This window comes from Enterococcus sp. DIV1937, from assembly GCF_050535975.1.
Lineage (GTDB): Bacteria > Bacillota > Bacilli > Lactobacillales > Enterococcaceae > Enterococcus > Enterococcus faecalis.
In genome coordinates this window covers 362844-593529 of record NZ_CP172909.1, presented here as the reverse complement: position 1 = coordinate 593529, position 230686 = coordinate 362844, and the positions used below count along the sequence as shown (strand labels likewise).

Annotated in this window: 210 protein-coding genes, 2 tRNA genes, 1 CRISPR repeat array, 1 riboswitch and 2 other annotated features (2 of these 216 only partly in view); of the genes, 55 read left to right on the top strand and 157 right to left on the bottom strand. The window is 37.5% G+C overall.

All coding sequences use genetic code 11. The features are described from left to right. The 3 genes from IGL13_RS02895 to IGL13_RS02885 form a co-directional block, all read left to right on the top strand. Window positions 1-271 carry the 3' portion of an amino acid ABC transporter substrate-binding protein gene (locus tag IGL13_RS02895; protein ID WP_002355679.1) on the top strand. The gene continues 563 nt to the left of window position 1, outside the view, so only the last 271 of its 834 coding nucleotides appear in the window; its start codon lies off the left edge, out of view; its stop codon occupies window positions 269-271. Window positions 272-446: 175 nt separating this feature from the next. After that, on the top strand, window positions 447-890 hold the full coding sequence (locus IGL13_RS02890) for a hypothetical protein (RefSeq protein WP_002355676.1): 444 nt from the start codon (window positions 447-449) through the stop codon (window positions 888-890). Between the two features lie 96 nt (window positions 891-986). Then, complete coding sequence (locus tag IGL13_RS02885) at window positions 987-1211, top strand: DUF3955 domain-containing protein (protein WP_002383054.1); 225 nt, start codon at window positions 987-989, stop codon at window positions 1209-1211. Between the two features lie 54 nt (window positions 1212-1265). Here the strand turns inward: IGL13_RS02885 and leuS are convergent, their stop codons facing one another. Then, the gene (leuS, locus tag IGL13_RS02880; protein ID WP_010710149.1) at window positions 1266-3680 is read right to left on the bottom strand and encodes a leucine--tRNA ligase; all 2415 of its coding nucleotides are present in this window, start codon (window positions 3678-3680) and stop codon (window positions 1266-1268) included. Window positions 3681-3800: 120 nt separating this feature from the next. Then, window positions 3801-4033, bottom strand: a binding site (T-box leader). Between the two features lie 50 nt (window positions 4034-4083). Beyond that, on the bottom strand, window positions 4084-6297 hold the full coding sequence (locus tag IGL13_RS02875) for an autolysin (RefSeq protein ID WP_002378053.1): 2214 nt from the start codon (window positions 6295-6297) through the stop codon (window positions 4084-4086). 316 nt (window positions 6298-6613) lie between these two features. Between IGL13_RS02875 and IGL13_RS02870 the strand changes: the two genes are divergently transcribed. The 5 genes from IGL13_RS02870 (at window position 6614) to IGL13_RS02850 (ending at window position 10663) form a co-directional block, all read left to right on the top strand. Next, on the top strand, window positions 6614-7273 hold the full coding sequence (locus IGL13_RS02870) for a DUF1700 domain-containing protein (RefSeq protein WP_002381265.1): 660 nt from the start codon (window positions 6614-6616) through the stop codon (window positions 7271-7273). After that, window positions 7273-8298, top strand: a complete 1026-nt coding sequence (locus tag IGL13_RS02865) for a DUF4097 family beta strand repeat-containing protein (protein ID WP_002384984.1) — start codon at window positions 7273-7275, stop codon at window positions 8296-8298. The genes IGL13_RS02870 and IGL13_RS02865 overlap by 1 nt, the downstream gene beginning before the upstream one ends. Window positions 8299-8465: 167 nt before the next feature. After that, window positions 8466-9116: a phosphatase PAP2 family protein gene (locus IGL13_RS02860; protein ID WP_002355669.1), complete on the top strand. Its 651-nt coding sequence runs from the start codon at window positions 8466-8468 to the stop codon at window positions 9114-9116. 15 nt (window positions 9117-9131) lie between these two features. Next, the gene (locus tag IGL13_RS02855) at window positions 9132-10100 is read left to right on the top strand and encodes a TIGR01212 family radical SAM protein (RefSeq protein ID WP_002355668.1); all 969 of its coding nucleotides are present in this window, start codon (window positions 9132-9134) and stop codon (window positions 10098-10100) included. Further along, the gene (locus tag IGL13_RS02850; protein WP_002355667.1) at window positions 10100-10663 is read left to right on the top strand and encodes a class I SAM-dependent methyltransferase; all 564 of its coding nucleotides are present in this window, start codon (window positions 10100-10102) and stop codon (window positions 10661-10663) included. Before IGL13_RS02855 ends, IGL13_RS02850 begins: the two co-directional genes overlap by 1 nt. Window positions 10664-10720: 57 nt before the next feature. On the opposite strand, the gene IGL13_RS02845 is transcribed toward IGL13_RS02850, so the two are convergent. The 5 genes from IGL13_RS02845 to erfC form a co-directional block, all read right to left on the bottom strand. Next, window positions 10721-11389: an ABC transporter ATP-binding protein gene (locus tag IGL13_RS02845; RefSeq protein WP_002363221.1), complete on the bottom strand. Its 669-nt coding sequence runs from the start codon at window positions 11387-11389 to the stop codon at window positions 10721-10723. A 4-nt stretch (window positions 11390-11393) separates the two neighbouring features. After that, window positions 11394-12473 (bottom strand): ABC transporter permease, encoded by a 1080-nt coding sequence (locus tag IGL13_RS02840; protein ID WP_002355665.1) that lies wholly within the window; start codon window positions 12471-12473, stop codon window positions 11394-11396. A 138-nt stretch (window positions 12474-12611) separates the two neighbouring features. Then, window positions 12612-13217 (bottom strand): TetR/AcrR family transcriptional regulator, encoded by a 606-nt coding sequence (locus IGL13_RS02835; protein ID WP_002355664.1) that lies wholly within the window; start codon window positions 13215-13217, stop codon window positions 12612-12614. 409 nt (window positions 13218-13626) lie between these two features. Then, complete coding sequence (gene erfD / locus IGL13_RS02830) at window positions 13627-15396, bottom strand: multidrug ABC transporter ATP-binding protein/permease ErfD (RefSeq protein ID WP_002378051.1); 1770 nt, start codon at window positions 15394-15396, stop codon at window positions 13627-13629. Beyond that, window positions 15396-17111, bottom strand: coding sequence for a multidrug ABC transporter ATP-binding protein/permease ErfC (gene erfC, locus IGL13_RS02825; RefSeq protein WP_002355662.1), 1716 nt, complete (start codon window positions 17109-17111; stop codon window positions 15396-15398). Before erfC ends, erfD begins: the two co-directional genes overlap by 1 nt. A gap of 253 nt (window positions 17112-17364) precedes the next feature. Between erfC and IGL13_RS02820 the strand changes: the two genes are divergently transcribed. Continuing rightward, a complete protein-coding gene (locus tag IGL13_RS02820) occupies window positions 17365-18027 on the top strand; it encodes a TetR/AcrR family transcriptional regulator (protein WP_002358755.1) in 663 nt (220 codons plus the stop codon). Window positions 18028-18107: 80 nt separating this feature from the next. Here the strand turns inward: IGL13_RS02820 and IGL13_RS02815 are convergent, their stop codons facing one another. The 7 genes from IGL13_RS02815 to rpoN form a co-directional block, all read right to left on the bottom strand. After that, window positions 18108-18899, bottom strand: coding sequence for an alpha/beta hydrolase (locus tag IGL13_RS02815; RefSeq protein WP_002366213.1), 792 nt, complete (start codon window positions 18897-18899; stop codon window positions 18108-18110). Window positions 18900-18937: 38 nt separating this feature from the next. Beyond that, window positions 18938-20404: an MDR family MFS transporter gene (locus tag IGL13_RS02810; protein ID WP_002378050.1), complete on the bottom strand. Its 1467-nt coding sequence runs from the start codon at window positions 20402-20404 to the stop codon at window positions 18938-18940. A 171-nt stretch (window positions 20405-20575) separates the two neighbouring features. Continuing rightward, window positions 20576-21760, bottom strand: a complete 1185-nt coding sequence (metK, locus tag IGL13_RS02805; RefSeq protein ID WP_002355656.1) for a methionine adenosyltransferase — start codon at window positions 21758-21760, stop codon at window positions 20576-20578. Next, window positions 21758-21853: riboswitch (SMK box riboswitch) on the bottom strand. Its footprint overlaps the gene before it by 3 nt. 75 nt (window positions 21854-21928) lie before the next feature. Beyond that, window positions 21929-22621: a hypothetical protein gene (locus IGL13_RS02800; protein WP_016632742.1), complete on the bottom strand. Its 693-nt coding sequence runs from the start codon at window positions 22619-22621 to the stop codon at window positions 21929-21931. After that, a complete protein-coding gene (locus IGL13_RS02795) occupies window positions 22614-23309 on the bottom strand; it encodes an ABC transporter ATP-binding protein (RefSeq protein ID WP_002378048.1) in 696 nt (231 codons plus the stop codon). Before IGL13_RS02795 ends, IGL13_RS02800 begins: the two co-directional genes overlap by 8 nt. Before the next feature lie 125 nt (window positions 23310-23434). Beyond that, window positions 23435-25312, bottom strand: coding sequence for an acyltransferase family protein (locus tag IGL13_RS02790; protein WP_002378047.1), 1878 nt, complete (start codon window positions 25310-25312; stop codon window positions 23435-23437). 200 nt (window positions 25313-25512) lie between these two features. Further along, complete coding sequence (gene rpoN, locus IGL13_RS02785; RefSeq protein WP_002361288.1) at window positions 25513-26844, bottom strand: RNA polymerase factor sigma-54; 1332 nt, start codon at window positions 26842-26844, stop codon at window positions 25513-25515. 58 nt (window positions 26845-26902) lie between these two features. Between rpoN and IGL13_RS02780 the strand changes: the two genes are divergently transcribed. Then, a tRNA-Arg gene (locus tag IGL13_RS02780) sits at window positions 26903-26974 on the top strand. Between the two features lie 657 nt (window positions 26975-27631). On the opposite strand, the gene IGL13_RS02775 is transcribed toward IGL13_RS02780, so the two are convergent. From IGL13_RS02775 to IGL13_RS02750, 6 genes are all read right to left on the bottom strand, one after another. After that, complete coding sequence (locus IGL13_RS02775; protein WP_002355647.1) at window positions 27632-27832, bottom strand: cold-shock protein; 201 nt, start codon at window positions 27830-27832, stop codon at window positions 27632-27634. A gap of 233 nt (window positions 27833-28065) precedes the next feature. Further along, complete coding sequence (locus IGL13_RS02770) at window positions 28066-28473, bottom strand: NUDIX hydrolase (protein ID WP_002361287.1); 408 nt, start codon at window positions 28471-28473, stop codon at window positions 28066-28068. A gap of 25 nt (window positions 28474-28498) precedes the next feature. Then, window positions 28499-30286: a glycerophosphoryl diester phosphodiesterase membrane domain-containing protein gene (locus IGL13_RS02765; RefSeq protein ID WP_002363211.1), complete on the bottom strand. Its 1788-nt coding sequence runs from the start codon at window positions 30284-30286 to the stop codon at window positions 28499-28501. Window positions 30287-30315: 29 nt separating this feature from the next. Next, window positions 30316-30825: an SA1002 family membrane protein gene (locus IGL13_RS02760; RefSeq protein ID WP_002415292.1), complete on the bottom strand. Its 510-nt coding sequence runs from the start codon at window positions 30823-30825 to the stop codon at window positions 30316-30318. 173 nt (window positions 30826-30998) lie between these two features. After that, the gene (locus IGL13_RS02755) at window positions 30999-31382 is read right to left on the bottom strand and encodes a bacteriocin (protein ID WP_002358745.1); all 384 of its coding nucleotides are present in this window, start codon (window positions 31380-31382) and stop codon (window positions 30999-31001) included. Window positions 31383-31406: 24 nt separating this feature from the next. Then, window positions 31407-34295: an isopeptide-forming domain-containing fimbrial protein gene (locus IGL13_RS02750; RefSeq protein ID WP_104680849.1), complete on the bottom strand. Its 2889-nt coding sequence runs from the start codon at window positions 34293-34295 to the stop codon at window positions 31407-31409. Between the two features lie 463 nt (window positions 34296-34758). Between IGL13_RS02750 and IGL13_RS02745 the strand changes: the two genes are divergently transcribed. Next, window positions 34759-35163: a DUF1622 domain-containing protein gene (locus IGL13_RS02745; protein WP_002386155.1), complete on the top strand. Its 405-nt coding sequence runs from the start codon at window positions 34759-34761 to the stop codon at window positions 35161-35163. 20 nt (window positions 35164-35183) lie between these two features. Here IGL13_RS02745 and IGL13_RS02740 read toward each other — a convergent pair whose 3' ends face one another. After that, window positions 35184-35702, bottom strand: a complete 519-nt coding sequence (locus tag IGL13_RS02740) for a hypothetical protein (protein WP_002355635.1) — start codon at window positions 35700-35702, stop codon at window positions 35184-35186. A gap of 195 nt (window positions 35703-35897) precedes the next feature. On the opposite strand from IGL13_RS02740, the gene clpP reads away from it, so the two are divergent. Further along, window positions 35898-36491, top strand: coding sequence for an ATP-dependent Clp endopeptidase proteolytic subunit ClpP (gene clpP, locus IGL13_RS02735; protein ID WP_002355633.1), 594 nt, complete (start codon window positions 35898-35900; stop codon window positions 36489-36491). Window positions 36492-36535: 44 nt separating this feature from the next. Here clpP and IGL13_RS02730 read toward each other — a convergent pair whose 3' ends face one another. From IGL13_RS02730 to uvrB, 8 genes are all read right to left on the bottom strand, one after another. Next, entirely contained in the window at window positions 36536-37054 is a 519-nt protein-coding gene (locus IGL13_RS02730; protein WP_002361283.1) for a DsbA family protein, read from the bottom strand. A gap of 111 nt (window positions 37055-37165) precedes the next feature. Beyond that, window positions 37166-38089 (bottom strand): PEP phosphonomutase, encoded by a 924-nt coding sequence (locus IGL13_RS02725; RefSeq protein WP_002361282.1) that lies wholly within the window; start codon window positions 38087-38089, stop codon window positions 37166-37168. A gap of 233 nt (window positions 38090-38322) precedes the next feature. Further along, complete coding sequence (whiA, locus tag IGL13_RS02720; protein ID WP_002358736.1) at window positions 38323-39258, bottom strand: DNA-binding protein WhiA; 936 nt, start codon at window positions 39256-39258, stop codon at window positions 38323-38325. A gap of 33 nt (window positions 39259-39291) precedes the next feature. Beyond that, complete coding sequence (locus IGL13_RS02715; RefSeq protein WP_002355627.1) at window positions 39292-40287, bottom strand: gluconeogenesis factor YvcK family protein; 996 nt, start codon at window positions 40285-40287, stop codon at window positions 39292-39294. Next, window positions 40287-41174 carry an RNase adapter RapZ gene (gene rapZ, locus IGL13_RS02710; RefSeq protein WP_002355625.1) on the bottom strand — a complete coding sequence of 296 codons (888 nt, stop codon included), beginning with the start codon at window positions 41172-41174 and terminating at the stop codon, window positions 40287-40289. Before rapZ ends, IGL13_RS02715 begins: the two co-directional genes overlap by 1 nt. 165 nt (window positions 41175-41339) lie before the next feature. Further along, window positions 41340-42134, bottom strand: coding sequence for a YusW family protein (locus IGL13_RS02705; RefSeq protein WP_002366200.1), 795 nt, complete (start codon window positions 42132-42134; stop codon window positions 41340-41342). Window positions 42135-42305: 171 nt separating this feature from the next. Continuing rightward, on the bottom strand, window positions 42306-45125 hold the full coding sequence (gene uvrA, locus IGL13_RS02700; RefSeq protein ID WP_002361280.1) for an excinuclease ABC subunit UvrA: 2820 nt from the start codon (window positions 45123-45125) through the stop codon (window positions 42306-42308). A gap of 117 nt (window positions 45126-45242) precedes the next feature. After that, window positions 45243-47240 carry an excinuclease ABC subunit UvrB gene (gene uvrB, locus IGL13_RS02695; RefSeq protein ID WP_002355618.1) on the bottom strand — a complete coding sequence of 666 codons (1998 nt, stop codon included), beginning with the start codon at window positions 47238-47240 and terminating at the stop codon, window positions 45243-45245. 278 nt (window positions 47241-47518) lie between these two features. Here uvrB and IGL13_RS02690 point away from each other — a divergent pair, with 278 nt between their 5' ends. Then, window positions 47519-49687: an amino acid ABC transporter substrate-binding protein/permease gene (locus IGL13_RS02690; protein ID WP_002355617.1), complete on the top strand. Its 2169-nt coding sequence runs from the start codon at window positions 47519-47521 to the stop codon at window positions 49685-49687. Window position 49688: 1 nt separating this feature from the next. Next, a complete protein-coding gene (locus tag IGL13_RS02685) occupies window positions 49689-50426 on the top strand; it encodes an amino acid ABC transporter ATP-binding protein (protein WP_002355616.1) in 738 nt (245 codons plus the stop codon). A 47-nt stretch (window positions 50427-50473) separates the two neighbouring features. Here IGL13_RS02685 and IGL13_RS02680 read toward each other — a convergent pair whose 3' ends face one another. The 15 genes from IGL13_RS02680 to IGL13_RS02610 form a co-directional block, all read right to left on the bottom strand. Next, entirely contained in the window at window positions 50474-51193 is a 720-nt protein-coding gene (locus tag IGL13_RS02680; protein ID WP_002361276.1) for an MgtC/SapB family protein, read from the bottom strand. A gap of 35 nt (window positions 51194-51228) precedes the next feature. Beyond that, window positions 51229-53133, bottom strand: a complete 1905-nt coding sequence (locus tag IGL13_RS02675; RefSeq protein WP_002386153.1) for a heavy metal translocating P-type ATPase — start codon at window positions 53131-53133, stop codon at window positions 51229-51231. Between the two features lie 109 nt (window positions 53134-53242). Next, the gene (locus tag IGL13_RS02670) at window positions 53243-54691 is read right to left on the bottom strand and encodes a helix-turn-helix domain-containing protein (RefSeq protein WP_002378044.1); all 1449 of its coding nucleotides are present in this window, start codon (window positions 54689-54691) and stop codon (window positions 53243-53245) included. Between the two features lie 3 nt (window positions 54692-54694). Continuing rightward, entirely contained in the window at window positions 54695-55144 is a 450-nt protein-coding gene (locus IGL13_RS02665; RefSeq protein ID WP_002381257.1) for a hypothetical protein, read from the bottom strand. A 201-nt stretch (window positions 55145-55345) separates the two neighbouring features. Then, the gene (locus tag IGL13_RS02660; RefSeq protein WP_002361272.1) at window positions 55346-56440 is read right to left on the bottom strand and encodes a DUF916 and DUF3324 domain-containing protein; all 1095 of its coding nucleotides are present in this window, start codon (window positions 56438-56440) and stop codon (window positions 55346-55348) included. A gap of 75 nt (window positions 56441-56515) precedes the next feature. Further along, window positions 56516-57256, bottom strand: coding sequence for a WxL domain-containing protein (locus IGL13_RS02655; RefSeq protein WP_002355609.1), 741 nt, complete (start codon window positions 57254-57256; stop codon window positions 56516-56518). Window positions 57257-57278: 22 nt separating this feature from the next. Next, complete coding sequence (locus IGL13_RS02650; protein ID WP_010818282.1) at window positions 57279-59378, bottom strand: lectin-like domain-containing protein; 2100 nt, start codon at window positions 59376-59378, stop codon at window positions 57279-57281. 19 nt (window positions 59379-59397) lie between these two features. After that, the gene (locus tag IGL13_RS02645; RefSeq protein WP_002355607.1) at window positions 59398-60177 is read right to left on the bottom strand and encodes a WxL domain-containing protein; all 780 of its coding nucleotides are present in this window, start codon (window positions 60175-60177) and stop codon (window positions 59398-59400) included. A 16-nt stretch (window positions 60178-60193) separates the two neighbouring features. Continuing rightward, window positions 60194-60925 (bottom strand): WxL domain-containing protein, encoded by a 732-nt coding sequence (locus IGL13_RS02640; RefSeq protein ID WP_002361269.1) that lies wholly within the window; start codon window positions 60923-60925, stop codon window positions 60194-60196. Beyond that, the gene (locus IGL13_RS02635; RefSeq protein WP_002364792.1) at window positions 60925-61308 is read right to left on the bottom strand and encodes an LPXTG cell wall anchor domain-containing protein; all 384 of its coding nucleotides are present in this window, start codon (window positions 61306-61308) and stop codon (window positions 60925-60927) included. Before IGL13_RS02635 ends, IGL13_RS02640 begins: the two co-directional genes overlap by 1 nt. A 178-nt stretch (window positions 61309-61486) precedes the next feature. Beyond that, a complete protein-coding gene (locus tag IGL13_RS02630; protein WP_002378042.1) occupies window positions 61487-62437 on the bottom strand; it encodes a rhodanese-related sulfurtransferase in 951 nt (316 codons plus the stop codon). Window positions 62438-63069: 632 nt separating this feature from the next. After that, window positions 63070-63780, bottom strand: a complete 711-nt coding sequence (locus tag IGL13_RS02625; protein WP_002355601.1) for a DUF1003 domain-containing protein — start codon at window positions 63778-63780, stop codon at window positions 63070-63072. A 98-nt stretch (window positions 63781-63878) separates the two neighbouring features. Next, window positions 63879-65045, bottom strand: coding sequence for a serine hydrolase domain-containing protein (locus IGL13_RS02620; RefSeq protein ID WP_002355600.1), 1167 nt, complete (start codon window positions 65043-65045; stop codon window positions 63879-63881). Between the two features lie 152 nt (window positions 65046-65197). Next, on the bottom strand, window positions 65198-65578 hold the full coding sequence (locus IGL13_RS02615) for a VOC family protein (RefSeq protein WP_002363195.1): 381 nt from the start codon (window positions 65576-65578) through the stop codon (window positions 65198-65200). Window positions 65579-65852: 274 nt separating this feature from the next. After that, window positions 65853-67244 carry an L-cystine transporter gene (locus IGL13_RS02610; RefSeq protein WP_002355598.1) on the bottom strand — a complete coding sequence of 464 codons (1392 nt, stop codon included), beginning with the start codon at window positions 67242-67244 and terminating at the stop codon, window positions 65853-65855. 297 nt (window positions 67245-67541) lie between these two features. Between IGL13_RS02610 and IGL13_RS02605 the strand changes: the two genes are divergently transcribed. Further along, window positions 67542-67877, top strand: a complete 336-nt coding sequence (locus IGL13_RS02605; protein WP_194180205.1) for a hypothetical protein — start codon at window positions 67542-67544, stop codon at window positions 67875-67877. A gap of 46 nt (window positions 67878-67923) precedes the next feature. On the opposite strand, the gene IGL13_RS02600 is transcribed toward IGL13_RS02605, so the two are convergent. The 9 genes from IGL13_RS02600 to ptcA form a co-directional block, all read right to left on the bottom strand. After that, window positions 67924-68310 (bottom strand): DUF1149 family protein, encoded by a 387-nt coding sequence (locus IGL13_RS02600; protein WP_002358717.1) that lies wholly within the window; start codon window positions 68308-68310, stop codon window positions 67924-67926. A 112-nt stretch (window positions 68311-68422) separates the two neighbouring features. Continuing rightward, window positions 68423-68854, bottom strand: a complete 432-nt coding sequence (locus tag IGL13_RS02595) for a hypothetical protein (RefSeq protein WP_002379119.1) — start codon at window positions 68852-68854, stop codon at window positions 68423-68425. Between the two features lie 349 nt (window positions 68855-69203). Next, window positions 69204-69848: a deoxynucleoside kinase gene (locus IGL13_RS02590; protein WP_002355594.1), complete on the bottom strand. Its 645-nt coding sequence runs from the start codon at window positions 69846-69848 to the stop codon at window positions 69204-69206. Window positions 69849-69856: 8 nt separating this feature from the next. Next, window positions 69857-70555 carry a nicotinamide riboside transporter PnuC gene (pnuC, locus tag IGL13_RS02585; RefSeq protein ID WP_194180206.1) on the bottom strand — a complete coding sequence of 233 codons (699 nt, stop codon included), beginning with the start codon at window positions 70553-70555 and terminating at the stop codon, window positions 69857-69859. 556 nt (window positions 70556-71111) lie between these two features. Beyond that, a complete protein-coding gene (locus IGL13_RS02580) occupies window positions 71112-72698 on the bottom strand; it encodes an amidase family protein (RefSeq protein ID WP_194180207.1) in 1587 nt (528 codons plus the stop codon). A gap of 196 nt (window positions 72699-72894) precedes the next feature. Next, window positions 72895-73824 (bottom strand): carbamate kinase, encoded by a 930-nt coding sequence (gene arcC / locus IGL13_RS02575; protein WP_002378035.1) that lies wholly within the window; start codon window positions 73822-73824, stop codon window positions 72895-72897. An 11-nt stretch (window positions 73825-73835) separates the two neighbouring features. Next, window positions 73836-74933: an agmatine deiminase gene (aguA, locus tag IGL13_RS02570; RefSeq protein WP_002378034.1), complete on the bottom strand. Its 1098-nt coding sequence runs from the start codon at window positions 74931-74933 to the stop codon at window positions 73836-73838. Further along, complete coding sequence (locus tag IGL13_RS02565; RefSeq protein WP_002355588.1) at window positions 74926-76302, bottom strand: APC family permease; 1377 nt, start codon at window positions 76300-76302, stop codon at window positions 74926-74928. The genes aguA and IGL13_RS02565 overlap by 8 nt, the downstream gene beginning before the upstream one ends. A gap of 66 nt (window positions 76303-76368) precedes the next feature. Further along, complete coding sequence (ptcA, locus tag IGL13_RS02560; RefSeq protein ID WP_002355587.1) at window positions 76369-77388, bottom strand: putrescine carbamoyltransferase; 1020 nt, start codon at window positions 77386-77388, stop codon at window positions 76369-76371. A gap of 398 nt (window positions 77389-77786) precedes the next feature. Here ptcA and IGL13_RS02555 point away from each other — a divergent pair, with 398 nt between their 5' ends. Further along, entirely contained in the window at window positions 77787-78632 is an 846-nt protein-coding gene (locus IGL13_RS02555; protein ID WP_002399138.1) for a helix-turn-helix domain-containing protein, read from the top strand. Between the two features lie 40 nt (window positions 78633-78672). Here IGL13_RS02555 and IGL13_RS02550 read toward each other — a convergent pair whose 3' ends face one another. The 8 genes from IGL13_RS02550 to IGL13_RS02515 form a co-directional block, all read right to left on the bottom strand. Further along, a complete protein-coding gene (locus IGL13_RS02550; RefSeq protein ID WP_002355583.1) occupies window positions 78673-78990 on the bottom strand; it encodes a thioredoxin family protein in 318 nt (105 codons plus the stop codon). 139 nt (window positions 78991-79129) lie between these two features. Further along, the gene (locus IGL13_RS02545; protein WP_002355577.1) at window positions 79130-79258 is read right to left on the bottom strand and encodes a hypothetical protein; all 129 of its coding nucleotides are present in this window, start codon (window positions 79256-79258) and stop codon (window positions 79130-79132) included. Then, window positions 79259-80632 carry a 23S rRNA (uracil(1939)-C(5))-methyltransferase RlmD gene (gene rlmD / locus IGL13_RS02540; RefSeq protein WP_002378032.1) on the bottom strand — a complete coding sequence of 458 codons (1374 nt, stop codon included), beginning with the start codon at window positions 80630-80632 and terminating at the stop codon, window positions 79259-79261. Between the two features lie 199 nt (window positions 80633-80831). Beyond that, window positions 80832-81920 carry a diacylglycerol kinase gene (locus tag IGL13_RS02535; protein WP_002355572.1) on the bottom strand — a complete coding sequence of 363 codons (1089 nt, stop codon included), beginning with the start codon at window positions 81918-81920 and terminating at the stop codon, window positions 80832-80834. Between the two features lie 18 nt (window positions 81921-81938). Further along, on the bottom strand, window positions 81939-83369 hold the full coding sequence (gene gatB / locus IGL13_RS02530; protein WP_002358703.1) for an Asp-tRNA(Asn)/Glu-tRNA(Gln) amidotransferase subunit GatB: 1431 nt from the start codon (window positions 83367-83369) through the stop codon (window positions 81939-81941). Further along, a complete protein-coding gene (gatA, locus tag IGL13_RS02525; RefSeq protein WP_002358701.1) occupies window positions 83369-84838 on the bottom strand; it encodes an Asp-tRNA(Asn)/Glu-tRNA(Gln) amidotransferase subunit GatA in 1470 nt (489 codons plus the stop codon). Before gatA ends, gatB begins: the two co-directional genes overlap by 1 nt. Next, the gene (gatC, locus tag IGL13_RS02520; RefSeq protein WP_002355569.1) at window positions 84838-85143 is read right to left on the bottom strand and encodes an Asp-tRNA(Asn)/Glu-tRNA(Gln) amidotransferase subunit GatC; all 306 of its coding nucleotides are present in this window, start codon (window positions 85141-85143) and stop codon (window positions 84838-84840) included. The genes gatA and gatC overlap by 1 nt, the downstream gene beginning before the upstream one ends. 317 nt (window positions 85144-85460) lie before the next feature. Further along, window positions 85461-85547 (bottom strand): hypothetical protein, encoded by an 87-nt coding sequence (locus IGL13_RS02515; RefSeq protein ID WP_306173767.1) that lies wholly within the window; start codon window positions 85545-85547, stop codon window positions 85461-85463. Here IGL13_RS02515 and IGL13_RS02510 point away from each other — a divergent pair. Continuing rightward, window positions 85513-85728 (top strand): hypothetical protein, encoded by a 216-nt coding sequence (locus tag IGL13_RS02510; RefSeq protein WP_002382998.1) that lies wholly within the window; start codon window positions 85513-85515, stop codon window positions 85726-85728. The two genes, IGL13_RS02515 and IGL13_RS02510, sit on opposite strands and share 35 nt — an antisense overlap. Here the strand turns inward: IGL13_RS02510 and ligA are convergent. Both ligA and pcrA read right to left on the bottom strand, forming a co-directional pair. Then, on the bottom strand, window positions 85725-87755 hold the full coding sequence (gene ligA / locus IGL13_RS02505) for an NAD-dependent DNA ligase LigA (protein ID WP_002358699.1): 2031 nt from the start codon (window positions 87753-87755) through the stop codon (window positions 85725-85727). The genes IGL13_RS02510 and ligA overlap by 4 nt on opposite strands. A gap of 125 nt (window positions 87756-87880) precedes the next feature. Next, entirely contained in the window at window positions 87881-90139 is a 2259-nt protein-coding gene (gene pcrA, locus IGL13_RS02500; RefSeq protein ID WP_002363179.1) for a DNA helicase PcrA, read from the bottom strand. Window positions 90140-90303: 164 nt separating this feature from the next. On the opposite strand from pcrA, the gene IGL13_RS02495 reads away from it, so the two are divergent. The 4 genes from IGL13_RS02495 to IGL13_RS02480 all read left to right on the top strand — a co-directional run bounded on the left by IGL13_RS02495 (window position 90304) and on the right by IGL13_RS02480 (window position 95614). Continuing rightward, entirely contained in the window at window positions 90304-91863 is a 1560-nt protein-coding gene (locus IGL13_RS02495; RefSeq protein WP_002368023.1) for a ClC family H(+)/Cl(-) exchange transporter, read from the top strand. Window positions 91864-92001: 138 nt separating this feature from the next. Further along, window positions 92002-92754, top strand: a complete 753-nt coding sequence (locus IGL13_RS02490; RefSeq protein ID WP_002381250.1) for a DeoR/GlpR family DNA-binding transcription regulator — start codon at window positions 92002-92004, stop codon at window positions 92752-92754. Next, complete coding sequence (gene pfkB, locus IGL13_RS02485) at window positions 92751-93668, top strand: 1-phosphofructokinase (RefSeq protein ID WP_002363177.1); 918 nt, start codon at window positions 92751-92753, stop codon at window positions 93666-93668. The genes IGL13_RS02490 and pfkB (IGL13_RS02485) overlap by 4 nt, the downstream gene beginning before the upstream one ends. 23 nt (window positions 93669-93691) lie before the next feature. Then, the gene (locus IGL13_RS02480; protein WP_002366176.1) at window positions 93692-95614 is read left to right on the top strand and encodes a PTS fructose transporter subunit IIABC; all 1923 of its coding nucleotides are present in this window, start codon (window positions 93692-93694) and stop codon (window positions 95612-95614) included. Between the two features lie 46 nt (window positions 95615-95660). Here the strand turns inward: IGL13_RS02480 and IGL13_RS02475 are convergent, their stop codons facing one another. Beyond that, window positions 95661-96323: a hypothetical protein gene (locus tag IGL13_RS02475; protein WP_002355557.1), complete on the bottom strand. Its 663-nt coding sequence runs from the start codon at window positions 96321-96323 to the stop codon at window positions 95661-95663. Between the two features lie 111 nt (window positions 96324-96434). Next, window positions 96435-97718, bottom strand: coding sequence for a trigger factor (tig, locus tag IGL13_RS02470; RefSeq protein WP_002355556.1), 1284 nt, complete (start codon window positions 97716-97718; stop codon window positions 96435-96437). Window positions 97719-98064: 346 nt separating this feature from the next. On the opposite strand from tig, the gene IGL13_RS02465 reads away from it, so the two are divergent. Genes IGL13_RS02465 through IGL13_RS02455 form a run of 3 tightly spaced genes read left to right on the top strand, consistent with a single transcriptional unit; the run spans window position 98065 to window position 102263 of the window. After that, window positions 98065-100356, top strand: coding sequence for a hypothetical protein (locus tag IGL13_RS02465; RefSeq protein WP_002378028.1), 2292 nt, complete (start codon window positions 98065-98067; stop codon window positions 100354-100356). A 54-nt stretch (window positions 100357-100410) separates the two neighbouring features. Beyond that, on the top strand, window positions 100411-101148 hold the full coding sequence (locus tag IGL13_RS02460; RefSeq protein ID WP_002358689.1) for a WxL domain-containing protein: 738 nt from the start codon (window positions 100411-100413) through the stop codon (window positions 101146-101148). A gap of 35 nt (window positions 101149-101183) precedes the next feature. Further along, window positions 101184-102263 (top strand): DUF916 and DUF3324 domain-containing protein, encoded by a 1080-nt coding sequence (locus tag IGL13_RS02455; RefSeq protein WP_002392666.1) that lies wholly within the window; start codon window positions 101184-101186, stop codon window positions 102261-102263. Between the two features lie 44 nt (window positions 102264-102307). Here the strand turns inward: IGL13_RS02455 and ptsP are convergent, their stop codons facing one another. The 3 genes from ptsP to IGL13_RS02440 form a co-directional block, all read right to left on the bottom strand. Further along, window positions 102308-104035, bottom strand: coding sequence for a phosphoenolpyruvate--protein phosphotransferase (ptsP, locus tag IGL13_RS02450; protein WP_002361251.1), 1728 nt, complete (start codon window positions 104033-104035; stop codon window positions 102308-102310). Further along, the gene (locus tag IGL13_RS02445) at window positions 104035-104301 is read right to left on the bottom strand and encodes a phosphocarrier protein HPr (protein ID WP_002355551.1); all 267 of its coding nucleotides are present in this window, start codon (window positions 104299-104301) and stop codon (window positions 104035-104037) included. The genes ptsP and IGL13_RS02445 overlap by 1 nt, the downstream gene beginning before the upstream one ends. Window positions 104302-104471: 170 nt before the next feature. Further along, a complete protein-coding gene (locus IGL13_RS02440) occupies window positions 104472-104663 on the bottom strand; it encodes a hypothetical protein (RefSeq protein WP_002366170.1) in 192 nt (63 codons plus the stop codon). A gap of 301 nt (window positions 104664-104964) precedes the next feature. Here IGL13_RS02440 and IGL13_RS02435 point away from each other — a divergent pair, with 301 nt between their 5' ends. Then, on the top strand, window positions 104965-107205 hold the full coding sequence (locus IGL13_RS02435; RefSeq protein ID WP_002386935.1) for an ATP-dependent Clp protease ATP-binding subunit: 2241 nt from the start codon (window positions 104965-104967) through the stop codon (window positions 107203-107205). A gap of 194 nt (window positions 107206-107399) precedes the next feature. Further along, on the top strand, window positions 107400-107714 hold the full coding sequence (locus IGL13_RS02430; RefSeq protein WP_002355547.1) for a DUF1827 family protein: 315 nt from the start codon (window positions 107400-107402) through the stop codon (window positions 107712-107714). Between the two features lie 42 nt (window positions 107715-107756). Here IGL13_RS02430 and IGL13_RS02425 read toward each other — a convergent pair whose 3' ends face one another. The 6 genes from IGL13_RS02425 to IGL13_RS02400 all read right to left on the bottom strand — a co-directional run bounded on the left by IGL13_RS02425 (window position 107757) and on the right by IGL13_RS02400 (window position 114691). Then, on the bottom strand, window positions 107757-108827 hold the full coding sequence (locus tag IGL13_RS02425; protein WP_002363169.1) for a hypothetical protein: 1071 nt from the start codon (window positions 108825-108827) through the stop codon (window positions 107757-107759). Between the two features lie 66 nt (window positions 108828-108893). Continuing rightward, complete coding sequence (locus tag IGL13_RS02420; protein ID WP_002355545.1) at window positions 108894-109541, bottom strand: DUF421 domain-containing protein; 648 nt, start codon at window positions 109539-109541, stop codon at window positions 108894-108896. A 15-nt stretch (window positions 109542-109556) separates the two neighbouring features. Beyond that, window positions 109557-110000, bottom strand: coding sequence for a DUF3290 domain-containing protein (locus tag IGL13_RS02415; RefSeq protein WP_002378027.1), 444 nt, complete (start codon window positions 109998-110000; stop codon window positions 109557-109559). Between the two features lie 174 nt (window positions 110001-110174). Beyond that, on the bottom strand, window positions 110175-111749 hold the full coding sequence (locus tag IGL13_RS02410) for a peptide chain release factor 3 (protein ID WP_002355543.1): 1575 nt from the start codon (window positions 111747-111749) through the stop codon (window positions 110175-110177). Between the two features lie 173 nt (window positions 111750-111922). Further along, complete coding sequence (locus IGL13_RS02405) at window positions 111923-113302, bottom strand: hemolysin family protein (protein ID WP_002363168.1); 1380 nt, start codon at window positions 113300-113302, stop codon at window positions 111923-111925. Between the two features lie 174 nt (window positions 113303-113476). Beyond that, complete coding sequence (locus IGL13_RS02400) at window positions 113477-114691, bottom strand: AI-2E family transporter (protein ID WP_002384914.1); 1215 nt, start codon at window positions 114689-114691, stop codon at window positions 113477-113479. A gap of 75 nt (window positions 114692-114766) precedes the next feature. On the opposite strand from IGL13_RS02400, the gene IGL13_RS02395 reads away from it, so the two are divergent. Then, complete coding sequence (locus IGL13_RS02395; RefSeq protein ID WP_002361248.1) at window positions 114767-115198, top strand: GNAT family N-acetyltransferase; 432 nt, start codon at window positions 114767-114769, stop codon at window positions 115196-115198. Between the two features lie 87 nt (window positions 115199-115285). Here IGL13_RS02395 and bph read toward each other — a convergent pair whose 3' ends face one another. The 5 genes from bph to pfkB (IGL13_RS02370) all read right to left on the bottom strand — a co-directional run bounded on the left by bph (window position 115286) and on the right by pfkB (IGL13_RS02370) (window position 119819). Continuing rightward, window positions 115286-115819: a biofilm phosphatase Bph gene (gene bph, locus IGL13_RS02390; RefSeq protein ID WP_002355538.1), complete on the bottom strand. Its 534-nt coding sequence runs from the start codon at window positions 115817-115819 to the stop codon at window positions 115286-115288. A 188-nt stretch (window positions 115820-116007) separates the two neighbouring features. Further along, window positions 116008-116985, bottom strand: a complete 978-nt coding sequence (gene lacD / locus IGL13_RS02385) for a tagatose-bisphosphate aldolase (protein WP_002378025.1) — start codon at window positions 116983-116985, stop codon at window positions 116008-116010. Continuing rightward, window positions 116982-117443: a fructose PTS transporter subunit IIA gene (locus tag IGL13_RS02380; protein ID WP_002358680.1), complete on the bottom strand. Its 462-nt coding sequence runs from the start codon at window positions 117441-117443 to the stop codon at window positions 116982-116984. Before IGL13_RS02380 ends, lacD begins: the two co-directional genes overlap by 4 nt. A gap of 26 nt (window positions 117444-117469) precedes the next feature. Beyond that, a complete protein-coding gene (locus tag IGL13_RS02375; RefSeq protein ID WP_002355535.1) occupies window positions 117470-118888 on the bottom strand; it encodes a PTS fructose transporter subunit IIC in 1419 nt (472 codons plus the stop codon). A gap of 4 nt (window positions 118889-118892) precedes the next feature. Then, the gene (pfkB, locus tag IGL13_RS02370) at window positions 118893-119819 is read right to left on the bottom strand and encodes a 1-phosphofructokinase (RefSeq protein ID WP_002355534.1); all 927 of its coding nucleotides are present in this window, start codon (window positions 119817-119819) and stop codon (window positions 118893-118895) included. Between the two features lie 178 nt (window positions 119820-119997). Here pfkB (IGL13_RS02370) and IGL13_RS02365 point away from each other — a divergent pair, with 178 nt between their 5' ends. Continuing rightward, window positions 119998-120744 (top strand): MurR/RpiR family transcriptional regulator, encoded by a 747-nt coding sequence (locus tag IGL13_RS02365; RefSeq protein WP_002363162.1) that lies wholly within the window; start codon window positions 119998-120000, stop codon window positions 120742-120744. 59 nt (window positions 120745-120803) lie between these two features. Here IGL13_RS02365 and trmB read toward each other — a convergent pair whose 3' ends face one another. From trmB to IGL13_RS02345, 4 genes are all read right to left on the bottom strand, one after another. Further along, a complete protein-coding gene (trmB, locus tag IGL13_RS02360) occupies window positions 120804-121448 on the bottom strand; it encodes a tRNA (guanosine(46)-N7)-methyltransferase TrmB (protein ID WP_002355532.1) in 645 nt (214 codons plus the stop codon). A gap of 72 nt (window positions 121449-121520) precedes the next feature. Then, window positions 121521-122300, bottom strand: coding sequence for a phosphotransferase family protein (locus IGL13_RS02355; RefSeq protein WP_002355531.1), 780 nt, complete (start codon window positions 122298-122300; stop codon window positions 121521-121523). Window positions 122301-122428: 128 nt separating this feature from the next. Next, window positions 122429-123640, bottom strand: a complete 1212-nt coding sequence (locus IGL13_RS02350; RefSeq protein WP_002378023.1) for an ABC transporter permease — start codon at window positions 123638-123640, stop codon at window positions 122429-122431. A gap of 1 nt (window position 123641) precedes the next feature. Beyond that, window positions 123642-124379 carry an ABC transporter ATP-binding protein gene (locus tag IGL13_RS02345; RefSeq protein ID WP_002363160.1) on the bottom strand — a complete coding sequence of 246 codons (738 nt, stop codon included), beginning with the start codon at window positions 124377-124379 and terminating at the stop codon, window positions 123642-123644. Window positions 124380-124594: 215 nt separating this feature from the next. Between IGL13_RS02345 and IGL13_RS02340 the strand changes: the two genes are divergently transcribed. From IGL13_RS02340 to IGL13_RS02330, 3 genes are all read left to right on the top strand, one after another. After that, window positions 124595-125020, top strand: a complete 426-nt coding sequence (locus IGL13_RS02340) for an HIT family protein (RefSeq protein WP_002355527.1) — start codon at window positions 124595-124597, stop codon at window positions 125018-125020. Further along, complete coding sequence (locus tag IGL13_RS02335) at window positions 125021-125365, top strand: YtxH domain-containing protein (protein ID WP_002355526.1); 345 nt, start codon at window positions 125021-125023, stop codon at window positions 125363-125365. It begins immediately after the preceding gene. A 163-nt stretch (window positions 125366-125528) separates the two neighbouring features. Continuing rightward, the gene (locus IGL13_RS02330; RefSeq protein WP_002371473.1) at window positions 125529-126557 is read left to right on the top strand and encodes a peptidylprolyl isomerase; all 1029 of its coding nucleotides are present in this window, start codon (window positions 125529-125531) and stop codon (window positions 126555-126557) included. A gap of 39 nt (window positions 126558-126596) precedes the next feature. Here IGL13_RS02330 and IGL13_RS02325 read toward each other — a convergent pair whose 3' ends face one another. The 5 genes from IGL13_RS02325 to IGL13_RS02305 all read right to left on the bottom strand — a co-directional run bounded on the left by IGL13_RS02325 (window position 126597) and on the right by IGL13_RS02305 (window position 134227). After that, window positions 126597-127541: a 3'-5' exoribonuclease YhaM family protein gene (locus IGL13_RS02325; RefSeq protein ID WP_002355522.1), complete on the bottom strand. Its 945-nt coding sequence runs from the start codon at window positions 127539-127541 to the stop codon at window positions 126597-126599. Beyond that, the gene (locus IGL13_RS02320) at window positions 127538-130249 is read right to left on the bottom strand and encodes an ATP-binding protein (RefSeq protein ID WP_016632712.1); all 2712 of its coding nucleotides are present in this window, start codon (window positions 130247-130249) and stop codon (window positions 127538-127540) included. Before IGL13_RS02320 ends, IGL13_RS02325 begins: the two co-directional genes overlap by 4 nt. Next, a complete protein-coding gene (locus tag IGL13_RS02315) occupies window positions 130246-131481 on the bottom strand; it encodes a DNA repair exonuclease (RefSeq protein WP_002378021.1) in 1236 nt (411 codons plus the stop codon). The genes IGL13_RS02320 and IGL13_RS02315 overlap by 4 nt, the downstream gene beginning before the upstream one ends. Before the next feature lie 155 nt (window positions 131482-131636). Then, a complete protein-coding gene (locus IGL13_RS02310; RefSeq protein ID WP_002355518.1) occupies window positions 131637-131978 on the bottom strand; it encodes a YlbF family regulator in 342 nt (113 codons plus the stop codon). A 62-nt stretch (window positions 131979-132040) separates the two neighbouring features. After that, on the bottom strand, window positions 132041-134227 hold the full coding sequence (locus tag IGL13_RS02305) for a PBP1A family penicillin-binding protein (protein WP_194180208.1): 2187 nt from the start codon (window positions 134225-134227) through the stop codon (window positions 132041-132043). Between the two features lie 341 nt (window positions 134228-134568). On the opposite strand from IGL13_RS02305, the gene IGL13_RS02300 reads away from it, so the two are divergent. Then, window positions 134569-135432: an RluA family pseudouridine synthase gene (locus IGL13_RS02300; RefSeq protein ID WP_002378018.1), complete on the top strand. Its 864-nt coding sequence runs from the start codon at window positions 134569-134571 to the stop codon at window positions 135430-135432. Between the two features lie 123 nt (window positions 135433-135555). Here the strand turns inward: IGL13_RS02300 and IGL13_RS02295 are convergent, their stop codons facing one another. From IGL13_RS02295 to IGL13_RS02275, 5 genes are all read right to left on the bottom strand, one after another. Then, window positions 135556-136110 carry a GNAT family N-acetyltransferase gene (locus tag IGL13_RS02295; protein WP_002367997.1) on the bottom strand — a complete coding sequence of 185 codons (555 nt, stop codon included), beginning with the start codon at window positions 136108-136110 and terminating at the stop codon, window positions 135556-135558. Between the two features lie 10 nt (window positions 136111-136120). After that, a complete protein-coding gene (locus IGL13_RS02290; protein WP_002401855.1) occupies window positions 136121-137641 on the bottom strand; it encodes a phosphoglucomutase in 1521 nt (506 codons plus the stop codon). Window positions 137642-137674: 33 nt separating this feature from the next. After that, the gene (gene argR, locus IGL13_RS02285; protein ID WP_002355509.1) at window positions 137675-138130 is read right to left on the bottom strand and encodes an arginine repressor; all 456 of its coding nucleotides are present in this window, start codon (window positions 138128-138130) and stop codon (window positions 137675-137677) included. A 141-nt stretch (window positions 138131-138271) separates the two neighbouring features. Further along, window positions 138272-139789 (bottom strand): ABC transporter permease/substrate-binding protein, encoded by a 1518-nt coding sequence (locus tag IGL13_RS02280; protein ID WP_002378016.1) that lies wholly within the window; start codon window positions 139787-139789, stop codon window positions 138272-138274. Beyond that, the gene (locus IGL13_RS02275; RefSeq protein ID WP_002367993.1) at window positions 139790-140743 is read right to left on the bottom strand and encodes an ABC transporter ATP-binding protein; all 954 of its coding nucleotides are present in this window, start codon (window positions 140741-140743) and stop codon (window positions 139790-139792) included. Between the two features lie 235 nt (window positions 140744-140978). Here IGL13_RS02275 and IGL13_RS02270 point away from each other — a divergent pair, with 235 nt between their 5' ends. Further along, on the top strand, window positions 140979-141992 hold the full coding sequence (locus tag IGL13_RS02270; protein WP_002381241.1) for an acyltransferase family protein: 1014 nt from the start codon (window positions 140979-140981) through the stop codon (window positions 141990-141992). Between the two features lie 883 nt (window positions 141993-142875). Continuing rightward, window positions 142876-144563: a CRISPR direct-repeat array (repeat unit 36 nt; unit sequence GTTTTGGTACCATTCTAAACAACATGACTCTAAAAC). Window positions 144564-144656: 93 nt separating this feature from the next. Here IGL13_RS02270 and csn2 read toward each other — a convergent pair. The 8 genes from csn2 to IGL13_RS02230 all read right to left on the bottom strand — a co-directional run bounded on the left by csn2 (window position 144657) and on the right by IGL13_RS02230 (window position 155414). Continuing rightward, the gene (csn2, locus tag IGL13_RS02265; protein ID WP_002378012.1) at window positions 144657-145316 is read right to left on the bottom strand and encodes a type II-A CRISPR-associated protein Csn2; all 660 of its coding nucleotides are present in this window, start codon (window positions 145314-145316) and stop codon (window positions 144657-144659) included. After that, window positions 145317-145646, bottom strand: a complete 330-nt coding sequence (gene cas2, locus IGL13_RS02260; protein WP_002364833.1) for a CRISPR-associated endonuclease Cas2 — start codon at window positions 145644-145646, stop codon at window positions 145317-145319. Further along, window positions 145643-146509: a type II CRISPR-associated endonuclease Cas1 gene (gene cas1 / locus IGL13_RS02255; protein WP_430604619.1), complete on the bottom strand. Its 867-nt coding sequence runs from the start codon at window positions 146507-146509 to the stop codon at window positions 145643-145645. The genes cas2 and cas1 overlap by 4 nt, the downstream gene beginning before the upstream one ends. After that, complete coding sequence (gene cas9, locus IGL13_RS02250; protein WP_194180209.1) at window positions 146510-150523, bottom strand: type II CRISPR RNA-guided endonuclease Cas9; 4014 nt, start codon at window positions 150521-150523, stop codon at window positions 146510-146512. It lies immediately after the preceding gene. Between the two features lie 472 nt (window positions 150524-150995). After that, window positions 150996-151229: a hypothetical protein gene (locus IGL13_RS02245; RefSeq protein WP_002355504.1), complete on the bottom strand. Its 234-nt coding sequence runs from the start codon at window positions 151227-151229 to the stop codon at window positions 150996-150998. A 143-nt stretch (window positions 151230-151372) separates the two neighbouring features. Further along, window positions 151373-152788 (bottom strand): dipeptidase PepV, encoded by a 1416-nt coding sequence (gene pepV / locus IGL13_RS02240; RefSeq protein ID WP_002358655.1) that lies wholly within the window; start codon window positions 152786-152788, stop codon window positions 151373-151375. A 133-nt stretch (window positions 152789-152921) separates the two neighbouring features. Then, a complete protein-coding gene (locus IGL13_RS02235) occupies window positions 152922-153656 on the bottom strand; it encodes a pseudouridine synthase (RefSeq protein ID WP_002378008.1) in 735 nt (244 codons plus the stop codon). Window positions 153657-153764: 108 nt separating this feature from the next. Continuing rightward, complete coding sequence (locus tag IGL13_RS02230; protein ID WP_002364837.1) at window positions 153765-155414, bottom strand: putative polysaccharide biosynthesis protein; 1650 nt, start codon at window positions 155412-155414, stop codon at window positions 153765-153767. A 203-nt stretch (window positions 155415-155617) separates the two neighbouring features. Here IGL13_RS02230 and IGL13_RS02225 point away from each other — a divergent pair, with 203 nt between their 5' ends. After that, the gene (locus IGL13_RS02225; protein ID WP_002378005.1) at window positions 155618-157144 is read left to right on the top strand and encodes a UDP-N-acetylmuramoyl-L-alanyl-D-glutamate--L-lysine ligase; all 1527 of its coding nucleotides are present in this window, start codon (window positions 155618-155620) and stop codon (window positions 157142-157144) included. A 66-nt stretch (window positions 157145-157210) separates the two neighbouring features. Here IGL13_RS02225 and IGL13_RS02220 read toward each other — a convergent pair whose 3' ends face one another. Beyond that, on the bottom strand, window positions 157211-157783 hold the full coding sequence (locus IGL13_RS02220; protein ID WP_002358653.1) for an alpha/beta hydrolase: 573 nt from the start codon (window positions 157781-157783) through the stop codon (window positions 157211-157213). A gap of 30 nt (window positions 157784-157813) precedes the next feature. On the opposite strand from IGL13_RS02220, the gene IGL13_RS02215 reads away from it, so the two are divergent. Both IGL13_RS02215 and IGL13_RS02210 read left to right on the top strand, forming a co-directional pair. Beyond that, the gene (locus tag IGL13_RS02215; protein WP_002361234.1) at window positions 157814-158788 is read left to right on the top strand and encodes a ring-cleaving dioxygenase; all 975 of its coding nucleotides are present in this window, start codon (window positions 157814-157816) and stop codon (window positions 158786-158788) included. 112 nt (window positions 158789-158900) lie between these two features. Further along, window positions 158901-159074, top strand: a complete 174-nt coding sequence (locus IGL13_RS02210; protein ID WP_002355495.1) for a hypothetical protein — start codon at window positions 158901-158903, stop codon at window positions 159072-159074. A 75-nt stretch (window positions 159075-159149) separates the two neighbouring features. Here IGL13_RS02210 and IGL13_RS02205 read toward each other — a convergent pair whose 3' ends face one another. From IGL13_RS02205 to IGL13_RS02195, 3 genes are all read right to left on the bottom strand, one after another. Continuing rightward, window positions 159150-159620 carry a C-GCAxxG-C-C family protein gene (locus IGL13_RS02205; RefSeq protein WP_002384891.1) on the bottom strand — a complete coding sequence of 157 codons (471 nt, stop codon included), beginning with the start codon at window positions 159618-159620 and terminating at the stop codon, window positions 159150-159152. A gap of 52 nt (window positions 159621-159672) precedes the next feature. Continuing rightward, window positions 159673-160401 (bottom strand): YebC/PmpR family DNA-binding transcriptional regulator, encoded by a 729-nt coding sequence (locus IGL13_RS02200; RefSeq protein WP_002361233.1) that lies wholly within the window; start codon window positions 160399-160401, stop codon window positions 159673-159675. Between the two features lie 129 nt (window positions 160402-160530). Beyond that, window positions 160531-161040, bottom strand: a complete 510-nt coding sequence (locus IGL13_RS02195; RefSeq protein ID WP_002355488.1) for a VanZ family protein — start codon at window positions 161038-161040, stop codon at window positions 160531-160533. Window positions 161041-161167: 127 nt separating this feature from the next. On the opposite strand from IGL13_RS02195, the gene IGL13_RS02190 reads away from it, so the two are divergent. Beyond that, entirely contained in the window at window positions 161168-162994 is a 1827-nt protein-coding gene (locus IGL13_RS02190) for a M3 family oligoendopeptidase (protein WP_002394654.1), read from the top strand. 24 nt (window positions 162995-163018) lie between these two features. Here the strand turns inward: IGL13_RS02190 and IGL13_RS02185 are convergent, their stop codons facing one another. The 8 genes from IGL13_RS02185 to IGL13_RS02150 all read right to left on the bottom strand — a co-directional run bounded on the left by IGL13_RS02185 (window position 163019) and on the right by IGL13_RS02150 (window position 170454). Then, window positions 163019-164359, bottom strand: a complete 1341-nt coding sequence (locus IGL13_RS02185) for an MATE family efflux transporter (RefSeq protein WP_010822530.1) — start codon at window positions 164357-164359, stop codon at window positions 163019-163021. 174 nt (window positions 164360-164533) lie between these two features. Next, window positions 164534-165184 (bottom strand): uracil-DNA glycosylase, encoded by a 651-nt coding sequence (locus tag IGL13_RS02180; RefSeq protein ID WP_002355481.1) that lies wholly within the window; start codon window positions 165182-165184, stop codon window positions 164534-164536. Window positions 165185-165271: 87 nt separating this feature from the next. Then, entirely contained in the window at window positions 165272-166672 is a 1401-nt protein-coding gene (locus IGL13_RS02175; protein ID WP_194180210.1) for an aminopeptidase P family protein, read from the bottom strand. Between the two features lie 12 nt (window positions 166673-166684). After that, window positions 166685-167446, bottom strand: coding sequence for a DeoR/GlpR family DNA-binding transcription regulator (locus IGL13_RS02170; RefSeq protein ID WP_002377996.1), 762 nt, complete (start codon window positions 167444-167446; stop codon window positions 166685-166687). Window positions 167447-167574: 128 nt separating this feature from the next. Beyond that, window positions 167575-168420, bottom strand: coding sequence for a VOC family protein (locus tag IGL13_RS02165; protein ID WP_002358647.1), 846 nt, complete (start codon window positions 168418-168420; stop codon window positions 167575-167577). A 42-nt stretch (window positions 168421-168462) separates the two neighbouring features. Beyond that, window positions 168463-169059, bottom strand: a complete 597-nt coding sequence (locus IGL13_RS02160) for a nitroreductase family protein (protein ID WP_002355475.1) — start codon at window positions 169057-169059, stop codon at window positions 168463-168465. A 170-nt stretch (window positions 169060-169229) separates the two neighbouring features. Next, a complete protein-coding gene (locus IGL13_RS02155; protein WP_002355472.1) occupies window positions 169230-170165 on the bottom strand; it encodes a LacI family DNA-binding transcriptional regulator in 936 nt (311 codons plus the stop codon). Between the two features lie 4 nt (window positions 170166-170169). Next, a complete protein-coding gene (locus IGL13_RS02150; RefSeq protein WP_002366136.1) occupies window positions 170170-170454 on the bottom strand; it encodes a hypothetical protein in 285 nt (94 codons plus the stop codon). 114 nt (window positions 170455-170568) lie between these two features. Here IGL13_RS02150 and IGL13_RS02145 point away from each other — a divergent pair, with 114 nt between their 5' ends. Both IGL13_RS02145 and IGL13_RS02140 read left to right on the top strand, forming a co-directional pair. Then, window positions 170569-170904, top strand: a complete 336-nt coding sequence (locus IGL13_RS02145; protein WP_002394658.1) for a hypothetical protein — start codon at window positions 170569-170571, stop codon at window positions 170902-170904. A gap of 182 nt (window positions 170905-171086) precedes the next feature. Continuing rightward, window positions 171087-171941 (top strand): M48 family metallopeptidase, encoded by an 855-nt coding sequence (locus tag IGL13_RS02140; RefSeq protein WP_002384882.1) that lies wholly within the window; start codon window positions 171087-171089, stop codon window positions 171939-171941. Between the two features lie 70 nt (window positions 171942-172011). On the opposite strand, the gene IGL13_RS02135 is transcribed toward IGL13_RS02140, so the two are convergent. Together IGL13_RS02135 and IGL13_RS02130 are read right to left on the bottom strand one after the other, a co-directional pair. Further along, the gene (locus tag IGL13_RS02135; protein ID WP_002363126.1) at window positions 172012-173025 is read right to left on the bottom strand and encodes a lipoate--protein ligase; all 1014 of its coding nucleotides are present in this window, start codon (window positions 173023-173025) and stop codon (window positions 172012-172014) included. A 187-nt stretch (window positions 173026-173212) separates the two neighbouring features. Continuing rightward, window positions 173213-173830: a nitroreductase family protein gene (locus IGL13_RS02130; RefSeq protein WP_002377994.1), complete on the bottom strand. Its 618-nt coding sequence runs from the start codon at window positions 173828-173830 to the stop codon at window positions 173213-173215. Between the two features lie 111 nt (window positions 173831-173941). On the opposite strand from IGL13_RS02130, the gene IGL13_RS02125 reads away from it, so the two are divergent. Continuing rightward, window positions 173942-174289, top strand: a complete 348-nt coding sequence (locus tag IGL13_RS02125; protein ID WP_002355464.1) for a winged helix-turn-helix transcriptional regulator — start codon at window positions 173942-173944, stop codon at window positions 174287-174289. Between the two features lie 13 nt (window positions 174290-174302). Here the strand turns inward: IGL13_RS02125 and IGL13_RS02120 are convergent, their stop codons facing one another. After that, complete coding sequence (locus tag IGL13_RS02120; protein WP_002358640.1) at window positions 174303-175262, bottom strand: GDP-mannose 4,6-dehydratase; 960 nt, start codon at window positions 175260-175262, stop codon at window positions 174303-174305. A 22-nt stretch (window positions 175263-175284) separates the two neighbouring features. After that, the gene (locus tag IGL13_RS02115) at window positions 175285-176253 is read right to left on the bottom strand and encodes a TDT family transporter (RefSeq protein WP_002355462.1); all 969 of its coding nucleotides are present in this window, start codon (window positions 176251-176253) and stop codon (window positions 175285-175287) included. Window positions 176254-176394: 141 nt separating this feature from the next. On the opposite strand from IGL13_RS02115, the gene IGL13_RS02110 reads away from it, so the two are divergent. Next, on the top strand, window positions 176395-177222 hold the full coding sequence (locus IGL13_RS02110; RefSeq protein WP_002371452.1) for a LysR family transcriptional regulator: 828 nt from the start codon (window positions 176395-176397) through the stop codon (window positions 177220-177222). Window positions 177223-177268: 46 nt separating this feature from the next. On the opposite strand, the gene IGL13_RS02105 is transcribed toward IGL13_RS02110, so the two are convergent. Both IGL13_RS02105 and IGL13_RS02100 read right to left on the bottom strand, forming a co-directional pair. Next, window positions 177269-177679: a DUF4809 family protein gene (locus IGL13_RS02105; protein WP_002355460.1), complete on the bottom strand. Its 411-nt coding sequence runs from the start codon at window positions 177677-177679 to the stop codon at window positions 177269-177271. Window positions 177680-177694: 15 nt separating this feature from the next. After that, window positions 177695-178057: a DUF4809 family protein gene (locus IGL13_RS02100; protein ID WP_002363122.1), complete on the bottom strand. Its 363-nt coding sequence runs from the start codon at window positions 178055-178057 to the stop codon at window positions 177695-177697. A 167-nt stretch (window positions 178058-178224) separates the two neighbouring features. Here IGL13_RS02100 and IGL13_RS02095 point away from each other — a divergent pair, with 167 nt between their 5' ends. The 3 genes from IGL13_RS02095 (at window position 178225) to IGL13_RS02085 (ending at window position 180404) form a co-directional block, all read left to right on the top strand. Further along, window positions 178225-179178, top strand: a complete 954-nt coding sequence (locus IGL13_RS02095) for an L-lactate dehydrogenase (RefSeq protein ID WP_002358635.1) — start codon at window positions 178225-178227, stop codon at window positions 179176-179178. 131 nt (window positions 179179-179309) lie between these two features. Further along, a complete protein-coding gene (locus IGL13_RS02090) occupies window positions 179310-179816 on the top strand; it encodes a phosphatidylglycerophosphatase A family protein (RefSeq protein ID WP_002377993.1) in 507 nt (168 codons plus the stop codon). A 138-nt stretch (window positions 179817-179954) separates the two neighbouring features. After that, window positions 179955-180404: a YehR family lipoprotein gene (locus IGL13_RS02085; RefSeq protein WP_002355456.1), complete on the top strand. Its 450-nt coding sequence runs from the start codon at window positions 179955-179957 to the stop codon at window positions 180402-180404. 51 nt (window positions 180405-180455) lie between these two features. Here the strand turns inward: IGL13_RS02085 and IGL13_RS02080 are convergent, their stop codons facing one another. From IGL13_RS02080 to IGL13_RS02025, 12 genes are all read right to left on the bottom strand, one after another. Next, complete coding sequence (locus tag IGL13_RS02080; RefSeq protein WP_002377991.1) at window positions 180456-181373, bottom strand: hypothetical protein; 918 nt, start codon at window positions 181371-181373, stop codon at window positions 180456-180458. 355 nt (window positions 181374-181728) lie between these two features. After that, complete coding sequence (gene nhaC, locus IGL13_RS02075; RefSeq protein ID WP_002363118.1) at window positions 181729-183135, bottom strand: Na+/H+ antiporter NhaC; 1407 nt, start codon at window positions 183133-183135, stop codon at window positions 181729-181731. A gap of 124 nt (window positions 183136-183259) precedes the next feature. Continuing rightward, complete coding sequence (gene tyrP / locus IGL13_RS02070; protein ID WP_002355453.1) at window positions 183260-184678, bottom strand: tyrosine-tyramine antiporter; 1419 nt, start codon at window positions 184676-184678, stop codon at window positions 183260-183262. Between the two features lie 202 nt (window positions 184679-184880). Further along, the gene (gene tdc, locus IGL13_RS02065) at window positions 184881-186743 is read right to left on the bottom strand and encodes a tyrosine decarboxylase (protein WP_002355450.1); all 1863 of its coding nucleotides are present in this window, start codon (window positions 186741-186743) and stop codon (window positions 184881-184883) included. Between the two features lie 298 nt (window positions 186744-187041). Beyond that, window positions 187042-188298 carry a tyrosine--tRNA ligase gene (gene tyrS / locus IGL13_RS02060; protein WP_002355444.1) on the bottom strand — a complete coding sequence of 419 codons (1257 nt, stop codon included), beginning with the start codon at window positions 188296-188298 and terminating at the stop codon, window positions 187042-187044. 191 nt (window positions 188299-188489) lie between these two features. Further along, window positions 188490-188704: a binding site (T-box leader), on the bottom strand. Between the two features lie 291 nt (window positions 188705-188995). Continuing rightward, complete coding sequence (gene cls, locus IGL13_RS02055; RefSeq protein WP_002361214.1) at window positions 188996-190441, bottom strand: cardiolipin synthase; 1446 nt, start codon at window positions 190439-190441, stop codon at window positions 188996-188998. 166 nt (window positions 190442-190607) lie between these two features. Next, window positions 190608-191090 carry a VOC family protein gene (locus IGL13_RS02050; RefSeq protein WP_002355441.1) on the bottom strand — a complete coding sequence of 161 codons (483 nt, stop codon included), beginning with the start codon at window positions 191088-191090 and terminating at the stop codon, window positions 190608-190610. A 22-nt stretch (window positions 191091-191112) separates the two neighbouring features. Then, complete coding sequence (locus tag IGL13_RS02045) at window positions 191113-191988, bottom strand: aldo/keto reductase (protein WP_002392650.1); 876 nt, start codon at window positions 191986-191988, stop codon at window positions 191113-191115. A gap of 278 nt (window positions 191989-192266) precedes the next feature. Continuing rightward, a tRNA-Lys gene (locus IGL13_RS02040) sits at window positions 192267-192340 on the bottom strand. An 81-nt stretch (window positions 192341-192421) separates the two neighbouring features. Beyond that, window positions 192422-192559: a hypothetical protein gene (locus IGL13_RS02035; protein ID WP_002355364.1), complete on the bottom strand. Its 138-nt coding sequence runs from the start codon at window positions 192557-192559 to the stop codon at window positions 192422-192424. 6 nt (window positions 192560-192565) lie between these two features. Continuing rightward, the gene (gene feoB / locus IGL13_RS02030) at window positions 192566-194716 is read right to left on the bottom strand and encodes a ferrous iron transport protein B (protein WP_002355363.1); all 2151 of its coding nucleotides are present in this window, start codon (window positions 194714-194716) and stop codon (window positions 192566-192568) included. Beyond that, window positions 194713-195186, bottom strand: coding sequence for a ferrous iron transport protein A (locus tag IGL13_RS02025; RefSeq protein WP_002355361.1), 474 nt, complete (start codon window positions 195184-195186; stop codon window positions 194713-194715). Before IGL13_RS02025 ends, feoB begins: the two co-directional genes overlap by 4 nt. Before the next feature lie 512 nt (window positions 195187-195698). On the opposite strand from IGL13_RS02025, the gene IGL13_RS02020 reads away from it, so the two are divergent. The 4 genes from IGL13_RS02020 (at window position 195699) to nrdF (ending at window position 199608) form a co-directional block, all read left to right on the top strand. Beyond that, window positions 195699-195923, top strand: a complete 225-nt coding sequence (locus IGL13_RS02020; RefSeq protein WP_002355360.1) for a redoxin NrdH — start codon at window positions 195699-195701, stop codon at window positions 195921-195923. Window position 195924: 1 nt separating this feature from the next. Beyond that, window positions 195925-196302, top strand: a complete 378-nt coding sequence (gene nrdI / locus IGL13_RS02015) for a class Ib ribonucleoside-diphosphate reductase assembly flavoprotein NrdI (protein WP_002355359.1) — start codon at window positions 195925-195927, stop codon at window positions 196300-196302. Further along, window positions 196283-198442 (top strand): class 1b ribonucleoside-diphosphate reductase subunit alpha, encoded by a 2160-nt coding sequence (gene nrdE / locus IGL13_RS02010; RefSeq protein ID WP_002370231.1) that lies wholly within the window; start codon window positions 196283-196285, stop codon window positions 198440-198442. The genes nrdI and nrdE overlap by 20 nt, the downstream gene beginning before the upstream one ends. 200 nt (window positions 198443-198642) lie before the next feature. Beyond that, on the top strand, window positions 198643-199608 hold the full coding sequence (gene nrdF, locus IGL13_RS02005; RefSeq protein ID WP_002355357.1) for a class 1b ribonucleoside-diphosphate reductase subunit beta: 966 nt from the start codon (window positions 198643-198645) through the stop codon (window positions 199606-199608). A gap of 252 nt (window positions 199609-199860) precedes the next feature. Here the strand turns inward: nrdF and IGL13_RS02000 are convergent, their stop codons facing one another. The 6 genes from IGL13_RS02000 to IGL13_RS01975 form a co-directional block, all read right to left on the bottom strand. Beyond that, complete coding sequence (locus IGL13_RS02000; RefSeq protein WP_002375865.1) at window positions 199861-200217, bottom strand: hypothetical protein; 357 nt, start codon at window positions 200215-200217, stop codon at window positions 199861-199863. 79 nt (window positions 200218-200296) lie between these two features. Then, a complete protein-coding gene (locus IGL13_RS01995) occupies window positions 200297-200998 on the bottom strand; it encodes an MgtC/SapB family protein (RefSeq protein WP_002355354.1) in 702 nt (233 codons plus the stop codon). 95 nt (window positions 200999-201093) lie between these two features. Continuing rightward, on the bottom strand, window positions 201094-201795 hold the full coding sequence (nagB, locus tag IGL13_RS01990) for a glucosamine-6-phosphate deaminase (RefSeq protein ID WP_002355352.1): 702 nt from the start codon (window positions 201793-201795) through the stop codon (window positions 201094-201096). Between the two features lie 130 nt (window positions 201796-201925). Next, on the bottom strand, window positions 201926-203134 hold the full coding sequence (locus IGL13_RS01985; RefSeq protein WP_002390468.1) for an LCP family protein: 1209 nt from the start codon (window positions 203132-203134) through the stop codon (window positions 201926-201928). Between the two features lie 149 nt (window positions 203135-203283). After that, a complete protein-coding gene (gene dapF / locus IGL13_RS01980; protein ID WP_002377925.1) occupies window positions 203284-204264 on the bottom strand; it encodes a diaminopimelate epimerase in 981 nt (326 codons plus the stop codon). Between the two features lie 147 nt (window positions 204265-204411). Then, the gene (locus IGL13_RS01975) at window positions 204412-205020 is read right to left on the bottom strand and encodes a superoxide dismutase (protein WP_002361201.1); all 609 of its coding nucleotides are present in this window, start codon (window positions 205018-205020) and stop codon (window positions 204412-204414) included. A 193-nt stretch (window positions 205021-205213) separates the two neighbouring features. Here IGL13_RS01975 and IGL13_RS01970 point away from each other — a divergent pair, with 193 nt between their 5' ends. Next, window positions 205214-206023: a DUF1189 domain-containing protein gene (locus tag IGL13_RS01970; protein ID WP_002355344.1), complete on the top strand. Its 810-nt coding sequence runs from the start codon at window positions 205214-205216 to the stop codon at window positions 206021-206023. Window positions 206024-206201: 178 nt separating this feature from the next. Here the strand turns inward: IGL13_RS01970 and IGL13_RS01965 are convergent, their stop codons facing one another. The 7 genes from IGL13_RS01965 to IGL13_RS01935 are packed head-to-tail and all read right to left on the bottom strand — an operon-like array spanning window position 206202 to window position 211527. Further along, window positions 206202-206621, bottom strand: coding sequence for a PTS sugar transporter subunit IIA (locus IGL13_RS01965; protein ID WP_002363016.1), 420 nt, complete (start codon window positions 206619-206621; stop codon window positions 206202-206204). A 9-nt stretch (window positions 206622-206630) separates the two neighbouring features. After that, a complete protein-coding gene (locus IGL13_RS01960; RefSeq protein ID WP_002401733.1) occupies window positions 206631-207620 on the bottom strand; it encodes a serine hydrolase domain-containing protein in 990 nt (329 codons plus the stop codon). Window positions 207621-207632: 12 nt separating this feature from the next. Then, complete coding sequence (gene murQ / locus IGL13_RS01955) at window positions 207633-208523, bottom strand: N-acetylmuramic acid 6-phosphate etherase (RefSeq protein WP_002355340.1); 891 nt, start codon at window positions 208521-208523, stop codon at window positions 207633-207635. A 14-nt stretch (window positions 208524-208537) separates the two neighbouring features. Next, window positions 208538-209389: a MurR/RpiR family transcriptional regulator gene (locus tag IGL13_RS01950; RefSeq protein ID WP_002355339.1), complete on the bottom strand. Its 852-nt coding sequence runs from the start codon at window positions 209387-209389 to the stop codon at window positions 208538-208540. A gap of 16 nt (window positions 209390-209405) precedes the next feature. Next, window positions 209406-209882: a PTS system mannose/fructose/N-acetylgalactosamine-transporter subunit IIB gene (locus IGL13_RS01945; protein ID WP_002355337.1), complete on the bottom strand. Its 477-nt coding sequence runs from the start codon at window positions 209880-209882 to the stop codon at window positions 209406-209408. A gap of 30 nt (window positions 209883-209912) precedes the next feature. Further along, entirely contained in the window at window positions 209913-210731 is an 819-nt protein-coding gene (locus tag IGL13_RS01940; RefSeq protein ID WP_002355336.1) for a PTS system mannose/fructose/sorbose family transporter subunit IID, read from the bottom strand. After that, window positions 210724-211527: a PTS mannose/fructose/sorbose/N-acetylgalactosamine transporter subunit IIC gene (locus IGL13_RS01935; protein WP_002377923.1), complete on the bottom strand. Its 804-nt coding sequence runs from the start codon at window positions 211525-211527 to the stop codon at window positions 210724-210726. Before IGL13_RS01935 ends, IGL13_RS01940 begins: the two co-directional genes overlap by 8 nt. A gap of 169 nt (window positions 211528-211696) precedes the next feature. Between IGL13_RS01935 and IGL13_RS01930 the strand changes: the two genes are divergently transcribed. Next, a complete protein-coding gene (locus IGL13_RS01930; RefSeq protein ID WP_225583261.1) occupies window positions 211697-212467 on the top strand; it encodes a sulfite exporter TauE/SafE family protein in 771 nt (256 codons plus the stop codon). Window positions 212468-212510: 43 nt separating this feature from the next. Here IGL13_RS01930 and IGL13_RS01925 read toward each other — a convergent pair whose 3' ends face one another. Further along, on the bottom strand, window positions 212511-212912 hold the full coding sequence (locus tag IGL13_RS01925) for an organic hydroperoxide resistance protein (RefSeq protein ID WP_002355332.1): 402 nt from the start codon (window positions 212910-212912) through the stop codon (window positions 212511-212513). Between the two features lie 220 nt (window positions 212913-213132). Here IGL13_RS01925 and IGL13_RS01920 point away from each other — a divergent pair, with 220 nt between their 5' ends. Together IGL13_RS01920 and IGL13_RS01915 are read left to right on the top strand one after the other, a co-directional pair. Continuing rightward, window positions 213133-214659: an AMP-binding protein gene (locus IGL13_RS01920; RefSeq protein WP_002373224.1), complete on the top strand. Its 1527-nt coding sequence runs from the start codon at window positions 213133-213135 to the stop codon at window positions 214657-214659. Between the two features lie 251 nt (window positions 214660-214910). Further along, window positions 214911-215609, top strand: a complete 699-nt coding sequence (locus IGL13_RS01915) for a glucosamine-6-phosphate deaminase (protein WP_002355326.1) — start codon at window positions 214911-214913, stop codon at window positions 215607-215609. A gap of 56 nt (window positions 215610-215665) precedes the next feature. Here the strand turns inward: IGL13_RS01915 and menC are convergent, their stop codons facing one another. Genes menC through menB form a run of 6 tightly spaced genes read right to left on the bottom strand, consistent with a single transcriptional unit; the run spans window position 215666 to window position 223010 of the window. After that, window positions 215666-216769, bottom strand: a complete 1104-nt coding sequence (menC, locus tag IGL13_RS01910) for an o-succinylbenzoate synthase (protein ID WP_002373222.1) — start codon at window positions 216767-216769, stop codon at window positions 215666-215668. Then, window positions 216770-217594: a 2-succinyl-6-hydroxy-2,4-cyclohexadiene-1-carboxylate synthase gene (gene menH, locus IGL13_RS01905; RefSeq protein ID WP_002377922.1), complete on the bottom strand. Its 825-nt coding sequence runs from the start codon at window positions 217592-217594 to the stop codon at window positions 216770-216772. Then, on the bottom strand, window positions 217582-219315 hold the full coding sequence (gene menD / locus IGL13_RS01900; RefSeq protein ID WP_002377921.1) for a 2-succinyl-5-enolpyruvyl-6-hydroxy-3-cyclohexene-1-carboxylic-acid synthase: 1734 nt from the start codon (window positions 219313-219315) through the stop codon (window positions 217582-217584). Before menD ends, menH begins: the two co-directional genes overlap by 13 nt. Continuing rightward, window positions 219315-220682, bottom strand: a complete 1368-nt coding sequence (locus tag IGL13_RS01895; RefSeq protein ID WP_002364946.1) for an isochorismate synthase — start codon at window positions 220680-220682, stop codon at window positions 219315-219317. The genes menD and IGL13_RS01895 overlap by 1 nt, the downstream gene beginning before the upstream one ends. Then, a complete protein-coding gene (locus IGL13_RS01890) occupies window positions 220679-222136 on the bottom strand; it encodes an o-succinylbenzoate--CoA ligase (protein ID WP_002377919.1) in 1458 nt (485 codons plus the stop codon). The genes IGL13_RS01895 and IGL13_RS01890 overlap by 4 nt, the downstream gene beginning before the upstream one ends. Before the next feature lie 4 nt (window positions 222137-222140). Beyond that, window positions 222141-223010 (bottom strand): 1,4-dihydroxy-2-naphthoyl-CoA synthase, encoded by an 870-nt coding sequence (gene menB / locus IGL13_RS01885; RefSeq protein WP_002391106.1) that lies wholly within the window; start codon window positions 223008-223010, stop codon window positions 222141-222143. A gap of 110 nt (window positions 223011-223120) precedes the next feature. Here menB and IGL13_RS01880 point away from each other — a divergent pair, with 110 nt between their 5' ends. Continuing rightward, window positions 223121-223501: a PaaI family thioesterase gene (locus tag IGL13_RS01880; RefSeq protein WP_002377918.1), complete on the top strand. Its 381-nt coding sequence runs from the start codon at window positions 223121-223123 to the stop codon at window positions 223499-223501. Between the two features lie 69 nt (window positions 223502-223570). Here the strand turns inward: IGL13_RS01880 and IGL13_RS01875 are convergent, their stop codons facing one another. Then, the gene (locus IGL13_RS01875) at window positions 223571-224170 is read right to left on the bottom strand and encodes a LysM peptidoglycan-binding domain-containing protein (protein WP_002355317.1); all 600 of its coding nucleotides are present in this window, start codon (window positions 224168-224170) and stop codon (window positions 223571-223573) included. A gap of 817 nt (window positions 224171-224987) precedes the next feature. Between IGL13_RS01875 and IGL13_RS01870 the strand changes: the two genes are divergently transcribed. Together IGL13_RS01870 and IGL13_RS01865 are read left to right on the top strand one after the other, a co-directional pair. After that, the gene (locus IGL13_RS01870) at window positions 224988-226469 is read left to right on the top strand and encodes a peptide MFS transporter (RefSeq protein ID WP_002355315.1); all 1482 of its coding nucleotides are present in this window, start codon (window positions 224988-224990) and stop codon (window positions 226467-226469) included. A 105-nt stretch (window positions 226470-226574) separates the two neighbouring features. After that, the gene (locus IGL13_RS01865) at window positions 226575-226775 is read left to right on the top strand and encodes a hypothetical protein (RefSeq protein ID WP_002355314.1); all 201 of its coding nucleotides are present in this window, start codon (window positions 226575-226577) and stop codon (window positions 226773-226775) included. A gap of 82 nt (window positions 226776-226857) precedes the next feature. Here the strand turns inward: IGL13_RS01865 and IGL13_RS01860 are convergent, their stop codons facing one another. The 5 genes from IGL13_RS01860 to rhaA form a co-directional block, all read right to left on the bottom strand. Continuing rightward, the gene (locus IGL13_RS01860) at window positions 226858-227694 is read right to left on the bottom strand and encodes a sugar phosphate isomerase/epimerase family protein (RefSeq protein ID WP_002355313.1); all 837 of its coding nucleotides are present in this window, start codon (window positions 227692-227694) and stop codon (window positions 226858-226860) included. A 1-nt stretch (window position 227695) separates the two neighbouring features. Continuing rightward, a complete protein-coding gene (locus IGL13_RS01855) occupies window positions 227696-228574 on the bottom strand; it encodes an AraC family transcriptional regulator (RefSeq protein ID WP_002358417.1) in 879 nt (292 codons plus the stop codon). Between the two features lie 251 nt (window positions 228575-228825). After that, the gene (rhaM, locus tag IGL13_RS01850) at window positions 228826-229137 is read right to left on the bottom strand and encodes an L-rhamnose mutarotase (RefSeq protein WP_002377914.1); all 312 of its coding nucleotides are present in this window, start codon (window positions 229135-229137) and stop codon (window positions 228826-228828) included. After that, on the bottom strand, window positions 229134-229982 hold the full coding sequence (gene rhaD, locus IGL13_RS01845; RefSeq protein ID WP_002363003.1) for a rhamnulose-1-phosphate aldolase: 849 nt from the start codon (window positions 229980-229982) through the stop codon (window positions 229134-229136). Before rhaD ends, rhaM begins: the two co-directional genes overlap by 4 nt. A gap of 27 nt (window positions 229983-230009) precedes the next feature. Continuing rightward, on the bottom strand, window positions 230010-230686 hold the 3' portion of the coding sequence (gene rhaA, locus IGL13_RS01840; protein ID WP_002377913.1) for an L-rhamnose isomerase. 610 nt of this gene lie beyond the right edge of the window; only the last 677 of its 1287 coding nucleotides appear in the window; the start codon falls outside the window, past its right edge; the stop codon is at window positions 230010-230012.

The following is a 230686-nucleotide window of genomic DNA, read 5'->3' as shown; positions in this document are numbered from 1 at the left end:
AGATTTAAAATCTGGTCGAATTGACGGACTCCTAATCGATCGCGTTTACGCCAACTACTATCTTTCCCACGAAGATAATTTAAAAAACTATACTATTTCTCATGTAGGCTATGACAATGAAGATTTTGCTGTGGGCGTCCGCAAATCAGACAATCAATTAGTCCAAAAAATCAATACTGCCTTTGAAACGTTACGAAAAGATGGCACCCTTAGTAAAATTTCTCAAAAATGGTTTGGAGAGGACGTTACAAATAACACAAAAATAAACTAAATAACGAATAAAAAGGTGTACTGCTGACTTAGTACACCTTTTTATTTGAATCAAATTCTTAGCAAATTCTAACTTATGAAGAACTTTTATTTTTGCTACACTAGTAAAAGTCGAGAGAATTTGTCCTTTTCTGCCTAGAACAATCATTACTCTCAATAAATGAAAGGAGAAAAAAATGCCTACTAATAAAAAAGAAGGAATGCTTTTTACTACGTTAATGTGCTTTCTGATGGTTTTCGGAATGAGCACCTATAATTTATTATTGCATGGAGAATTTTCATTGTACGCCTTATCAAAAGGTTTGCTTCCTGGATTTATCGTTGCTTTTATTTTAGACGTTTTCATCGTTGGTGTCTTAGCTAAGAAAATCGCTTTTTCTTTACCCTTTAATAAAGAAAAACGGCTATTACTTATTCTGACCATTTCGAGTCTCATGATTATCGGCATGGTGACTTGTATGTCTTTATTTGGCTTATTAATGGAAGGCCAGACGTTGTCACTAAGTGCGTATTTCCAAGCTTGGGGCCTGAACTTTATTGTTGCCCTTCCTTATCAATTGCTGATTGTCGGTCCCTTTTCACGTATGATCTTAACCAATTACCAACAACGACAAACTTAGAAAATAGATTTCTTATCTAAGTTTTAACAGTTGCCTAAAAAAAAGTTAACCTTTTTGATTTATCTTAGTGATAGTTCATTAAAGGAGGAACTGAAGTTGAAAAAATATCGTATTAGCTTATTTCTTGGCTTGATTAGTCTTTTATTATTTATGATCTCTATTTTAGTTGGATCAACATTATCTAGCGATGGACTTTTAAAAGAACCCGCCTTTTTCTGTACGCCGCTCGGTTACTTTTTTCTCTTCATCGCCTTGCTTTCGGTTATAACAATCACATGTAAAGAACATATGAATCAAAAAGGTAAAACAAAACAACCTTAAAAAGAGCCTGACGTTTTGATACGTCCGGCTCTTTTTTTAATAAAAACATATAACTTAACTTGCAACAATATTTACTAATTTATCTGGAACAGCAATCACTTTGCGCACTGTTTTTCCTTCAATAAATTCTTTAACAGCTTCATGGTTCATTGCAATTTGTTCTAATTCTTCTTTGCTTAACCCACGAGCGACATTTTGTTTGCCACGTAATTTTCCGTTCACTTGGAAAACTACTTCCACTTCATCTTCTACTAAGGCTGCTTCATCATAGGTTGGCCAAGGGACATAAGTTAAACTTTCCTCGTTACCTAAAATTTGCCATAGTTCTTCACCAATATGTGGCGCGATTGGCGCAAGTAATTGGACAAATCCTTCCACATATTCATAAGGTAAGGCATCCACTTTATTGGCTTCATTCACAAAAACCATTAATTGAGAAATCGCTGTATTAAAGTGCAAGTTTGCCATATCTTCTGTCACTTTTTTAACCGTTTGGTGATAAACTTTCGTTAAACGGCCATCATTAATTGTGGTAATTCGGTCACGCATTTTGCCTTCTTCATCAACAATCAGACGCCAAACGCGATCTAAGAATTTACGACTTCCTTCTAAGCCATTTTCATTCCAAGCAATGGAAGCATCTAATGGGCCCATGAACATTTCATAAAGACGTAATGTATCCGCACCATATTTAGCCACCACATCATCGGGATTTACAACATTGCCACGTGATTTAGACATTTTTTCATTGTTTTCTCCTAAAATCATACCTTGGTTGTATAATTTTTGGAAAGGTTCTTTGGTAGGAACCACGCCAATATCATATAAGAATTTATGCCAAAAACGAGCATAAAGTAAATGCAGCACCGCATGTTCGGCACCACCAATATAGATATCAACTGGTAACCAACGTTTTAATTTTTCAAAATCAGCAATTTCATTTTTATTATGAGGATCAATGAATCGTAAGTAATACCAAGAGCTTCCAGCCCATTGTGGCATAGTATTCGTTTCACGTTTTCCCTTCATGCCAGTTTCAGGGTCGACGACATTGACCCATTCATCAATGTTTGCTAATGGCGATTCCCCAGTTCCACTTGGGCGAATATCCGATGTTACTGGTAAACGTAGAGGTAACTCAGATTCAGGAACCGTTGTGGTTGTTCCATCTTCCCAATGGATCACAGGAATTGGTTCACCCCAGTAGCGTTGACGAGAGAATAACCAGTCACGTAAACGATAAGATACTTCTTTTTTCCCTACGTGATTTTCTTCTAGCCACTCATTCATTTTAGCGATGGCTTCTGCTTTGTTTAATCCATTTAAGAAATCAGAATTGATATGCGGTCCATCCCCTGTATAGGCTTCTGTTGTAATGTCGCCACCTGCGATTACTGGTAGGATATCAATGCCAAATGTTTTCGCAAATTCGTAATCCCGTTCATCATGCGCTGGGACCGCCATGATTGCGCCTGTGCCATAGCTTGCTAAAACATAATCGCCAATCCAAATTGGAATTTCTTGGCCATTGACTGGATTTATAGCATACGCACCTGTGAAAACACCTGTTTTTTCTTTTGCTAAATCCGTTCTATTTAAATCAGATTTTTTTGAGGTTTCTTCAATATATGCTTCTACAGCTGCTGTTTGTTCAGGTGTCGTAATTTTTTTCACTAGTTCTAGTTCAGGAGCTAGAACAGTATAGGTTGCACCAAACAAGGTATCAGGACGGGTTGTAAACACCGTGAAACTTTCTTCTGTGCCAGCGACTTTAAAGGTCACATTGGCTCCTTCAGAACGTCCAATCCAATTTCGTTGCATATCTTTAATACTTTCTGGCCAATCAACAAGCTCTAAATCTTCTAATAAGCGATCTGCATAAGCAGTAATTTTCAGCATCCATTGACGCATTGGTCGGCGAACCACATCATAACCGCCACGTTCACTTTTTCCATCAATGACTTCTTCATTTGAAATAACAGTTCCTAGTTCAGGTACCCAGTTAACCGCAACTTCTGCTTCATAAGCTAACCCTTTTTCATATAATTTTGTAAATATCCATTGTGTCCATTTATAATATTCGGGATCAGTGGTATTAATTTCGCGATTCCAATCATAGCTGAATCCTAATGAATTAATTTGGCGACGGAATGTTTCGATATTTTTCTTAGTAAATTCAGCTGGGTCATTTCCTGTATCTAACGCATATTGCTCTGCTGGCAAACCAAACGCATCCCAGCCCATTGGATGCAACACATTATAGCCTTGCGCACGTTTCATACGTGAAAGAATATCGGTTGCTGTATAGCCTTCCGGGTGACCTACGTGTAAGCCTTGTCCAGATGGATAGGGAAACATATCTAGTGCATAAAATTTTTCTTTATTTGGGTCGTCCAATGTATTGAAACAATTGTTCTTAGCCCAATATTTTTGCCATTTTTTCTCAATCTCTTTGTGATTGTAGCTCATGTTATTCCTCCTAGTAATATAAAATTTTTCATTCTTAAAATTTGCCACCTGCAGCCATTGTCACTATTCTGACTTAAACTAGCCACTTAGTGATAAAAAAAAGTCCTATAGGAAAAATTCCTATAGGACGTGAACATACAAATGCAACGTGGTACCACCTAAATTCGTCAAAGAAACGGTTATTCACCGTCACCTTAACCTCAAACGTCTTAACGATCGTCACCGACTTTTCCTACTTGGTTTGTTCAAAAAAGTAACTTAAAGGCGAGTTCAAAAGCTTCTGTACGTATTTCCACCAGCCATACGCTCTCTATCACATGGTTCTTTCTACTATTCCTTCTCATTGTTTTTTTCTATTATAAGACTCATGTTACCAAAGATAGCTATTTTTTTCAATCTTAAATTAACCAACTTTTAAAGTTTGACCAATATAAATTGTATCCCCGCTTAAGCCATTTAATTGTTTGATTTTTTGGATGCTGATTCCGTATTGCATTGATAAGCCCCAAAGTGAATCACCGCTTTTAACTGTATGGCGTTTGCCTGATGCACTATTTGTTGAAGAAGCATTGCCACCTGCAGAAGCGCCTTTTTTCACGATGATTGTTTGACCAGCAAAAATTAAATCGCCTTTGATCCCGTTCCATGAACGTAGATTAGCAACACTCACGCCAAACTGTGCAGAAATTTTATTCAACGTATCGCCTGATTTAATCGTGTAGGATGTTGTCGCACCACCACCATTATTCGTAGGCTTGTTCGTATTCGTTGAACCTGAGTTGGCACCTTTTTTCACGATAATCTTTTGACCAGCAAAAATCAAACTACCGCTGATGTTATTCCAGGCTTGTAAGTTAGCCACACTAACACCGAATTGTGCAGAAATTTTGTTCAAGGTATCGCCTGATTTAATCGTGTAGTACGTATTCGTTCCTGATTGATTATTGTTAGAACCACCATTGCTTGAGCCACCGGTGTTACCTGAAGTACCTTTTTTCACAATAATTTTTTGACCAGCGAAGATTAAATCGCCAGAGATGCCGTTCCATGAGCGTAAATTAGCAACGCTCACACCATATTGCGCGGCAATTTTGTTCAAGGTATCGCCTGATTTAATTGTGTAGTACGTATTCGTTCCTGATTGATTATTGTTAGAACCACCGTTGTTTGAGCCGCCAGTGTTACCTGAAGCACCTTTTTTCACGATGAGTTTTTGACCAACGAAAATTAAATCGCCAGAGATGCCATTCCATGAGCGTAAATTAGCAACGCTCACGCCATATTGGGCGGCAATTTTATTCAAGGTATCCCCTGATTTTACAGTATAGTACGTGTTCGTTCCTGATTGATTATTGTTAGAACCACCGCTGCCTGAGCCACCAGTGTTACCTGAAGCACCTTTTTTCACGATAAGTTTTTGACCAACGAAAATTAAATCGCCAGAGATGCCGTTCCATGAGCGTAAATTAGCAACGCTCACACCATATTGCGCGGCAATTTTATTCAAGGTATCTCCTGATTTTACAGTATAGTACGTGTTCGTTCCTGATTGATTGTTCGAGCCGCCTGTTCCTGGATTAACTGTTCCGCCCCCAGTATTTCCACCAGAAGATGGTGTATCATATTGAGTTAAGTTATATGCGGTAATGACATTATTTAATTTAGCATTGTAGCTAGGATCTGTCGCATAACGACCTGTTAACCAAGCAGTTGCATCGCGGTACGAACTTGTATTGCTTTTCCAAGCCCCAGCATAATAGTAAACGCCCGCTTGGAAAGAAGTTGTTTTTAGCACGTGCGCATTATCTTGGAATGATTCCATGTAAGAAGGATATTTACGGAAAGGTTCTTTTTTCACTAACCATTTGCCGTTTAAATATTCCCATGTATCCATATAGACAGATTGTCCATTGTAGCTGCCTTTAATCCCAAATAAGTTATAGTTTGGTGCCTTAGATAGCGTACTTGCTCCCCAACCACTTTCAACGATTGCTTGAGCCATCATCACTGATGCATATAAATCATTGGCTTGCGCAATAGGTTGTGCACAACGAGCTAACTCGGCAATAAATTCTGAAGGACTTTGCGTCGGTGATAACGCTGAAAAAGTTTGCGCAGAAGCTACTCTAGCTTCTGGTACTTTTACTTCATCATCGGGTGTAACCGCAGGCGCTGCTTCAGACTCGGTTGTTGAAGGAGCTACTGGCGCGATTTCTGCTACTGAAGAATCAGTCGTTCCTGATTCCACAGGTGTAGTTGAATCAACTGTTGGTTGCTCGGTACTTGGTGTTGTTGGTGTTTCTTTTGATGATTCAGTTGTCGATTCAGTCGTTGTTGACGAATCCGTTGTCGGTTGTTCCGTAGTTCCTGGCGTAGTTTCTGTGGTTGGTGTCTCTACTAAGCCAGTTTCCGTAGTAGGTGCTTGGGCAACTTCCGCATTTGTTGGCTGCTCTTCTGTTGCCTCAGCAGTCACTGGTAGTAACGCAACGGGCGTTCCTACAGATGAAACAATTAACGCCGAGCTGAATAAAGTAGTGCTCTTCTTCCATTGTACTGGCGTTTTCTTTCTTTGTTGTGCTTTCCTTCTTTCGATACGTGACATTGATTCTTTCTTCATTGATACGTCCCCAACTTTCCTTTTTTAACTTATATGTAAATGTAATTTTTTAGTTTTGTTATTATAACAAGTATACCTTTTTTTCTGGCGAATTAAAAACACTTCAACAAAATTTCATATTACTGTAACTAGATTGTAAAGAAGTAATGTTTTTTAACATGGATTTACTCTCTTGTTACTACTCGGAAAAAAACTGCGACTTTAGTTGTAGACGCTTCTTTACCTTAGTCTGATTTTTTTAATTTCTCTTGTTATTCGCCCAAAAAGAAATTATAGTTTAAGATGAGAAATGAATCGTGTAGAAAGAGGGAGCGGAATGAATAAAGAACATTTTATTATTGAGCTGAAAATTTATTTAAAAGCGTTAAATCCAAAAGATCAAGCTATTATTCTTGCGAAATACAAGGCGTTATTTGATGCTCGTGTTGCGGAAGGCGAAACAGAAGAACAAGTGGCAAAATCATTGGGGAAACCACGGGTTATCGCAGAAGAAATTTTGAAAGAACAAGGCATTGAATTGACGGAACGAAAAATTGAAAATAATGGCTGGCAAGAAATTCCAGCGGCTACACCTGCTTATGATCATCCCTATGAAGAAGAATCTGAATTTTACTATGATAATGATTCTCCATACTATCAACGACCACAGCATCGGCCACTAACCCGATTTTTCCAAGTGCTTGGTATTTTCTGTTTAAATTTTTTCTTCATGTTTTGGGTTATTTTAGGGATTGCCTTAATGTACGTCGGTTGTGGCATTGCCGGAGCTGCAACTTTATTTTCACCAATTTATGGTATTTATAGTGTTATTACCCAAGCAAATGCCGCTTCCTTTTTCCAATTATCTATGAGTCTCTTTTTATTTGGTGCATCAATCATTGGTTGGTTACTGTTTCTACCAATTTTAAAATTTTCAGCACATGTCTTTAAGCGTTATTTCCAATGGAACATTGCTGTTTTACGAGGTGATATCTAATGAAAAAAACAACAGGGATTCTCTTATCCATTGCTGTCTTAGCGATGCTAATTGGTGGATCTGGCGCCGTCTATTATTACAAGCAAGCGGAAAAATCAGTCACACCGCTAAAAGAAAGTTATACACTAAAAAATAAACAAGCAGGCGAAGAACTTCACTTATCCTTAAAAGGCAAAGGACCTTATACCATTTATAAAACTGATAGTAACAAAATGGGGTTACGATCACCGAATAATGCCTTTTATTCAAAAGCTGAAGGCACCTTAAATGTCAAAGAAGAAAAAAATAAAATAACAGCAACCATCAATACCACTCGCACACAAAACCAACCCGAATTGTCATTCTTTAATATTGGTATTTTTAGTGACTTCACACCGAACGTGAGTGTCCAGATTCCTAATAATGTGAAAAAGTTAGTAATTGATGGCTCAACCCATTCACAAGTTTCATTGAATGCTTTTAACGTAGACGAATTAACAACTAATCTACCAAATTCTTATGTTAGTCTATCAGGTGTTAAAGCCAAAAAAATGACGCTTAACTCTTCAGATGGTATCTACCTTTCAGCGGATACTTCCGCTAAAAAAGCAACAGTTGAAACCACTGACGGCGATATAACGTTGGATTCAGCCTATTTCGATGAAATCAAAAATACGACTATTTCTGGTGATATTCGAGTGCAAAATGCTCGCGGAAACATCCAAGCAACAACGACAGATGGCGATATTAGCGTCTATGATTTCAAAGGAGAAGCTAACTTTTCAAGTGAAAATGGTGATTTTTCTTTAGACATGCCTGCTGTGCCTAAAAAATTAACTGTTGCTCTTGTCCATGGAGATATTTATGTAAATTCTGGAGAAATTTTGCGTAACATTTCAATCAAAGGGGAATCAAAATTAGGCGATGTTCAACTTTTAAACAAAGAGCGAACATCTTATAAGAATGGTCGTGCGGATACAGAGTTTAACCTTTCTAGCGAATTCGGCGATATTACCGTTGATACTCCTGATGATGATAATCAATAAACATGCGCCATTTAAAAAAGTTCTAGCACCACAATGAGAGATTGTGCTGCCAGAACTTTTTTAATATCTGTATCCCCTCTAATCAGGCAATGAAATTATCTTTTAATTTTTTACCCTTTTGATGGTATAATACGGATTGTTGCGATTAAATTTTGAAAGGATTTTTTATGAAAAACAAACTTTATTATCAATTTGCAGGTAGTTGTTTTCTTTTAGTATTTATGTTTTTAGGCTACGTTGTTCGTTTTTATCCAACCTGGCTCAAAGGCTTTGATCAAACGATTACTTCTTTTGTTCGTCGTCCTTTTCCACAGCTAAATAACTTTTTTATTTGGTACACCAAATTTGCCAATTCATTGACGATTATCATCTTAGCAATCGTTGTCATTGCTCTGTTTATTGTTTGGAAATATTATGCTGAAGCATTATGGCTCTTTATTAATACTGCCTTAATTGCTGGCGTAGGTAATTCTTTATTAAAATTATTCTTTATGCGCCAACGTCCTACTTTGGAGCATTTAGTAACTGAACATACGTATAGTTTTCCTAGCGGACATGCTGTAGGAAGTACCTTGTTCTACGGCACTATTTTATTGATTCTGCCAATTTTCATTAAAAATAAAACGGTCCGCCTTTGTGTGCAAATTTTACTAGGTATTGGGATTTTCATGATTGGGGTTAGTCGAATCTATTTAGGTGTCCATTTCCCTAGCGATATCTTAGGTGGTTTTTGTCTTGGTTTAGCTTGGTTGTTATTAAGTTACCCTATTTATTTAGAAAAACGCTTTGTTTGGCGATTTCAAAGCAAACAACGCTAGAAAGAAGTCTTGATTATGCAAATTTTTCCTTATTCAGATGATCCAAATAAACGCTATCACACTTGGAACTATGCACTTCGTCAACAGTTTGGTGAAAAGATTTTTAAAGTGCCAATTGATGGTGGCTTTGATTGCCCCAATCGTGATGGGACGGTTGCCAAAGGTGGTTGTACGTTCTGTAGTGTTTCTGGCTCAGGCGACATGATTGTTGCACCTAGCGATCCCCTGCCGCTTCAATTTCAAAAAGAAATCCAATTGATGCATCAAAAATGGCCAACTGTCGATCAATACATTGTTTACTTCCAAAATTTCACCAATACACATGCGCCCGTTGACGTTATTCGTCATCGGTTTGAACAAGTAGTCAATGAAAAAGGCGTCGTTGGTTTATCCATTGGTACCCGTCCTGATTGTTTGCCTGATGAGGTAGTGAACTATTTAGCTGAATTAAATGAACGCTTTTATTTATGGGTAGAGTTGGGTTTGCAAACCACGTTTGAGGAAACTAGCGCTGCCATTAATCGCGCCCATGATTATCAAACATATCTAGATGGTGTGGCTAAATTACGGAAACACGGGATTCGGGTCTGTACACATTTAATTAACGGGCTACCTGGGGAAACACCTGCCATGATGCGCGAAAATGTGCGGCGAACTATTCAGGATTCAGATATCCAAGGGATTAAACTGCACTTACTTCATTTAATGACAAATACCAAAATGATGCGGGATTATAATGAAGGACGCTTACAATTGATGAGCAAAGAAGCCTATGTTTCAGTGATTTGTGATCAGTTAGAAATGATTCCACCCGAAATTGTTATTCATCGCTTGACAGGCGATGCTCCCTTTGAAACAATTATCGGACCGATGTGGAGCTTGAAAAAATGGGAAGTTCTCAATGCGATTGATGCGGAAATGAAACGCCGCAACAGTTATCAAGGAAAATATACTGTCATTTCAGGAAAGGAAGTTTTCAATTAATGCTACAAACAGCCCTACATTTTAGTCACCAACTTTTAAAAGAAGTAGTGGAACCTGGCGACTTCGTCATTGATGCAACAATGGGAAATGGTCATGATACAGCATTCTTAGCAGAGCTGGTTGGCCCTTCTGGTGAAGTTTTCGCCTTTGATATCCAAAAAGAAGCGTTGATCAATACAGAACAAAAGTTAACAGAACTTAATTTACTCCCACAAACTACGTTATTTCCATTAGGACATGAACATCTTCATGCTGTCCTAGATGAAGAAACAGAAATCACTGCCGCTATTTTTAACTTAGGCTATTTACCTAAAAGTAATAAGGAAATTATTACAAAACCCGCTACGACTAAACAGGCGTTAGATGGGTTACTGCCTCATTTGGTAAAAGGAAGTCGCATTATTTTAGTCGTTTATTATGGCCACGAAGGCGGTTCAGAGGAACTTGATTTGGTCACGAATTACACGCAAGCCTTACCACAAGATGTTTACAGTGTCTTACGTTATGAGTTTATCAATCAAAAAAATCAGCCACCTGTTCTTTTCTGTATTGAAAAGAAATAAGAGAACATGGTCGGATTGTCTCCAGCAATCCGATCATGTTCTCTTTTATTTGTTTTGTTACTCTGTCAATTCACCATCACGAATACGAACCACTCGATCACAGTATTTCAACAAACGCTCATCATGTGTCACCATGATAATTCCTTTATCTTTCTCTTTAGCCTCTTTCGCTAGTAATTGGACAACATCAAACGCCTTTTCTGTATCTAAACTAGCCGTAGGTTCATCTGCCAAAATTACGTCTGGCTCATGATACAATGCACACGCAATGGCTACCCGTTGTCTTTCCCCACCAGAGAGATCACGAGGATAACTATTTCGTAATTCTTTTAAACCCAACGTCTCTAACAATTGCTCTTTTAATTCACTATTTTTACGTGACTTATCAACTTTTTCAATTAAGTGAAATTGATCTTCCACTGTTAAAAATGGCACCAAATTAGAGCTTTGTAAAATAAAGCCGATTTTTTGAAAACGTTGCGCCAAACGTTGCTTTTTCGTTAACTTATTTAGTGATTGCCCGCCAACAATGACTTCACCACTTGTCGGTGCCTGTAAACCAGCTGCAATCGTTAAAAAGGTACTTTTACCAGAACCAGAAGGACCAATTACTGCGACAAATTCACCTGGCTGAACCGCAAAAGATAATTCTTTTAACGCGATCACTTCTGTATGTTTTTCACCATATTTTTTATAAATATTTTTCATTTCTAAAACATTTGCCATGTCTCTAACCTCCAATCGCGATTAACGGATCAATTTTAGCAATCGTTCGAATTGAAAATGCCCCGCCAATTAATGCAGATAAAATCAATAGTACACTAAACAAAATCATGCGTGGTCCATTAGTTGCATAAGGCATCGCTTCTGGTAAAAAGAGCACGGTAATTCCCGTTAAAGCAAGACCAATCGCCACTCCTAGAACAGCCAATAAAGCGGTTTGTAGCATGACTGCCTTTGCTAAGAAACTAGTCGGCACCCCTTGAACTTTTAAGACACCGAACATTGCTGTTTTCTGTAAAGTCATCACAAAGATAAAAATACCGATAATGAACGCTGCAATCACAATCAAGAAATAAATCATGCCATCCAAGGTCAAGTTTTGAGCGCTGTATCCTGGCAGTTTTTCAATAAAATCTGAAATTGAAAGAACTTGGCTGTCTTTATTAGTCGTTTTAACTTCCGCGTTATCCTTGCTGCGAACAATAAAACCATTAACCATTTTGGCCATTGCTGGATTGTCACCATATTTAATTGACCGCCAAGTATCCAGAGAAGTGTAAATAACTGGCACAATGTTATAGCTACTTTTAGAAATAAAGCCGACAATTTCTAATTGCTCATCATATTTCCCTGCAGTTAATTTGTCGCCAATTTTAAATCCTTGATTTTTCAATGTTTCTGAAGCAATCACTTGATTTTTATCAGTAAATGCGTTTCCTTCAATCACTTTTGGCATTAAAAAACTTTCTTTTTCAATCCCAAATAAGCTAACATTCGTTAATTCAGCCTTTTTGTCATCTGCTGGGCGGATGGCTAACGACTGTTGACCAATCGGTGCAATTTTGCCTCCTGAAATCGTTTCTTTCACGTTTTCATCTAACACTGATACATTTAAATTACTATTGGCCTCTTTTGATAAAACCACTTGATTCGCTTGCCATTGATCTACGGCTAAACGATTTCCTTGAGCTAAACCGTTCGCTAAACCTGACAAAATAAAAATTAACCAAGCAATCAAGACCATTACTAAAACTACAAGGACGTACCGTCCTTTTGAATACTTCATTTCATTAAATCCTAAAAACATGAATGGTTCACCTCTTTCTTCTTTTCGAAATAAACTATATCACTTATCAATCGATAAATCAATAATTATTTATCAATTGATAAGTGAATTTTACAAAAAAATAGAGAAGTCTGTTTTCCAACAGGGCTTCTCTATTTTTTATTTGTGACTTTTCAGAACGCCATGTAGCATAAATTGAATGAATTTTTTGACATCGTCATCCACTGTTTTTCGCTGGTACGTTTTTTCAATACTTAATAATGCACTAACGTTATATAAAATAAACCGAGTTGCATCATCTACACTGATGCCCTCTTGTAAGCAATTGGTTTCAGGTTCACTTTCAAAAATAGCCGCAATATTATTGATATAGGTTTTTTTGAAAATTTGATACAGCGTACGATTGTAATCAGGGCCCATTTCTTGAAACATGTCGTTCAACATTAAGAAAAGATTGGTCGGATGTTCATCTAACAAAACTTTGATTAATTGATAAAGTTTTTCTTCTACTGATGCATTTCCAGAAACAATTGGGACTAATTCTTCCTGAACACGGGACGTTAATTCTTCAATCACAGCTAAATACAGTTCTTTTTTATTTTTAAAATGGTGATAGAGATTCGGTTGGGTAATGTTCGCTTTTAAAGCAATTTCACGAGTGGAGGTATTTTTGAACCCCTTTGTCATGAATAATTCAGAAGCGACAGACAAAATAATTTGCCGTGTACGTTCTAAATCAGCTTTGCGTTTATTTGGCTTTTCCATGGTTTTCTCGCCCCCTGCTGCTTTTTATTTTAGCATATTCTCCGGCAAGAAACGAGAGACCTTTATACAAAAAACGAAAAATATACAATCAATGTGCCTGCTATTTGGAGAAAAATCGCGCAATAATACCACCGCTGCAAATGTGTCAACCAGCCTTTTTCGCCCCCAAGATAAATCAACCACTGCATTCCAGATAAAAAACTATTAGCCAACAACCAAAAAAGTAGTGCCGATTTTGTCCATCGATTCTCTCTGAATACACTCAGTACAAATAAAGTATTTAGCACCAAAAACGTGCGCCGTAATTGCCGTACATTCCTCATTTTTTCCATTGACATTTCTCCTTTTTCTATTTAGCATAGCAAAAAAAGAAGCAAATGAGAATGACTCATTTTGCTTCTTTTTCAACTTATTCAAAAACAAATTGATTTTTATAAAGTTCCGCATAGAATCCATCTTGTTCAACTAGTTCATGGTGGTTGCCTTCTTCAATGACTTCACCGTCTCGTAAAACAATAATCCGATCCGCATTTAGAATCGTTTTCAAACGATGGGCAATCACAAAACTGGTGCGCCCTTTAATTGCTTCGTCCATCGCTTTTTGGATTTTAGCTTCTGTTACTGTATCAACATTACTTGTTGCTTCATCCAAAATTAATAATTCTGGATTGGTAATAATCGTTCGTGCAATACTTACTAATTGCTTTTGCCCCGTACTGAAAAGGTTATTCTCTTCCGTAATCTCAGTATCGTAGCCTTGCTCAAGATTTACAATAAATTCATGGATATTCGCTTGTTTCGCTGCTTGAACAATTTCTTCATCCGTGGCCTCTGGCTTACCAAAAGCAATATTCTCACGAATTGTTCCTGAAAATAGAACGGACTCTTGCAAAACAATGCCTACATGTGAACGCAAGCTATCTAAATCCATTTCACGAATGTCCACACCATCAAACGTCACGGCGCCTTCATTCACATCATAAAAGCGATTCATTAAATTCATAATCGTTGTTTTTCCTGAGCCTGTCGGTCCGACTAAAGCGACCATTTCACCTTTATCCACATGAATAGAAACATCTTTCAACACAGGCGTTTCTGGATTATAGCCAAAAACAACATGATTTAAAGCCACAGCTTTGTTAATCTCTTCTAATTTTTCGCCATTTTCGGGACGAATTTCATTTGGTTCATCAAACATCTCATTTAAACGACGAGCGCCTGTAACAGCTAATTGAATCATGCTATAACCTGAAGAAATTTGCATTAATGGTTGATAATATTGTTGGGAATATTGGACAAACATAACGACTAAACCTAGCGCAGCGGCACGATCAACAGAGCCATTGATTGCTAACCAACCACCAAAGAAAATAACAATCGCCGTATTGACTAATGACATTCCTTGCATCATTGGGAAAAGTAATCCTGAATACACTTGACCTTTATACGTAGCTGCACGAACTTTTTCATTTTGCTCTAAAAAACCGTCAATGGTTTCTTCTTGTAAGCCATTAGTGATAATCACACGTTGCCCACTAATTTTTTCATCCATATAGCCATTTAATTTACCCACTTCATCTTGCTGTAAATCGACATATTTGCGCGCCTTGCTAATCACAAAGACCGCAATTAAAATCGCAATCGGCGTAGAAGCAATTGTAGCCCATGCCAGTTCCACATTTTGACGGAACATCATGATTAAGACACCAACCAATAAGGCAATATTGGTTAATACTTGTAGCAACGCTTGGTTTAAACTGTTTTGGATGTTGTCTAAATCACTAGTAAAACGACTTAAAATTTCACCATCTTGATGAGAATCAAAGAAACGAATCGTCAATTTTTCTAATTTATTAAACAAACCAATCCGCATGCGGTTTGTTGATTTCCCCACGACTTGTGTAAAGAGAATACTATAAATGAAACTAGCGGCACTAGTTAAGACATAAAAAATGAGTAGTTTCCAAATGACAGAAACGAACGCACTTTTATCGTCTTTTCCTTGCATCACATTAACCGCATATTTCGCTAATTCCTGAATAGCTTCCCCAACGAATTGCGGCGCTTTGACTTGTAAATAAGTCGCTGCGAAAATTGCTAAGAAAATAAAGAGGAAAGAAACTTTGTAACGTTTTAAATAATGATAGAAAAATTTACTAGCTTTTATTAAATCAGTCATTAAGCTTCCTCCTTTCCTTTTTGAGTTTCGTAAATTTCTTGATACACGGGGTTCGTAGCTGCTAATTCTTCATGCGTGCCTTCCCCGACTAAACGTCCATTATCCAATACTAAAATACGATCTGCATGGACAACAGAAGAAATTTTTTGGGCAATAACGATCGTGGTAGTCTCTTTTAACTCTTTATCCAACGCTTCTCGGACTAACCGCTCCGAACGAGCATCCAACGCGCTGGTGCTATCATCTAAAATCAAAATTTTAGGCTCACCAATCACACCTCTAGTAATTGATAACCGTTGTTTTTGTCCACCAGAAAAGTTATTACTCCGTTCTTCGACGGGTGCATCATAACCTTCTGCTAATTTTTCAATAAATTCCTTGGCTTGGGCGATGCCTGAAGCCCGTTCCATGTCCGCTTCAGAAGCGTCACGTTTACCATGGCGTAGATTTTGCGCAATCGTTCCAGAGAACAGGATTGCTTTTTGCAACACAAAGGAAACTGTTTTTCGTAAACTGTGTTCGTTCACTTCTCGTAAATCGACACCACCAACTTCAATCTTTCCTTCTGTCGGATCAAACAAACGTGGAATTAATTGTGCCAATGTAGATTTACCAGCCCCAGTTGCGCCCACAATCCCAATCATTTCACCTGGCTGAATAGAGAAAGAGATGTCTTTCAAGGTATCTTCTTCATCCCCAGGATAACGGAAAGATACGTGATCAAACTCAACACTACCAATTAACTCTTGTTCTGGGACTTTTTTGTAGGTAACATCTGGTTCTGTTTCCATCACTTCTTTAATCCGCTTAATGGAAACAGCGGCACGAGAAGTCATCATCATCATCATTCCGCCGATAATAATCGCCATCATGATTTGCATTAAATAGTTCATAAAGGAAGCGACACCACCGATTAAAGTTGGATCGTCCTTGACTAAGTTACTCACAAAGAAAATTGAGCCTACAACAGCTAAGTTCGCCACCAACATAAACGCTGGAATCATCACAGCAAATAAGCTACCTACGATTAAGTTATGGGTGGTTAATTCTTCACTCACTTTTGTAAAACGTGACAATTGATTTTTTTCTTGAACAAATGATTTGACGACACGAATGCCTAACAAATTTTCTTTTGCAATACCATTAATCTTATCAATCAAGTTTTGAATAATCATGAAATGCTTGCCCATTTGCGAAAAGGACAGCATAGAAATCAAAATAACTGCGATGACAAGTGCAACAATCACCCACCATAGTTGTGGCAAGGTTAGCATCGCTAAAATAAAACTCCCGATAAATAAAAAAGGAATTCTAAAAAGTGTCTGCAACGCAATCATAATGACATTTTGAATTTGAGTAACGTCATTTGTTAAACGAACAACTAAGTTACCTGCTGAAAATTTTTCGATATTGCCAAATGAAAAGGTTTGGATTTTGCGGAAAGTTGCTTCACGAATGTCAGCACTGACACCTTGGGCAACTTTGGCAGAAAAAATTGTATTAATAACCCCTGCAACGAGTCCTAATCCTGCAATGGCAATTAATTGAATCCCTAAGTTTTTCATTTTGTCGCTATCGTCATTCATAATTGCTTCCAACACTTGTTGTAACAATTTTGGTTGCCAAAGTGCTGAGACAACCATTACGATCACCGCCAACAAGGCAATAACTACCGAGCCTTTGTATTTTTTGGCGTGTTGAATAATAAGGTCCATCTTATCCCTACTTTCTTAAAATAGTTCCCTGCTTCTTCAGTGTTGGTCTGCGAATTCTTCCCCATTACAAAAAAATCAATTTGCTCATTGACTTCACCAATTTAACACTGTAAAATAAGGCCGATTCATAATTTACCATTTTTAGTGGTAAAATACAAGCGAACAAGTTAATTTTTCACAAGTTTTTCCTATCATAAAGTGTACCTTCTTTTTGATAAACTTACGAAGATAACGTTTAATAGGAGCTAAAATCATGGAACCGAAATTATCAAAAGACACGATTATTGCAGCCGCATTTTCTTTGTTAGAAAAAAGTCCCACTTTAGAACAACTTTCTATGCGTAAAGTCGCCAAACAGCTTGGTGTACAGGCGCCCGCAATTTATTGGTATTTTAAAAATAAGCAAGCCTTACTTCAAAGTATGGCTGAAGCGATTGAAGAGCACTTTCAAGAACCTGCATTATGTGGTGAATGGTATTCTGACTTACTAGCCTTCATGGAAAACTATTATGATCTCTATCAACAATTTCCCTGTGCCGTAGCTATCGAAATCCAAACCGTCCCTGCCTATCCCCAACGATTACGCCATTTGAATCAAATGATGGGCATTTTAAGAGAAGCAGGTTTTTCACCAGAAATGACTCATTTAGCAGTAACGTCTTTACAACATCTTTTATTTGGGATGATTATGGACGCAACGGAGGAAAAACAGCTCGTTTCGCAAGTATTGAACGGAGATGACTATTTAAAAGAACAAGTGCTGCACATGAAACAATATGTCTCCGACAATGAGTTAACGTACATGGAGGAAAGCATTCAATTTCGACACTCCATCCACCAAAAATCCGCCTTTATTCAAGCCGTTAAAACCTACTTAGATGGGTTGCAAGCAGACAACACATCTTCATCTAAATAAAAAAAGCCCTTGGTCCGTCAGTCGAAATGACTGACGGACCAAGGGTTAACCTTTAAAATAAATAGCGAAAACTACTTTCTCTATTTTGGTATTGGTAGCCAAGCCAAGGCTTTTTGAATCCATTCATCCCAGAACACCCAGTCATGTTCTCCTGGTCCAGTTTCAAAAGTGTAACTTGCCTGTGCCTGTTCCAACGCTTGAGCCATCTGTTGATTAGCAGAAAGTAACATATCTTGCTCCCCACAACAAAGGTAAAATTGGGGCATTTCTGTTTGGCTTTCTACTAATTGTTGTAATAAATACAGCGGATCGTGAATGGAACCTTCAATTTGATCTAACGGGCCAAAAATACCTTCCCAATAGCTTCGCTTACGGACTTTTAATAATTCCCCAAAACTAGTGGATGATAAACTGACTGCCCCAGACAAAGAAGCAACGGCTGCAAAAGATTCTGGTTTCGCTAATCCTAATTTCAAGGCGCCATAACCACCCATTGACAAACCAGCGGCAAAGGTTTTTTCTCGTTTTGTACTTAACTGTGGAAAGAGTTGATGACAAATTCTCGGTAATTCTTCTGAGATAAACGTCCAATAGTTCATATCGTATTGCGTGTCCGTATACCAAGCTAAATCCGTGGACGGCATAATGACAGCAATCCCCAAATCAGCGACATACCGCTCAATAGAGGTTCTGCGAGCCCAGACACTGTGATTCCCTCCCATCCCATGTAATAAATACAACACGGGAATATCTGTTAATGCTGCTTGGGTACTTGTGCCCACTTTTTTTACCGTTTCTTGTGGTAAAATTACGTTCACATTCACTTCCATTTCCAATACATTTGAATAAATATTTGCTTGTAAAAAGGCCATCTACTTTTCCCTCCAATACTCTTTCTATTAGTGTACCACTAAACCTTCGCTCGTTGCGCTTTTGCGAAAATATTTAACAAAAGAGCGACAACAACTAAGCCCGCACCGACTAAGTAAACATTATGCAGACCTGCATAGAGGATACCGCGTAATGGTTTTAACAACGCAGCTGGAATTAAATTTGCAGTATGTGGATTCACTAATTGATTCATGCCATCTGCATCGACGTTTAACGCGCTCGCTTCCAATTTCGCAAACATTCCTGCATTTAAAATCACACCAAAAATTGACACCATCACAGTCTGCCCAATTGTACGCACCAACGTATTAAACGATGTTGCAACCCCCATTTTTTCAGGCTCCACTGTACTTTGTGCTGTCACCGTAGTCGTTGTGATAGTAATCCCAAAACCAACTCCTAAGACAGAAGACACTACAAAGAAAAGCCAAAACGGAACGGCCATTGGCATTACCACTAAAAAGATGGCCCCGACTAATAGAATCGATAACCCAATCGTTAAGACTTTTTTCATAGCATATTTTTCCATAAAACTACTTGCTATAAATGATCCAGCCATCCAAAGTAACGACATAGGCGCTAAAACTAAGCCACCAATTCCTGCACTTTTTCCTAAGACACCTTGCATCCACATCGGAATGTAGACATCAATCCCCATTAAGAAACCGCTAATAAGCGCTGCAATAAGATTTACTAAAACAAACGTTGGTTGATTAAATAAATGCAAATCAATCACTGGGTCTTGCGCGCGTTTTTCTATCATCACAAACGCTACAAAAAAGAGCACACTCAAACTCAAACAACCAAATGTTACTAATGTAAAACCATTATCGCTAATCATTTGAAAACCTAGCAATAACGTTAGCAGTACGGCCATCAAAGTAACGCTGCCCAAAATATCCATTGGCATCTTGGTCCGTTCCCGCTTTGGTTCAACTAAGAAAATACTAATCAAGCCCAATAAAACAAGTCCAATAGGAACATTAATGAAGAAAATCCAATGCCAACCGACTGTATCTACAATAAAACCACCTGCTAACGGACCAAAAATACTAGCAATTCCCCAGGCGGCACTGTTTAAACCTAAAATTTTCGCTCGCTTGTCCAATGTATACATATCGGCAATAATCGTTAATGCAACTGGTAAAATTGCGCCTGCCCCCACACCTTGAATTGCTCGGGCAATAATTAAAGTCAACATATCTTGAGCAAAGCCACACAACGAGGAGCCCAAAATAAAAATGATAATGCCAATCATGAAGACAGGTTTACGACCAATTTTATCCGCAAGTTTCCCATAAATCGGTGTTAACATCGCATTCGTTAATAAATAAATTGAAAATACCCAGTTCATAATTTCCATGCCATGTAACGAGCCGACAATCGTTGGCATCGCAGTAGACACAATGGTCCCTTCAATGGCTGTCATAAATGTTGCCACAAAAACACTCACCGTGACTAACTTAACATTTGTTTCTTTTGCCATTTGTTCACATCCTTTTCTATTCAATTGTCAATTTTCTAAATTGCTCCATAGCTATTCTATACAAAAAAGAACAAAATGTCTTAAAAAAATGCTTTTTCATAAAAAAATTATTACAAAAAAAAAACAAGAAGTCAGCCAAGTATTGGCTGACTTCTTGTTTTTTTTATTTAATTATTCAGCTAAACTAGCTTTTAACGCTTCAACTTTATCTGTTTGTTCCCACGGTAAATCAATATCTGTTCGACCAAAATGACCATAAGCCGCAGTTTGTTTATAAATTGGGCGACGTAAATCTAGCATTTCAATAATACCTGCTGGACGTAAATCAAAGTTTTTACGAACTGCTTCGATTAATTTACTTTCTGGAAGATCACTCGTACCAAACGTATTAATAGAAATAGACACTGGTTGCGCCACACCAATTGCATAAGCTAATTGGACTTCTACTTTTTTCGCCAAACCAGCAGCAACAATGTTTTTCGCGATATAACGCGCAGCATAACTAGCAGAGCGGTCAACTTTGGTTGCATCTTTTCCAGAAAAAGCACCGCCGCCATGACGAGCATAACCGCCATAAGTATCAACGATAATTTTACGACCAGTTAAGCCGGCATCTCCTTGAGGGCCACCGATTACAAAGCGACCAGTTGGGTTGATAAAGTATTTTGTTTCATCATCTAAAAGTTCATGAGGAATCACCTCATTGATTACTTGTTCTTTAATGTCTTTTTCGATTTGTTCTAAGGTTGTTTCATCATCATGTTGTGTACTGATGACGATCGTATCCACACGTTGTGGTTGACCTTGATCATCATATTCCACTGTTACTTGAGATTTTGCATCAGGACGTAAGTAAGGTAAGACTTTTTCCTTCCGCAATTCTGCTAAACGGCGAACCAAACGATGGCTTAACGCGATCGGTAATGGCATTAATTCTGGTGTTTCGTCAACGGCAAAACCAAACATTAAGCCTTGGTCACCAGCGCCAATATCGTCTTTTTCATCTTGATCACGCACTTCTAAGGCTGCGTCAACCCCTTGAGCGATATCAGGTGATTGCTCATCGATTGCTACAAGAACTGCGACAGTCTCTCCATCAAATCCATATTTTGCTCGTGTATAACCAATATCTTTCACAGTTTGACGAACAATTTTTTGGATATCTACATAAGCTGTTGTAGAAATTTCTCCAAATACTAGGACTAAACCAGTTGTTACGGATGTTTCACATGCCACGCGGGCCATCGGATCTTTCTCCAAAATCGCATCTAAAATTGCATCACTGACTTGGTCAGCTACCTTATCTGGATGTCCTTCTGAAACGGATTCTGATGTAAATAAATGTCTTTCTGTCATAATGTTATTCCCCCTAAATAGTTTCGGTTACAAGGCATCTTTAGTAAGTAACGACAATTACTTGCTAAATCCTTTCGGGAACTTGTAACAAAAACAGTATACCAGATATCTAAAAAAAAAGCTTAGGTTTTCAAGAAAATCATTAACCTATTATAAATTTCTATCACACTATTCAATAAAGAATAGCGAATTTTTAACTATCTTACTTGTTGCCATAGTTAGCAAAATACTACAACTTATTAAAAACAGAAAATAAAGTAAAATCTTTACTAAAGAAAACTGTACATTGAATAAAATATAGGCACTTGCGAGAATGCCACCTAAAGTCAGCGAACAAAAAACAGAAAGATACTCTGCCACCTTTTTATCTTTGATAATTACCGAAAGCAATAGAACTAAACTTCCTAACAGGTAAGTAATAAAAGGTAAAGTAACTATGTTCTGTGGTGCCAACAGATAAAGATATGGACTCTTTTGGTTATTTAAAATAACAAGACTAATAAGTAGTTGAAACACTTGAAAAGGTACACTAATCATTACAGCAACCACTATTTTCCTAACAACTACCCTAGTTATACTGACAGAAGACAGAAGTAATAGAGGTAAGGTCATTTGCTTTTTTTCTTGAAGCATTGTACTCATGATAAACATAGCAGCAAAACTACCGGCCAAAGTAAAGCTGGAAAATAAGTTAGCTTCATTTGGCAAAACAATTCCTTCTGAACCGCCGCTTTTACTAATGAAAACTGTAAAAAAAATCAAATAAAGCATTAAACCGAAATATTTCCAAAGATGACTTTTTAATTCCAGAAACTCACGTTTAATCACTACTTGGATTTCATAAAAAAATTCTTTATTCATGGCGTTCACCTACTTTTTCCAAATAGATTTCTTCTAAATTGACTCCTATATTTGGCTCATTGAAGCAGACTTTTCCATTATTTAATATTAAAAAATTAGTACATATTTCTTCAACGAAAGCTAAATCATGACTATTAATTAAAATGATTTTTCCTGCTTCTTTTAAATGAATAATTAATTGTCGTAACTTCTTTTTCATTTCTGGATCTAAAGCATTCGTAGGTTCGTCAAAATAATAAGCTTCACTCTCTCTTAAAAAAAGCATTGCTAAAGCAACTCTTTTTTTTAATCCCTGTGACAATTTATCTACACGTTTAAACTCATAGTCTATTAATCCAAATTCTTTTAAAACTTGTTTCAATTTTTTTGACTTTTGTTTTTCCCCCGACAGCTCCAATTTAAAAAGTATATTTTCTCTGACTGTCAGTCGTTCATAGAAACCACCCATTTCCGGAAGATATTCTACTTTTTTTATATAATTATGTACTACACCTTTGCTCGGCTTCAGCAAGCCTAAAACTAAATAACTTAGTGTCGTTTTTCCCGCACCGTTGTGCCCGAGAATCCCCCAACATTGTCCTTTTTCGATTTTCCAATTAATATCTTCCAAAACAAAATAATTTTTTTTGTAGAAAAAACTAATATCTTCAGCATAAATTTCGCTGTTCTCACTCCGATTTTCTCTCATTATCTACCTCCTATAAAAACGATGATTATTTATTTATCGTAACGTAAACACCATATTTTGTAAACGATTTCTTTATCTGCAACAAAAAACTTCCAGCCCCTTTCATCTGAGCTGGAAGTTTCTTGCTACTGTAAAATTTTCTCTGCTATAAAGTGTGTATATTGCTCGCCGCCTGCCACATTTGGATGAACTCGGTCATCATAAAACCAATCATCATGGGCGTTACTATAATTAAACCAGTCAATGACCGTTAAGTTATCGTATTTTTTGTCCATTTGACTAAGTAAACTATTTACTTGATTTTGCCATCTTCTAGTTGGAACGCGAACATTAATCCAATAAACTTTTCGATTACCTAACGCTTTCATAAATTCATCAAATTGTGCCTCTGTAAAAGGACCATTCGTACCTAAACTCACTAAAACAGTATTTTTAAGCATTTTCTTTTTGTCTAGTTCACCAATTAGTGAAATGCTACTATACAATTGACGGCCCACTTCCCCATCGATAATCATTTTAGGGAAAATATCTTGTAACCCGCTAGCACCATCTAGAATAACAGAATCACCAATAGTTGTGATTTCTAAATTCTGCGCTTTTTTTACTTGCTCTGGTGTTAGTTGTGTGGGTAGAACGTCTTGGCTTTCACTCGGTTTTGTACTACTTTCTGTGGACGTGCTACTATTTTTCGTGCCACTTTCTTGGACTTCTTTTTTACGTTCTTCAATTTTTTGCTGATTTTTCGCAATATTTTTTTCTAGTTGCTCTTGTTGCGCACTTTTAGCGTTTGCTGGGGCCACAATTAAACCGAATACTGCAATCACGCTAATCACTGTCATAAAGGCCATTGTCCCTTTTTCACGAAGGTCCCACGGTTTCCGTAAGAACTCAGTGAATTGAGTCCAGACATCCTTATAAGACAATCGTGTCAGTGGATGTTCGATAAAACGATAAGACAATTCGCTCACTACTAAAATTAATGCTATTTCAACCAATGAATGTAGAAAAACATGGTCCGATAAGGTCTTAATTTTGGCCTCATAAAAAATCATGATTGGGAATTGATACAAGTAAATGCCATAACTCCGTTTACCTATCCACGTAAAGACTGGATTCGTTAACCAACGATTCATATCTGCCCCTGGATGTGCAGTGACGGCCACTAAGACAGTGGCTGCCAAACTAATTAAAAACATGCCGCCGTAATAAACAAAATTTGTATGATCTGATAATGTTAAAAAGGCTAACACTAAAAGAACTAAGGCACTTAAACCAGCGCCATTTAAGATTTTTTTAGAGGCTTCTGGAATTTCTTCTTTCAAACGTGTGCTTGGCCAAACATACGCCAATGCACTACCTAGTAAAATAGAAAAAACACGTGTGTCTGTTCCATAATAGACACGTGTAGGATCTGCGCCAGGAACATATAAAACGGCCATCAGCGTCACCGAAATTAAGGCGCCGATTAAAACTAAACTGAAAATTCGACCGCGCTTACGAACAAAGCGTTCCAGAAGAATAAAAAGTAATGGCCAAATTAAATAATTTTGCGCTTCAACTGCCAATGACCAAATATGTACAAATGGCGATTGTGTCGCAAATCCATCAAAATAAGAAAACCCTTTAAAAATTTGCCACCAGTTGTTGTAATAAAAAATACTACTAGCGACAACGCTGCGAATATTGTTTAATAAATCCTGCTGAAAGAGTGTAATATAACTAACTGCACTTAAAAGCATCACAATTAATGCTGGATACAGCCGTTTCATCCTTCGCACATAAAATCCTTTTAAATCAATGGTCTGATTTTCTGCCCATTCTTGCCGCAACAAGTCGTTAATAAGATAACCTGAAACAACAAAGAAAATCGGAACACCTAAGTAGCCACCTCGCATGACTTGGGGAAAAAGGTGATACAAAATCACGCCAATTACAGCGATCGTCCGAATGCCATCAAAACCTGTAATATAGCGTTTTTTCTTGCTATTTGCTGTCTGATTCATTTGTGCTTTCCAACTTTTCTATAAAATTATTCTTTTCCTTTATTTAAAGAAGCAAGTAACTTTAATATACGTTTTTTCCTAGGAAATGGCAAGCAAACTTTGCCTCCTTTAGGCTTTTTTTACAATTCAAAAAACCAACATTTTTTAAATCACAAAAAAACAACCAAAGCTTATGAAAATTACTCATAAGCTTTGGTTGTTTACTCATATCGTTTTCGTTTAGATGAAGATGGAATCCCTAGGGCTTCACGATATTTTGCCACCGTTCGCCGGGATATTTCCATGCCTGAATCTTTTAATCGCTCGACTAATTTTTGATCAGATAACGGTTTACTTTTTACTTCTTGATCAATTAATTTTTGTAGTTGCTTTTTAACCATCGTTGTTGAGACATCCTCGCCATCTTCTTCTGATGAAAGAATACTTGTTGAGAAGAATGAGCGCAATTCAAAGACGCCAAACGTGGTTTCTAGATATTTTCCATTAACCGCACGACTAACTGTCGATTCATGAATAGACAAAGCATCCGCAATTTCTTTTAAAGTCATTGGTTTTAATGGCCGATCTGCTTCTAAAAAGAAGGCTTCTTGACGGCGCACAATTTCTTGCCCTACACGTAAAATTGTATCCCCCCGCTGATTCACTGCGCGCTCTAACCATTCAAATTCGTTTTTCTTATCCTTAATATATTCTTGGACTTCTTTGTCGTCAGTCTCTTGCATTCGTTTGAAATAATTTTCTTGAAAATTTAATGTCGGTCGACCAGCTTTGTTGGAAATCACCACTATTCGATCTTCCTTGATTCGGACAGTTAAATCTGGTCGAATATACAATTCCTCGGTCGCATCAAAAATATTCCCTGGCGCTGGCGATAACGTTTGTATATAATCAAAGATCAATTGAATTTCTGCTAATTCAATTCCGAATTTTTTAGCTAACGGGCCCCATTTACGACTCACTAAGGCATCAAACTCTTCCTCCAATAAAATATACGCTAAATTAGGCGCGGTATCGTCTCGTTCTGTTTGTAGCATCAAACATTCTTGTAAATTGCGTGCCCCCACACCTGCTGGATCTAGCTGTTGTAACAAAGTTAATGCATCTAGCATTTGAATGGCGCTTGCTTCGGTTTTCTCTGCCGCTTCTTCTAACGAAATCGTTAAATAACCATTCACGTCTATATATTCTACTAAAAACAATACCAATGTTCGCAAGTATGTATCGCGGTAATTCAAATGAATTTGATCAATTAAAGACTCAAATAATGATAAATGATAGTCTGGAATTTGATTCATATAATTATTTTCTTCGTCTTGATTGGTGTAAGAACGACTAGTTATCGGAAAATCTGTGGTGTACTGCGTGTCTACTTGTAAATCAATCAATGGATTCTCTAGTGCTTTCGCTTCAACAAAGGCAGCGAGTTCTTCCGTATTAAATTGTAAAATTTGAATGGATTGTTGAAGCTGTTGAGTCATGGCCAACTTCTGGACTTGTTTTTGTTGTTGGGACATTCGTTGCTCAAATTTCATTATTTTCGTCCTCCCTCTTGTAATTTTTGTCAATATCAGCTAAACTAGTATTCGTGCCGCGCCCTTAGTGTAGTGGATATCACGTAAGATTCCGGTTCTTGAGACGGGGGTTCGATTCCCTCAGGGCGCGTTATTTAAATATGTTGATTTATCAACGTTTCTGGACACTCTTTATTCATCTAAAGAGTGTTTTTTTCTTGTTTAGGAATGATTTTTCTATCCGTAGTTTTTTCAAATGTTGCTTGTGGCAAGCTCAATCGCACTTAACGCGACAACATTTGTTCTGCTTCAGCTACAAATCCAATAAGGTTAAAATTCCTCCGTTCCTATTGTAACGCATAACGTTTCCTTTTTCTATCTGCTAAACAAAGTATTACGACAAGCAAACACCTGCTTCTCTCTTAAAGATCCCTTTCTGATTATATAGTAAATTGCTTTTAATTTGTTAATTATTTTACCTAAAACTTGATACCCTAATTAAATAAAGAACCTGGGGCAAAAATCACTTTGGATTTTTGTCCCAGGCTTAAAACCTGATAATTGGCGGGAACAGAACCGTTCAGCTCCGACCTCTAAAATACTTAATTAGAAATATGCTACCCGCAATCACACCAATTATGATTACTAGCCAAAATAATCCACTTACAAGTAACAGTTCAGTTAAGGTCATTTTCATATTCTCCTCCTTTAAATGGCCTCTGCTTTGTTTTGCTATGTAATTAATGGCGAGATCAGACAACAGCTATCAAAAAAAACGGACCAACACGTGGTCCGTTTTCATTCATTATTAAGCTTTTACGATGTTCGTTGCTTGTAAGCCGCGTGGACCTTCTTCAGTATCAAAAGTTACTGCTTGGCCTTCGTCTAAAGTTTTAAATCCATCTGATTGAATAGCTGAAAAATGTGCAAATACATCATTGCCATCTTCACCTGTAATAAATCCAAAACCTTTGTCTGCGTTAAACCATTTTACTGTACCGTTGTTCATATATATTTCCTCCTAGTGCATAAAAATATGCAAGTTATTGCAAAAAATGTTGAGTGGCAAAAGGAGAAGTATAGTTTTTAAATATATAACTCAAATTACTTATCAAAATTGATTACTTAATTACTATAACATATTTATTAGGAATAAACAATGCCCACGACTCTTCCTTGGACTTTCTAAAATAATCAAAGATGCGCTTGACAAAGCCCTAGCAAAAAACACTCCTATTCTCTCTATTTCCAGTTAGTTTTGTTTAACTTTAAATAATCACTACGCGCCAAATAATCAAATAGCGGAGCTAATCCTGGTGAAAAATTTACTTCCTCAAACCGCTTAATAAATTGTACGCCTTTAATTTTATTTGGTTCGTTCAGGGTCACTTTTCCTTGGGCTTGTTTGGCAAAATAAAAATGTCCTTGCCAAACGATTGAATCAAAAACAAGTGGTCCAGTAAAAATTTCTTCAAGTTCAGTAATTTCCACTGCTAATTCTTCTTTCATTTCACGAATCGCACATTCCAGCGCTGATTCACCAAGTTCTTGTTTTCCGCCAGGGAAATTCCATGTGTCTGGCCGATCTTTTAAAATAAGAATTTCATCAGATTGATTTTTAAGAAGTACTCGCGAAAATTCTTTTTTCATTTCGTTTAACCCTCTTCTTCATTTTTTATTGAGAAGCCACACTTGGTAGCATAAAAATATAATGCAAAATACGATCCGCATACGATGGATTTTTTTCAAAGTCATTGACTTCTTCATTGACTAACTCCAAATCATCGGTAATCACTCCAGCAACGTCCATAAAGAGCATTTTACTTAATACCTCTGAGTCATTAACTGTCCAAGCATAAACTGCTTTTTTCTGTTGGTCAGCTTTTAAAATGAAGGTATCATTCAACGTAGTAGCTTCCATTGTATACAAATCAGCTTGTGTTTCTGGAAAAGTGAAATTATAGGGCAAAATAAAACTAACTTTTACTTTTGATTTGGCTTTTTTAAACGCTTTGATCACATTGTAGTCGAGAGATTGAACCTGATGGTTATTCTTTATCAGAGGACGTTCATATTTTTCAATAAAGTTAGAAAGCGCACCTTGACTATCTTGTTTAGACGTTTTAATTTCTACTAGTAATTTTTGTTTGGCTTGGTTTGCTTTCGCTAAATAATCATCAAAACTGGCAATTGGTGCTTCTTGGCCATTTTCTTTAACGGTCATTTTTGTTAATTCAGCCAACGTAAATTCTTGCGGCGTGCCATCAACGCCGGCGAGTTCTTGAAGGTTGGCATCATGCATCACAACAAATTGATGGTCTTTGGTTTCTTGAACATCAATTTCAATATAATCTGGTTTAAATTTAATGGTTCTTTCCATAGCAGGAATGGTATTTTGTACGCCATTACTATTGGTGACCCCTCGATGCGAAATAATCAAAGGTTTTGATTCTAATAGCCCTGTTAAGTAAACAGCGTTGAAAATTATATAGCCGCCAAAAATGGTGAATAGTCCTAGGCCCATTCCGATAGTCACTAATTTATTACGTTTTGTTTCTTTGTCAAAGGCAACTTTTGTCGTCGTTTCTGCTTGAACATTTAATTGTGTATATAAGAAATTAATCAGTAATACTGAAAGCCAAGCATTAGAGACAAACTGTAAAAATTGGACAACCGTTAAATTTAAAATCCCACCTAGCAAGCTAATGGTATCGCTCAAGGTATCTAACTTCAACTGTAGAAGATAAAGTAACACATAAATAACATACGTTGAAACAAATACCGCGATCGTCACAAATGCAATATTACGAATAATGAACCATAATCGTTTGTTTGTCATTGACCAACTAGCCTTAACTGCCTCGCCTGCTTTTTTTCTCTCCAGAATCATTAATGGAAGCGTGTAAATGAAACGAATAGCTAAATACCAGACTAATAACCCAAAGGCCAGTAATCCAACCAAGTAAGGAATTCGTTGGGACAAAAATTCAACAATAAAATCTGGAATCACAAATTTCGTCAATAGATTACTTTGGAAAATCAGGTTACCAAAAGGGACAATGACAACAAAATAACCGAAAAAGAATAACCACGAACGGGCACCTTGCTTTTTAAGAACCTTAAAAGATGCCTTGGTAACTCCTTTAAAATGAAAGCGATGGTCTTGCCGTATTTGAAAAATCCCTAATAATAAAAAGGTAAACTGATAAAAAACTGCACCTAAAAAAAGTAACAACAAGAGAATTAATAACACCAGAGCAAGCGGCTTTTCTAACAATAAATTCAGGTTATTAAACGAAAGATAAGGAATACCTTGAGTTTTTAGTGCGTTGGAAGTAGCCCAACTAAAAGCCCCACCCACCAATAATAATAAGACATTTAAAGTAAAAAATAACCATAAATACTGCAAGATGTCTTTAAAAAATTGCCTTGTTCCATTTTTAAATGTTTGCCAAGCAGACATACAAACTCCTCCATTCTAAAAGTATCTGATTAAAGTTCTTCCATACGAAGCCTAAATAAAACAACGGCAATCCAAATTGAAATAAATGATGGCAAAATAACAATAATGATTTCGACTGGCTCATCAATAGTTCCTTGTAACGTATTTTTTACTTCTGAAGAAACAATAAACTGATCAAAAATCACTTGATAAATAGTAACATAAATCAATACCCATTGAATATAATATTCAATTATTTTCATTAAAGCGATGGGTAAAACAATTTTTTTCGTCGTTAAATTCAATAAAAAATATAACAAAAGACTCGTACTGATGATAACGACTATCCCTAAAAGAAATAACGACTCTAACCGCTGCCCTATTACGTTTGCAACGCCTATTGTTAATAATAAATACATAGCTACCGAAATTAAGATGCTCACACTTAGCATAACAGAAAACAAAAGTAATGCCTTAAGAAAAAGCCACTTATCAACTCTTTTATTTCCAATCAATAAACCTAAAAGAATCACCGACAAAAGTAAAATCAATTCAATCATTCGTTCCTCCTCCCAAAACAAATGAAAACAAATTCATATGTTTGCGTTTATTTTATCAAACCAAAATGGATTTGTAAAACATTTCACATGTTATTTAATAAACGACTATTACTAGAAAAAAGACAAGCCAAGTTTCCTTTATTTAGGAAACTTGGCTTGTCTTTTTATTCTTTTTACTTCGTTATTTTTTGATAGTTTGCGAATAATTGATTCGCATCTCCTTCTCCATCAATTTTCTTGAGATGGCCGTTATCTATTTTAAACATAGATGGCACATGTAAAACTTTATTTTCTCGGATAAATGTTGACCATTCCTTCATGGTCTCTTTGTTGGTTAATTCTACATAGTAAACCTGTTTAGGTGCTTGTAATAGTTTCTCGAAATCCTGACAATCTGAACAGTTTTTCTTTTTTAAAACAACATAAAATGTTTCGCCAGAGTGTTTTTTTTCTTGATACTCATTGAAACTTAATTCCTTTTTATGCGGAATAAATGTAAAACCTACCAACAAACTAAGTAACAAAATTAACAGACTGAACGAAATTTTTTTATTCATGTTTTTTCTTCCTTTTTAGTTTGTCTAATTTTTTCTTTTTTTATTTTTTGTTATGCCAAAGCTAATAGCCACTATAAGGACAATTAAACCTGCGATCATGTAAAGTGGATTTACTGTTGTATTAGTCATTGGTAAATGAATTCCTTTACTTGCTGATTTTCCAAAATTGACTGGGTTCGTTGGTGCTTGATGATTTGTAGGCGTCAACGGTTTTTTCGGTTTTAGCGGTTGTTTAGGTTCAGGTTTTTTTGGGTCTTCTGGCGTTGGTGCAGGCGGTGTTACGGTTGGCTTGTTGGAATGCAACACGTCACCTTCGTTGCCAAAGTTTAAGTCGGCTTGGTTGGGAATCCCGCCTTGTTCAATATAAGGCGCTAATTCTTCATCCGTTGCGTCAGTTTTAATTTTAGTGGTAATAGTCATTGTGTATGTATGACCAGCTAAGTAAGAGTAGCTGTCATCTTTTTTGTTCATAGTAAAAGTTACTTTGTTATTTTCTTGTGTTACTATGCCATTATCTGTAACATCTTTGCCATTTTCATCAGTAACTTTCACGTCTGTGATGTCTAACACTTTATTAATGTCATCCACCATGCTGGCTTGGGTCCAAGTGCTTGTTTCGTTACCGAAAGCTGTTTTGACGTTCCATTTAAATGCTTGGTTGCGGTTGGTTAAATCTAAATGTTCTTGACCTTCGATATCTTTTGTAATCGTTGGATCTTCTGGCGTTGGTGCAGGTGGTGTTACGGTTGGTTTGTTGGAATGCAACACGTCACCTTCGTTGCCAAAGTTCAAGTCGGCTTGGTTGGGAATGCCACCTTGTTCAATATAAGGTGCTAATTCTTCGTCCGTTGCGCTAGCTTTGATTTTAGTAGTAATGGTCATTGTGTACGTATGACCACTTAAATAGTCATAGCTGTCTGCTTGTTTGTTCATTTCAAAAGTTACTTTGTTATTTTCTTGTGTTACTTTGCCGTTAGCTGTAACATCTTTACCATTTTCATCTGTGACTTTTACATCAGTGATGTCTAACACTTTATTAATGTCATCTACCATGCTGGCTTGGGTCCAAGTGCTTGTTTCGTTACCGAAAGCTGTTTTGACGTTCCATTTAAATTCTTGATCGCGGTTGGTTAAATCTAAATGTTCTTGTCCTTCTACGTCTTTAGTAATATTTGGATCAACAGGTGGCGGTGTTACGGTTGGCTTGTTGGAATGCAACACGTCACCTTCGTTGCCAAAGTTTAAGTCAGCTTGGTTGGGAATCCCGCCTTGTTCAATATAAGGTGCTAATTCTTCGTCCGTTGCGTCAGTTTTAATTTTAGTGGTGATAGTCATTGTATACGTATGACCACTTAAATAGTCATAGCTGTCTGCTTGTTTGTTCATTTCAAAAGTTACTTTGTTATTTTCTTGTGTTACTGTGCCATTGGCTGTAACATCTTTACCATTTTCATCTGTGACTTTTACATCTATAATGTCTAATAATTGGTTAATATCATCTACTAAACTGGCTTGGGTCCAAGTGCTTGTTTCGTTACCAAAGGCTGTTTTGACATGCCAATCGAAACTATCTTCACGATTGGTTAAATCTAAGTGCTCTTGATTTTCGATATCTTTTGTAATCGTTGGATCTTCTGGCGTCACGTCACACGCATGCGCATTGTCATTTTTAGGAATCGTCGCTTCTGGAAATTCCTTAGCAATTGTTCCTTGATTCATTGTCCCACTACTTACAAGGGTTTCTGCATCGATCGCTGTATTTTCTTTGACTTCGTAGTGAATCGTGATGTTTCCTACGTAACCTTCTGTACTAGTTGCTGAAATGGTTTGTCCGTTAATTTGAACAGGCACATCATTTCCAGCATCGTCCGTAGCGGTCGCCGATTGAATATCAAATTGATTGGCAATCGTTAATGAAGCTGTTGCTGGTGTCGATTGCGCCAGACGATCTTTGACAATTTGTTTTAATTGGGTTGTAAAATCATCAATAGATTGGCTTGTAATAAAATCTTCTGGTGTGCTAGACCCTTGTTGCAACTCTTGTTTTACAAAAGGACCCACTTCTGTTTTATATTTATCAAAGTATGAATTCACTGAACTTAAAGATTCAACACTTTCCCAATACGCATTAATCATTTCATAGCCTTGGTTAGTAATTTCTTGGTTTAACGCTAAAACTTCTGCTGCTGCACCTTGATAGTCATTACTATACTCAACCGAAACTTGAAAAGGATGTCTTGGATCTGGATATTCATTGATTGAATCATTGGTGTTGGTTTTATGCAAGTAACCATCTAAACGTGTATTAGCGACCCCATCTGTCACTAATAAGAAATATGTTTTTCGATTCGTTAAATCTCCGTGTGTTTGATTGTACGTATCTAAAGCAAGTTTCAATCCTGAGGCAGTTGGTGTACCACCATACGTCCGAACATCTCCAAATCCAGAGACAAATTGGCTTTTATCATGGGTTAATTGAGTATCAACACGCACATTCATATCATAATCAGCTGAATTAATTTTTACTTTTCCATCAGGAAACATAAATTGTTTTCCGCCGCGATATGAAGTCAGCATCACGCGGTCTTGATCAGATAAACCTTGAACCACTTCATCAATCGCTTGTCTTACATGTGGAAAATTATCTGAAAAACTACCACTGGCATCTTCAACAACCACTAAATCAACCGGTTCCGTTTCACCCGCTTGAACTGGGAAAGCAGCTTGTCCCTCCAATATCCGTTTACAGTCAGCCAAACTGTCGTCTTTCACTTTCACCGTATTGGTCATTCCTTCTGTATCTCCTGCTTTAACCACTCCTTCGGCTAAAGCCAATGTGGGACTGAAATTTCCCACAACTGTTCCAGCGACAATCACCATTGTCGATAATAATTTCGTTGCTTTCTTAAACATTTTAATCCTCCCTATTTTCTTTCGCTAGTGTTTGGGACACTTGCTTCTCTTTACTTCAACTACAGCTCCTTAAATCTTTCATCAAGTCGATGTGTCTCCTTGCTTTTGTGACACATCTCTTACTCAATTTCTGATTCTATCACCTTTAAAGGCTAAAACTTGGCAGTATTCGGCTCTTGAAAACGTAAAATTTGTCTTTTAAAAATTAATGAAAAGACTATCCACTGACAAAGTTGGTTTTCACTTACTTTTTGCTACTTGATTCCTTTTAATGGTCTTTTTTACACAAAAAAAGTAAAAGAACCTTTACAGTCCTTTTACTTAATTGTTAGATGCTATTCATAATTTTCTTAGTTTTTTTCTATACGCTGAATAGTTTAGCCCGTTTATTTCAACAATATTTGACGTTAGTCAGCCGTTTCGTTATAGTTAAAGAAAAGGCTTTTTGGCAGGAGTGAATACGATGAATGAGTGGCCCCATCAGTTAATGACGCTTTTAACCCCACTTTTTGAGCTATGTATTTTAGGACTGAATGTTTTTTCGATTATTGTTTTAGTTTGGGGTGTTTGTTTAGCAGGAAAAGATTTCATTAAAAGTGAACGACAAAATCAAAGCCGCTTTACCTTAACCAAAATGAATACGTTCATCAAAAACTTCCTTGGTAGCTACATTCTGTTAAGTTTAGAAATTTTAATTGCTGCTGATATTATTGAATCCATTGTCAAACCAACTTTTCAAGATATTTTGAAATTGGCAACCTTGGTGATCATCCGTACAGTTATTTCTTATTTCTTACATAAAGAAATTGAAGACACTATGACCGATATGGAACAACAAGAAAAAGAACCAGATACCCAAAAAAATTAGCGGGTACGCTGGTTCTTTTTTTATTTAATCGCTTTAAAATAATGAAGTGGTTCGTTAGACAAACGCTGCATTTTACGTTTTTTATCTTCAATAATTGCTAAAATCTCGTCTGAAAAATTTTCTAAAATAACACGGCCGCCTTTATAGGTGTGACCACCCATTTCAGCAACTTCGCTGGCCGTCAAAATGACTTTACGATGCGCAATTTTTTTGAAAAATTCTTCAATTAAGTACGTCGGTAAGTAAAAATTATTTTGAGCAGAAAATGATTCCAAATAAATAAAATCATCGATGCTGATGAAACAATCATCCATCGATAAGTATTCAATTGATCTGTCTATATATAATTCACGCTTTTGTAAAATTTCTTTGACTTTTTTATTTAATAAATTCAATGATTCAATTTCTTTAACCAAATGTTCTAGTTCACGATAACGTACTTCTTTTCGCTCTTTGTAAGATGAATGTAAGGCGGCACTTGCTGTGACTATTAGCGCACCGACGATTACACCGACCATTCCGGCGATAAAAACAAACATATTTTTCCCCTCGCTCTTTTCTAATTTTCCATTTTAGTATAACATAATCCAAAAGTTTCGGATAAAAAATGACACAAAATTTTTCAAGCGACTTCGTTGACCTTTATTGACCAAAGAGGTATACTTTTCATAGGCATTCAAAGTGCTTTGTGATAGAATGACTTTAAAAGTTTCTTTATATAGGAGGATTTACTTATGAATTTAATTCCAACAGTTATTGAACAATCATCTCGCGGTGAACGTGCTTATGACATTTACTCTCGTTTATTAAAAGACCGCATCATTATGCTAAGCGGCCCTATCGATGATAACGTGGCAAACTCAGTGATTGCACAGTTATTATTCTTAGATGCCCAAGATTCAGAAAAAGACATTTACTTGTACATTAACTCTCCTGGTGGTAGCGTTTCTGCAGGTTTAGCGATTTTCGATACCATGAATTTCGTTAAAGCGGATGTCCAAACGATCGTATTAGGAATGGCAGCTTCAATGGGTAGCTTCTTATTAACAGCTGGTCAAAAAGGCAAACGTTTCGCTTTACCAAATGCGGAAATCATGATTCACCAACCACTTGGTGGCGCTCAAGGGCAAGCAACAGAAATTGAAATTGCTGCTCGTCACATTTTAGACACTCGTCAACGTTTAAATTCAATTTTAGCTGAACGAACTGGCCAACCAATTGAAGTGATTGAACGTGATACCGATCGTGATAACTATATGACTGCCGAACAAGCAAAAGAATATGGTTTAATCGATGAAGTAATGGAAAATAGTAGCGCCTTAAATTAAAAATAAAAAAATGGAAACAGCGACAGTCGCTGTTTCCATTTTTTTTATTTTTCAATGTATCCACGTAATTCTTCTTCAGTGACACTTTCGTCAAAGATATGCTCACCAATGATGATCGTTGGTACAAATTGAATGTGCGCCGCATTGGCTTCAGCAATCACTGCGGAAACAAGCGTTGCATCTTTTTGTTCTTTTAAGCCCAGATTTTTTTCAGCATACGTCGCTACTTCTTCTAAGGTTAAGTTTCCCCATTCATCTTGCGTAGCAAACATTTTATGCAATGCTGACAGCGCTTGTTCAGGCGCTGAATAGTCAATGTAGTGATGCATCACATTGCCGCGTTGTAAACTTTCTTTTTCTTTATCAAACAACTTAATGATACGTTCAACTTTACCACTTTTGACAGATTGTGCTAACAGTTCCTCAGACTCTTCAAACCATTTTCTGCAATAAGGACAGCGAACATTGATAAATTCTATCATTTTGACAGGGGCATTGCTCTCACCAATGTGAAGCCCTGTTTCTGTGTTAACTTTTGTTGCATCAATTACTGAAATATCCATAAAAACCTCATCCTTTCAAACCTTTATTTCTCTTTTAGTATACCGTTTTTCAATAAAAAAATCATAAGACACGAATTCAAATTTTCTGAATTCGTGCCTCTGTTCACTTTTTTAACGATTAATCGAACGAGCCATTCTAGCAACAGTATGTCTTTTCCCACGTATCGCATCAGAAAGCTCTTTAATATTTTCAATACCAACTAAGCCCATATTGGCATCGCCAATATGTTGAATATCTACGCCTAAAATTTTATTTCTAATGCCGATTGCTTGGATAACTTCAGGTTGAGCACTTTCTTGTGAAGTTCCAATGGCACTCATAACTAATTTTCCTTTTGAATGTGCAAAATCCACAACTTCTTTGACTTGTTGATCATCGATGCCCCAAACCGTGCCGACTGCTGGGACTAAGACAATATCAGCACCCGCTTCAATAAATTGTTCAGCTGATTTTAAACTGACCACTGGTTCATCTACGCCTGAACTGTGCATTTTTCCGGCAATAATGATGCCGTCAAAATGTTTTTTGGCTAAGGCCACGTTCTTAGCAATCAAGTCGTTGGTCACGCCAGTTCCTGGATTACCTGTCAATAAGATAAAATCCAAACCCAGTTCATTGGCTTTTTTGAAAGTAGCTGCTGATGCTTTTCTACCTGGTTCGATCGAAACTCTCGTTGAAGCTAAGTTTAAATTTTCATCAACAGGTTCGACATTCATGCCAATCGGTAAACCGACTAGTTCTTTCAAACGATGAACAACCTCATCATTAGGGACACATGTTTCCGCAGTATATTGCCCTTCATAAGCGGCTACTACAATCGGTTTATTAACATCGAAAACATTCAATAAAATCATGTCTGCGCCATATGCTTTTGACATTTCCGCACAAGTGATATCACCTGCTACGGATGGATGAACTACCACATTTTCCGATAATATTACGCGCCCTTCGCTCGCTTTAATACTCTGAAACAGCTCTTCTTTTGACATCCGTTTGATTTCTGATGCATTTGCACTAATTAATCGTTGAACCATTTTGACCCCTCCAATAGTTTTTAATGTTTTAGTTAAAAACAGCAATAAGTAATCGTTTGCATTTTATTACATGCAACATTCGTGCCAACGTCGTTTCTTTAAACCACAGGTCAACACTACATTTCAGTGCTACACACTTTTTGCACACTTTAATTTTTTTTACACGCTTAAAGAAAAAGTGAAGGATAGCACTTCAAACGGAAATGTTATTCTTCACTTCTGGAGCAGAAAAGTTACGCACTTTTTTCTCGTAATTTTTCTGCAAATTCATTAATTTTTCGAATACGATGATTAATACCTGACTTAGAAATAGCTCCTGAAGGAATCATTTCCCCTAGTTCTTTGAGACTAACTTCCGGATACTCTAACCGTAATTCTGCGATTTCCTGAAGTTTCTCCGGTAATGACGTCAGCCCTACTGTACTTTCAATAAATTGAATATTTTCAATTTGTTTTGAAGCCGCATCAATGGTTTTATTTAAATTCGCTGTTTCGCAATTCACTAAACGATTTACTGAATTCCGCATATCACGGACAATCCGGACATCTTCAAATTTCAACATAGAGTTCGTGGCACCAATTAATGTTAAAAAGTCGGCAATTTTTTCAGCACCTTTTAAATAACAAATATACCCATTTCGGCGTCCCAATGTTCGAGCGTTTAAGTCATAGTAATTCAACATCTTACAAATATCATTATTGTGTTCTTCATAAATTGAAAAAATTTCTAAATGATAGCGACTTGTTTCCGGATTATTAACTGAGCCAGAAGCCATAAAGGCCCCGCGTAAATAGGAACGCATTTTTTGCGCGTTACCCATGATTTCATTTGACACATTGCCATTAAAAACGACCCCATCCATAATATCCAAATCAGCTAGAATTTTTTGTGTATCTTGTTTTAGACGCACAATGTAAACATTATTTTTCTTTAGTTTCATTTTTTTACGAACTAATAATTCTGCTTGTGCATGGTAATGATCTTTCAGCAATGAATACATTCGACGAGCAATTGCAGCATTTTCCGTTTGTACATTCAAGACAAACTGTTGATTAACTAAGCTAAGCGAGCCGTTCATCCGAATTAATGCTGCTAATTCTGCTTTCGCGTGTTCTCGATGGACTTCTAAACCAGTTAACTCTTTTTTGACATCCGAGGCAAAAGACATCTAAGCTCCTCCTCTCTTGATTCTTTTGATTAATTAATATTTCGTTCCAAATACGATACGGAAAAGTTCTTCAACAACTTTTTCCCCATCATGAAAAACTCCGCCATCTCTTAATTCTAAAAAGTCTGTCGAAATGACTCGGCAACCTTCTTCACGTAATCCTTGAAAATCATGCTTTACTTGAACTAAATATTCATCATAAATTTCAGGATCCATATAATTTTCTGGTACTTTTTCTGTGTTAACCAGCACCGTATCAACAAACTGCGCTTGTAGATGCTCGTTTAAGACACGAACATGATCTGCATCCGTAAAATGTTCCGTTTCCCCTTTTTGGGTCATGATGTTACAAATATAGACTACTTCGGCTGCCGTTTGTTTGATGGCTTCACCAATTTCTGTAATAACTAAATTAGGCAAAATACTTGTAAAAAGACTCCCTGGCCCTAACACGACCATGTCTGCTTCTTCAATTGCTTTGACGACTTTACGCGCAGCTCTTGGCTGCTCTTCTCCGTGTGTATTTGTTACAAACACATGGTCAATCGTCTTGCGATCCAGTGCAATTTTTGATTCTCCCACCGCCACTGAGCCATCTTTAAATACAGCATGTAACGTTAATGGCCGTTCTGATGATGGATAAATCCGTCCATCAACATGCATCATTTTTGAAAGCAATTGAATCGCTTCATACGTACTTCCTCTCATTTCTGAGACAGCAGCAATGATTAAATTACCGATTGCATGATTGGCAAAATGACTATCTGATTTATCAAAACGATATTGAAAAATATCTTCATATAATTGTGGCATATCTGACAATGCCACTAAAACATTTCTTAAATCTCCCGGAGGTGTCATGTTATTAATAGAGGAACGAAGCTCGCCACTACTACCGCCATCATCAGCGACCGTTACGACGGCAGTAATATCAACACTTTGATTTCTTAAACTTTTCAAAATTACTGGTAAGCCTGTTCCACCACCAACAACCACGATCTTCGGTTTACGAATTCGATAGGTTTTCATTAAGAGCGATTAACCGTTTCTTTTCTTTTTAAGCGGTCGCGGTGGGTAATATTTACATGGTAATCTTCCTCTTTTAATTCAGCGCCAACACGTTCTGTCAATGCGACAGAGCGATGTTGTCCGCCAGTACAGCCAATTGCAATGGTGACGCTACTTTTACCTTCTTTTTTATATCCAGGTAAGACTGTTCTCAGTAAATCGATAAATTTGGTATAAAATTCATCTGTTTCTGGGAAGCCCATCACATAATCATAAACAGGTTGATCCATTCCAGTTAACGGCCGTAGTTCATCAATATAATGGGGATTAGGTAAAAAGCGAACATCCATAACGATATCTGCATCAATCGGCAACCCATATTTAAAGCCGAAGGACACCATTTCCACTCGAAATTCGTGTGTCTCTCTCGTTGCTAGTTCTTTATTCAAACGTTCCCGCAATTGACGAGGGGACAAGTCCGTGGTATCAATAACCAACTGAGCATCCGCCTTGATTTCTTCCAGCATTGCACGTTCTTTACGAATACCTTCTGTCACTAAACCATCCATCGCCATTGGATGCGCACGCCGTGTCTCTTTATAACGAGAAACCAACTCTTCATCGGTGGCATCTAAAAATAAAATCGTTGTATCAATAAAATTAGTATTTTCAAGTTCGACTAACATATCCTGAATTTCTCTAAAGAAGGTCCGTGAACGTAAATCAATCACTAACGCAATCTTGGTAACTTTTCCAGATTCTTTAATTAATTCCCAAAATTTTGGGATTAAGCTTGGTGGTAAATTGTCGATACAGAAATAGCCCATGTCTTCAAAGCTTTGAACAGCGACTGTTTTTCCAGCGCCACTCATTCCTGTAATAATAACCAGTTGTAAATTTTCTGGCATATTCAACACTCCCTTCACTTGCATCACTATATTATAACACCCCGGGCGTATCAAAGAAAGCTTTTCAATCATTCTTATAAAGATTTCTATTCTTTCATAGAAAAACAGCATTGACATTTTTGTCAACGCTGTTTTAATTGCTGAATTATACTATATAACTCTGTGTTATTTTAATACAAACTCAATTTCTGTTTTATCAGTAAAATTAGCTTCAAACTCAAATTGTTTTACTTGTTCATTCACGGCTAACTTTTTCGTAATGTGTTCTTTAATTTGTTCATTTGTAGCTGTTTTGATTGACAATCCATCTAAAAGAGTCATGATTTTGTCTTGTGCTGCCTTACCTTCTAATTCTAAATCAGCAGATTCATCTTCATACGTTGCTTCAATTGTTCCGTTCGATTTTATTTCATAGGTGAACTCAATTTCATTTTCGTCGTATTCAATTTCTACGTCAATCTCTTGAAGACTGGCAACAGTCGGTGTCGGTGTTGTTAGTTCATTGTCTGCTGTTTCATGGTCCCCACCAACTTCAGGAGTTACAGTTTCCCACTTAAAGGTACCAATTTTAGCTGTTGCTAGATAGGGATTATTAATGGTAATGACTTTCAATTGAAGGTCTGAATGGTTGGCGATATCTGTTAAAATCCCCAGAGCCTGATATGTATTTTGTGTAAAACGTGTCGCAATATTTTGCGCATCAATTGTGGAATAGCCTAATGTTTCCCAGGTGATTTGTTGCTTTAATTCCTGATGAACGGCTTGTACTGTCGCCGGCTCCAATTGAATGCCCGTTGCTTCTTTTAAGTCTTTCTTGGTAAAACTCATTACTTTTTCATGGTCTGATTGTGAAATTAAAGTAGCTGCTTCCATTGTGTTACTATGTACAAAAGGTGTGATTCCGATAGCTAAGACCATTCCTGCTGTTAATAAACTTGTTGTTATTTTTTTGTTTTTCATTTAAGACTTCCCTTCGTGTTCATTGTTATTTTGTTAACAAACATAGTATATCTTTTAATTACACATTAAGTCAACATTTATTTTTAATTTTTACTAAAAAATATTTGTTATTTTATAATAAAAGAACCTTGTTTCCCATAAAAACAAGGTTCTTTATCTAATCATTAATGTTTATTTCAGAACACGTTTTAAATAATATCCTGTGTAACTGTCTTTGACTTTAGCAACTTCTTCTGGTGTTCCTGTCGCCACGATCGTCCCACCACCGTCGCCACCTTCTGGCCCTAGATCAATCACATGATCCGCAGATTTGATGACATCCAAGTTATGTTCAATCACTAAAACGGTATTGCCCGCTTCCACTAAACGCTCTAATACTAGAAGCAACCGCGCAATATCATCGGTATGCAAGCCTGTTGTTGGTTCATCCAGAATATAAAAGTTTTTTCCATTAGAATTTTTATGAAGTTCACTCGCTAGCTTCATCCGCTGTGCTTCTCCACCAGATAAAGTAGTTGCTGGCTGCCCCAATGTCACATAGCCTAAGCCTACATCCACAATTGTTTGCAATTTACGATGAATTTTAGGGATATGTTTGAAAAATTCTACGGCATCTTCCACCGTCATATCTAAAATATCAGAAATGTTTTTGCCTTTATAATGAACTTCTAACGTCTCAGAATTATAACGTTTGCCATGACAAACTTCGCAAGGCACATAGACGTCAGGTAAAAAGTGCATTTCAATTTTGATGATACCATCCCCGCGACAAGCTTCACAACGGCCACCTTTGACGTTAAAACTAAAGCGACCTTTTTTATAGCCACGAACCTTGGCTTCATTTGTTTGGGCAAACAAATCGCGAATGTCATCAAAAACACTAGTATAAGTCGCTGGATTACTTCTTGGTGTTCGACCAATTGGACTTTGGTCAATGTCAACAATCTTTTCAATGGCTTCATAACCAGTGATGCTTTTGTGTTTCCCAGGTTTATTGGAATTACGATTTAATTTTTGGGCCAGCGCTTTTTTTAAAATTTGATTGACTAAAGTACTTTTCCCTGAACCTGAAACGCCTGTGACAGCAACAAATTCACCCAGCGGAAATTCAACACTGACATTTTTTAAATTATTTTCACTGGCACCAGTGACTTTGATCGCTTTGCCATTGCCTTTGCGACGTTCTTTTGGCACAGGAATCACTTTTTTCCCAGAAAGATATTGTCCAGTCAATGAATGCGGATTTTTAGCAACCTCTTCCGGCGTACCAGCGGCTACAATTTCACCGCCCAGATGTCCAGCGCCAGGTCCCACATCAATCAAGTAATCCGAAGCCATCATTGTATCTTCATCATGTTCCACCACAATTAATGTATTGCCTAAGTCCCGCATTTTTTTCAATGAGTCAATCAAGCGGTCGTTATCTCGTTGATGCAAACCAATTGATGGTTCATCTAAAATGTAAAGGACGCCTGATAAGTTTGATCCAATTTGTGTTGCTAAGCGAATTCTTTGTGCTTCTCCGCCAGAAAGTGTACCAGCAGCTCGACTTAAGGTTAAGTAATCTAACCCGACATTTTTTAAGAAGGTTAACCGATCTTCGACTTCTTTTAAAATTGGCCGAGCAATCGTTGTTTCTTGTTCAGATAAAGACACACCTTCAAAAAATTGGACCGCATTTTTTATTGCTAATTCACTGACTTCACCAATGTGCGTGCCATTGATTTTTACAGCTAAAGCTTGCGGATTCAAACGATACCCTTGACAGCTTCGACAAGTCAATTCTGTCATGTATAACCGCATTTGATCTCGTGTAAAATCGCTATTTGTTTCATGATAACGTCGTTTAATATTTTTTAAAATCCCTTCAAATGGCACTTCCACATCACGAACACCACCAAAGTCATTTTCATAATGAAAATGAAAGTTTTTCTCGCCAGAACCATTTAAAATAATTTCTTGTTGGTCTGCAGGTAATTCTTCAAACGGCGTATCCATATCAATCCCAAAACTGGTGGCTGCTTGTTCCAACATTTGTGGATAATATTGGGAACTAATAGGGTTCCACGGAACAATGGCTCCTTCTCTCAAGGTTTTAGTGGGATCTGGAATCACTAAGTCTTTGTCCACTTCTAATTTAACACCTAAACCATCACAATCGGGACAAGCGCCAAATGGTGCATTAAATGAAAACAAGCGCGGTTCCAATTCACCGACTGTGAACCCACAATAAGGACAAGCATAATGTTCACTAAACAACATCTCTTCTTGACCAATCACATCAACAATTGCGTAACCTTCAGCTAAACGCAAAGCCGCTTCAAACGAATCAAACAAGCGAGAGCGAATGCCTTCTTTCACAACGATACGGTCAATCACAATCGCAATATCATGTTTTTTATTTTTTTCAAGTTCTGGTGCCTCACTAACATCATAGGTTTCACCATCCACCCGCATTCTGACATACCCTTCACGTTGGATCATTTCGAACACTTTTTTATGTTGACCTTTTTTCTTGACCACAACAGGCGCCAAAATTTGAATTTTTGTTCGCTCTGGTAGCTCTAAGACTTTATCAACCATCTGTTCAACAGACTGACTGGTAATTTCAATATGATCGTTAGGACAAATTGGATGACCTACCCGAGCAAATAACAATCGTAAATAATCATTGATTTCTGTGACCGTCCCCACCGTTGAGCGCGGGTTTTTACTTGTCGTCTTTTGATCAATTGAAATAGCTGGACTTAAACCATCGATGCTGTCAACATCTGGTTTATCCATCTGCCCCAAAAATTGTCGCGCATAAGCAGAGAGACTCTCTACATAACGTCGTTGCCCTTCTGCGTAAAGCGTATCAAACGCTAATGAACTTTTGCCAGAACCAGATAGTCCAGTTACAACAACCATTTTGTCACGAGGAATCGTGACATCAATATTTTTTAAGTTATGGGCGCGTGCACCATGAATCACAATTTTATCATTTGCCATATATGTTCTCCTTTTACTAAATCTCTTACGTCAAATCATTTCAAGTCATTCTATAGAGAAAAGATTAGTAAAAGATACGATGGTTCATCGTATCTTTTACTTAATCCGTTGGTTGACTTATTTGGCAGCTTTCAATTCAAGAATGGTATCTCGTAATGTGGCTGCAGTTTCGAAGTCTAATGCTTTGGCCGCATCCTTCATTTCTCTTTCAAGTTTCATTAATAAATCAGCTTTTTCTTGTCTTGATAAATCTTCATATGATTTATCCAATTGAACCACTGTTTCATCTTTATCAGCTGTTTTGGAAATAGAAATCAAATCACGAATTTCTTTAATAATTGTTTTTGGTTCAATGCCATGTTCTTCATTATATGCTTCTTGGATTGCCCGACGTCGTGCCGTTTCATCCATAGCTCGTTGCATCGAATCGGTGATTTTATCTGCATACATAATGACTTTTCCTTCAGCGTTCCGGGCAGCCCGTCCCATCGTTTGCACTAATGAGCGTTCACTACGTAAGAAGCCTTCTTTATCCGCATCTAGAATCGCAATTAAGGAAACTTCTGGCACATCGATTCCTTCACGTAATAAGTTAATACCAATTAGAATATCAAATTCGCCTAATCGTAAATCGCGAATAATCTCCGTTCTTTCCAGTGTTTTTATATCACTATGCAAATATTTAACTTTTAAGCCTAATTCTTTGAAATAGTCGGTTAAATCTTCGGCCATTTTCTTCGTTAAGGTTGTGACAAACACTCGCTGATCTTTTTCGATCCGTTCATGAATTTCGCCCACCAAGTCATCAATTTGACCCATAATTGGGCGGATTTCTACTTCTGGATCTAGTAAACCTGTTGGTCGAATGATTTGTTGAACAACAGTCTCTGTTTGTTCCATTTCATAAGGGCCTGGTGTTGCCGATACATAAACAATTTGGTTTACATGTTGTTCAAATTCTTCTAAACGAAGCGGTCGGTTATCAAGTGCACTTGGTAAACGGAAACCATAGTCCACTAACATTTGTTTCCGTGCTCGGTCGCCATTATACATTCCTCTAATTTGCGGCATTGTTACATGAGACTCATCGATTACAAGTAAGAAGTCATCTGGGAAAAAGTCCAACAGCGTATATGGCGGTTCCCCTTCTTGGCGACCATCCATATGTCGAGAGTAATTCTCAATCCCTGACGTATAGCCCATCTCTCTCATCATCTCAATATCATAGTTAGTTCGCTGTTCCAAACGTTGGGCTTCCAATAATTTGTTTTCACTGCGAAGCACTTTCAAACGTGCCTCTAATTCTTCTTGGATCTGCGATATGGCGTGTTCCATATGTTCTTCGTTCGTCACGAAGTGTGTTGCCGGAAAAATAGCGACATGCTCTGTTTCGCCGACAATTTCACCAGTTAACGCATCTACTTCACGAATTCGATCAATTTCGTCTCCGAAAAATTCAACACGTAGCGCATGCTCATCCCGTGAAGCTGGGAATATCTCAACCACATCACCGCGGACACGAAAACGCCCCCGTTGAAAATCAATATCATTTCGTTCGAATTGAATATCGACTAAGCTTTTTAGTAACTCATTACGATCCATTTCCATTCCCACACGTAATGAAACAACTTGTTGACTGTATTCCCGCGGATCCCCTAAACCAAAAATACAAGAAACTGATGCTACCACGATGACATCGTTTCGTTCCAATAAAGAACTTGTCGCTGAATGGCGTAGTTTATCAATTTCATCATTAATACTGGAATCTTTTTCAATATATGTATCACTTGAGGGTACATATGCTTCTGGTTGATAATAATCATAGTAACTGACAAAATACTCGACCGCATTATCTGGGAAAAATTCTTTAAATTCCCCGTATAATTGTCCAGCTAGTGTTTTATTATGTGCAATCACTAATGTTGGTTTGTTCACTTCTTGAATCACATTAGAGATTGTAAATGTTTTACCTGTTCCGGTCGCTCCAAGTAAAATTTGAGCTTTTTCTCCACCTTTGACACCGTCAACTAGTTCAGCAATAGCGGCTGGCTGATCTCCGGCAGGCTCATATTTAGAAGCCAAATGAAAGGTATTGGAAGTTTCTCTTTCGATCATTTATAACTCCCCCTCAAAGTGTCTAATTTCTCTTAAATTATCGGCCCATTCTGGCAGAATGTCCACTTATTAGTTTAACATACCGAACATATTTTCGCCACTTTTGCTGTTTCGGACTTCAACTGATCTTAATCTTTTGTTCTTAATTTTTATGTCACATTTTATAACATGCAATGTAAGGAAATTAGAGTTTTTTTCTCTTTTTAGCGTTCAAATACTTGTCAGCTTCCTATTTCTTACTATATAATTGTTCAATATGCAAAACTAGGAGGTATTTTATGAAAAGGAAACACTTTTTACTTTCTTTCTTTGTGATGATGGTAACTCTGCTAACATTCATTAGTGGCACTTCAGCACATGCAGAAGGAAAGAAATATACAATTGGAACGGATTTAACATTCGCCCCTTTTGAATTCCAAGACTCAAAAGGAAAATACATTGGTATTGACGTTGATTTATTAGATGCGATTGCCAAAGATCAAGGTTTTGAAGTGGATTTAAAACCATTAGGCTTCGATAGTGCAGTCCAAGCGATTCAATCTAAACAAATTGATGGCATGATTGCTGGAATGAGTATTACGGATGAGCGAAAAAAATCCTTTGATTTTTCAGATCCATACTTCGATAGCGGTTTACAATTAGCGGTTAAAAAAGGAAACGACAAAATTAAATCATATGATGATTTAAAAGGCAAAACGGTCGCGGCTAAAGTTGGAACTGAAAGTGCCAATTTCCTTGAAAAAAATAAAGAGAAATATGACTACACCATCAAAAATTTTGACGATGCAACGGGTCTTTATAAAGCCTTAGAAAACGGCGAAGCGGATGCAATCGTTGATGATTATCCTGTATTGGGCTACGCAGTTAAAAATGGTCAAAAATTACAATTAGTTGGCGATAAAGAAACAGGCAGTTCTTATGGTTTCGCAGTGAAAAAAGGGCAAAACCCTGAATTAATCAAAAAGTTCAACGCTGGTTTGAAAAATCTTAAAGACAATGGTACTTATGATAAAATTTTAAACAACTACTTAGCGACAGGTGATGAAACAAACACACAAGACGCTGGCGAACAGATGAAAAAAATCACTCCTAAAAAAGAGAAATATGTGATTGCTAGTGATTCTACGTTTGCTCCGTTTGAGTTTCAAAATGCCCAAGGCGATTATGTCGGAATTGATGTAGATTTAGTCAAACGTGCAGCTGAATTGCAAGGTTTTACTGTTGAATTTAAATTTATTGGTTTTAGTTCTGCTGTCCAAGCTGTTGAATCTGGTCAAGCAGATGGGATGGTTGCAGGCATGACGATTACGGATGATCGTAAAAAAGCCTTCGACTTCTCTGTTCCTTACTTTGATAGCGGTATTCAAATTGCGGTCAAAAAAGGCAATGACAAAATTAAATCGTATGATGATTTAAAAGGCAAAAAAGTCGGCGTAAAAATTGGTACTGAAAGTGCTGATTTCTTAGAAAAAAATAAAAAGAAATATGATTACTCAATTAAGTATTTAGACACAACTGATGCATTATACAGTGCGTTAGAAATTGGCGAAGTTGATGCCATGATGGATGATTATCCTGTCATTGGCTATGGGGTTGCACAAAATCAACCACTAGCGACACCAATTCCTCGTGAAAAAGGTGGTTCTTACGGTTTTGCTGTCAAAAAAGGGCAAAATCCTGAACTACTTGAAATGTTTAACGAAGGCTTAAAAGAAATGAAACGTACAGGTGAATACGATAAAATTATCGGCACTTACGTAAAAGATGGCAACGAAGCCAAAGAAGAAACAGCTGACGAATCTACGTTTGTTGGCTTCATGCAAAACAACTGGAAACAATTGTTACACGGTTTATGGATGACGATTCTATTAACGTTGATTTCCTTCGTACTTGCTTTAATTGTCGGCGTTATTTTTGGGCTATTCAGCGTTTCACCAATCAAAGCATTACGTGTACTTTCAACCATTTATGTTGATTTAATTCGCGGAATTCCTTTAATGGTCTTAGCGTTCTTCATCTATTTCGGATTACCTGGTGTGCTTGGCTTTAATATCCCGGTCTTCATTGCTGGGATTATCACATTAACTTTAAATGCCAGTGCCTATATTTCTGAAATTGTGCGCGGCGGAATCAAAGCTGTTCCAGTTGGCCAAATGGAAGCTTCAAGAAGTTTAGGTCTTTCCTATAATCGGACAATGCAAAAAATTATTTTACCACAAGCGATTCGCATTATGATTCCTTCATTCATTAACCAATTTGTTATTTCATTGAAAGATACAACTATCCTTTCAGCAATTGGCTTAATCGAACTACTACAAACAGGAAAAATTATTGTTGCTCGGACATTACAAAGTACAATGGTTTACTTCGTTATTGCGTTAATCTACTTAATTTTAATTACTAGCTTAACTAAATTAGCGAAAAACCTTGAAAAGAAGGTGAACTAATATGACTGAAAAAATCTTAGTTGAACATTTAGTAAAAAAATATGGTGACAACACGGTCTTAAACGACATTAATGTTTCTATTAACGAAGGCGACGTAGTCTGCGTCATCGGTCCTTCTGGTTCTGGTAAAAGTACTTTTTTACGTTGCTTGAATCAATTAGAAGAAGCTTCTAGCGGAGACATTATTATTGATGGTGCGAACTTGACAGATAAAAATACGGACATCAACCAAGTCCGTCAACATATCGGCATGGTTTTCCAACATTTCAATTTGTTTCCACATTTATCTATTTTAGAAAACATTGTTTTAGCACCAACCGATTTAGGTCGCTTATCAAAAGACGAAGCGGAGAAAAAAGCGTTAGAACTTTTAGAACGTGTTGGGTTGGCAGATAAAAAAGATGCCTATCCAGATTCTTTATCTGGTGGTCAAAAACAACGTGTCGCAATTGCACGTGCGTTAGCGATGAATCCTGATATTATGCTTTTCGATGAGCCAACATCAGCTCTTGATCCAGAAATGGTTGGCGATGTTCTTGGTGTAATGAAAGATTTAGCAAAACAAGGAATGACAATGGTCATCGTTACTCACGAAATGGGCTTTGCAAAAGAAGTGGCTAATCGAGTAATGTTCATTGATGGCGGTAACTTCCTAGAAGATGGTTCGCCAGAGCAAGTCTTTGAAAATCCTCAAAACCCTCGAACAAAAGATTTCTTAGATAAAGTATTAAATATTTAAACAAAAGCACTTGGCGCGCGCTAGCGCCCAAGTGCTTTATTTTATGGTTAAATTGTTTCCGTGACAGAGACAGATTGAACGTGCCCTTTTTCTTTCAAGAGATGGTGCAAGTTGGAATGCCAGAAATCTTCTTTGCCTACATAAGAAATCTTTGCTGTCACTGCCTCTTGTTCGGATTCCAAAGTCAATTCTACTAAGCGCTCCCCTTTTTCTAAAGAAGCTTGAAGTTGTTCATGCAGTCGGCTTTCTTTAATCATAGGTTCCTTCATTTTTACGATAAGCTGCAATCGTTTTAAAGGAGTCTTTCGTTTAAAATGGGCCAGAGCTAATACTAGCAAAGTTGCCACGAGATTGATAAATGCAATGGTTAAAAAGCCCATCCCAATGACTAAACCAATAATAGTAACATTCCACATCATTACTGCTGTCGTTAACCCAGAGACTTTCCTTTCTCTAAAAACGATAATCCCCGCACCGAGAAAGCCTACACCACTAATCACTTGGGCGCCATATCGTGTAATATCCATAGAAATAATGGACGCCAAGGCGCTATTTTGTTTCACCACATCGACTAAAATATCCACCGATTGAATCTGTAAAATGGAAATCGTACAAGAGGCCAAACATAAAATGGCATTACTACTGATACCGAAGCCTTTTCTTTTAATACTTCTTTCTAACCCAATCAAAGCTCCAAAAACCACGGCTAGAGCCATCCGAATGACAACGTCGGTGAGAGAAAGTTCAATCATTTTTAAAGAATTCATCGCTTTCTCTCCTTTCTTGCAAGTGACTATTTGACTTATTTTGTATTAACTAATAAACGCAAGCCATTAAAAATGACCACTAAGGTACTTCCTTCATGAATAAGTACGCTAAATGCGATATTCGCAATACCTAAAAAGTTCAAGATAATCAACGTTGCTACCACTAACATTGAAAAAATAATATTTTGCTGCACAATTTTATTCAAGCGTTTTGAGACACGATGAGCATAGCCTAATTTAGAAAGATCATTTTTCATCACTACCACGTCTGCAACATCGATAGCAATGTCTGTACCATCCCCCATCGCCACTCCGATGTCAGCATTCACTAAAGCGGGCGCATCGTTAATGCCATCACCAACCATCCCTGTCATTCCTACTTCGCGTTTTAATTGATCAACAATCGCTGATTTTTCCTCAGGTAAAACATTAGCAAAAACTTGGTCCACGCCTACTAAGCGACCAACTGCTTCACCCGTAAGTTTTGCATCTCCTGTAATCATTGTTGTTTCAATATTTTGTGACTTGAAATAGTGAATGGCGTTCATTGCTTCTTCATTAGGAACATCCATCAATGCCACTAAACCAATCACTTGTTCATTTTCGGCAAAGTACACCACCGTTTTGCCTTCACTTGCTAATTTCGTTGTTTGTTTCTCAATGATTGTTGGCACTTGTTCGAAACTAGATGGTTTACCAATTCTAAAAGTTGTGTCTGCAATGGTCGTTACTAAACCCACCCCGACAATATTTTCTACTTCTAAATTTAAAGCCGTTGTTTCTGCTTCAAAGCGATTAACAATCGCCGTCGCCAATGGATGATTGGATTTTTTCTCCATATTTGTTAAAACAGCTACTAATTCGTCTTGGCGATCTTCTAAGCCATCAACAAAAAGATAATCTGTGACCTCAGGTTTGCCTTTTGTTAGCGTGCCTGTTTTATCAAAAGCGAGTGCTTTCACTTCAGCTAAATTTGATAAGAATGAGCCACCTTTAAACAAAACGCCTTGTTTTGCTAAATTGGAAATTCCTGATAAAGTTGCCGGAACGGCACTCGCTGCTAATGCACAAGGGGAGGCAGCAATTAAGAAAACCAAGCCTCTGTAAAAACTTTCAGCCCAAGTCAATTGGAAAAGTAATGCGCCACCTAAAACAATTAGTGGAAAAACTGCTAAAACTAGTGTGACATATTTCGGTTCAAATCGTTTAATTTTGCTTGCAATTTCTGATTGATTTTCTTGTGATTGGTTCACTAGCTGTACGATTTTTGCAAAAACTGTTTCTGAACTATCTTTCGTTACTTCAACAACAATTGTGCCTGAACCGTTCATAGTACTACCAAAAACTGGGTCCCCACTATTTTTTTCTTTGGGAATACTTTCCCCATTAATAGATGATTCATCCACAGCGGTACTTCCTTCAATCACGACGCCATCTGTCGGGATTTGCGCACCATTGAGGACTTGCACGCGGTCACCAATCTTCAATTGTTCAACTGACACAGTTTGAATTGAGCCGTCATCTGTTATCAAGCGAGCTTCTGTTGGATTTAAATTTAATAGTTTTGTAATTTCACGTTGGCTTTTGCCTTGAGCATAATCTTCAAGGAAATGCGCCGCCGCAAAAATCAAAATCAACAATGCTGATTCTTCAAAACTTCCCATTAATGCTGAACCAACTGCAGCTAAGGTCATTAACAAATGAATATTAGGCGAAAACTTTCGATTGTTTTTCGTATCCCGATACGTATCTCCAAAGCCTTCCCCAATAATATGATAACCAGCTAAAATAGCAGCTAATGAGAAAAGAATATTTTTCACTAAGAGCATGTTCCCTAAAAATAAACCGATAAAGAAAAGAGCCAATCCTGTAAAAAAGAGAATAACTGGAACATTTTTACCTTTTTCTTCATGTGTGTGTGCACCTGTTTGTTTTGACATTGTTATGCGCCTCCTCATTAATGTTTTTCTATTCATATGAATGTATATTCATATTATAAAACACTTGGGTGGTTTTGTAAAGACTTAAACACAAAGACAAGCGATGATTCTATTCGATAGGATCACCGCTTGTCTTTGTCGATTCTTTTTGTTGTTGATATTTTTCTTCTTGAATAGTCAGTAATGATTGCGTTAAATTGACCCAATCAATCGAACGAGGTGGATCCAGCCAAACCATAACTTTACTCTGTTCTTCTTGATACAAGTTATTTAAATTGGTAATCACCACATCTGGTAAGGTATCTGATAACGGGTCAATAATTTCTACATTTAAATTCACATAGACGGATAAATTTTTTTTGATGAATTGGTTATACTCTTTTCCATAAGAAAAATCAATTAGGACCTTGGCTGGCTCTGCAATTAAATGAACCGGAACATGATTAATTAGCAACAATAGATAGTTAAAAAACAAACAGTGATTGGCTTTCGCAATTTTTTTATGTTTTGCTGTTAACCAACGAATATATTCAATTAAATAAAAATAAAATTCCGGATATGTTTGCTTAAAAAACTGTAAATCCATTTCAAAATCGTCAAACATATTAATCGGAAAGTAAATAACATTGAAATGAATAATTGCTAACCCTTCTTCTAGAGTATTCCTTGTTGACTCCTCTAAACAATTAAATGCTTTTTCAAAACTTCCAATGAAAACACGAGTTAGGCTTTCAATCGTAGGATCTTCGTGAATGACATATTTTTTCTCTAGTTTGCCATGCAAATACAAGAAAAAAACAATCGTATACGTTAATGATTTTGAGGCCAATGCCCATGCCAATTGCGATTTTTTTATTAGTTCCTCTGAAAATGTATTCAGTGCACGCGTATCGATCCCTTCCACCGCACGTCCTTCGTTGTTAATCATAATAGCTAAATAATGGAAAAAATTGCGTCGCTCATAGGTGGTGAAAGTATAGTTTAACTCAACAGACTGTAATACACGTTTCGCTTCATTATAAACTTTTGCCGAATATAGTTCGGAAATTGGTTGATTGGAAAGCGTGAACAATTTATACAAAAAAAATGAAATTGCTTTTTGATTGCCGACAATTTCCCGCTTACTAAAATAGATCTGATACTCCTTTAAGGCTTTTTTTAGCCGCTGTAAGGTACTATACGCCACAGAGGTGCTGACATGATTACATTCAGCAAACTTTGTCAAACTATAATTTCCTCTAAAGTAAGACAACACTAATTTAAAAGAGAGCGATTCTGTTAAGTATTTCGTGAGCAAAAGTTTACTTGAATAGTTTCCATCAATTTCAAGTGTAACATCTACATCAGAAACGACTAAAGTTAAGCTGTCGCTTAACTTTAGATTGTCAATATCTGCTTTTAATTTTTCTAATGTTTTTTTGACTAAAAAATTCGACATTGATAATTCTTCGCGAAGTGCAATAAAAGTACCTGATAGCGTGGGACTTTCTTCTAAATGCCTTAGCAAGGAATAACTTCGTTGATCTTCTTTATTTAAAAAAATTTCATAATTCATCATTTATCAGTTCTTTCTCCCATAAATAGCCGTTCCTACTAATTCCCGTATGAAATTCAAGTAAAAAGTGTTTTGCCCCTCCGTTCCAGCACCGCCTGTGCTATTTGGTACAATGGTGATATGGCTAGCATCAAATAATTCATCCGTGAAAAATACTTGATGCTGACTTTTCTTGGAAGAAGGCCTTTCTTCATTTGTTTTTGGATTATTGGTTGTCACTTCTTTTTTACTAACGTCTTCGCTACTTTCTTCCGCTTGCGTTTCGCTAGTAATAGTACTTTCATTTGTTTCTTCCATTTTTTCTGGTGTGCCAGTATTCTCAATCGGATAAATTTCTTCTGTTGGATTGGTCGGATTATAAATTGGATTCCGTTCTTCTGCTGCTTGCACATTGGTTACTTGAAAAAACGAGAGTAACAATGTACTCCATAATAGTAAATGTTTGTATTTATCCATTTTTCTCACATATATTGCCAAATACTTTAGCTACATAACAAAACAAAAAATATAACTAGTAAAGTGGTATCAGACGATATTTAACAATACTCCTTCTTATTATTTCTTTTTTTGAGTTAGGTTTGTTGAATAAACTGCATGTTTGATAAGTAAAAACAAACAAAAACGTTGCCGATGATCAAATCAAAAATTAACTACTCTTTATATTTCTCTTTCGTTTTTTTCCTGTTTCTTTTTTCGCCAAATCAACCAGGCAATGATTAAAATCACTATCAATAATAGTAGTAAGCCAATCATCAAATATAAATTCGAATGATTTTCTTTTAAGGTGACATCTTTTTCATTTAATTCTTTGGCAACTTCACCATTAATTGTAAAGTCTTTTTCAAATTGCCATTGATTTCTAAAAGATATCGATTCATTGTTTATTGATTTTTTAAATGAGCCTGCAGCATCTTTATTCCCAACAACGGTCATAGACAAATGATAATCTCCTGGCTTAAGTGGTTGCCCTTTTAGCGCAATGGGAACAGAAAAATTGGTATTTGGTGCAATTTGCATGTTTGCTTTTTCCTCTTTATATAAAACTTCTTCATGTCCCTTTTTGGTAATCTCTGCCGAAAAGGCAACTTGGTTAATATATGTTTTTTGATCATTTTGTAGATTGACTAAAATCACATTTCTAGCATTAATCTGTCCTGGTGAGACTTTTTTCAAAAGTAAATTCGGCTCAACCTTTTTTTTGTTTTGTTGCATCAATAATGCAACGACATACGAATATTCATTTTTAATGGATAACCCCTGACTCTTATCGTCTTGGCGTTTGCCTTCATCCGACGTTTCTTCTTTAAAAGTGATACCACTAGCTAACACTCCATCAAAGGGTGTATTAGGCATTTTGACGTTAATAGAAACCGTTTGTTCACTTTTCGGTTTTAAACGAACTGAGCTAGGGTATTGAACGTAGTCTTTTATATCAAACGCTAAACTTTGATCTTTTTTCCCCTTATTTTCACCATACTCCACGATTACATTTGAATTGGTAATGGCACTATTGATGGAAATACCTACCTTTACTTCTTTATCTGTATCATTGCGCAAGTTCACTTTCAACTCAGTTTCTTCATTTGGTGCTAGTAATAAATCAAAGTAAGTTTTTTCTTTATCTACTTGTTTTTCTGATGGAATAGGCGTAACCGCAAAATTAAATTCACTGGCAAAACCATTGCTAGGTACTAACGCTAAAAGAATTAGTAGTATCGGAAAAAAAAGAAATCGTTGTTTTTTTCTGTTCAAATTATTTACTCCTTTTCTATATGTAGTGAATAGCAGGTAACCATGTTCCCCGCTATTCTTCTTTTTAAAACTCGTTTAATTTCCTGGAGCGTCTGTCAACGTCCATGTTAATTTTGTGGCGTATTTTTCAGCGTATTTGGTTGTAGAACCTGGAACAGTTAACTCAATACTTTTAGCAGCTGTAGTTGCATCTGTTCCCCAATCAAATAAATAAGTTCCTGCACCGTTTCCTTTCGCTGCACTCATTACATCTGATTGACTACCATCTGAATTTAGCGTGATTGTGGCTGGGCCTGTTGGTTTGCCTGAATCTGAAGCAGTCACTACATTTCCGTTTTTAAACGTGATAGCTGCCCCAGTCAATTCTTTACCAGAAGTTGATTTAAATTGTCCTTCTTGTTTCACTTTTAATGACCAGCCAGCTTCGGTTCCACGGTTATCTGTTACTTGGACATAGTTAGGCCCTTCTTTGACTTCATCGGTTGCGCCTACTGTCTTGTATTTTTGGGTAGCAGCAAAATAAGTCTGATCCTTCGACGTGATTTTTTGAACACCGAAGTCTAGACTTGACGCATAATCAATTGACAACGGACCGTTTGTTCCTGGATTAGGACCTTCAGGATCTGTTGGGTCAATAGGATCAACTGGATTAGTTGGATCCGTTGGGTCAACCGGATTAGTTGGCTCTTCACTTGGTGTAAATTCTACGATACCATTAGATGTATAACTACCGCCATCTTCTGCAAAGGCTTGAGAAGTCATGCCTAAGCTCCCTAAAATAAATGTGGATAAACATACTGTTGTTACTTTTTTCATTTTCTTTTCTCCATTCTTTTCTTTAATTTCCTGGTACGTCTTCTAACGCCCAAGATAAACGAGCTTTAAATGTTCCAACTCTTTGATAAGCTACAGGAACATTGATTTGAATTCCTTGTTGTTTTGATTCATCAAGTAATGCTGTTAAATCTGTTTCACCTTTCTGATTACTTTCTAAAAGCGTAATTGCCTCATTTGTAATCTGAGAGCTTCCAGCAGTTGAAACGAAAGAAAAAACATCTGGCATTACAATTGAATCATTTGTTAACGGTTGCGTTTGCTTTAGTTGCAAGCGCCAATTATTTGCGTTACGTTCATCCACAACTTTGAGTCCTTCGGTGGGATGCCCAAGTTTAATTAGTGGTTGATTACGTATCTTTTCCGTACCAAAAGTAATCTGTTTTGGTGCCTCTTTAAAATATAGTTCCCCTAAACGATAGTAAAAATAAATATCTTTTGTTTCCTCTGTCATTGTTCCTTCCGCATTTCCTGAGTCTTTTGTAAAAACATAGCCAGAAATATCTAGGGGTTTTTCTTGATAGGGTGCACCAATTTTCCCTGTTACACTTTTAGGTGGAGCAATATCTTTACCTTCCGCGTCTTTATAAAAAACGGTTACTGTTTTTTCTGTTGGTTTAGGAATAGTAATCGTTACATTATTTGACTTTTGCAGTAAGGTTCCTTCTTCATAATAGTCAAAGTTCATAGTTAAAACTTTTTCGGGCGTATTATCTTGAAGGGTTGTTTTTAATTCAATAATCATGTCCTTCTTTAAAACTAGGTAGTCATTTAAAGCAATTGTTAAGTGATTCCCTGTTTGTGTCAGATCTTTGGCTGCTACCTTTTTACCATCAATCATTAATGAATTTTCTTCATATGCTAATTCATCAGGTAAGTCAATGCTTACTTGCGGTTGACGATCTTCGATAAAGTCATTGTCAATATTCAACGTATTCCGTAGTCTCACCTGATCATTTTTCACTGCTTCAACAGCTGAGCTAAATTCCTGACCATTCACGCTAAGGGCTGCTTGTGACGTAACGTTGGTAGGAATTTGTGTCATTGCTAAAGCATTCTCTTGGTATTTGCCACCTGTGGATGATGTAAAGCCCCAATAAACCGTTGTTGCGCCAAATTGTGCATTTAAATCTGAAACTACATACGTATTCGTGCCCACACCTTCTAAATCATATGTTAATGCTTTGGTTGCGGCATTCCAATGAACAGTCAACATGCGCCAGGTTCCATTAGATAGATAGGTTGGCGCAACAATGACGCCTGAATGCTCCCCTGTATAGCTGTTGTTATTAGCTTTCGGAGTGACAAAAGCTAAATGCCCATTTCCCTTATCTTGTGAAATTTCTCGGTCCATTCGGTTGGAACTACCAGTATTTTTATAGGTATCAAACTCAATCGATAAGGCATTTCTAACATAAGGTTGACCCGCTTTCGTGGAGTATGCACCGATTCCCATCCCAGGTGAACCAATGACTTCTTGAGGCGTTGTGGACATTCTAGGATCATTCGTTAAGGTAAAGGTCATACCATCACCAGCATTTGCATACTCGTTTCCTAAATACAAATAACTTTTAAAGGTAAAATCCGACAATAAACTGATTGGTTTTTTTGACCAAATAGCTCCTTTTTGTGATTTAACAGCTGGGTTTAGTTGTAATAACTTCCCACCTTCTAAAATACTTGTTGCATTTCCAATTGGCTCTTGAAACACCTTGTCGATTGGAATGATATTAGGATCATCAGGCAATGAAGTAGCGTATGGCGCAGCCAACATGCGCGGCTGTGGTTCAACTATCGCCGATTCCGTTGCACTGTTATCGTCATCCTTTTGTTGTTCGCTAGGTTCTAAAGTAGCCGTTGATTGGTCTGTTTCTGCTGGATGATTATCGGTTGTTGTTGTCGTTTCTAGGGAAGGTTCTTGCTCTAATGTTTCCGAGTGAGAAGGAGCGCTAGTTGCCTGATCATTGGCCGATTCCTCCACTATTTCCCGATTGACTTCGTTGATATTTGTCGAAGGATTACTAATCGCTTCGCTAGTAATAGGCGCAAGGAGTAGTAAGAATAAACTACTTGCCAAAAAGACTAGGCTTTGTTTGTTTCGCATCTCTCTTCACCTCTACTTTTTAAATTCCTGGTACATCCGTCAACGTCCACAATAATTTTGTTTGATATTTCACGGCATCTTTAGGAGTTGACCCTGGTACTGATAGCGCAACATCTTTTGTAACATTAACATTGTGTACCGTATTGGTTTCATCGCGTTCTGCAACCACTTCTACTTTACCCCAATAAGTAGCCCAGGTTCCTGCACCGGTTCCTTGCTTCGCAGCTGCCACTAGAGATGCGGTTCCTGGAACAAGGGCAATCTTATTTGTTGCCTCTGGTTTCACAACATTTTGCGCATTACTATTAACAGTCGGGTTAGCTAAAGAAATTTGCGCACCTGTCAACTGACTATTTAAAGTCGCCTTTGTTGCTTTAAATTGCTCCTTTTGCGTAACCGTTAAAGACCAACCGCTATTGGTTCCTCTATTATCAGAAATTTGCACAAAATTTGGTGTTTCTTTTTGATTTTCTTGATATTGCTGTGCTCTTGCAAAATATACTTGGTCTTTATTCGAAATACGATTTTTCCCAAAGTCAAAACTTGAAGCATAATCAATAGACAGCGGTCCTTGGGTACCAGGATTGGGACCTTCTGGGTCTGTCGGATCAATTGGTTTGACTGGCTTTTCTGGATCGGGATTTTCTGGATCAACCGGCTCTGTCGGATCTACGTTCGGAATAAATTCTACTAAACCATTCGAACGATACTCTTTTGGCTCTTCTGCCTTCGCTTGTAAGGACCAACCAGCAACTGCAAATGTACTGCATAGAACGATTCCTGTGAATTGTTTTTTCATTGCTTTTCTCCTTTATTTAATTATTAGCGGGAGTATCTTCTAATGCCCAAACTAACTTCGTTGAATATTGTTGTGCAAGCTTTACAGATTTTCCGGGAACGAATAGTTGGACAGCTTCTTTATTTGTTGCTTCATTTGAACCAAATCGATAAACCCAAGTCCCAACACCTGTTTCTTTTTTAGCGTTCATCGCTAGATTATTATTTACACCAGGTGTTAGGGAAATAGTACTACTGACTTCAGTAGGTTTATATTTTTCATCCACCATTGAGGCAGCTTCTGCCTTTGTAAACGTTAATTGAGCGCCGACTAGTTCCTCTCCAGTAGCTGTTTTAAATTGTTCAGGTTGGGAAAGCGTTAGTTTCCATCCTGCTAACGTTCCTCTTTTATCAGTTACTTGTACATAGGTTGGTTTTTTTGAACCATCTTTCATTTCATCTGGCGCAGCATAATACGTTTGATCTGCCGTAGAAATCTTTTGTGTACCAAATTTAAATTTTGACCCATAATCAATTGATAAGGCACCACCCGTTCCTGGCCCTGGAGGATCAATTGGGTCTACTGGATCAGTAGGATCGGGATTTTCTGGATCAACAGGCGGTGTGATTTCGTTATCGCCTGCTTCAAAAGTAATTGTGCCTTCCGTATTGTATTCTTTCGGAAAAGTTTCTGCTGCTGATGCGTTTATTGCTTGAAACCCTACGCCTAAAAGTATGGTTGCCGATGTAAGTAAAACAGTTTTTTTCATTAAATAAGCTCCTTCTCTCGTTTCATTTTATTAATTAAATAAATGACTACCCCCAACAAACTAACTCCTATCAAGGAATACAGTGGATTTTCAGACTCGCCTGTTTTAGGTAAAACTGCTTGTCCAGAAGCAGTTAAATTGTTTCTTCCCTGTTCTTCTGATTGTTGGGTATACGCTATGTCATTTGACTCTTTTTCATTCTCATAAACGTAGGTGCCATAGAAGCTCGCTTGACCATTTGATTCATAATTATTTTCTTCAGCCATAACGCTTTTTGTTTGCAACCCAATGATCAATAGCCCTAAACATACCAAACTAAACCTTTTTATGATTTTCATCTGAATTCCTCCTTCCCCATTTTCAACATTGACTGGCCCAGCCAATAAACATTATATAAAAGAAATATTTATTAGATTTTTTTATTTTTTTCAGACGCTTTTAAAAAATAAAATGGTTTTAGCTAAGAAAGCTTTAAAATCAACACTTTTAAAGACAAAAAAATAAACAAAAAAACTTCGAAAAATAATTTTCGAAGTTTTTTTGTTTATTTTTTTATTATTTTTATACTTCAACCGCTTCTAACAAAGCTAAACGTTCAGCAACTTCTGCTTCTGTTAAATTATATTTTTTTACATAACGGTTGGCAGGATGCTGGCTACATTCTAATGAGCAGCCGCCTAAATGTTTATGTTCATTTTCTTCTGAAGTTAAGATTTGACGATTACATTCTGGGTTTGCACAGTTAATATAGCGTTCGCAAGGTGTTCCATCAAACCAATCTTTCCCAATAACTTTTTTATCAACATGATTAATTTCGACACTGATTCGGTCATCAAAGACATACATTTTGCCATCCCAAAGTTCGCCACGTGTTTCTGGATTTTTTCCATAGTTGGCGATACCACCATGCAATTGAGCAACATCTTCAAATCCTTCTTTTAATAACCAGCCAGAAAATTTTTCACAGCGAATCCCGCCAGTACAATAGGTAACAATTTTTTTATCCATAAATTGTTCTTTGTTCTCGCGAATCCATTGTGGTAACTCACGGAAGCTACGGATATCTGGGCGCACGGCACCACGGAAATGACCTAAATCATATTCATAATCGTTACGAGCATCGATTACAACAGTGTCTTCGTCTAATAAGGCATCTTTAAATTCTGCAGGTTCCAAATATTTCCCCGTCGTTTCTAATGGATCAACGTCTTCTTCTAAGTTCAACGCCACTAATTCAGAACGTGGGCGAACAAACATTTTGCGGAACGCCATTTCTTCTGCTGGATCAATTTTAAAGAATGTATCCTTAAAGCGCTCATCTGCTTGCATTGCTTCCATGTACTTTTCTGTTTCTTCGACAGTACCAGATAACGTTCCGTTAATCCCTTCTGTCGCTACTAAAATACGGCCTTTTAAATTTAATGATTTGCAAAAAGCTAGATGCTCTTTCGCAAAAGCTTCTGGATCTTCAATTGTTGTATATTTGTAATAAAGTAATACTTGGTATTTCATCTTGTTTTCCCCTTTTGTATAAAGTCATTCTATCCCATTATACGGTGAATAAAAAAGGGAAAGCGATTATTTTGCTTGTGTATTTACACACAATAAAAAAAGCCTGATAAACGGCGGGAACAGAACCAACACTACGCGTTGCTCCGATCTCAACAACTTCTAAGGTGTTTTCTCGACATGCGTCTCGTCACAGTACAGCCTTCAAAAGAGCTACAGCTCTAAGAGTTGCGATGTTTCACTGTGAAGCATGAACAGATGAAATCATCGTACCTACTTGGTGAAGGTCCTTCGGAACTTACAAGGATAAAACTGTGACGAGCCTTTGGCGAGAAAACAATAAGCCGAAATTGACTTTCTCACACAAGTGTTCGGCGTATCTTAATCCTTCCAAGTGTTGAGAATCACGAAGAACGTAGTGATTCGATGATGAACAATACCTACTTGGTCTCCAAAAATTAAAGAACACCGGGTAGGTATCATGCAACATCAACTCGTACCTCGTTGTGTTTTATGACAATTTTCGGAAATTTCTTCTTATTGCTGAGAAACACTATTTGCAAAGCAAATAGATGTTAATCAGTACCTACTTGGTTCTCGGAGCTAAACGGTTCTGTCCCGACCTCTTCTATATACTACTCCTTTTCAGAAGTCGCGGCGAGTTGTTCTTGCAATTCACCTAAAAGTTCAATTTGAATATTTTGGATTTTCACCAAATTTTCTAGTTGATTATTGATAATATAATCCATTTTCTCATGTAATAAATTAATTTCTACTTCTGCTTTTAAGTTAATTTTATAATCATTATTCGCTTGTTCTCTATCACGGGCTTCTTGTCTGTTTTGACTCATCATAATAATCGGTGCTTGGATAGCTGCTAAACAAGATAAGGCGAGATTTAGCAAAATATAAGGATATTTGTCAAATGGTTGTCCCAATAAAGTGGTAGAGTTAATCACGATCCAAGCAATCAACACGAAGCAAAAGAAGCCAATAAACACCCAGCTACCGCCAAATTTAGCAATGGTATCCGCTGCTCGTTGGCCAAAGGTTAATTTCTTTTCCATCTTTTCATTCATATTATTGGAAATCAGCTTATCTTCTTTGATATGTTGAACCACCAATTCATTCAGTTGTTGGATTTTTTCAGAATCATTTGCGACCAATTGTTTCATGTAATCCAAACGATAATTAAGTAACTCCGCCAATGTAATCATCGATTCAGCTGTCAATTGTGGATTGTTTTGGAGAATAAAAGCTTGCGTTTCCTGTTCTATATCTTGAAGATAAATGTTTTTTTTCGTTGATTCACCAATAACAACTTGTTTATTTTTTGATTGCTTCATCTTCGTCACTCCCTTTGATCGTTCTTCCCTTTATTTTAATATAAAGTCTCTCAGAAGAAACCTAAAAAGGCTTTGGAGTGATCGTTGTTGCTTCTGCTTTAAAATTTAACAGTTAAATTGGTTACATCATGGAACAACGAACCAATTAATTCTTTGTATTTCGCTGGATTCACACAATTAGTTAGCAATATGACCCCGGTTTTCATATCTTTTGAAAATAAAACCAGGGCTTGTTGACCCGCTTCAACGCCGTGTAAGCGTAAATAATTATCATGAACATAGATGCCGCCATGATAAGAACTTTGCTGAGAAGACGTCCATAATTTTTGCAAAAGTGCGGTGGAAACTAAGTGTCCACTCATTAATTGATGTAAGTACCAATACAAATCACCTGTCGTCATATCCACATTCCCAGTCCCAAATTCATGGGCAAAACTAGCTGCGGGAATTGAGAGCACTTGATTATACGAATTGTCTTCTGTCCATTTATAACTTGTTGAATTATTAGGTTGTTCCAATAAGGTTTCATAGAAGCCAAAATTCTTTAAACCAGCCGTTTTGTGATAAAGATTATTAAATAATTCTTGATAGGTACGTTGATACATTTTCTCTAACATTCCTGCTAAAAGGACAAAATTTACTGGGGAATAATTGTATTTTCCTTTATTGACTTGAATGGTATTTTGTTTAACAAATTGAATAATTTCTTCATCGGTAACGATATTATTAGGCATTGCTGATAACTTTAAACCGCTTGTCATATTCAACATATCGCTAATCGTAATATCCTCAGCACCTTGAATTTGCGGATAAAACGTAGCGAGTTTTGTATCTAATGTAAGTTTACCTTCTTCAATCGCTTTTAAGATCAAGGTTGTGGTAAAAGATTTTTGAATTGAGCCAATCTGAAACCTTGTGTTTGGCGTATTGGCTTGTTGCTTTTCAAAATTGGCAAAGCCATATCCTTTATTTACTAAAACCTGATCATCTTTAATGATCAAAGCCGAACCAATATAATTTGTTTCTTGAATTTTTTGATCAAGTTCGCCACTATCTGGTGCAACTATTTCTTTCGTTAAATTCGCATAATTATCACTTCGGCGATCTTCTTCCAAGACCACTTTCGATTCTTGACTAACTTGTGAATCTCTAGTGAAAAAGAACGTTTTTATTAAATAACCACTACCACCAATCACCACCAACAAACATACTATAAAAAGCCAATTCACTCCTCCATGTCTTTTCTTTGCATGTCGTTTACGCATACTGCTTACCTCCGCCTATTCTATTAACAGCATTATCATACGCTATATTTTCATGAAAATTACAGATTTCAGTAAAATTTATAAAACTTTCAACTTTTATAAAAAACAGCTTGGCACCGGAATCTAGATTGATTCTGGTGCCAAGCTGTTTTTTATTTACTTTCTTGCCCCATCACAGCAAAGTAATTATCATCGTTATCTGCAAAATTAAAAACTAAGCCTGTTGGCAATTGAACCATTTCACCAACAGTAACCCCAGCCTCTTGCATTTTTTTATAGAGACCAATGATATCATCGCTAGCAAACATTAGAGAAGGGGTATTCCCCGCCACTTCTGGTGAATGTTTTTGAATAAAGGCCAAATCATATAAAACAATAATCGTCTCTGCCGATTCACTTGGTGCAATTTCTACCACCAATGTACCGTCAACTTCCTCTCTTTCCTTTTCAACAAAGCCAAACGTTTGCCAAAATTGACTAGATTCCTCAACATTATTCACATATAACATAATCTTTACTTGGTTTGAAAACATTCCTTCACGTCCTTTTGAATTTAGTTAACAACTTATTATATACGTTCTTTTAAATAATTACTGCACTTTCGCTTAAAATTCAAAAAAAGAGCGTGGAACAAAAATCACTTTGGATTTTTGTCCCACGCTCAAAAACTAATAAACGGCGGGAACAGAAGCAACTCCTTCGGAAATAAGCCGAAATTCTCCAAAAATTAAAGAACAATTTCCGGAAATTTCTTCTTATTTCTCGGAGTTAAACACTTCTGTCCCGACCTCTTTTCGTTTTATTGATTTAGATATTTGCATCTAAGACAACGTCGCGATCATTTAAGACATCACGATCTAATTCATGAATACGAGCACTTGTTAACACGCCTGCAACCATACTATCGTTAACGTTAACAGCTGTCCGCGCCATGTCAATAAGTGGTTCAACTGAAATTACTAAACCAACAATTGCAACTGGTAAGTTCATTGCGCCTAAAACGATTAGAGAAGCAAAGGTTGCTCCGCCGCCGACACCGGCTACGCCAAATGAACTGATTGTGACAACTGCTACTAACATTAAAATAAATTGTAAACTAAAGACATCAATTCCAACAGTTGGTGCAACGATGGTTGCTAACATAGCTGGATAAACGCCGGCACAACCATTTTGTCCAATAGATAAACCGAAACTACCAGCAAAGTTTGCTGTGGCATCATCGACACCTAATGCTTTGGTTTGTGTTTCAATATTTAATGGTAAAGCTCCTGCACTTGAACGAGAAGTAAAAGCAAAGCTCAAGACTGGAAAAACTTTTTTTAGATACGTAACTGGATTGACTTTTAAAGTAATTAAAATCAGCATGTGAATGGCAAAAACAATGATTAAGGCCACATACGATGCCAACACAAATTTACCTAAGTTAATAATCGCAACAAAATCACTTGTTGCTACAACATTAATCATTAACGCTAACACGCCATAAGGGGTCAAGCGTAAAACTAAGGTAACAATTCGCATGGTAATTTTATATAAACTATCAATTAAATTTGCAAAAAATTCAGCTTCTTTTGGCGCTTTACGACGAACGCCTAAATAAGCGACACCAACAAACGCAGCAAAGATTACCACCCCAATGGTACTCATTGGTCGTGTTCCCGCAAAGTCAGCAAAGACATTTTTAGGAATGAATGAAACGATTTGTTGGGGAATCGTCAAATCTTGAATCGCATCTTGACGCGTCGCTAACTCGGCAATTCTTGACGTTTCTGCAGCACCTTGCGTGAATTTTGCCCCTTGAAGGCCAAACGCTAAGGTTGTTCCAATCCCCACCAAGGCAGCTACTGCTGTTGTTCCTAGTAAGGTGGCTAACACATTAAAGCTAATTTTTCCTAATTTATTGGATTCTTTCATTTTTGTAAATGCACCTACGATAGATACAAATACTAACGGAATTACGAGCATTTGTAGAAACGCTACATAACCATTACCTACAATCCCGATCCATTCCATTGATTGCGTAGTAATTTTACTGTCTGTACCAAAAGCAAATTGAATAATTGCACCTAAAACAATCCCCACGCCCAATGCTGAAAAGACACGTGTTGAGAATTTTAAATGTTTCTTTTGCATTTGGTAGAAACCGAATAACACAGCAATAAATGCAAGGATCACTAATACAGTGATGAATGTTGTCATTTTAGTTCCTCCCTATGTTTTTAATGACAAGTACATCAAAGGAAGTAAAGGTTCCCGGTACTCACTCTCCAGTAAATACCCTGAAAACAGCAAACTGTTTCCAGTGATAGTTCTATTGTACCTTATTTTATAGCAAATAGTGGGATAATTTGCTTACTTTTTGATAGAAAATAACCGTTGTGATAGTTTAAAACTATCACCAAGCGTTGTTTTACTAGTCACTGTAAAAATAATTTGTTTTTTGTCCTCTTTCTTTTAAGCTGACGTGGTATACTTAGTTCTAGGAGGTGTAAGCGTATGCAAAAAATTTGTTGGATCCTTTCTGTCAACCGTGATGGAGCGACGTTATTTGTGGGAAGCCCTGCAAATGGAGGTCCTTGGCTCTTTTCAAATAAAGAGCAGCAAAACATCAAAGCCTTTTTTCAACCAACCTATGAAATTGACTTTATCAGTTATGATGTTCTTTCAGAGGAAGTACCAGAAGCTGCGTTCATTTTGTACAATGAAATGCTCGCTCCCTATCTTCCCGAAAAAATCACCAAAGTTGGTCAGCCGATTGCTTATGTGGATATCGCTACAAAAAATTATGAACAGTTAAAAAAAGCTTTGGTTGCTAAATCTACACAAGAATAAAAACAGCGTTTATAACGGAATCCGTTATAAACGCTGTTTTTAAAGTTTAAGCTTCTTCTGATTGTTGAAAATTCAATTGAACACCTGGACGATCCAGAGCAATTTCAGTTACTTCATAAGATAAACGTTCGACGATGCTAAATAAAGGACGCACAAGTTCATCGACTTCTTCTTGCGAAATATCTTCTTGTTTTTCAATTTTACGATCAATAATGTGATTAATTTGGCTAATCGCCCCTGATAAAACAAATTCGTCAAAGACAATTCGAAATTCTAAGCGAGCAACAAGTGCTGAGCTGTTTTCTGGATAATTTTCTTCTTCTACTTCAATTGGTGAAAAACTGACACGTAAATCTGTCTCTACTTCTGAATCAGGTACTCGCATATCATAGTGATACGCTTCAACAATTTCTTGTTGGCGTTTAATTTCCATTATTTTTTCTCTCCTTTTTTAACAAGATATTCCCCTTTTAGAATATCCAATGGTTTCTTTTCTCAAGTATACCACAAGTCCGAAAGTTGCCTAGACCAAAAAACACAGAAGGTCAGACTTTTTTGATAAATTGATTTTGGCAGTTTGAACAAGTGACTTTGATTGTTCCTCGTCCTTTCGGCGCACGTAATGACTGCTGACATTTTGGACATTTAAAATAACGATACTCTTTCTGAGTCATGTGTCGCTTGCGAAAAGCATGAACCTTTTGCATTAGGCGTTGTTTTCGAAGAATAAACCGTTGATTTTCATTCAATCGCGGATGAATATGTTTTGAAAAAAAGCGATAATACACGTAGGCGACTGTGATTAAAATCAATAATCGAACCCAAAGATAGCCAGTAAAAATATTGATGAGCGCCAGCACGACACTTGTTAGCAACAGCGTTCGATTCAATTCATCGAACCGGGCATAACGTCCTTGTAAAAATCGTTGCGCTTTTTTGCGCCAACGTAGAATGCGTTCAAACCAAATTTGGCTCATTTATCTTCCTTCTTTCGAGCATTATTTTTTGAATAAATGATTGATTTACAGAAACTTTCAATCAAAATTTACACTTACTAAGTCCAAATTTTGAACAACTGTTGGTTATTTTCGATGGTATACTTCTAGAGAAGTCAGGTCAACCGATGAATGACTTCGTTGATAATAGCTACCGCTATTTTATACAAACTTAAACTGTCGATGGATAGATTATCCGATTTTAACTTAGGGGAAGGTTAAAATCCGATTCTATAATTTAGCACTACACTCCTTTATTTAGTAGCAACTTTAGCCTATCTATCCACATTTTAAGTCAAAAAGAAGCAAGTCCGGACTTGCTTCTTTTTATTTATCTTTCTAATTCTTCAATTTTCTTCTCAATTAACGCCAAGACATATTGACACGCTTCAGGATCTTCGACAAAATCATATTTATCGCCATCAATTTGAATTTTAGGACTTTCATCATAGTCTTCATACCATTGATCATAACGCTCGTTCAACATTTGATAGTAATCATACAACGTTGGATCTGTCTCAATTTGTTCATAAGGACGGCCACGTTTTTTGATGCGTTCTAACATTTTGGGAAATGAAATACGAATGTGAACTAACAAATCAGGTCTTTTTTTATGCGCAGCATAAGGCAATTCTTGGAGCATATTTTGTAATAAGTCATCGTACACTTTGACCTCTGTTTCGTTGGCACGACCTAAATCTGCATTTAAATGAAAAAGTAATGAATCTTCATAAATCGAGCGATCCAATACATTATTTTCATGCGTTAATGCTTGTTTAATACTATCAAAACGTTTATTTAAAAAATAAATTTGTAATAAAAATGCGTACTTTTCCGGTTCCGCATAAAATAAAGGTAATACCTCATTATCATCAACTGATTCGTAAAAGGCTTCTGAACCTAAACGGTTTGCAATTAAAGCTGTTAAACTAGATTTACCAGCGCCAATCGTACCTGCTAAAACAATCACTGCCATCGAACTCCCTACCTATTTTTTTCCATTTTATTTTTTATCTTCAACCAATTAAACATACCAAAAATTGAGTTAAAAGTATACATACAATACATAACAAATATCGCATAATCACCACCAGCGTGCATCCCTGCTCGGAACCATAACAAAATTGAAAAAATATTTCCTAGTAGCCAAAACACGAATTGCGATTGATAACGTTTAATCATCAATAACATCCCTGTCGCTGAAACACTGAACGTGATTGCATCTAATGTTTGTTGCGCATCATTTACAAAACCTAACAAAATATATGCAGCTACGCCAATGAGCAGCCACGTGAAAAAGGCATACAACCACTGAATACCTTTTAAAACTTTTACTTCGGTTACTTGACCCGAGCCATCCTCGCTAGCCCGAAGCCAAGCATAAAGCCCTGTAATGTCCATAATAATATAGAAGCTTTGTAAAAGAACTTCCGCATATACCCGTGTCACTAACCCAAAATAGCCAATAATCACTGCACTGATTAACCCAAAAATGTAATTGCTGACTTTTCCTTGGGCAATTAAATTCACACAAATGATGCCGGCTAAACCACCTACTAACGTAATCCAATTCGATGGATTGATAGCGAACGCAACCAACTGTACCCCCACCATCAAAGCTAAAAACAAGTAACTTCTCGTTTCCCAACCTTTAAAATCATTCACCAAAAAATTCTTATTCACGACAAATTTCCGACCTTCCTAAAACCAAACTTTTATCTGTTGACGTCTCAATAAGAGTACTCCGTTTTAAAAAACAAGTCAATCAGATTTCGGAATAAAAAGAAGATTTTAATACTATATATTGATTGGTAAAATAATAAAATACTACATATAGTTATTTCGCAAGCTTTCTGATATCCTTTATTGCCACAATATTTTCTTCATCTTGTTTTAATCTTCTATGTATTCATGGATTTGTTTCCATCTAATAATTCCTGAAGCAGAACCCTTTACGACGGTAGCGCTCCAAATTAATGTTGCGAAAGCGGAAGCAACCGTACATATTTATGCTTCAAACACAGCCATCGTTCACTCTTTTTATTGATATGCTTAAAAATTGACGGCCTTATTTCTCGAATCTGGCCACTTATTAACTTATTACATGAAAACATTCGCCTAAAAAAGCAAAAAAAAAACGACTAACCTAAATAATCGACCTACAAACAATTCCTTTCATTTGTAGGTCGATTATCTTTATTAGGTTTGATACGGATGTTTCGCCATTCCTAGTTTCCCTTTACTGATCATCTCTATTTATTTTTTTACTGTTTGCCAACAGCTCGTTGTCTGAAAGTACTATCCGTCCTTTTGTACTTTGTTCAAAGCTGTAAGCTTGCTCAAATAACGTTTGCTCTTTATTGGCAGTTTGTGTAAAAGTCAGCCCATAAGGTTGTCCTTCACTGTTTTTCGCCAAAGGAACCGTCAATTCAGGATATCCTGCCACAGCACTTAAACCCGTACCTTCAGAATCAATAAAGGCATATCCGTCTAATTGTTGTTTTTTTAGCAACGCATCAAACGTTTGCTGTGCTTTTTTAATGGTTGTTTGAACGATTTCTTTATCTGGTTGTTTCTTTTTAACATCTGCTTCTAATAAATCTTGCCCATACTTGGCACGAACCTTTTTATCTTGTTGATTATACGCAATTAGTTCCTCCAGTGTTTTAAATGGTAAGTCATAACGTTTCGCAAATTCTTCCAATGCAAACTTAAATTCATTGGAAATAACTTTCCCGCCATCAATCCCTTCCATGTCTGGTGTTAACGGAATCACTTCTGCTCCAGCTTTTTGGAGGGCCTTTTTAGCAGCCGTAAATTCTTCTTCAGCACTTGGCATTTCTAGCAACCCAATGCGTTGACCTTGTAAGTTATTTTTAGTAAATTTCGTTGAATCAATGCTCGGAACCGTGTCTTTCTTAAACGCATTATAGCCTTGCGCAGCATCAACGACACTTCGGGCAATCGGGCCAACTGTATCTAATGACGGTGCCAATGGCAAAACACCTTCGCCACTTACTGAACTGTGGGTCGGTTTAAAACCAACCACTGATTGATGAGAAGCGGGGGAAACAATCGATCCCATCGTCTCAGTGCCTAAAGAGAAGGCGCCGATATTCATCGTCACACTAGCCCCACTCCCAGAACTTGAACCTGAAGGTGTTATTTTGAGTGGCCCATAAGGATTAAGTGTTTGTCCATGTTTGGAACTATAGCCACTTGGTGCTTTCATTGACATATAATTCGCTAGTTCAGATAAGTTTACTTTTCCTAAAATCAAAGCTTGCGCCTCTGTTAACTTCTTAACTACTTCCGCATCTTCCTTAGGCTTGAACGTGCGTAAGGCATAAGCTCCTGCACTCGAAATCATGTTGGTCGTATTTATATTTTCTTTCAAAGTCACAGGAATACCATACAAAGGCTTCTTCGGTGTTTGAGAGGCTTGCTGGTCAAATGCCTTGGCTTCCTTAATTGCTTGCGGATTGATTTCAGAGATGCTGTTCATGCCATTATCTATTTGATCGAACTGTAAAATACGGTCCAAATAAAACGCCGTAAGTTCTTCATAGGTCAATGCTCCGTTGGCAATCGCTTGCTGTAATTCAGTGATATTTTTTTCAATAATCAACGGTGCTTTGGTCCGAGCTTTTTGTACATCTGTTTCTTTTAATTGGTCTTCAATCGTTTTAACGATTCTCTCTTGATTGTACATTGCTGGGGTTTCTGCCTCAGGAGTGAACTTTTTGAGTATAAACCAATACGCTGCACCGCCTATTATGACTAACAAAACAGCAATTATTCCGATTACTTTTAAAAATTTAGACATTTTTATCCTCCTATACCATTTAAAGATTATCTTACTATGTTTATTTTTGCATGACAACTAACAGTTTTGTTCGTTAAAAAGACAAAATAGAGAGTAGGACATCCGTCAAAACGACCGATTTCCTACTCTCTAACGATTAAGATAGTCCGCTAAATGCGTTTGTTTTAGACTTTTGTGAAAGTTAAATACTGAGAATTTATTGTGTAATTCGTGTACCACTTTCTCCTTTGATTGCTTCCGAAGCTAATTCTAAAAGCCCAATAATCGCCTGGCGGTTTGGTTTACTTTCTGCAAAACTGATGGCCGCTTCCACCTTGGGTAACATACTACCTGGCGCAAATTGATCTTCTTCTATATATTGTTGCATTGCCGTAACCGTAACATCGGTCAAAGCTTGTTGATTTGCTTGACCAAATTTAACAAAAACATGTTCTACTGCAGTTAATACCACAAAAACATCTGCTTCAATGAGTTCAGCCATTTTAGCTGCCGCAAAGTCTTTATCAATGACTGCATCTACACCATGATAGACTGGACCATCATAGGCAATAGGAACCCCGCCACCACCACAAGCAATTACGATCTGTCCTGCATCAACAAGTGTTCGCAAGCTAACTTTTTCGTAAATATCAACTGGTTTTGGTGAAGGAACTACCCGTCGCCAGCCTCGACCCGCATCTTCTTGATAGACATTTCCAGTTTCCGCCATCAACTGTTTGGCTGTTTCTTCGTCATAATAACCACCAATTGGTTTTGTTGGTTTTGTAAACGCTGGGTCTTTCGGATCCACCACGACTTGTGTAATTAACGTAACAACTGGTTGTTCCCCTAAATTTCTGGCTACTAGTTCTTCATCAATTGCTTGTTGTAAATGATAGCCAATATAGCCTTGGCTCATTGCTGTGCATTCAGGAAACGGCACGACATCTTCTGGAGATTGACTCGTTTCCTCAAAAGCTAAGCGAATTTTGCCAACTTGTGGCCCGTTGCCATGAGCAATCACCACTTGATGGCCTTGTTCAATTAAATCAACAATCGATTTTGCCGCGGTTTGTGCTTTTGCCAATTGTTCTTTCGAAGAATTTCCTAACGCATTTCCACCTAATGCAATCACTATTTTTGACATCTGTTTCCCTCCTAGCGCTTTGGTTCTTGTTGTGTGATACAGTGTATATTGCCGCCCCCATAAACAACTTCTACCGTATTAACGCCGACAATTTTTTTATCTGGGAACATCGTTTGAACTTGCTCTAAAGCCAAACAATCATTTTCATCACCATACTGTGGCACAATCACGCCATCATTTGTAATTAAAAAGTTCATATAGGATGCGATACAAATATCGCCGTCTTCTCGTGGCATGGTTCCTTCCACGAAATCAATTTTGAAGGAGCCTTGAATGGTTACATTTTTGACAGGACAGCATAATTTGTGGACTTTTAATTGGCGTCCTTTAGCATCAGTCATTTTAAGCAAACGTTGATACGCATCTTGTGCCGCTTCATAAAATGGGCTATTTTGATCTTCGGTGTAAATACAAGCCACTTCACCAGGTGCAATAAAACAAGCTACATCATCCACGTGACCATTGGTTTCTTCTGGGTCAATTCCATCACCTAGCCAAAGAACTTTTTCAACATTTAAATAGTCGCATAATTTTTGTTCGATTGCTTCTTTTGAAAGTTGTGGATTTCGACCTTCACTTAATAAGCACATTTCTGTAGTCAAGACTGTTCCTTGTCCATCTACGTGGAATGAACCGCCTTCTAAAACAAAATCATCTGTACGATAAGAATCTACATGCTCAATTTCACAAATTTTTTGTGCAACCAAATCGTCTTGGTCCCAAGGGAAATATAGACCATCTACTAATCCCCCCCAAGCATTGAATGTCCAATCCACACCACGGATTTCTCCATGGTCGTTAATGACAAATGATGGTCCACAATCACGGACCCAGGCATCATTGTTTGACATTTCGTAAACCGTAATTTCTTGCGGCAATTGGCGACGGCAATTTTGAAATTGTTGTTGAGAAACCACCACATTCATCGGTGTAAATTGACTAATTGCTTTGGCCACATTAGTAAAAGCTTCTTGGACAGGTTTACCACCATCACGCCAATTATCCGGTCTTTCTGGCCAAATCATCCAAACTTTCTCTTGTGGTTCAAATTCTCCTGGCATTCTAAAGCCATCTTGTTTAGGGGTACTTCCTACAATTCGTTTAGCCATTTTCTTTCGTTCCCTTCTTAATTTTTTTCACGTAAATAATTACTTCACCAAACAGAATAAAAATGATTGCCCCAATTGTAATTGGTAATTTTTCATTTAATGCTGCGGGACTAAAATCTAAAGGTACTGCTGTGAAAATCAGTGAAATAATAATCATAATCATTGGTAAAACCACTAAAACTTTTAAAAATCCTGGTTTTCCGTTAACTTTAAACGGACGTGGTGTATCGGGATCAATTTTTCTAAGCTTATAAAAAGCTGGGAAAACTGGGATATACGATAACAAGAATAGGACGACATTCAAGGAGAAAAAGGCCCAGAATAAATCTTGATTAGGTAAAATTGGTGCTAATACAATGACCACCGATGCCACAATGCCATTCATCAAAGCAGCCCCAATTGGCATGTCATTTTTCTTACTACGTTTTTCAAAAAATTTAGGCATGTCACCATTTTCAGCAGCATAACAAGCTGTATTATTGACTCCTAATGACCAAGAAATCATGTTGCCGAACAACGTAAGAAGGAATAGGAAAGCCATCAACATAATGAACCAACCTTCTGTCGAGCCTGTCAATAGTTTAAAGCTATCCATCATACCACTGCCGGTACTAATTTGATCGGTGGGAATCGCTACCCCAATTCCAAAGGCTGAAAAAATATAAATGGCCGCAATGACTAACCCCGCTGCTACAATAGCTTGTGGAATTTGCTTCTTAGGATTTTCCATATCATCTGCAAACGTACAGATGACTTCAAACCCTAACAAATTAAAAATGATTACAGAAATAAAAGATAAACTCCTTAAGTCAAACGTTGGCAGCATTGATTTCAAGGTAAATTCATTGGCAACACCTTTCGTCAAGGCTACATACAATCCTAGCCCACCAATTAAGACTGCTAAAACCATCTTGATTACGGCAGCTCCATTTAGAATCCAGATACTGTCGCTGACTGGATAAAAACTAATCCAAACCACAATCCAAGTAAAAATTAATTCAACAATAATCATCATCGGTGTTGAAAACTTAATACCTGTAATTGTCGTTAATAGTTCTGGCGTCATAACGGCTAATGAAGCTAGCCACAATGGATAATTAATCCAATAATACCAAGAAACTCTGGCACCCCAACGATGACCATATGCTTTGGTCACCCAATCATAGATGCCCCCTTCACCAATATAAGTTGTTCCTAATTCTGATGAAATTAACCCATATGGCAATAGGAATGCAATTAATAAGAAAATCCACCAAAAAAACTGAGAATTACCAATTGCAGCAACAGGCGCCGCTGCTTCAGCAACGAAAACCACACAGATGACTGATAAAATGGCACTCGTTAAACTAAATTTCTTTTTCCCCTCCATGAAGACTCTTCCTCTCTTTATAAACTGTCCACTGATTCATTTTTTCAATCAGTGGACAGTTGGCCGTTAAATGCTTTGAGTGTCTAAGAAAACTTCTAGTTCTTTTTTCGCTTCTGCTTGCTTGATTAAATCATAAGGATTTTTTGCTTCATAATCATTCATAAGATATACTAATAAGCCACGAATAGATGTTAAACGGTTTTCTGCTTCATCGAAACAAATAGAATTTTTACCGTCAATTACTTCATCAGTTACTTCTTCCCCACGTGTTGCTGGTAAACAGTGCATGAATTTACAATTGGCACCTGCCCGATCCATCATTTCTTGATTCACTTGATATTTTGGATAGAAAACCTTCATACGTTCTTCTTCAGATAATTCCGCTTCGTACAAGCCATACCAAACATCCGTGTACAAGAAATCAGCGCCTTCAACAGAACTTGCATCATCTGTGACCAAAAAGCTACCGCCTGAAACTTCACAATTTTTTGCTAATTTCGCTTGATGCTCTTCATTTAATTGGAAGCCTTCTGGACCGAAGTGAACAAAATTCATGCCCATTTTTGTTGTGATTAATCCTAAAGAAAAACAAACTTGTGTCGCATCTCCGACAAAGACAACTTTACAATCTTCTAATTTTTTGCCTTCTGGTAAATGCTCAACCATGGTACACAAATCACCTAATTCTTGGGTTGGATGATTGTAATCAGACATACCGTTAATGACTGGGATGGTAGCACAATTAGCTAAATCAACAATACTATGGTGACGTTCCACACGAGCCATCAAAATATCTACTAAACGTGACAATACACGGCTGGTATCTTCAATCGTTTCATGTCCCCCTAATTGAATTTGACCAGGTGCTAAATATTCGCCATGTCCGCCTAATTGTTCCATTGCAGTTTCAAAAGATACTCGTGTTCGAGTTGAAGATTGTTGGAAAATCATTCCTAAAGATTTGTTTTTTAACAGTTGCGGATAATACCCATTTTTAATCGCTTCTTTAATTTTTAATGATAAATCGACTAAGTAGTGCATTTCCTCTTTCGTATATGTTTCTGTTGTAACGTAATCTCTTTTCATGATGTGTTCCTCCTAAAAGTTGTTTTTGTTTACACATTGACTTTACCAATTTTAGCGAAGAGTTTACTATCCACCAAAAGTTAGAAAACGCTTTCTTTTTTGGCGTGATTTTTCATTAAAAAAAGTTTATTTATGGTTATAAACCGTTGGTACACCAGGGGTTTATAAAAGTTTAGGCGGATTTCTCTCTAATTTCTGACCAATCATAGATTTGAAAATGGTATAATTATTTTGAAAAATCATTCACTTAAAATAAAAGATGAAAGGGGTTTCCAATCGTGACATTTGTTTTTATTTATAACATCTTGTTGATTATTTTATATTCGTTTACTTCAACCTTTACCTTAAATCTTTACTTGAAAAATAAACAACCGATTTTTTTATTGCTTCTCTTTTTAATGGTTATTTTTATTTGTGACAATGTGATTGTTTATATGACTGAGTTCATTAATTCGTTTGCAACCGAATATAATCAGACCTTTATGACCGCACCTTTTTTAAAGACCATCATTTTTATTTGTTGTAATTTTGCCTATCTGGCTATTATCAATACTATTAGTGGTCGTCCTTTTAAAAATTATCAATTTGTCTGGTTATTTTTAATTGGTTTATGGATGCTAGCTATTCCATTTTCACAAAATTCCGCCTTAAAAGTTTGGTTGTACTATTTACCCAATCAGCTATTTTTAATTTACCTTGGATGCTATGCGCTCTATCAACTACGAATAGATCCTTTATCAGCCCTTGCGAAAAAATATCTTCGTTTTATTGGTTGGCTAAGCATTGGTTTCGGTGTGGCGATTCTTTTGGAAGATACCTTCGTTATTTTTAACATTGACCAATATTCTGATATTGTCTTTAAAATTAACAACCGAAACGTTTCTGAAGATATTTATACAATCATTCTCTCCATCGCCATTATCTACTTCTGTAATCGTGATTTTCCTCTGTCGGTTCTTGAAAAAGACGCTGCTAAATTGGAAGAAAATCAATCAGATGAACCCGTACTTTTGGCGCCTTTTTGTGATGCCTATCAATTAACGCAGCGAGAACGAGAAGTGCTTTCGTTACTTTTAGAGTGCAAAACAAATCAAGATATAGCCAACGAACTATTCCTATCAATCGGGACAGTAAAAACACATATCCACAATATTTTCGTTAAATTAGAAGTAAACAAAAGAGCAGAAGTTTTTGTCAGTTATCAACTTTTTTCTCAACAACAAGCTGAACATTTAGCGAGATAATCAAAAAGGAAGCCTCCGTGATCGGTGGCTTCCTTTTTGATTAACTATTTTCTTGTACTTGTCGAACTCTCTTTTCAATTTCTTGAAAGTTAATAATTTTAGCTTGGCGATGAATTTCTTTTCCTTCATAGTATAAGATAATGGTCGGTGCAGAAAAAGCATTTAATTGTCCAATTATTTCTGGACTTTTATCAGCTTCTGCAATGTATGTAGGAAATTCATATTTTGTTGCAATTTTTTCGACAATCGGTTTATCAACTGTACAAACACTACAATTTTTTGCTGTCAAAAAGACGGCTTGTAGACGATTGTCTGTAATTTTTTCTTCTAATTCTTCTAATGTTGTTACATATTCCACTGAATAGCCCTCCTTGTCTTTTGTCTAAAATAACAGATTTACTAGCAAAATAACAACTTATTTGTTTGGCTAGGAATGCTTTAACAAAAAAGTTGTCGCCCATTTCATTAATGGGCGACAACTTTTTACTGATAACCGCTTATTTATTAAAAATTTTAGGCCCTTTGCGCATGTTTTTACGATCATTTTTGGGAGTTTCCATTTTTTTAGAACGGCCACCACCTTGTTTCTTTTTAATTAATTCTAACATTTTTTCTTTTTCATTCATTTAATCCACCGCCTTTGTTAATAACGTGACAGATTCAATGTGGGTCGTTTGTGGGAAATTATCCACCGGTTGAATTTCTTTTGCTTCATAGCCACCTTCTGTTAATAATGCAATGTCGCGAGCGAGTGTGGCTGGATTACAGCTGACATAAACAATTCGTTCAGGTTGCGTTTCAATTAATGTGTTTACTAATTGACCGTCTAACCCTTTCCGTGGTGGATCCACCACCACAACATCTGGTTGCAAGCCATTTTCAACTAATTTTGGCAATAATTCTTCCGCTAAACCAGCCGTGAAAGTGGCATTCTCAATGTTGTTTAATTTAGCATTATTTTCTGCATCTTTGACCGCTTCTTCAATTACTTCAATACCGTAAACTTGCTTTGCATCTTGGGCTAAAGTTAAGCCAATCGTTCCAATCCCGCAATAGGCATCCACCACAATTTCATTGCCTGTTAAAGCCGCATACTCTTTAACTTTTTGATACATCACTTCTGTTTGTTGTGGATTTACTTGATAAAATGAACGCGCGGAAATTTCAAATTTCAAATCAAAAATAGTATCTGTAATTTTTTTAGACCCATGTAATAAGATGGTTTCGTCGCCAAAAATGACATTGGTTCGTTTTGGATTTACATTTTGTACAATGCTGACTACTTCCGGAATAGCTTCCAAAATATCTGGCACAATTTTACTAATTGGGAATAATTTCGGTGTTCTCGTAATTAGAACAACCATCATCTCCCCAGTATGGTAGCCACGACGAACGACAATATGGCGTAAGTTCCCTGTATTATCAGATTCGTTATAAGGTTTTACGCTATATTTACGCATAATGTCACGGATTTTAACAATTGCTGCATCAATTTCTGGGTCTTGAATATAGAAATGTTCCATCGGAATTAAATCATGGCTATTTTTCCGGAAAAAACCTGTTTGTAGTTGGTTGTCAATTTTACGCACGGGAATTTGTGCTTTGTTCCGGTAATGCCACGGATCGTTCATCCCAATTATTGGTAAAACAGGGACTTCTGGCAATTTAGCGACACGTTGCATAACATTTTCGACTTGTTGCGTTTTAAATGATAGTTGGGCGCCGTACGCTAAATGTTGCAACGGACTAATCCCGACTTTTGTAAAGTTTTCATCTTTCACGGGCACACGCTGTTCACTGCTTTTTAGGACAGTCAATACTTTCCCATAACCAAAACTTTTGCCTGTTTTTAAGACTTTGATTTCAAGTTTTTCACCTGGTAAGGCATTTTCAATAAACAATGGATAATGGTCCACTTTTGCCACGCCTAAACCTTCATGCGTCAAGTCAATGATTTCTACTTCAATGACGTCATTTTTCTTTACTGGATAATTTTTCATAAGTCGCTCCTTCTTTTTATACACTTCACTCATTCTAATGAAAATACCTAAGAAAAGCAACAACGAATTTTCATGGCGATTTAGCAATTCCGTTTGAGCTTTTTGGGTAAATAAAAGAATGAGACCCTTTCCCTTAGTCAAAAAATAGCCAATGAAAGATCTTATCAACTAAATCTTTCATTAGCTATTCACGGACTACCTAGTGCTTTTCTTTTTCGGCAATCTTTCCATCGCCATCAATATCTTCGTCTGTTAGTCGTTCAACTTCTTTGACAAATTCTTTGCTGGCTTCGTTATATGCTTCTTCCTCTTCGTCTTCTGATTCTACGACAATCTCATCGCTACCAGTTAAGACAGAACCCATAATTGCATTGGACGGCAGTGCATCACCATTTGCAAAAATTTCAATGTGTTGATGCATATTTTTAAAGGTCATTGGAGCATCGCCTCCATATTCACCATCTAAATTAATCATCATTTTATTGTTCTTTTCTAACGTTTCTGCATGTAAATAGCTGGTCTTTGTATAGATTAGTCGATGATCTTCAACATGCTTTCCACCATTTAACATTAACGCAACTAAATGAAGAATCTCAAAAATATTGGCTGTTTTTACAATAATTAATGAAAACTTACCATCATCTAATTTAGCATCTGGTACGATTTGCTCGAAGCCACCCACCGAGTTAGTCAGCCCTAGGAAAAACATTGAGGCGTTGCCTTCGTATACACCTTCATCATACGTCATGCGCATTTTAATCGGCTTCACTCGCGGCAACATTTCGGCTCCTTTGGCTAAGTACGCTAAGTAACCAAAAATACTTTTCAACTCTGATGGAACTTCATAAGTCAGTTCCGTTAAATGACCACCCGCCGCAATATTGATAAAGTAATTTTTGCCGGCTTGGCCAATATCCATTTTGACAGTTTGATTTTTTTTAATCACTTCTGCTGCCTTAACGATATTATCACGAGGAATCTTCAATGCCCGTGCATAGTCATTCGTCGTTCCAGCGGGAATAATGGCCATTTTAGGGCGCCGCTTCAACGGAGCAATCCCATTCACGACTTCATTAATGGTCCCATCTCCACCTGCTGCTACTAGTAAATCAAATCCTGCACGCGCAGCACGATGTGCTTCATTGCGTGCTGAATTTTCTTCTGGTGTGGTCGCAAATGCACTGGCTTCATAACCACATTCTTCTAAAATAGATAAAATATCGGCTAAGTTCTTTTTGATTAACTCTTTTCCTGACGTTGGATTATAAATCACTCTAGCTTTTTTCATGGTTTGCCTGCTACTTTCTTATCGTTTTGAAAGCTCTTCTTGCAATAACTTGTTAACCACACCTGGGTTTGCTTGTCCACGAGTTGCTTTCATAATTTGTCCAACAAGGAAACCAACTGCACGGTCTTTTCCGTTTTTAAAGTCATCAATTGATTGTTGGTTGTTGTCTAAAACTTCGTTAATCATTGGTAATAATTGCGCTGGATCAGATAATTGAACCAAACCTTTTGCTTCGACAACTTCTTTAGCGTCTCCACCGTTTTCAATTAACTCTTTGAACACTTTCTTCGCAATTTTCGAGCTGATTGTGCCATCGTTAATCAAAGTAATCATACCCGCTAGATTTTCTGGTGTTAGTTTAGTATCGGCTAATTCAACTTTTTCACTGTTTAAGTAAGCAGAAACTTCGCCCATTAACCAGTTTGATGCTTGTTTCGCATCTGCACCGTTTGCTAAAGTTGCTTCAAAGAAATCTGACATTTCTTTCGTTAAAGTTAAGACCATTGCGTCGTATTCAGGTAACCCTAATTCACTGATATAACGGGCACGACGTGAGGCTGGCATTTCTGGCAAACTAGCGCGAACTTTTTCAATCCATTCATCATCAATTGAAAAACGAGGAACATCTGGCTCTGGGAAGTAACGGTAGTCACTTGAGCCTTCTTTAACACGCATAAGCAACGTTGTACTAGTTGCTTCATCAAAGCGGCGTGTTTCTTGTTGAATTTCGCCACCAGATAATAGGACTTTGGCTTGGCGTTTTTCTTCATAAGCTAAACCTTTTTTTACAAAGTTCATAGAGTTCAAGTTCTTTAATTCCGCTTTAGTACCAAATTCTTCTTGACCATACGGACGTAAAGAAATATTGGCATCACAACGCATAGAACCTTCTTCCATTTTCACATCAGAAACTTCTGTAAATTGGATAATTGAACGCAACGCTTCTAAATAAGCATACGCTTCTTCTGGTGAGCGCATGTCTGCTTCAGAAACGATTTCAATTAAAGGCGTACCTTGACGATTCAAGTCTACATAAGAATAGCCATCTGTGCCGTGAATATTTTTCCCAGCATCTTCTTCTAAATGCACCCGTTCAATGCGAATTTTTTTCTTTTTGCCTTCGACTTCAATTTCAATCCAACCATCATGTCCGATTGGTTGATCAAATTGAGAAATTTGGTATGCTTTCGGGTTATCTGGGTAAAAATAGTTTTTACGGTCAAAATGTGTTTCTTTTGAAATTTCACAGTTCAAGGCAAGTGCTGCTTTCATACCAAATTCTAAGGCACCTTTATTCATGACAGGCAAAACACCTGGGTAACTCCAGTCAACCACATTTGTGTTGCTATTTGGTTCTGCTCCGAAATGCGCTGGCGCAGAGGAGAAAATTTTAGAGTTGGTTTTCAATTCTACGTGGACTTCTAATCCAATGACAGTTTCAAAGTTCATTAATCGTTCCCCCCTAAAATGACTGGTTTTTTCGTATGGAAATCTGTCGCTTGTTCAAAAGCATAGGCTGCTTTATACATTGTATGTTCGTCAAAATGTTTTCCAATAATTTGTAAACCAACTGGCAAGCCTTCTGAGAAGCCTGCTGGAATGGACATGCCTGGTAGTCCTGCTAAGTTGACAGGAATGGTTAAAATATCATTCATATACATTGTGATTGGATCATTGATGTTTTCCCCTAGACCAAAGGCAACTGTTGGTGTGGATGGGCCAATGATTAAGTCATAATCCGCAAAGACATTCTCAAAATCTTGTTTGATTAGTGTACGGACTTGACCAGCCTTTTTAAAGTGCGCATCATAATAACCAGCACTTAAAGAGAAGGTTCCTAACATAATCCGACGTTTAACTTCTGTTCCGAAACCTTCAGAACGTGAATTAACATAGACATCTTCTAAGTTTTGTACATTGTCTGAACGGTACCCGTAACGAATGCCATCAAAGCGTTGTAAGTTTGAACTTGCTTCTGAAGAGGCAATAATATAATAAACCGCTACGCCGTACTTAGAATGTGGCAAACTAACTTCTTCCACCGTTGCTCCTAAAGATTTAAATGTTTCTGCTGCTTTTAATACCGCTTCACGAACATCAGGTTGTACCCCTTCACCTAAGTATTCTTTTGGTAAAGCAATTTTCATGCCTTTGATGTCGCCAGTTAAATCTGCCGTAAAATCAGGAACAGAAACGCCTGCAGAAGTGCCGTCTTTTTCGTCATAACCACTAATTGCGTTTAAAGCTAAGGCATTGTCTTTAACATTTCGTGTCAATGGACCAATTTGGTCTAAACTTGAAGCAAAAGCAATCAAACCAAAACGAGACACACGTCCATAAGTTGGTTTTAGGCCCACAATACCGTTGAATGCGGCTGGTTGGCGGATACTACCACCTGTATCGCTCCCTAAAGAAACTGGGACTTGTCCGGCTGCGACAGCAGAAGCTGAACCACCAGAAGAACCACCAGGAACTTTGGTTTGATCCCAAGCATTTTTTGTTTTCTTGAAGTAAGACGTTTCCGTACTTCCGCCCATGGCAAATTCATCCATGTTCAATTTTCCGACTGGAATCATATCCGCTTGATAGACTTTATCCATCACGGTCGCATCATAAATTGGGTCAAAATTGTGTAACATTTTTGAGCCAGCTGTTGTTAAAATATCTTTTGTGACAATGTTGTCTTTAATCCCAATTGGAATCCCAGCTAATGGATTACTTTCAGTGATGCCTTTTAAGTCAATCGCTTTGGCTAATGCCATTGCTTTTTCTTCACTAACTGTAATAAAAGAACCTAGTTGTTCTTCTGTATCTTGAATACGATTTAATGTTTCTTCGGTTAAATCAACTGCAGTGATTTCTTTTGAAACCAATAAATCATGTAACTCTGTTAACGATTTGTCGTATAATTTTTCCATTAGGCTCCTGCCTCCCCGTTATCCATAATTGCAGGCACTTTAATGTAACCATTCTCTGATTCCGGAACATTCCGCATTAATTCTTTACGGTCCATTCCTGGTGTCGCTACGTCTTCACGCATGACATTGATTGATTCATTCACATTTGAAGTAAAAGGAACCCCTGTTGTATCTACTTCTTCTAGTAATTCCACCATATCAATAATTTTATCTAGTTGATTGGTAAAGTCCGCTAATTCTTCTTCGGAGAAAGATAATTTTGATAATTTAGCGACATGTTTGACTTGTTCTTCTGTAATTGCCATAGATACCCTTCTTTCTATCATTTACTGAAATTTTCATTTTCAGATTAATCAATTGGATTGTATTTCTTTAAACAGCTTAGCACAGCTGTTCACTCTGTTCCCATTCTACCATAAAATGGTCGGATATTTTAGATGAAACCTTGAATTTCATTGATAATTTGTCGCTCGCAAAAATGACGGAAATATGTTATTATGAAAATGAAAAGAGAGATATGCAGGAACATACCTCTCTAATAGCCACTACTAGTTATAAGAACTAGCGGCTTACTGAGTTATTGGTTTTATTTCAAACGCTTAACCGTTCAGCTCCTCAAAGCTTATGAACGGTTATTTTTGTTGTCTAAGACAAGCGCTAAGATACCGAAGATAATGGTCACAACAAGTGTTGCAAAACCAATCATCAGTCCTAGCGCTGCTTCAACGGACAAAAACATTGCTCCTTTCGTTAAAGTAAGAAGAATTGCGCATAAGCATCAACCTCCTTTCTCAACTCAGAAAGTCCTCGTTCATATAACTTTTATGACTAAAATAAGTATACCATCAAATTACTACATAAAATCTGACAACGTTAATTTTTCTTCTTAAAAATGACTTGCATCTAACGCATCGACCATTTCTTGTTCATTCCAAACGGTCACGCCTAAGCTTTCAGCTTTGGTTAATTTACTGCCAGCATCTTCGCCAGCAACCACAATGTCAGTTTTTTTCGAAACACTCCCTGTAACTTTTCCACCAAGATTTTCAATTTTTTCTTTGGCTTCTTCGCGAGTGTACTGCGTTAATTTTCCTGTTAAAACAACTGTTTTGTCTTTGAAAGGTGACTCCACTTCTGCTAATTGTTCTGTCCGGAGACCTTTATATGTCAAGTTCACTTGGGCTTTTTCCAGTTCAGCCATTAATTCATGAACTTCCTCATTTTCAAAATACGTCACAACGCTGTCTGCGATTGTTTCGCCAATTGAATCCAAAGCCACAATTTCTTCCGCAGTTGCACGACTTAAGGTTGGTAAATCACCAAAATGCTCCGCTAAAATTTTCGCCGCTTTCGCACCCACATGGCGAATCCCTAAGCCAAAAATCAAACGTTCGACAGAGTTTTCTTTACTCCCTTGAATGGCAGTATAAATGTTGTTTGCTGATTTTTCTTTGATTTTATCCAAAGTCATTAATTGTTCTTCTGTTAAGAAATACAGATCCGCTACGTCTTTCACTAATCCTTTGTCATACATTTGTGCTAACACTCGTGGCCCCAAGCCATCAATGTTCATTGCGTTTCGTGAGACAAAGTGATTCAGCCCTTCTTTAATTTGCGCAGGGCATTTTGGATTAATACAACGTAACGCCACTTCCTCATCTAAATGCACCAACTCACTATGACAAATTGGACAATGTGTCGGCATTTCATAAGGCTGACTATCGGCTGCACGTTTTTCAACTAGGACTTGCGCTACTTCTGGGATAATATCGCCGGCTTTGTAAATAATAACATGATCATTTAAACGGATATCTTTCATTTGAATAAAATCTGCATTATGCAAACTTGCCCGACTAACCGTGGTTCCCGCGACTCGTACAGGAGCCATGACTGCAGTAGGAGTGACCACCCCCGTGCGCCCAATTGTCCATTCAATATCTTCCACTACTGTTTCTGCTTCTTCTGGTGGAAATTTGTAGGCAATCGCCCAGCGAGGTGCTTTGACAGTGAAACCTAATTCATCTTGCAACGCAAATTCGTTCACTTTAATCACAATTCCATCGATTTCGTATGGCAAAGTGCTCCGCTTTTCATGGTATTCTTCAATGTAGGCCCAGACTTCATCAATTGACTGACATAATTGCCGTTCGGGATTGGTTCTAAAACCAATTGCAGAAAGTTCTTCTAATGCCTCAAACTGCGTCTTCGCTTTCATTGGCCCAAAGTCAGCAACTGTGTATAAAAACGTATTTAAGTTCCGTTTCGCCACAATTTTTGTATCTAGTTGGCGCAAGCTTCCCGCCGCTGCATTCCGAGGATTGGCAAAAATATCTTGGCCATTTTCTTCACGTTCTTCATTCAATGCGACAAAGGATTGTTTAGGCATGTAGCACTCGCCACGAACTTCCACTGAAATGGGCTCCGTTAAACGCATCGGTACAGAGCGAACCGTTCGTAAGTTCTCTGTAATGTTTTCACCAACCGTTCCATCGCCTCGTGTTGCTCCGCGTACAAACACCCCGTTTTCATAACGTAATGAAATTGCTAACCCATCAATTTTCAACTCGCAACAGTAAGCAACGGGTTTACCAATCGCCTTACGAACACGTTCATCAAAAGCAAAAATGTCTTCCTTGCTAAACCCATCATTTAAACTATACATTGGAATGTCATGCGGAGCTTTTTCAAAACCAGATAAAACTTTGCCACCTACACGTTGTGTCGGCGAATCTGGCGTGATTAAATCAGGAAACTCCGTTTCAATATCGACTAACTCTTTATACAAACGATCGTAAACATAATCTTCTACGGATGGTTGATCTTTGACATAATATTCATGGGAATATTGATTGAGTTGTTTTCTTAATTCTTGCGCACGAGTTGTCGCCGCCGTTAATGTTAATGGTTGTTGTTCCATCGTAGAACTCCTCCTCATAAGTGTAATGCTCTTATCGTCTTTTTAACACATTTACACTAAGATAGAAAATAAAAAGAATTTATCTAATGATGATTTCTCATTAAATCGCTGATCTATTTTGCATGTTAAATTTTTTCAATAGGTGCAAATGCCGCTAACAACCGTTTTATGCCTTTTTCAGGGAAAGCAATGTCCAACTCTAAGTCTTTGGCCGAACCGCCTACACGAACGACTGTACCAACGCCCCATGCTTTATGTTGGACCTTATCACCTGCTTGCCAGGAAACTTTTTCGCCACCACTTGCCACTTTGTTGCTAACTGATTTTGTAGCTGGCTGTGTATAAGCTGGTTTACTTGCGCTGGGCTTGAATACTTTAGGATCAAAGGTGCGCGCTGGAGCTTTCTGTAAATTGGCCGCCGCCCCTTGTTTCATTAAACGCTCCGCCTCAATTTCTTCTAAAAAGCGACTTGGTCGATTATATTGCGTGCGACCATATAATGTTCTCGAATAAGCATTCGTTAAGAACAGGGCTTCTTCCGCTCGTGTGATACCAACATAAGCCAAGCGCCGTTCTTCTTCCAGTTCACTTTCTTCTAGCATGGCACGTGATAATGGGAAAACCCCTTCTTCTAAGCCCATTAAAAAGACCACTGGAAATTCCAGCCCTTTGGCCGCATGCAACGTCATTAAGGTTACTTGTGAAGAGCTCTCTTCTAAATTATCTAGATCAGAAACCAAGGCTAAATCTGTTAAAAAATCCGCCAATTTTGTTTCTTCGCCATTTGGATCGTCGTTATTTTGCGCTTCAAAACGTTTATCAAATTCTTGTGTCACAGATAAAAATTCGTCCAAGTTTTCTAAGCGAGCTTGAGACTCTAAATTATTTTGCGCCATCAAAGCTTCCCGATAACCACTACGTTGTAAAGTTTCTTTCACCAATTCTGTAATCGTTAAATAGGGCACTGTTTTCGTTAAGTCTTGAATCATCATGCCAAAATTACCAAGCTCTTTACCCGCTTTTCCTGAAATATTTGCCAAATCAACATTTTGGGCAGCTTCCAGCAAAGCCCAACCATGCGTATCCGCAAATAGCCGTAATTTTTCAATTGAACTTTTACCGATTCCTCGTTTTGGTTCATTGACAATTCGTTCAAAACTAATCGAATCATCTGGATTGGCAATCAAACTTAAATAAGCCAAAATATCTTTAATTTCTTTACGGTCGTAGAATTTATGTCCGCCCACCATGGTATACGGAATATTAGATTTCAAGAGCATTTCTTCCACTACACGGGATTGAGCATTGGTCCGATATAATACCGCAAAATCACCATAAATTCGGTCATTTTCCCGCATTTCTTTTTGGATTTGGCTCACAATAAATTGTGTTTCATCCCGTTCTGTGTCCCCGCGATAATAGACAATTTTTTCACCGTCTATATTTTCTGTCCACAGTTCTTTCTCGCGGCGGTTACGGTTATTTTTGATGACATCATTCGCAGCCGCCAAAATGTTTTTGGTGGATCGATAATTTTGTTCTAGCAAAATTACACTGGCATCTGGATAATCTTTTTCAAAATCCAAGATATTTTGCATATCCGCCCCGCGCCAACCATAGATACTTTGGTCGGCATCACCTACGACACACAGATTTTTGAAACGTGCAGCCAATAAATTGACTAAGGTATATTGTGCATGATTGGTATCTTGGTATTCATCCACATGAATATAGTGAAATTTATTTTGGTAGAACGCCAACGTATCTGGTTGTTCATTGAATAAACGAATCGTATTCATAATCAAATCATCAAAATCCATACATTGGTTTTTGCGTAATTCTTTTTGATAGGCTTCATAGCATTTTGCGACAATTTCTTCATATAAGGAACCTTGCATTTCAGCAACTTTTTCAGGCGTTTGTAATTCATTTTTGGCATTGCTAATCGTACCTAAAATTGAGCGAGGATCATATTTTTTTGAATCAATATTTAAGTCGTTTAAGATGCGTTTCATTAATGTTTTTTGTTCCGATGGGTCAATAATTGTAAAATTACGGTTGTAACCAATCTGATCCACATCACGACGTAAAATTCTTACACACATGGAGTGAAAAGTGGAGACCCATACATCTTCGCCACCCGTTTCCAGTAATTTATTTACACGCTCTTTCATTTCTTTAGCAGCTTTATTGGTAAACGTAATCGCCAAAATATTCCATGGATTTACTTCTTTTTCCTCAATTAGATAGGCAATTCGGTGTGTTAAAACCCGCGTTTTTCCACTACCAGCACCAGCCATGACTAACAGTGGTCCTTCTGTATGCAAAACGGCTTCTTCTTGTCGAGGATTCATTCCCTGAACCAAGGCATGTTTTTGTGTCATATTAAACGTCCTCTCTCTTTTTTCAATCTTATACAGTATACCAAAAATCCCTTTGAAGTTCTTTAGAAAAGAACAAAAAATCTTTTTCTTTTTATATGAAATTTTCTTGTAAATCAAGTCAAACCGCAGTACATTAGTAAGTAGTGATGGAGGCTAAAAATGAAATGAATAATGATGTACATGAAATTAAACAATTAGATGGTACCCGAATCGGCTTTATCCTTAAAGGCATCGTCGTCGGAATCCTGGTCGGCTTTGTTGTCAGCTTATTTCGCTTAGGCATTGAAAAAATTGGCGAACAAGTCGTGCATCTGTATCAAACGTTTCACGAAAAACCCTTTTGGATGATTCCTTGGTTCTTATTTTCTCTCGTGCTTGCTTATTTATTAGGACGACTGATCAAAAGCGAACCAGCAATTAAAGGCAGTGGCATTCCCCAAGTGGAAGGACAACTTCAAGGTCAATTAGAAATTCACTGGTTTCCAGTGCTTTGGAAAAAATTTATCGGTGGGATCTTAGCGATTAGTCCTGGGCTATTTTTGGGACGTGAAGGTCCTTCAATTCAACTAGGTGCAGTGGTTGGACAAGGCTATAGTCAATGGCGGCAAAGCACCAAGTCTGAAGAAAAAATTTTAATCAGTAGTGGTGCCAGTGCTGGTTTAGCCGCCGCTTTTAATGCACCAATCGCAGGACTTTTATTTGTTCTAGAAGAGGTTCACCATTCCTTTTCACCTTTAGTTTGGTTAACCTCTTTTTCTGCGGCCATTTCCGCTAACTTTGTTTCTTTGCATTTCTTCGGATTGCAACCAGTTCTTTATATTGGTCCGGTTAAATCTTTGCCTTTAGAGTACTATTGGACATTAGTCCTGCTGGGCGTTTTGCTAGGATTATTAGGTTGGATATATCAAAAAACATTGTTGTCCTTACCAAAAGTATATGGAAAAATCAAAGGCCTTTCTTCTAATTATTATGGTTTTATTCCTTTTATTTTGATTTTACCGATTGGTTATTTCTTTCCACATTTACTTGGCGGTGGGAATCAAATTGTTTTAGCTTTAGGCAATCAACCGGCCACTATTTGGGCTTTAGTCGGCTTACTGGTTTTACGTTTTGTTTTTTCAATGGTTTCTTACGGTTCGAATCTCCCTGGTGGTATTTTCTTGCCTATTCTAACTTTAGGTGCCATTATCGGAACATTGTATGGCAGTCTACTTGTCCAATACGTAGGGATGGATCCAATTTTTGTGAAAAACTTTTTAATTTTTGCCATGGCTGGTTATTTTACTGCGATTGGTAAAGCACCGTTAACAGCGATTATTTTAGTAACAGAAATGGTCGGCAATTTTTCTCATTTAATGTCTTTAGGAGTTGTCGCTTTAGTTAGTTATATTACCATCGATAGTCTTGGCGGCAAGCCAATTTATGAAAGCTTATTAGAACGTTTGGTTCCTTCTAAAGTAAGTAATATTCGTGGCCACAAAACGATTATTGAATTACCTATCACTGCAGAAAGTTCCTTAGATGATACGATGGTACGTGATTTTGTCTGGCCTAAACAAATGTTGCTCACTTCCATTCGCCGTGGCGAATCGGAAATTTTAACACATGGTGATACTGTTATGCATGTTGGCGATGTGCTCATTATTTTGACCGATGAAAAACTCGCTTACCAAGTCAAAAAAGAGATTTATCAAAAAACTTTACCGAATGATTTAGTGAATTAAAGAAAGCTGCTGAACCTGAGTTCAGCAGCTTTCTTTTTTTCTTATGACTGTTTTTTAATTTTTTTGAATGTTTTTGACCGTTTTAGATTGATTAGCGTTTTCATTTGTGCTATTATATCCATGAAATGAGGGATGAAAATGCTTACGGAAGAACGACATCAAAAAATTTTACAATTGTTAGATCAAAAATCAGTCGTCAAATCGCAAGAACTTGCTAGCTTGTTCAATGCTTCAGAATCCACAATCCGCCGCGATTTACAAGAATTAGAAGACGCCAATTTGTTAGAACGCATTCACGGCGGCGCTAAGCGTATTCTTAATTTAGGCTTTGAACAAAACATGACGGAAAAATCAATCAAAAACACGCACGAAAAGCAAAAGATTGCTTCTTTAGCCGCTAGTTGTGTACAAGATGGCGATATGATCTATTTAGATGCTGGTTCAACCACGTTAGAAATGATCCCTTTTTTAGTTGGGAAACAAATCCATGTAGTGACGAATTCCGTACATCATGCTGCAAAACTTAGCGATATGGAAATTCCCACTATTATGCTTGGTGGTACTTTGAAGCTCTCCACTAAAGCAATCATTGGTGCCACTAGTATGGAACAGCTACAACATTTTCGTTTTAACAAAGCTTTTTTAGGAACTAACGGCGCACATTTAGAGTTTGGTTTAACAACGCCTGATCCCGAAGAAGCAGCGCTAAAAGCCTTGGCTATTCATCAAGCAGAAACAGCCTATGTTTTACTGGATCATACAAAATTTAATGAAGTAACGTTTACCAAAGTGGAAGAATTAGAGTCAGTTACTTTACTAACTGACTACTGCCCTGCTGAATCGCTTCAAGGATTCCAGCAAAAAACTATTTTAATGGAGGCAAACAAATGATTTACACAGTGACTTTAAACCCTTCTATCGACTTTATCGTTCATGTCGATCATCTACAAATTGGTGATTTAAATCGGATGACGAATGATTTTAAATTACCTGGCGGCAAAGGAATCAACGTTTCACGTATTTTAAAACGTATGGAGACAGAATCCACTGCCTTAGGTTTTTTAGGTGGTTTTACAGGCTCATTCATTGCCGATTGGTTGAAAAAAGAAGAAATCCAAACGAATTTCACTCCCGTGTCTGCTGATACACGAATCAACATTAAATTGAAATCAGATACTGAAACAGAAATTAACGGCTTAGGACCTGCTCTAACAAACGAAGAAATTCAAGAACTAAAACAAGCAGTTAGTCGTGTTCAGGCTGGTGATATTGTTGTTCTTTCAGGAAGTACACCTGCTTCTCTACGCAAAGGATTTTACGAAGAATTAATCCAAATTGTGAAGGAAAAAGGCGCAGAATTTGTTATTGATACGACAGGTGAAGATTTAATGAACGCTTTGTCACAAAAGCCTTTATTGGTCAAGCCAAATAATCATGAGTTGGCAGAATTATACCATACAACCTTTACAAGTGTTGAAGATATTTTACCTTATGGACATCGGTTACTAGAAGAAGGAGCACAACACGTAATTATCTCAATGGCTGGTGATGGTGCATTACTTTTCACAACAGAAGGTGTTTATCGTTCCAACGTTTTAAAACGTCCACTGAAAAATTCTGTCGGCGCTGGCGACTCAATGATTGCTGGTTTTATTGGCAACTTTTCAAAAACACAAGATCCTTTAGAGGCTTTCAAATGGGGTGTCGCTTGCGGTAGCGCGACTGCTTTTTCTGATGATTTAGCCTCAGAAGATTTTATCCAAGAACTTATTCACGAAGTAACAATTGAAAAAATTTCAGAATAAATCCACTAAGGGAGGAAAATAGAGTGAACATTAATGATTTATTAATAAAAGATGTCATGATTATGGATTTACAAGCTACTGATAAAAAAGGCGCGATTGATGAAATGGTCCAAAAATTATACGATGGTGGCCGCATCTCTGACATTGACACTTACAAAGAAGGAATTTTAAAACGCGAAGCACAAACATCGACTGGTTTAGGCGACGGCATCGCTATGCCTCACGCAAAAAACAGTGCCGTAAAAGAACCGACAGTTCTTTTCGCTAAAAGTAAAAAAGGTGTTGATTATGAAGCACTAGATGGACAACCTACTTATCTATTCTTCATGATTGCTGCTCCAGAAGGCGCCAATGATACACATCTCCAAGCGCTTGCGGCCCTTTCTCGATTACTTATCGATCCAGAATTTGTTGGTAAATTGAAAGAAGCGGAAACTCCAGAAGCAGTACAAGCTCTTTTCCAAGCAGCAGAAGATCAAAAAGAAGCGGAAGAAAAAGCAGAACAAGAACAAACAACGCCAGCACCAGAAAGCAATCGTAAATATATTATTGCTGTGACTGCTTGTCCTACAGGAATTGCTCATACTTACATGGCCGAAGATGCGCTGAAGAAAAAAGCAAAAGAAATGGGCGTAGACATTAAAGTAGAAACAAACGGTTCAGAAGGAATTAAAAATCGTTTAACTGCTGAAGATATTGCTCGTGCTGATGGCGTGATTGTCGCAGCCGATAAAAAAGTAGAAATGAATCGTTTTGACGGTAAAAAATTAGTCAACCGTCCCGTTAGTGATGGAATTCGTAAAACCGAAGAACTAATTAACTTAGCCATTAGTGGTGAAGCTCCTACTTTCCATGGCAGTGACTCGGCTGCAAGCGACCAAGAGGATTCAGCGGAAGGTTCAATCGGTTCTCGTATCTATAAAGATTTAATGAATGGTGTTTCTCATATGTTACCTTTCGTTATTGGTGGCGGAATTGCCATTGCTCTTTCCTTTATGATTGATCAATTTATCGGGGTTCCTCAAGATCAATTAGCCAATTTAGGGAATTACAATGACGTAGCTAGCTGGTTTAACCAAATTGGTGGCGCAGCATTTGGCTTTATGTTACCTGTCTTAGCTGGTTTTATTGCTTCTAGTATCGGGGATCGTCCAGGCTTAGTTGCTGGTTTCGCGGCTGGTGCATTAGCAAACGCCGGAGGAGCTGGGTTCCTTGGGGCCCTAATCGGTGGTTTCTTAGCTGGTTATGTAGTGGTTCTTTTACGTAAAGTTTTCAAAGGCTTGCCAAAATCATTAGATGGAATTAAAACCATTTTATTCTATCCAGTTTTTGGTTTGATTATTACAGGCTTATTAATGTTAGTCATTAACATCCCAATGAAAGCAATTAATGATGCGTTAAATCATTTCCTACTTGGCTTAGATGGCACAAATGCTGCTTTACTTGGTGCCTTATTAGCTGGTATGATGGCCATCGACTTAGGTGGACCAGTTAACAAAGCTGCTTATGTTTTCGGTACAGCTACGTTAGCAAGTACTGTTGCAGAAGGTGGCAGCGTGGTCATGGCCTCTGTAATGGCTGGCGGAATGGTTCCTCCATTAGCAATTTTCGTAGCAACTCGTTTATTTAAAAATAAATTTACAAAAGATCAACAAGATGCCGGCTTAACCAATATTGTAATGGGACTTTCTTTTGTCACTGAAGGGGCAATTCCTTTTGCAGCAGCTGACCCATTACGTGTGATTCCAAGTTTCGTGGTAGGTTCTGCCTTTACTGGTGCGTTGGTTGGTGCGTTTGGTATCAAATTATTGGCACCACATGGAGGAATCTTCGTCGTCTTCCTATTAAGTAATCCATTACTATATCTATTGTTCATCTTAATTGGGGCGATTATTTCAGGAATTGTCTACGGACTTTTGAAAAAACCTGTCGAAGTACCTGCTTAAAAAAACAGCAAAAAAGCGATTCAACCATGGTTGAATCGCTTTTTTATTATTTTCTCTTTATCGCATAATTTTCTAAATACTCAGGATTTCCTTTGCTTCTGATATACGTGTACACGCCCATCACAAAGGCCCCAAGGGTATTGGTAAATAAATCCCCCATCGTATCCATTAAAGCAGCACGCCCAATAAATGGTTGGCCGTTGGACATATTATAGCGTTGTAAGTTCATGTTCCCTAATGAATCGCAGATAAATTCCCAGAATTCCCAGAAGACGCCACAAAGCCCTGCAAATGCAAACCCAAATAATAAAAATAACCACGGGGAAACATCGGCGTACTTCGTTTTCTTCAATAGGAAAGCAGCAATACCATAACCCACAGCAGTTAACAGCATCGGACTAACAAAATGTAAAATTTTATCCCAGAACGAAATGATTGAAATCATATGCAACGAAGTTCCTAGGAATACTGAAATAAATAAGAAAAACCAGTAAAAATAAACGATAGTCGGTGGCATAATAATTTTTAAAAATTTATTGACAAGATCTGGTAAAAAGATCAGCCCAATTCCAAGTAAACATTCGATAACAAACGTCACACCTTGTTTTGTTGAATACTTAGCCGTAAAAAATTCCCAGAGATTGTATGTCAAGCATAAGATGCCAAACACCACTAATCCATATTTAATTTTCGAATAATTTTTATCCATTTTGACACACCCTTTCAAAAGTTATTTTATATGAAAAAAACTGTAGATGAAAGACACCTTCCATCTACAGTTTTAGAAAACTCTATCGAATGAAGAGCTTATTAAAAATGTTTATTTTTCAACAGCTGTTTCAGTAATTGTTTCAACAGCACGTTTCATACGAATATCGTGTTCTAACATGTCGTTGTTTAATACTTTACGTACTTGCGCTTCAGGCATGTTGTATTGTTCTGCTAAATCTTTCACTTCAGCATCGATGTCTTCTTGTGTTACTTCGATGTTTTCAGCTTTGGCAACTGCTTCAATCACTAAGTTTGTTTTTGTGCGTGTTTCTGCTTCGCCTTCAAATTGTTTGTGTAAATCTTCTTCTGTAGAACCAGTTAATTGGTAGTACATTTCAGGAGAAATTCCTTGGCGTTGCATGTTGTTTAAGAATTCATCCATTGAACGGTGAACTTCGTCGTGAACCATTACGTGTGGTAATTCAACGATTTCAGCATTTTCAACAGCTAAACGAATTGCTTCTTCGTCTTTTGCTTCTTCAGCTGCTGCTTCTTTTGCTTCTGTCAATTCTTTACGGAATTTTTCTTTTAATTCGTCTAATGATTCTACTGAATCGTCAACGTCTTTTGCAAATTCATCATCCAATTCTGGTAATTCTTTTGCTTTTACTTCATGAACAGTTACTTTGAAAACTGCTTCTTTACCAGCTAAATCTTCTGCTTGGTAATCTTCAGGGAAAGTAACGTTTACTTCTACTTCTTCGCCAGCTTTTTTGCCAACTAATTGGTCTTCAAAGCCTGGAATAAATGAATTAGAACCTAATTCTAATGAGTAATTTTCGCCTTTGCCGCCTTCAAATGCTTCGTCGCCTAAGAAGCCTTCAAAGTCGATAACTACAGTGTCGCCATTTTCAGCAGCGGCATCTTCTTTGATTACTAATTCAGCTTGAGATTCTTGTTCGCGTTTCAAACGTGCTTCCACGTCTTCATCTGTTACTTCACGGTCTTGTTTAGACACTGTTAAGTTTTTGTATTCGCCTAATTTTACTTCAGGTTTTACAGTTACTTCAGCAGTGATAACCCAGTCTTCCCCTTTATTCATGCTTTCAACATCAATTTTTGGTTGTGCTACTGGTTCAATTCCTGCTTCTAAAACAGCCGCTTCATATGCTTCTGGTAAAACAGCGTTTAACGCATCTTCGTATAACGCTTCTTCTCCATACATACGGTTAAAAACAGTACGTGATACTTTTCCTTTACGGAAACCAGGTACGTTTAAGTTTTTTTTCACTTTATTGAACGCTTGCGTTAATCCTTTTTCGATTACTGCTTGTTCGATTGAAAAAGTTAATACACCATCATTAGTGCCTTTTTTTTCCCATTTCGCAGACATTTGTTTCCCTCCGAATAACATTTAATTTTATACATCAAACTTTATTTATGCATACCTTTAAATAGTACACTATCCCTAGGAAAATGTAAATATTTTAAGTGCTAAGAAGTGAAAGAAAGACTCGATTTTTAGCAAACTATCAGTTTTTTAATTTTTTTGGATTAAAAAAGCATAGAATTTCGAGAAATTTCCTTCTTAAAACACTAAAAGATTGTGAACAAAATATCTTGTTCACAATCGGATGTAATCGCTTTACTTTATGAATGGCCCATTATAGAATGTATGTACTCAATATTTACTCATTATATATTTTCGTCATTATACATATAATATAAAAAAGGAGAGGATGGTTTTGAATAAGTTCGTCTGGGGAATCTTTTCTTGCATCATATCATGGCTTTTTTTATCGCTGACTCAACCTTTGATAGCTCATTCTGAAACACTGAACCCTACAACTCACGCCTCTACTTTTAGTGAAACATTTACTTCAGTTTCAACAGAACAACAAACAACTCAAGCAACCGATATCGTGGAACAAGAAACCGAGCAAACCCATGCTTCCTCTGAAAACGATGAACCTATGGCACCTACGCCAGCTAGTGTTTCTGTTGGTAATAGCACCTTAAAAAGTACCTTAAGCACGGGAACGTATAACCAAGATATTATCACACTTTCGTATGAATACAGTGTGACACTTATCGGCTTAGCAATTAATGATCGACCGATTATTGCTATTCAACTTCCTACAGAAATTTCAAGCCAGTTAGATAACGACACTCTAAAGCAACAAGATTTTCTGACTCTTTTAACAGGGACTGTCAGTTATCCAGGAACAGCCACTCAAGATATTCACAGTTCAACTAACGGCGTCAGCCTCTCTTATAGTAGCACTTATCATTCTGTTTATCTGACTTTTCCAAGTAGCACCTTGGTGTTACTTCCCGGAACCAAATGGTCTGCCGCCATTTCGTTTGATGTCGGCGCACTTTATAAACGAGGAATTTCAATCCCTCCTGCTCTTAACGGCAAAGACTATCCGATTCGAGGAACCTTTACAGATGTCGGCACTGGATTAGGTGCAATTAATATTATTATTGGGAACAATACAAAAACAGGCGTAATTAGCAAAGCTCAACTTAGTTTAGGTAATTATCCCGTTCCTCAAGTCACACCAGCCAAACTAACTCAACCAAATCATCTGGACACTACTGTAACAGGGACCATTCAACAAGTACAAGACCCAAACTATAACTACTCTGTTCAATTAACCTTGAACCGCCATGATGGCACCACTACCCCCATTGTGGTGAAAGGGATTTCTGTCGATGCAGCCGGAAATTTCTCGATCTCTTTAGCTTCACCATTAGAATATGGCGACACGCTCTCTACAATTGTTTTTGCTCGTTCAAAAACGTCAACCGACTATATTCAAAGCAGCCCCTCAGCTGACCAAAGTGTCAATTGGTCAATCCAACCAGTCACAAACGTAGTCGCTAATGCCGGCTCAACTCAACTTTCAGGTAAAGCTTCTCAAGCATCTAACGGAACCTATCAAGTTAAAGTACAAATAAATGGTGGTTCTATTTTCACAACGTCCTTAGATTCCAATGGCCATTTTCAATTTGCTAATTTACCCACTTTCCAAGGGGGAGAAACGGTCAGCTTGTGGGTCCAAGGGCTCAGCAATCGCACTGGCCTGCCTTTGCTAACCAGTTCTACTGTTTCTCAAACAGTTGCTTATCCTGTGCCTCAACTAACGGTCACGCAAATCATTGAGCGGAAAAATGCACAAGGGCTCTGGGAAGATGCAAACTCTGTCGTAAGTGGTCAAATCATTCGTTTTACGTTAACCACACGTTTAACCAATCAACCAGCAACGTGGATGAATCAGCAATTACGAGCAACGGTGCCTAAAGGACTGGCTCAACTTTCAGCTGCTACATTAACAAAACAATCAGCAGCAGGTTTAAGTACGCCAATAGCTGGGCTTCAACTTTTAACTGATAGTTCCACTGGTTTGCTGTATTGGAGTTATCACAATTCGCTGCCAGCAGATAATTTTACGGAAGCCAATACACAATTCACCTTACAATATACAGCAACGGTTACAGAAGAATGGATAAACCAATTTCTTTTATTTTCTAGCACGGTTACTGGCAATGATGGTGGCGGAACGCCAATTACGCCAATCACTAAGGAACAGTCTTTACCTATCAAAAACGGTACCCTCCGTTTTGTGCAGATGCCAACTACAGTTTCCTTTAAAAATTTACCTTTTCCCAGCAAACGAACCCTCTACTCACCATCGACCATTAGCGCTCCTTTCCTCATTGCCGATGGTCGTGTTGCAAAAACACCATGGCATTTGTTGGTAAGAGAGAGTCAGCCCATGCATTCAACTTCTACAAATAAAACGATCCAGCAAGCTTTCATTTATCGAAAAAATGGTAGTGATTTTCCTATCTCCTCTTTAGCAACCGAAGTTTATCAATACACCGCAACGGACGATAACAATGTAGAAATTCCTTGGAACCAACAAAATGGACTTTTTTTAAGCGTTGCTCCTGACCTTAATTTAACGGTCAAAGAATCTTACACTGCCGAATTACAATGGATTCTTTCTGATACACCCCTCTAATTAGGATTTAGCTTTTTTAAAAGTTAAAAATAAACAAGAAAGAAGGAATAAAAAATGAAAAAGATCGTGCGCATTTCAAGCATTTTGTTCGTTGCTACGCCTCTTATGCTTTTAAATAGTCCAAAAGTTGAAGCAGCTCAAGTCGCTTCTATTCAATCCAACGCTGATATTACGTTTGCTCTTGATAATACTGTCACGCCACCTGTCAACCCGACGAACCCTTCTCAGCCTGTGACACCTAATCCTGCTGATCCTCATCAACCTGGTACAGCCGGACCCCTTAGTATTGACTATGTTTCAAATATCCATTTTGGATCAAAACAAATTCAAGCCGGTACAGCAATCTATTCGGCACAACTAGACCAAGTGCAAAATAGTACTGGCGATTTAATTAGCGTGCCAAACTATGTTCAAGTAACTGACAAACGTGGTCTAAATCTTGGCTGGAAATTATCAGTTAAACAGAGTGCGCAATTTGCTACAAGTGATTCAACACCCGCTGTTTTGGATAATGCATCCTTGACCTTTTTAGCAGCAACACCCAATTCAACACAGTTACTTTCTTTGGCGCCATTAACGGTCCCAGTAACCTTGGATCCAACTGGTGCCGCCACTTCTCCTGTGGCGACTGCCGCTCTTTCAACAGGAATGGGCACTTGGACATTAGCTTTTGGTAGCGGAGCGACCGCTGCTCAAGGCATTCAATTAACTGTTCCTGCGACAACGAAAAAAGTTGCAGCTAAACAATATAAAACAACGCTTACTTGGATTTTGGATGATACACCACTTTAAAAGAAAACAAACAAGGTATTGCATGAAGTTGTTTCATGCAATACCTTCTTATAAAAAATTGTCAAAAAGGAGTGCACACTATGAATCAGCAGCTTTTTAAATGGCTCCATGCTATTAGCGTCATCATTTTTTTATTTTTTATTGGCTCTTATTCTGTAGAAGCAAGCGAAATGACTTTTTCTGTAAAAGCCATTTTACCCGACAATCAACGAACCAAAGAAACAAGTTATTTTGATTTACGTGTCGCTCCAAACCAAACACAAAAGCTACAAATCGAACTAACGAATCAAACAGCCAACGACATTACCGTGCTAGCTTCAGCCAATGCAGCGATTACTAATGATAATGGCTTGGCAGATTATTCTCATGCTGAAACAAAAAAAGACCCATCTGCACCTTTTACTTTTAATGAGATTGCGCAATTACCAAAAGAAATCCACCTACCTAAACACTCAACCAAGACTGTTGAATGTCAGCTTACTTTACCGGAAAAACCATTTAATGGGTACGTTTTAGGAGGACTCTACTTTGAACAAAAGTCAGATGAACAACCTGCTCACTCAGAAAACGGCGTGGCCATCAATAATCGTTTTTCTTATGTAGTCGGCGTCTTACTTAGTGAAACAGATGAACCTGTTCAGCCAGAATTATCTTTAAATGAAGTAAAAACCGATCAAGCTAACGGTCGTAACCGCGTATTAATGAATCTCCAAAACAAACAAGCGGCTATGATTAAAAAATTACAAGTCGATGCCTCTTTATATTATGAAAAAGAAGCTAAACCTCGCTACGAAAATCACCAAGAGTCGTTAACAATGGCCCCTAATACAAATTTTAATTATCGGATTGACTTAAAGGAACAACCTTTTGTTCCTGGAAATTATACTGTAAAAATCAAAGTAAACGATGGCTATCAAGACTATTCGTGGGAAAAACACTTAGTCATCCAAGAAAAAGAAGCTAAAAAATACAATGCTACCGCCGTCAACCTCCCACCTGAAAAACACACCAATTTCCCTTGGAAACTGGTGAGTAGCATCACGCTGGTTTTTCTATTCATTTTGGGAAGCACGATTTATTATTTCAAGAAAAAAATACGTGAAGCGCAACAATAAAAAAGCACATCGACAATTGTCGATGTGCTTTCATAATCACTTAATTATTTTGTATATTCTTCAACTAATGCAACGACTTCTTCCATCGTGTCGCATTCTTTTAATGCGCGGTCAGCAAGTTCAGCCATTTTAGTTGTGTCTAGACGTTTCATCAAGCTACGTGTTTTAAGGATAGATGTAGCACTCATTGAGAACTCATCTAAGCCCATACCCAATAGTAATGGAACAGCTGTTTGATCGCCCGCCATTTCACCACACATACCAGCCCATTTACCTTCAGCGTGTGCTGCATCAATTACATTTTTAATTAAACGTAAGATTGATGGGTTGTATGGTTGGTATAAGTAAGAAACGCGTTCGTTCATACGGTCTGCCGCCATTGTGTATTGGATTAAGTCGTTAGTTCCAACACTAAAGAAGTCAACTTCTTTGGCAAATTTATCAGCTAATACGGCAGCTGCTGGAATTTCAATCATAATACCTACTTGGATATCGTTTGAAACTTCAACACCTTCGTTGACTAATTTTTGTTTTTCGTCTTCAAAGATTGCTTTCGCTGCTCTAAATTCTTTCAAAGTAGCAACCATTGGGAACATGATACGTAAGTTACCATGAACAGACGCACGTAATAATGCACGCATTTGTGTACGGAACATGCCGTCACCTAGTTCTGATAAGCTAATACGTAATGCACGGTAACCTAAGAATGGGTTCATTTCGTGTGGTAATGTTAGGTAAGGAAGCTCTTTGTCCCCACCAATATCCATTGTACGAACCACAACTGGTTTTCCTTCCATTCCTTCAAGAACTGCTTTATACGCTTGGTATTGGTCCTCTTCAGTTGGAAAGTCAGATGAATCCATGTATAAGAATTCTGTACGATATAAACCAACAGCTTCGCCGCCGTTTTTGTGTACGCCTTCTAAATCTTTTGGTGTACCAATGTTTGCAGCTAACTCAACATGTTTGCCGTCAGCTGTCACTGTTTCTGCATTTTTTAGTTTATCCCATTCTGCTTTTTGATCTGCATAAGCTTTTGCTTCTGCTTCAAATTCAGATTTTTCAGCATCTGTTGGGTCAATAATAACATCCCCAATGATTCCGTTCACTGCTAAAATATCGCCTGCTTTTACTTTGTCAGTAATTTCTTTTGTACCAACGATTGCAGGGATTTCTAACGAACGAGCCATGATTGCTGAGTGAGAAGTACGTCCGCCGATGTCTGTAACAAAGGCTTTAACATACGTACGGTCTAATTGTGCAGTATCACTAGGTGTTAAGTCATGGGCAACCACGATTACTTCTTCGTTAATCATTGAAGGATTTGGAAGAGTCACACCTAATAAATGTGCTAAGATACGTTTGGCAACGTCACGAATATCTGCTGCACGCTCTTGCATGTAAGCATTGTCGTCCATTGCTTCAAACATACCAATATACATATCCGTAACTTCTTTCAAGGCAGCTTCTGCATTGACTTTGTTGTCTTGGATATTTTGTTTGATTTGACCAACCATTTCTGGGTCAGATAAAACCATTAAATGAGCATCGAAAACTTGCGCTTCTGCTTCACCAAGGCTTTGAGCTGCTTTGTCGCGAATTGCTTGCAACTCTTCAGTAGATTTTGCTAAAGCATCGTCTAAGCGAGTTGCTTCTGCATCAGTATCTTCTACGGAAGTTTTGTTGAAAGACAAGTCAGGTTGAACTAGCAGGTAAGCTTTAGCAACAGCAACGCCATCACTTGCGGCAATCCCTTTTAGCATCTCAGACATTATTCAGCCAATCCTTCTTTTTGTAATGTTTCAACGATTGCTGCCATTCCTTCAGCTTCGTCAGCACCATCAACAGTGATTGTTACGTCAGAACCTTGACCAACGCCTAAAGACATAACGCCCATGATTGATTTTAAGTTAACAGATTTACCTTTGTATTCTAAGTTAATATCTGAGTTAAATTTGCTTGCAGTTTGTACTAATAAAGTAGCTGGACGTGCGTGAATTCCTGTTTCTGCTACAATGTGAAATTCTTTCTTTTCCATATAAATCGGTCTCCTTCGTAAATAAAAAATTTTTATGTTAGGGTTTTCCTTTCTTGATACGCTAAAATCAAACGTCTACTCGAAAAAAGACCCTTTCAGTTTCTAAGATTACCATTTTTTTCTATCTTACACAACACTTTTTGCTTAAATTTCGTGATGTTTTGCACTGACTATTCTTCCTCTTTTTGGTAACGATAAATGATTCGTCCATTTAACCCCGCTTCTCCAACAATTTCCGCGCGGTCAGGTAAAGAAATCCAAGCATCACGAAATTGGAAAAATTCATTTTGCTCCACGATTAATTCAGAGATTTCTCCAGCTTTTAATGAAGCAATTTTTTCTACAAAAGGATTTTCAGCCATTGATTTCACCACTCTTTCTCTTAAATATCAACTCTTATAGTTTACTTGAAAATGGCGCAATTGTCTGTAAAAAAATCGAATCTTTGCCTTTTTTTAAACAAGGTCTTTTACTTGATTCTCTTACAAAAAATGCTATAATAACCTCAAAGGTCAAAAATGGTCAAGTGGTTTTATAGACAGAATTTATTCTTGCTATCTAGTACTTGGCTGGTTTGAGGAAAAATGGTTTGTTTACTAGAAATAATAGAGCAAACAGCTATTTTTCTGGCCTCAGTTATTTTGAAAGGATGTGTTTCATTCAATGATTTGTCAAAATTGTCAACAAAATGAAGCAACAATTCATTTATATGCAAATGTGAATGGTCAAAGAAAACAACTGGACTATTGCCAAAGCTGCTATCAAAAATTAAAAAATCAAGCAAATAATTCCCCTCAAAATATGGGACAAGACCCTTTTGGCTTTGGGAGTTTAGACGATTTATATCGTTCTCTTTCTCGCCAAATGCAACAAGGTAATCCTTATGAACAACAAACACCACCCACTCAATTTGGTGATGGTGGTAATGGAGGTCAACCCCCTCGCGGAGGCGCTGGCGCTGGTCAAGGTTTACTAGGCGAGTATGGGATTAACATCACCGAAGCGGCACGCCAAGGAGATATCGATCCTGTGGTAGGACGTGATCAAGAAATTAAGCGTGTCATTGAAATCTTAAATCGCCGTACAAAAAACAACCCCGTTTTAATCGGTGAACCAGGTGTTGGTAAAACAGCCGTTGTCGAAGGTTTAGCCCAAAAAATTGTCGATGGCGATGTGCCCCAAAAATTATTGGACAAAGAAGTCATTCGTTTAGATGTGGTTTCACTTGTTCAAGGAACTGGTATTCGCGGACAATTTGAAGAACGGATGCAAAAATTGATTGAAGAAATCACTGAAGCTGAAAATGTCATTTTATTTATTGATGAAGTCCATGAAATTGTGGGTGCTGGTGCTGCTGGTGATGGCAATATGGATGCTGGCAATATTTTAAAACCAGCCTTAGCACGTGGTGAATTACAATTAGTCGGTGCCACAACTTTAAATGAGTACCGTATTATTGAAAAAGATGCTGCCTTAGAACGTCGGATGCAACCAGTCCAAGTAGATGAGCCAACCGTTGCCGAAACCATAACGATTTTACATGGTTTGCAAAAACGTTATGAAGATTATCATCATGTTAAATATACAGATGAAGCGATTAACGCAGCAGCAAACTTATCCAATCGTTACATTCAAGATCGCTTTTTACCAGATAAAGCGATTGACTTGTTAGATGAATCTGGTTCAAAAATGAATCTAACTATTCAACTCGTCGATCCAAAAACAATTGATAAAAAATTAGCAGAAGCGGAACAACAAAAACAACAAGCTTCCGCAGAAGAAGATTTTGAAAAAGCGGCTTATTATCGTGATCAAATCAATAAATTACAAGCAATGAAAGAAAAACAAATCAGCGATGAAGAAACACCCGTCATCACTGAAAAAGATATTGAAGCCATTGTGGAACAAAAAACTGGCATTCCTGTCGGTGACTTAAAAGAAAAAGAACAAACCCAATTGAAAAATTTAGCTGTTGACTTAAAAGCTCATGTTGTCGGACAAGATGATGCCGTCGATAAAGTAGCTAAAGCGATTCGTCGCAATCGTGTAGGCCTAGGCAAACAAAACCGCCCAATTGGTTCCTTCTTATTTGTAGGGCCAACAGGCGTTGGTAAAACAGAATTAGCAAAACAATTAGCTTTTGAGCTATTCGGTTCAGAAGATTCGATGGTTCGTTTTGATATGAGTGAGTATATGGAAAAACACAGTGTTTCTAAACTGATTGGTTCTCCTCCAGGCTATGTTGGTTATGACGAAGCTGGACAACTCACAGAAAAAGTCCGTCGTAATCCTTATAGTTTAATTTTATTGGATGAAATTGAAAAAGCGCATCCTGATGTTTTACACATGTTTTTACAAATTCTCGACGATGGTCGTTTAACAGATGCACAAGGTCGTACAGTCAGCTTTAAAGACACCATCATTATCATGACAAGTAATGCTGGAACAGGAGCTGTGGAAGCCAACGTTGGCTTTGGCGCTGCCCGTGAAGGTGTGACTAAATCTGTTTTAGGTCAATTGAACAACTTCTTCACCCCCGAATTCCTTAACCGTTTCGATGGTATTATCGAATTCAAAGCATTAAGCAAAGAAAACCTGATGAACATTGTCAGCTTGATGTTAGAAGAAGTAAATGGCTTATTAGCTAAACAAAAATTACACATTGAGGTTCCAACAGAAGTCAAAGAGAAACTCGTTGATTTAGGTTATGATCCTGCAATGGGCGCTCGTCCTTTACGTCGAACAATTCAAGAACAAATTGAAGACGGCATTGCTGAATACTATCTAGATCATCCTGAAAATCATCAATTAGTCGCAGCGTTAGATAACGAAGGTAAAATTATCGTAACTGGCGCACAAGAAGTGACTAAAACAGAAACTTCAACATCTGACCAAGCAGAATAATCAAAAATCCACACGCATTAATAACAATGCGTGCGGATTTTTTTATGCTTTTCACTTTTTATTTTCATCAAAAAAAACTATAATAGAAGAAAGATATTCGTATACTTGTTCCTCATAGAAAAAATTCAATCTGGAACTCCTGTACATAATTGGAAACGCTCTTTTGCAGCACACAACTATAATGAGGTGATAAAATGAAATTAGTGAATGTGACCAATAGCTACAAACAATTAGTAAATAAACAATTGGAAAACACGGATGCTTACTTTGTAAAAGTCTACTCAGCAGGAAACACGACCGCTGTCTATTCAGAAGCAGCTCACCATGTGGAAGTTCTGATTATGAATAAAAATCGTCGCATTCGTCCGACAGAAGTAAAAGAAATTTTAGCAAAACTGTTAAAACGATTACCTAAAGAGGCTTATGACCCAGATGAAATTTCTATCATTGAGTTAAACCATGTGACCGAAGTGTCTGTTCCATTAAAAGTTTCCCTCATGGAAAACTAAAAAAAACTGCCGAAGTTTCCCCACTTCGGCATTTTTTTTAATTTATTGTGACGTTATTTTTTTTACAAGCCTTTGATAATTTTCCGACCAGGCTTCCTCATTTGTCGGACTGACTAATTTATTTTCCTCGATTGCTTTTTTTCTTAAGTCATCCACTTCTTTTTTGAAATTTTCCCCCGATTTTTGAGCATAATCTTTTGAAAAGTATTTTGATTGGCGAGAATAAGCCTTCAGTTTCGCATCTTTAATCTCTTCTTCTGTATCTGCAAAATATTCATCATAACGAAGATCGGTTATTTTCCCTGAATCTTTTAACGTAATAACAGTTAAACGTCCAGAAAGCCCCTCCCCAAAATCTTCTGTTAGACTTGTATAATGTTCTTTTGAAGGTTCTTTGATTTCCTTGGCTAAAGCCCTAGCAGCAGGAAGATAGCCATTATTAGCGCTATTGGATTGCCCTTTGGCTGTCTGGAAGGCGCCATCTAGACGATTTTCGGCAACCATTTGATTTTCTAAAAAAGTCATCGTATTAACAACGGTCACTAACGATTGATCGGTTCGGGCGTTGTTCGCTTGAAAATTTGCATAGCCGGATAAACGTTTTGTCACTCCTGCCCATTCTTCAGAATAATAGTTTTTAGGTCCACGTTCATCAAATTCCACTAACTGAATTTGTTGATCCTTAACAACGACATCAATTAAAGCCGTATAGCCGCCATCAAACACGACTTCATGATGATAATAATCCCCTTGAACTTCCCCGATTTCTGGACGACCTGACCAATACATCTTCTGGGCTTTTTCTTCTGGACTAATTCCTGATTGTCCATTATTAGCTTCTACTGTAGCGCCAGAAACAGCATCAACTTCAAAGGTATGTCCATTACGCTCATAACTCACTTTGGCAGCACTCTCCTTCGGTTGATCATTCGTGTTTGTCTGCTCCTCCTGCTTTACAGAAGTGGCATTAGTGGCTGCCGAGGCACCACTCGTTACTTGGACTGCTTCTGCTTCAGTACTTTCTTTCATTTTTTCAGTTCGTTGATCTGGTTGGCACCCCATTAAAATAATCATTGAACAAAATAACCCGACAACTATCTTTTTAGTTTTCATTTTTCCTCCTTTTAAAACTCATTGAATTACCATTTAATTTTAATATAAGTAGAATGAAAAGTATAGCTAAGAAATCGTTTTTTCTTCATACGGCGATAAACTTAACTGTCCAGATAAATACTCACCTAAATAGATTTCCTGTAATCTTTGGAATCCTTGTTCTTGGATTTGCGTTAATAGCCAGTGCTCATCTTTTTTGATTAACTCTAGGACATCCATGTTGGCTTGACCGTCCACAATAATCGGATAACGAATACTTTCATCGCCATATTCGACGATTGTTAATTGACCATTTTGTTCTAAAACCGCCCGTTTAACAAGCTGGACTTCATAAATACCATTTGCTCGTAATTTAAACATTAGATCATTTGCAGAAATACCATTTTTCAAACATTCCTTCACCACAACCTGTCCATCCTTGATTAAAGTAATGGGTTTACCATCCACAATTTGCTTCACATAGCGATTGTGTTCTTTTGCAAATTTTAAAATTAAGACTAATAATGTCCACAAAATTAACACTAATACAAATTGGAGCACCGTAATTGAATCATTATAAATAACACCACCAATAATGCCCCCCAATACATAGTTTTGCACTTGGTCCATAGCCGATGTGGGCGCCAAATTGCCTTTTCCCATCAAATTAATTTGGACAATTAAACAAATAATACCTAAAGCAAATTTAATAATAATTGGACTATAAAACTGCATTAATTTTCCCTCACTTTACTTTATGATTTCAATCGTTGGTGTTAATAAATACGTTTCTTGTAATGTATAAGACTGCTGATCCGTACTTAAACTCATTTTATAAAAGACTTCGTCAATTTTAACTATGGTTCCGTCAGCCAATTGTGTACCATTGACATAAACTTTTTCTGGAGAAACCTTTTTTTCCTGTGCCACTTGTTCGACAAAATGTACCATTTGTGAAGATTGTGAATGCTGATTTTGGTTCATTTGATAATTGGAATATTGAACTCCTAAAACAAATAATAATGATAAAAAAATAATAATACTTAATTCACGATATTTCGTTTGAATTTGATGTCGCACATAAAAACTAAACACAATGACTAGCCCGATTAACAAAGCAAAAATAAAAAAATACTTTAAGTAATCATTTAAATTAGATTGGCTTTTTAAATACTCGATGCCATAAAAATTCATGTTCTTGTCCACCCCTTGATAGGTTCGTTATAGTAAGTATTCTATCTCAAAAAAACAATCACGCCTGCTTTAATACCTTATACGAAGAAAAAGCTCAGCGCAATCATCTTGAGAATGATTGCGCCGAGCTTCAATCTTCTAAAGATTCAGCTACTGATTGATTACAAATTAATTTTACATCAAACTTTTCAGTTCAACATCTGGATATTTATCCGCAAACCAGCGTTCCGCAAATTGGTTTTCAAATAAGAACAATGGTTGATCGAAACGGTCCCGTGCCAAAATGTTTCGACTAGAGCTCATGCGTTCATCTAAATCTTCTGGATTAATCCAGCGGGCAATTTTAGAACCCATTGGCGTCATTACCACTTCAGCATTGTATTCATTAGACATTCGGTATTGGAAAACTTCAAACTGCAATTGACCTACGGCGCCAATGATATATTCTTCCGTTAAATATGTTTTGTATAATTGAATGGCTCCTTCTTGAACCAGTTGGTAAATTCCTTTATGGAAAGATTTTTGTTTCATTACGTTTTTGGCAGTCACTTTCATGAATAATTCAGGGGTAAATGACGGCAACTCTTCGTATTGAACATTCATTTTCCCTTCATACAAAGTATCGCCAATTTGGTAATTTCCTGTGTCATACACACCGATAATATCGCCTGCAACAGCTTCTGTGACGTTTTCGCGGGCATCCGCCATAAATTGTGTCACGTTACTTAATTTGACTTTTTTGCCTGTTCTACCTAAAGTCACGTCCATGCCTCTTTCAAAAACACCTGAACAAATTCGAACAAAGGCAATTCGATCACGATGGGCTGGGTTCATATTCGCTTGAATTTTAAAGACAAAGCCTGAAAATTCTTTTTCGTAAGGACTTACTTCGCCACCCTCTTCTGTTTTATGCGCATGTGGCGCAGGCGCAAATTGTAAGAAGGTTTCTAAAAATGTTTGAACCCCAAAGTTTGTCAAAGCAGAACCGAAGAAGACTGGCGTTTGATCACCACGAGCGATTTTTTCCTCGCTAAATTCATCGCCTGCTTCTACCAATAACTCAACATCTTCCAACACTTGTTGATAAACGCTGTTATTGTGCAATGGTAAATCGCTTGGGATATCGCCATCTTTTAAAGGAATAAAACGCTCCCCACCATTATTTTCTGGACGATATAATTCCACACGTTCATTATAAATATCGTATAGACCTTCTAGGCCTTTTCCCATACCAATTGGCCAGTTCATTGGGTAAGATTCAATATCCAATAGTTCTTCCAATTCTTCTAAAAGTTCCAATGGTTCCCGTCCGTCACGGTCCAATTTGTTAATAAAAGTAAAAATTGGAATACCACGTTTTTTAACAACTTGAAAAAGTTTTTTCGTTTGTGCTTCAATCCCTTTGGCACTGTCAATAACCATCACAGCACTATCCACGGCCATTAAGGTCCGATACGTATCCTCTGAGAAATCCTCATGCCCTGGGGTGTCCAAGATATTAATCCGTTTGTCTTGATAGTCAAATTGCATCACAGAACTCGTTACCGAAATTCCCCGTTGTTTTTCAATTTCCATCCAGTCAGATTTGGCAAAGTTCCCTGTTTTTTTCCCTTTGACTGTTCCAGCTTGGCGGATGGCGCCCCCAAATAATAATAATTGTTCAGTAATCGTTGTTTTCCCAGCATCCGGATGGGAAATAATCGCAAACGTACGGCGACTATCGACTGCTTCTTTTTGATTGATCGTCATAAAAATCTCCTTATCACTTGTGATGTTTATTTATTTATTTTCTTCAGCATAATTTTTGATTAACCTTTGCTAGTATATCATGTCAAGCCTTGAGAATAAAGAGCTGCTGTTGGCTGTTTTTTAAAAGGAAAACCTGCGACATTAGTCAAAACGACTGATGTCACAGGTTATTTTTAACGTCTTGGTTCGTCATCTTCCATTTCTTTACGGAAAAAACGACGATTTTCTTCTGGTTCTTCATCGACAGTTTCTTCATCGTAGAAATGAACGCGTAAGACTAGCAAACGTGTGCCTTCCATTTCTTCAGCAGTTAACTTAATATTGCCCACTTCAAAAGAAGGTTTTTCCCCTTCATCAGGAATGGTTCCTAATGCTGTAATTAAGTAACCTGCCATTGTATCAACATCGCTCATGTGTAAATCTGTTTCAAATACTTCATTAAATTCGTCAATTAACATGCGTCCTTGAACCAAATATTCATTGTCAGCCACTTGTGTATATAAATTTTCTACTTCATCTGTTTCATCGTCAATTTCACCAACGATTTCTTCTAGTAAATCTTCTAGTGTTGCTAAACCGACAACACCGCCATATTCATCTAGTAAAATCGCCATTTGGTTTTGTGTTCGTTTTAACTCATAAAGTAAATCATCAATAAAAATGGTTTCTGGGACAAATAATGGTTCTTGGATAATCGCGCCTAATTCAATGTTTTCAAAGCCTAAATTACGTGCAGCTTTTAGTAACGTTTTGGTATGTAAAATACCAACAATTTTATCTTTGTCTTCACTATAAACAGGAATCCGAGAATAATTTTCTCCTAAAATTAAATTGATGTTTTCTTGGACATCATCTTGGATGTCAACCATGAATGCGTCTGTCCGAGGAACCATTACTTCTCGTGCCACTTTTGTATCTAATGAAAAGACACCTTGTAGCATTTCTAGTTCTTCGTTTTCCAAAACACCTTCTGTTTCAAGCATGTAGCGCATTTCATCTCGTGTCATCTTCGAATCGGCATCATCGAAAGTCATTGGTGTGATTTTGGATAATAAATCGGTCGAAGCCGATAGCAACCAAACGAAGGGACGCGCGATAACTCCTAAAAAGCGGACTGCACCAGAAGTCAATTGAGCGACTTCTTCTGATTTATTCATAGCAATTCGTTTAGGGTATAATTCACCAAATACAATAGAAACGTACGTTAACAATGCTAAGATAATGATACTGGCAAGACTCTTAGCTGCGGCGCCGCCACCTAATACAGGGGCCAAACGACTAGATAAAGTCTCTGCTAATGAAGCACCAGATAGGATATTAACCAAAGTAATCCCTACTTGGATTGTGGATAAAAAGTTATTGGGGTCTTGCAATACCTTAAGCAATTTTTGAGCTTTTGCGTCGCCGTCTTCCGCTTTTTGTTCCACACGATTCTTGTTAACAGATACGACTGCAATTTCCGCCGCTGCCAAAAAGGCATTGATAAACGTCAACACGACTAATAATAGAAGTTGCGCAATTAGCGACTGACTCTCAGGGTCAGCATTATTCATAATGTTCTCTCTCTCCTTAATTGTTGATAATTCCGAGGCTGTACTTTCGTACTCTTTTAATGTTCTTCCTCTTTTTATGGTTAGGCTTAGAAACAGACACGATCAGTATTATGACAGGTTATTTTCTATCCTAATCCATAAAATCATAGCACGAAAGATTAGCGGATTCAATCATTAACCGTTATTTTCTTTCGTATTTGTTTCATTCCCTAAAAGAACGGCATTGGTAACTTTTTCACTACGACCCGCTTTGACCATATCAATAACATAGTAGATAATGGTCCGGCAGATTGCGTAAAATGGGACGCCGAGGAAAATACCTAGCAAACCTGCTAAATTTCCTGCTACCAATAAAATTAAAATAATCGTTAATGGATGGATTTTTAGAGATTTTCCGATAACGTTTGGATAAATAATATTTCCGTCCAATTGTTGAACCACTAGCACCACTAAACAACATAAGGCTGCTTTGACGGGTTCATTAAAGATGGTCACTAAGACAGCGGGCGCTAATCCTAGATAAGGGCCTAAATAGGGAATCAAATTCGTAAAGCCGGCAATGACACCAAATAAAAAGGCATAACGAACGCCAAGCAATGAATACCCAATAATCGTAAATGTACCGACAAATAAACATTCAATCGCTTGTCCACTAATATAACTGGATAAGGTTTGGTTCAATTGTCCTAAAAGATCCACGATATCATCTTTTCTTTTTTCAGGTAAAAAACGTTGAATCGCTGGTACTAGCTTGTCTCCATCTTTTAACATATAAAATAAAATAAATGGCGCAGTGACCAAAACAATGGTGGTTGACGCCACAGTTGATACGATTGAACCTAAGCTACTTGATAAACTACTTAAAAATTGTTGGATAATATTTGCATAAGAAATATCCATTTTTTCAATATAGCTTGTTAAATCAATTTGTTTAAAAATAGGTAACTCCGCAATCTCATAAATCCAGGTCTCCACTTGTTTAAAGAAATCCGGCATACTTGATGCTAAACTAGCTAGCTGATCTGCCAACTTAGGGATAATTGTTAATAAGATCAGAACTAATGCGATGATTAGTAATAAAAATACCAGTAAGACGGCATAAATTCGTTTCATTTTCGTCTTCATTAGTAGATTGACCACAGGATTTAGTAAATAATACAAAAAGCCTGCTACTAAGACTGGGGCAAACAACGTTGAAAAGAATGTCCCAATCGGTGCAAATAAGAAATTAATTTTCGAAGCAATAAATAATAGCATGGCCACGACAAGTAATTCAACTGACCAGAAAAATAATTTCGATTCTTTAAATCGATTAATCACAGCGGCTCCTCCTTTATTTTTATTCAATTGTTGCTGTTTTATTTTATCACACCTTCCCCCCTCAGTCATTGAGAATACTTCATTGCTAGAACTTTTTCGTGGTATAATAAAATAGAAACAGATTCTGAACTTGGGGGTTTTTCTATGCATGTAGCTCAAACAAAAGATACCATGAGTGATCTTTATTTAGATGCTGTCCGGCTTCGTCAACGCGTATTCGTAGCGGAACAAGGGGTACCAGAAGAGATGGAAATCGATGAATATGAAGCACGTTGTATTCACTTTGTTTTGTACACGGATCATGTAGCTGTCGCAACTTGTCGCTTGCTTCCACTAGAAAATGGCGTTATGAAATTACAACGAATGGCCGTTGAAAAAGCTTACCGTGGCGCCGACTATGGACGAATGATTATGGAAGCGGCGGAAAATTTTGCCAAAGAACAAGGCTACCACAAGATTACTCTAGGAGCACAAGTCACCGCTGTAGGCTTCTATGAACGTTTAGGTTATCAAAAAACAGGAGCACCTTTTATGGATGCTGGCATTGAACACTACGAAATGAATAAAGAACTATAACACCAATTAAATCGGAAAATTTAGAGCTTGGAGCATTAGCCATTTTGGCTAATGCTCCAAGCTCCTTTTGTGGGCTGTTTACATCGGCTATTTTTTTGATAGCTGTTGATAACGTTGATACCAGATATCTACATACTCGGGCGAGAAGGGGCCTTTTTCGTTATTAATCCAATCCACTAAAGTCTTGACATTTTCTTTTAAAATGAAGTCAATATCTTCTGGATAATCCATTAGTTTGCTATGAAATTCATATTCATCAACGTCTAGTAAACGTTTTTCACCATCTGGAAAAACCTTGATATCTAAATCATAATCAATATACTTCAACGCTTCGTCATCTAAAACATATGGCGAAGCCAGATTGCAGTAATACGAAACCCCCTTTTCTCTAATCATTGCTATTATATTGAACCAATATTTCTTGTGAAAATAAACAATGGCTGGTTCACGAGTCACCCACCGACGTCCGTCGGATTCCGTTACTAACGTGTGATCGTTCACACCAATTAAAGAATACTCGCTCGTTTTTAGTACCATCGTATCACGCCACGTTCGATGTAAATGTCCGTCATGTTTATAACTCTGAATGGTTACAAACTCGCCTTCTTTAGGAATTCCCATAATACCCCAACTTTCCCCAAATAAAGTAAAGCAATGTTACTTTTTGGGTGTTCATACATCGATATCGAAATAATTATATCATATCTTTTGAGTTTGCGTACATTGAGTTCACTTAAAGAAGACAATTTCTGAAAAAATTTAATTCAGATGACCAATTAGTTCAAATTCAGTAAATATTTTCAGCTTAATTACTGTATTTTTTCAAAGACTGATACTGCGCTCTCTCTTAAAACCTGATTTAATTCGTCAACATTTTTTTTACCAGTTGTTTCAAGCCACGCAACGGCTGCTTCAGCACCTTGTTGAACAAATGGAAGCACGCCGTCTGCCCAAGTTGCCCGACCACATAAGACTCCATTAAACGAGGAACCTGCTTTTTTTGCAAATTTCAATGTTTCCTGAAACATCGCAGCACTAACCCCTGCACTCAAGAAAATAAATGGAAGTTGTGTTGCTTCACTTTGCATGTTGAAAAAAGCCTGCGCTTCATCTTGGCTATAAAGACTTTCAGTGCCAAAACCTTCTACAAAATTCATGTTCACAGGGACTTCTACTTTTAAAACATCAACATTATAGCGATCCTTTGAAAATTCCTTCATCGCTTCAATTACTTTGTGCGGTTTTACTTTAGCGTATTCTTTTGAAGCACTATCCGAATTGTTTGCATCATAAGAGACAATTTCTAAAAAGAATGGAATTTCTTCGGCTAAACACTCTGAACCAATCCGTTCTATATAAGCTTTCTTTTGTTCATTGATTGCTTCACTTTCGTCAACATCGTAGTAAAGTAAAAATTTACACGCGTCTGCGCCCGCTTCTTTTAAACGCTTAACCGACCAAACATCAAGACTATCGGGTAACCGTCCTGGTGTCGAAGCATCGTAGCCCGTTTTTTCATACGCAAGTAACAAACCTGAAGTCTGTGCTCGATTTTCAGCAGCAGCTAGGCCATATTCTGGATCCAACAAAATTGCTGAAGTCTCTGGTGTTAAGCAACGAGATACTAATACTTTAAAGTCACTGATTTCTTGCGCAGTCACCTCTTTGTATTTTCCCATCATGCGTTTTAAGGCCCCACGTTGATCAATGGCTAGTGCGCCAATAATCCCTTGATCATCTACCAGATTTTCTAAATGTTTACGTTTTTGTTCACTAATTTTTTTCATTCTGTTCCCTCTCCTAATTGATTATTTAGTAACGTAGCAATTTCAGCTGGCGAACTTGCTTGTTTCAGTCCAGAAGTAACTTCTTCTCTTAATAGGAGGCGCGCAACGGAAGAGAGTAATTTCAAATGTGTCGTGCCAGCTTCGGCATCTGGAATAAACAGCGCAATCACAAACTCCGTTAATTGGTTGTCAAGGCTCTGCCACTCAACACCTTGGTCCAAGGTAACGATGATAATGGCCGCTTGTTGAATCGTTGCTGCTTTTGCATGAGGTATCGCAAATCCATTCATCATCCCCGTTGTTCCTTCTTGTTCTCGCTCGTTCAGTTTATCGAAAACTTCCTGTGCGTCCTGAGCAACTTCCAATTCTGTTGATTTTTTTGCTAAAAAATGAAAAACATCCTCTTGCGTTTGTAACTGTTGATTTAAAAAAATATGATTTTCTTTAATAAAAGCCATTCCATCCACTCCTAATTCCTGTTATTTCATTTTTTTGATAACGATTGCTCTTGTTTGGCGATTCTACTTTTTTGTACAAAACCTAGCAATAAGCCACCTACCAATGAACCAGCTAAAATTGCCAAAACCCATTGAACAGCGTGAGTAACAACTGGTAAAACAAGAAATCCTCCATGAGGTGCTGGCACTTGTACCCCAAACATATACGTTAAGACTGCCGCAATTGAAGATCCGAGCATCATAATTGGTAAAACCTTCAATGGGTCTTTTGCCGCAAACGGAATAGCGCCTTCTGTAATATGTGTGGAGCCTAAAATAAAGTTCACTAGGCCCGCATTGCGTTCATTTGTGTCAAAGTATTTTCCAAAGAATAATGTAGCAAAACCTGTAATTAAAGGTGGCGCTATGCAGGCAGCAGAAACTCCTGCCATAAAAGAAGTATTTCCTTGAGCTAAGAGTGCCGTCCCAGTAACATAGGCCGCTTTATTAACTGGACCTCCCATATCAAAGGCACACATACAACCCACAATAATTCCTAAAACCAACGGACTGGAGTTTTGGAAACTAGCTAAAAAGCTCATCATTCCTTCGTTAACAGCTTTCATCGGATCTGCTAATAAAGACATAGTGATACCAATAACTGCAACGCCAATGACTGGATAAAGGAAAATTGCTTTTAAACCATCTAATGATTTAGGCAAACCTTTAAATACTCTTTGTAATAAAAGAATGAAATACCCAGCAAGGAAACCAGATAATATCCCTCCTAAAAAGCCAGTACCACCAGTGTTAGCAATCAAACCACCGACAAAGCCCACAACCAAACCAGGTCGTTTGGCAATCCCCTCTGCGATATACGCAGATAAGATTGGCACCATCATGCCCATTGAGGCATCACCAATACTTTTTAACATAGCAGCGGTAGCATTATACTGACTACTTTCTGGATCAAATGAATAAATACCCCAAATAGCAAAAGAAAGAGCAATTAAAACGCCGCCTGCTACTACAAACGGCAACATGTGAGAGACGCCATTCATTAAGTTTTTATAAATACTATGTCCAACATTTCCTGAAGAAATTTGTGTTTCCTGTTCAAGTTCATCCACTGCTTGGTTTTCGGCCGCAATCGATCCTTTTCCTGCGAGCGCTTCTTCAATTAAGCGATCTGCTTCTTTAATCCCCACACTGACAGGGACATCAATAATTCGTTTCCCAGCAAAACGTTCTGCTTGAACGTCTTTGTCGGCGGCAATAATGACTGCCTCCGCTCCTTGGATTTCTGCAGGTGTTAACTCGTTTTCTATACCAATCTGACCATGTGTTTCAACCTTAATCGTAATACCTTTACGTTTCGCAGCTTGTTCCAATGCCTCCTGTGCCATATACGTGTGCGCTATTCCCGTCGGACAACCTGTAGCAGCTATTAATTGATACGTAGCCATCTGTTTATTCCTCCTCTTGAATCTTTATTTGTTGCTCTAACTCCTGAACATCTGAAAAATCTGTCAATCCTTTGCGAAATGCTGTTGAACTACCTGCTGCAATACTTCTTTTTAAATTTTTTTCCAATGAAAGTCCTTGATGCCAGCCAGCTAAAAAGGTACCTAACATTGCATCCCCTGAACAAGCTGTATTTACAACCATTCCAGTTGGTGAATTACCTGAAAGAACCTTTTCATTGTTCATAAATAAAGCCCCTTCACTACCTAAAGAAAGTAAAATATTTTTGGCTCCCCGCTTCAGTAATTCTTGTCCGTAAAAAATGTAATCATCCTTAGTCTGCACTTCTGTATGAAACCACTCTTGAAGTTCTTCTTCATTTGGTTTCAATAAAAATGGTTGATAAGGCAAACAATCTAAAATTTCTTCATAACTACTGTCTAAGATTAAGAACACCTGTTTTTCAAAACAAATTCGGCTAATTTCAATCAAAATACTTGGCGAAACCCCTTGTGGTAAACTTCCTGATACGCACAAATAATCCCCTTTACGTAACTCTGAAATTTTTTTCAAAAAACGTTGTACATGTTCTTCAGATAATTTTGGTCCTTTATTGACTAATTTGTATTCCTTTTGATCTTGGGTAACTTTTGTGAACACATTGATTCTCGTTGTGCCAGCGACTTCGATAAAATCAGTGGTTATTTCTTTTTCTTTTAAATAATCCTCGACATAGTTCCCAGTGAAACCAGCCTTGACTCCCAAAGCGGTATTATCAATCCCTAACATCTTTAAAATTAGGGAAACATTGACTCCTTTCCCGTTTGCTTGAATATCATCTTCCTTCGTGCGATTCACGACAAAAGGAACTAGCTCTTCTGTTTCGATAAATAAATCAATGGCTAAATTTAATGTACATGTATAAATAGTCACTGTAGTTCCTCCTTTCTCCTCTTTATTATGTCTCAAAATACCATGTAAAGGTTTTCATTCTTTCGCAAAAATATAGAAAACATTTACAATTTCATAATTTCTCTAGCTTTTTTATTTTTTTTCATTAAAAATAGGCTTATAAATGTTTTTTTAGTGAAAGAAAGAAGGGCTGGCCATTATGGAACAAAAATTGAGTGAGTCAGAGCAATATCTCTGGCATTTTATCGAAACACATATTTTAGAAATCCCTGATTATTCCATTGTAAAATTAAGCGAACGAGCCAACGTATCAACTGCGACGATTGTAAGAACCATGAAAAAGAAAGGCTATGAAGGTTTCACATCCTTCAAGCATCACTTGAAAGATAAAGAAAACCAAAATATAAATTTTTCAGCATTAGAAAAAGTAGACCGAGGAATTCGGACAGCCATTTTAAAGAATGAAGAAGAAGTAACTCGCACGATTAACATGATTGAAATTGGTAATATCGAAGATGCGATCCAAAAAATCAAAGCTTCTCGACGGATTATTATCTTTGCTAGAGGTTTTTCAGAATTAATTGCTCAGGAAATGATGGTTAAGTTTCAATTGGCTGGCAAATACTGTGAACTGCATACGGACCCAGAAATTATTAAAAATATTAGTAAAAAGTTATCAAAAAAAGATGTGGCTCTTTTTGTTTCTTTAAACGGAGAAACCCAAGAATTAGTTGTCGCTGGTAAAAACTGTTACGACTCAGAAATTGGGACTATCCTTTTAACTGCAAGCAAACACTCTAGTTTAATGAAATATATTGAAATTCCGTTCGTAGGCTTCAAATCAGAAGGCTCCTTTTTCCCCGATTATGAAGTGCGTTCACGGTTACCACTATCCATTCTGGCAAGAATTTTATTGGACGCCTATGCTTTAAGAACGACAACTTAGGCTTTCTTAAATAATAAAAAACAAGCATTCCTTCACTTAAAATAAAGGAATGCTTGTTTTTATTTTGCAACAAAACGTGCTTCTACTCGATAAATTCGTTGACCACGACTAGAAAATTTTTCTTCGTATTCTGTCATAATGTTGCCTTCAAACTCGCTATTATGCAAATCTAGCCACACACGTTCAATAATCATGCCATATTTAGAAAAGCTACTTAATGAGTATTCGAAGAGCCCTTGATTATCCGTTTTAAAATGAATTTCTCCATTTGGTTTTAAAATAATTTCATCTGTCGCTAAAAAGTTTTTATACGTTAAACGACGTTTTTCATGTTTTTTCTTTGGCCAAGGATCTGAAAAATTTAAATAGATTAAATCTACTTCATTTTCAGCAAAATATTCTGTTAATGCTTCGCCGTCTACTCGCAATAACTGTAGATTAGGTAACGGCTCGGCCACTAGCTTATCTAATGCAATCGATAAAATACTTAATTGCATATCGATACCAATATAATTAATTTCAGGATGTGCTTTAGCCATTTCATAAATAAAACGACCTTTACCTGAACCAATTTCAATGTGGATGGGATGATTATTGCCAAAACGTTCTTGCCATTTCCCTTGCCATTTTTCAGGACCTTCTACCACATATTGTGGATATTTTGCCATATATTCTGCTGCTCCGGGTCTATTTCTTACACGCATATTTAAAATTCCTTTCTTTTAAAAACAGACTGGTGAAATTCGCCAGCCTGTGTGGATGTTAAATGAATTAGTTTAACTACTAAACATTCGTTTTAATTGTAAAATTTCTGCAGTCATTGCTCTTCTTTCGCCTTCTTGGTGATGACGAACAATCTCTTGTAAAAAGCTAAATAAACCATACCAATAAATTCGTTGAACCGTACTTTCATTCGGGATTAAACCATAAGATAGTAACCATTGATTCCAGCCGGAACGAGGCACATAATGACTCAAAATCATTCCTAAATCTACCGCTGGGTCCGCGACCATCACAGAATCCCAATCTACTAAATAGAGATAATTATTCGAGACTAACCAATTCCGATGATTCACATCGCCGTGAACAGCTACATAACTAGTTTCTGGATATTCTGGTAAATGATTATATAAATAAGTGATTACTTCTTTTAAATAACTGTTTCGTTTTAATTCTTTAGGTAGTTGACGCTTATACTCTTTCAACATTGTTAGCGGGGTACAAACTTCGCCACCAATTTTTTTCAACATGTCTTTCAGCAAATTGGAATGATGCAATTGGTATAACACGTCAATCACGTCATTGCGTTTGCCAATTTCGTCCGCATGTAATAAACGTCCTTCCAGCCATTCTTGGGCTGTTAGTACGTCGCCATTCGCTGTCCGCTTTGTCCAAATCATCTTCGGGGCTAACCCTTCTTTAGACAATGCTGCAAGAAGTGGAGAAGTGTTTCGTTTAATGAACACTTTCTCGGTTTCTTTTATTCCCATGTATGTTTGACCAGTTGCGCCCTTTATCGGCTGCAGACGCCAGTCTTTATCCAACTGAAATTCCATGGAAATTATCTCCTATCTCAACACAATTTTATTGCAATTTTTACAGCAATTACCATTTTAGTCGCCAAACCTTGCTTCGTCAAGCTTCTATGTGGTTCTTTTGTAAATTTTGCTGGGTTTTCTCATCTTTATAACTTATTCAAGCGCATTGGAACATACATTTTAGTGAAAATCACAACTTCTACAATTAAGGCACCCAGAATGATCAAGCTATTTTGCAAACTGCCTAAACGAAGGCAGACAATCCCACCAAAAATAATGGCCGCAACAGATAATGCGCCGCTAATTAACCGGCGAATCGCTGCTTGTTTTTTTTCTATTGAAATTGGATATAACTGTGTCATCACCATATAATCAAATTGCGTGTACATGGGAATCAACTGGAACCCGATTAAATAGACAAACAATAAAGCAACTACCAACGCAATCCAGAATTCTTGTAAAAAGAAGAGTAGCACGCCACCAACCAAAATCAAACGAAACAATAAGCCACTATATTCGCTACCTCGTAAAAAGCTCCGAATGAATAAGTAAGCATACGTGTTCTCAGATGTTTTTTTGACTACTCCGAGGAGAGGATCTAAGTATTTACGGCGTTTCACTGTACTACTCACTTCAGGAATATCTGTAAACAGCTGAATGAATTTATAAATTCTATGCATTCTGTTTTGTTCTTTTTGGATCATTTTTTCCCAATCCAAGAAACTCTTTTTCATCTTATTTTGCCAAATACTCGATAAACAAACGGCCAGAATGATGCCACCAATCACACCAACCCAAGGCGTCCAGTAAATAGCTCCCGTCATAATCAAGAGACTACTGATCAACCAAACAAACCACCAACTACGGTAAGTGGTTGACGAAAGATGATAGAGCCCATAGCTTTGTAAACTAAGATGTGTATAAATCATACAAGCTAGCATGACCAAAAATAAAAAGAAGGTTTGAAACGACCAACCTGTTGTGACTACAATCAACGGCATCAATAGGCTACTTCCTAGAAAGCTGACCACAATCGGTAAAAGTAAAGAGTAGCGCAGCGCTCGTTTCAGATAAGCAGCGAATTGTTTTTCTTTTGGTAATAAAAACACCTTGTCTGGCTCTTCTGTCAAAGTAGCCAACTTACCAACTTGAATGAGTAGCAGCCAGCCCAATAGAATTAACGGTCTGCCCCAAACAAAATCACGAGGTAATTCTTTTAACAACTGGGAATAGTACAGACCTAATCCGCCTAATAAAAACATACAGACTAAAACAAAATGATCATTTAAAATATAGCGCAAGTACTTGGACATTTTTTTGAAATGCCGTGACAAACGTTGACTAAAAAATTCGCCCATGTTACCCCACCTTTTCTTCCTTCGTCAAGGCAAGATAAATATCATCTAAAGAAGACTCTGGTAAATTAAATTCTGCACGTAATTCAGCCATTGTACCGTTTGCCCGTAATTTCCCTTCGTGTAGCACCACAAAGCGATCACAATATTTTTCAGCTGTTGCTAAAATATGCGTGGACATTAAAATCGCTGCCCCTTGCTTACGCATCGTATCCATTAATTCTAATAAAGCATGAATTGCTAAAGGATCTAAGCCTAGAAAAGGTTCATCAATAATATATAAACTCGGTTCAATTAAGAATGCACAAAGTACCATGACTTTTTGTTTCATGCCTTTTGAAAAATTAGCAGGAAACCATTCCAATTTATTGTCTAAACGGAACGTTTTTAGTAATGGTTCTGCTCGTTTGAACGCTTCTTCTAATGGAATATCATAAGCCAAGGCCGTTACTTCGATATGCTCTTTCAATGTTAATTCTTCATATAAAGAAGGTGTTTCCGGAATATACCCGATTTTTTTACGATATTCTTCAGGGGCTTGTTGCAATGTTTCCCCGTCAATCATAATTTTGCCTTTTTGCGGCGTAAGTAACCCAATAATATTTTTGATGGTGGTACTTTTCCCCGCACCATTCAAGCCGATTAAACCAACCATTTCACCAGACTTGACGTCAAAATTAATATCTTTTAAGACAGGAATATGGCCGTAACCTCCTGTTAAATGTTCAATTGTTAAGCTCATTTCTTTTGCCTCCAACCTTTTCTCTCTACCATTATTAAACCCTAAGCGAACCAAGAATTCAAAAATTACTCCCTTAATTAAATGGATTTTTTTCTTTCTCTTATTATACACGAAATGAAACGAACTTTTTAGCGAACTCACGTACTTTTTCATCCACAGAGAAATCAACTTGTGGTAAAGTAAAGGAAAGAATCTAGAGAAAAGAGGAATTTTTCATGAATGATTGTATTTTTTGTAAAATTATCAACGGCGAAATCCCAAGTTATAAAGTCTATGAAGACGAGAAAGTCTACGCGTTTTTAGACATTACACAAGTGACCAAAGGGCATACCTTAATGATTCCAAAACAACACGTTGCTGATATTTTTGAATATAATGACGTTTTAGCAAGCGACGTCTTCGCTCGTATTCCTAAAGTAGCACGAGCATTAGAAAAAGCTTTTCCAGAAATGGAAGGATTAAACATTTTAAATAACAATAAGGAAGTGGCTTATCAATCCGTTTTCCATTCCCACGTTCATTTGATTCCCCGTTATTCAAAAGAAGATGATTTCTCTATTCATTTTGGCAACCATCAAGAGGACTATTCCGCCGAAGCGATGCAAGAAATTGCTGAGACCATTGCAAAGCAGGTGAACTAAATGAAAAAATTTATTAAAGGTCTCTTTTTTGGTGCAGCTGCTGGTACCATTGGCGGCTTGTTGGCTGCTCCAAGAAGCGGGAAAGAAACACGCCAACATTTAATCAATGAGCTAGAGGACTATCGTTCACTGAAAAATCAAGTCACGAATGACTGGGATCAGGTGCAACGAAATTTGGCAGTTGTCGAAGAAAACGTTCCTCTGGCAACTGAATTTTCAAAAGACCTGCAACAAGAAATCACTGATTTCAAATTCCAAGCGGAACCTCGGATTGCTCAAATTAAAGAACAAATTGCCAAAATCACGGCTGAATTACCTGACACACAAACCAACAAGCAAAAGTAAAGTCTTTTATGTTAATTATTTCTTTTGTTATTAAAAAAATAAAAAGTGTGACGTAAATACGAATTTTGTTTGAAACTATGCCTGAGACTCTTTCTTTTTCAAAATAAGGTATGGTATAGTTATAACAGAAATAAAACTAAAAAAAACAGGAGTGCATAAGAGAATGAAGAAAAAACTAATCTTAGCTGCAGCGGGCGCAATGGCCGTTTTTAGTTTAGCAGCGTGTTCAAGCGGTTCAAAAGATATCGCAACAATGAAAGGTTCAACAATTACTGTTGATGATTTTTATAACCAAATTAAAGAACAAAGCACTAGCCAACAAGCGTTTAGCCAAATGGTTATTTATAAAGTCTTTGAAGAAAAATATGGCGACAAAGTAACTGACAAAGATATTCAAAAAAACTTTGACGAAGCCAAAGAACAAGTAGAAGCACAAGGCGGAAAGTTCTCTGATGCATTAAAACAAGCTGGTTTAACTGAAAAAACATTCAAGAAACAGTTAAAACAAAGAGCAGCCTATGATGCAGGTCTAAAAGCCCACTTAAAAATTACAGATGAAGACTTAAAAACAGCTTGGGCAAGTTTCCATCCAGAAGTAGAAGCACAAATTATCCAAGTTGCTTCAGAAGATGATGCCAAAGCTGTCAAGAAAGAAATCACTGACGGCGGCGATTTCACAAAAATTGCTAAAGAAAAATCAACAGATACTGCTACGAAAAAAGATGGCGGTAAAATTAAATTTGATTCACAAGCAACAACTGTTCCTGCCGAAGTTAAAGAAGCTGCCTTCAAATTAAAAGATGGCGAAGTGTCAGAACCAATTGCTGCAACAAATATGCAAACCTACCAAACAACCTACTATGTAGTGAAAATGACGAAAAACAAAGCAAAAGGCAATGACATGAAACCTTATGAAAAAGAGATCAAGAAAATTGCTGAAGAAACAAAATTAGCCGATCAAACATTTGTTTCGAAAGTCATTAGTGACGAATTAAAAGCGGCCAATGTGAAAATTAAAGATGATGCCTTCAAGAACGCTTTAGCAGGCTACATGCAAACTGAATCTTCAAGCGCTTCTTCAGAGAAAAAAGAATCAAAATCAAGTGATTCTAAAACAAGCGATACCAAAACAAGCGACTCTGAAAAAGCAACAGATTCTTCAAGCAAAACAACAGAATCTTCTTCTAAATAAGCATAAAAAAGAGAGTGGTCGATTGACCACTCCCTTTTTTTATTTATCTTTTGGAACATAGAAACTGCGGTTATCTAAACCAAAGATTCGTTCCGTATACTCCCCAGGCTGTGTTTGACGAATTGCCCCTAGCATCATTTGAATGGACGCATCCATGGTATCAATTTGATGTAAGATTTCCGCTTCCATAATTCTTGGTCGCACAGGTGAGCCATATTCCAACAGTCCATGGTGGGCTAAGACCATGTGCCGAAGAACGACAACGTCTTCTTCTCGATCATCAATTTTCAAAGCCAAACACGCCTTGGTAATTTCCTCATCCACCAAAACTAAATGACCAATTAAGTTCCCTGCCACCGTATATTCTGTCGTAATAGCACCAGATAATTCTAAAACTTTTCCTAAGTCATGTAAAATAATCCCCGCGTATAATAGTGACGTGTTAATTTCAGGATATTCCTTAGCAATTGCTTTGCCTAGGCGCAACATTGAGACAGTGTGGTAAGCTAAGCCATTCGCAAAAGCATGATGGTTCCGTTTGGCTGCAGGAAATTCATAAAATTCTTGTTGGTATTTCGTCATGAGATAGCGCACAATACGATTCCAATGAGCATTGGTAATCTCAAAAATCACTTGATTGATTTCCTCGACCATCTCTTCTTTTTTCAAAGGCGCTCGTTCCATATATAAACTTGGCTGGCTTGGTTCCTCTGCTGTCGCTAAACGCATGTGTAAAATTTTTACTTGGGGTTTATTTTGATAAACTTCTCGTTTCCCATTCAGTAAAACAACGTTTCCCGCAGTAAACCGTGTAATTTCATCCTCAGAGGCGTCCCAATATTTTCCGTCAATCGTGCCAGATGTGTCTTGAAAGGTAAAGGCAATAAACTTTTTCCCATTTTTAGCTACACGTACATCGGCATTTTTAATTAGAACAAATGATTCAAAAAGTTCTTCTACTGTTAATTCACGTAATTTTTTCACTTGACGCTTCCTCCTTCTAACGCAATTACTCTTTGTTGTAAGTCCTGATAATAGCTTACCATTTCTTGGTCAGAAGAAAAACAAATGACTTGCTGTTTTTGACCAAATTTAGTAAATAATTCAGCTAATTGGGCTTTTCTTTGATGATCATAGTGTAACCAGCCATCATCAATGATAATTGGACAAATCAGTTGCTCGCCTTGGACTGCTAAAAAGGCAAAACGAACAGCCATCATCAATTGATCTTTAGTGCCAGTTGATAATTCATGTAAATAAAACATTTCTTGTTCTTTCGTCACCGCAACTAGTTGACCTTCGGCTACTTGGATTGATTGATAACGCTGGCTTGTTAAAAGTGCAAAGTAGCTTGATGCATACTGTAATAAGCTGGGCAATTGTTGTTCCGAAAGCTCTGTTAATAGGTCCATTAACAGTTGCCCCGCCAGTTGATACCCAGACCAACGTTGAGCTAATTCTTTGATTTCCGCTTTTAAAATTGCTTGGCGTTGATACAACTCATCTAAGGTACCATCCGTCATTAATTGTTGTTTTTCATAAATCAGCGCTTGATACTGTTCTTGTATTTTATCTAACTGGCTTTCTTCCAATGCTTGTTGCTGCGCCAGTTGTAAAGAACGGTCTTTTAACGTTGCTTCTGTTACCGCTTCTGGAAACAGATTACCTAATTGCGTCGCTAATTCTTGCCCACGACCAACTTGAGCTTGCTGAGTGGTCAGCTGTTGAATCCTCATTGGAACATCAGCGATTGATAGAATCCGATAACGAATTAGTAAAGGCTGAATTCGTGTTAATGCTTCTTGCTGTTTAGTTTTCAACTCTCGTAACTGCTGTTTGAGATAGCCATCTGCTTGATACTCTTGAGCAAAGCGAACTTTCTCCATTTCTTCAGCAAACCCTTCTAAAAAGTGTAACTTTTCGGAAAGACTCTTTCCTTGTAAGGGTAAATGCGTCATTAATGGGAAGACTTGTTCTTCAAATACTTGGCGTTTTTGTTGATTTTCCTTCAATTGACTCATGAGTTCTTCATTTGTTTGAACAAGCAATAAATAGCGCGTAATCAATTCCCGCTGATTCATTAAAGTATCAATTTGTTGCATTTTTCCTAATTGATGGACTTGGGCTTGCTCCGCTACTGCTTGTTCAAGTTGTTCCACTTGCAGTTGTGCCTCACGTTCTTGATTCAGCGCCTGTTGGAACTGTTCATTTAAATAATCTAGTTGCGAAAGTTTTGTCTGCCACTCTTCTTTCACTTCATCAGAGGAAACTTCTTTTCTAGTGGCGTAGCTAAGCACTTCTTTCGCGATAAGACTAACTCCCACGAGAACTAGGCCCCATTTTAAAGGGCTTGGCAAAAAGAAACCGAGTAATGCAAGGATACTTCCTAGCAATAACCAAAGTGGTTGACTTGTTTTCTGCGCTTTTTGGGCACGCGTCGCTTCACCAAAAAATGCGGCATGCGCTTTTTCAAAATCCGTTAACTGGTCTTCCAGATTTTCAATTTGAGAAGTCAAGAATGCTTTCTGTTCTTGTCCTTTTTGAAGAGCTTGCGTATACGCAACTTGTTGTTGGCGCCACTTTTGAACGGTTTCGTTGTCATAAAAAAGCTGTGGTGGTCGTTCAGGCGACCATGACCATTCGTTCTCTAAAAGGACCATTTCTTGACGATTTTGCTCAAAGGTTTGGGTCATCCATTCCGATTCCGTCATCAATTGTTGCATATCATAGCGTTGATTCAACAATTGTTGAATCAATGCTTCTTGTTCTAGGTAAAAAGCATACCCTTCTGGAACATCGAGCGCTTCTGACTGAAGAGATAACTCTTTGGTCAAACGTTGTCGTTCTTTATCTAGGTACATATATTCTTGAAAGGTTTCTTCTAATTGAACTTGGTCTTCTTTTACTAAAACAACGTTCTCTGTTTCTTCAGGTAGCGACTGCCATTCTTCGTACAAGGGAAAGTGACGTTGCTGTTCCGCAACCTGTAACAAGCCCTGTTGCGTTCCTTTTAATTGCTGTTGCAGTGTCACTCGCCGTTGTTCTGTTTCGCGAATCGTTTCTTCTAATTTTTGAAAAGTTTGTTGCTGCGCTTCTTTCTCTTGAATTTGCTCTTTTAGTTCTTGATAAGCCGCCAACTTCTGATTGAGTAATGGCTGCTGTCCTTTACCTTTAAAGATTTTTTGTGCTTCTTTAAAGTACGCATTTCGGTAAGTCAAAAGTTGTTGACTACCAGAAACACCAATGGCTAACAAGGATGTTTGCAATTCCTCTTCTGTTAACTTGTCACTCGTAATTAATTGTTCTTGTTGGAAAGTAAAAACCTCTTGAAATAACTTTTTCGTTAGCGGATGTAACATTTGCTGTAAGGTTTTTTCATCCCCCATTTGTTGTTGATAATAAATGATTGCTTGCCCTTTATTTTTTTCTTTAAAACGCTCGACTTGAACTTCCCCAAACACAGGATGTGCCAACCACAAACGACCACCATACGAGCCACCATTTTTAGGTGCGTAATCGCGTTTTCTTTTGCCCTTTGTGGGAAACCCAAACAGCATTGCTTGAATGAATTGATACAATGTGGACTTGCCAACTTCATTTGCGCCGTACAGCAATTGATTACCAGATTCAAATGTAATTTTCTGTTGTTGCCATTTTCCAAAGCCCACAATCTCTACTGCAAGTAATTTCATAGTGGGTCCTCCTGAATAGTAAAGTCTTCATTAATTTGCTCATGTGCTAGGCGCAAGCTCTCTGATCGCCACTGCTCATCCATTGAAAAAATTCCAGCAAATTCTGGATAACGTAACAATTCCTTGGTGGTATCTTCAAAAATAACTGGATCTAAGTATGTTTTTTCTAATGCCGTTAATAAGTTGGGACTAGCGGATAAATAGATCGGTTCTTTCGTTGGTTCCTCTGCTTGCAATATTAGGCGATAAACAAAAAAATCACCTTGCGTTTTTTGTAAAAGCTGCTGCTGTAAGTAGCTTAATAGTTCACCATTGACAATGGCTTGCACCACGGTCACATCCAAATGTTGCGTTTCTTTCAGTGTCAACGCCATCAATTGCTGTTGCTGATGCGCATGCCACTTCGTCAGCAAACTGGTTTCAAGATAAGACAAAACGCTTTGGGTGTCACGGCATTGCGCAAGAGATACTTCTTCATTCGTCCAATCTATTTCTGCGACTTTTTCAAATTGAACAGTCGCTTGATTTTGGGAAAGTGTGACCACTGCAACCCCTTGTAAAGACTGTTCTTTTTTCGTGTGTCCTTGAGGTGTTCCAGGATAAACAATTAGCGGTTGTTCACTAACAATTTGCGGCTGATGAATGTGGCCCAATGCCCAATAATTATAGCCAGTGGCTTTTAAATCCTTCCATGTAAACGGAGCATAATTTTGTTGCGCTTTCCGACTGGTGTCTCCATGATAAATCCCAATATGAATGTCAGAATCTGCTTGTTTGATAGGAAATTCTAGTGCTTTATTTTCATCAATCCAGGGATGCTCATAACTAAACCCCGAAACAGCCACTTGTTCGCCCGCTCTCGTTTCAAAATACAGTGTCTCAACCATTTCTTTTTCAAATAAAAAAACATTGTCTGGAAAAGAAAACCAATAGCGGTCTTTTTTATAGTAATCATGATTCCCAAATGTTAGAATCACAGGAATTTCTGCTTGTTTCAACTGTTCTAATGCGGCCATCAATTGGGCTTGCATTGAAATAGAGGTCTGACTTTGATGAAACGTATCTCCTGCAAAAATAACCAAGTCCACCGCTTCTCGAATGGCAACTGTTACGATATTCATTAACAATTGTTGATTAGCTTCTCTTAAGCGCTTCGCTAAGGCTGTCGGGATCCCAGTTAACCCTTCAAAAGACCGATCCATGTGTAAATCAGCTGTATGCAATAGTTTCATCGTTTCCCCTCCTTTTCTCCTTCCTTTATCATATCATTTTCTGCCAGCTTGGTCAGTAAAAACATACGAAAATTTGTTCGTTTTTTTATTTTCAGTAAAAGAAAAACTCTGACAAATTGTCTTATAGACAACTTGTCAGAGTTCAATTACGTAAATTAATCGTTATACATATCACGCACAGGAGTCATGATAATTCGGTTTAAATCATTGACAACTAAGCTAAACGCTTGTTCTTTTTGCATTAATTCGTTGATAACTGCTGTTTCTTGCACTTTCGTTGCAATGCTTTGTGCTTTTTCAGCATCTTCATCCGTGAATTCTTCGCCGCGCATTTGTTTTTCTTGTAGTCCTTGTTGGAATCCTTGGAATTCTTTAAACAATGTGTAAGCTGCTTCGTCTGCTTTTACTTCTTCATACGCTGCTTGTAATGCTTTAAATTCGTCTAACTCACGTAGTTCACGTTCAATCTGATTGGCTGTATCATAAATGTTACTCAATGGAATCCCTCTTTTCTCAATAGTTTCATCTTTATTGTACCATTTCTCTTAGGTTTTCCCAACTAATTTCCTAATAAGCCTCCGAAAATTCCTTCAATCTTGTCTTTGACTTTTTTCGCGCCGTCTTTAATTTGTCCCCCAACTTCATTCAATGTATCTCCGAAATTGCTAGCGCCGTCTTGAATAGAATTTCCAAAGTCTTTCAAGTTATCCCGCCAATTAGAATTGGCACCACCAGTTAAACTATCGTTGCTATCAACAACTTTCCCACCTGTGGCATAAGCATCCGCGACAGGAAATTGTGCTTGTTTGACTTGTGGCAAGATGCCACTGGCTTGACTGTTGAACACCTGTGAGGCATACGTAGCGCTACTGCCTTCCAAATAATGGGTTTTACTGGTTTCTTGGAAGCCTAACCAAGTAGCAATGACAACTTCTGGTGTATAACCAATCACCCACTGATCGTTCGTTTTACTACTATCGAAGTTGGTTTCTGTCGTACCTGTTTTACCAGCCATTACGTAGCCTGCTGGTTGTGCGTTGACCCCGCTCCCAGAACTAAAGACCCCTAGTAACATACTTGTAATCCCGTCTGCAACATCTTTGGTAATGACTTGTTCTTTCTTGACTTTAGTATTATCAACTACAATTGCGCCAGTTGAGTCGACGATTTTTGTAATTAAATGCGTTTCAGTTTTATAGCCTTCATTGGCAAAGGCACTATAAGCTCCCGCCATAGTTAGTGGCGAAACACCCGTTTGTAATCCTCCAAGGGCTAAACCATAGTACCGATCTTTTTCTGATAACGGAATGCCAAATTTCTCTGTTTTTTCATAGCCTTTATCTAAACCAATTTGATGTAATAACCATACCGCTGGTAAATTTAAGCTTTCTCCTAAGGCTTGATACATAGGAACTTCTCCACTGTACGTGCGGCTATAGTTTTGCGCTGGATAATAATCTTGTGGTTTATCTTCTAAAACAGAGTCTGGTTTATAGCCAGCCTCTAAAGCTGGTGTATAGACAGAAATTGGTTTTAAGGACGAGCCTGGTGAACGTTTTGTTTGCGTTGCAAAGTTAAAGCCTCGATAAACGTGTTCCCCTCGACCGCCCACCAGTGCTTGCACGCCGCCGGTTTTCGGATCAATGGCTACAGAGCCACTTTGAACCATGGCACCGTCTTCTGCATTGGGTGGAAATAGTGCATCATTTTTATAAGTTGCATCCATCGCATCTTGATACCCCTGATTTAAAGAAGTGTAAATCTTGTATCCTTTATTTAAAATATCTTCTTCTTTAAATTTATAACGATTGACCGCTTCATCAATTACCGCATCAAAATAATATGGATATTTGTAACTATTTTCGTCGCCAACATAGGTGTCATTTAATAGACTCGCTAAGTTAACACTCGCTTCTTGATTGGCTTCTTCTTGAGATAGTTTTTTATTGTCGACCATTAGTTGTAAAACGGTATTCCGTCGCGCTGTGGCATTGTCAATGTAATCAATTGGGTTATAAATTCCTGGCCCTTTTAACATACCCGCTAGCGTTGCGGCTTCCCCCACTGTAACTTGGGACGCATCCACGCCAAAATATTTACGAGCTGCATCTTGCACGCCCCAGACACCATTACCAAAATAAGAATTATTTAAATACATTGCCAAGATATCTTTTTTCGAATATTTCTTTTCGATTTCAATCGCTAAGAATAATTCTCTGGCTTTCCTATCTAACGTTTGCTCTTGCGTTAAGTAAGCATTTTTGGCTAATTGCTGCGTAATTGTACTTCCGCCACCACCGCCACCGATTTTCCCGAAGGTCAATTTTCCAACAACCGCACGAGCAATCCCTTTGATGGAATACCCTTTATGTTGATAAAACCCGCGATCTTCAGTTGAAATAACCGCATCTTGAATATAAGGAGAAATATTATCCAGTTCCACAAAAGTCCCTTTTTGCCCGAATAATTTTCCGACTTCCTCTCCTGATTCATCATAAACACGTGTTGATTCACTTAGCCCCGATTTTAGGGTCTCAACGTTTGCGGACTTGGCTAAGTAAAATAAATAAATACTGGCACCTAAAGCGACTACCAAACCAATCAACAAGAAAATTTTATTGATTTGATACTTTTTCCAAATCCGCTTTCTGGCTTGATGGAATTGTATTAAATAAGGCTTTATCCACGTCCAAAAATGACGTAATCCGACACCGACTTTACTAAAAAATTGTTTAAGATTGTCCATAGTACTCCCTCTGTTTACGTTTCTTGGCTAAGTCTACCATATTCTTGTGGGTACGACCTAGGTCTAAAGCATGAAAAATTCTTGAAAAACAATTTCAATGGTCTTTTCGCTGTAGCAAAGGAAATGTGGCCTTCACTAGAGGTAAATAATTGCTTACGTTTAGAAACGAGTCTTTATTTAGCCTCTATTCTATCATGCTTTTCTTCGTTTTTTATGTAAATTTGTTTAAGAATCTCTCAAGGAACTGCCTTTCTAACAAATTTCAGCTTTTTTCCGTTCTGACTTGACCTTTTGAGTAGCTTTGTTACACTAAATAGCGAATCAGTGAAAGGTGGGATTTGGTGGAATATTCAATGAGATTACCTGAAAATTTTTCAACAATGACTGTAAAAGAACTATTAGAAAATGAGTGGCTAGTCCCTCGAAAAGTGCGCCATTTTTTACGCACGCGAAAAAATGTCAAAATCAACGGAGAAACAGCTGCTTTTCATTTTCCAGTCCAAGCTGGCGATTGTGTCACCTTAACGTTTGAAGAAACCGATTATGTGCGTCCCACTATTCATTTGGGGGAAGCAACGCATGTGAAAGTTCTATATGAAGATGAACATTTAATGATTGTAAATAAACCTTATGGCATTAAAACCCATCCAAATCAGCCACAGGAAACAGACACCTTGTTAAATCATGTTGCTGCCTATTTAGCCGAGAAAAATCAGGTCCCTTATGTCGTTCATCGATTAGATAAAGAAACCAGTGGTGCGATTGTCTTTGCTAAAAATCCTTTTGTCTTACCTATTTTAGGGCGTTTATTAGAAACAAAACAAATTTACCGTCAATATCAAGCGATTGTAGCTGGTCACTTTAACCAAAAAGAACAGACAATCAATCAGCCGATTGGTCGTGATCGACATGATCGCCGGAAACGACGGATTGATCCTCAAAAAGGGGATTCAGCGATTACACATGTCCAAGTGGTCCAAGCTCTTTCTAACAATCAAACCGCAGTTACCTGTGTTTTAGAAACAGGTCGGACGCACCAAATTCGGGTCCATTTAGCTAGCGAAGGGCATCCAATTATTGGTGATCCGTTATACAACCCAAAATCGCAGGCAGCTCGTTTAATGCTCCATGCTTCACAACTTCATTTACTCCATCCGTTTACAAAAAAACAAATCGTTGTGACTGCAGCGCCTGGCCTATGGTAAAAAAACAGAAGAAATCGGACGGTAACCGCCGATTTCTTCTGTTTTTTTATTTTACCGCACATTCACTGCTGAGAACGGCATATCTGCGTTTGCTCAGTGTCTTGGTGTTAAACAGTTCCTGAGCTAACTCTCAGCCTTAATCATTTGTAGCCACTCTTTTTGTAAAATTCCGTAATTGTAGATATCCAGCCATTGGCCATCTTGAAATAACGCTTCTCTATCAATTCCTTCTTTTTTGAAGCCTACTTTTTCATAAACATGAATCGCTTTTTGATTGTTACTATTGACAGCTAATCTGATTTTGTGCAAGCCCAATTCATAAAAAGCAAATTTACAAATTAAAGACACCGCCTCAAAGCCATATCCTTGACCACGTTGCTCTTTTTGTAAAATAGCAATCCCTAAATTGGCCCCTCTATTTTTCAACTGTACATCAGACAACGAAACCCAACCAATAAATTCCTCTGTCGTATTTTCTAAAATAGCAAATAGAAATCGATCATCTTCTCCTTTATTAATTGTGAAATCTTTCCATTCTTCAAGCCCCCACGGATGTAAAGCATCCCAGCTCAAATGCCGAAGCAATTCATTATCCCATTGCTGTTTTGCAATATGTTCGATATATTCTTCTCTAAAATGAGAAAAGCCAATGTGTTTTCCTTTTAAAACATTTTCCATAAGAACACCTTTAATTTCCTAAATTATTTTCTATCTGCTGACTATCTATTTCCTCGTATTTTTGTAAAAAAGTGGCAATTTTTTCGATGACACACGCATTTTTATCGCTTTGGTCATTCTCTACCTGAAGAACAAGCAACGGTTCATGCAGACTTAAGCGTAGCAAAAACCACCCACTGCCATATTGACCAGACACGTTTCCCCGAACACCTTCTTGGTTTTCACGGTCCACAGCAAAGTCTGCTTGACTTTCTACAAACAATTCAAAGTCTCGCAAGACTTGTTGCCCATAACAAGTAACATCCTCCGCAGTAATTTTGAAGCGAAATTCGTTGGTTTCTGCCGGTTGCTTCAATGTAGCAATCAGATCACCTAACGTTTGATTGTTTTGTTTCAATTCTGGTAACAACATTAAAATTTTGGCCACGACATATGCACCATCATCCAGATTGTAGTTTTCTTGAAACGCTGCATGACCACTGGTTTCAATGGCTAACGGTGTCTGAAAGCCCCCATGATTCAATTCAATCATTTTATTAATGACATTTCGGTAACCAGAAATATAACGAATCTGTTGGCCGCCTTTTTCTTCAATAAATGTTTTTAAATGACTTGAGGTTGGCGAATTTGTCACAATATAACTACCAGGCGCTTCTTTTAAAACGATTGCCGCTAAAACAGCAATTAAATTATTTCGGTTTAGTACCTCACCTGATTGGTCCACCACAGCCGAACGATCTACATCTGTATCAAAAATAATGCCCAAATCTGCCTGATTAGCTAAAACAGCCGTTTGAATACTTTTCATTGCTTCAGAATTATCTGGATTAGGTACATGATTAGGAAAATGCCCATCTGGTTCTAAAAACTGTGATCCCGTCGTATCAGCGCCCAAAACTTGAAGAACCTGCTCCGCAAAGAAGCCCCCAGCCCCATTACCCGCATCAACGATAATTCTAAAGCCCTGTAAAGGTTTCTCTTCTGGCGAATGAATTCCTTGGCGAATTTTTGCCACCAAATGCTCCGCATAAATTGGCAGTAACTCTTGCTTCATCAGTGTGCCATTTTCATTGGCTGTCAGCGGATCAGTATGAGATAAAATATACCGAATATCTTCTTTCTCTGCTCCACCTTCTGCTGTGAAGAACTTCAAGCCATTAAAGTAGTAAGGCAAATGGCTAGCTGTGATCATAATCGCTGCATCACATTGAAGCGTTGGAAATTGAGTAGCCATAAACATAGCAGGCGTCGTAGCTAAACCAACGTCAATCACCTGAATGCCTAATGAAAGAAACGTATCTACTAATGCTTGCTTAATCGGCTCCGCCGTTAGACGACTATCATGTCCGATTGCAATTGTCAGGCGCTGTTGTGCCTTTCGTGGCAGCTGTTTTTTATCCTGTAACCAACGAACCACGCCCACCGCAATTTCGGCTACTGCTGTTGCGGTTAATGTTGCAGTTTGCTCTTCCGTATCCAAAGCAATTCCCCGAATATCCGAACCATTTTGTAGCGCTTTCAATTCTACCAAGAAAAAAACTCCCTTCTATTGATGCTTTCAATTTTAAAAAATCATATTTTCGATGCGTTCGATAAAGTGTTCCGCATCCTCTTCTGAACGTGTAATCACAATAATTGTATCCGCACCAGCCACTGTACCAGCCACTTCTGGATAAGCTACTTCATCTAAAAAGTTACTCACCACATCGGCATTTCCCATCTCTGTATGCAAGATGACAATAAATTGTACTCGCTCCATTCGAACAACTGAATCTTTTACTGATTCTCGTAATTTCTCTTCACTGCTTGTGCCTTGTGCTTGAGAAAAAATTGCATATTTGACACGACCATCTGCACCATGTGTTTTAACAATACTCATTTCACGGATATCTCTTGAAACAGTCGCTTGAGTGGCTCGGACGCCAAGTTCTTCCAAACGAGTGATTAATTCATCTTGTGTTTCAATTTCTTGTTGCATAATTAATTGTTTAATCAAACGTTGACGTTCTGCTTTTTTCATATAGACCACTCCTCTCCATTCATTTCTTTTATTATATCCAAAAATGAGTAAAAATACAGGTACTTTTCACATTAAACTCTTTATTTATCTGAAAAAGACTGGATAAATGTTTATATACCAGTCTTTTTCAGTAAAAAATACTTATTTAAGAAGATTCTTTTCTTTTAAATAGTCTTTCGCCACTATGCTAGGATCTTGCCCTTCCACATTGACTTGATAATTCATTTCACTCATTTCTTCTTCGCTAATTTTTCCTGCCAATTTATTCAATATTTCTGCTAATTCTGGATATTTTTCCAACGTTGCTGTTTTAATAAGTGGTGCTCCTTGATAAGGCGGAAATAGCGCTTGATCATCTTCTAACGTTACTAAATCGTATTGTCTCAATTCACTATCCGTTGAATAGGCATCAATCACATTTACCTCACCATTATTAATCGCTTGATAGCGTAACGCCGGTTCCATCGATTGGACATTCAGATTTAAATGATATTTTTCTTGTAATCCCTTATAACCATCTTGCCGATCAATAAATTCTAACGTAAAACCTGCTTTCAACTGATTGCTAATTTTCTGTAAATCACTAATCGTTTTTAATTGATGCGCTTTTGCAAATGAGCGTTTAACTGCGACGGCATACGTATTTTCATAGCGCATCGGTTTCAACAAAGTAAGGTTTTCTTGTTTTTTCAAGCCAGCGCGTGCCGCTTCATAGACTACTTGAGGTTGATTGTCTAGCTGAGGAGGATTTTTTAAAAAGGTTTCGATCACTGTGCCTGTAAATTCCGGATAAAGATCGATTTCATCTGATTTCAAGGCATTATATAAAAAAGTAGTCTTGCCAAAGTTTGGCTTTAACGTCACCTGAATGTCGCTATTTTCTTCAATTAAGGCTTTATACATATTAATAATAATATCTGGTTCCGCTCCTAATTTGCCAGCAATTGTTAGCTGTTTTTCCTTTGAAGAAGTTTGTTGATTCCAGAAAAATGAACCACCTAACAAAAGGCCTAAAATAGTACCACCAATGATTAGTCGCCGCCCATTCGCTTTTTCCAACCAATGAATTCCATAATTAAATAAGACTGCTAGTGCAGCTGATGAAAGAGCTCCAATAAAAATCAACGATAAATTATTTCGATCAATTCCTAATAAAATGAAGGTCCCTAAACCGCCTGCTCCAATTAACGCCGCCAACGTGGCCGTACCAATAATTAAAACGGTAGCCGTTCGAATCCCAGAAATAATAAATGGTAATGCCATTTGTAACTCAAACTTAAACAGTTTTTCTTTTTTACTCATCCCAAATGCTTCTGCGGCTTCTTCTAACGAAGGATCAATTTCCGTCAAACCAGTATAGGTGTTTTGTAAAATTGGGAATAAGGCATAAATCACTAGCGCAACAATTGCCGGTGGTTGACCAATACCAATTAACGGAATCAGTAAGCCTAGCAAGGCTAAAGAAGGGATGGTTTGGAAAATCCCAGTCACTTGTAACAGACTTTCCGCTAACTTACGATGACTTGTTAAATAAATGGCTAAAGGAATTGCAATCAACGCAGCGAATAATAACGAGATAAAGGACAATTGCATATGCTCGATTAACGCTTGCAGATATTCTTCTTTTCGAGCGAAAAAAGTTTCAATCAGTGCTTGCATCTACTGTCCCTCGCTTTCCAACAGCTGTTCCATAAAACGAGTAATCGTTTTTGAGGTGATACACCCTAAAACTTGTTGTTTTTCTACTAAATTTGCTTTCTCTTGTGCATTAATGAGTTGGACAATCTCTTTTAAATTGGTTTCCATGAAAACAGTTGGCACTGGCTCAATCGTCTCATCTGCGGCTTCTAAAAATGCAGTCAAGTCAGCGCCACAATAGTTCGCTAGTTCTGGCGAAGATTGTTTGAAAAATTGACCGACAAAATTATTTTTCGGATGTTTTTGAATGGCTTCTGGCGTATCGACTTGAATAATTTTGCCAGCGTCCATAATACAGATGCGCTCTCCTAACAGTAAAGCTTCATTCATATCATGGGTCACAAAAACAATGGTACTCGCTAATTCCTGATGAAGTTCTTTCACCAAACGTTGAAGATGATGTCTTGAAATCGGATCTAGCGCGCTAAAAGGTTCATCCATTAAAATCACTTCTGGTTCAGCTGCAATGGCGCGTAAAATTCCAATACGTTGTTGCTCGCCTCCTGAAAGCGCTGCTGGCTTACGATGCAGATATTCCTCAGGATTCAGCTGAACTTTTTTCAATAGTTCAATGGTTCGCTCTCTGCGTTGCTCTTTGGGCCATTTTTTCATTTCAGGAATCAACTCAATATTTTCCGCCACGGTTAAGTTAGGAAATAAGGCAATTTGCTGAAGAACATAGCCAATTTTTAGTCGTAATTCACGTAAAGGATAATTGGTTACCGCTTGTTCATTGAGAGCCACTTCACCTGTCGTTGGCTCAATGAGCCGATTAATCATTTTCAAAGTCGTCGTTTTTCCACTACCACTCGGCCCTACTAATACAAAAAATTCGCCTTGTTGGATTGTTAAATTCACATCGGACAAAACAGCATTTTCTTGATATACTTTTGAAACATTTTGAAATTTTATCATTTATTTTCACCGCATCTTTCACTTCTTAATAAACAAAATCTTTGGAGGATCGTCACTCTTTCAGTATAATTTAAGACTAACATCCTGCCTAATTTTTTGTTTTAAGCGCAAGTATGTGGGGCTCATTTAACGGCTGCCGGTTCGTATCTACAATTATCTACTCAATGAATGGAAAAATTGTCCTCTTCTGCCTTAAACAAAAGTGAACTGTTTTCTACTAAAAGGAGTGATCGTTATGGAAAACGACAAGCGAATTTATAAATGGGACAACGTGAAACTTTTTTTAATTTTCTTAGTGATTTTTGGGCATATTTTAGATCGTGAAGCTTCTCCTTCACGACTCATGGAAACGATCAACTTTTGGATCTATTCATTCCATATGCCAGCCTTTATTTTTGTCTCTGGACTCTTTAGTAAACATGCAATTAAACAACGAAAATATCTACGCTTACTTTCCTTTGTTTGGCTTTATCTCTTAGCGAAGTTGTTGATTACGCTTGCTAATTTCGCCTTTGCAAATAAAATGAATTTTGATTTACTGAACGAAACAGGCGTTCCTTGGTACTTACTTTCCTTAGCAAGTTTCTACTTAATTACCATCTTTCTTCAGCGCGTTCAGCCGAAAATCATGTTGCCAATCATCATTGTTATCGGCTGCGCCTCAGGCTATTTACCTGTGGAAGGTTTCTTGTCTTTAGGACGGACTCTGGGCTTCTTCCCTTTCTTTTATTGTGGCTACTTAATGGATATTCAAAAGCTACAAACCTTTTTAGATCATCGCAAAGTCAAATGGGCAGCGATAGGCGTAATTTTAAGCTCCTTTTTATTTGTAAATAGTCAATGGTCATTGGCAACGAAATTTTGGGGCTTCTTAACTGGTTGGGCTTCCTACGCTGAAATTAGTCCGGCCTTTGAATACAGTAGTTTCATTCAGCTGTTCTTTTACGTTGCTGCAGCATTGGTGTCTCTTTCTTGGTTTGCATTATTGCCGAAACGAAAGTTACCTTTAAGCGCCCTCGGAAAAGATACCCTCTACCCTTATCTCTTGCATATGCCCTTAATTATTCTGTTGGAAAGTGGTTTGCAATTAGACACACTCTTTAAAGAATGGTTTACTTTCCGAATCCTGGCACTTTTCTTCTTAGCCCTCTTCATTTTAGCTATTACGAATATGCCTGTGGTGAAACGGGGAGCGGATTATCTTTTTAATCCACAATCAATAATGATTCCCAAGAAAATATACAAATAAAGAGCATAGGAAATTAATCCGCTTTCTATGTTTCATGAATCTCATTAAGCATCTTTAACCACATTGAAAGTTCTATCTTTCAATGTGGTTAACTTGACTTTAATTGGGGCCTCAGTTTTACTTTTTTGTATCATCAAATAGTACAACAAAAGCATGAAATATTAATAAAACAGGGAGTGTCATTTTCAATAAATTGGGGATTAATTCTTGATTTATAGATAAGTGATTTTTATTCAAAAGAAATAAATGCGAACATACATAGCCACTATAAAAAAGTAAACTACATAAAGTAGCATTTGAAAAATGCCAATTTTTATTATCCAGTTTCGTAGAAAGCGCATTCATTACAAAGCGTCTATAAATATTAAATAAGTAATGTTCCAAACAGAGTTAATGTATGTAAATCTTCATCGGACTGTAGCGTAAAAAATTTTGATACCATTAGTAAATTCGTAACTACTTTAACATATTCCATTTCTTTTTTTATTTTGTTAAATCCTTTCCTTCTTATTATAATCACCTCCTTAAATATTTAACTAATGATTAATATAGAAAAATTGTAGCATATAAAAAAAGGAGGAACAACTACTTTTAAAATCAATAACTTCGTTCAACACATATAATAACAACATAGCTGTAAAACTAAATATTTAACTAATCGTACTCTCTATTCGTAAAGTAATAAATAACGTGACTCTAAAATTAAATAATTTCGTAATCGCATCACTTGCTCTAGCAAAGCTTTAATTCGTTACTTATATTTTTTATATAATAACCATATTTATACATATCAATGATATTTTTACATCAATCATATCGTATTTGCGAAAACTAAACAACATGACTCTAAAACGTTCTACATATGTAATGAATGCTCATTAGAGATTTGGTACCATTCTAAACAACATGACTCTAAAACTTTTTCAGCTGCTCTAATTTTTCTGCATAAGTTTTGGTACCATTCTAAACAACATGACTCTAAAACTGTGAAAGTAAATACCATCGGTTTTCATCAGTTTTGGTACCATTCTAAACAACATGACTCTAAAACATGACATGTGACAATCCATAAATTGTACCTGTTTTGGTACCATTCTAAACAACATGACTCTAAAACGCGCTGTTTGCTCTGTCACGTCTTTTCTAAGTTTTGGTACCATTCTAAACAACATGACTCTAAAACACATGTTTCGTTATGTATGAATTTAAAACAGTTTTGGTACCATTCTAAACAACATGACTCTAAAACCTCATTATAAACGATTAGGCGCCTATATTAGTTTTGGTACCATTCTAAACAACATGACTCTAAAACTCATAAAGCAGCGATCCCCACTCATGATTAGTTTTGGTACCATTCTAAACAACATGACTCTAAAACACCTATAAGAGCCTTCCAGTCGAACTTAATGTTTTGGTACCATTCTAAACAACATGACTCTAAAACCAATGGTGTGCGTTGAGGTTCAATAACTAAGTTTTGGTACCATTCTAAACAACATGACTCTAAAACATAGAACAACACATTCATATTGGACAAGTGGTTTTGGTACCATTCTAAACAACATGACTCTAAAACTGTGAAAGTAAATACCATCGGTTTTCATCAGTTTTGGTACCATTCTAAACAACATGACTCTAAAACCAAGAAAGGGGCTTCCGAAACATAGACACCGTTTTGGTACCATTCTAAACAACATGACTCTAAAACACGAGAAAACATCATCAAAAATCCTTTAGCGTTTTGGTACCATTCTAAACAACATGACTCTAAAACATCGTTGTATCGTTTTCAGTTTTGCCCTTAGTTTTGGTACCATTCTAAACAACATGACTCTAAAACTCAATACTTACGTCAACTTTTATTTCTGGTGTTTTGGTACCATTCTAAACAACATGACTCTAAAACGAAAATTTTGTGATCACTACGAAAGGAAATGTTTTGGTACCATTCTAAACAACATGACTCTAAAACAGTCCGGCCGATCTACAGCCTTACAGAACAGTTTTGGTACCATTCTAAACAACATGACTCTAAAACACAGATGTTTCACTAATCCCAACAATCCCTGTTTTGGTACCATTCTAAACAACATGACTCTAAAACGAAAACGTTCCAGTATTCCGTTCAAGTGGTGTTTTGGTACCATTCTAAACAACATGACTCTAAAACATGGCGTTGGCTACATCATCAATTAACGATGTTTTGGTACCATTCTAAACAACATGACTCTAAAACGAAAATGTTGTTTTAGCAGAAGAAGTGTTTGTTTTGGTACCATTCTAAACAACATGACTCTAAAACAGAAGACTGTAACTCAGGCATTACAAGCCAGTTTTGGTACCATTCTAAACAACATGACTCTAAAACAACAAACCTTTTTTGGATTTGAAGGCACGTGTTTTGGTACCATTCTAAACAACATGACTCTAAAACACTGTGGGGCTTGCTACTTTTCCGGCGCTGGTTTTGGTACCATTCTAAACAACATGACTCTAAAACAGCGTGTTAGGAGGAGAAAACGAATGAGCAGTGTTTTGGTACCATTCTAAACAACATGACTCTAAAACCTCGGAGAATTATTTTTTCTCCAAAGTTCCGTACTCGCATCACTTATCCATAGCTAGATTTCAGTTTAGAATGAACCACTAATCAATAACAATTTAAGCTTTTTCATAACTCAAATAAAAGTTTTCGTCCAAAATATATTGGAATCTGTTCTGGACCACCCTTTGTTCTAAAAACAGGACATCCACATTATTTAAAGAGATATATTCTACCACTTGTTGCACTTCATCCTCTGTCAAATACGTACACGCATTAATAAAAATCAATAATTTTTTCTTTGATAAATAACGATGTACTTGTGTAATTTCCATAACTTTTTCAAAAATCGTATCACTCGTTGTTTCGATTTTGATTCCAAGAGCTTTGAAAAGTTCCTGCACAGTGATGCCATCTTCTTCCAAATCCATTTCATGTTCCAACAATTCATAGCCAATTAATTGACTAATTGTTCCAGTTAACTTCTCAATCATTGATTTGACTTCTGGTTTATCATTTAATTGTGCTTCTAAATCCCCATAGATTAATTTCAGCGTAGCAGCCGAATTAACGTCATAGCCTAAAATATCCGTAACAACAAATAATTCCGTTGGTTTCAGCCCTTTTTGTTGCGCATCAAATAGTTTTAAATCATTTTCCCCATCATATTGATAAATTAACTTCACTAGATGGGCAAAGGTTTGAACGTCTTTAATCGTTAAAAAGGTGGCTTTTTCAATTTCAATGGGTTCTTCCAATAAAGAAAAATTAACTCTCATCTATTCTTCTCCTAAAAAGACAATCCGTTCATCTGAATTAGCAACTCGATTGTCTTGTTCTCCATGCAAATAAATCATTCGAGAAAATTGTTTTTCTGTTACATTTAATAGTGTAATTAGTCCTCTTTGCGGATTATTCTGCTTTAAGCGAGCCAACATTGCTTTATTAGCAGTATCATTCAACAAAATTTTGCTGTAAACCGAAAATTGATGCATAATAAATCCTTCATTAATCAAAAATTTCCGGAACTTCCGATACGCTTTGCGGTCACTGGCTGTGTCCGTCGGCATATCAAACATTAATAATAGACGCATATATCGATAACTCATATCCCAAACTCTGGAACTCCTTCCTCCTCTTGATTCAGAACTTTTACTACATGTTTTGTATAATCGGTAGTAATATTGGTTAAAAACATTTGTTTTTTCTTGTACATATACGTATTCATAAACAAAGCAAATAACTTACGTTTCATTATCGGAAATGCTTCTTTTCTATTCTCATAAATGATTTGATCTACCAATGGACGAAAAGGCTCCATAAGATCACTTGCTAAGTTAAAGTCATTAAATTGGTTGGCATGTTTTAGTCCTAGTTGTGTAAAACAACCTGTCTGGACTAACTCTCGAGCAAAAATACTTAATAACAACGTATAACCATAATTTAAACCAGCATTAATGTCATTTTCTTGTTCACGTGTAAAATCATTGCCGAAGAGAGTATTAAAATAACTTCGAGCTGCATGACCTTCTCGATTGGCTGGATCAAACAGACGTAATTCAGCGCGCATAGCTAACAAAGCAGCAGCCTTTTGACCATAGTCTCGTTGCGCTAAGTGTAAACTCTGATTGGTGATTTTTTGTGCAATGATCGCTGTCCAAACTTGACCTTTTCGTTCTTCCGTCCAAGCCAACTGGCGTGTCAATTGCAAGCTACTATCATGCCGTCCATAAAAGGGCAAAATTTTACCAATTGGCAAACGCTTATCATCGCAAAATAACACTAATATTTTTTCATCAATTAATCGTTTTAATAGCATCGTGGTTAACGAAATGTCCGTTGTTTCCAACAACAAAACATCAATCTCAGACAAATGAATTAATTCTTGGTGATCAATTGCTTTAAAAACAAGATGATTGTTTTTATAGGATAATTTTGAATGCTTGTTAACCACTACCGTTCGCCAGCCCATCTAGTCGACAACCTTTCTGCGTGTTTCATACAGGCCCGTAGTCGATTGGTAAATGATAGTGGCATCAAAAATTTCTTTGATTGACGTGTAGCGTGCTCGCTCAATGTCTTTTTGGAAAAATTTAAACGTACTTGGTGCGCCCATCGCATTAAACTGCATAAGTTGGATAAAGGATGCCGCAATCTCTTTCACATCTGCTGTTTGATTTGCTTCAAAAAGTTTCACAATTTGCTGGACTTTTGACTTGGCTAATGTATGCACTTCAGCAAAGTCAACCACTCTCTCTAAAATCTCTTGAAATTCTGGTTGATGTTGTTCTACATAAGCCAAACTTTCTGATTGATTTGGTAACAAACATTGTTTCGCATGGTACAGTAATGTAAGTAAATGTTCAGGTAAAACCATCTGGTTCCCTTTTTGTGCTTCTTTAGCGCTGGCTAATAAGCGCCGGCGTCCCTCTGGAAATTGATACAGTGTATACTTAGGCAATTTCATTAATACACGAGGCCGTAGGAAGCCTTTCTCCTCTAAAAAAAGAATAGGATTTTGTTCAAACCTTGTTTTTTCCATAATCGTAATGCCCAGTATCTCCTGTTTAATAAGAGGTTTTTTACCTTTTTCATGCGTGAATAGCACTGTATAAGCAACTATAGGACTATCAAAACCGCCATATTTTTGGGGATCCAAACCATTTTTGACAGGAATCAATTTATTCGATGGTCCTTTGGGTTTAATCGACTCTTTTGAAAAACCGCCTTTTTGCACTTCTACTTTTTTGACAATATTCATTTGATGGTAATTTAATTCTTTTTTGATAGTTTTTAAATAACTGTTACTCCAAAGAATTTCGCCATCCTTCGTGAACCGTGGTTCATCTTCCGTGAAAAAGCGCAGCAAATTTGTATAAATTATAGCCTTCGCCGTGGCTTTATTTTCTTTAAAGGTCTGGAACTTAGGATATTCTCCGTAAACAAATTCTGGTGCTAAATTAGGATAAACTTTTAATAACGTGGTTGCGACCACACAGTTTAAATAAGCATCTTGTCCATGGTGATAATCATTCACTTCACGAACTTTATACAAGCCAAAAATCGAACGAAATTGGCTCGTTAAACTAGCTTTCAAGGTGATGATTTGGACTTTTTTCTCTTTTGACTTGGCATTGTAGCGTTGATCTAAGATCCCTGCAACATTTTTGGTAATTTGACGAGTTTCTACTAATTGTCGTTGGATAAAATGCGCTTTGTCTTCGAGAGTCAAGCCACCTTGCTCCCCCTTGGTCAGACGTTGGAATTTCCGTTGACTAATTAAGCCAGCAGCATATAATTTCTCCCAATAAGCTTTCATATCCTTAACAACTTCCTTGCTAGGTACATCATCGGATTTCCCTCGATTTTCAGTAGAGCCCACTAAAACTAGGTTATCCAATGAATCGTCTTTCATAAAACTTTGTGGGATAATATGATCAATATCATAGTGAGATAAACGATGAAGCGATAATTCATCTCCCGTGTACATATCTTTACCATTTTGCATATAGTAAAGGAAAAGACGGGTATCTCGTAACTGTTCATTAGTCGTTGGTTGTTCTTTTAATAAATTGCTGCCGATTTCGGCCATTGCTTTTTCAACTATTTTCAAGCGTTGGATGGATCTTCTCTTGCCAGTGCTAGTCGTTTGATTTTCACGTGCCATTTCGACAACAATCCGCTTAGGCGCATAACCCATAATCGCGACTAGTTCATCGACAATTTTTAAACTTTGATAAATTCCTTTTTTTATTGCTGGGCTACCAGCTAATTCATTGACAGTTTCACTTAATGTTTCTTCATGTTCACTGGACTGTGCTTTTTGAATAGCATTTTTAAAAGATAATTGTGAATCATTAATCAGTTGCATAAAATTGCGATTATAGTGTTTTGAGACCCCATCATCTTTAATTAAATAGTCCAAAATTGTTTTACCCGATTCTTTATCGTAGATACCATTGATTAATTTTTTCGACAATCTTCCCCAGCCAGTGTAGTGCTTGCGTTCTAATTTTTTTAGTACTTCTGCTGAGAACTGCCCTTTGAATGTGGAAAGTTGCGTCCGAATTCGTTGCCGATCTTCAAAAATAGTTAAAATTTTTATGATATCTTCCAATTTTTCGGCATTATCTGGGTGGTCTAATTCTGCTCTTGTCAAACCACATTTCAGTGAATCCTGATACGTGCTAAAACTAGCATTAAATTGGTCTTCTTCAAGTCCACTAAGCGTGACAATCTCCGTATTATATTCGTTTCGATAGAATTGAATGATATCCTTTTTCTTAACTTTTCGACGCGTCTTAAACAGATAATCAAAGATTTTTTCTTTTTCCTTACCTGAAAAATTGGCTTTGATTCCTCGATCATCCGTATAAGAAATCTTGGTCAATTCATTAAATACCATAAACTTTTCATATAACAAACTATGTTTCGGTAAAACTTTTTCAGAAGGTAAATACGTATCAAAATTGGTCATTCGTTCAATAAAGGCTGTCGCTGATTGGTCCAAATCAACGGTTTCTTGAAGGTTCCAAGGACGAATTGGTTCCTCACTTTGACGTTTTAACCAAGCGAAGGTATTTGCATCTCCTTTTGATAATGGTCCGACATAATAAGGAATTCGAAATGTAACCAGTTGTTCAATTTTTTCTTGATTTTCTTTTAAAAATGGATAATAGGCCGCTTGACGATGAATGATTGCTTGTAACTCAGCCAAATGAATTTGATGAGGAATCACCCCATTATCAAAGGTCCGTTGCTTTCTTAAAAAGTTTTCTTGAGCAATTTTTTCTAAAAAATATTCTGCTCCAGCAATATCTTGAATGATTTTCTTAACATACTGGTAAAATTTAAGCTGTGAAACCTTACCTGCGTGTGTAATATAGCCTGCATAGCCGTCTTTCTGTTCATTTTTAAAGAGATTATCATATTCGTCTGGACAATTTTCACGAATAAATCGTTTGAAATTTTTTAAATCTTCTTGATGTTCTGTAAAACGGACAATCATGCTAGAAGATAATTTCGCGTGACTTTTTTTATCCGAATCTGCTAAAATCGTTGATAATTCAACTGCATCGTACACATTTTTAGCAGCTAAAAACACGTCACTATATTCATCCCCAACCTTTGCTAAAATGCCTTCTAAATCTTCTTCATAGCTTTCACTAGCGTAAGTTATTTTGGCTTCTTCTTCCAAACCAAAAACTTTTTTAAAGTCAGCTTTATTCCCTACCATTAGCTTTAAGAACTGACCAAATAAGCCATTAGCTTTTTCTTGAGGAAATTGTTGTAAGACTTTTTCAGATTTTTTAGTACGAGAAGCTTTTTCAGTCAACTCTTCCTCAATCAAGACAGATTCAGGTAATGGCGCACTAACTAAGCGACTCTCTCCATTCACAAAGGTTTGGTTATAAATGATCATAAATTGTTGAAATTGTTCTTTAACAGAAATATTTTCTGTACTTAATTTTCCTTCAATTAAAAAATGTCCACGATATTTGACAATATGTGCCAACGCCAAATAAATTAGTCGTAAATCTGCTTGCTCAGATGAATCTGCTAATTTTTTGCGTAAATGGTAGATTGTCGGATACGTTTCATGGTAAGCTACTTCATCTTCCAACTTAGCAAAAATCGGATGTCTGTGCCACTTCTTATCTTCAGGCACTAAAAAACTCTCTTGTAAACGAGCAAAAAAGTTTTCATCCAAAGCTGTCATCGCTTCTTCAAAAAAAGCTTGTAAGTAGCGTAAACGATTCCGTCGACGACTAATTCTTCGTCGTGCTGTTCTTTTTAATCGGCGATCTTCGGCTGTATGCCCTTCTTCAAATAAACGCACACCCCAAAAATTTTTCTTGATTTTCTTTTTTTCAGTGTTTCCATAAATAGGCATTTTTTTCTTCACCAACTGATAGTCTTCTGTCATAACTGCCCAGCCGACAGAATTAGTCCCTATATCCAGCCCAATAACGTAGTCTTTCTTCATTTTATTTCCACTCCTTTTTTTAAATTACTACTTGAATGATTTTTATTCTATGCTATAATTTAGTTAAGTTCTTTTGGGACTATTCTAAACAACATAGCAAGTTAAAATAAGGTTTTAACCGTAATCAACTGTAAAGTGGCGCTGTTTCGGCGCTTTTTTTGTTTACAACCAGAAAGTAATCGCTTTCAAATTAATCAAACTGAATACCGCTACTTAAAGTTTACCATTCTTATTTTCTTAAAAAAAGGGGTATTTATAGTTTTTGTAAACTAATAGAATTATATACATAACAAAAATAACATTATCTATTTAAGAATCTCTTACCTTAATTTCTTTACTTTCCTTAAAATAACGAATCTATATTTATTGTATGGTAATATCTTTTACTATTTGTTGATGTTGTCAAACTTTACATGGCAAAAAAGGCAAAACACAGTGCGTGGTTAACTGTGTTTTGCCTTTTTAATTACGACTATTGAAACAATCCTTTAATTTTATCAAACAAACCATCGGTCGTTGTATCAGCTAACATCGCTGTAATTTTATGATAGTGTTCGCCTAATTCATCTTTATGTTCTTCAATGAATTGTTGCGCATGTTCCACGTTGCCTTCTCCAATTAAATCTTTTGCTTTTTGAACTAATTCTTCTACGTTCATCTTCACACGTCCTTTGATTAAATAGTTAACAATAAGTGTTTCACTCATTGCCTTTTCTCCTATTTATCGTATCGTGGGATCCTTTGATTTGCAAGAAATTTTCAGTAAATTGACGGTTCTGATTTTGGGTTTTTAAAAGGCAAAAATTGCAAAAAAAGCTGTTTTCGAAAATCGAAAACAGCTTTTTTACTTTACTTCGCTAAACGATAAATCGCATCTGCATAAATAGCAGCTGCTCGGAATAAGTCATCTAATTCCATAAATTCGTTGGCTTGGTGCATTGTGTCTGTGTAGCCAGGGAACATTGCGCCATAGGCAACACCACGTTTTAATAAGCGGCCATAAGTACCGCCACCAATGATTTGTTCTTGGCCTTTTTCGCCTGTATGGTCTTCGTAAACTTGTAGTAACGTTGCCACCAATGGATCATCAACTGGTACATAATGCGGTTCTTGGTTGCGATCTCCTTGTGTTGCAGTGACCGTTTCACCGACTGTTGCTTGAACTTTTGCTTGTAATTCTTCTGCTGAAGTTCCTTTTGGATAGCGGAAGTTTAATGTTACTAAGCTATTTTCAGGATTTTCTGGATCAAAGTTAACAATCCCAGCGTTCATTGTCAATTTACCCATTTTTTCGTCTTCAAAAGCCACACCTAATTTTTCGCCATAAAAATCTTCATGGATAAATTCAGCAATGGTATTAATAAAGCTGTATGCGCCTTCTGCAAAGCTGTAATCATTTAAGAAAGTTGCCAAGAAAGTCGCTGCGTTAATTCCAGATTGTGGGCTAGCACCGTGAGCACCTTTACCAACTACATGGAAAGTCACTGTTTTATCTGAAAGTTCTGCGTTACCTGAAATTTTTGCTTCTTGTTTGATGAATGTTTCAAAGCTAGCAGCTAGTGAAGCCGCTTCGTCTGCTGAAGCAGCCGTTACAACAGCATCTGCTGTTCCCGGAACCATGTTTTCACGTAAACCAGATTTGAAGCTTTCTAATTTATAATCAGCACCGTTACCGCCTCGGAAAGTTAAACGAATAGTCACATTTCCTTTTTCCCCATTGATAATTGGGAACTCAGCATCTGGTGAGAAACCAAAGTCTGGCGCTTCTTCATGTTGGAAATAGTAATCCATATCGCCCCAGCCGCTTTCTTCGTCACTTCCTACTACGAAACGGATTTTTTTAGACACGGGTAAGCCTAATTCTTTGATAATTTTCATTGCGTAATAAGCAGCCATACTTGGGCCTTTATCATCGCTTGCACCACGTGCATAAATTTTGCCATCTTTAATGACTGGTTCATAAGGATCTGTTTCCCAACCATCACCAGCAGGAACAACGTCCATATGACCAAAAATCCCTAACGTTTCGTCGCCTTCACCATATTCAATGTGTCCAGCGTAATTGTCGACATTTTTCACCGTAAAGCCATCACGTTCACCATACGCTAACATGTGTTTTAAGCCAGCAACTGGCCCAGGTCCAAAGGGCGCTTCAGGTGTTGCTTGTGCATCATCACGTTCACTGTTGATCCGTAATAAGTTTTGTAAATCTTCTAATAAGTCGTCTTTACGTGCTTCGACTTCTTTTGTCCAATCAATTGTCATTTGTTGTCACTCCTATTCATAAAGTTCTACATAGTCAATCATACCATTTTATGCAGAAAAAGAAAGAAACCCGACACTATTTTTCGAGAAAATTTTTATCTTTTCCGCAGAAAGGGCTGGGTTTTTGTTTATTTTAATTGAGGTATGATTGTTTAGGTTGTAGTTGTTGCAATTCGGCTTCTGTTAAGGGCCGATATCCCCCTAGTTCTAACGTTTCATCCAACCATAGTTCGCCCATTCGTAGTCGTTTTAAATACGTCACAGGTTTGCCTACAGTGGCTAACATCCGTTTGACTTGATGGAATTTCCCCTCTTGAATCACTAAACGGACTACGGAAGTCCCTTCTTCCTCATTGATCGTCTCAATGACTAAACGACTTGGTTTAACCATTTCTCCATCTTTCAAGGCAAATCCTTGCGCAAACAGTTGACAATCTTCCGCTGTCACAAGTCCCTCAACTTCAGCTAAATATTCTTTATCCACATGCTTTTTGGGTGATAATAATTGATGCGCTAACTGGCCATCATTTGTTAATAGAAGCAAGCCTTCAGTATCTTTATCCAATCGACCAACTGGGAACAAGTCGGCACGATAATCCTGATCAGTTAACAAGTCAATTACCGTTTCATCTCGCTGATCTTCCGTCGCAGAAATGACACCTTGTGGTTTATGCAACATGTAATAAAAGAATTTCTGATACGTAAGAATTTCTCCCATCAAGGCAATTTGATCTGTTTCTTCATTTACTTGTGTTTTGGCTTCTTTTACGACGTCACCATTCACCGTAACGACTTTTTTCTTTAACAATTGTTTGATTTCTTTACGACTACCGATACCAACATCGGCTAAAAATTTATCTAAACGCATCGTCATTCCTCTTTCCTTTAAAAAAATAGCTTGGGACATAAATCGAATCGATCGATGTCTCAAGCCTTGTCTCTTAAGAGAATCTGCTGAAAGGAGTTCAATCAGCTATTATTTAATATTGAATTTTGCACGTAATTTTGCGGCATTTTTCCCTAATAAACGATCAGCTAAGCGAATCTTCAAGACCGAATAGCCATAAAAAGCGCCTCCTGCAGCAGCCACAATTACAACGATAATGAAGGCTTGGAAACGTCTAGTTGGATCTAAAAATAGATACAAGAACTGACGGAAAATCAAAGCGATAATCATCATGATGACTGTAATACAGAACATTAACAATGTTCGCCGTAAGGTTAATTTGTAATTAAAACGTGTCACTTGACGAATTCTTCTTAGAATCAATACGCAAGAAACCGTAAAGCCAATCATCGTTGCTAATAACGGACCGTAAACTTCAAATAAACGGATTGCGGGGAATTGCACGATTAATTTCACTGCTAAACCAATTCCTAAATAACGCATTGCGTCACGATTTTCATACATCCCCATCAACATATTTGACACTAACATATACAAGCCCAAGAATAAACTAGCGTAACAAGCTTGCACTAATAAAGAAGTGCCTAAAGCATCTGGCATGTAAAAAACAGTGTATAGTGGTTGCGCTAAAACAATCATACCAAACGTTGCTGGCAACATTACAAACACAAAAAGTTGTAAATTATTACTAATCAAACGCGCTAACTCACGGTGATTTTTTAAGGTGACCGCTTCTGTAATCAACGGTAATCCAGTAGCCGAAATCGAAGTTGCTAAAGCCACGACAATCATGGTTAATTTGTCCGGATTGGCATTAAAAATACCGAAAAGCTCTCGTAATTGGGTATCTGAATAATCCGTAAACAAACGCATAAAGTTTGAGAAAGTAAACTGATCGACAAGTTTAAAGACCGTCACCCCTGAGCCAACTACGATAAAAGGAATCGCCTCTTTAAAAGTTTCAATCAATAACTCTTTTGGAGCAATTTCATGTTCATTGGCGCTGTGTTCTTCTAAATAATCAAATAATGGTTTTTGTTTGTACATGTAATAACCTAAAACCGCAAAACTTGCGAGCATCCCAATAAATGCCGCAAAAGTGGCTTGGGTCACCGCTGTAACGTAATTACCTTCAAAGACTTTCATGATAATAAAAGCAGTTAATAACATGTAAAAAACTCGTGCTACTTGTTCAACAATTTGTGATAAAGCAAAGGGCATCATTTCTTGATTTCCTTGGAAATAACCGCGAATGACACTCATGCTTGGGAAAACTAAAACGGCTAAACTTAATGAACGCATCGTTGGAACTAATTCAGGACCTCCGCCAGACAAAGCTGCTAATGCCGGAGATGCCAAATACATCACAATAGCAAAAACCACACCTAAGCCACCCATTAGTTGTAAGGCACGATAAAAAAGCTGTCGACTAATTTTATATTCGTTCAATGAATTATAATGCGAGGTCTGCTTGGCAATCGCACCTGGAATTCCGGCGGTAGAGATCATTAGGAATAAGGCATAAATCGTATACCCCATTGAAAACAAACTGTTCGCTTCGTTTCCGTGCTCGCCCATCCAAGCGTACCAGGGGATGATGTAAATCGCCCCTAACATGCGGGAGATAATATTACTAGCTGTCATCCAAGCTGAGCCTTTGACCATTTTTTCTTGGTTCGTCAGGATTGGTTGATCAACTGAATTTGGTTGATTGATCATTTTGTCCTCCAATATTCTTTGAGTATGCTTTCTTTATTTTAATTGTTCATCTTGGGATATGCAACGACTTTCTCGAAGAATTATCCTATTTTAACATTTCTCATGGATTTTCTCACGCTAACGAGATGGTTTTTTTAAAAGAAAAATAATGCTATAATGACATCAGTTTTGAAATTTCGTTGAAACGTTTGGAGGCAAAAAAAGTGACGATTTCATTATTCGCAATTCGCGATTGCTTAGAAAAAGAAGATTTATTAAAAGAATTTATTTCACCAGAAGGCTGGCACTTGACTCTTTCCGACACGTTAGGTCAACGAGAAGTAACGGCTCTTTCTTACGATTCGAGAGACGTAACAGCAGAAACACTCTTTTTTTGTAAAGGATTAAACTTTAAAGAAATCTATTTAGAAAATGCTGTAAAAGACGGCCTAGAAATCTATGTTTCTGAGGTGCCTTATGAGGTTCCTGCACAACTAGGAATTATCGTGACTGACATTAAAAAAGCAATGGCTGTGTTAAGCATGGCTTTTTATGATTATCCACAAAATAAATTAAAACTGATTGGCTTTACTGGAACCAAAGGTAAAACAACAGCGGCTTATTTCACCAAATATATTTTAGATGTTGCTACACAACAAAAAACAGCCTTGCTTTCTACCATGAATTCGACATTAGATGGCAAAACATTCTTTAAATCTGCCTTGACTACACCCGAATCTTTGGACTTGTATCGAATGATGGCAACCGCTGTTGCTAACGGGATGACTCATTTTATTATGGAAGTTTCTTCCCAAGCCTACAAAACTAATCGTGTCTACAAGCTATTTTTTGATGTCGGCATTTTTTTAAACATTACCCCCGACCATATCAGTCCAATTGAACATCCAACCTTTGACGATTACTTTTATTGCAAACGTCAATTGATTACACATTCTAAAGTCATTGTGTTGAATCACGAAGCTGATTATTTTCCATTACTTAAAGAAACTGCACAACAGCAAAAAGTCCCAGCCATTGTCTATGGCAGTCAGCCGGCTCCAGAAGTTGACTATTCATTCGCTGTTTCTTCAGAGGATTCCTTACGTTTTATCGTTGAAAGTCCTGCAGATGCGTTAGGATTGGCTGGCTCTTATCACCTTCGTTTAGGTGGTGATTTTAACAAAGGTAATGCGTTAAGTGCGGCGATTGCTAGTGTCCTTGTGGGAGCTTCAAAAGAAGAGTGCCAACAAGGGATCGCAGCAACCACCGTCCCTGGCCGGATGGAATCTTTAACGAATACCAACGGTGCAACCGTCTATGTTGATTACGCTCATAACTATGACAGTTTGAAGAATCTTTTAACCTTTGTCCGTGAAGAACATCCTGACGGCCGCTTAATTGTTCTTGTCGGTAGCACGGGAGACAAAGCGATTTCTCGCCGCAAAGACTTTGGTAGGGTTCTTTCTGAATTGGCTGATGTTGCAGTCCTAACAACCGATGACCCAGCCAGTGAAGATCCAGCAAAAATTTGCCAAGAAATTCAAGCCCATATTACCAAAGAAATGCCTGTTTACACCATTTTAGATCGTGGCGAAGCAATTGCTCACGCATTATCTTTAAGCACAACGGCTGATGATGCGATTGTCTTAGCTGGTAAAGGCGCCGACCTTTATCAAAAAGTAAACGGCGTAGATGAACCTTACGCAGGAGACTTTGCCCTTGCGGAAGCTTTCATTAATAAAAAGAACTAAATCATTTAAACACACATGAAAAAAACAAGCTGCAACCACTTATCAACAAAGGTTGCAGCTTGTTTTTTAAAGAACTTCTTTTATTTTCGTTACTTCTTCTTCCGATAACCCATGACCGCCATCCACTAGTAAAAAGTCGACTGGAAAATGTTTCTTTAATTGATTAGCTAAAGAAAGAACTTGTCCCGGAATACTCAACTCATCCTGAGCCCCTGTTGTGACAATCACTTTTGTCGCAAACTCACCAGATACATATTGATAGCCTAAATTGCTTGGATGCAGTAAAATAACAGTGTTAGCAATAGTCGGGTTCTTTTCTAACAGGCCTAAAATAAAATTGGCACCGTTAGAGTACCCTATAAAAATAACTTCATCGTATAACTTTTGCGGTTGCCAAACTTCTTCTAGAAACGCCGTCACTCGCTCATCAAAGTTAGCACGAGGTAATGCTCCATTGACTAATGGCGCAAAAAAGCGTCGCTGTTCGCCTACACCTTCTGTTCCTAAGTAACTTAGAACACTCGCTTCTGGATAAAGGGTTGCGATGGTGGTTAATAATTGATATTCATTGCCACCAGTACCATGGAAAGCGACAACTAATTGATTAGGTTTCGACCCTTTTTGAAAAAATTGTTTCATTTAATAAACCTCCAAGAAAGGAATTTTACTATGTATGCACAAATTCATCACATCTCTATTTTAAATCGATTGATAAAGCCTACATTTGACTTCTATCATAATACACTGGGATTAAAATTACTAATGAAAACGATCAACCAAGATGACCACACCATGTATCACTTATTTTTCTCAGATAATGAGCAACGAACAGGTACCGAATTAACTTTTTTTGAATTGAATGATGGCCAAGATCAATCATTTGGGACAAATACAATTGAACGAACTATTTTAAAAGTACCAACGCGCGCCTCTTTGGATTTTTGGGCAGAACGTCTTGAGCAAGCGGGTATCTGCCACTATGGTGTGGAAACATTTAACCAACACCCAATTTTGCGTTTTGAAGCGCCCGATAATACGCAAATGGCGCTTGTTCCGTTACGTGAATTTGAAAATGCGGAAGATTATTTTCCAGCTGAGCATGCTGAAATTCCAGTAGAACATGCAATTTTAGGCATTGATGCAATTCAATTACGCGTCCAATATGCCGCAGCTACCAAACAACCTTTAGTGGATTATTTACATTGGCATGAAAAAGAAACAGTACCTTTTTTTGAAACTGCGCATGAAGTAACCGTTCTGGAAAATCATCATCCACAGTTTTATCAAGAGGTGCACATCATTGATGATCGTACCAATCCGCTTGCCATTGAAGGAATTGGTGGCGTTCATCACGTCGCCTTTGGGGTGGAAGATACGCAAGAATTAACGCAAGTTGATAGCCTGTTAGAGGAAAAGAATTTTACAAACTCAGGAATTAAAGACCGCGAATTTTTCAAATCATTGTATTTTAGAGAACCGAACCACTTGTTATTTGAAGTAGCCACACAAAAAGGCCTGCTAGATGCCGAAGCCTATGAAAATCAAAGCTCAAACTTTGATGAAATCCCCCTTTATTTGCCTCACTTTTTGGCAGATCAAAGAGAACGAATCGAAGCGATTTTAGCACAACAACGCCATGAGTAAACAAAAATAGCGGTTAGGACCGCTATTTTTGTTTTTTAATATCCTATTATTGCCCTTTTTTGAAAAAAAGGAGTACACTAATAGTAGATGAACTGCGCAAGGAGGTGAGTACATGTTATCTAAGGAAGAAGTTCTACACTTATTGAACGAAGCAAAAAAAGAAGTCGATCGTTTAGAAACAAACCGCCAAGAAGATTTAGGTAATTCAATCAACTATATTGAAAATGAATTACAGCTCCAACGTGTCTTATCTCAAGTGGAAGCTTATGAAAAAGTACTTGGTTAATTGATTACGCATTAAATGAGAGAGGAGCAACCAGATTCAGGTGAATGAATCTGGTTGCTCCTCTCTCATTTTTTACTAGACTAATTCGTAAGCAAGTTCTCGTGCAATAATTTTTGCGGTTGTTTCAGCGATTTCTCCAGTAAAGCCAATGCATTGTTCCATATGTTCAGGTGAACCCATCGTCATTTTACTTGTCAAAATACTGCAGCAAACCACTCGATGCTTTTGTCGAAAACTTTGATGCAATTCGTTGGCTAAAGCCATCGTTTTATTTACTTGTTCTCCTTTGGCTTCTGTCCGACCAAAAAAGTAGCCCAGACACATAACCCCGCCTGAAAGAGCACCACAAATACACTTCGCTCCTCCAACACCTACAGGAAACCCAGAAGCCATGGCCACAGCTTCAATGGGAATCTCCGCATCGAAGTGTTGCCGAATGGTCGCCACAATCGCTTCCGAGCAATAAAAATCACCGTTACGATAATAGGCTTCCGCTTCTTCCCTGATTGCTTGTAAACAAATTCTCTTTTTCAAAATGCCCTCCATTCTGTATTCGCTTTCATTTTATGAATAAAAGGACGCCAAGCATCCCTTTATTTTATAGATTTTCTGCAGAGGTAAATACTTCTGACACATCATCATCGTCTTCTAACTTGTCAACCAAGCGCTCTAATTGCGCTTTTTGTTCATCGTTCAAGGTTAGTAAGGTTTGCGGAACCATTGTTAATTCAGCTTGTGCTAATGAATAACCTGCTTGTTCTAAAGCATCGCGAACCGCTGTAAAATCTTCTGGTGCTGTGTAAATTTCAAATACTTCTGGTGATGTTTCTAAATCCTCGCCGCCTGCTTCCAAAACGACTTCTAGCATGTCGTCTTCCTCAATTGCATGATCTTCTCGCTTAATGACAATATAGCCTTTACGATCAAACATATAATTAACCGAACCCGTTTCACCTAAAGAGCCACCATTTCGAGTAAACGCGACGCGAACATTGGTGGCCGTTCGGTTGCGGTTATCTGTTAGTGCATGAACTAAAACTGCCACGCCACCTGGCCCGTATCCTTCATAAGTTACCTCGTCATAATGTTCCCCTTCACCAGCACTACTGGCTTTTTTTATGGCGCGAGCAATATTATCATTGGGCATATTGGCTGACTTAGCTTTATCGACTGCTAAACGTAAAGCAGGATTCATTGCGGGGTCAGGGCCACCTGCTTTTGCCGCCATATAGATTTCCCTTGAAACTTTTTGGAAAATTTTCCCACGTTTGGCATCTTGCGCATTTTTACGCCCTTGAATGTTGCTCCATTTGCTGTGTCCTGACATCCTTGATTCCTCCTGACTTTTCGTTACTATTCTCCTTTATTCTACTCTTCTTTTCAGTTAGGAACAAGCGCTACAAAAAAAGACCCTCGCTTACCCACCGTTCTGACGAATAAACGAAGCTCTTCTAAATTAGCGTCTTCTTTTTTTATTTTTCTTCAAACCATGAACCACCAAACAAATAACGATGGCTGTCAAAGCACCCATGGCATCCAACATAACATCTTGAAAAAGAGGGGTCCTTCCGCCTGTGATCATTTGATGAAATTCATCTAAACCTGCATAGCCAGTAGCAGCTAGCCAGGAAACAACAGCTGTTAAAAACAGACCTTTGATTCTTGGCACTAATCCAATAAACCAACTACCACCTAATAGAAAATACGTACCAAAATGGGCTCCCTTACGAATAAAAAATTCAACAAATTTACTATAACCACTAGCTTGAATGCTCACTTCACTGCCAGCATATTGAAAAGAAATGTTTTTTAATTGTTCTTCAAAAGGATGACTGCCCAGAAGTTTATCTAAAAGACCAACTTGTGATTGCTGTTCATACGTCTGTGATGAACTGAAAAATAAAATGGCCATAATAACAAACGCAATGACTAAATATAAATTACTATCTTTCAAATAATTTTTCATATAATCCTCTTTTCTTGGTTTCAAGTTGCCCCGTGTCTGCCACGGAAAATTCTTTTTTATTATAGTCGGTTTCGAGGGAAAAAGAAACAACTTCTCTTAGGTCTTATGATATACTGAAAAGAAAAAAATGAAAGAAGGATTGGATATGACCTATTCTATTACATGGGATTTAGACAGTATTTTCCCCAATGGGAGCGAGTCCAAAGAACTTAGCCAACGAATGACTCAATTAACCGAACAGACAAAAGAGTACCATCAATTAATCACAGAATGGACACCAGAAAGTGCCCAAGGCAAAGAACAATTTGCTGAAATCTTAACGTTACAAGGGAAAATCTCAAATGGCTTTTCACAATGTAATAGTTTTTTAACTGCTTTAATTTCTGCTAATACTAATGATACCAAGGCCAAAATTTTATCAGGCGATTTATACAATCTGTTGCCAGCGATTCAATTAGCTGAAACCATTTTTACTAAAAAAATCACCGAGATTTCAGCAGAACATTGGCAAGCCCTGTTAGCCGAAGAACCGTTCAAAACAATGGCTTTTCGCTTAAATGAATTACGCCGTGATGGAAAAAAACTGCTTTCCGAACAAGAAGAAAATATCATCAATACGCTTTCTCTAGATGGTTTAAATGCTTGGAGTACACATTACGATACGATTGTTGCTTCCATTGTGATTCCTTTTGAAGAAAAAGATGGCTCTGTGACAGAACTATCTGCAGGCCAAGCCTTTAACCGCATGATGGGAGATCCTGATAAAAAGGTTCGTCAACGTTTGTTTACAGCCTGGGAGAAAGCTTGGAGTGGCAAAGCTTCAATTTTGGCAGACACCCTAAATCACTTGGATGGGTTCCGTTTATCTGATTACAAATTGCATGGCACTACAGATTATTTAGAAAATCCCTTAAACTATAATCGAATGAGTCAAGAAACATTAACGGTTATGTGGGAAACCATCCAAAAAAATAAACAACCATTCGTCGACTTTCTAACGCGCAAAGCGCAATTATTCGGCAAAGAAAAAATGGATTGGCAAGACCAAGATGCACCAATTATTTTAGGTGATTTAGAAGAAAAAACGTATTCCTTTGATCAAGCCGCTGCCTTTATTTTAGAAAATTTCCGTAAATTCAGTCCGAAAATGGCCGATTTTGCCCAAATGGCTTTTGAAAAAAGTTGGATTGAAGCTGAAGATCGTCCAGGCAAACGTCCTGGGGGGTATTGTACAGAATTACCTGAAACACAAGAGTCGCGGATTTTCATGACCTTTGGCAATTCAATCAACGAAGTAGCTACTTTAGCCCATGAATTAGGTCACGCTTTCCATAGTAGCGTGATGTGGGATTTACCTTCATTGAATCGAGAGTATGCCATGAACGTAGCAGAAACAGCTAGTACCTTTGCAGAATTGATTGTTGCTGACGCCACCTTAAAAGAGGCCAAATCAGATGTTGAAAAGATTAACCTTTTAGACACAAAAATGCAAAATGCCATTGCTATGTTTATGAACATTCATGCGCGTTTTATCTTTGAAAATAATTTTTATCAAGCGCGCCAAAAAGGTTTAGTAGCGGAAGAAGATATTACTGAATTAATGTTAGCGGCGCAAAAAGAAAGCTACAAAGATAGTCTTGGCAGTTATCATCCTCATTTCTGGGCGAGCAAATTGCACTTCTTTATTGATGATGTGCCTTTCTATAATTTCCCATATACTTTTGGCTATCTATTCAGCATGGGTATCTATGCGTATGCCAATCAACAAGGCAGTTCTTTTGAAGACCAATACATTGCGTTATTAAGAGACACTGCTTCGATGACAAGCGAAGAATTAGCGAAAAAACATTTAAATGTTGACTTAACAAAACCTGATTTCTGGCAAGCCGGCATTGATCAAGTCCTAAAAGATGTGGAACAATTCATGACTTTAACTGAAAACTATGTAAACTAAGCAAAAAAGAAGCAGTAACCAACATCAGGTTACTGCTTCTCTTTTTTTCAAATAGTTTCGATACGCAAGGTAGCCCACAAGCATTAGTCCAAACGTAACAAATTCAACTACTGGCATGGCTAACCAAACACCGGTTAATCCTAGTAATTTCACCAAAATAAATAAAACTGGCACAATTAAAAAGAACCCACGCAAAGAGGAAATCATTAGCGCCATTTTCGGTTTACGAACTGCCGAAAAGTAATAAATCCCCATAAAATTCAATCCTGTAAACAAGAAGGAAATCGCATATAAGCGGATGGCTGTCCTAGCAATTTGCGCCAACTGGTCGTTCCCTTCGCTATTAAAGACCTCAATAATTTGTCCCGTAAACACTTGACTGATTAAAAAGAACAGGAAGCCGGCGACCAAGTACGTAATAAAGCTAAGTTTAACAAATTTACGCAACACCTTCGTTTCCCCTAAACCATAGTATCGGCTGAGTAATGGTTGCGCCCCTTGCCCAATCCCTGTAAAAATGGCAATCACAATAATATTGAGGTTGGCAACAATCGCATAAGCTGAAATCGCCACATGACCAACTAAGTTTAACAAAACAATATTAAATAAAAACATGACAAAGGCCGAAGAAAATTCATTTAAAAAGGAAGAAAAACCAATCGACATAATTTCTCGAACATCATGGAATTTCACTTTAAACTTTTCAAAACGTAAAACTCGTTGCGGCGACCACTTATGCAACGTAATCAGGATTAAGCTTGTTAACGGTGACATCACCGTTGCAATGGCCGCACCTGCCATACCCCACCCAAATTGATAAATAAAGACATAATCCAAAATAATGTTGACAATTCCCCCACTGACAAAAGCAATCGTTGCCAAACGAGGATTATGGTCATTTCTTAAAAAAGTAATCAGGCAATTGTTTAAAATAAATAATAATGAACAGCTAAGGTAAATCATATAATATTCCTTTGCCAAACCAAACAAGACACCAGTCCCCTGAAGTCCCCGAATAATTTGATCGGAAAAAGTCAAGCTCGCTAAAGTAAAGAGACTCCCTATAACGAAAACTAACCCAATCGTTAAACTAAAATACTGATTGGCTTTTTTGATTTCTTTTTGCGCAACCGTGGTCGAAAACAACGTAGCGCCGCCAACGCCAAACATCCAACCTAATCCATTAATAATATTAACGAGTGGTAAGACAATGTTAAGCCCCGCCAACGCCTCGGTGCCGATTCCATTTGCAATGAAAAATGTGTCCGCCAAAATAAAAATTGATTGCGCCGCCATACTTAAAATTCCTAACAGAACATTTTTATAAAACAACGCAGTAAAATGGTTTTGCTGTGTTTGCTCCATACCCAAATCTCCTTCTAACAAAAAAAGGACTCATTCTTTTTGCTTCAAGGCTTACGCAAAAATCAGAATCCTTCAACTATTCAACCCAGCGATTAAATAATCTGTCTATTTATTGATACTTCTAGGGTAGCATTCTCTCTTCGAAAAAACAACCATCCTTTTATTTTTCTCATTTTAAACTTTCTTAAGCAGTTGCAGTTGTTTTTGAACCACTTGCCAATCTTCTTTCACGACTTCTTTTAAACGATAATTATAAAAGACAGCCGCTGGATGGAAGAGTGGAATGATTTGATAGGTTTTCTGCGTCCAATGATAGTTTTGTGATTGCTCATCAAATGTTTGAATGGGCGACTGAATGACCGTTCCGTGCACTGCAGTGATTGTTGGCTTTGGTCCTAAAAGTCGTTGCAACCCAATATTCCCCAGTGTCAAAATTAGTTCAGGTTGGCAAACAGCGATTTCCCAATCAAGCAAAGGCGCAAAAATTTTGATTTCTTCTTTGGTTGGGGTTCGATTAGGAAATTTGGTTACTCTTTCTCCCGTTTTTGCAATCTGCTTCGTTTTTACAGAAAAAGGCCGACTCCTAACCGCACTGGTGATATACACCGTTTCACGACTTAAGCCAACTTGTTGTAATTGTTCCATCAACAATTGACCTGAACGACCAATAAATGGTACGTTTTCTTTAATTTCTTCTTTTCCAGGGGCTTCCCCAATCAGCATCACTTTTGGCTGTTGCGGGCCTTGCCCTTCCACAAAACCTTCTAATGGTAAGTCTTTCGCTTTAGCTAAAACTGCTTTTTTCAGATGTTCAGGATAGTGCATTTACCATCACGCCTCTCTTCTGGTGTTCTTCCTTCGCTATATTGATTATAAATAGGACCCAAAAGAAACTCAAAAAAAGGGACCTACTCATTTAGGAGCTGGTTTTTCTACACACAAAGCTTTGTCTTTAGCTAGATAAAAAGGCCGTAAGTAACCAACTAAATTAGACATTGGTAAAACCTCCGATGGTAAATCAATCTTCAATGTCTCTTTTAAATAGGCTTTGCGTGTCGCAATCCGTTGCCACATGTCTGGATAAGTTTGCTGAATCTCTTTTTGCAATGTTTCATCAGCCAAAGCCACACATTCTTCTGCACTCACCCCTGTATAACCAGGTACAGAAGGAATAATATCCACTTGAAAGAGCATGCCACTTTCCAAGCGAATGGCTGAATCTGGATAAATAGGCGACGACATCCATTCATCATCCGAAACTAAATGCCCAGGATTCAAATGCCAGTAATAGATTTCTTTTGGTAACTGTTCTTCAATCGCTTGGTACATTTCTCGCCCTAACAGTCCGATTCGAATGGTTTCAAGCCAGTGAACGACAGCTTGAAAATAGGGTTTTGCTACGCGCTCTAAATAATCACGTTGCGCTTCTGGCAATTGCTGCTCGTTTTCAATAACAAAACCTGTTCGGCTAGACAAGCCGCCTTTGTAGCCTGTAGTTAATGATAAGGCATCACCTAACTGAATTTCTTTGGCAGTCGGATACATGTTTGCATATTCAAAACGTTGACCAGTTGCCGCAATGGTTACTACCGTCGGCGTTTGACCTTCATCATTTAACAAAGCCCCAATGTCCGTTTCACGCTGTCCTATTTCAATTGCATTTAAGGCCTTTAACATACTGCGAGAAGCCAAATTCGCCCCATATTCATAGTGCGCCAATTCGTTGGCATTATTTGTTGTGCGGGCCCCCTTTGCTCCAATCAATAAGTGGGTCCCATTTAGTAAACGAGCTTCTTTCGGCAGCGCTTTTTTCAGTGCTTCGACAATAAAATATGGCACATCAAACATAGTAGCAGGTTCTTGCTGTTGTGTTGTAAACATTTTCCAACCAACAATACCTATTTTTTGAGCTGTTTCATCGAGAAGCGTTTCAAAAATCTGCGACAATTTTTGTTCCCCAGCCATTGGTTGATTCGGTAGCGAAAAAGCTGGATAATGAATTAAATCGGCTGAGATGCGGGCATGTTGGCACATTTTTAAATTTTCATTACCTAAAATAAGTGTCGCCATACCATCCTTATTTAACACAAGGAGTCCTTCTTCAAACCTCGGAATAAAGCCAGTTAAGTATTCAAAATTACTGCCATGCTCTTTGTCTGCATAGAAGACCAATTGATCGAATTTTTCTGTTTCCATTCGTTGTAATACTTTCTGCTTACGCGCCATCATCGTTTCATTCGTCAAATACGTTGGAAAAACATTCTCAAAAACAGTAGGTTCAGCAATATGTGTATAATTAATTTTTCGCTTCATTATTATCCTCCATTATTCATCTGCGACAATCAACGTTACGCCTGCTTGCGCTAACTGTTCACAGAATTTTTCATCAGGTCGTGTATCTGTCACTAAACAATCAATTTCTGTTAATTCGCAAATTTTAAATAAACCCGTTTTGTTTAATTTCGTTTGGTCTGCTAAGGCAATGACTTGTTTGCCTTGTTGAATCATTCGCCGTTTGACTTGACCTTCTTCTTCTGTGTGAATAAATAATCCTTGTTCAGATAACGCAAACACACCTAATAATGTATAGTCGGGGACAAATTCCCCAACCTTAGCGACTGTTTCTGCCCCAAACAAAAAGAGTTGTTGTTTATGCAGTTGCCCAGGTAATACTGTAATTTTTGTTTGATCCATTTGCGCTAGAAGTAGCGCATGACTGAGAGAGTTCGTGATCGCGTGAATCGGACTATTTTCCATCGCTCGAATAGCTGCTTCCACCGTGGTTGATGAATCAAAAAAAATGGACGCTTGTTTGGGAATATTTGCCCAAACTTTTTGGGCAATGGCTTGTTTTTTCTCTGGATGCTTCATTATTCGTTGAGCATAATCATAAATAGTTGCTTCAGACTGCACTGAGATAGCGCCACCATGCGTTCTCTTTAAATGTCCTTCCTTTTCTAAACGAATTAAATCTCGTCGAATAGTATCTTTTGAAACGGAGACTTGCTCCGCTAAAGCTTCCATGGAAATACTTTTTTGTTCATTCACTATTTTTTGAATCTTGGCTAAACGTTCTTCAATCAACATGCTTCCTCACCTCTTCTAAGTAAAGATAGCATCTTTTGCATTTTTTTGCAAACAAATGCAAAATAATGCAAACAAGACAAAAAAACTAGTCCTTCATTTTCTAACGAAGGGCTAGTTTGAGAGTGGTTTTAATAGGTAAATTGAATAATCATGCCGCTAGGATCTTCTAACGCAAGTAAATGATCTTTGGCAATAAAATGTAACTTTGCTTCTTCCGCATTGGCTTGGACGATCTCTAAATCTGCCGCAGTTGGTAAACGGAAGGTGTAATTTTCTAAGCCAAATTGATTTTCTTGAATCGTTGGCAGCTGTTTGCCGCTCCATGTATTTGTCCCAATATGATGATGGTACTGACCCGCTGCAAAAAACTTCGCTTGTTGACCAAAGTTAGACTTTAAGCCAAACCCTAAGTTTTTATAGAACGTTTCAGTGGCATCTAAATCGGCCACTTTCAAATGAATGTGCCCAATTTTAGAACCTTCGGAAATTCCTAGCCAGTGACCGTCAGCTTCTGCAGCTAAACTATCACCGTCTAATTCTTCTGTCACACCGATAATTTCACCATTTGGACGAATATCCCAGACTTCTTCTGGTTTATCCCAATAAATTTCGATGCCATTATTTTCTGGATCACTTAAGTAAAGGGCTTCACTATAGCCATGATCTGCTGCGCCAATTTGCACATTTTCCTGCAAAAGCCACAGCAACATATTGCCTAAATCTTTGCGGGTTGGTAGCAGGAAAGCAATATGGTACAAGCCAGTGGTACCCTGATTTTCTTCCCCAGCTGTTAGTTCTTTTAAGACAAGAATTGCATCGTTGGTGCCTTGTGGCGCTAGCCAAGCACGTCCCTCTCCTTGTTTTAAAAGTTTTAAGCCAATTGTTTTCGTATAAAAGTTTACCATTTTATCTAAATCAGCCACTTTCAAAGTGACTTGTTGAATCCCAATATTACTTGGTAATGCTTGAACCATTTGCTTTCACTCCTCTCCTCTTCATTTTACTAAAGCAATGATTTAGTTGAATTCTTTAAAACGAGCACTATCTTCCATGTATTCTTTTTCGCCAGCTGGCGCTTCAATGGAACCAATGACCATTTGTGCACGTAAATTCCAGTTTGCAGGAATTGACCATTCTGCAGCAACCGCTTCGTCAATGACTGGGTTGTAGTGTTGTAAGTTTGCGCCGATATTTTCTTGCGCTAAGGCAGTCCAAACGTTCGCTTGTGTTAAACCAGTTGCTTGTTCAGACCAAACAGGGAAGTTATCCGCATATAATGGAAAGCTATCTTGTAAGTTTTTCACGATATCTGTATCTTCAAAGAATAAAATTGTGCCCGCACCAGCTGCAAAACCTTGTAATTTAGCTTGTGTGTTTGGAAATGCTTCTGCTGGAGTTAATGGTTTTAAGGCATCTTCAGTCATTGCCCATAATTTTTTGTGAGCATCGCCGAATAAGAACACAACACGTTGTGTTTGAGAGTTAAAAGCTGTTGGACTTTCTCTAACAACTTCTTTTACTAAAGCAGTTACTTCTTCTTTTGAAATTGGTAAGTTTTCTCCTAAAGCATAGATTGAACGACGGTTTTTCATCATTTCAGTAAATTTTGACATAATATGTTCATCCTTTCGAATTTCCTCAGTAAATTCATTTAATTTTGTTTACATACTTACTATACTACCTTACTAAAAGTAAGTAAAGCTTTTTGTCTTACTTTTTGTAAGTTTTTTTATTTTTTAGTGAAAAACCTTATTCTACCAAAGAAAAAACAACCAGCTTTTTTCTAAGAAAAAGAAAAATCTGGTTGTCGATTAATAAATGTAGAAGTCAATTGAATCGTTTTCGGCCGTTTTTCTTGAAATAAATGTGTGGCTTTTTCCCCTAACTCCATTAATGGATGACAGATTGTTGAAAAATTTAAAATTTCACTTAATAAAGTTTGCTCCTGTCCCACTAAAAAGAGTGGTCTTTCAATAACGGCTTGAATCCCTGCAGCAATTTCATCACCGTTGGTCACAACCGCTTGGAGCGTTGGATCTTGCCCACAGTGTCGTCCTACTTCACACCCATCTTCATAGGTTAAACAGTCCTTAAATAACCGATTTTCAGGAATCACTCCATAAATTTCCTGATATGCGTCAACTAAATAGCGTGCGCTTGTACTTTTTTCTGGTGCACGGTTAATCGTAATTGCCACTTCACTACATCCTTGTTGTTTCAATGCTTGGAAGACCCGCCGATAAACGGTTAAACGATCGATATAGATACTAGCATAACTAGGGTCTTCTATTTTTTCACAAAAAACAACTTGCTCTTTATACGGAGCAAACACACTTAAAGGATTTGCCTTTGACAAAACAATCATGCCATCAAACGCACCCGTGGCCATTTTTTCCAAGTAACTTTTTTCAACTTCTTTATCATAATCCGTTGGTAATAAACTGACCATCATCCCTTGTTGAAATGCTTGGTGGATAATCCCACTTAAAATAGCATCAAAATAAGGTTGATTCGTATAAGGAACCATGACACCTAATGTATTACTTTTCCCAAAGCTAAGATTTCTCGCTAATATATTGGGCTTATAGCCCAACTCATCGATAATTGCTTGGATTTTCAGTCGTTTTTCTTCAGAAACATAAGGATGATGATTAATCACACGCGAAACAGTCGTAACTGAAGATCCTGAAAGGCGCGCAATTTCTCGAATTGTTGTCATACTTTCACCTCATTACTTTACAAAATTGAGTTAAATAAGGCACAATCCCTGTTCCGTAATCAACAAAACGATAAAAGGTCTCCTGCCAAGCAAAAGAAATTTCCTGAATATCCTCCTGCTGTGTCAAGTGCCACTCCGTTATCTGATGGTACGGAATTTCTTGATGCCAAATCTTATAGTATTTTTTGGGACTATTTAACTGCAGACTTTTGGCCGTCGTAGTCACCGAGACAAAATAGTAATCCATACCAAGTCTATCGCTTATCTCCACTATAACATTCATTTTCATGCCCTCCAATATTTTGATACACATAGCTTACCTTATGAAACGCGTACCAGAGCAAGAGGAAAAATAAAAAAAGTGAGACCATGTTATACTAGATGTATCATATAAAAGCAAAGGATGAGTGCAATGGAAACTGTTACAGTAGCAACAAAAAGCGACTTACTAACAAATTTGAACAAGCAAACAGATGAAATCATTATCTCGGAGGCACTTGCACAAGAAATTTACCACTTAAAAAAACAACAATTAACCGAAACGGAAGAAATGGGCTTCTTAGTGGGCAGCCAAGGTGCTGGCTCATTTTTAACCTATTTAATCGAGAAGTTATCCTATATAAATTCGGCGCTATCACCAGAAGAACAAAAAATTGAACATGCGATTTTGCGTTTGTATGTTATTAAAAAATTAACTCCAGAAACTACTTTATTACGTCTAAAACAGTTAGATTATTAAAATTTTATTTAATCAAGATAGACCAATTCCCTGCGTACAACGAGTCCCTTTCATTAATCACTTGATATAATTACCTTTATTCAAGTTCCCACCATTGTCATTATCGATTAACCAATGGTATATTAGAAGTAACAGATAAGTCATTTTATTTGAAAAAGTGTTTGGGAAATGTTTGGGGAGGAATGTTTATGTGTCAACCGCAGGAAAAAAAGAAAGAAATTTCTGTTGCTAAGTTACGTTATCGTTTTGAATTACCAATGATTATCATTGGTTTTGTTTTATTGTTTTTAGCATTGGGGTTAGTTGCCTTATTGATATTGAGTGATTTGCCGATTCCTGACTGGTTATTAATTGTCTTAATTGCACCAATTGCGCCAGTCATTGCTTTTTTTACCATTCGTTATATGTACATGGATACTGCTTCTAACGGAGTGGAAATTACAGAAAATCAGTTACCAGAAATTTATTCCTTGTATATTGATTTGGCAAAAGAAATGGGCTTTGGCACTAAAAAATTAAGGATGCCACGTCTTTATTTAATCAACGGGAATGGTGTCTTAAACGCTTTTGCGGCAAAATGCTCTTTACACAGACGCTATGTTGTCATTCACAGTGATTTGTTGGACATCGCGTACAATACAGGCGATTTTTCGCTGATTCGCTTTATTTTGGCACACGAGCTAGGACACCATAAATGTGGACACACTAATTTATGGCGGCTAATGTTATCCATTATTTTGAAACCAGTTGCGTTAGATAAAAGTTTTACAAGAACGCAAGAATATACCGCTGATCGCGCAGGTTTATACTACGCAGAAGAAGGTGCTTTAAGCATGATTTATTTATTTTCAGGAAAATATATGGGCAGTCGTGTGGATTTAGAAGAATACTTTCACAGTATTGATTTACATGATGATACCATCTGGCTTAAATTGAGTAACTTCTTATCCGATCATCCTGTTGGCTTCCGTCGAATGCAAACATTGAAAAAAGCCAAAGATACTGGCAATTGGGACGTTCATGGAAAATTTTTCTAGCAAGAGCCAACCATCATTAAATAAACGTGCTGGGACAAAAGATTCTTTAACTTTTGTCCCAGCACGTTTATTAATCCACCAATAAATGAACAAATTCTTCTTTGGTGATATTTACAAAGTAGTCTTCAAAGTTAAACGCTGCTAATGCTTGCCAAATTGATGAATACTGATAGTCCACACCTAATAAAGCCGCAACGATTTCCGCTGTTTCTTTTTTGGCAAAGTAATCACCATAAATCGTTAACTCAATTATTTTACCTTTTTCAACAGTCAAACGTGCATCCACAATGCCGCCTTTAAACTTTTCTTCTTTTTTGATCGTAAATTTAGGCGCTTCACCAAAAATCCAAGCTTCATTGCCATACACTTCAGCGACCAATTTCCTAATTTCCTGTTGATCTGCTTTGGTTAGGACATATTCTTTCTCCGCAATTTCAGTTAGAGATTCGACATCAAAGAGCTCCATCAGTAAACGATTGCGAAATTCCTCAATGGTTAATTGTTGATATTTTTCGTCTAAGTACGGCCGTAAATTGGTTACGCGTCCCCGAACAGATTTTGTCCCTTTTGATTCAATTTTTTTCTTAGAAACAGTTAAGACACGTTGAACTTCTGCCAAACCAACATCATACATCAAGGTACCATGAGTATACATCTTCCCCTTTTTTGTATACATGGCATTGCCAGAAAATTTTTTCCCATCAATTAATAAATCATTGCGACCGCTAATCTCGGCCCCCGTTGCGCCCATTTTATGTAATGCTTCAATAATTGGTTTAGTGAACGCTTTAAAATCCCCAAAAGCTTGATGTCCTTCCTGAACAACAAAACTAAAGCTGACATTCCCGAGATCATCATAAACAGCACCACCGCCCGATAAACGGCGAGTAATAACGATTCCCTTCTCTCTAGCATAAGCTAAGTCAATTTCTTCATAAGCATTTTGATTTCGGCCTAAAATAACACAGGGTTCCTGAATATAAAACAACACTAAGGGCTCTTCAAAAGAGAGAGTGTTTAATAGATAATCTTCCGTTGCTAAATTTTCACGAATATCTCGTGACTGCATTATGACATAACGCATAAGGTCGCCCCACTTCTTTTTCTTCTAGTGTATCACTTTCTTTCAAAATTGGTTCACTAAACGTCTTCTCTGGCCATTCTCAAAAGCGGATGATCAACAAAAAAACGAACGTGGGACAACAATCACTTTGGATGTTTGTTCCACGCTCAAAATCTAATAAACAGCAATTGCAGAACTGTTTAGCTTTTTAGTCTAACCAAGTTACTACTTCTGAAACATCTCGTCGGACTGTTTCAAAGCCGGGTGTTTGAGCTTTGCCAATCGGAATAATCAGTCCGTTCACTAAATGGTCCTCAATATTAAATAACTTGCGAACCGCTTCTGTTTCAAACCCAGACATCGCCACCGTATCATAGCCTCGATCTTTTGCAGAAAGCATCAGCTGCATCGCAACTAAGCCTTGGTCTAACATTAGCCACTCTCTTTTTTGTTCTTCGCTAACATCATAGTACCAAGAAACATTTTCATTAATTCCTTGACGAATTTCTTCCGTCATCGTTCCTTGTGCGACAGCTTTAGCACTGATTTCATCTGCATTGGCCACTGTATAAGCAGTCAAATCACCTAATAAAATAATCACCGCCGCTGCCCCTTTAACTGCTGGTTGTTGCATCGAAACTTCGTAAAGGGCTTCTTTTTGTTCTTTTTCTGTGACAATTAAAAAACGCCATGAATTTAAATTGGTACTATTTGGCGCGAACATCGCTTCCTCAATTATGGCCATTAATTCCTCTTTAGGAATCTCAACATCTGACATAAAATCCCGAACTGAGCGGCGGCTGCGAACAACATCTTGATACATCATATTTCTTCTTCCTTCCTCTTGCCTTACTTGACATAGTTATTATTACTCACTATGATGGAGAAAAAAAGTACGCACTTTTTATTCACCTAGGAAGAAAAAAGTAACCATTACGTGTCACAAGGAGAAACTATGACAACTGATAAACAAACCAGTATCAACTTAGCCCTTTCCACCATTAACGGCAAATGGAAATTATCATTAATGGATGAATTATTCCAAGGAACCAAGCGCAACGGTGAATTGATGCGTGCGCTCGACGGAATCACTCAGCGCGTCCTGACAGATCGCTTGAGAGAAATGGAAAAAGATGGCCTAGTCCATCGAGAATCCTTTAACGAACTACCCCCGCGTGTGGAATATACGCTCACTCCGGAAGGATATGCTCTTTACGATGCCCTCTCTTCACTTTGCCATTGGGGCGAAACATTTGCACAAAAAAAGGCGAGACTTAACAAATAAGTCTCGTCTTTTTTTATCTATTTTGGGTATTATGGGTAAACTTAAGATATTTTTGAAGTCCTTCTTGAATTGAATAAACGGGTGAAAAACCTAAGCCTTTCAAAGCAGAACTATCTGAAAGAGAATATTTTATATCGCCATCTCGTTCCTTTTGATAAGAAACTGGCAAAGAAAGTCCCACTAATTGGTTCATTTCTTCAATTAATTGATTAAGGGAAATGGCAACTTCGGTACCCACATTATAAACGTGTCCCAACGCTTCACTTTTGGTTGCTACTAAATTTAATGCAGTTAGGACATCCTCAATGTAGATAAAGTCACGTGTTTGCTGACCATCTCCAAATATTTGAAATTGGCTCGCTTGCCCTTGTTCTAACTGGATATAACGATCCATCAAAATGGACAGGACACCAGAATAGGGTGAAGCAGGATTTTGATTGGGACCATAGACGTTAAAGAAGCGAACTGCGCTCGTGGGTACCCCGTGTAAATGGTATTCATTGAGAACATAACGTTCAGCAGCAAACTTATCAATAGCATAGGGACTCAAAGGGCAAATCACCGAAGTTTCTCTTTTAGGCAACGTTGGCTCTGCACCGTAAACGGCTGCCGACGAAGCAAAAACAAAACGTTTGAGCTTTTTTTGATATTTTTTTATTGATTCCAGTATTTTCAATACACTTAAAAAATTGACCTCGTGGGTCTCTAGAGGCTGTGCCACAGAACTTGCCACGCTTGCCACGGCCGCGAGATGAAAGATATACTCAAACGAATGCTTTGAAAGTACTTCGTCCAATAATTGCTGATCCGTCACACTTCCTTTAATAAAAACCAACTGCTCAGTTTGTTGCAAATTTGACACTCGCCCCATGGACAAATCATCAATCACAAAAACTTGATACTGTTGACTATAAAAATTAGCCAAATTAGAACCAATAAAGCCAGCTCCTCCAGTAATTAATAGTTTCTTCACCTCTTTGCTTCCTCTCTTTTTTTTAATTTAATTCCACTTTTTTCGTGTTATTTTCTCTTTGGAATAAAAAAATGCAATATCGAATGAACACATAACTTACAATAGCCACAGCTAATAAAAGTTCAAAAGTAGACAAAATATTTAACAGACTCGTTAGGCCTACCTTTTCTGCAAATAAAGGTTTAACTTTGACTAATGCTGTCGCAGAAATTACTAATGGGAATGTAAAGGCAGCATAACTTGGATAGAATGTCACTTGCATAATTTTATATAGATTCACTACTACAATCCCATAAATACATTGAGATAAAATTAGCAAGAAAACAACTAATGGCATATACAAATGACCACCCATTGAAATATAGCCAGCTAAACATAACGAACCTGGCGCTGTCATAATCGTCAATAAAGGAATGGTCGATTCAGGCATTTCTTTCGACTTCGTAATTCTCTTGATTAAAATTGGTAACAAGAGTAAATAAAAGAACAACGCTACCCAAAAAACAATTTTTCCCAACTCATTGATAAACAATTGAGAAGTATTAGGAATAACGCCAATGCCGACAAACGTAATAAACCAGCTTGGATAAATATGTTCCAGTTCGATTTTTGTTGGAAAAATATGCACCGCTACAAAATAAATCATTAAAATAAAATGTAAAATCACTGCGCCAATCCACAACACGTTAATCCAAGCAGCATTGGTAAATATCCGATCTAAGAAAACACAGATAACCATTAAAGCCATTGTAAATGTTGGTGATACCGAAGCAATAATTGGATCATCTAAGGTGCTTAATGCATGTTTCATTGTAAAAATAATTTTTAAAATAACTAAAATCATTAAGAGACTGCCAAGTACACAATAAATGGTCCCAATTGTTGCATATCCCAAGGAATAAAGTAAATTCCCCAAAGAAACCATCCCTAAAATTAGTCCGCAAATGGGAATCGGGACTTTCCGCAAGAATTTTTTCGCACTTTCTACCATTATGTAGTCACACTCCGTCTTTATTTATTATTATTGATATTAATCAAAAGTATGTTATTATACTAAATGAAATATTTATATTTGTAAAATAAATATTTGCAATACCAACTATTAAGATAGTAAATAGAAAGAGGCGATTTTATGTTCGAATGGATCAAAACATTTATTGCTGTGTATGAAACCAAAAATTTTAGTACGGCGGCCAAACAATTGTATATTTCTCAGCCAACTGTTTCTTTGCAAATCAAGAAATTAGAGCAACACTTTTCGATCAAGCTGTTCTATCGTAATGGAAAACAATCGGTTATTCCTACCAAAGAAGCTGATTTTTTATATCCAAAAATGCTCTCGATTATTGAAAGCTTAACTACTTCTTTTGCGCAAGCTGCAGAAAAAGAGAATTTTAAAGAAGACTGCATTATAGCCTCTTCAAATACAGTTGCTATTTATTTACTGCCAGATATTATGGAGAGTTTGGTTACCGCTTTTCCACTCATCAACTTTTCGATTCAACTGATGAATTCAAACGAAGTCGTGGATATGGTTCAAAATAATCATGCCCACATTGGACTAATTGAAAAACCCATTGAAACCAAAAATCTACACAAAGAAATTGTTTATGAAGATCAACTAGTTCTAGCAGGAGATGCCGCTTCAAAATTTTGGCTCTTAAGAGAAAAGAACTCTGGCTTACGTTTTTTCAATGAGCTTTATCTCAACGAACACAGCATCAACTTACCAATTATCGAATTAAACAACAACGAAGTCCTGTTACAATTGCTAAAAAATAACATTGGGCAATCAATTGTTTCTCGATTATCTATTTCCGATGAGATCCCTTGGCAACCAATTGATCAGTCCTTTGCTTCTCGAAAAATTTTCATTGTCCAGACCGATCACCATGCCAATACTTCCTTCTCTGAAGTTTATAACCGAATCGTTGAAAAAATTCGTGAACGACAAACCTAAAAAACAGGAAAACGACTTAGCTTTCGCTAAATCGTTTTCCTGTTTTTTATTCATCAGTTTCCTCTACCAATTCAAATTCAAAAGGTTCTAACTCAAATAGTTGGTGTAAAATTTGCTGGGTTTCTTGGAACACTTGTTGTGGCTCTTTAGACAAAAGAGTGCTTTGAATGGTCTGTTTTTTTGATTGAAAAAGAATTCTCGTTTCCTCTTCCTTAAATACAACTTGATGAGTTTCCCTTTCAAACATCGTATATTCTTCGAACATTTCCATAACTAATTTTTGACGAAACCCTTCTTTGAGTGCTAATAAAGTTACTAAATCTGCAACGGTTAGCATTTCTAACGCAATTGTTTCATCTTCTACATGAACAAGATAATTCGTACACTTCACATTCGGACAGGCATTGCAGCCGCCATTAATCAAGTCTGAGGTAGTTGTTATTTTCACCTGTTTCATCTTAATCCTTCTTTCCTACTTTTCGAGAAAAACACAAGGGGTCTCCTCAAAAATATTCAATAAAATATGATTTACTTCTTGAAAGACTTCTTCGTGATTCCGGCATTGTTTTTCCATTACTAAACGCAGATCATTCACAACAAAAGTCAACGTCGTCGCTTGTTGGGAAACATGTATACAACGGTTGCCTTTAACAAAACATTCTGTTTGTTCTTCAATGAATGGTTCTTTTTGATAGCCATATGCTGAAGCGACACATTCCAGGATTTCGTAGATTTCTATTTTTGGAAGTTCATAGCTACAGCTACCGATAACTAGTTGAAAACGGTTCGGCTGTTTTTCATTATTGCTTGCATAATACACTGTTGTCGTTGTCATTTTGCCTCCTTATCTCCTCTATTTTCCTACTCTTATCATAACAAAAAAAGCACGCTTCCCTTATTTAAATTGTTAATAAAGACTATTACAGATTGGTATAACCACACCTAAAAAGTTCGTGATATAATTCACTAAGAAAGAAATATTACAGAAAGAAGAGATGAACGATGAAAGTATTTAACAAAAAAGTCGCAATTATTGGTACTGGTTTTGTTGGCACAAGTATTGCCTATTCCATGATCAACCAAGGGATTGCGAATGAATTAATCTTAGTTGATATTGACAAAGCCAAATCTGAAGGCGAAGCAATTGACTTATTAGATGGTGTGTCTTGGGGTCAAGAAAATGTAAACGTCTGGGCTGGCGACTATCAAGACTGCCAAGATGCCGATATCGTCGTGATTACAGCTGGCGCTAATCAAAAACCTGGGCAAAGTCGTCTAGATTTGGTTTCAATCAATGCAGAAATTATGAAAACAATTGTTAACAATATCATGAAATCTGGTTTTGATGGAATTTTAGTGATTGCCTCAAATCCTGTCGATGTACTGACTTATGTGGCCTGGCAAGCTTCTGGTTTACCTGTTTCAAGAGTAATTGGAACTGGTACAACTTTGGACACAACTCGTTTCCGCAAAGAACTGTCTCAACGTTTAGCGATTGATCCACGCAATGTTCACGGCTATATTATTGGCGAACACGGGGATTCTGAAGTGGCTGTCTGGTCTCATACCATGATTGGTACCAAACCTATTTTAGAAATTGTGGATACGACAGAGCGCTTAACTAGTGACGATTTACCAATCATTTCTGATAAAGTGAAAAATACAGCTTATGAAATTATCGATCGCAAACAAGCGACCTATTATGGGATTGGTATGAGTACTGCACGCATTGTTAAAGCCATTTTAAATAATGAACAAGCTATTTTACCTGTCTCAGCTTACTTAGATGGGCAATATGGGCAACAAGATGTATTTACAGGGATTCCTGCAGTCGTTGGCAATCAAGGTGTGACTGACATTATTGAATTGAATCTGAATGCCGCTGAAAAAGAACTCTTCCAAAAATCAGTGACACAATTAAAACAAGTGATGGCATCGTTACAACCGAACGCTTAGTAATTTTTAACTAAAAATAACACTTCAACTAAATTATTCTCTACCAAAATAGATTCTAATTCCCCTTTATCGTTCTTTTTGGTACCATGAAAGAAGAACTTCAACTAAAGCAGAAATTAGGAGGACAAAAAATGGTAATCCAAGGAGATACGTTAGAAAATAGCGCACGTCGTTTATTGCAAGAACGTGGCGTAACAATGAATGATTTAGCTGAACTTGTGTTATTTTTACAAAAAGATTATATTGACAATTTAACATTAGATACTTGTTTAGAAAGTGTTGATGCCGTGTTAACAAAGCGTGAAGTACACAACGCGATTATTACAGGTGTCCAACTGGATATTCTGGCGGAAAAAAACAAGCTACTTTCACCGTTACAAGAAATTTTAACGGAAGATGAAGGGCTTTATGGCATTGATGAAATTATGGCGCTCTCCATTGTAAATGTTTATGGATCTATCGGTTTTACGAACTATGGGTATATCGACAAGGTAAAACCAGGCATTTTAAAAGAGTTAAATGCGCATGATGGCGAACATGTCCACACATTCTTGGATGATATCGTGGGCGCAATTGCGGCTGCAGCTGCCAGTCGGTTGGCTCACTCACAACCAGATTTAAGTGATATTACTAAATAAAAAACTTGCCTCTTCATTTTTATGAGAAGAGGCAAGTTTTTTATTTGCTGGACTTCTCACAAGCTTTCTACTTAACAGTAATTATTTGCCGTGTTATGTTACAGTCAAGAATAAACAGCTAAAGGAGGTTATCTAGAAATGAAAAAGTTTTTACGCGTATTTTTAATTTTTATTGGGGTATTCTTTCTTGCAAGTTGCGGTTCAAAAATAGAGACAAAAACCTTTGTAGGTTCGCCACAAGATGGGATTGATTCCACCTTAACCTATACGTACCAAGGAGATAAAGTCTTAACGCAAACGGCTAAAAACATTGTTTCTTATGACAAATTGGGGATTACAAAAGAAGAGGCAAAAACAGCGTTGGAACCCGTTTCTAAACAATATGAGGACATCAAAGGGCTTGATTACAAACTGACCTATGAGGACAAACAAGCCATCGAAAAATTGACGATTAATTATGAAAAACTTGATTATGATAAAGCCAAAAAAGTGGATGGTATCCAGATTGATGGAGATTCTTCTAAGGGAATCAGCATGAAGAAAAGCCAAGAATTGGTGGAGTCACAAGGTTATACAGAACAAAAATAATAAAAGAAAGCGTGCGACAATGGGCATTGTCGCACGCTTTCTTTTTATTAATTACATTGATGTTGCCATCTTCACTGCTTGAATTGGGTCAAAATGATGGACAGAGTAAACGACTGTACCGGCTTGCCAAACTACTGAGTTTCGATTATAGTCAGTGGTTCCTGCCACGTTCAGTGTGATTTGACCAACGGTATTCGGTGCTGGTAATGTTTCTTGTTCCAAAATGTTGACAACATTTTTCGCTAAATCATCAGGCGATTCACCATTGATATTTGAGGCCCGTACGACTAAACTCCAATTGCCTTCTTGCCAAGATAAGTAACTAGAACCTGCCGCCCCTTGTTTATACCCAGTAATATTGTAACCTAAATCTACTGGTTGACCGCCATTGTCAATGATTTGGTTCACTGCATTTTTTGCTTCGGCATCAGAGCCATATGTTTTTTTCTCAAAAGAACTAATTGGCGTTAACTGATTAACACGTGCATCATTCACTGGAATCGCTTCTTTTTCTGCATAATATAAAACACGGAAATTGTTTTGATCCGCTTGTGATGTTGTCGCTGCAGTTAAAAAGTTATTCGTTTGACTCGTTAAAATTGCCTGCGGTAAGCCTTGACCAGGAAACATGTTTGCTAACTGGTTAAGCACTTGGTTGGCTTGGTCATCTGGATTCGCATTTTTCGCTGGTGATTGCTTCTCTGCTGAGCCATTATTTGCCGCTTCCTTCGTAGAAGAAGCTGTTGCTTTCGAATCATCTGTTGTTGTTCCTGACGGTTTCGCATCACTAGATTTTGTTGCTGCTTTGCTACTTGATTCTTTTGTAGCAGATGCTTTTGTACTCTCGACTGTGGTACTTTCCGCAGCACTGGAACGACTATCCGTATTTTCTGTACTTTTTCCGCCGCCACATGCTGCTAAAGCAAGGGTTAAAAGAAAAGCACTAGAAATAAGCCCTATCTTTTTCATAAGAATTCCTCCTTGTTTTCCCTACCCTTATTGTACCTTAATCATGTGTATCCGTCACTTGTTTGTGTTTCGTTCTAGTTGGTTTAAATAACAGAAAGTGGACGGTAGGATTCGAACCTACACCTCAACATTGAGCAAGAATAAACTACTGTTAGTCTCTATGAGTTTAACACCACGTTCATCCACCTATTTGATTGATCCTTTGTATCATAACTTAGAATAATTAAATTGCCTTTAAGGAGCTTCAAAGATTATATGAAGAATTGTAAAAAATCTGTGACGAAAAAACGATTGAACCAATCAGTAGATACACTGAGGTTCAATCGTAACCAATTGTTTAATTATCTGAAAAAACTCACAATTCAACGTTAGTCCCTGGTGCTTTTTTGTTTTCCCCTTGTTGTTTTTTTAAGAATATCCCCAAAATGACAGTGATAATAGGGCAAAGCAATGGGAAAAAGGCATACGGTAAGTATTCTAGTGCACCAACTTTTAACGTTCCCATAATGAAGGTACCACTAACTCCCCAAGGAATTAACGAGTTGACTGCCGCCCCAGCATCTGCCAAAGTACGAGTTAAATATTTTTTATCAATACCTAAACGAGTAAATGAGGATTTAAATGTTTCCCCTGGTAAAATAATTGACAAATATTGTTCGCCAACTAGTAAGTTAATTCCCACAGAACTTAAGGCAGTTAAAGCGATTAATTTGGCTGGATTATTCACATAGCCTTTAATTTTATCAATTAAAGTAGCCACGATGTTAAACTTAATCAACAAGCCGCCCAAACCTAATGCCAAAATAATCAACGCAGCAGAACCTAACATGCTTTCAATCCCACCACGAGATAAAAGTGTATCAATACTTTGATCCCCTGTATCTGCCACATAACCACTCATTAAGATGGTAGAAACTTTCGCTAAACTTAGGTGATGATCATTTATAAAAGCTAAGATGACCGCCACTGTAGAGCCGACTAGTAACGTTGGAATAGCCGGTACCTTTTTCCAGGCGAATAAGAATAAAACCGCTACTGGCAACAATGTAATCGGTGAAATCCAGAATCCTTGATGTAACGTTTGGACCATTGCATCAACCGATTGTAAATCCGCCGAACCAGATTGATGCCCCAAGAAGATATAGCCGACAATCGAAATAATAAACGCCGGAATAACAGTGTACATCATGTTTAGTATATGTTCAAAAAGGTTCACGCCACCAATTCCAGCAGCTAAGTTTGTTGTATCAGATAACGGTGAAATGTTGTTCCCTAAAAAGGCACCTGAAACAACTGCACCAGCTGTCATCGCATTGTCGAATCCAAGAATATGTCCAATACCTAGAAAGGCAATCCCCATAGTTGAAACAGTCGTAAAGGAGCTCCCTACCGTCACACCAACTAGTGCACAGACCACAAAAACGGTTGGTAAGAAGAACTTCACTGAGATAATTTTAAAACCATAAACCATAATTGTTGGAATCGTCCCAGACAAGATCCAAGTAGCAACTAAGACACCTATCAACAAGAAAATAATAATCGGAATGATCCCTGGTTTAATCCCTTCCACAATGCCTTCGTGGATCTCATCCCAAGAAAATCCTTTCCATTTGCCATAAAGCAACAACAACATGAATACAAAAAGAATCGGTATGTGAGGGGTTAATTTTTGACCAATAATTAAGTACCCGAGAATCGCTAACAAGGCAATCAAAATGCCTAAACTTTCAGCGAACGAAACAGTGGGTTTCGTTGATTTCATATGAAAACCTCCTTTTATGGAAAGCGAAAACTGAAGCAATAATCGAACTTGCTTCAGTTTCCAAACGACAATTTACTATAGTCATCAGGTGAAGAGGCACTCAGCAAAATAATTGCTAGCCTTTTTATTCACCTAAATCTTCTTTTACTTCCGTTGCCCAACTTGCTTTTTTAAAGCGATTAATGATTAACGGAATCACAAACATAACAATAGTGATTAATGCAACTAAGACTGCATCAGTCACGGTTGTTGTACCTAATGTGGCGAAAATAACAATGATAACACTAAAAATTAACATTGCTGCCACTAAATAAGCTAAGCCATTACCTTTTTTACCAATTCGGTAAGGACGTAGTGTATCTGGTTGAGATTTACGTAATTTAATTAGGGAAATCGCAATCAATACATACACAATACTATAAATAATTGTTGTTGCATTTGTTAAAGTTAAGAATACAGCGTTGACATCATCCATTACCCCATAAAGTAAAGCGAATAATGAGATAACCACAGATTGTGTTAACACAACATTACGAGAAACGCCATATTTATTTTCGCGATGGAAACCAAATTTTGGTGGCAATAAGCCATCACGAGCAACTTGAATAATTGTTTTTGATGGTCCAGTAACCCAAGCAGATAATTGTAATAACACACCTAAGAAGACCATGAAACTAAAGATATTACCAATAATTGTTGGTAAACCTAAAACGTCACAATAAAGCAAAATTGGTTGTGTAATGTTAGACAATTCCATTTTGCCATTTGGAACAATATTAGCAACAAACATTGCATTAATAACGTTTAATAAAACTAAACCAATTAATGAAATGAAAACGCCTTTTGTATAATTTTTTGTTGCATCTTTCAAACGAGGAATATAAACAGAAGACATTTCAATCCCAACAAAGATAAACGCAATCCCTGCTAGATATTTAAATGTGTCCATATTTTCTAAGTTTGGTAAAACTTTTGACCAAGAGAAGGCACCTAAATAGCCGCCAGGTGTTAAGCCTACTTTAATCATTGAAAGAAGACCTAAAACAAACATAACTAATACTGGGATGTAAACACCTAGCCAAACACCAATATTTCCGCCAACTTTCGCCATATCAAATTTCAAGTTCAAGATTGTAATAATCCAGTAAATCACTAAGATACAACCTAATACGAACCAATGATTTTCACCTAAATGAACATTACCAAATGTATTACCTAGCAAAGGGCCTAATGTAGAAGCAACCATTACCATTCCTGGGAACATTTGCACCCATAGTAACCAAGCGACAACAAAACCCCATTTGCTACCTAAGGCAGTTTTAACCCAAAGTTGAGGGCCACCTTCTTGAGGAAGCATCGTAGATAATTCACCAGATATCAATGCGATTGGACCAGCAAAGAATAAGACCGCGAAAATTGTGTAAGAAATTAATGTCCAACCAACAGCAGCAAGTGTTGGGATACTACGTACAGTTGCACACAATGCCATTGTTAAACCGATAAAAGTACCTAATTCAATTTTTTTAACTTGTTGTTTATCCAATTTTGTACACTCCTTATAAGATTTTGGATAAGGAGCATGAATGACTGTTATACGCTGAGTAAAACAGTCATTCGACTGCCTCTTACCCAGACAAAGAATTGGTTAAGAGGTTAGCCGTCTGGTTGATTTATCTCTTGAATAAATCAACCAGACGAACGTTCCCTCGTTCGGTTACCATTTCTTTTTTCCGTTTAAGATTCAATTATTTTACGTCGTAAATTTGTTCTAATTTTTCTTGTAAAGCAGCTTGAATCTTAGGAGCGTAAACATCAAATTCTTCTTTATCGTTCATGTATGGAGTCATTACAGCAGCACGTAACACAGTTACTTTACCTGCACGGTTCCATTCTTCGTCACTAAATCCTAAGCTGTTTACAAATTTTAATGGGCTGTTGCCATAATCTGGAATAGCAAAGTCAGTATGTGAAGTAATGAATTCGTTGTTGTAAATATTTCCTTTAACGTATGATGCATAGTCATATACATCATGGTTTAATTTGTTCATTGCTACTAAATCATCGTTGCCTTTTTCTTTAAACACATAGTCAACCATGTTGAAGTCTGGATGAGTTAATGTGTGGACTTCGATTTCTTTGTCGCCAACTTTGAATGTTAAATCATTCAAGAAGTTATAGAAATGATGTGATCCTTCAATTGAAGCACCAATTAATTTACCATAACCTGCAACGTTTAAAGGTAAAACGTGATGTGCAGCCCATACAGAAGCAGCTGTTGCACCAGCTTTTGAACCTTCAAGGATATAAGCACCTAGTAACGCAGGAATATCGGCACCTTTTTCAAATACGTAAGTTGCGAAGTAAGAAATAACGTCGCGCATACGGATATCTTGGATAACGATACCACCAGCTGAATAAGGGATATAACCCATTTTATGAGGGTCAATTGTTACTGATTCTGCTAATTCGATTGCTTTATATGCATCATACACTTCTCTTGAAATGTGTTCTTTTTTCTCTTTGAAGACACCGTATTCTTCGTGAACATCTTGTAAATCTTCGTAAGGAATGAAGTTGTTGTCTTCGTCTAAGAAGATGGCACGTCCATAACCACCATAAGCAGCATCAACGTGTACATAATAGTAAATACCGTCTTTCATTAATTCATCGCGTAAAGCAATAATTTTATCGATTGAGTCAACGGCACCTTCTTCAGTAGAACCAACTACACCGACAACACCTAGCACTGGAATTTGTTCTTCTGCTAAGCCACGAACGATTTTTTCTAATTCGTTGATATCCATACGGTAGTTATGGTCAACTGGTACTGGGATAACTTGATCTAAACCGATACCGATAATATCAGCAGCTTTTAACCAAGAATAGTGTTTAGTTTGTGGAACTAACCATTTACCGATTGCTTGTAAATGTTTACCTGAACGAGCTGAATGAGCTTTGATTTCATCAATTTCATCTTCAGCTGATTCTAATAAGTCCATAATTTCTTTTGTTGGCATGTTCAATAGTTCCCAATCTGATTTGCCAGCAACTAATTCTGGTTTTACTTCTTTCATAGCAAATGGTAATGATTTAATGTTACGGGCATACCATAAGCCTTCTAAGTTAGCTAAAGAACCATCAGCAACGATGTGTCCCCAACCATTTTTGTAGCTCATTAAGTGAGCAAATTCATGTCCTACTTCTTCTTCCATTTGAGAAGTTGCTGGAGAAGATTCATAGGCAACGTTGTTCCCGTTCCATAGCATTGCAAAGTTGTAAGCTAATAGAGAAGGCATTAATGTTTCTGAGTTCATATGTCCCCAATATCTACCTGCTGTATGCCATGGAACTGAATGTGTACGCATGCGAGAAGAGATTTCATTCAATACATCTTTCATATGGTTGACAGTTTTTTCGTAGCTTTCAGATGTGCGTTCTTGAGAAGAGATAACTGGCATGTCTTGTGGCATGTAGTTTTGACGCCATCCTAAATGTTCATCTACTAAGTCGATCAACAAGTCTTTATATAATTGTCCGTTTTCGGCTTTGTCCCCAATGAATAGTGCATTAAGGTTCATTTCGCCTTTTGCTAATTTTTCGTTTTTCATACGAAAATTCCTCCTTACAAATTTTAATGAATTAGATTTTGCATTCACAACTTACACCCAAACGGCTAAAGTGTAAAGAAGAAAAATAACAATGGTTATCATAGCTCTTTAATTTTATAATTTTTTCACAAGGTGTCTTGTCAGAACCATTATATAAAAAAATAAGAGTGGGATTGTGTGTACAATCCCACTCTTATTAGGTGTATTAACGGTTTCACCACTACCTGTAAGGAGAAATAGAATTTTAACTTTGATCAAATAATCACACGTCTTCTCTTCGTGAAATTATTATCAATTTCTAATCCATTACTTTTGCTAAAAAGTAATTTTTCTTCCCTTTCCGTACAACAACGAATTTTCCATCGAAATGTTGTGTTGGATCGACTGCAAAATCTAAATCGGTAACTCGGTCACCGTTAATACTTATAGCTCCTCCGCTCACATCTTCGCGAGCTTGACGTTTTGATGGTTCGATTTCTGTGTCAACTAACCAATCTACGATGTTTTTAGCATCTTTGGTAATTTCAACAGTTGGCACATGTTCTAACCCTTGCTCGATTTCCTCAATCGTTAAGTCTTTAATATTGCCTGAGAAAAGAGCTTCTGAAATTTTTTGCGCTTCTTCTAATGCTGCATCATCGTGAACAAATCGTGTCACTTCTTCAGCTAAGCGTCTTTGTGCTTCACGTTTACCTGGTTCTTTTTCAACTTTTTCAGCTAACGCATCGATTTCTTCTTTATCTAAGAAAGTAAAGAATTTCAAGTATTTGATGACATCACGATCATCTTGATTTAACCAGAATTGGTAGAATTCAAATGGTGAGGTTTTCTTAGGATCTAACCAGATAGCGCCACCCGCTGTTTTCCCAAATTTTGTACCATCTGCTTTTAGCATTAAAGGAATGGTTAACCCGAATACTTTGGCTTCTGGTCCTTCTTTTTTACGAATCAAATCTAATCCTGCAGTGATATTGCCCCATTGATCAGCGCCACCAATTTGCAATTGAATATTATGTTTTTTATGCAATGTGTAAAAGTCAATTGATTGAAGAATTTGGTATGTGAATTCTGTAAAGGAAATGCCACTTTCTAAACGACTAGCGACAATGTCTTTTGCCAACATCGTGTTGACATTAAAGTTTTTCCCGTAATCTCTTAAAAAATCTAATAAAGATAGTTCTGATAACCAATCGTAGTTGTTCACCATTGTTACCTCAGCATCTTTACCAAATAATTTTTTCATTTGGTTTGAAAGACTGTCCACATTATGTTGCACAGCTTCCATCGTTTGTAAGACACGTTCGGTTGTTCGTCCACTTGGGTCACCAATTGTTCCAGTTCCGCCACCAATTAAAATGTATGGGTGATGACCTGCTAATTGGAATCGTTTCATCATCATAAAAGGAATTAAATGTCCAATATGCATGCTATCTCCAGTTGGATCGACACCGCAATATAGCGAAATGCTCGTATTTTCTGTAAGTTCTCTTAGTCCTTCTTCGTTTGTTTGTTGATTGATTGCATCACGCCATGCTAGCTCGTCAATGATATTCATGTTATCACCCTCCATATTTATAATTATCTCTTTATAGGAAATCGTTCATTTAACGAAACAAACGATTAACACACTTGTTTTTACACGATATCCCGTGTTTATTTCTATGTATACACGGGTTCACGAAATTTTCTTTGGTCTGCCACGTATTCAAAAAAAGAATACAAAAAATCCCTAAGTCGTCGAAACGACTTAGGGACGAATTTCTCGTGGTACCACCCAAATTTATACATAGTTTAGTTTATTTAAAATACTATATACCTCTTAACAAATAACGCTGTTACCCGTGCCCTGTAGGCAGAAGCTCAAGAATGTAATTCGATAAATAACGTGTACTAGTTTCCAGCGCCACTAGCTTTCTGTAACAGTGGTTATTTCTCTACTGCTTTTCTGTCATTGCTTTGTATTTAACTTGTACATGTAGCATATTCCTTTTCGTTTTTTTTGTCAACACTCTTTGCTTAATTTTTTTTACTTTTATAAAAGATGTCCCTTTTTCACAAAAATAAAATAACGAATTCAAAATAATATTTATTTGTTTTAACAGCAACTACAGATAAAAAAATAACGAAAAAATTTAAAAAATATTCTTTTAAATTTTTTTGACTTTTTTTGTGATTTTCTATACTTTTATAAAATTCCCGAAGAAAAATGACGAACTTCGGATCAGAAGTTCGTCATTTTGTGAAAAACAGTTTTAAAGAATTGGTGAAAATAATCGTGAAATTTGTTGTTTAAAAATCAACCATTTTGACATGTCGCGAACAACTTCTGGAGTCATTGTTGTACATTTTTTTCGATCTTCTAAGAAAATTGCTTCTAATTGATCAATGATTTTTTTATCATATAACACAGCATTTGCTTCAAAGTTTAATTTGTAACTTCGGATATCTTGATTGGCTGAACCAACTGTGCAGACTTCATCATCCATAATCATTGTTTTCGCATGTAAGAAACCACCGTTATAAATTAAAATTTCAATATTTTCTTTCATCAATAAGCGGCCGTAATACTGTGTTGCTCGATAAATAAACGGATGGTCGGGCTTATCTGGAATCATAATTTTAACATCTACTCCTGAAGCCGCAGCAACCTTTAAAGCAGCCAAGACACTATCATCAGGAACTAAATACGGCGTTTGAATCCAGACTCTTTTCTTGGCAGAAGTAATCAATTTAATAAAGGCCAATTTAATTTGTTCACGGTCACTGTTAGGACCACTGGCAATCATCTGAATGGATGTATTTGCCTCTGGCACCAATGCTTCAAGTTTAAAGAAATAATCCAATTGATACGCCACACGATTTTTCTCGGGGGAAGAGACGTTCCAATCCATTAAAAAACGCATTTGCAGTAATGAGGCTGCTGGCCCTTGAATCCGTAAATGTGTATCCCGCCAATAGCCAAACTTTTTAGTCGTTCCGGCATATTGATCGGCAACATTAAAGCCGCCAATGTAGCCTACTTTTCCGTCAATAACAACAATTTTCCGGTGATCATGATAATTCAAACGAAACTTCAAAAGTGCTTTTTGAGAAGTAATAAACGTTTGGACAAAACCGCCGTTTTTTTTCAATTCATTCAAATGATGAACCTTGGTGCCCTTTGAGCCAAAGGCATCGTAAAGCAACCGCACTTCAACCCCTTCAGCCGCCTTTTCTTCTAATAAGTTCAAAATTTTGGTGCCGATATGATCCGTTACAAAGGCATAATATTCAATATGAATGGAGTGCTGAGCTTTTTTTATGTCCGCCATCAACGCATTGAATTTTTCCGTACCATCCGTAAAAATTTCAACATCATTTTTCTTAGTCAGAGGCATCCTATTTAACGAGGAAAAAAAGTCTGTAAACTGTTGTTGCTCCTCCGTCGGCATCTTTTGACTATAAAGTTCAAAACTTTCTTCTTGGAAATTCTGAAAATTCTCTAATTCCCGCAAATCACTTTGTTGCAAATAAAATTTCTTTTTGTCGGTTAAACCGCGCCCAAAGAATAAATATAAGAAAAAACCAAAAACGGGTAGAGCAATCAGTACGAGTAGCCATGCCCAAATTGCTGCTACATCTCGAGGTTTTAACAAAATGGTAATTCCCGCAATAATTGCATTAATAAAATAAATAACTGTTAAGACGCTAAGAATCAATTGTCTTCCTCCTTTATTTGTTACGTTTTAGTATACCATCAATTACGGATTTGGAATATCTTTTCTTTAGCTGCTTCTGTCTCAAAAAATAAAAAGACCCCCTCATTCTAGTACCAGTAACTAGAATGAGGGGGTCTTTTTGATGTTTGTTTGAAAGTCTTTTAACTTAATTTCGTGTAAATGGACCTTTAGGAGCAATCAATTCTAAATTTGTACCATCTGGATCGGTAAAGTAAGCAACCCCTGTACCAAAACCGCTCTTCAAGCCATCTTCTTCTTGGAATGTAATCGGCTCTCCATCAGGTTCTACGCCAATCGCTCTTAAACGTGCAACAGCTGCATCAATATCTTCCACTTCGAAACACATATGCATTGCACTAATTTGTTCGTTGGAATAAGAAGCTTTTTCTGATTTTGGTTTAACATATTCTAATAAATCAATATTGATGTTTTCTAGATGCACATTGGCATACTTGATTAATGTATCATCTAACCCTTGTGTTTGGGCCATCCGTTTTCCACCAATTTCATCACGATTTGCGATTTTTGTTCCTGTTAATGCTTCATAAAACTTCACTGATTCATCCAAATTACTGACTGTAATCCCCACGTGGTTGACTACTGAAAAACCTTTAACTGCTTCACTCATTGTATCTCCTCCTAGTTAATTTTTAGAAATCAAACGTGTCTGGATCTGGTCCCACACGTAACGATTCATTCAATTGGTTGATTTGTGCCATTTCTTCTGCACTTAGTTCAAAATCAAAGACCGCTGCATTGCTAATCATCCGTTCTTTGTGGACAGATTTCACGGCTAATAAGATATCTTGTTGAATATCCCAACGTAAAATCACTTGGGCTGCTGATTTATTATGGTTCTCAGCAATCGCCAAAATGGTTTCATTAGATAATAATTGGCCTTGCATCAATGGTGACCAAGCTTGGACTTTGATATCATGTTTTTCACAGAAATTACGCACTTCTTTTTGATCCAATTTTGGATGTAGTTCCACTTGGTTAATTACCGGAACAACTTTTGCATAAGAAAGTAAATCTTCTAAATGATGAACTTGGAAGTTGCTGACACCAATTGCTTTCACTTTTCCTTCGGCGTATAAAGTTTCTAAAGCTTGCCATGATTCTTTGTAAGAATTATTTCCTGGCCAATGAATTAAATACAAATCTAAATAATCTAAACCTAAACGTTCCAAACTATCATTGAAAGCTTGAATTGTTTCATCATAGGAAATATGCGCGTTCCAAACTTTCGAGGTAACAAATAAGTCCTCACGGTTCAAACCAGTTGCCGCTAAGCCTGCTTTAATTCCCGCTCCTGTGCCAGATTCATTACCATAGATTTGCGCTGTATCGATTAAACGATAACCATTGATAATCCCTTCTTCGACCACTTTTGCTGTCTCTTCATCTGGTATTTGGAATACCCCGAGACCCATTCCTGGAATTTTAGTGCCGTTGTTTAATGTTACTGTATCTGCTAGTGATGTAATCATTTGATTCGCTCCTTTAACATTTTCTGATATCATCATATACCGTGCCGTACATGCTGTATAGTACGTACTTTTTCGTTTCATAGGAACCAAAAAGTGCGCTTTTTGTTAAATTCGCTTTTTTAGCCTGAAAAATTTTTAACTTTTTTTATATAACGTACTTTCTCGCTCTTCTAAGCGTAGCATTCTTTAACCGATTTAACTAGTGTATCTCTCACGACACACGACATTTTATGTAAAAAAAGAGAACGCGTACTCCGTCTTCGAAACGTCCTAAGACGCCGACAGAATACCGTTCTCGTGGGTTTGGCACCCAATGGGGGCATAGGGATTCGAACCCTAGACCCTCTGATTAAGAGTCAGATGCTCTAACCAACTGAGCTATGCCCCCGTTGTATAAAATGGCTTTTCAGCTACCTCAATATTGTAGCACTCCGCTATTATTTATACAAGAGGGAATTTTTTTCAGTTGTTATTCTTGTGAAGATTGTTCTTTTTTTACAGGACAAGCTGTTTGACAATCTTCACAACTTTCCCCTTTTTTGATTCGTCGATAGGTGATGATTCCTGCTGTTCCAAAAATTAAAATGGATAAAATAATTGTTGCCATCCGTTATTACCCTCTTTCTAAAGAAGTGATTGCTTGGACACTTTCTTTGCCTGGCTTTGGTTTTCTTATAAGGAAATAAAATCCAGCTAAAACAACACCCATCGCTAAAAAAGTCCCCAGAGTTAGTGTGCCTTTTTCGACTAACACATGGCCTAATTGATAAATCACAAAACTGACCATATAAGCCAAACCGCATTGATAACCAATGGCTCCTAATGTCCATTTGAGGTCTCCCATTTCACGACGAATTGCGCCAATTGCAGCAAAACAAGGTGCACATAATAAGTTAAAAGTTAAGAACGAATAGGCCGCGACTGGCGTAAAGGTGTGTTGCAGTGCGCCCCAGACTTCTACCCCGTTTTCAGAAACATCTTTCACATTGCCAAATAAAATACCTAAGGTACCAATAATATTTTCTTTCGCTATCAATCCTGTAATTGTGGCAACTGCCCCTTGCCAATTACCCCAGCCTAATGGGATAAATAGCACCGCCAACCCTTTACCTAGAAATGCTAGAATACTTTGACTTTCTGGAACGGGTTGAAACGTCACAGAATAATGTGACATGAACCAAATGAGAATACTGGAAACAAAAATAATCGTACCTGCTTTTTTTACAAATGAGCGACATCGTTCATAGGCATGCCGAACCACACTTCTAAGCTGTGGCAAATGATAGGCGGGAAGTTCCATAATGAATGGTGCTGGATCTCCCGAAAAATGCTTGGTCTTTTTTAAAGCAATTCCTGATAACACAATGGAAGCAACCCCTAAGAAATAAGCAGAGGGCGAGACCCAACTTTGGTTAGGAAAAAATGCACCTGCAATCAGAGCGATAATTGGCAACTTCGCCGAACATGGCATAAAAGTCGTGACCATAATAGTCATTCGCCGATCGCGTTCGTTTTCAATCGTTCGACTAGCCATCACGCCTGGGACCCCACAACCTGTCGCAATTAACATTGGAATAAACGACTTACCAGATAGGCCGAATTTCCGAAACAAGCGATCCATGACAAAGGCAATCCGGGCCATATAGCCACAATCTTCTAAAAAACCTAAACATAAAAACAGGACGGCCAGTTGTGGTAAAAATCCTAACACCGCCCCAACACCTGCAATGATCCCATCTAAAATTAAACTTTGCATCCATGGCGCTACTTGCCATTGCGCCAACCAATTTCCCACAAATTGAGGAACCCATTCCCCAAAAAAGACATCATTTAACCAGTCTGTCCCCATTGTACCAACCGTTTGAATAGATAAGTAATAGACCAACCACATCACAAACGCAAAGATTGGCAACGCCAACCACCGATTGGTTACCACTCGGTCAATCTTATCACTGTGAGTAAATGTCATTTCTGTTTTTTTCGTCGCACACAAAGCAATTAATCGAGCAATAAAGGCATAGCGTTCATTAATGATAATCGCTTCACTTTCATCTTGAAAGATTTTTTCAGTAATTTGAATGACTTCTTCAATTTCTTTTTCTTGAAAAGAACTCAATAATAATTGCTCTTTGGTTCGAACATCTCGTTCAAAAAGTTTTAAACTATACCAACGCTGTTGCGTTTCAGGAACAGTATTCCCTAAAATATCAACAATTTCAGCAAGTGCTGCTTCTAAGCGATTATCATAAGAAGGATAAATAACCTCTGTCTCTATGGCATTCGCTCGCTGCTTACTTTGTTTTAAAGCATGATCCAACCCACGATTCTTCAAAGCACTAATCTCAACAACAGGCACGCCTAAGCCATAACTTAACTTTTCACTATTCAATGTTTGGCCGTTTTTTTCCAACAAATCCATCATATTTAACGCACAAACAACCGGTAATCCAGTTTCAATTAATTGTGTTGTTAAATAAAGATTCCGTTCCAAATTGGTCACATCGAGAATATTCAAAATCACTGAAGGTTGGTCCTCCAAAAGATAATCTCGTGCCACAATTTCTTCAGGCGTATAAGGAGAAAGAGAGTAAATCCCTGGCAAATCTTGAATAATGAGTGTCTTATCTTTCTTTGCCACCCCCTCTTTGCGTTCCACAGTCACCCCTGGCCAGTTTCCAACATATTGGTTGGCTCCTGTTAACATATTGAACGTTGTCGTTTTACCGCTATTAGGGTTGCCGGCTAGTGCAATTTGCTGAGTCATTCGCTTTCCTCCTTTTCAACCAAGATTAGTTCCGCTTCACTTTTTCGTAACGTTAGTTCGTAGCCACGTACATTGATTTCAATTGGATCAGCTAAAGGAGCTACTTTGCGAATAAAAATTACTGTTCCTTTTGTTAAGCCCATGTCCATCAACCGACGTTTCACCGCTCCTTGTCCGTGGATCCCTACTATTGTAGCGCGTTCTCCAACTTTTAAGGTATCCAAGGAGACCCAAACTTTCTCATTCGCCGAGCGCTCCTCCACATGAATCGCTTGTAAAATCGTATCTGTCAGCGCAATTCGACTATTATGTAATAAAACAATACCATTTTGATTCTGATAATTGACAAGGACAACTGCTTGGCCTGCAACGACACCTAAATTGTTCAGATGTTTCTTTGTCTGAACATCTGCTTGGACGCTTTCGACTGTATAGACTTTCCCAACTTCTGCCTGCGCTAACGTAATCATTTACTTTCCTCCATGTGAAAAAGTTTCAAACGAAAATGAGAATCGTTCTCAATTAAAAGAATACGCTTGCTTACACGGAAAGTCAATGAATTTCTGGATGTATCTCCTGTTTTCTTCTATTTTCCTTCTATATAGAGACACTTTTTTCAGGTTACTATTTTTGAAAAAAGTCAGCTCTTGTTTTTTATGTTACTAGCTACTATAAAATTCCACTCATTCAATAACAAATCCACTTATTTTTTCTTCTTGTGCCTAACTCAAATGTCAACACAATATTTAGTGTTTTTTCACTAAATGTTCTCTTTCAAAATTTTAATTTTTTTGTTTGTCAAACACTGACCAATGTGTTTTTTCTCCCAAAAACGAGGATTCACGTGTTTTCATTTTTCTTTCAAAAACACAAAAACTAGTATTATGAGAAAAACGCACCACAATATATAGTGTTAAAGTGTTGACTTTTTTCTACATAGATTTATACTAGTCTATGTAGAAAAAAAGAGGAGGAACTTTCAATGAACGTAAAAATCTTTTCAAAAAATAACTGTATCCAATGTAAAATGGCGAAACGTTTCCTAAGTGAAAATAACATCGCTTTTGAAGAAATCAATATCGACGCACAACCAGATGCTATCGACTGGTTAAAAGAACAAGGGTTCCAAAGCGTACCGGTAATCACATCTGAAGCAACAACCGTTGTTGGCTTCCGTCCAGACCAATTAAAACAATTGGCTAGCTAAGATGAAACTTGTTTATTTTTCAGTCACCGGTCAAACAAGGCGCTTTATTAAAAAATTGGATTTGCCTGCTTATGAACTTGAGCCAGCGAATCCTTTTTTTGAAATAAATGAGCCTTTTATTCTTGTCATTCCTACCTATGATGCAGAAATTACAGAGGTAGTGAATGACTTTCTTGATTATAAAAGTAACCAAGAACTGTTAGTTGGTGTAGCTGGTGGGGGCAACCGTAATTTTGCTGAATTATTTGTCTATACCGCCAAAGATATTGCCCGCGATTACCACGTTCCGCTTCTGTACTCCTTTGAGTTTAGCGGAACAGACGAAGACGTGGAGACCTTTAAGAAAGTAGTGGAAGAAATTGAGTCTAAAAGAAATTAAAGATGTCAGCTATTTCAAACTGAATAACGAGATTAACCGTCCTGTTGATGGTCAAATCCCTTTAAATAAAGATAAAGAAGCACTCGCAGCCTTCTTTAAAGAAAATGTAGAACCGAATACACGTAAATTCAGCTCTGCTGAAGAAAAAATCAACTTTTTAATGAAAGAAGATTTTATTGAAACTGAATTCATCGAAAAATATTCAATGGACTTTATTGAAAAATTATATGCTTTCTTAGATGAACAACATTTCCAATTCAAGTCTTTCATGGCGGCTTATAAATTTTATTCTCAATACGCTTTAAAGAACAACGCCGGAACAGAGTATTTAGAAACATATGAAGATCGTGTTGCCTTTAATGCCTTGTATTTTGCGGATGGCGATGAAGAGTTGGCTTTAACATTGGCGGATGAAATGATCCATCAACGGTATCAACCAGCCACACCTTCTTTCTTAAACGCTGGGCGTAAACGTCGAGGTGAATTGGTTTCTTGTTTCTTAGTTCAAGTAACAGATGATATGAACAGCATTGGGCGTTCAATTAATTCTGCCCTTCAATTATCACGAATCGGCGGTGGCGTAGGGATTACTCTTTCCAACTTACGTGAAGCGGGCGCACCAATCAAAGGTTATGATGGCGCAGCAAGTGGTGTTGTCCCTGTTATGAAATTATTTGAAGATAGCTTTAGCTACTCTAACCAACTAGGTCAACGTCAAGGTGCTGGTGTGGTTTATCTAAACGTCTTCCATCCAGATATTGAAATGTTCTTATCTGCTAAAAAAGAAAACGCTGATGAAAAAATCCGTGTAAAAACGTTGTCTCTTGGTGTTATTGTTCCAGATAAATTTTACGAATTAACACGTAACAACGAAGATATGTATTTATTTAGTCCTTATAGTGTGGAACGTGAATATGGTGTGCCTTATTCCTATGTAGATATCACCAAAGAATATGATAACCTAGTGGCCAATCCAAACATACGTAAACGTAAAATTAAAGCCCGTGACTTAGAAAATGAAATTTCTAAATTACAACAAGAATCTGGCTATCCTTATATCATCAATATTGATACAGCTAACAAAAACAATCCGATTGATGGCAAGATTATCATGAGTAACTTATGTTCTGAAATTCTTCAAGTTCAAACGCCTTCTGTTATTAATGGGAAACAAGAATATGAAGTTTTAGGAACAGATATTAGTTGTAACTTAGGTTCAACTAACATTGTTAATTTAATGGAAAGTCCTGACTTTGGAAAATCTGTCCGCGCTATGACGCGTGCGTTAACTTTTGTAACAGATGCTTCTGAAATTGATGTCGTGCCAACTATCCAAAATGGAAATCGTTTAAGCCATACAATCGGACTAGGCGCAATGGGCTTACACACCTTCTTCGCTAAAAATCATATGGAATACGGCTCTGAAGAATCATTAGACTTTACAGACATTTATTTCATGTTATTAAATTACTGGACTTTAATGGAAAGTAACCAAATTGCGAAAGAACGTAACCAAGTCTTCCATAATTTTGAAAAATCAGATTATGCTTCTGGTGCTTACTTCGATAAATATATTGAAGGCAACTTTACACCAAAATTTGATAAAGTGAAAGAAATTTTTAAAGACATTCAGATTCCAACGGCTGAAGATTGGGCTGCGTTACGCGATGCTGTGAAAAAAAATGGTCTTTATCATCAAAATCGTTTAGCCGTAGCGCCAAATGGTTCAATTTCATATATTAATGATACTAGTGCCAGCATTCATCCAATTACTCGCATGATTGAAGAACGTCAAGAGAAGAAAATTGGTAAGATTTACTATCCAGCGCCTTATTTAGCTAATGATACAATCCCTTACTATACTTCTGCTTACGACATGGATATGCGCAAAGTGATTGATGTCTACGCAACAGCGCAACAACACGTTGATCAAGGAATGAGTTTAACCTTGTTTATGCGTTCAGAAATCCCTGAAGGCTTGTATGAATGGAAAGAAACACCAAAACAAACAACCCGTGACTTAAACATTTTACGTCATTATGCGTTCAACAAAGGGATTAAATCAATTTACTATATTCGTACATTTACAGATGATGCTGAAGAAATTGGCAGCAATCAATGTGAGTCTTGCGTGATTTAATGAAAAGCACTTAAATAAGGCGTTCTGCTTGAGCGTCTTATTTTTTAGGAATGTTCTCTTTTTAAACAGGACATTTTCAGATATACTGGACAAAGAAGAACGGCTGCATGCTCCTATTTGGACTCTGTAGAACGTTTTAAGCGAAGAAACGAGACAACTAGTCAAACAGACTGCTGTCCCAGCATACAGGAGGAATAACCATGGCAACGTATTATGAAGCAATTAACTGGAACGCCATTGAAGACGTCATTGATAAATCCACTTGGGAAAAATTAACCGAACAATTTTGGTTAGATACACGGATTCCGTTATCCAATGACTTAGATGATTGGCGGACTCTTTCCGATTTAGAAAAAACTACTGTCGGCTACGTTTTCGGCGGTTTAACTTTATTAGATACTGTTCAATCAGAAAGCGGCATGGATCAACTGAGAAATGATGTGCGGACGCCCCATGAAGAAGCCGTCTTAAATAACATCCAATTCATGGAATCTGTCCATGCCAAAAGTTATTCTTCTATCTTCAGTACATTAAATACAAAAAAAGAGATTGATGATATTTTTGAGTGGACAAATACCAACAAACATCTGCAATATAAAGCAGAACGGATTAACGAAATTTATAAAAACGGTACTCCGTTAGAGAAAAAAATTGCTAGTGTATTTTTAGAAACGTTTTTATTCTATTCTGGGTTTTACACTCCTCTTTACTATTTAGGAAACAATAAACTAGCGAACGTCGCTGAAATTATTAAATTGATTATCCGTGATGAATCAGTGCACGGCACGTATATTGGCTATAAATTCCAATTAGGATTTAATGAATTACCAGAAGATGAGCAAGATAAACTAAAAGATTGGATGTATAATTTACTTTACGAATTGTACGAAAATGAAGAACGTTATACAGAAGAATTATATGATGACTTAGGTTGGACCGAAGAAGTAAAAACCTTTTTACGTTACAACGCCAACAAAGCTTTAATGAACTTAGGTATGGATCCCTTATTTGCGGATACAGCCAATGATGTGAACCCGATTGTAATGAATGGTATTTCGACAGGAACTAGCAACCATGACTTCTTCTCTCAAGTAGGAAATGGCTATTTACTAGGAACAGTTGAAGCCATGAAAGATGATGACTATCTTTACGGTTTAGATAAATAGCAAAAAGCTAGAAACGATTAACGTTTCTAGCTTTTTATTTTACCAACTTCCAGAGGCACCGCCACCGCCGAATGAGCCGCCACCGAACCAAGAACTAATCCAACCAAACATACTTTTCACCTCCCTAAGTAAAAGATATATATAAATTAGAGTATGAAACCATTTTATTATGTACCCTACTCTAACTTATAAGTAATTTCTTTTCTCATTGCCCCTGATAAACAGGATAACAATTAGCTTATGCAAAATGGATTACTTTTTTCTTTTAAAAGCAACCTGGATAATTTTGGAGAAAATAAAGCTAAAAATTATGATGCAGGCTAAAATAACAAAAGAACCGATAGTATTTTCCAAAACATTCTTAAATACGGGAATTTTTATTAACCCTAGATACCCAATAAGAGATAAAATAATGCCCACCAAATAAAATTGGAGTATTTCTCGGCTAGATTTTTCTTCTCCTTTTTCAAATCTGGTAGAAGCAAAATCTCCCACTTGAAATGGAAGGGGTGAACCATTTTGCGAAGGATCTACTTTTGTATTCATTTTATCAAAAGAAGAATTAGAGATATTCATTTTCTCATTAGCTTTTTCTTGATTATTTTTCATCCTACATCCCTCTCTATTTTCATTATCCCTATAAAACCAAACGCTAAAAGCATTCATTTCATGAGATATTTTTTAATTTCTATACATTAATCAATCGTAATTTTGTTACATTATTTGAAACAGATAGATCTTCGATAACATCGGCATACGTTAGGCCTTTAGGTAAATCAATAGTATAGATATTCGTATAGATTTTTGTATCATCCACCCAAGAAACATTGAAATTCACATCATAAATTTCAATATGTTTTTCTTCAAAATACTGATTAATAAATTCTTTGGTTTCTTGTTTATGTTGATAGCGAATTTCTAATTTTTTGATTGTTGGTACGTGAATAATTCGTTTGACAATGGTTAAGGCAAATAATACACCGATAAAACTTGTTAAGGCAATCGTATAGTAGCCCATGCCCACCGCGATCCCTAAACCAGCAACGGTCCATAGTGACGCTGCTGTCGTCAATCCGGTGACACTTTGTTTCGTTACAATGATGGTTCCAGCACCTAAAAAGCCGATTCCACTTACAACTTGTGCGATCAACCTTGCTTGATCTGAACGAATGACCCCCGTCAAAGCCGGATTAGCTAACGCATCTTTCAATGCATTGATTGCAATTTGCGACTGAATTAACGCAATAATAGCCGCGCCCATACAAACTAAAATGTGAGTGCGCATCCCTGCTGGGCGATTCTTATATTGTCTTTCAAAACCAATTGCGCCACCCATCACCATCGCTAGGACTAACCGTAAAATAATTTCTGGAATTGTTAGCTGTAACATCCTTTTCACCTCTTCTTCTATTACTTCCAGTATAACAAAAAAAGAACTTGAAACATAAGGAAATCCTTATGTTTCAAGTTCTTTTTCATCAACGATTATAATTTACTTGCAGCTGCATCATCAATGATTACAACAACATCTTGATGGTTTTGTAATGCACTTGCTGGCATGTCTGTTGTTACTGGTCCGTCAATCATTCCTTTAATGGCCTCTGCTTTTGCTTCGCCATAAGCCATTAAAATCATTTTTTTACCTTTCATGATTGAGCCAATCCCCATAGAAACAGCACGTGTTGGGACATCTTCTACTTTGTCAAAATAACGTTTGTTTGCGTTGATTGTTGATTCAGTCAACTCAACGACATGGGTTAAGCTATCTAGAGGTGTGCCTGGTTCGTTGAAACCAATGTGTCCATTTTGACCAATACCTAAGATTTGGATATCTACTGGATGTGCATCGATAATTTTTTCATATTCTGCGGAAGCAGCATCTAAATCTTCTGCTTTACCATTTGGTACAAATGTTTCTTTAAATGGTTTTTTGTCGAATAAGTGTTTGTTCATGAAATAACGGTAACTTTGCTCATCTTCGCCACCTAAACCAACATATTCATCTAAGTTTACAGAAGTCATTTCTGTAAAGTCGACATCACTTGCAGTCATTTCTTTATATAATGTTTCTGGTGTACTACCTGTTGCTAAGCCTAAAACTTTCGCACCATTGTTCATACCTTCTTTAATTAATTCAAACGCTTTTTTGCCGCCTTCTTCTGCATTTGCTACACGGATAATTTGCATTTTGACACGCTCCTTACGGTTTATTTTGGTATAGTCCAATTATAACACCTTCTGAAAAAAATTTCTAGAATAAAAGAAAAAAACTTCTATTTCTCATCAGAAATAGAAGTTTTCGAGCTTGTTTAACAGATTAATATTGTGGTGCGTTGGGATCCACATACGTATTTGGATCAGCATAAGCGTTTGGATCTGTGTACGCATTTGGGTCAACGTACGTATTCGGATCGTAGGCTCCTTCTGCTGCTTGTTGCGTATTGCCGTTGTATTCTGTTTGTCCGGCTGTGGTGTCCGCTGTGCTACTCGAACTAGTAGAGCTATTAGCACTTGAATCACCAGATTCACCAATCAGTGCAGTATCTGTAACAGCATAGCTAAACTGATTATAAAAGGCTAAATCTTTTTCACGTTCAGAAGCATGTTCTTTTAAACCAAGTTGTTTTCTAAGCGTTGTTTGTGTTTTGTATAAGCTATTTGGATCTAGGACTTGATAATAAATATCATCAATGGTTGCACTGTATCCTTGTAATTGTTCTGAGTCAATTGTTTTAAAGGCAGACAAATATTTTGATTGGATGTCCATCATGTCATCCCAGGTTAAGTCTGTTTTTACATTGGCTTCAACAGCATCAAGAATTTTTCGATATTTTGAAACACCATCAAAACTCATGACTTTGCGCACAATTTTCTCAACAACTTCTCGTTGGCGGCGTTGACGACCCACATCTCCTTCAGGATCTTCGTGACGCATCCGCGCATAAGCCAAACCTGTCGTGCCATCTAACTTGATTTTACCTGCTGGAACAGTAATACCGTCCAACGTAAATTCACCAATCGTATTATCTACTTCAATACCGCCTACCGCATCAATCAGGTCTTTTAACCCTTTCATATTGATGGATACATAGTGATGGATGGGAATATCCAGTAATTCTTGGACTGTATTAATCGCCATTTCGGCGCCACCAAATGCATAGGCATGGTTCAATTTGTCTTGTGTGTCATTTCCAACAATATCTGTTAGAATATCTCTATCCAAACTGATCATTGTGGACTTGTTTTCTTTCGGGTTGATGGTTACAACCATTGTAGTATCTGAACGACCTTGTTCTGTTCGACCTAAATCGCCTGTGTCAATCCCCATTAAAAGAACAGAGAATGGTTCTTGCGCATCAATATTGGCCGTGGCTCCTTTATTGGACTTACGGTTAACTGATTGATAGATCCCATTAATTGTTGAATTGGCATCTGAATACATCTTAATCCCGTAAGCACATACCCCAGCTACTACCACTAGCAAGACGCTCAAGAAGCCCAGTACTACTTTTTTCCATAGTTTCATAAGACACTTCCTCGTTTATCTAAGAATAATTCTTAATTCATGCCCTTTATTTTCTCATAGTTTGCTTATTCAAGCAATATTTTTTATTTTTTGGAACAAGAACTTAACACAATTGTAAAATAAAAGAGCGCTTTATCAAGGAACAATTGTTATTTTTGAGAAAGTGTTTGCAGAAATTCTTGATAATGTTTCTGTTCATTCGTTTCAGTGATAGTTATTTTCTCAAATGCACCATTTAGTAAATCAGTCAGTGATCCTTCAATCAAATGCGTAATCGTGGCATTCCCAATTAATTCCATCCAATAACTGCCATCAGACGTTTCGTGGACGACTGTTTTCACCATACCTCCAGCATTTTTGACGGTTATTTCTTCATAAAAAACACCATCTTTCAATAACGTATAAAGTAAACTACTTGCGCACATAGCTGTCCCACAAGCACTTGTAAAACCTACACCACGTTCATACGTTCGAACAAATAGTTGATTTTTGCCAAGAATTTCAACAAAACTCACATTTATCCCTTCTGGAAAATATGGATTTTCATTATTTACATAGGTAGCGATTCGTTCAAATTCTGGACCATTTAAGGTTTCGTGATCCACAAATGCTACAAGGTGCGGATTAGGCACTGCTACCGCTGTAAAGCGAATGGTGTTAGATAAGGCTGGTACGATTTCATCAATTAATGTTTGGACCCCTAAATGCATTGGGATAGTGACTGCTTCAAAACTTACTGGTGAAATTTCCACTTGGTAAGTCGCTACTTCTTCAGCTAAATTGGGGGCTTGACGTACTTTCAAATCTGCAAACATTGTTTCAACTGTAAATGATTTTTCTTGGTTTTTTTCAGATAAATAACGGGCAACCGTACGCAAGCCGTTCCCGCACATGCTTGCTTCACTACCATCGCTGTTAATCACTCGCATTCTAGCATTGGACGTGCCGTGAGTCCCTTCTCCTACCAAAAGTAACCCATCTGCTCCCGCCAATAATCCTGTTTCCCGCGAACATAACTGGATGCGCAATTGCTCAATTTCCTCAGCGGTTAAAGAACGCTCAAACTGTGTTTCATCCAATAAAAAGAAATCATTTTCTGACCCGTGTACTTTTTGCATCATAACATTCATTTTTTTAGCTCCTTCTTTATGTATCCGTTATCTTTCCCTACTTACTTTAGTATGCCATAAACGAACAACTATTTCGACCCTGGATTTGTAAAAGGAAAGAGTCAAATGACAGCCGTCATTTGACTCTTTCCTTCACAATTGGCAAACTTATTTTGCTGCTGCAAAAAGTTCGTTTACTTTATCCCAGTTAACAACGTTCCAGAATGCTTCAATGTAATCTGGACGAACGTTTTTATATTTTAAGTAATACGCATGTTCCCAAACGTCAAGACCTAAAACAGGTGTTTGGCCATCCATTAATGGTGAATCTTGGTTTGGTGTTGAAGTGATTTCTAATTTACCGTTATTCACAACTAACCAAGCCCAACCTGAACCAAAGCGGCCAGTTGCAGCTGTTTTGAAAGCAGCTTTCATTTCATCAAAGCTACCAAATGTTTCATCGATTGCTTCTTTAATAGCGCCAGTTGGTTGACCACCAGCATTTGGTGCCATAATTTCCCAGAAGAATGTATGGTTTGCGTGACCGCCACCATTGTTACGAACGGCTGTGCGGATATCTTCAGGAATAGCATTCATATCTGAAATTAGGTCTTCTACAGATTTTTCGCCTAATTCTGGATGTTTTTCAATCGCTGCGTTTAAGTTAGTCACATAAGTGTTGTGGTGTTTATCATGGTGTAAGTGCATTGTTTCCACGTCAATGTAAGGTTCTAATGCATCATAAGCATATGGTAATTCTGGTAATGTATAAGTCATTTTTTAAATCCCCCTATTTTTTAGTATGTAACATACGTCTTTCATACAACTATTATGATAACAGAGTGAACCGCTTTCTACAAAATAGTTTGCTTGCCAAAAGAAAAGTTTTACAAAAGAGGGAGATTACCTTGTGTTTCCCTCATAAATTCGCTAGAATGACCTGTAGAAGAACGATGTGAGGAGTAAATAAATGAATACATTGCAATTATTTAAGCAGGCCTTTTTTTCAGTTTCAGAATTACGGCATGCGAAAAAAATGGCGTTTTGGAAAGTAATTCTCTATGCTGTTTTTTTAAGTGCTATTTTAGCACTACCTATTACCAAACAAGTCTTTTCTGTGCTACAAGAGGTGCAACAAGATGGCCAAAAAATTGCAGAAAAGTTGCCTGACTTTTCTATTGAAAATGGCACGTTGCAAACAAAGGCCAAAGAATCTGGCTTTATTTATCAAACCGACTCGATTATTTTTACGTTTGATCCAGATGGAAAACGTACAGCCGCTGATGTCCAAAAGGATTTAATTGGTAATGCGTTTGGTTTGGCTTTTTTACAAGATGAATTTGTAGTCGCCTTACCAAATTCAGGCGCAACTGAATCAATTCTAGGCACCGACCAATTTATCTTCCCCTATAGTAAAGGAACCTTAGATGGCGTTAACGCTCAGAGTATCAAGACTGCGCTAAGTGAGGCAGCGATCCCCTGGTGGACAAAACTCATTGTCTTTTTAGTGGCTATCTACCCTGTTCTAATCGGTTTAGTTTTAGACTTACTGATTGCCGCTATCGGTGCATCTCTCTATTCAAAATTACGTTTTTATTCTTTACGTTTGATTGATTGTTTAAAAATTATTACGTATTGTGCTACCGTGCCAGTTATCTTAAGTGCTATTTTAAACTTCGTAAATCCGATGTTTAACGATGGCATCCTAGTTATTTTACTAAGTCTGTTCTTTTTCTTTGTCACAACCAAAAACGAACCACGGAATATCCCTGGTTCTTAAAAAAAGAGCCTGGAACAAAAATCACTTTGGATTTTTGTTCCAGGCTCAAAACCTGATAAACGGCGGGAACAGAACCAACTCCTTCGGAAATAAGCCGAAATTCTCCAAAAATTAAAAAGCAATTTTCGGAAATTCCTTCTTATTTCTCGGAGCTAAACGGTTCCGTCCCGACCTCTTTCTATTCTTCAAATTCTTCTTCATCTGTTAATTCAGGTAAGTCAATCGTGGTCACCGCAGATTGGCCAATTTGCGTTAAATATGCAGCTAATTCATCCACATTTTCCACAGGTGAGACGGCTGCTTCAATTGCCATTGCTAAATTAAGTCCAGCGACTACTCGCAATTGCGGATAAGTGCCCATGGCCATCATAGCCACATTACAAGGTGTTCCTCCTTTTAAATCAGCTAATACAAGCGTCGGGACATTGCCAGCTTCTTTTAAGATTGCTGCCAGTTTTGCTTGCGTGCCGCTCAAGCCATCTTCTGCGGTCATTGACACAATCGCAGCATCTGCTAATTCCCCGACAATCATTTGAGTAGAAGCTAAGGTTTCTTCTGCCATCCGTCCATGGCTCATTAAAATTAATTTTGGTTTCATCATATCCTCCTAAAAATACTGCTGATAAATTTTTGTTCGTGCTTTCAGAAAGCCACGTTCTTCACGAGTGGGATGAATCCGATTCGTCAGCAAAATTAGGGCTTCTTTGGTCTCTTTTTTCATACCAATCGCCGTTCCAGTAAAGCCAGTATGATACAAATAGCCTGCCCCTGCTTGCGTCTTTTTCACTTCCCAACCAAATGTACGTCCCCCTTGGTTCATAGACCAGAGAGCATCGAACATTTTTTCAGAAAATAATGGTTTGCCAGACGGGTAGCGATTGTTCATAAAACACTGAACAAAAGTGAGTAAATCTGGTAAAGTTGCAAATAAACCTGCACTGCCAATTGGCGCTTTTAGTTGATAGGCTTTCGAATCGTGGACCACTCCCTGAATAACGCCGCGTTGTTTTGTAATCTCTGTGGGCACTGCCTGGGCAAAATCGCTGACCGTAAAACTTGTATGCTGTAGGTTCATTGGTTGAAATAAGTATGTTTGAAAGCTCTCTTCTAATGAGCAGCGATCCAATACTTGAATAATTTCTCCCAATAAGTAATACCCTAAATCAGAATAAGTGGTTTTCCCTCGTTCAGATAACGAATGCGTTAAAATGATTTCTTGCAAGCTTTTTTTTGTGACATTTTTCTTATCGACAACATCAGCTGGCAGTCCGCTCTGATGCAGTAGAAGCTCCCCAATCGAACAAGATAGTCCTTGATAATCAGGTAGGATTTCCCCCACAGTGGTTGAAAAAGTAAGCTGATTTGTATCGATTAATTGTAACATTCGATTTGTTGTCCCAATAACTTTCGTTAAGGACGCTAAATCATACAGGCTAGCTGATGAAACCTTTTGTCTTGCAAATGGACCAGTATTACCTAAAAAGCCCGTATACTGTTCTGATAAGCTATCTTCTGTGATCGTCCCCCAAGCGACACCCGGAACGACTTGCTGATTAATCAGTCTCTGAATTGTTTCTTGAATTGCGATTTGATTCATTGTTCACCACTTCTATGCTAAAACTTCTGAAATCCGTCCATCATGTTCTGCTAATAGTTGTTTGGCTTTTTGAAAATCAACGTGGGCTTTTGCCATTACAATGGCTGGTGCCACTTCTAGCTGTGCTGCCTCCAAGTATTCTTTGGCTTGCGATTCCTCGATTTCTGCTGCTTCTTTAATGATATTCGTGGCACGTTGAATTAATTTTTCGTTCGTTGGTTGTACATTGACCATCAAATTTTGATAGATATTCCCTACTTTAACCATAATTCCTGTTGAAAACATATTTAACACCATTTTCTGTGCTGAACCCGCTTTCATTCTAGTTGACCCTGTAATGACTTCCGGTCCGACAATTGGCGCAATCCCAATTTCCGCCAATTGATTCATCGGACTTTGATTATTACAGGTAACTGAAATGGTTAGAGCGCCCACTTTTTTTCCGTATTCAATTGCGGAAACAGCATATGGTGTCCGACCACTAGCAGCAATCGCAATTACGACATCTCGGGCGGTCAATTGATGTTGCGTTAAATCTTCGATAGCTAATTCTTTCGAGTCTTCAGCGCCTTCAATTGCTTGATACATTGCTTTTTCACCACCAGCTAAAATACCAAATGCGCGTTCTGGCGACACACTATATGTGGGCGTTAATTCAATCGCATCCAAAGCACCTAAACGTCCAGACGTTCCTGCACCACAATAGATTAAACGGCCCCCTTTTTTAAATCGTTCTGCCGCTGCATCAATTGCTGCAGCGATCTGCGGAAGCACCTTTTCAATTGCTTGTGCTACCTTTTGGTCTTCTTGATTTATTAAAGTCACCATCTCTAATGTTGACACTTGGTCAATCTTTTTAGTCGCTTCATTTCTGGCTTCTGTCGTTAATCCTTCTAAGTTCATTTGCTTGCACACCCCTACTTCTCTTTTAGACGGCTGACAAGTTGACTCGTTTCAATCATATTGCGTTCAATTTCTGTGTCTAAATCATCTTGAATTGAACCTAAATACAGAACATCGCCAATTGCCATTGACGAAGCAATCGATGAAATAGCCCCAACTCGGATGAGGTGCTCATTATTGGGGACTAAAAGAACTTCATCGCTCAATGATCGCACGTTTTCTCCATCGTTACTGGTAATAAAAATAACCGTTGCACCTCTATTTTTGGCAATTTCACAGGCGATTAAGGCTTCTTTTGTCAAACCACTATAGGAGACCGTGATCAAAATGTCTTGTGCCGTTGCATAATTTAAAAACTCCAACATCATGTGACTATCATAATTAAAAATCGCTTGGCGACCAGCGCGGTTAAACTTGTGATAAAGATTATAAGTCGTTAAAGAAGAGGCACCAATTCCAACCAAATGAATTTTTTCCGCTTTTTTAACATGCGCGATTGCTCGTTCCAAGGCTTGTTTATCCACTGTATAAAATAAATCCTCAATCGTAGCATTTAATAAAGATTCCACTTTCATACAAATAGTATCCACCGAATCATCCGCCGCTACAATTGGATCAATATCTTTTTTACCGTTACTGGCAGCTTGTACCGCTGCAATGGATAGTTTTAACTCTTCCCAGCTGTCAAACCCTAATTGTTTAGAAAAACGGGTAACTGACGCTGGAGAAGTTTCGCTATTGCTAGCAATTTCGTTTGCTGTTAATGAGAGAAGACGGGTCGGATCCTTCAGTATATAGTCTGCGATTCTCTTATTTACTTTGGAAAAGTCCTTATATTTTTGTCTGATTGAACGGATTGGCTCCATCTTCTCATCTCCATTTCTATTTTATGAAAGTTAAAATTGCTTCGTTTGGTTCAGAAGGGATCATCTGTGCGGTAATAGTCACCCCATTATCTGTTAAACGACGAACGGTTTGAATATCTTCATCGGTTAATGCAACAGATTTTTTAATTGCTCGACTGCCTTCTTTTTGAGAAATATTGCCGACATTGAAGCTCTGTAATGGGACACCGCCATCAATTAAAGCCGCCATGTCTGCAATGTCTTTCGTAATTAAAAAGACTTTTTCTTCATCATAATTGCCTGCTAAAATTTTTTCAATCGCTTTACGTTTTGATAAAATGGATAATTTAACTCCTGCAGGCTTAGCCATTTTTAAGGCACCAATTTGTAATTGATCTTTGACAGCGGCATCATTTACTACCATGATTCTTTGTGCGCCAACCGTATTCGTCCAAACAGTTGCAACTTGTCCGTGAATTAAACGCTCATCTACTCTTGCATGTACAATTGTCATAATAAATCTCTCCTATTATATACTATTTTTTTAAAATAAACCGCCAACCCAAGCCAACATTGGTTGTAAATTGCCTAAAACCATGCCAATTAAAATTAAAACAAAGATTAGCCGTGTTGAATTCATTTTCTTTTTCCCTAGTAACCAATAGGATAAAAGAACAATCCCTAAAGGAATTAATGCGGGTAAAATTTTATCCAACATTTCTTGAACAGATAATGTTACATCTCCCATTTTATAAGTTAAATCTAATTTGTAAGTAATTACCGAAGGAATCAAACCGCCGACCACCGTTAACCCTAAAATAGCTGCACCTTGCGTAAACAATTTCATTTTATCCGCAAATTCTGTCGCAATTTTTTTCCCTTGATGGTAACCAATCCAAGTGAATTTATAGCGAACCCATAGGACCACTGCTCCGGCAATTAACGGGATCAGTAACCCAACAACCTGGCCCCCTTGCGCCATGTAAGCTGCAATCGAAAAAACAATCGCACGATAAATCGCGATAAAAATGGTATCACCAACACCAGCAAACGGACCCATTAGACCTGTTTTCAAACCAGTAATGGCCGTTTCATCTTCAATGCCGACTTCTTCTTCCAAAGCCATATCAGCTCCGACAATTAAGTGCGACATGGCTGGCGTTGTATTCATAAAGCCAAGATGTGTCTTCAAGGCTTTCTTCATAGCTACTGGATCTTCACTGTATAGTCGCTTTAATGCAGGCATCATCACCCAAGCGTAACCAAGTCCTTGCATTTTTTCATAGTTCCAGCCCCACTGATAGCCAAAAAGATTACGGACGTAAACTTTATTAATATCCTTTTTTGTTAATTTGTTAGTCATCAATCTCAACCTCCTCATCATCTTCGTAAATAACCGTGCCACTTGTTGTAGCTGCGCCGCCTTTGTTATGATTCATCACATAAATCGCTGCTAAAGCCAAGCCAACCAGTGCGACACCTAAAACTGAGAAGAATTGGGCCCCATAAGCAAGTAACACGAACCCAATAATAAAATAGGGCCAGTATGTTTTAATTGGTAAGTAACGCATTAAAATAGCAATCCCCATCGCTGGTAAAATAGCGCCTGCTGCTTTTAACCCATTCATCACCCAAATAGGAATCCAATCATTGATAGCGTTTACAACTTGTTCACCAAAAGCTAGGCCAATAAAAACTGGGATGACACGAGAAATCGTCCAAGGAAAAATTCCTAAAACATTGCAACGCTCGACCCCTTTATAATTGCCTTCTTCCGCATAACGATCTGCTTTGTGTTGAAAAAACGTATTAGCCATTCTGCCTAAAATATCTAGTTGTGTTAATAATAACCCAATCGGAACCGCAACTCCGATACCATACTCTGCCCCTTTCCCTGAAATGATTGCATAAGCCGTTCCCATAATGGCCCCCGAAAGAAAGTCTGGGACTGTTGCTCCTCCATAAGTCGCTACGCCTAATGTCATCAATTGAAGCGTTGCCCCAATCATCAAACCTGTTTGAACATCTCCTAAGACTAGGCCAGTAAACGTTGCAGCAAACAATGGTGTATATGGACCAATCTGAATAGAAATTTGGTCAAGTACACCAACAACTGTGTAAAGACATAAAATCAAAATAATACCAATCGATACTGTCATGCTTTCTCATCCTCCTTGAATGCGTTTTCTTTTTTGTATTTGTAGAATACCATTAAAGAAATATCATTTCAAGTTCTTTTTAAAAATATTTTTAAATGAAATTACATTTCTTATATAATTTTTGTGCTATACTAAAAGAAAACGGTTTAGGAGTGATTATGTGCGGGTTTTGCTGATTTATTTCATAACTATTTTTCTATCCAATACAGTTGGGGCGCTCTCTGGGATGGGTGGAGGCGTCATTATTAAGCCTGTTTTGGATTTTCTTGGGTTCCATTCGTTAAATAGTATTGCGTTCTATTCAAGTGTCGCTGTTTTTGTCATGTCCATTTCTTCGACTTATAAACAGTATCAAAATGGTGTCCAAATTGAATGGAAAAAAGCCGCGAGTATTTCGTTTGGTTCCTTAGTCGGCGGCATGTTAGGTGATTTACTTCTTAATCAGGCGATTGCACTAGCGCCAAATGAAGAAAAAGTACAACTAATCCAATATATCATCATGTTGCTGACCTTGGTTTTGGTTCTTCTCTACAATCAATTTTCCAACTGGCACTTACACCTCAACGGATTGAGCATTTTTCTGATTGTTGGATTAGGCTTAGGGATTCTGTCAACCTTTTTAGGCATCGGTGGCGGTCCCATTAATGTAGCTTGCCTTATTCTCTTTTTTGGAATGGATATCAAATCAGCAACTGTCTATTCCATCATTACTATTTTTTTCTCCCAACTCGCCAAACTTGGCAATATCGGCTTGACCACAGGGTTTGCGGTTTTTGATTTGACAATGCTTTGGGCTATTATTCCTGCCGCTTTATTCGGTGGTTATGTCGGCGGTCTTTTCAGTAAAAAATTATCCCAACAACGGGTCGCCCAAATTTATAGTTTAGTTGTTTTTTTAGTTATTTTGTTAAATATGTATAATTTGTGGAGTGTTATCTAAAAAAGAAGCGCTTTGTCGTATAGACAAAGCGCTTCTTTTTTAATTAAATCACTGTTAATTTAACATCTATATTATTTCTTGTTGCTTTAGAATATGGGCAAATTTCGTGGGCTTTTTTAACAAGTTCTTCTGCTTTAGCTTGATCTACCCCATCAATATGAACTTCTAATTCAGCACCAACGCTAAATCCATCTTCTCCTTGGAATAAGGAAACACGTGCAGTTACTGTACTTTTACCTTCGACTTTTTCTTGATCCATCACTAATTCTAATGCACCGTTAAAGCAAGCACTGTAAGCCGCTGCGAATAATTGTTCTGGATTTGTTGTATTTTCTTTCTTGACACCTGGCGAAGCAACCGCATAAGAAAATGATTTATCCGGTGAGTGAACTTCTCCTGCACGTCCACCCGTATTAATGATAGTTGTTTCATAGATTTTTTTCATGTAAATTCCTCTCCTTTGTAAAGTTTTACACTTCTGAGAACTTGTTACTTACATAATTATTGTAGGAAACTTTGTCAGATACAGCAAACGTTGTGCTTGTGAATAATAAAAAATAACATTTAACGTTGTATTTTTGACGTAGAAAAAGAACCCATTCTATGATAGGATAAAGTGAACTTGTACATTTGTACACAAACTATTTTACAAAGGAGACTTTCCCTTGACACACTTACTTGATTATCAACCATTAAACCTCTACACAAACTATCAAGAAGCCGCAGAAAAAACACCAACTGTTCCAATTATTTTTGATGAATCTTTGCCTGCTTTTCCTGCACTTGGCTTAGAAACAACTTATGGTGAAAGCCATCAAGAAATTTTGAAACGGGCATATCAATTAGCCGCTTTAGGTGTAAAAAAAGGCGACAAAATTATTATTTATAAAAGTCCTAAATTCGACACGTATTTACTAGCTGTTGCAGCCTCATATCTAGCAGCCGTTCCTGTAATGGTTTCATACCATTTACCTTTTGAAACAATTGAAGTATTCGTTGATCGTTTAGAAGATCCTTATATTTTATTTGATGATGTGACTGCTGAAAAAGTTCAAGCTGTTCGTAACAGCTCTGCCAATAAAAAACTTTCGGTTGCTTCTCTTTTAGAAGCTGATGCCACGGAAGTTCCTCAAGACGAACTGACTAAAGACGAAATTGCCTACATGACCCACACCTCTGGAACAACAGGTATTCCTAAACTTATCTGTCATTCCAATCACTCTATGGGTTGGCGTACAAAATGGCAAAAAACCATTTTTACAAAAATTGCTGAAAAGAAATTAGTTGGCTTTCATATTTCGCCAGTTCATTCTCGTTTTAACATTGGCGTGTCTTCTTTAATGGCCATGGGCTTCCCTATGATGCCTTTAGCAAATGCTTCGAGCGAAAAAGTCGCTGAAATGTTCAGCACCTATCAACCAATCGCTGTAGAAACACACCCCAATAACTTCGTTCAATGGGTTCGTTTGACCAAAGAAAAACCTGAAGCTTTCGCTAGTGTCCATTATTATCATTCTACTTTTGATGCAATTAACAACGCTACAATGGTGGCTTTCTTAAAAGCATCTGCTGCCAATGAACCAATTTTCCTACAAGTTTATGGACAAAGTGAATGCGGGCCAATGATCTTACGAGCGCATACTTTAGACTCCCTAAAAGATTCAGATGCTCGTGACATGGGTGTTGGTTTAGAGGATTTAACACAAGCTCGAATTACTGATGAAAAAGGACAAGTTTTACCTGCGATGACGGACGGCCATATCCAATTCTTATCAAAAGGACGGGCCTTAACATATTACAAAGAAGATGCCCGCTTTGCAGAAAATGTCTACGGCGAATGGTGGGACAGCGGCGATTACGGAATGTTAGATGAACGCGGCCACTTATTCTTGAAAGATCGCCAAGTAGATCTAATTGAAAACATCGACAGTAATTTAGCTATTGAAGATCATTTATTGGATGCATTAGATTTCTTAGAAGAAGTGATTATTGTCCGTGGCAAAGAAAATGAACCTCAGCCAATTTTAGCGGTTGTCCCTGGGGAAGAAATGGATTGGGACGCTTGGTGGACACAAGTAGCCGATTTACCACATTTAAACGAACCTATCATTATGGCTTTTGACGAAATCCCTCACACAGCTACTATGAAAGTGCAACGTTTACAACTAGAAAAATGGTTAAAAGAACAATAAAATAAAATTCTTTGTTAAACAGTGTTGGTCAAAAGAACGTTTAGACCAGCGTTGGAGCAAGTGGAGCAGAAAGCTAAAAAGTTAACTCGTTGTAGGTTATCTTAAGCTTTAAAAAGAGGGGTAGTCGTCGTTTTGACGGCTGCTCCTCTTTCTTTTGCATACCGTTAATTAAATCCTTTTTGTGAAGAGCTTGACATGGGATGGTTCCCACAAATTATACTTAGCTTATTCAAAGAATGGAGTGAGCAAGTATGAAAATTTTAATTAAACAAGATTTCGACACGATGAGCGAATGGGCAAAAATGTTACTTCTAAGCACGATGAGCCAAGATAAACGAGTGAATTTATCAATTACCGCTGGTAAAACGCCAGCACTTGTTTACCAAAAATTAGCCTCGATTGTGAAAAATTCATCTGACTTTGATAATGTTCATTATTATAACTTTGATGAAATCCCCGTTCCTCATCAAAAGGAAGGCATTACTCTGACAGATTTGCGAACGCTGTATTTGACACCTGCGGAAATATCCGAGCAAAACATCCATCCATTAACTGTTGAAAACTTTCAACAACAAGAACAACGGATTGCTGACGCAGGCGGCTTAGATTTGATGTTAATTGGCTTAGGAGCAGATGGTCATTTTTGTGGGAACATGCCCACTACCACTCATTTTAAAAACGAAACCTATCAAGTGACCGTCACTGGTTCAGAGCCTTGGTTTGTTCCTGAAATGATGCAGCCAGGCATGACCTTTGTTACGATGGGGCCAGCCAGCATCATGAAAGTTAAGCATCTTGTCCTAATTGTAAATGGTGAACAAAAAGCTCAGATGGTCAAACAAGTGCTCCAAGGACCTGTCACAGAAACGTATCCTGCCTCTATTCTTCAACTCCATCCAAATTTAACGGTTCTCTTGGATGAAGCCGCAGCGAGTCAATTAGAAAAATAAAAAATTGCGCCTAGATTATGCTTCTCTGCATAGTCATAGGCGCAATTTTGTTATCATTACATGATTTTTTGATACTGACTGTATTTTAGCAAATTCGTCTGGGAAAGTGTAACACCAATACCAAGTCCCTGAGGCACGGTCATTGTCCCTTGCTCTAAAATAAAAGGTTCCGTGATGATATCTTCATAAAAATAGCGTTCCGTTGCTGAAATATCACCTGGAAAGGAAAAGGTAGGCTGTGACGCAAATTGCAAATTCAATGCGCGACCAACACCAGACTCAAACATACCACCTAACCAAACCAATAAATCATTTTCTTGGCAAAATGTGGCAATCTTCAACGCCTCGTGAATCCCACCTACACGAGGAATCTTCAAATTGATACTACGGCAACTGCCCAATGCTAACGCCACTTGGCAGTCTTTGAGACTACGAATATTTTCATCCAAACAAATTCTTGTCTTCAGTTCTCTTTGTAATTGTGCGTGATCTAAAAAATCATCTGCAGCAAAAGGCTGTTCAATCATCGCTAATTGATAGTGATCTAAACGTTGCAATTGAGGCAAATCTGCCAATGTATACGCTGAATTTGCATCGACCATTAAAGGCAAGTTAGGAAAATGCTGACGAATCAAAGCAACAGGTTCCACATCATAACCGGGACGAATTTTCAGCTTCACTCGTTGATACCCTTTTTCTACAGCTAACTGAACTTGTTTAAGCAATTGAGGTAAGTCTTCTTGAATCCCTAAACTAATCCCTACAGGAATTTTCCTCCGCGTTGGTCCAAAAAATTCAGTTAAACTCTTCTGTTGCCGTTTGGCATATAAATCCCAGATGGCAGTTTCTAACGCAGCTTTTCCCATCCAATGTCCTTTAACTTCTTCAAAAATTGTTGAAACCTCTTGCGGCTGTTCAATCGCTTCTGTTAAAAGTAACGGAATTAAATGCTGTTGGATGATGAAGCGTTCGGTTACCAACGTTTCTTGCACATAATCAGGTTGCTCAAAAGCCACTAATTCGCCAAACCCTTGATTTCCTTGCTCATCTGTTATTACAAATAGATCAAACGCTTTTTCTTCCAGGCGACCATAGCTCGTGACAAACGGCGTTTTTAAAGGCAAACGAACCTGATAGGTTTCAATTGATTGAATGTTCATTCAGATAGCTCCTTCCAATAACGCTGTCACCTTTTCATAGAAAATCGTTGGTTGTTCTAAATGGATACAATGTCCTGCTTCAGGAAAAATTGTCAGCCTCAACAACGGTTGACGTGCCTGCATTTTTTTCGCAATTCCAATAAATTTTTGATCTTCGCCGCCTACCAATAAATCGGTAGGAATCGGCTGCAATTCTGCTAGACGTTCCCAGTAACTCTCTTGCGCTCCTGTACCCATATACCACAAACTACTAGCCAACCCAAAGGCCGATTGGCTCAAACGTTCCTGACGAATGGCCATTTGCTGTGCCACAGGCAAGGCTTTTTGCGTTTGAAATAACGGTAATTCTTGCCAGAAATCAATAAAATCCACAAGCGGTTCCTCTAAGAGATGTTCCGCCAAACGATGATCTTGACAGATACGAGCCTGACGTTCTGCGGCGGTGGCCAAACCTGGTGATCCACTTTCCAATAAAAGATGCTGTACCTTTTGTGGATAATGTAATGCAAAACCTAAAGCTGTTCGAGCGCCCATTGAATAGCCTAATAAACAAAAGCAAGGCAAATTTAGCGATTCGGTTAGTTCAGCAAGATCATGGCAAACCTGTTTCATGGTATAACGCTCTGGTGCTACCAAACTAGCAGTCGCGCCATGCCCAGGTAAATCAATGCCTAAAACGTTATAAGGTGTTTGACTGGGAAAAACGGCTGCAAACGTGGCTAACGTTCCTGTGAAACCGTGTAAACAGACTAGTGTCGTTCGCTTTGCATCAAAAGGTGTTAACCATTGATAATGGTACTGCATCCCCCGAATTAACCGTTCCATGAAATCCCCTGTCTTTCTACTCGTCTACCAATTTCAGCTAAAATTGATTCGTACAAATGAACATTCTCTTGGCGATTTCCTTTGACTTCTATCACTTGAAATTGTGGTTCTTCAGCCGCTGTTTGTAAAATTTGCTTGAGCTCCGCGATTGTTTTGACTTCTTGATACGAAGCACCGTAAAGTTCAGCAACTAACGAAAAATCTAAATCAAGCGGTGTTCCAAATAAAGGCTCGAAATCGTCCTCACGTAAAGTTCGTTGAGATAGAAAAGAGAAAATCCCGCCACCATTGTTATTTAATAAAACAATTGTTAACGGCAACTGATAACGTTTAGCCAAAAATAAACCATTCATATCATGATATAGCGCTAAATCACCAATCAGTAGAACGTTTTGCTGTGTCGGTGCTACGGCACTCATTCCTAAAGCAGTTGAAACAATCCCATCAATCCCGTTGATGCCGCGATTTCCAAACATCCGATAAGGGCGACTATCCATAAATCGATCTAAGTAGCGGATAGCCATACTATTAGATACAAATAACTGACCGTTCTCTTTCATTGTTTGGTGAACAGCTAAGCTGGCTGTTGTTTCATTTAATTCTGTCGCGTTCAGCGTTTCTAGAAGAACTTCAGAGACCGTTTTTTCCAGCAGGAGCCATTGTGCTAACCAAGTCGCTTCTGTTGGTTTGACAACCGTTAGCAGTTGTTCTACAAACGTGGTTTCCTTTGCCTGAATAACTGTTTGTGATTTTTTCAATTGCTCTTGCCATTGCCCATTTTCGTCCACAAAATAAAAAGCAGTCTCTGTCGTTGCTAAGCGTTTCAACCATAACATGATGTTTTTAGAAATTGGCAGCGAACCAAAACGCACTACCACTTCTGGTTCTTGTGGCAAGGTCGCCACATTTAGAAACAGATCACTATGTGCAATAACAACTTCACTATTTTGCCCATGTGTCACAATGTTTGCTAAAGGATCCGCTAGTAACGGCCATTGCAAAGCTTCGGCTAATTGAATAAATAACGCCGCTTCTTCCTCTGTATGACTGCCACCGACAACCAAAACGCCGTTTTTCTGGTACCATTGATCCGCTAGCTGTTGCACTTGTTCTGTAGAAAGGATTGATTGACCAGCGAATAAAGCCGTTTGTTGAGAACTCTTTGTTTTTCTCTCTAAGTCAGGTAATAATGGTTCCCGCAAAGGAAAATTCAAATGAACAGGTGCTGCAGGCGTTTGTTGCGCGAATGCTGCTCCTTTAGCGCCTTGCCAATAGGCGTAATTCAACATCTCTTCTGTTGCTTCTGGCAAAGCCATTTCAACAAATAATTTCACATGATTTTGATACATTTGTAATTGGTCCATGGCTTGAGGAGCACCAACTTGACGTAACTCATGCGGCCGATCCGTTGTTAAAACGACTAAAGGCACATGGCTAATATTGGCTTCACAAATTGCTGGATAATAGTTTGCAGCTGCTGTTCCAGAGGTACAAAGTAAGACCACTGGTTTTTGACTCGCTTTACTTAATCCTAAAGCAAAAAAAGCAGCGGAACGTTCATCGACATCGACAAAAGTTTGGATTGCGGTTTCCCGATGAAGTAATAAAGCCAGTGGTGTGGAACGGGACCCTGGACTAATGACTGCTTGTTCAACCCCACTATTTTTTAAGCCTTCAATAAAGGCCGTTAAATAATCGGTCATTGTTTCTTGATGATTCATTAAACCTGCCCTCCAATTCCTCGTAACATCGGTTGAAATTTTATTTTCGTTTCTTCTCTTTCTAGCTCTGCTTGGGAATCCGCAACAATACCACAACCTGCATAAAGAACGCCTTGCTGACCAGCAAAGACACCTGAACGCAAGGCCACAGCAAACTCGCCACTATCATCATTCCCTGAAATCCAACCGATTGGCGCACCATATAACCCACGACTCCCTGGCTCATATTGTCGAATCCATTCGACTGCCAACTCTTTGGGCTCACCACCTAAAGCTGGCGTTGGGTGTAGTTGCATCACACTTTCCAAGAACGAAATTCCCGGCTTACGTTGACCCGAGATTGGCACATAAAGATGTTGTACATCTCGATTTTCCAAAATAATGGGTGCTTGAATACTGTTTTCAGAAGTCGTCATCTTCGCCAACTCTTTCGCTAAACGTTCCACCACAATTTGGTGTTCTCCGGTATTTTTGCGGTCTTGTAAAAGTTGTGCTCCTAAAGTTTTCGTTTCTTCTGGTGTTTGACCCGTTTTAATGGTTCCTGCAATACAAGCGGTCGCAAACGTTTCTTTAGTACCCAACAGAAGTCGTTCTGGTGTTGCACCAATGAAACTTGTGTCTTTGGCTTCTAAAGCAAACAAATACGTATTTTGTTGTTGTGCCATTAAATTAACGAGCACTTGGTTACTTCGAATTTTTTCAGGACTGCTCACAGCAAGTTGTCGAGCCAAAACCACTTTTTTTAAAGGGCCATCTTCTCTTAAGACTGCTACTGTTTCGTTGACAGCTTGTAGCCATTCAGTCACGGCAACTTCTTCCTTGTCAATCTTTGTTTCCGCTACAGCTGGCAACTCCTCACAGGTAGCTAACAAGCGATCAAACTGAGCCACCAAAGTCGACCAACGTTCCTCGACTTCTTGTTCACTAGAACCTGAAAAGTTCAGCGTTCCATAAATACGTGAACCTGAAAAAGTAAATAGAATACTTGGTAGATAAAACCAACCTTCCCCTAACTCTCCCCAGGCCTCAGTAGGCGTTTGTTCTGTATCAAAAGGCAAACCGCCAAACAGAAGAGCCCCCGTACCAGAAATAGACATATTTTGAAAACGAGTTGCCGCCTCTTTTTTTAAAAAGTTGTTCAATTGGTGCGTTTCTGTTTCTGCGCCTTTTAAGATAGTTTCATATCCGAAGCCAACCAAAGCAAAATCTTTTTTCGGCGTTTGCCAAAAAAAACGTTCTCCTTGGTATGCCTTTTCACCAGCGGCAAAAATTGCCAAGGCTGTTTGTTCTGTTTCTAATGGAAAAACCCAACTGAACTGACGGGCATTCTTCTGATAGGCTTGTCGTAATTCATCAGGCAATTTCATCTGATTAAAAACGCCTCTCTTTCTTCTGTCATGAAACGATGTTTGGCAATCTTTCCACTTGCTGTTTGCGGGAAAGAATGACAAAAATAAATGCGTTTCGGTCGTTTATATTTTGCCAGTTTTCGTGAACACTGGTCTTGAATTTGCGCTAAGGTGATTTCTTGGTCACTAATCACATATGCAACTGGGACGGCTCCCCATTGCGCATCTGGTTCTCCTACAACTGCCGCTGCTTTAATTCCTGTTATCGCCTGTAACACCTGTTCAACCTCAGTGGGGTAAATATTTTCACCACCAGAGATAATGAGTTCACTTAAACGACTAACCAAATACAGGTAACCTTGTGCATCTAAATAGCCCATGTCGCCTGTTTTAAACCAACCATCTGCTGTCCATTTTTCAGGTTGACGCTGGTTAAGGTAACCTGAAACAACGTTTGGTCCCTTAAGTAAAATTTCCCCGACTTGCTTTTCTGGCTGTTCTTGTCCTAGTTCATCAACAATTTTGATCTGCATATCTTTTAACGGTTGCCCAGCAGAGCCGATTTTCAGCGCCGCATCTTCAAATTTCAAGGCAACAACTTGCGAACACGTTTCCGTCATCCCGTAAGATTGAATGACTGGAATCCCTTTTTCCTCACACTGCGCTAATTTATCCGGTGCAATCGGTCCGCCGCCTAATAGCATTCCTTTAAAGCTGGCGCTGTAGCCAGCTTCAGGATAGACAGACAATAATTGTTGCAACATTGTCGCAACCACTGAAATGACGGTTCCACGGCCTTCTTGTAAATCTTGTGTCACTTGCTGTTCATCAAATTTATCGTAAAGGCGAATACTACAACCTAAGACGAGTTGTCGAACAACAATCGACAATCCGCTAATGTGAAATAATGGGACTGCACACAACCAACAATCTTCAGCAGTAATCCCCATATTTTCTTGAGTGCCTCTAGCACTGGCCAAATGATTTTTAAACCGTTGCAAGACCCCTTTAGGCTGTCCTGTAGTTCCAGATGTATACATAATAGAAGCCACCGACTCTAAGTCACTTGGCTGTTGAAACTCCTGATGTGAAAGACTATGCTGTTTTTTAACCATTGGCTGAACGTCGACAAAAGAAATCTCCTCTAACAAAGCCTGCGTTTCAGGCGCACCAATAATCGTTTTAACTTGCGCATCTTTTAACTGAAAAGTCAGTTCAGCAAGTGTCAAATGCGTATTTAAAAATAATAACTCTTTCCCCAATTCCCATAAGGCTAGAATTGAAAAATACAACTCTTTGCTGTTCTTACTGAATAAAGCCACACGTTTTTCTTCTGGTGCAAGCACCTGTTGATATGTGGCTACCCAATGGCTGACTTCTTGTTGCACTTCTAAAAACGTCCAAGATTCATCCTGAAAATAAAAAGCAGGATGATCGGGACGTTTTTGTACTTGTTTATTTAACCAAGTCATTGGTTTATGGGAATTTAGGGAATTGATCGAAATCTGGTGTCCGTTTTTCTTTAAATGCATCTCGGCCTTCTTGTGCTTCAGCCATTGTATAGTAAAGAAGTGTCGCATCACCAGCTAATTGTTGCACACCAGCCAAGCCATCTGTATCGGCATTTAAAGAGGCTTTAATCATCCGTAAAGCAATCGGGCTTTTGGTTAACATTTCTTCTGCCCACTCCATTGTCACATCTTCTACTTGATCCAATGGAACAACTGTATTAATCCAGCCCATATCTAAAGCTTCTTGAGCAGAATACTGTTTACACATAAACCAAACTTCTTTCGCTTTTTTATGGCCGATAACGCGCGCCAAGTAACCTGAGCCGTATCCACCATCAAAGCTACCGACATTTGGTCCTGTTTGCCCAAACTTAGCATTTTCAGCCGCAATTGTTAAATCACAAACTAATTGTAAAACATTGCCGCCGCCAATGGACCAGCCTTTCACCATTGCGATGACTGGTTTGGGAATGACACGGATTAACCGTTGTAAATCTAACACATTTAAACGTGGAATGTTGTCTTCGCCAACGTATCCACCATTACCTCGAACTTTTTGATCGCCACCAGAACAGAATGCTTGGTCACCTGCGCCTGTTAAAATAATAACCCCGACATCTTCTTTATCACGACTAATGTTGAATGCATCAATCATTTCCATGACTGTTTTCGGTGTGAATGCGTTGTGAACATGCGGGCGGTTGATAGTAATTTTTGCTACTTTGCCTGCTTGCTCAAATAAAATTTCATCATATTCTTTAATTGTTGTCCAGTTTCTCATTAGGAAACCTCCTTCATTAATCTCATCTTTTCTATTATACACAAGAATCGGCACTTTAGAGAAAAAGTCGCTTGAATTTTAAGAAAAAACATGGCTATTTCAAATTTTCTTCATTCCTGTATAATAAATAAAAAACCTTTTATTCTCTCTTTTATTAGAAAGGACTGATTACTATTCATCTTTTAGATTATTTAGGCATCACGATTCAACAGGTTTCTGCTGAGAAATGTCAGCTTACTTTAGCGGTAAAAGACGTGCATAAACAACCCTATGGCCTTGTCCACGGGGGCTTAAACGGCGTCTTAATTGAAACTGCCTGTAGTTTAGGTGCGAACGAAAACGTTCCTGAAAACACTTTTGCTGTCGGCATAGACTTACAAGTAAATCATCTTCGTAGTGTCCATGATGGTAGCCTTACCGTGATTGCGACGCCCGATCACTCGGGAAAGACCCTTCAAGTTTGGGAAGCAAAAATATATAACGCAGACCACCAATTGACGAGCGTGGGGCGTTGTACCTTAACAAATAAACAAAAAAAACAGTAATCTTTACAGGTTACTGTTTTTTTGTTTATGGTTTTTAATAAGTAATTAGATTACTTCGTTTATTTAATTTTAGTACCAACCATTTGCTAACCAGAATGATTTAGCTGCATCCCATGAACCATAGCGACCTGCTACGTACTGATCTGCCACGCGTTCTTGGTTGGCAGGTGAATAGTCACCATTTAAATAAGAGGCAGATAATTGGTAACGACCGATATACTGGCCGTTTGTTGCATCGTAAGAACCACTAGATTCACGTTGTGCGATCCACTCTTTTGCATCACTGCTTGCGGCAGGTGCTGCTGGTTGCGCTACTTCTTGAGCAACAGGTTGTTGTACTTCTTGTTGTACTGGTTGTGCAACAGGTTGTTCAACTACTTGTTGTACTGGTGCAACTTCTACAGCTGGTGCTGGAGTATTAGCAACTTCTTTTTCTGAACGAATAACTAATTGTTCTCCTTCAAAAATTAAATCAAGGTTTGGCAATTTGTTATCAGAAGCAATTTTTTGAATTAAGCTATTGTCTCCTGCAAATTGATGAGAAATTGTTGATAAAGTATCTCCTGCTTTAACTGTATATAAGCTTTCTGCGTTTGCGTCTGTTCCTAAGAATAATCCTAAACCTGCGGCCAAAGTTGTTCCAAGTAAAATCGTTTTGATTGATTTCATGTATGTTTCTCCTTTGTAATTAAAAATATTTGATTGTTGCTCTTAGCTCTCGGCAACAACCACGTCTGCTTCGCTTTATCGAAACGACTTCACATACTTTATCATCGAATGGCCGGCCGTAGGTGAATATCTCGTGACAATTTATTACTAGAATGTCGATTTTGTTACATTTTGTAATAAAAAGCTGCTGGAAGCTTGATATTATCCTGTTTATATTTTGCGAAAAAAAGTTAAAAAAACAGGATTTTATTTTTGAGAAACCGTTTTCTAACCCTTGATTAGCCCTTAAATGTCGGTTTTTTTACATTCGTTTCAGTCAAAAAGTAACAAAATGTTAAAGATACTAGACATAAGAATGTTTTTTTCAAAAACTCACGCCTAAAAAGAACAGGTGTTTTCTTTGAATTTTTTTATCATTTACTATTTTTATTTTTCCTTCTATTATATAGATAAATTTTTTGTCGTATTCATTTTTCGATTCTGAAAAAACACTAAGCACTTCCTATTGAAACAAAAAGAGTTAAACAAAAAAATCTTATATTTTGCTTGTTATTTATTCATTTTAATCTTATTCAAAAAAAGAACAGTTAAAACGACTGTGAAAACAAAGTATTGAAAATGAAGCAGAATAAATATTCATTTTTATTGTAATTCACGAATAAAAAACAAATAATCACTCGAACGCTTGTTATTTAAAAACGTAATCAGTTTTTTCTCTTTCTATTTTCCAATCTATGAGTAATAAAATATATGAATCTACATTTAAGTCATTTTATTATCAAATATTCTGAATATTATAAGAATTGGAGTTTTATCTATGAGTGACAAAGAACAACTTGAGAAATTAGACAAATCCTTTCTGGGACAACCGAAAGGACTAGCAACACTGTTCTTCACAGAAATGTGGGAACGTTTCAGTTACTACGGCATGCGTGCTATTCTAATGTATTACATTTACGATACCGTAGCCAATGGCGGTTTAGGTCTCCCCAAAGCAACTGCCTTAGCCATCATGTCCATTTATGGATCAATGGTTTTCATGTCCAGTATCATTGGCGGTTGGGTCTCTGACCGAGTCTTAGGTTCAAGGAAAACTGTTTTTATTGGTGGTTTGTTAATCATTGCTGGACATATTGTTCTCGCTACCCCATTTGGTGTCCCCGCCTTATTCGTTTCTATTATGTTAATTGTGTTTGGGACTGGGATGTTAAAACCAAACGTTTCAGGGATGGTTGGCCATCTTTATTCAAAAACTGACTTACGTAGAGATGCAGGCTTCTCCATTTTTTACATGGGGATTAATATCGGAGCCTTAATCGCTCCCCTTGTTGTCGGAACTTTAGGACAAGAATATAATTATCATTTAGGCTTTTCAGTTGCCGCAGTAGGGATGTTCTTCGGGCTACTACAATATTATTTCCAAGGACGTAAATCTCTTGCTGGGATTGGTCAGGCCCCAACTAATCCAATGTCTAAAGAAGAGCAAAAGAAATTTGCTAAAGCATTTATGTTGGCAATTGTCGTTGCTTTACTTATTTTTGGTGGCGCCTATGTCACAGGACATTTAACAATTGATTTCTTTATTAATACCATCAGCGTGTTAGGAATCCTGTTACCTGTTTATTATTTCAGCAAAATGTTAACGTCTAAAGATGTCACTGCTGAAGAAAAACCAAAAGTTCTGGCTTACTTGCCATTATTCTTAGCAGCAATTGTTTTCTGGTCATTGGAAGAACAAGGTTCGTCTATTCTTGCTCTATTTGCAAATGAACGGACGCAAACGAGTTTGTTTGGCTTCCCGATTGCCGCTAGCTGGTTCCAATCATTAAATCCTGTATTCGTAGTTATTTTGACCCCTATTTTTGTTACATTATGGACAAAACTAGGTAAACGTCAACCATCAACAGTTGTGAAGTTTTCACTAGGGCTAGTTTTTGCTGGTCTTTCCTTCGTCTTATTAATGTTGCCAGGTCTACTTTATGGTACCGAAGGACGGGTGAGTCCACTTTGGTTATTCTTTAGTTTCTTCATTATGATTGTCGGAGAAATGTGTTTATCTCCCGTTGGCTTATCGATTACTACAAAATTAGCACCGAAAGCTTTCGAAGCTCAAACCGTTGCTATTTGGTTATTAGCAGATGCCGCTTCACAAGCCATTAACGCTCAAATTGCTCGTTTCTATACACCTGGAACAGAGTCAGCATATTTTGGGATTGTCGGACTTGTAGCTGTCGTTGCTGGGATTCTCTTATTCATTGTGAAAAAACCAATCCAAAACTTAATGGGTGACGTCCGTTAAACCGTCAAAAAGTTGCCTTTCTCTTTTTTGAAAGGCAACTTTTTTATACAGCGTTTTGATAACGTTTTCATCAAGTGGTATACTAAATAGAAGGAGGACGAGGACATGCGTTACTTAATTGGCGGTATTTTTTTATTGATTAGTATCTGGCAATTCATTGTTACTGGACGGACATTTTCCTACTTAAAGAAAGAGGGCGGTAAAAGAACCTCACCATTTATTCTGTTAGGACTATGGAGTAGTTTAGTGTTTGCTATTATTTCATTTGCTGTGGCGATTGCTTCTTTCTTTTATGTGAGTTTTTAAGGCAAGTGTATTTTATATTTTGTCTTATTAAGCAACAAAAACATCTCAAAAAATCGAGATGTTTTTTGTTGCACATTTTTATCTAAATGGAATGATATTGCGAAACTTTTTGATAGGCACTTGCTATTTTTTCAAATGGTGTTTCCTCAAAAATAGTGAACAGTCCGGGCTTATGTTTATTCAAAAATTGAATGGTTTCTTTAAGAGGTACCTGCCCTTCGCCAATGGCTACCGGAAATATCTGCTGATTTCTTATAATGAAATCTTTCAAATGAAAAGCAACGATTTTTTCACCAAAACACTCAAACGCTTCTTCTACTATTTCCAAATACGTTTTATCTATATCCACTCGAATTAAGTTGGTAGGATCCAAAATAATGCCTAAATTAGTTGAAGCAACCTCGTCAATCAATCGTTGCATTTTTTCAATTGTATGAATTGGATGATTGATTCCTGGTTCAATCCCAACAATTATCCCATACTTTTCAGCTTCTCGACATAATCTTCTAACAGAAAATAAAACTTCTTCGTAGGCTTCTTCTGTATAATTATCTTCAGTGTAATAAATCGTTTCATATATACTGCCTGTTTCAGTTGCAACGATTTTTGCCCCAAACATTGAAGCGTAACGAATGTATGTTTCAAATTGATGAAGTCGTTTTTCTCGCTCTTCTAAATCTGGATGAATCAGATTAATATAACAACTTAGGACACTAATCGTAATCTTTTCATCTTCGAAAATATTCTTCAATTGGCTTCCTAGTCCTGGAGATAGAACAGCAGCACTTGCATATTCTGGATAAGAAATACCTAAGGCAAATTGAATTGAAGTTATGTTCGTTTCAGCAATTTTTTTAGCCAATTCCACAGGAGATATTTTGGTGCCAACATCATGGGCACGTACTGCAAGTGTCAACATTTTATTCAAGCCTCACTTTCTTTATAGATTCTTCGTAATGATCAAAATGAATGATCTGATTATTCTTATGTTGCACCAAAAATTCTTTTGGTGTCATATTAAACTCTTTTTTAAAGGATTTCAAAAAGTGTGGATATGATTTAAATCCACATTTCAGGTAAACATCACTAGCACTGCGATATTCTTTTAATAACTGTTTAGCGTAAAGTAATTTCTTTTTCAGCACAAATTGATGGAAAGTAAATCCTGTATGTTTCTTAAATTCCCGCGTTACATAATACTTAGTCACAAAAAAATTTTTTTCCATCTGTTCTAAGGTTAATGGTTGATCCAAATTTTGAGAAATGTAGGTAATCATTGCTTCAATTCGTTCATTTTCAATCATTTGTTTTGGTTGGCTCTCATTCTCTTCTTTCAGAACTAATTGATTTAAGTAAATTAAAAAGTCTAACAGTTGTTGTTCATAACGAACATCCGCACCATATTCTTCTGGCAAAGGAGAATGATCTAACGGGGTCAAGTAGTTTGCTAATTTTGCTACATCCACTTTGATAACTTTACTACGACGCTGACCAAAATGTTGAAAACAAGCAGACAAGTTTGTCCGTTTACTAGATCGTTGTTGTAAAAAATCAGGTGTTAAAAAAATATACATCCGTTCAAAATCATCAGTACTCTGCTTAATAATTCGATGTAAATCATGATAATGAATGAGTAAAACGGTCCCTGCTTCAACATCAAATTGATGTCCATCTAAAAAGAACGTTGCTACCCCTTTTAACGTACAATGGACTTCATAAAAATCGTGGTAATGATAGATGGTTTTTTCTGGACTAACCATATCTTTTACATGAAAGATCTCATATTGATCTGAAATCATACTATTTACTTGTGATTTCCGGATTTCTTTTACACTCTTCAACAAGATTCACCTCTTTTTTTAGAAGTTAACTATTTTTTGAATAAACAGTTACAGCTAATGTTGGTACAATTTATTTCTTTCTGGAACAGCCGTTACCACAAAGGCTTTCTTTGTAAGTTCTAGAACAATCCCTTGAAATCAACTCTACTCAAGTAAGTTGTTTTGTGTACAATCATACGATTCACTATAACAAACTGTTCTATTTTAAATTATAGTTCAAAAACTTTTTTTAATTCAGCCGTCACCGGCGAGCAATCCGGATTTGTTTCCATAATATCTTCCATATAGTTCCACCATTTTTGATTGATTGGTGTCAGTGCTATTTGCTCCCAGCGAGCTTCATCTTCTATTTCTAAATAACCAAAAAGTGTACTGGTTTCAGGATTTAAAAAAATTTGATACTTAATTGCCCCATGTTCTTTCAGCATTTGACGCATTTCTGGCCATAACTTCTCATGACGTCGTTGATATTCGGCATGTTGATCAGGATATACTTGCATACAAAAGGCTTTTTTTATCATAGCTTTCTCCGTTTTGATACTTTCTCTTCCAAATAGCCAACTTTCGGTGTCACACCAAACGCTTCTGCTAAGCGCCATAAATCTGCATCTGAAATTGTTTGGCGAACGCCTCCTTGCGCACAAACATAAGTGTACACTTCAGCGGCTTTTTCGGCAGTTTCAATTAAACCAAATACTTCATCCATATCACGGCCAGTACCATAAATACCATGTTGCGGCCATAAAACTAAACGAGATTCTTTCATTTTTTCAGCCGTTGCTACACCAATTTCATTCGTTCCAGGAACCAACCACGGAATAATACCAACACCGTCTGGAAATACTACTAAACATTCGGTACACATTTGCCATAATGTTCTAGTAAAGACTTTTTCATCTAATTCGTGAGTAAAACTCATTGCTAATAAATGACTCGCATGATTATGCATGACAATGCGATTTTCTGGATCAACAGCTAAACGAGCAATATGGCTCATAAAATGGCTAGGTAATTCACTCGTTGGCACAGCTTCATCTTCTAAGCCCCACAATAGTTCTAATTCCTGGCCATTTTCACTAACTCGTAAAATCCCTAAGTTTTCGCTTGGTGCATCACAGACATTTTTAAAATATTTTCCTGAGCCTGTCACGATAAAATATTTTCCTGCTAATTTCGTTGCATCAAATTTCATTGGAATCTTTCGGAGCACTTGTGTTGGATTTAGAAAAGGTAAAATCTCCTCCTCTTTTAATAAATACGAAATATTTCCGCCATTTCGTTCATCCCAACCTAAACGATATAAATTTTTGGTCGTTTTGACCATTTCTTCCACAAATGGTGCTTGTAACACGTTCATTTTTTTCATTTTAGAAGTTCCTCTCGTTTGTTAATTTTATGAAAAACGACAACTATCTTTACCTGTTGGCAATTGACGAGTTGGTAAAATCACTTTTTCGTATTCTTGAACATCCGTTAACCAATCTAAGCCGATAGGTACGTGATTTTCTTGACAGTAGTAGTTCCAGATATCGGCAAATGGAAAGTCTTTTAACTCTTCCGTTAAGGCTAAACGTGTGGTAAAATCTCCCATCAATTCAGCTTCTTTTAAAACGTTTGTTGGCTCAAGCATCGCTTTCATTAACGCTTTTTGTGTATTGCGGGTGCCAATCACCCAAGCGGCAACACGATTGATTGTGGCATCAAAGAAATCTAAGCCCACGTGTGTTTTTCCTAATAAATCATTGCGAACTAACTCCTTGGCAATTTCTTGCAATTCATCATCCATAATGACAACGTGGTCACTATCCCAGCGAACTGGACGACTGACATGTAATAGCATTCCTTCGCCAAATAAGGATAATGAAGATAACTTATTAGAAATCACTTCTGTTGGATGAAAATGACCGGCATCTAAACAAATTAATTTATTCCGCGTTAAACCGTAGCCCATATAAAATTCATGAGACCCAACTGTATAGGCTTCTGAACCAATCCCAAAGAGCTTACTTTCCACTGCATCGACTGTATAAGCTGGATCAATTTCCTCTGAAAAAATTTCATCTAGCGAAG

What these genes read in the sequence shown, in the direction of transcription:
- IGL13_RS01950 (WP_002355339.1), bottom strand. Translation starts at nt 209,389, where the DNA reads ATGGAGCCAATCCGTTCAATCAGACAAAAATATAAGGACTTTTCCAAA.
- IGL13_RS02280 (WP_002378016.1), bottom strand. Translation starts at nt 139,789, where the DNA reads ATGCAAGCACTGATTGAAACTTTTTTCGCTCGAAAAGAAGAATATCTG.
- IGL13_RS02085 (WP_002355456.1), top strand. Translation starts at nt 179,955, where the DNA reads ATGAAAAAGTTTTTACGCGTATTTTTAATTTTTATTGGGGTATTCTTT.
- nrdI (WP_002355359.1), top strand. Translation starts at nt 195,925, where the DNA reads ATGAAACTTGTTTATTTTTCAGTCACCGGTCAAACAAGGCGCTTTATT.
- IGL13_RS02810 (WP_002378050.1), bottom strand. Translation starts at nt 20,404, where the DNA reads ATGGCAAAAGAAACAAATGTTAAGTTAGTCACGGTGAGTGTTTTTGTG.
- leuS (WP_010710149.1), bottom strand. Translation starts at nt 3,680, where the DNA reads ATGAGCTACAATCACAAAGAGATTGAGAAAAAATGGCAAAAATATTGG.
- tig (WP_002355556.1), bottom strand. Translation starts at nt 97,718, where the DNA reads ATGTCTGCGAAATGGGAAAAAAAAGGCACTAATGATGGTGTATTAACT.
- IGL13_RS02150 (WP_002366136.1), bottom strand. Translation starts at nt 170,454, where the DNA reads ATGAAAATGAATGTTATAGTGGAGATAAGCGATAGACTTGGTATGGAT.
- IGL13_RS02185 (WP_010822530.1), bottom strand. Translation starts at nt 164,359, where the DNA reads ATGGAGCAAACACAGCAAAACCATTTTACTGCGTTGTTTTATAAAAAT.
- IGL13_RS02200 (WP_002361233.1), bottom strand. Translation starts at nt 160,401, where the DNA reads ATGTCAGGACACAGCAAATGGAGCAACATTCAAGGGCGTAAAAATGCG.
- IGL13_RS02000 (WP_002375865.1), bottom strand. Translation starts at nt 200,217, where the DNA reads ATGAAAAATAATCAAGAAAAAGCTAATGAGAAAATGAATATCTCTAAT.
- menC (WP_002373222.1), bottom strand. Translation starts at nt 216,769, where the DNA reads ATGAACATTCAATCAATTGAAACCTATCAGGTTCGTTTGCCTTTAAAA.
- IGL13_RS01855 (WP_002358417.1), bottom strand. Translation starts at nt 228,574, where the DNA reads ATGATTTCAGATCAATATGAGATCTTTCATGTAAAAGATATGGTTAGT.
- IGL13_RS02845 (WP_002363221.1), bottom strand. Translation starts at nt 11,389, where the DNA reads ATGGCAAATGTTTTAGAAATGAAAAATATTTATAAAAAATATGGTGAA.
- pepV (WP_002358655.1), bottom strand. Translation starts at nt 152,788, where the DNA reads ATGACAATTGATTGGACAAAAGAAGTCGAAGCACGTAAAGACGACTTA.
- IGL13_RS02435 (WP_002386935.1), top strand. Translation starts at nt 104,965, where the DNA reads ATGATTTGTCAAAATTGTCAACAAAATGAAGCAACAATTCATTTATAT.
- IGL13_RS01965 (WP_002363016.1), bottom strand. Translation starts at nt 206,621, where the DNA reads ATGAAACCAAAATTAATTTTAATGAGCCATGGACGGATGGCAGAAGAA.
- IGL13_RS02510 (WP_002382998.1), top strand. Translation starts at nt 85,513, where the DNA reads ATGGTCACAACAAGTGTTGCAAAACCAATCATCAGTCCTAGCGCTGCT.
- bph (WP_002355538.1), bottom strand. Translation starts at nt 115,819, where the DNA reads ATGGGAATTCCTAAAGAAGGCGAGTTTGTAACCATTCAGAGTTATAAA.
- IGL13_RS02410 (WP_002355543.1), bottom strand. Translation starts at nt 111,749, where the DNA reads ATGACGATCAATCAAAAAGAAGCAGTCGATAGTCGCCGTACGTTTGCG.
- IGL13_RS02490 (WP_002381250.1), top strand. Translation starts at nt 92,002, where the DNA reads ATGCTTACGGAAGAACGACATCAAAAAATTTTACAATTGTTAGATCAA.
- IGL13_RS02295 (WP_002367997.1), bottom strand. Translation starts at nt 136,110, where the DNA reads ATGGAAAATGTTTTAAAAGGAAAACACATTGGCTTTTCTCATTTTAGA.
- IGL13_RS02815 (WP_002366213.1), bottom strand. Translation starts at nt 18,899, where the DNA reads ATGGCCTTTTTACAAGCAAATATTTATTCAAATGTATTGGAAATGGAA.
- IGL13_RS02860 (WP_002355669.1), top strand. Translation starts at nt 8,466, where the DNA reads ATGAAAAACAAACTTTATTATCAATTTGCAGGTAGTTGTTTTCTTTTA.
- IGL13_RS02630 (WP_002378042.1), bottom strand. Translation starts at nt 62,437, where the DNA reads ATGAAATACCAAGTATTACTTTATTACAAATATACAACAATTGAAGAT.
- IGL13_RS02690 (WP_002355617.1), top strand. Translation starts at nt 47,519, where the DNA reads ATGAAAAGGAAACACTTTTTACTTTCTTTCTTTGTGATGATGGTAACT.
- feoB (WP_002355363.1), bottom strand. Translation starts at nt 194,716, where the DNA reads ATGACTCAGCAAATTGCACTAGCCGGCAACCCTAATAGCGGTAAAACG.
- IGL13_RS02045 (WP_002392650.1), bottom strand. Translation starts at nt 191,988, where the DNA reads ATGATGATATCAGAAAATGTTAAAGGAGCGAATCAAATGATTACATCA.
- IGL13_RS02425 (WP_002363169.1), bottom strand. Translation starts at nt 108,827, where the DNA reads ATGAAAACTAAAAAGATAGTTGTCGGGTTATTTTGTTCAATGATTATT.
- IGL13_RS02335 (WP_002355526.1), top strand. Translation starts at nt 125,021, where the DNA reads ATGAAAAAATTTATTAAAGGTCTCTTTTTTGGTGCAGCTGCTGGTACC.
- IGL13_RS02140 (WP_002384882.1), top strand. Translation starts at nt 171,087, where the DNA reads ATGTTTATGTGTCAACCGCAGGAAAAAAAGAAAGAAATTTCTGTTGCT.
- IGL13_RS02595 (WP_002379119.1), bottom strand. Translation starts at nt 68,854, where the DNA reads ATGAGCCAAATTTGGTTTGAACGCATTCTACGTTGGCGCAAAAAAGCG.
- IGL13_RS02230 (WP_002364837.1), bottom strand. Translation starts at nt 155,414, where the DNA reads ATGATCAATCAACCAAATTCAGTTGATCAACCAATCCTGACGAACCAA.
- IGL13_RS01925 (WP_002355332.1), bottom strand. Translation starts at nt 212,912, where the DNA reads ATGAAAAAAATCTATGAAACAACTATCATTAATACGGGTGGACGTGCA.
- cas9 (WP_194180209.1), bottom strand. Translation starts at nt 150,523, where the DNA reads ATGAAGAAAGACTACGTTATTGGGCTGGATATAGGGACTAATTCTGTC.
- pfkB (WP_002363177.1), top strand. Translation starts at nt 92,751, where the DNA reads ATGATTTACACAGTGACTTTAAACCCTTCTATCGACTTTATCGTTCAT.
- IGL13_RS02890 (WP_002355676.1), top strand. Translation starts at nt 447, where the DNA reads ATGCCTACTAATAAAAAAGAAGGAATGCTTTTTACTACGTTAATGTGC.
- menH (WP_002377922.1), bottom strand. Translation starts at nt 217,594, where the DNA reads ATGGAACGGTTAATTCGGGGGATGCAGTACCATTATCAATGGTTAACA.
- IGL13_RS02600 (WP_002358717.1), bottom strand. Translation starts at nt 68,310, where the DNA reads ATGGAAATTAAACGCCAACAAGAAATTGTTGAAGCGTATCACTATGAT.
- IGL13_RS02580 (WP_194180207.1), bottom strand. Translation starts at nt 72,698, where the DNA reads ATGTCTAAATTTTTAAAAGTAATCGGAATAATTGCTGTTTTGTTAGTC.
- IGL13_RS02770 (WP_002361287.1), bottom strand. Translation starts at nt 28,473, where the DNA reads ATGAAAAAAGAATTTTCGCGAGTACTTCTTAAAAATCAATCTGATGAA.
- IGL13_RS02270 (WP_002381241.1), top strand. Translation starts at nt 140,979, where the DNA reads ATGGAAAACGACAAGCGAATTTATAAATGGGACAACGTGAAACTTTTT.
- IGL13_RS01940 (WP_002355336.1), bottom strand. Translation starts at nt 210,731, where the DNA reads ATGACTAACAAATTAACAAAAAAGGATATTAATAAAGTTTACGTCCGT.
- cas1 (WP_430604619.1), bottom strand. Translation starts at nt 146,509, where the DNA reads ATGGGCTGGCGAACGGTAGTGGTTAACAAGCATTCAAAATTATCCTAT.
- IGL13_RS02680 (WP_002361276.1), bottom strand. Translation starts at nt 51,193, where the DNA reads ATGAATTCTTTAAAAATGATTGAACTTTCTCTCACCGACGTTGTCATT.
- IGL13_RS02790 (WP_002378047.1), bottom strand. Translation starts at nt 25,312, where the DNA reads ATGAATCAGACAGCAAATAGCAAGAAAAAACGCTATATTACAGGTTTT.
- IGL13_RS02495 (WP_002368023.1), top strand. Translation starts at nt 90,304, where the DNA reads ATGAATAATGATGTACATGAAATTAAACAATTAGATGGTACCCGAATC.
- IGL13_RS02305 (WP_194180208.1), bottom strand. Translation starts at nt 134,227, where the DNA reads ATGGACAATCTTAAACAATTTTTTAGTAAAGTCGGTGTCGGATTACGT.
- cas2 (WP_002364833.1), bottom strand. Translation starts at nt 145,646, where the DNA reads ATGAGTTATCGATATATGCGTCTATTATTAATGTTTGATATGCCGACG.
- nrdF (WP_002355357.1), top strand. Translation starts at nt 198,643, where the DNA reads ATGGCAACGTATTATGAAGCAATTAACTGGAACGCCATTGAAGACGTC.
- IGL13_RS02355 (WP_002355531.1), bottom strand. Translation starts at nt 122,300, where the DNA reads ATGGAATTTCAGTTGGATAAAGACTGGCGTCTGCAGCCGATAAAGGGC.
- IGL13_RS02445 (WP_002355551.1), bottom strand. Translation starts at nt 104,301, where the DNA reads ATGGAAAAGAAAGAATTTCACATTGTAGCAGAAACAGGAATTCACGCA.
- IGL13_RS02655 (WP_002355609.1), bottom strand. Translation starts at nt 57,256, where the DNA reads ATGAAAAAAGTAACAACAGTATGTTTATCCACATTTATTTTAGGGAGC.
- IGL13_RS02155 (WP_002355472.1), bottom strand. Translation starts at nt 170,165, where the DNA reads ATGACAACAATTCGAGAAATTGCGCGCCTTTCAGGATCTTCAGTTACG.
- IGL13_RS02640 (WP_002361269.1), bottom strand. Translation starts at nt 60,925, where the DNA reads ATGAAAAAAACTGTTTTACTTACATCGGCAACCATACTTTTAGGCGTA.
- IGL13_RS02715 (WP_002355627.1), bottom strand. Translation starts at nt 40,287, where the DNA reads ATGAAAACCTATCGAATTCGTAAACCGAAGATCGTGGTTGTTGGTGGT.
- IGL13_RS02315 (WP_002378021.1), bottom strand. Translation starts at nt 131,481, where the DNA reads ATGAAACTATTGCATACAGCTGATTTACACATGGATCGGTCTTTTGAA.
- IGL13_RS02875 (WP_002378053.1), bottom strand. Translation starts at nt 6,297, where the DNA reads ATGAAGAAAGAATCAATGTCACGTATCGAAAGAAGGAAAGCACAACAA.
- rhaM (WP_002377914.1), bottom strand. Translation starts at nt 229,137, where the DNA reads ATGATAAAAAAAGCCTTTTGTATGCAAGTATATCCTGATCAACATGCC.
- IGL13_RS02590 (WP_002355594.1), bottom strand. Translation starts at nt 69,848, where the DNA reads ATGGCAGTGATTGTTTTAGCAGGTACGATTGGCGCTGGTAAATCTAGT.
- IGL13_RS02350 (WP_002378023.1), bottom strand. Translation starts at nt 123,640, where the DNA reads ATGGGCGAATTTTTTAGTCAACGTTTGTCACGGCATTTCAAAAAAATG.
- tyrS (WP_002355444.1), bottom strand. Translation starts at nt 188,298, where the DNA reads ATGAATATCATTGACGAGCTAGCATGGCGTGATGCAATCAATCAACAA.
- IGL13_RS02685 (WP_002355616.1), top strand. Translation starts at nt 49,689, where the DNA reads ATGACTGAAAAAATCTTAGTTGAACATTTAGTAAAAAAATATGGTGAC.
- IGL13_RS02760 (WP_002415292.1), bottom strand. Translation starts at nt 30,825, where the DNA reads ATGATTGAATTGATTTTACTTTTGTCGGTGATTCTTTTAGGTTTATTG.
- IGL13_RS02380 (WP_002358680.1), bottom strand. Translation starts at nt 117,443, where the DNA reads ATGGCTTTTATTAAAGAAAATCATATTTTTTTAAATCAACAGTTACAA.
- IGL13_RS02050 (WP_002355441.1), bottom strand. Translation starts at nt 191,090, where the DNA reads ATGAGTGAAGCAGTTAAAGGTTTTTCAGTAGTCAACCACGTGGGGATT.
- IGL13_RS01865 (WP_002355314.1), top strand. Translation starts at nt 226,575, where the DNA reads ATGCGTTACTTAATTGGCGGTATTTTTTTATTGATTAGTATCTGGCAA.
- IGL13_RS02180 (WP_002355481.1), bottom strand. Translation starts at nt 165,184, where the DNA reads ATGCACTATCCTGAACATCTGAAAAAAGCAGTTTTAGCTAAAGCGAAA.
- IGL13_RS02465 (WP_002378028.1), top strand. Translation starts at nt 98,065, where the DNA reads ATGGTTTTGAATAAGTTCGTCTGGGGAATCTTTTCTTGCATCATATCA.
- IGL13_RS02705 (WP_002366200.1), bottom strand. Translation starts at nt 42,134, where the DNA reads ATGAAAAACAAAAAAATAACAACAAGTTTATTAACAGCAGGAATGGTC.
- IGL13_RS02130 (WP_002377994.1), bottom strand. Translation starts at nt 173,830, where the DNA reads ATGATGTATCAAGATGTTGTTCGCAGCCGCCGCTCAGTTCGGGATTTT.
- tdc (WP_002355450.1), bottom strand. Translation starts at nt 186,743, where the DNA reads ATGAAAAACGAAAAATTAGCAAAAGGCGAAATGAACCTTAATGCACTA.
- IGL13_RS02020 (WP_002355360.1), top strand. Translation starts at nt 195,699, where the DNA reads ATGAACGTAAAAATCTTTTCAAAAAATAACTGTATCCAATGTAAAATG.
- rapZ (WP_002355625.1), bottom strand. Translation starts at nt 41,174, where the DNA reads ATGCCAGAAAATTTACAACTGGTTATTATTACAGGAATGAGTGGCGCT.
- IGL13_RS02775 (WP_002355647.1), bottom strand. Translation starts at nt 27,832, where the DNA reads ATGAACAACGGTACAGTAAAATGGTTTAACGCAGACAAAGGTTTTGGA.
- IGL13_RS02820 (WP_002358755.1), top strand. Translation starts at nt 17,365, where the DNA reads ATGGAACCGAAATTATCAAAAGACACGATTATTGCAGCCGCATTTTCT.
- ptcA (WP_002355587.1), bottom strand. Translation starts at nt 77,388, where the DNA reads ATGAAAAGAGATTACGTTACAACAGAAACATATACGAAAGAGGAAATG.
- nagB (WP_002355352.1), bottom strand. Translation starts at nt 201,795, where the DNA reads ATGCAAATTATCCGTGTAGCAAATGCAGAAGAAGGCGGCAAAAAAGCG.
- IGL13_RS02645 (WP_002355607.1), bottom strand. Translation starts at nt 60,177, where the DNA reads ATGAAAAAACAATTCACAGGAATCGTTCTATGCAGTACATTTGCAGTT.
- IGL13_RS02110 (WP_002371452.1), top strand. Translation starts at nt 176,395, where the DNA reads ATGTTCGAATGGATCAAAACATTTATTGCTGTGTATGAAACCAAAAAT.
- trmB (WP_002355532.1), bottom strand. Translation starts at nt 121,448, where the DNA reads ATGCGTGTAAGAAATAGACCCGGAGCAGCAGAATATATGGCAAAATAT.
- IGL13_RS01870 (WP_002355315.1), top strand. Translation starts at nt 224,988, where the DNA reads ATGAGTGACAAAGAACAACTTGAGAAATTAGACAAATCCTTTCTGGGA.
- IGL13_RS02115 (WP_002355462.1), bottom strand. Translation starts at nt 176,253, where the DNA reads ATGGTAGAAAGTGCGAAAAAATTCTTGCGGAAAGTCCCGATTCCCATT.
- ptsP (WP_002361251.1), bottom strand. Translation starts at nt 104,035, where the DNA reads ATGTCTGAGATGCTAAAAGGGATTGCCGCAAGTGATGGCGTTGCTGTT.
- arcC (WP_002378035.1), bottom strand. Translation starts at nt 73,824, where the DNA reads ATGTCAAAAATAGTGATTGCATTAGGTGGAAATGCGTTAGGAAATTCT.
- IGL13_RS02620 (WP_002355600.1), bottom strand. Translation starts at nt 65,045, where the DNA reads ATGCGTAAACGACATGCAAAGAAAAGACATGGAGGAGTGAATTGGCTT.
- IGL13_RS01860 (WP_002355313.1), bottom strand. Translation starts at nt 227,694, where the DNA reads ATGTTGACACTTGCAGTACGTGCCCATGATGTTGGCACCAAAATATCT.
- IGL13_RS01995 (WP_002355354.1), bottom strand. Translation starts at nt 200,998, where the DNA reads ATGTTACAGCTAACAATTCCAGAAATTATTTTACGGTTAGTCCTAGCG.
- IGL13_RS02145 (WP_002394658.1), top strand. Translation starts at nt 170,569, where the DNA reads ATGAGTGCAATGGAAACTGTTACAGTAGCAACAAAAAGCGACTTACTA.
- IGL13_RS02865 (WP_002384984.1), top strand. Translation starts at nt 7,273, where the DNA reads ATGAAAAAAACAACAGGGATTCTCTTATCCATTGCTGTCTTAGCGATG.
- IGL13_RS02870 (WP_002381265.1), top strand. Translation starts at nt 6,614, where the DNA reads ATGAATAAAGAACATTTTATTATTGAGCTGAAAATTTATTTAAAAGCG.
- pcrA (WP_002363179.1), bottom strand. Translation starts at nt 90,139, where the DNA reads ATGACACAAAAACATGCCTTGGTTCAGGGAATGAATCCTCGACAAGAA.
- IGL13_RS02675 (WP_002386153.1), bottom strand. Translation starts at nt 53,133, where the DNA reads ATGTCAAAACAAACAGGTGCACACACACATGAAGAAAAAGGTAAAAAT.
- IGL13_RS02745 (WP_002386155.1), top strand. Translation starts at nt 34,759, where the DNA reads ATGAATGAGTGGCCCCATCAGTTAATGACGCTTTTAACCCCACTTTTT.
- ligA (WP_002358699.1), bottom strand. Translation starts at nt 87,755, where the DNA reads ATGGAACAACAACCATTAACATTAACGGCGGCGACAACTCGTGCGCAA.
- IGL13_RS02215 (WP_002361234.1), top strand. Translation starts at nt 157,814, where the DNA reads ATGTATGCACAAATTCATCACATCTCTATTTTAAATCGATTGATAAAG.
- IGL13_RS02105 (WP_002355460.1), bottom strand. Translation starts at nt 177,679, where the DNA reads ATGAAACAGGTGAAAATAACAACTACCTCAGACTTGATTAATGGCGGC.
- IGL13_RS02800 (WP_016632742.1), bottom strand. Translation starts at nt 22,621, where the DNA reads ATGAATAAAGAATTTTTTTATGAAATCCAAGTAGTGATTAAACGTGAG.
- IGL13_RS02430 (WP_002355547.1), top strand. Translation starts at nt 107,400, where the DNA reads ATGAAATTAGTGAATGTGACCAATAGCTACAAACAATTAGTAAATAAA.
- menD (WP_002377921.1), bottom strand. Translation starts at nt 219,315, where the DNA reads ATGAATCATCAAGAAACAATGACCGATTATTTAACGGCCTTTATTGAA.
- IGL13_RS02605 (WP_194180205.1), top strand. Translation starts at nt 67,542, where the DNA reads ATGCAAAAAATTTGTTGGATCCTTTCTGTCAACCGTGATGGAGCGACG.
- IGL13_RS02610 (WP_002355598.1), bottom strand. Translation starts at nt 67,244, where the DNA reads ATGACAACATTCATCACTGTATTAGTGATCCTTGCATTTATTGCTGTG.
- uvrA (WP_002361280.1), bottom strand. Translation starts at nt 45,125, where the DNA reads ATGGCAAATGATAAAATTGTGATTCATGGTGCACGCGCCCATAACTTA.
- erfC (WP_002355662.1), bottom strand. Translation starts at nt 17,111, where the DNA reads ATGGACCTTATTATTCAACACGCCAAAAAATACAAAGGCTCGGTAGTT.
- IGL13_RS02420 (WP_002355545.1), bottom strand. Translation starts at nt 109,541, where the DNA reads ATGCAGTTTTATAGTCCAATTATTATTAAATTTGCTTTAGGTATTATT.
- dapF (WP_002377925.1), bottom strand. Translation starts at nt 204,264, where the DNA reads ATGAATGTTATGATGCAAAAAGTACACGGGTCAGAAAATGATTTCTTT.
- IGL13_RS02165 (WP_002358647.1), bottom strand. Translation starts at nt 168,420, where the DNA reads ATGGTTCAAGCATTACCAAGTAATATTGGGATTCAACAAGTCACTTTG.
- IGL13_RS02625 (WP_002355601.1), bottom strand. Translation starts at nt 63,780, where the DNA reads ATGAAGCAATCAAAAAATAAACAAGTTGTTATTGGTGAATCAACGAAA.
- IGL13_RS01875 (WP_002355317.1), bottom strand. Translation starts at nt 224,170, where the DNA reads ATGAAATCAATCAAAACGATTTTACTTGGAACAACTTTGGCCGCAGGT.
- uvrB (WP_002355618.1), bottom strand. Translation starts at nt 47,240, where the DNA reads ATGATCGAAAGAGAAACTTCCAATACCTTTCATTTGGCTTCTAAATAT.
- IGL13_RS01945 (WP_002355337.1), bottom strand. Translation starts at nt 209,882, where the DNA reads ATGACAATTGTACATGCAAGAGTAGATGAGCGTTTAATTCACGGACAA.
- IGL13_RS02740 (WP_002355635.1), bottom strand. Translation starts at nt 35,702, where the DNA reads ATGTTTGTTTTTATCGCCGGAATGGTCGGTGTAATCGTCGGTGCGCTA.
- IGL13_RS02345 (WP_002363160.1), bottom strand. Translation starts at nt 124,379, where the DNA reads ATGAGCTTAACAATTGAACATTTAACAGGAGGTTACGGCCATATTCCT.
- IGL13_RS02835 (WP_002355664.1), bottom strand. Translation starts at nt 13,217, where the DNA reads ATGGAAAAGCCAAATAAACGCAAAGCTGATTTAGAACGTACACGGCAA.
- IGL13_RS02330 (WP_002371473.1), top strand. Translation starts at nt 125,529, where the DNA reads ATGAAGAAAAAACTAATCTTAGCTGCAGCGGGCGCAATGGCCGTTTTT.
- IGL13_RS01915 (WP_002355326.1), top strand. Translation starts at nt 214,911, where the DNA reads ATGAAAATTTTAATTAAACAAGATTTCGACACGATGAGCGAATGGGCA.
- whiA (WP_002358736.1), bottom strand. Translation starts at nt 39,258, where the DNA reads ATGTCTTTTGCCTCGGATGTCAAAAAAGAGTTAACTGGTTTAGAAGTC.
- IGL13_RS02275 (WP_002367993.1), bottom strand. Translation starts at nt 140,743, where the DNA reads ATGATAAAATTTCAAAATGTTTCAAAAGTATATCAAGAAAATGCTGTT.
- IGL13_RS02400 (WP_002384914.1), bottom strand. Translation starts at nt 114,691, where the DNA reads ATGACTGAGGGGGGAAGGTGTGATAAAATAAAACAGCAACAATTGAAT.
- IGL13_RS02160 (WP_002355475.1), bottom strand. Translation starts at nt 169,059, where the DNA reads ATGTCAAAATTTACTGAAATGATGAAAAACCGTCGTTCAATCTATGCT.
- IGL13_RS02730 (WP_002361283.1), bottom strand. Translation starts at nt 37,054, where the DNA reads ATGGATATTTCAGTAATTGATGCAACAAAAGTTAACACAGAAACAGGG.
- rhaD (WP_002363003.1), bottom strand. Translation starts at nt 229,982, where the DNA reads ATGAAAAAAATGAACGTGTTACAAGCACCATTTGTGGAAGAAATGGTC.
- IGL13_RS02195 (WP_002355488.1), bottom strand. Translation starts at nt 161,040, where the DNA reads ATGAAAAATTATTTGAAAGATAGTAATTTATATTTAGTCATTGCGTTT.
- IGL13_RS02100 (WP_002363122.1), bottom strand. Translation starts at nt 178,057, where the DNA reads ATGACAACGACAACAGTGTATTATGCAAGCAATAATGAAAAACAGCCG.
- aguA (WP_002378034.1), bottom strand. Translation starts at nt 74,933, where the DNA reads ATGGCTAAACGAATTGTAGGAAGTACCCCTAAACAAGATGGCTTTAGA.
- IGL13_RS02650 (WP_010818282.1), bottom strand. Translation starts at nt 59,378, where the DNA reads ATGCGAAACAAACAAAGCCTAGTCTTTTTGGCAAGTAGTTTATTCTTA.
- IGL13_RS01890 (WP_002377919.1), bottom strand. Translation starts at nt 222,136, where the DNA reads ATGACTTGGTTAAATAAACAAGTACAAAAACGTCCCGATCATCCTGCT.
- rlmD (WP_002378032.1), bottom strand. Translation starts at nt 80,632, where the DNA reads ATGAAAAATTATCCAGTAAAGAAAAATGACGTCATTGAAGTAGAAATC.
- IGL13_RS02535 (WP_002355572.1), bottom strand. Translation starts at nt 81,920, where the DNA reads ATGAAAAAAGCTAGAGTGATTTATAATCCAACGTCAGGAAAAGAGTTA.
- rpoN (WP_002361288.1), bottom strand. Translation starts at nt 26,844, where the DNA reads ATGAAATTTGAGCAACGAATGTCCCAACAACAAAAACAAGTCCAGAAG.
- IGL13_RS02615 (WP_002363195.1), bottom strand. Translation starts at nt 65,578, where the DNA reads ATGTTTTCAAACCAAGTAAAGATTATGTTATATGTGAATAATGTTGAG.
- IGL13_RS02375 (WP_002355535.1), bottom strand. Translation starts at nt 118,888, where the DNA reads ATGGCTACGTATCAATTAATAGCTGCTACAGGTTGTCCGACGGGAATA.
- IGL13_RS01960 (WP_002401733.1), bottom strand. Translation starts at nt 207,620, where the DNA reads ATGAATCAAATCGCAATTCAAGAAACAATTCAGAGACTGATTAATCAG.
- IGL13_RS01975 (WP_002361201.1), bottom strand. Translation starts at nt 205,020, where the DNA reads ATGACTTATACATTACCAGAATTACCATATGCTTATGATGCATTAGAA.
- argR (WP_002355509.1), bottom strand. Translation starts at nt 138,130, where the DNA reads ATGAAAAAAGCAGAACGTCAACGTTTGATTAAACAATTAATTATGCAA.
- metK (WP_002355656.1), bottom strand. Translation starts at nt 21,760, where the DNA reads ATGACAGAAAGACATTTATTTACATCAGAATCCGTTTCAGAAGGACAT.
- IGL13_RS02415 (WP_002378027.1), bottom strand. Translation starts at nt 110,000, where the DNA reads ATGAATTTTTATGGCATCGAGTATTTAAAAAGCCAATCTAATTTAAAT.
- IGL13_RS02395 (WP_002361248.1), top strand. Translation starts at nt 114,767, where the DNA reads ATGCATGTAGCTCAAACAAAAGATACCATGAGTGATCTTTATTTAGAT.
- IGL13_RS02090 (WP_002377993.1), top strand. Translation starts at nt 179,310, where the DNA reads ATGGTAATCCAAGGAGATACGTTAGAAAATAGCGCACGTCGTTTATTG.
- IGL13_RS01970 (WP_002355344.1), top strand. Translation starts at nt 205,214, where the DNA reads ATGAATACATTGCAATTATTTAAGCAGGCCTTTTTTTCAGTTTCAGAA.
- IGL13_RS02365 (WP_002363162.1), top strand. Translation starts at nt 119,998, where the DNA reads ATGGAACAAAAATTGAGTGAGTCAGAGCAATATCTCTGGCATTTTATC.
- IGL13_RS02665 (WP_002381257.1), bottom strand. Translation starts at nt 55,144, where the DNA reads ATGGATAAATACAAACATTTACTATTATGGAGTACATTGTTACTCTCG.
- gatC (WP_002355569.1), bottom strand. Translation starts at nt 85,143, where the DNA reads ATGGCAATTACAGAAGAACAAGTCAAACATGTCGCTAAATTATCAAAA.
- csn2 (WP_002378012.1), bottom strand. Translation starts at nt 145,316, where the DNA reads ATGAGAGTTAATTTTTCTTTATTGGAAGAACCCATTGAAATTGAAAAA.
- clpP (WP_002355633.1), top strand. Translation starts at nt 35,898, where the DNA reads ATGAATTTAATTCCAACAGTTATTGAACAATCATCTCGCGGTGAACGT.
- IGL13_RS02750 (WP_104680849.1), bottom strand. Translation starts at nt 34,295, where the DNA reads ATGTTTAAGAAAGCAACGAAATTATTATCGACAATGGTGATTGTCGCT.
- IGL13_RS02795 (WP_002378048.1), bottom strand. Translation starts at nt 23,309, where the DNA reads ATGAGAGAAAATCGGAGTGAGAACAGCGAAATTTATGCTGAAGATATT.
- IGL13_RS02475 (WP_002355557.1), bottom strand. Translation starts at nt 96,323, where the DNA reads ATGGATAAAAATTATTCGAAAATTAAATATGGATTAGTGGTGTTTGGC.
- IGL13_RS02095 (WP_002358635.1), top strand. Translation starts at nt 178,225, where the DNA reads ATGAAAGTATTTAACAAAAAAGTCGCAATTATTGGTACTGGTTTTGTT.
- IGL13_RS02755 (WP_002358745.1), bottom strand. Translation starts at nt 31,382, where the DNA reads ATGAATAAAAAAATTTCGTTCAGTCTGTTAATTTTGTTACTTAGTTTG.
- IGL13_RS02220 (WP_002358653.1), bottom strand. Translation starts at nt 157,783, where the DNA reads ATGAAACAATTTTTTCAAAAAGGGTCGAAACCTAATCAATTAGTTGTC.
- IGL13_RS02725 (WP_002361282.1), bottom strand. Translation starts at nt 38,089, where the DNA reads ATGGTTCAACGATTAATTAGTGCAAATGCATCAGAAATCAAACGGATG.
- IGL13_RS02320 (WP_016632712.1), bottom strand. Translation starts at nt 130,249, where the DNA reads ATGAAATTACTTGCAGTAGAGATTGTGGGCTTTGGAAAATGGCAACAA.
- murQ (WP_002355340.1), bottom strand. Translation starts at nt 208,523, where the DNA reads ATGAACTTAGAAGGATTAACGACAGAAGCCAGAAATGAAGCGACTAAA.
- IGL13_RS02565 (WP_002355588.1), bottom strand. Translation starts at nt 76,302, where the DNA reads ATGGAGGGGAAAAAGAAATTTAGTTTAACGAGTGCCATTTTATCAGTC.
- IGL13_RS01895 (WP_002364946.1), bottom strand. Translation starts at nt 220,682, where the DNA reads ATGAAATTGCCTGATGAATTACGACAAGCCTATCAGAAGAATGCCCGT.
- IGL13_RS02555 (WP_002399138.1), top strand. Translation starts at nt 77,787, where the DNA reads ATGGTTATTTTTATTTGTGACAATGTGATTGTTTATATGACTGAGTTC.
- IGL13_RS02170 (WP_002377996.1), bottom strand. Translation starts at nt 167,446, where the DNA reads ATGTTGATTGAAGAACGTTTAGCCAAGATTCAAAAAATAGTGAATGAA.
- IGL13_RS02035 (WP_002355364.1), bottom strand. Translation starts at nt 192,559, where the DNA reads ATGGCAACAATTATTTTATCCATTTTAATTTTTGGAACAGCAGGAATC.
- lacD (WP_002378025.1), bottom strand. Translation starts at nt 116,985, where the DNA reads ATGAAAAAAATTAGTGAACAAAAACGTAAACATTTAGAAAATCTGGTA.
- IGL13_RS01985 (WP_002390468.1), bottom strand. Translation starts at nt 203,134, where the DNA reads ATGAAACTATGGAAAAAAGTAGTACTGGGCTTCTTGAGCGTCTTGCTA.
- IGL13_RS02190 (WP_002394654.1), top strand. Translation starts at nt 161,168, where the DNA reads ATGAAAGAAGGATTGGATATGACCTATTCTATTACATGGGATTTAGAC.
- IGL13_RS02460 (WP_002358689.1), top strand. Translation starts at nt 100,411, where the DNA reads ATGAAAAAGATCGTGCGCATTTCAAGCATTTTGTTCGTTGCTACGCCT.
- IGL13_RS02135 (WP_002363126.1), bottom strand. Translation starts at nt 173,025, where the DNA reads ATGCGTTATGTCATAATGCAGTCACGAGATATTCGTGAAAATTTAGCA.
- IGL13_RS02850 (WP_002355667.1), top strand. Translation starts at nt 10,100, where the DNA reads ATGCTACAAACAGCCCTACATTTTAGTCACCAACTTTTAAAAGAAGTA.
- IGL13_RS02405 (WP_002363168.1), bottom strand. Translation starts at nt 113,302, where the DNA reads ATGAATAATGCTGACCCTGAGAGTCAGTCGCTAATTGCGCAACTTCTA.
- IGL13_RS02235 (WP_002378008.1), bottom strand. Translation starts at nt 153,656, where the DNA reads ATGCGTTTAGATAAATTTTTAGCCGATGTTGGTATCGGTAGTCGTAAA.
- IGL13_RS01935 (WP_002377923.1), bottom strand. Translation starts at nt 211,527, where the DNA reads ATGACAGTATCGATTGGTATTATTTTGATTTTATGTCTTTACACAGTT.
- gatA (WP_002358701.1), bottom strand. Translation starts at nt 84,838, where the DNA reads ATGGAAAAATTATACGACAAATCGTTAACAGAGTTACATGATTTATTG.
- IGL13_RS02440 (WP_002366170.1), bottom strand. Translation starts at nt 104,663, where the DNA reads ATGGCTGAAAATCCTTTTGTAGAAAAAATTGCTTCATTAAAAGCTGGA.
- IGL13_RS02205 (WP_002384891.1), bottom strand. Translation starts at nt 159,620, where the DNA reads ATGGAGGGCATTTTGAAAAAGAGAATTTGTTTACAAGCAATCAGGGAA.
- IGL13_RS02080 (WP_002377991.1), bottom strand. Translation starts at nt 181,373, where the DNA reads ATGAAAAAGATAGGGCTTATTTCTAGTGCTTTTCTTTTAACCCTTGCT.
- erfD (WP_002378051.1), bottom strand. Translation starts at nt 15,396, where the DNA reads ATGACTGATTTAATAAAAGCTAGTAAATTTTTCTATCATTATTTAAAA.
- IGL13_RS02025 (WP_002355361.1), bottom strand. Translation starts at nt 195,186, where the DNA reads ATGATTACGTTAGCGCAGGCAGAAGTTGGGAAAGTCTATACAGTCGAA.
- gatB (WP_002358703.1), bottom strand. Translation starts at nt 83,369, where the DNA reads ATGAACTTTGAAACTGTCATTGGATTAGAAGTCCACGTAGAATTGAAA.
- nhaC (WP_002363118.1), bottom strand. Translation starts at nt 183,135, where the DNA reads ATGAAATCAACGAAACCCACTGTTTCGTTCGCTGAAAGTTTAGGCATT.
- IGL13_RS02340 (WP_002355527.1), top strand. Translation starts at nt 124,595, where the DNA reads ATGAATGATTGTATTTTTTGTAAAATTATCAACGGCGAAATCCCAAGT.
- IGL13_RS02670 (WP_002378044.1), bottom strand. Translation starts at nt 54,691, where the DNA reads ATGATGAATTATGAAATTTTTTTAAATAAAGAAGATCAACGAAGTTAT.
- IGL13_RS02210 (WP_002355495.1), top strand. Translation starts at nt 158,901, where the DNA reads ATGTTATCTAAGGAAGAAGTTCTACACTTATTGAACGAAGCAAAAAAA.
- IGL13_RS02175 (WP_194180210.1), bottom strand. Translation starts at nt 166,672, where the DNA reads ATGAAGCGAAAAATTAATTATACACATATTGCTGAACCTACTGTTTTT.
- IGL13_RS02455 (WP_002392666.1), top strand. Translation starts at nt 101,184, where the DNA reads ATGCAATACCTTCTTATAAAAAATTGTCAAAAAGGAGTGCACACTATG.
- IGL13_RS02245 (WP_002355504.1), bottom strand. Translation starts at nt 151,229, where the DNA reads ATGAGTGAAACACTTATTGTTAACTATTTAATCAAAGGACGTGTGAAG.
- IGL13_RS02765 (WP_002363211.1), bottom strand. Translation starts at nt 30,286, where the DNA reads ATGTCTGCTTGGCAAACATTTAAAAATGGAACAAGGCAATTTTTTAAA.
- IGL13_RS02545 (WP_002355577.1), bottom strand. Translation starts at nt 79,258, where the DNA reads ATGAATGAAAAAGAAAAAATGTTAGAATTAATTAAAAAGAAACAAGGT.
- IGL13_RS02840 (WP_002355665.1), bottom strand. Translation starts at nt 12,473, where the DNA reads ATGTTTTTAGGATTTAATGAAATGAAGTATTCAAAAGGACGGTACGTC.
- IGL13_RS02855 (WP_002355668.1), top strand. Translation starts at nt 9,132, where the DNA reads ATGCAAATTTTTCCTTATTCAGATGATCCAAATAAACGCTATCACACT.